This is a genomic window from Paenibacillus sp. PAMC21692 (assembly GCF_014303795.1).
In the GTDB taxonomy this organism is placed as follows: Bacteria; Bacillota; Bacilli; order Paenibacillales; family Paenibacillaceae; genus Pristimantibacillus; species Pristimantibacillus agaridevorans.
The window spans coordinates 917,399-1,085,000 of sequence record NZ_CP060293.1; the positions used below are offsets into that span (position 1 = coordinate 917,399).

134 protein-coding genes, 2 rRNA genes, 3 pseudogenes and 2 riboswitches (1 of these 141 only partly in view) are annotated in these 167,602 nt (G+C 52.4%); of the genes and pseudogenes, 128 read left to right on the top strand and 11 right to left on the bottom strand.

The features are described from left to right. Positions 1 to 2,418 (top strand): 23S ribosomal RNA (locus H7F31_RS03690) (it extends 520 nt beyond the left edge of the window). Between the two features lie 87 nt (positions 2,419 to 2,505). Then, positions 2,506 to 2,622 (top strand): 5S ribosomal RNA (gene rrf, locus H7F31_RS03695). 689 nt (positions 2,623 to 3,311) lie between these two features. Here rrf and H7F31_RS03700 read toward each other — a convergent pair. Beyond that, positions 3,312 to 3,842 (bottom strand): transposase, encoded by a 531-nt coding sequence (locus tag H7F31_RS03700; protein WP_187103082.1) that lies wholly within the window; start codon positions 3,840 to 3,842, stop codon positions 3,312 to 3,314. Between the two features lie 267 nt (positions 3,843 to 4,109). On the opposite strand from H7F31_RS03700, the gene H7F31_RS03705 reads away from it, so the two are divergent. The 10 genes from H7F31_RS03705 to rsmI all read left to right on the top strand — a co-directional run bounded on the left by H7F31_RS03705 (position 4,110) and on the right by rsmI (position 11,884). Next, complete coding sequence (locus H7F31_RS03705; protein ID WP_187103083.1) at positions 4,110 to 4,301, top strand: sigma factor G inhibitor Gin; 192 nt, start codon at positions 4,110 to 4,112, stop codon at positions 4,299 to 4,301. A 219-nt stretch (positions 4,302 to 4,520) separates the two neighbouring features. Continuing rightward, positions 4,521 to 6,119, top strand: coding sequence for an aminotransferase class I/II-fold pyridoxal phosphate-dependent enzyme (locus H7F31_RS03710; RefSeq protein WP_187103084.1), 1,599 nt, complete (start codon positions 4,521 to 4,523; stop codon positions 6,117 to 6,119). 103 nt (positions 6,120 to 6,222) lie between these two features. After that, positions 6,223 to 6,855 carry a dTMP kinase gene (tmk, locus tag H7F31_RS03715; protein WP_187103085.1) on the top strand — a complete coding sequence of 211 codons (633 nt, stop codon included), beginning with the start codon at positions 6,223 to 6,225 and terminating at the stop codon, positions 6,853 to 6,855. Between the two features lie 181 nt (positions 6,856 to 7,036). Then, positions 7,037 to 7,366, top strand: a complete 330-nt coding sequence (locus H7F31_RS03720; protein ID WP_087571169.1) for a cyclic-di-AMP receptor — start codon at positions 7,037 to 7,039, stop codon at positions 7,364 to 7,366. A 15-nt stretch (positions 7,367 to 7,381) separates the two neighbouring features. Beyond that, positions 7,382 to 7,825 (top strand): YaaR family protein, encoded by a 444-nt coding sequence (locus H7F31_RS03725; protein WP_087571170.1) that lies wholly within the window; start codon positions 7,382 to 7,384, stop codon positions 7,823 to 7,825. A 34-nt stretch (positions 7,826 to 7,859) separates the two neighbouring features. Beyond that, on the top strand, positions 7,860 to 8,846 hold the full coding sequence (gene holB / locus H7F31_RS03730; RefSeq protein WP_187103086.1) for a DNA polymerase III subunit delta': 987 nt from the start codon (positions 7,860 to 7,862) through the stop codon (positions 8,844 to 8,846). Positions 8,847 to 8,849: 3 nt separating this feature from the next. Beyond that, on the top strand, positions 8,850 to 9,653 hold the full coding sequence (locus H7F31_RS03735) for a PSP1 domain-containing protein (RefSeq protein ID WP_087571172.1): 804 nt from the start codon (positions 8,850 to 8,852) through the stop codon (positions 9,651 to 9,653). Positions 9,654 to 9,715: 62 nt separating this feature from the next. Then, entirely contained in the window at positions 9,716 to 10,123 is a 408-nt protein-coding gene (locus H7F31_RS03740; RefSeq protein WP_187103087.1) for an initiation-control protein YabA, read from the top strand. 94 nt (positions 10,124 to 10,217) lie between these two features. Next, a complete protein-coding gene (locus tag H7F31_RS03745; protein ID WP_187103088.1) occupies positions 10,218 to 10,988 on the top strand; it encodes a tRNA1(Val) (adenine(37)-N6)-methyltransferase in 771 nt (256 codons plus the stop codon). Beyond that, entirely contained in the window at positions 10,985 to 11,884 is a 900-nt protein-coding gene (rsmI, locus tag H7F31_RS03750; RefSeq protein WP_187103089.1) for a 16S rRNA (cytidine(1402)-2'-O)-methyltransferase, read from the top strand. The genes H7F31_RS03745 and rsmI overlap by 4 nt, the downstream gene beginning before the upstream one ends. Before the next feature lie 118 nt (positions 11,885 to 12,002). Here rsmI and H7F31_RS03755 read toward each other — a convergent pair whose 3' ends face one another. Further along, positions 12,003 to 12,257 (bottom strand): AbrB/MazE/SpoVT family DNA-binding domain-containing protein, encoded by a 255-nt coding sequence (locus H7F31_RS03755; RefSeq protein WP_012772023.1) that lies wholly within the window; start codon positions 12,255 to 12,257, stop codon positions 12,003 to 12,005. A 268-nt stretch (positions 12,258 to 12,525) separates the two neighbouring features. Here H7F31_RS03755 and H7F31_RS03760 point away from each other — a divergent pair, with 268 nt between their 5' ends. The 19 genes from H7F31_RS03760 to hmpA all read left to right on the top strand — a co-directional run bounded on the left by H7F31_RS03760 (position 12,526) and on the right by hmpA (position 33,648). Then, positions 12,526 to 13,824 carry an HD domain-containing protein gene (locus H7F31_RS03760; protein WP_187103090.1) on the top strand — a complete coding sequence of 433 codons (1,299 nt, stop codon included), beginning with the start codon at positions 12,526 to 12,528 and terminating at the stop codon, positions 13,822 to 13,824. A 14-nt stretch (positions 13,825 to 13,838) separates the two neighbouring features. Then, entirely contained in the window at positions 13,839 to 14,618 is a 780-nt protein-coding gene (locus H7F31_RS03765) for a TatD family hydrolase (RefSeq protein ID WP_187103091.1), read from the top strand. Positions 14,619 to 15,055: 437 nt separating this feature from the next. Next, positions 15,056 to 16,204 carry a resuscitation-promoting factor gene (locus tag H7F31_RS03770; protein ID WP_179215860.1) on the top strand — a complete coding sequence of 383 codons (1,149 nt, stop codon included), beginning with the start codon at positions 15,056 to 15,058 and terminating at the stop codon, positions 16,202 to 16,204. Between the two features lie 145 nt (positions 16,205 to 16,349). Continuing rightward, positions 16,350 to 16,904 carry a ribonuclease M5 gene (gene rnmV, locus H7F31_RS03775; RefSeq protein WP_087571191.1) on the top strand — a complete coding sequence of 185 codons (555 nt, stop codon included), beginning with the start codon at positions 16,350 to 16,352 and terminating at the stop codon, positions 16,902 to 16,904. 2 nt (positions 16,905 to 16,906) lie between these two features. Further along, entirely contained in the window at positions 16,907 to 17,827 is a 921-nt protein-coding gene (gene rsmA, locus H7F31_RS03780) for a 16S rRNA (adenine(1518)-N(6)/adenine(1519)-N(6))-dimethyltransferase RsmA (RefSeq protein WP_187103092.1), read from the top strand. A 70-nt stretch (positions 17,828 to 17,897) separates the two neighbouring features. Then, positions 17,898 to 18,794, top strand: coding sequence for a sporulation peptidase YabG (gene yabG / locus H7F31_RS03785; RefSeq protein ID WP_087571178.1), 897 nt, complete (start codon positions 17,898 to 17,900; stop codon positions 18,792 to 18,794). A gap of 229 nt (positions 18,795 to 19,023) precedes the next feature. Next, on the top strand, positions 19,024 to 19,299 hold the full coding sequence (gene veg / locus H7F31_RS03790) for a biofilm formation stimulator Veg (RefSeq protein ID WP_087571179.1): 276 nt from the start codon (positions 19,024 to 19,026) through the stop codon (positions 19,297 to 19,299). Positions 19,300 to 19,472: 173 nt separating this feature from the next. Further along, entirely contained in the window at positions 19,473 to 19,661 is a 189-nt protein-coding gene (locus H7F31_RS03795) for a small, acid-soluble spore protein, alpha/beta type (protein WP_087571180.1), read from the top strand. Between the two features lie 379 nt (positions 19,662 to 20,040). Continuing rightward, on the top strand, positions 20,041 to 20,895 hold the full coding sequence (gene ispE / locus H7F31_RS03800; RefSeq protein WP_187103093.1) for a 4-(cytidine 5'-diphospho)-2-C-methyl-D-erythritol kinase: 855 nt from the start codon (positions 20,041 to 20,043) through the stop codon (positions 20,893 to 20,895). Positions 20,896 to 20,977: 82 nt separating this feature from the next. Continuing rightward, on the top strand, positions 20,978 to 21,805 hold the full coding sequence (purR, locus tag H7F31_RS03805; protein ID WP_087571182.1) for a pur operon repressor: 828 nt from the start codon (positions 20,978 to 20,980) through the stop codon (positions 21,803 to 21,805). Between the two features lie 59 nt (positions 21,806 to 21,864). Next, positions 21,865 to 22,263, top strand: coding sequence for a RidA family protein (locus H7F31_RS03810; protein ID WP_397374646.1), 399 nt, complete (start codon positions 21,865 to 21,867; stop codon positions 22,261 to 22,263). Positions 22,264 to 22,392: 129 nt separating this feature from the next. Continuing rightward, positions 22,393 to 22,674 (top strand): septation regulator SpoVG, encoded by a 282-nt coding sequence (gene spoVG / locus H7F31_RS03815; RefSeq protein WP_087571183.1) that lies wholly within the window; start codon positions 22,393 to 22,395, stop codon positions 22,672 to 22,674. A 186-nt stretch (positions 22,675 to 22,860) separates the two neighbouring features. Next, entirely contained in the window at positions 22,861 to 24,258 is a 1,398-nt protein-coding gene (gene glmU, locus H7F31_RS03820) for a bifunctional UDP-N-acetylglucosamine diphosphorylase/glucosamine-1-phosphate N-acetyltransferase GlmU (RefSeq protein WP_187103094.1), read from the top strand. A gap of 111 nt (positions 24,259 to 24,369) precedes the next feature. Continuing rightward, entirely contained in the window at positions 24,370 to 25,023 is a 654-nt protein-coding gene (locus H7F31_RS03825; RefSeq protein WP_187103095.1) for a 50S ribosomal protein L25/general stress protein Ctc, read from the top strand. Between the two features lie 217 nt (positions 25,024 to 25,240). After that, positions 25,241 to 25,801 (top strand): aminoacyl-tRNA hydrolase, encoded by a 561-nt coding sequence (gene pth / locus H7F31_RS03830; protein WP_087571186.1) that lies wholly within the window; start codon positions 25,241 to 25,243, stop codon positions 25,799 to 25,801. 86 nt (positions 25,802 to 25,887) lie between these two features. Continuing rightward, positions 25,888 to 26,118, top strand: a complete 231-nt coding sequence (locus H7F31_RS03835) for an anti-sigma-F factor Fin (protein ID WP_087571187.1) — start codon at positions 25,888 to 25,890, stop codon at positions 26,116 to 26,118. A 179-nt stretch (positions 26,119 to 26,297) separates the two neighbouring features. Further along, positions 26,298 to 29,825, top strand: a complete 3,528-nt coding sequence (mfd, locus tag H7F31_RS03840) for a transcription-repair coupling factor (protein ID WP_261800289.1) — start codon at positions 26,298 to 26,300, stop codon at positions 29,823 to 29,825. An 85-nt stretch (positions 29,826 to 29,910) separates the two neighbouring features. Then, positions 29,911 to 31,041, top strand: coding sequence for a peptidylprolyl isomerase (locus tag H7F31_RS03845; RefSeq protein ID WP_187103096.1), 1,131 nt, complete (start codon positions 29,911 to 29,913; stop codon positions 31,039 to 31,041). Positions 31,042 to 32,397: 1,356 nt separating this feature from the next. Beyond that, positions 32,398 to 33,648 (top strand): NO-inducible flavohemoprotein, encoded by a 1,251-nt coding sequence (gene hmpA, locus H7F31_RS03850; RefSeq protein ID WP_187103097.1) that lies wholly within the window; start codon positions 32,398 to 32,400, stop codon positions 33,646 to 33,648. Here hmpA and H7F31_RS03855 read toward each other — a convergent pair. After that, positions 33,622 to 34,125 (bottom strand): Crp/Fnr family transcriptional regulator, encoded by a 504-nt coding sequence (locus H7F31_RS03855; protein ID WP_187103098.1) that lies wholly within the window; start codon positions 34,123 to 34,125, stop codon positions 33,622 to 33,624. The two genes, hmpA and H7F31_RS03855, sit on opposite strands and share 27 nt — an antisense overlap. 174 nt (positions 34,126 to 34,299) lie before the next feature. On the opposite strand from H7F31_RS03855, the gene H7F31_RS03860 reads away from it, so the two are divergent. The 12 genes from H7F31_RS03860 to spoIIE all read left to right on the top strand — a co-directional run bounded on the left by H7F31_RS03860 (position 34,300) and on the right by spoIIE (position 46,351). Next, the gene (locus tag H7F31_RS03860) at positions 34,300 to 35,172 is read left to right on the top strand and encodes an SPFH domain-containing protein (RefSeq protein WP_187103099.1); all 873 of its coding nucleotides are present in this window, start codon (positions 34,300 to 34,302) and stop codon (positions 35,170 to 35,172) included. A gap of 11 nt (positions 35,173 to 35,183) precedes the next feature. Next, entirely contained in the window at positions 35,184 to 35,357 is a 174-nt protein-coding gene (locus H7F31_RS03865) for a type II toxin-antitoxin system antitoxin (protein WP_187103100.1), read from the top strand. A 569-nt stretch (positions 35,358 to 35,926) separates the two neighbouring features. Then, the gene (gene spoVT / locus H7F31_RS03870; protein WP_187103101.1) at positions 35,927 to 36,469 is read left to right on the top strand and encodes a stage V sporulation protein T; all 543 of its coding nucleotides are present in this window, start codon (positions 35,927 to 35,929) and stop codon (positions 36,467 to 36,469) included. A 273-nt stretch (positions 36,470 to 36,742) separates the two neighbouring features. Then, on the top strand, positions 36,743 to 38,557 hold the full coding sequence (locus H7F31_RS03875; protein ID WP_187103102.1) for an oligosaccharide flippase family protein: 1,815 nt from the start codon (positions 36,743 to 36,745) through the stop codon (positions 38,555 to 38,557). A gap of 262 nt (positions 38,558 to 38,819) precedes the next feature. Continuing rightward, positions 38,820 to 40,301 (top strand): bifunctional methyltransferase/pyrophosphohydrolase YabN, encoded by a 1,482-nt coding sequence (mazG, locus tag H7F31_RS03880; RefSeq protein WP_187103103.1) that lies wholly within the window; start codon positions 38,820 to 38,822, stop codon positions 40,299 to 40,301. Positions 40,302 to 40,496: 195 nt separating this feature from the next. Further along, positions 40,497 to 40,769: an HU family DNA-binding protein gene (locus H7F31_RS03885; protein WP_087571204.1), complete on the top strand. Its 273-nt coding sequence runs from the start codon at positions 40,497 to 40,499 to the stop codon at positions 40,767 to 40,769. Positions 40,770 to 40,772: 3 nt separating this feature from the next. Further along, entirely contained in the window at positions 40,773 to 41,060 is a 288-nt protein-coding gene (locus H7F31_RS03890; protein ID WP_087571205.1) for an RNA-binding S4 domain-containing protein, read from the top strand. 243 nt (positions 41,061 to 41,303) lie between these two features. After that, complete coding sequence (yabP, locus tag H7F31_RS03895; protein WP_187103104.1) at positions 41,304 to 41,588, top strand: sporulation protein YabP; 285 nt, start codon at positions 41,304 to 41,306, stop codon at positions 41,586 to 41,588. Then, entirely contained in the window at positions 41,585 to 42,202 is a 618-nt protein-coding gene (yabQ, locus tag H7F31_RS03900) for a spore cortex biosynthesis protein YabQ (RefSeq protein WP_261800290.1), read from the top strand. The genes yabP and yabQ overlap by 4 nt, the downstream gene beginning before the upstream one ends. Beyond that, positions 42,202 to 42,516, top strand: a complete 315-nt coding sequence (locus H7F31_RS03905) for an FtsB family cell division protein (RefSeq protein ID WP_179215864.1) — start codon at positions 42,202 to 42,204, stop codon at positions 42,514 to 42,516. The genes yabQ and H7F31_RS03905 overlap by 1 nt, the downstream gene beginning before the upstream one ends. A 145-nt stretch (positions 42,517 to 42,661) precedes the next feature. Further along, positions 42,662 to 43,165 carry a S1 domain-containing RNA-binding protein gene (locus tag H7F31_RS03910; protein ID WP_087571208.1) on the top strand — a complete coding sequence of 168 codons (504 nt, stop codon included), beginning with the start codon at positions 42,662 to 42,664 and terminating at the stop codon, positions 43,163 to 43,165. Between the two features lie 693 nt (positions 43,166 to 43,858). Beyond that, entirely contained in the window at positions 43,859 to 46,351 is a 2,493-nt protein-coding gene (spoIIE, locus tag H7F31_RS03915) for a stage II sporulation protein E (protein ID WP_187103105.1), read from the top strand. A 628-nt stretch (positions 46,352 to 46,979) separates the two neighbouring features. On the opposite strand, the gene H7F31_RS03920 is transcribed toward spoIIE, so the two are convergent. Continuing rightward, positions 46,980 to 48,497 carry a malate:quinone oxidoreductase gene (locus tag H7F31_RS03920; RefSeq protein ID WP_187103106.1) on the bottom strand — a complete coding sequence of 506 codons (1,518 nt, stop codon included), beginning with the start codon at positions 48,495 to 48,497 and terminating at the stop codon, positions 46,980 to 46,982. A 359-nt stretch (positions 48,498 to 48,856) separates the two neighbouring features. Between H7F31_RS03920 and H7F31_RS03925 the strand changes: the two genes are divergently transcribed. The 4 genes from H7F31_RS03925 to H7F31_RS03940 all read left to right on the top strand — a co-directional run bounded on the left by H7F31_RS03925 (position 48,857) and on the right by H7F31_RS03940 (position 52,343). Next, positions 48,857 to 49,534, top strand: coding sequence for a GDSL-type esterase/lipase family protein (locus tag H7F31_RS03925; RefSeq protein ID WP_261800291.1), 678 nt, complete (start codon positions 48,857 to 48,859; stop codon positions 49,532 to 49,534). A 129-nt stretch (positions 49,535 to 49,663) separates the two neighbouring features. Beyond that, a complete protein-coding gene (locus H7F31_RS03930) occupies positions 49,664 to 50,194 on the top strand; it encodes an RNA polymerase sigma factor (RefSeq protein WP_261800292.1) in 531 nt (176 codons plus the stop codon). Continuing rightward, positions 50,178 to 51,026, top strand: coding sequence for a hypothetical protein (locus H7F31_RS03935; protein WP_187103109.1), 849 nt, complete (start codon positions 50,178 to 50,180; stop codon positions 51,024 to 51,026). The genes H7F31_RS03930 and H7F31_RS03935 overlap by 17 nt, the downstream gene beginning before the upstream one ends. A gap of 105 nt (positions 51,027 to 51,131) precedes the next feature. Next, positions 51,132 to 52,343, top strand: coding sequence for a glycoside hydrolase family 88 protein (locus H7F31_RS03940; protein ID WP_187103110.1), 1,212 nt, complete (start codon positions 51,132 to 51,134; stop codon positions 52,341 to 52,343). Positions 52,344 to 52,422: 79 nt separating this feature from the next. Here the strand turns inward: H7F31_RS03940 and H7F31_RS03945 are convergent, their stop codons facing one another. Both H7F31_RS03945 and H7F31_RS03950 read right to left on the bottom strand, forming a co-directional pair. Then, a complete protein-coding gene (locus H7F31_RS03945) occupies positions 52,423 to 53,103 on the bottom strand; it encodes a response regulator transcription factor (protein WP_187103111.1) in 681 nt (226 codons plus the stop codon). A 27-nt stretch (positions 53,104 to 53,130) separates the two neighbouring features. Further along, the gene (locus H7F31_RS03950) at positions 53,131 to 54,633 is read right to left on the bottom strand and encodes a sensor histidine kinase (protein ID WP_187103112.1); all 1,503 of its coding nucleotides are present in this window, start codon (positions 54,631 to 54,633) and stop codon (positions 53,131 to 53,133) included. A gap of 115 nt (positions 54,634 to 54,748) precedes the next feature. Here H7F31_RS03950 and H7F31_RS03955 point away from each other — a divergent pair, with 115 nt between their 5' ends. The 5 genes from H7F31_RS03955 (at position 54,749) to H7F31_RS03975 (ending at position 61,789) form a co-directional block, all read left to right on the top strand. After that, positions 54,749 to 56,107, top strand: a complete 1,359-nt coding sequence (locus tag H7F31_RS03955) for an ABC transporter substrate-binding protein (RefSeq protein WP_187103113.1) — start codon at positions 54,749 to 54,751, stop codon at positions 56,105 to 56,107. Between the two features lie 97 nt (positions 56,108 to 56,204). Beyond that, entirely contained in the window at positions 56,205 to 57,098 is an 894-nt protein-coding gene (locus tag H7F31_RS03960; protein ID WP_246608414.1) for a carbohydrate ABC transporter permease, read from the top strand. Next, complete coding sequence (locus H7F31_RS03965) at positions 57,098 to 57,991, top strand: carbohydrate ABC transporter permease (RefSeq protein ID WP_261800293.1); 894 nt, start codon at positions 57,098 to 57,100, stop codon at positions 57,989 to 57,991. Before H7F31_RS03960 ends, H7F31_RS03965 begins: the two co-directional genes overlap by 1 nt. Positions 57,992 to 58,008: 17 nt before the next feature. Beyond that, complete coding sequence (locus H7F31_RS03970; protein WP_187103115.1) at positions 58,009 to 59,454, top strand: sulfatase family protein; 1,446 nt, start codon at positions 58,009 to 58,011, stop codon at positions 59,452 to 59,454. 61 nt (positions 59,455 to 59,515) lie between these two features. Continuing rightward, the gene (locus tag H7F31_RS03975) at positions 59,516 to 61,789 is read left to right on the top strand and encodes an FAD-dependent oxidoreductase (RefSeq protein WP_187103116.1); all 2,274 of its coding nucleotides are present in this window, start codon (positions 59,516 to 59,518) and stop codon (positions 61,787 to 61,789) included. Between the two features lie 692 nt (positions 61,790 to 62,481). Here the strand turns inward: H7F31_RS03975 and H7F31_RS03980 are convergent. Together H7F31_RS03980 and H7F31_RS03985 are read right to left on the bottom strand one after the other, a co-directional pair. Further along, entirely contained in the window at positions 62,482 to 63,891 is a 1,410-nt protein-coding gene (locus H7F31_RS03980; RefSeq protein ID WP_261800465.1) for an IS1182 family transposase, read from the bottom strand. A gap of 248 nt (positions 63,892 to 64,139) precedes the next feature. After that, on the bottom strand, positions 64,140 to 66,422 hold the full coding sequence (locus H7F31_RS03985; protein ID WP_187103118.1) for a helix-turn-helix domain-containing protein: 2,283 nt from the start codon (positions 66,420 to 66,422) through the stop codon (positions 64,140 to 64,142). A 238-nt stretch (positions 66,423 to 66,660) separates the two neighbouring features. On the opposite strand from H7F31_RS03985, the gene H7F31_RS03990 reads away from it, so the two are divergent. After that, on the top strand, positions 66,661 to 68,316 hold the full coding sequence (locus H7F31_RS03990; protein WP_315970550.1) for a type 2 periplasmic-binding domain-containing protein: 1,656 nt from the start codon (positions 66,661 to 66,663) through the stop codon (positions 68,314 to 68,316). Between the two features lie 30 nt (positions 68,317 to 68,346). Continuing rightward, on the top strand, positions 68,347 to 74,928 hold the full coding sequence (locus H7F31_RS03995) for an S-layer homology domain-containing protein (protein WP_261800470.1): 6,582 nt from the start codon (positions 68,347 to 68,349) through the stop codon (positions 74,926 to 74,928). A gap of 128 nt (positions 74,929 to 75,056) precedes the next feature. On the opposite strand, the pseudogene H7F31_RS04000 reads toward H7F31_RS03995, so the two are convergent. Next, positions 75,057 to 75,470: pseudogene (locus H7F31_RS04000) on the bottom strand (Lrp/AsnC family transcriptional regulator). 146 nt (positions 75,471 to 75,616) lie between these two features. Here H7F31_RS04000 and H7F31_RS04005 point away from each other — a divergent pair. Both H7F31_RS04005 and H7F31_RS04010 read left to right on the top strand, forming a co-directional pair. Continuing rightward, positions 75,617 to 76,375, top strand: a complete 759-nt coding sequence (locus H7F31_RS04005) for an MBL fold metallo-hydrolase (RefSeq protein WP_187103123.1) — start codon at positions 75,617 to 75,619, stop codon at positions 76,373 to 76,375. A 54-nt stretch (positions 76,376 to 76,429) separates the two neighbouring features. Further along, positions 76,430 to 76,621 (top strand): ester cyclase, encoded by a 192-nt coding sequence (locus H7F31_RS04010; RefSeq protein WP_187105199.1) that lies wholly within the window; start codon positions 76,430 to 76,432, stop codon positions 76,619 to 76,621. Between the two features lie 913 nt (positions 76,622 to 77,534). Here H7F31_RS04010 and H7F31_RS04015 read toward each other — a convergent pair. Next, on the bottom strand, positions 77,535 to 78,407 hold the full coding sequence (locus H7F31_RS04015; RefSeq protein ID WP_261800472.1) for a tetratricopeptide repeat protein: 873 nt from the start codon (positions 78,405 to 78,407) through the stop codon (positions 77,535 to 77,537). Between the two features lie 85 nt (positions 78,408 to 78,492). After that, positions 78,493 to 79,401, bottom strand: a complete 909-nt coding sequence (locus H7F31_RS04020) for an ATP-binding protein (RefSeq protein ID WP_187105200.1) — start codon at positions 79,399 to 79,401, stop codon at positions 78,493 to 78,495. A gap of 260 nt (positions 79,402 to 79,661) precedes the next feature. Between H7F31_RS04020 and H7F31_RS04025 the strand changes: the two genes are divergently transcribed. The 72 genes and pseudogenes from H7F31_RS04025 (at position 79,662) to H7F31_RS04370 (ending at position 167,271) form a co-directional block, all read left to right on the top strand. Next, positions 79,662 to 81,110: an SWIM zinc finger family protein gene (locus H7F31_RS04025; protein WP_187103127.1), complete on the top strand. Its 1,449-nt coding sequence runs from the start codon at positions 79,662 to 79,664 to the stop codon at positions 81,108 to 81,110. Positions 81,111 to 81,124: 14 nt separating this feature from the next. Then, on the top strand, positions 81,125 to 82,921 hold the full coding sequence (locus tag H7F31_RS04030) for a HEAT repeat domain-containing protein (protein ID WP_187103129.1): 1,797 nt from the start codon (positions 81,125 to 81,127) through the stop codon (positions 82,919 to 82,921). After that, entirely contained in the window at positions 82,921 to 84,012 is a 1,092-nt protein-coding gene (locus tag H7F31_RS04035) for an AAA family ATPase (RefSeq protein ID WP_087571583.1), read from the top strand. Before H7F31_RS04030 ends, H7F31_RS04035 begins: the two co-directional genes overlap by 1 nt. Next, positions 84,009 to 86,519, top strand: coding sequence for a DUF5682 family protein (locus tag H7F31_RS04040; protein WP_187103131.1), 2,511 nt, complete (start codon positions 84,009 to 84,011; stop codon positions 86,517 to 86,519). The genes H7F31_RS04035 and H7F31_RS04040 overlap by 4 nt, the downstream gene beginning before the upstream one ends. A gap of 2 nt (positions 86,520 to 86,521) precedes the next feature. After that, positions 86,522 to 87,751, top strand: a complete 1,230-nt coding sequence (locus tag H7F31_RS04045) for a VWA domain-containing protein (protein WP_187103132.1) — start codon at positions 86,522 to 86,524, stop codon at positions 87,749 to 87,751. Between the two features lie 162 nt (positions 87,752 to 87,913). After that, positions 87,914 to 90,145, top strand: coding sequence for a helix-turn-helix domain-containing protein (locus H7F31_RS04050; protein ID WP_187103133.1), 2,232 nt, complete (start codon positions 87,914 to 87,916; stop codon positions 90,143 to 90,145). A 306-nt stretch (positions 90,146 to 90,451) separates the two neighbouring features. Continuing rightward, on the top strand, positions 90,452 to 91,309 hold the full coding sequence (locus tag H7F31_RS04055; RefSeq protein WP_261800294.1) for an ABC transporter permease: 858 nt from the start codon (positions 90,452 to 90,454) through the stop codon (positions 91,307 to 91,309). Positions 91,310 to 91,321: 12 nt separating this feature from the next. Next, positions 91,322 to 92,197 carry a carbohydrate ABC transporter permease gene (locus H7F31_RS04060; protein ID WP_087571587.1) on the top strand — a complete coding sequence of 292 codons (876 nt, stop codon included), beginning with the start codon at positions 91,322 to 91,324 and terminating at the stop codon, positions 92,195 to 92,197. A gap of 28 nt (positions 92,198 to 92,225) precedes the next feature. Next, entirely contained in the window at positions 92,226 to 93,857 is a 1,632-nt protein-coding gene (locus H7F31_RS04065) for an extracellular solute-binding protein (protein ID WP_187103134.1), read from the top strand. A gap of 24 nt (positions 93,858 to 93,881) precedes the next feature. Continuing rightward, on the top strand, positions 93,882 to 94,790 hold the full coding sequence (locus H7F31_RS04070) for a family 43 glycosylhydrolase (protein WP_261800295.1): 909 nt from the start codon (positions 93,882 to 93,884) through the stop codon (positions 94,788 to 94,790). Between the two features lie 837 nt (positions 94,791 to 95,627). Next, positions 95,628 to 96,362, top strand: a complete 735-nt coding sequence (locus H7F31_RS04075; RefSeq protein ID WP_187103135.1) for a vWA domain-containing protein — start codon at positions 95,628 to 95,630, stop codon at positions 96,360 to 96,362. After that, entirely contained in the window at positions 96,346 to 97,269 is a 924-nt protein-coding gene (locus H7F31_RS04080; protein WP_187103136.1) for a serine/threonine protein kinase, read from the top strand. Before H7F31_RS04075 ends, H7F31_RS04080 begins: the two co-directional genes overlap by 17 nt. Positions 97,270 to 97,353: 84 nt before the next feature. Further along, positions 97,354 to 98,784, top strand: a complete 1,431-nt coding sequence (gene tilS, locus H7F31_RS04085) for a tRNA lysidine(34) synthetase TilS (RefSeq protein ID WP_187103137.1) — start codon at positions 97,354 to 97,356, stop codon at positions 98,782 to 98,784. A 51-nt stretch (positions 98,785 to 98,835) separates the two neighbouring features. Further along, positions 98,836 to 99,375 carry a hypoxanthine phosphoribosyltransferase gene (hpt, locus tag H7F31_RS04090; protein ID WP_108994987.1) on the top strand — a complete coding sequence of 180 codons (540 nt, stop codon included), beginning with the start codon at positions 98,836 to 98,838 and terminating at the stop codon, positions 99,373 to 99,375. Between the two features lie 99 nt (positions 99,376 to 99,474). After that, a complete protein-coding gene (ftsH, locus tag H7F31_RS04095) occupies positions 99,475 to 101,478 on the top strand; it encodes an ATP-dependent zinc metalloprotease FtsH (protein WP_087571593.1) in 2,004 nt (667 codons plus the stop codon). Positions 101,479 to 102,883: 1,405 nt separating this feature from the next. Then, the gene (locus tag H7F31_RS04100; protein ID WP_187103138.1) at positions 102,884 to 103,933 is read left to right on the top strand and encodes a BMP family lipoprotein; all 1,050 of its coding nucleotides are present in this window, start codon (positions 102,884 to 102,886) and stop codon (positions 103,931 to 103,933) included. 126 nt (positions 103,934 to 104,059) lie between these two features. Next, positions 104,060 to 105,607 (top strand): ABC transporter ATP-binding protein, encoded by a 1,548-nt coding sequence (locus H7F31_RS04105; RefSeq protein WP_187103139.1) that lies wholly within the window; start codon positions 104,060 to 104,062, stop codon positions 105,605 to 105,607. A gap of 6 nt (positions 105,608 to 105,613) precedes the next feature. Beyond that, positions 105,614 to 106,699, top strand: coding sequence for an ABC transporter permease (locus H7F31_RS04110; RefSeq protein ID WP_187103140.1), 1,086 nt, complete (start codon positions 105,614 to 105,616; stop codon positions 106,697 to 106,699). Position 106,700: 1 nt separating this feature from the next. Next, complete coding sequence (locus H7F31_RS04115) at positions 106,701 to 107,654, top strand: ABC transporter permease (protein WP_187103141.1); 954 nt, start codon at positions 106,701 to 106,703, stop codon at positions 107,652 to 107,654. 206 nt (positions 107,655 to 107,860) lie between these two features. After that, the gene (locus H7F31_RS04120) at positions 107,861 to 109,345 is read left to right on the top strand and encodes an RNA-guided endonuclease InsQ/TnpB family protein (protein ID WP_187103142.1); all 1,485 of its coding nucleotides are present in this window, start codon (positions 107,861 to 107,863) and stop codon (positions 109,343 to 109,345) included. Between the two features lie 22 nt (positions 109,346 to 109,367). After that, positions 109,368 to 109,463 (top strand): annotated as a pseudogene (locus H7F31_RS34455) (VOC family protein); the annotation flags it as partial. 623 nt (positions 109,464 to 110,086) lie between these two features. Beyond that, on the top strand, positions 110,087 to 111,025 hold the full coding sequence (gene nadA / locus H7F31_RS04125; protein ID WP_187103143.1) for a quinolinate synthase NadA: 939 nt from the start codon (positions 110,087 to 110,089) through the stop codon (positions 111,023 to 111,025). A gap of 121 nt (positions 111,026 to 111,146) precedes the next feature. Continuing rightward, the gene (gene nadB / locus H7F31_RS04130; protein WP_187103144.1) at positions 111,147 to 112,760 is read left to right on the top strand and encodes an L-aspartate oxidase; all 1,614 of its coding nucleotides are present in this window, start codon (positions 111,147 to 111,149) and stop codon (positions 112,758 to 112,760) included. Continuing rightward, entirely contained in the window at positions 112,753 to 113,637 is an 885-nt protein-coding gene (nadC, locus tag H7F31_RS04135) for a carboxylating nicotinate-nucleotide diphosphorylase (protein WP_187103145.1), read from the top strand. The genes nadB and nadC overlap by 8 nt, the downstream gene beginning before the upstream one ends. Further along, entirely contained in the window at positions 113,634 to 114,407 is a 774-nt protein-coding gene (locus tag H7F31_RS04140) for a type III pantothenate kinase (protein ID WP_108993402.1), read from the top strand. The genes nadC and H7F31_RS04140 overlap by 4 nt, the downstream gene beginning before the upstream one ends. Positions 114,408 to 114,409: 2 nt before the next feature. Beyond that, the gene (hslO, locus tag H7F31_RS04145; RefSeq protein WP_187103146.1) at positions 114,410 to 115,315 is read left to right on the top strand and encodes an Hsp33 family molecular chaperone HslO; all 906 of its coding nucleotides are present in this window, start codon (positions 114,410 to 114,412) and stop codon (positions 115,313 to 115,315) included. Between the two features lie 17 nt (positions 115,316 to 115,332). After that, on the top strand, positions 115,333 to 116,289 hold the full coding sequence (locus H7F31_RS04150; protein ID WP_187103147.1) for a peptidylprolyl isomerase: 957 nt from the start codon (positions 115,333 to 115,335) through the stop codon (positions 116,287 to 116,289). Positions 116,290 to 116,931: 642 nt separating this feature from the next. Next, positions 116,932 to 117,870 carry a cysteine synthase A gene (gene cysK, locus H7F31_RS04155; RefSeq protein ID WP_187103148.1) on the top strand — a complete coding sequence of 313 codons (939 nt, stop codon included), beginning with the start codon at positions 116,932 to 116,934 and terminating at the stop codon, positions 117,868 to 117,870. A gap of 213 nt (positions 117,871 to 118,083) precedes the next feature. Further along, positions 118,084 to 119,655 carry an anthranilate synthase component I family protein gene (locus tag H7F31_RS04160; protein WP_187103149.1) on the top strand — a complete coding sequence of 524 codons (1,572 nt, stop codon included), beginning with the start codon at positions 118,084 to 118,086 and terminating at the stop codon, positions 119,653 to 119,655. Between the two features lie 60 nt (positions 119,656 to 119,715). Next, positions 119,716 to 120,300 carry an aminodeoxychorismate/anthranilate synthase component II gene (pabA, locus tag H7F31_RS04165; protein ID WP_087571610.1) on the top strand — a complete coding sequence of 195 codons (585 nt, stop codon included), beginning with the start codon at positions 119,716 to 119,718 and terminating at the stop codon, positions 120,298 to 120,300. Then, positions 120,297 to 121,211 (top strand): aminotransferase class IV, encoded by a 915-nt coding sequence (locus tag H7F31_RS04170; protein WP_187103150.1) that lies wholly within the window; start codon positions 120,297 to 120,299, stop codon positions 121,209 to 121,211. The genes pabA and H7F31_RS04170 overlap by 4 nt, the downstream gene beginning before the upstream one ends. A gap of 160 nt (positions 121,212 to 121,371) precedes the next feature. Beyond that, the gene (gene folP / locus H7F31_RS04175; RefSeq protein WP_187103151.1) at positions 121,372 to 122,316 is read left to right on the top strand and encodes a dihydropteroate synthase; all 945 of its coding nucleotides are present in this window, start codon (positions 121,372 to 121,374) and stop codon (positions 122,314 to 122,316) included. A gap of 648 nt (positions 122,317 to 122,964) precedes the next feature. Next, complete coding sequence (gene folB / locus H7F31_RS04180) at positions 122,965 to 123,342, top strand: dihydroneopterin aldolase (protein WP_397374649.1); 378 nt, start codon at positions 122,965 to 122,967, stop codon at positions 123,340 to 123,342. Positions 123,343 to 123,598: 256 nt separating this feature from the next. Then, positions 123,599 to 124,132 (top strand): 2-amino-4-hydroxy-6-hydroxymethyldihydropteridine diphosphokinase, encoded by a 534-nt coding sequence (gene folK, locus H7F31_RS04185; RefSeq protein ID WP_261800473.1) that lies wholly within the window; start codon positions 123,599 to 123,601, stop codon positions 124,130 to 124,132. Next, positions 124,084 to 124,296: a helix-turn-helix domain-containing protein gene (locus tag H7F31_RS04190; protein ID WP_087571615.1), complete on the top strand. Its 213-nt coding sequence runs from the start codon at positions 124,084 to 124,086 to the stop codon at positions 124,294 to 124,296. The genes folK and H7F31_RS04190 overlap by 49 nt, the downstream gene beginning before the upstream one ends. Before the next feature lie 8 nt (positions 124,297 to 124,304). After that, a complete protein-coding gene (gene dusB / locus H7F31_RS04195) occupies positions 124,305 to 125,345 on the top strand; it encodes a tRNA dihydrouridine synthase DusB (RefSeq protein WP_187103154.1) in 1,041 nt (346 codons plus the stop codon). Positions 125,346 to 125,639: 294 nt separating this feature from the next. Beyond that, the gene (gene greA / locus H7F31_RS04200) at positions 125,640 to 126,116 is read left to right on the top strand and encodes a transcription elongation factor GreA (protein ID WP_187103155.1); all 477 of its coding nucleotides are present in this window, start codon (positions 125,640 to 125,642) and stop codon (positions 126,114 to 126,116) included. A 75-nt stretch (positions 126,117 to 126,191) separates the two neighbouring features. Then, positions 126,192 to 127,715, top strand: coding sequence for a lysine--tRNA ligase (gene lysS, locus H7F31_RS04205; RefSeq protein WP_187103156.1), 1,524 nt, complete (start codon positions 126,192 to 126,194; stop codon positions 127,713 to 127,715). A gap of 438 nt (positions 127,716 to 128,153) precedes the next feature. Next, positions 128,154 to 128,942, top strand: a complete 789-nt coding sequence (locus H7F31_RS04210; protein WP_187103157.1) for a tyrosine-protein phosphatase — start codon at positions 128,154 to 128,156, stop codon at positions 128,940 to 128,942. A gap of 88 nt (positions 128,943 to 129,030) precedes the next feature. After that, entirely contained in the window at positions 129,031 to 131,142 is a 2,112-nt protein-coding gene (locus H7F31_RS04215; protein ID WP_187103158.1) for an S-layer homology domain-containing protein, read from the top strand. A 211-nt stretch (positions 131,143 to 131,353) separates the two neighbouring features. Continuing rightward, on the top strand, positions 131,354 to 132,124 hold the full coding sequence (locus tag H7F31_RS04220) for a YveK family protein (RefSeq protein WP_187103159.1): 771 nt from the start codon (positions 131,354 to 131,356) through the stop codon (positions 132,122 to 132,124). Next, positions 132,105 to 132,794 (top strand): CpsD/CapB family tyrosine-protein kinase, encoded by a 690-nt coding sequence (locus tag H7F31_RS04225; protein WP_187103160.1) that lies wholly within the window; start codon positions 132,105 to 132,107, stop codon positions 132,792 to 132,794. The genes H7F31_RS04220 and H7F31_RS04225 overlap by 20 nt, the downstream gene beginning before the upstream one ends. A 34-nt stretch (positions 132,795 to 132,828) precedes the next feature. Continuing rightward, positions 132,829 to 134,700 (top strand): polysaccharide biosynthesis protein, encoded by a 1,872-nt coding sequence (locus H7F31_RS04230; protein ID WP_187103161.1) that lies wholly within the window; start codon positions 132,829 to 132,831, stop codon positions 134,698 to 134,700. Beyond that, entirely contained in the window at positions 134,701 to 135,330 is a 630-nt protein-coding gene (locus H7F31_RS04235; RefSeq protein WP_187103162.1) for a hypothetical protein, read from the top strand. A gap of 20 nt (positions 135,331 to 135,350) precedes the next feature. Further along, complete coding sequence (gene galU, locus H7F31_RS04240) at positions 135,351 to 136,232, top strand: UTP--glucose-1-phosphate uridylyltransferase GalU (protein WP_187103163.1); 882 nt, start codon at positions 135,351 to 135,353, stop codon at positions 136,230 to 136,232. Between the two features lie 46 nt (positions 136,233 to 136,278). Next, positions 136,279 to 136,905, top strand: coding sequence for a sugar transferase (locus H7F31_RS04245; protein WP_187103164.1), 627 nt, complete (start codon positions 136,279 to 136,281; stop codon positions 136,903 to 136,905). Between the two features lie 9 nt (positions 136,906 to 136,914). After that, a complete protein-coding gene (locus tag H7F31_RS04250) occupies positions 136,915 to 137,682 on the top strand; it encodes a glycosyltransferase family 2 protein (RefSeq protein WP_187103165.1) in 768 nt (255 codons plus the stop codon). 46 nt (positions 137,683 to 137,728) lie between these two features. Further along, complete coding sequence (locus H7F31_RS04255; RefSeq protein ID WP_187103166.1) at positions 137,729 to 138,613, top strand: alpha-1,2-fucosyltransferase; 885 nt, start codon at positions 137,729 to 137,731, stop codon at positions 138,611 to 138,613. A 38-nt stretch (positions 138,614 to 138,651) separates the two neighbouring features. Continuing rightward, a complete protein-coding gene (locus tag H7F31_RS04260) occupies positions 138,652 to 139,809 on the top strand; it encodes a glycosyltransferase (RefSeq protein WP_187103167.1) in 1,158 nt (385 codons plus the stop codon). Positions 139,810 to 139,856: 47 nt separating this feature from the next. Further along, complete coding sequence (locus H7F31_RS04265; protein ID WP_187103168.1) at positions 139,857 to 140,756, top strand: glycosyltransferase family 2 protein; 900 nt, start codon at positions 139,857 to 139,859, stop codon at positions 140,754 to 140,756. Then, positions 140,753 to 141,907 carry a glycosyltransferase family 4 protein gene (locus tag H7F31_RS04270; protein WP_187103169.1) on the top strand — a complete coding sequence of 385 codons (1,155 nt, stop codon included), beginning with the start codon at positions 140,753 to 140,755 and terminating at the stop codon, positions 141,905 to 141,907. The genes H7F31_RS04265 and H7F31_RS04270 overlap by 4 nt, the downstream gene beginning before the upstream one ends. A 10-nt stretch (positions 141,908 to 141,917) precedes the next feature. Further along, a complete protein-coding gene (locus H7F31_RS04275; RefSeq protein ID WP_187103170.1) occupies positions 141,918 to 143,177 on the top strand; it encodes an O-antigen ligase family protein in 1,260 nt (419 codons plus the stop codon). 7 nt (positions 143,178 to 143,184) lie between these two features. Beyond that, complete coding sequence (locus tag H7F31_RS04280) at positions 143,185 to 144,645, top strand: flippase (RefSeq protein ID WP_187103171.1); 1,461 nt, start codon at positions 143,185 to 143,187, stop codon at positions 144,643 to 144,645. A gap of 184 nt (positions 144,646 to 144,829) precedes the next feature. Continuing rightward, the gene (gene gmd / locus H7F31_RS04285; RefSeq protein ID WP_187103172.1) at positions 144,830 to 145,909 is read left to right on the top strand and encodes a GDP-mannose 4,6-dehydratase; all 1,080 of its coding nucleotides are present in this window, start codon (positions 144,830 to 144,832) and stop codon (positions 145,907 to 145,909) included. A gap of 91 nt (positions 145,910 to 146,000) precedes the next feature. Then, complete coding sequence (locus H7F31_RS04290; RefSeq protein ID WP_187103173.1) at positions 146,001 to 146,948, top strand: GDP-L-fucose synthase family protein; 948 nt, start codon at positions 146,001 to 146,003, stop codon at positions 146,946 to 146,948. Between the two features lie 38 nt (positions 146,949 to 146,986). Then, positions 146,987 to 148,366, top strand: a complete 1,380-nt coding sequence (locus H7F31_RS04295) for a sugar phosphate nucleotidyltransferase (protein WP_187103174.1) — start codon at positions 146,987 to 146,989, stop codon at positions 148,364 to 148,366. A gap of 137 nt (positions 148,367 to 148,503) precedes the next feature. Then, the gene (locus H7F31_RS04300) at positions 148,504 to 149,853 is read left to right on the top strand and encodes a UDP-glucose dehydrogenase family protein (protein ID WP_187103175.1); all 1,350 of its coding nucleotides are present in this window, start codon (positions 148,504 to 148,506) and stop codon (positions 149,851 to 149,853) included. A gap of 1 nt (position 149,854) precedes the next feature. Beyond that, positions 149,855 to 150,886 carry an SDR family NAD(P)-dependent oxidoreductase gene (locus H7F31_RS04305; protein WP_261800296.1) on the top strand — a complete coding sequence of 344 codons (1,032 nt, stop codon included), beginning with the start codon at positions 149,855 to 149,857 and terminating at the stop codon, positions 150,884 to 150,886. A 313-nt stretch (positions 150,887 to 151,199) separates the two neighbouring features. After that, positions 151,200 to 152,855: a hypothetical protein gene (locus H7F31_RS04310; RefSeq protein WP_187103176.1), complete on the top strand. Its 1,656-nt coding sequence runs from the start codon at positions 151,200 to 151,202 to the stop codon at positions 152,853 to 152,855. Positions 152,856 to 152,876: 21 nt separating this feature from the next. Next, positions 152,877 to 153,911, top strand: coding sequence for a hypothetical protein (locus H7F31_RS04315; protein ID WP_187103177.1), 1,035 nt, complete (start codon positions 152,877 to 152,879; stop codon positions 153,909 to 153,911). 1 nt (position 153,912) lies between these two features. Then, positions 153,913 to 154,098 (top strand): annotated as a pseudogene (locus H7F31_RS34545) (YkgJ family cysteine cluster protein); the annotation flags it as partial. 75 nt (positions 154,099 to 154,173) lie between these two features. Continuing rightward, a complete protein-coding gene (locus tag H7F31_RS34125; protein ID WP_261800297.1) occupies positions 154,174 to 154,614 on the top strand; it encodes a hypothetical protein in 441 nt (146 codons plus the stop codon). A gap of 277 nt (positions 154,615 to 154,891) precedes the next feature. Continuing rightward, complete coding sequence (locus H7F31_RS04325; protein WP_087571640.1) at positions 154,892 to 155,236, top strand: PH domain-containing protein; 345 nt, start codon at positions 154,892 to 154,894, stop codon at positions 155,234 to 155,236. A 127-nt stretch (positions 155,237 to 155,363) separates the two neighbouring features. Next, complete coding sequence (locus H7F31_RS04330; RefSeq protein WP_187103179.1) at positions 155,364 to 155,822, top strand: VanZ family protein; 459 nt, start codon at positions 155,364 to 155,366, stop codon at positions 155,820 to 155,822. Between the two features lie 48 nt (positions 155,823 to 155,870). Beyond that, positions 155,871 to 156,689, top strand: a complete 819-nt coding sequence (locus H7F31_RS04335) for a hypothetical protein (RefSeq protein WP_187103180.1) — start codon at positions 155,871 to 155,873, stop codon at positions 156,687 to 156,689. 184 nt (positions 156,690 to 156,873) lie between these two features. Continuing rightward, positions 156,874 to 157,968 (top strand): stalk domain-containing protein, encoded by a 1,095-nt coding sequence (locus tag H7F31_RS04340; RefSeq protein ID WP_187103181.1) that lies wholly within the window; start codon positions 156,874 to 156,876, stop codon positions 157,966 to 157,968. A gap of 528 nt (positions 157,969 to 158,496) precedes the next feature. Then, a riboswitch (cyclic di-GMP riboswitch) is annotated at positions 158,497 to 158,583 on the top strand. A 282-nt stretch (positions 158,584 to 158,865) separates the two neighbouring features. After that, a riboswitch (cyclic di-GMP riboswitch) is annotated at positions 158,866 to 158,946 on the top strand. 14 nt (positions 158,947 to 158,960) lie between these two features. Next, positions 158,961 to 159,764, top strand: coding sequence for a transglutaminase-like domain-containing protein (locus tag H7F31_RS04345; protein WP_187103182.1), 804 nt, complete (start codon positions 158,961 to 158,963; stop codon positions 159,762 to 159,764). Between the two features lie 248 nt (positions 159,765 to 160,012). Beyond that, a complete protein-coding gene (locus tag H7F31_RS04350; RefSeq protein ID WP_261800298.1) occupies positions 160,013 to 160,975 on the top strand; it encodes an ABC transporter permease in 963 nt (320 codons plus the stop codon). Positions 160,976 to 161,000: 25 nt separating this feature from the next. Next, positions 161,001 to 161,873, top strand: coding sequence for a carbohydrate ABC transporter permease (locus H7F31_RS04355; protein ID WP_187103183.1), 873 nt, complete (start codon positions 161,001 to 161,003; stop codon positions 161,871 to 161,873). A gap of 91 nt (positions 161,874 to 161,964) precedes the next feature. Further along, entirely contained in the window at positions 161,965 to 163,587 is a 1,623-nt protein-coding gene (locus tag H7F31_RS04360; protein WP_187103184.1) for an extracellular solute-binding protein, read from the top strand. 44 nt (positions 163,588 to 163,631) lie between these two features. Next, complete coding sequence (locus H7F31_RS04365) at positions 163,632 to 165,953, top strand: helix-turn-helix domain-containing protein (RefSeq protein WP_187103185.1); 2,322 nt, start codon at positions 163,632 to 163,634, stop codon at positions 165,951 to 165,953. Between the two features lie 259 nt (positions 165,954 to 166,212). Further along, a complete protein-coding gene (locus H7F31_RS04370; RefSeq protein ID WP_187103186.1) occupies positions 166,213 to 167,271 on the top strand; it encodes a TolB family protein in 1,059 nt (352 codons plus the stop codon). Positions 167,272 to 167,602: the final 331 nt, after the last annotated feature.

Here is a 167,602-nt window from a genome sequence, read left to right on the forward strand (position 1 = left end):
GGTGAAAAGCACCGCGGGAGCGGAGTGAAAAAGAACCTGAAACCGTGCGCTTACAAGAAGTCAGAGCCCGATCAATGGGTGATGGCGTGCCTTTTGTAGAATGAACCGGCGAGTTACGATTACGTGCAAGGTTAAGGTGGAAAGCCGGAGCCGCAGCGAAAGCGAGTCTGAATAGGGCGCTTAAGTACGTGGTCGTAGACCCGAAACCGTGTGATCTACCCCTGTCCAGGGTGAAGGTGCGGTAACACGCACTGGAGGCCCGAACCCACGCACGTTGAAAAGTGCGGGGATGAGGTGGGGGTAGCGGAGAAATTCCAATCGAACTCGGAGATAGCTGGTTCTCCCCGAAATAGCTTTAGGGCTAGCCTCGGTTATGAGTGTCGTGGAGGTAGAGCACTGATTGGGTGCGGGGCCCGCCAAGGGTTACCAAGTCTAGTCAAACTCCGAATGCCATTGACATGCTTACCGGGAGTCAGACAGTGAGTGCTAAGATCCATTGTCAAGAGGGAAACAGCCCAGATCATCAGCTAAGGTCCCCAAGTGTGTGTTAAGTGGGAAAGGATGTGGAGTTGCACAGACAACCAGGATGTTGGCTTAGAAGCAGCCACCATTTAAAGAGTGCGTAATAGCTCACTGGTCGAGTGACTCTGCGCCGAAAATGTAACGGGGCTAAACACACCACCGAAGCTATGGCAACGTAAATCCTTTGGATTTACTTGGGTAGGGGAGCGTTGAATACGGATTGAAGTTGGACCGTGAGGACTGGTGGACTGTATTCAAGTGAGAATGCCGGTATGAGTAACGAAAAGACAAGTGAGAATCTTGTCCGCCGAAAGCCTAAGGGTTCCTGAGGAAGGCTCGTCCACTCAGGGTAAGTCGGGACCTAACGCGAGGCCGAAAGGCGTAGTGGAAGGACAACAGGTTGAAATTCCTGTACCACCGTAAGCCGTTATGAGCAATGGGGTGACACAGAAGGGCAGTGACGCGGGCTGATGGAATAGCCCGTCCAAGCAGTGAGGCTGACTTGTAGGCAAATCCGCAAGTCGTTAGGCTGGGCTGTGATGGGGAGCGAAAATTGCAGTAGCGAAGGTCATGTACTCCGGCTGTCAAGAAAAGCCTCTAGCCAGGTGATGGTGCCCGTACCGCAAACCGACACAGGTAGGCGAGCAGAGCATGCTAAGGCGCGCGGAAGAACTCTCGTTAAGGAACTCGGCAAAATGACCCCGTAACTTCGGGAGAAGGGGTGCCTCGGTAGGGTGAATAGCCCGAGGGGGCCGCAGTGAAAAGGCCCAATCGACTGTTTAGCAAAAACACAGGTCTGTGCGAAGCCGTAAGGCGAAGTATACGGGCTGACGCCTGCCCGGTGCTGGAAGGTTAAGGGGAGCGGTTAGGGGCAACCCGAAGCTGTGAACCGAAGCCCCAGTAAACGGCGGCCGTAACTATAACGGTCCTAAGGTAGCGAAATTCCTTGTCAGGTAAATTCTGACCCGCACGAATGGCGTAACGAATTGGGCGCTGTCTCAACGAGAGATCCGGTGAAATTTTAATACCTGTGAAGATGCAGGTTACCCGCGACAAGACGGAAAGACCCCATGGAGCTTTACTGCAGCTTGATATTGGACTTTGGTACGATCTGTACAGGATAGGTGGGAGCCTTTGAAGCCGGAGCGCCAGCTTCGGTGGAGGCGCCGTTGGGATACCACCCTGATCGTATCGGAGTTCTAACCTGGTACCGTGAATCCGGTACGGGGACCGTGTCAGGCGGGCAGTTTGACTGGGGCGGTCGCCTCCTAAAATGTAACGGAGGCGCCCAAAGGTTCCCTCAGAATGGTTGGAAATCATTCGAAGAGTGCAAAGGCATAAGGGAGCTTGACTGCGAGACCTACAAGTCGAGCAGGGACGAAAGTCGGGCTTAGTGATCCGGTGGTACCGAATGGAAGGGCCATCGCTCAACGGATAAAAGCTACCCTGGGGATAACAGGCTTATCTCCCCCAAGAGTCCACATCGACGGGGAGGTTTGGCACCTCGATGTCGGCTCATCGCATCCTGGGGCTGAAGTAGGTCCCAAGGGTTGGGCTGTTCGCCCATTAAAGCGGTACGCGAGCTGGGTTCAGAACGTCGTGAGACAGTTCGGTCCCTATCTGTCGCGGGCGTAGGAAATTTGAGAGGAGCTGTCCTTAGTACGAGAGGACCGGGATGGACGTACCGCTGGTGTACCAGTTGTTCCGCCAGGAGCACCGCTGGGTAGCCAAGTACGGACGGGATAAGCGCTGAAAGCATCTAAGCGTGAAGCCCCCCTCAAGATGAGATTTCCCAGTATGTAAGACCCCTTGAAGACGACGAGGTTGATAGGTTCGGGGTGGAAGCACAGCAATGTGTGGAGCTGACGAATACTAATCGGTCGAGGGCTTATCCTAATCGCTTACTTGGTCATACAACCGGTAAGCAAGCTAAAGATTCAGCACACTTTCGTATCCAGTTTTCAGCGTGCAATCCACGCTACGTTTGGTGGCGATGGCGGAGGGGAACCACGCGTTCCCATACCGAACACGACCGTTAAGCCCTCCAGCGCCGATGGTACTTGGACCGCAGGGTCCTGGGAGAGTAGGACGTCGCCAAGCACAAAACGACCTGCCGCAGATTAATGCGGCAGGTTTTTTGTGCGTTCAGGGACGGTTGGATGGAGGCTGTGCCTATCCAACCGTCCCTGGGCGACGTTCCTCTCCCTATAGCTGGGAGAGTGTCCGAACCCTCTGATCGATGCAACTCGACGATGCTGGCCCGGCTTTAGAGGTAGGTTCAGACGCCGACCGTGGATGCGATTGCTTCGAAGCTAATTCACTCCCGGTGCGGAATGGACATCGCCAAGCAACGGTTGTCGCTCACGCCGACAACCTGCCAACTGAACAAACCAATTACTGCGACTACGTCGGCGACACCGACATACTGCCTCCAAAATCCATGATTACTCGAAAATAAGTCGGTGAGACCGACCTACTGGGCTCCAAACGCATCATTTTCCGTAAATAAGTCGGCGACAGCGACTTACTGAGCACCAACCGCACCATTTCTCTTAAATAAGTCGGTGAGACCGACGTACTGCGCACCAAACGCATCATTTTCCGTAAATAAGCTGGCGTCGCCGACCTACTGAGCACCAACCGCACCATTTCTCTTAAATAAGTCGGTGAGAGCGACATACTGAGCTCCAACCGCACCATATCCCGCAAATACCAACATAATTGCTCTAAACAAAAAGCCCCACTACCCTTACGGGCCATGAGGGCAAAAGTTGGATTTGAAGACAAACTTAACGATGATAGTACGAAGCTTCTTTGGACTCTAGGCGCAGGACGCCGTCCTTGCGCTGCTTGCGGAAGGATAGAGACAGCAGCATCCGAGGTACGAGCAGCCATGTATGCCAGCTTATAAGGCTAATCATGAGCGCAGGCGTCGCCCAAGGGTACACAACGCCGATAACGCATAGTCCCAGCCAAAAGAGATGGCGATGAACCCGGCGGAACAGATGCAAAGTAATGTCGTTAGCCGGCTTGAATCCGATCCATGGAGGGATAATACGCCAAATCCATTTGCGATCGGCTGCTTCATCTACCTGAATGAAGGTTACTAATAAAATAAGGATATGAAGCAGCTGAATAGCTGCGAATCCGAACAGCCAGGCAAACAGTCCGTTCATGCCATAGGCAAGCATCTGGATGCCAAGGAAGATGCCTGCAATAATGAGATGGCTGGTAACCAGCTCGGGTCTCACCATGACTCTTTTAACAAGCTGATACTGATATATAGTGGCATTCTGTTGCTGGGATAATGATTGCTTCATAGGATGATTGTCCTCTTCTCCGGAATTTACAATCCTCTTCCTTACATTTATCGGCATGCAATAGACAGTTGTGCACTACAAATTTGGGCTCAGGAATCACCAATCGCCCAGATCTGGCATACGATAACGAGAAAAACTACCGTTGCGCGCAGGCGCACATCCTCGAAAGACTTCTTTAGAAGATTTTCACATGAAACAAGTATATTTCAATAGACTATGTGCCATAATAGTAGGTAAAGACGATGGCGATAGAAAGCGGGGATTGGAATGAACGAATTTCGCGATCACCATTGCATCATTTGTGGAAGGCCCAAGGCGGAGGGCGAAGGGATTGTTATCGTAACTGGTTTCATATGCGAGGATTGTGAGACGGAGATGGTACAGACCGACGTTCAAGACGCCAAATATCCTTTTTTTATTCATCAGATGAAACAATTGCTCGTTGAGAAAAATGCTTAAAGCGGCTTCTAATAAAGAGGCTGCTTTTTTTCTTGAATTATAGGAAAGTATAAGTTTTCTCCATACTTGACCTATAAATCTCGGAATGAAACGCGCTGCAATGCCAAAAGACGGCAACAGCCGTTTCACCTTGCTCCCGGTCAACGTTTACGAGTGTGCTTTCATTCGCTACAATGTAGGCAGACACCGCCCTATGGGCTAAGAAGGGATTGCAACTAAATGAACCCTATAAATGCACCTATATATGAAGCATTAAAAAAACATGCGATCAGCAGGCCGCGAAGCTTTCATGTACCGGGACATCAGAATGGACAGGTATGGCAGGAGCTTGGAGCCGCAGCAAACACTTCAACAGGTAATACAATAGAAGCCTTTAGGCAAACCTATGATGCCATTATGGGGATCGATTTGACGGAATTATCCTCTACGGATGATTTGCATCATCCCGAGGCGGCGATCCAAGAGGCGCAGATTTTGGCTGCGCAAAGCTTTCATGCAGAAGCAACTTTTTTTCTGGTTGGAGGAAGCACATCGGGCAATCTGGCTATGCTGCTAGCAGTATGTGATCCTGGTGATCTGGTGATCGTGCAGCGGAATGTACATAAGTCGGTCATTAATGGATTGAAACTCGCGGGAGCTTCGGCCGTTTTCGTTAGTCCACAGCGCGATGCAGGTTCTGGGCTTGCTGTAATCCCCTCTCTTAGCGGGATAGAAGCAGCGCTGAAACGTCACCCGCAAGCGAAAGCAGTCTTCTTATCGAATCCCAATTACTATGGCATGGGTGAGCAATTAAATCGATATGCGGAGACGGCGCATCAATACGGTGTTCCGCTGCTGGTGGACGAGGCCCATGGAGCCCATTACGGTCAACATCGTGAGTTCCCGCGGTCGGCGATGCAAGCGGGAGCGGATGCGGCTGTGCAATCGACTCATAAGACGCTGCCTGCTCTTACGATGGGAGCCATGCTCCATATTCAGGGTAATCGAATAAACCTGGATCGCTTGAAGCAAGCGCTGGCTATCGTTCAGAGCTCCAGTCCGTCGTTTCCGATTATGGCATCGCTCGATATTTCCCGAGCAATGATAGCTTCTTTTCAAGAGGAGCTGTTCCAGCCTGCCTTAGCTCATGCCCGAACATTCCGTGCTTGGCTGAAGGCTGGTAAGCTGTTCCTTCAAGAAGCCGCCTTAACGGATGCAACCGTCAGTAGCAAGCATGACAGGAGCGTGATGATAGAGCATACTTCGCTTCAGCGGGATCCGCTTAGAATCGTGCTTCATGATTCGACCGGAACTCTAACCGGCAAGCAACTGCAGCAGCTGCTCGAAGAGAAGGGCTGTTGGGCGGAGATGTCGGATAACTTATACGTGGTGCTGCTGATCGGGATTGGTACTGGCGATGAGCATATGGAGCGGTTGAGAGATTCCATAACATCCATACATCAAGCAATTGTAAGTGAAATGGATGACATTGCGCCCAACATGAAACGATCAGCAAAGGAAGAAGTTGAAATTAGGCATTTAGCGAGCTCGGCAGTATGGGCTGCGACTGAATTAGAAGAGCCTGTGTCGTTCGGCGGAGGATGGTACCGGAACCAGCCCAGCATCCGTTTGCCGCTTCGAGATGCAGTAGGCCGCCGTGTCGCCGAGATGGTTGTTCCGTATCCGCCGGGTATTCCGCTATTGTATGCAGGAGAGAGATTGACGATTGCGATGGCAGATGAAATTGAGAGATTAGCTTCCGGAAGAGCCAATTTTCAGGGAGCAGTCGACTCCGGAATGGACACAATTGCTGTCTATGAGGAAAAACCTGGGGGCTAAAGCTCGAAAAAGCGCATGATTCAACGAATTTCGTTGTGGTGTCACGTCCGCTTTGTTACAATAAATAAGAGTACAAGTCAAGTAGGTTAGGGGAAACGGCAAGTTGACTAAAGGAAACTTCATTACTATAGAAGGCGGCGAAGGATCAGGTAAAACAACGCTGATCCAGCGTCTCTCCCATGCGCTTCGGCAGAAGGGATGGGATGTGATGACGACGCGCGAGCCGGGCGGCATTCCGATCGCGGAGCAGATTCGGACCGTGATTCTGGATCCTGCGCATACGGCGATGGATGCAAGAACCGAAGCGTTGTTGTATGCGGCTTCACGAAGGCAGCATCTGGTGGAGAAGGTAATGCCGGCGCTCGAACAAGGCGCCATCGTAATCTGCGATCGGTTCGTCGACAGCAGTTTGGCTTATCAGGGCCATGCGAGAGGTCTTGGGATGGACGCAGTATGGGAGATCAACACATTCGCCATACAAGATATCATGCCGGAACTAACTTTGTTCCTGGACGTGTCGCCTGAGGTGGGACTCTCCCGAATCAATGCGGCAGCGGACAGAGAGATCAATCGTCTCGATCTGGAGCGTCATTCCTTCCATGAGCGTGTAAGAGAAGGCTATCGGATGCTGCTGGAGCGGTTTCCGGAACGGATCGTGTCAGTAAACGCGGACAGGCTTCCGGATGACGTATTCGACGAAGCGCTGCAGGTGCTGATGGACCGACTGAACAGATAGGCAGGACGTACGATTGTCGGCATCATGACGGTTGCGGGATACGGTTGCTCCAAGCAGTTCCAGTAACCGATAACAGCCCAATGCATAGGATAAGGTGAAACGGCTGTCGCCGTCCTTCGGCGGCGCAGCGCGTTACGCAAAGGCGATGACCTAATTTAATCTTAAACGAGGGGGAATGAGGATGAAATTAGTTATTGCGGTCATTCAGGATAAGGATAGCAACCGGTTGTCGAATGCGCTTGTAAGAGAGGGATTCCGTGCGACGAAGCTGGCAAGTACAGGCGGGTTCCTGCGTGCGGGAAATACGACGTTCATGATCGGGATTGAGGATGAGCGCGTGCATGAGGTGCTTCAAGTAATCAGCGCGAACTGCAAGGTACGCGATCAATTGGTTACGCCGGTGTCTCCAATGGGCGGCTCGACGGATTCCTACATTCCGTTCCCCGTTGAGGTGCAGATTGGCGGCGCGGCGGTATTCGTCATGCCGGTGGAGAGATTCGAACACTTCTGATTGGGTGTGACGTAGATGAGAGTCGATCAAAGCTGGCGACCTTTGGGCCAGAACCGAACAAGCGGGGATACGGGCGGAAGACCCGTTCAACCGGTTAGTTTCTCCGATGTCCTGGTGCAGCAGAACGCCCAACGAACGAACGAACAGTTGCAGCAGAAGCTGCAGGACATTCATAACCAAGGGGAACGTTTGGCCAAGCTGATGACGGTTCGCGAGCTAAAGCTCTATCGGGCCATGGTCAAGAAGTTTCTGGAGGATACGGTTAAACGCGGAGTAGGACTTAAAGAAGTGCGCGGCTTCGATCGCCGCGGACGCGTAAAGCGCTATAAGCTGCTTGACGAGCTCGATGAAACGCTGGTGTCGATGGCGGAGGAATTGCTCGACAGCGAGCAAGGACGATTGGAGCTGCTTAACAAGATTGGCGAGATCCGCGGGATTTTGATCAATCTTTTGTTTTAGGCGAACCTCCTTTTAGAAAGGTAAGGACAATGATATGAGTCTTGAACGACTGGAGCAAGCCGAAGGCCAGTGGAAGGCGCAGCGCATTTTGAGACATGCGCTGCAAAGCGGCCGCGTCTCCCATGCTTATTTGTTCAACGGCCCTTCGGGGACAGGGAGAATGGCAACCGCGCAAGCGTTCGCGAAGGCGCTGTTCTGTACGTCGAATGGCTGGGATGCGTGCGGGCAATGCCTGGCATGCAGAAAGTTCGAACATGGCAATCAAACAGCGCTTCTGACGATTGCTCCCGATGGACAGAGCATCAAGATCGACCAGATCAGAGAGCTGCAGCGAAATCTGTCGTATCGGGGAACGGAGACGGAACGCACCGTATATTTGGTCGAACGAGCCGAGACGATGACGCTGCAGGCGGCCAATAGTTTGTTGAAATTTCTCGAGGAACCTTTGTCGCCGATTGTCGCCATTCTCATTACGGATAATGGACAAGCCATATTGCCGACGATCCGTTCGAGAACGCAGTGGGTGCCCTTCCTGCCGATCCCGCCGGAAAGTATGCTGGAGAAGCTTGTCTTGGAGGGGGCTTCTCCGCTTCTTGCAAGAGCAGCCGTCCATCTGTCCTCGGGACTCGACGGAGCTAGACAAATTCTCCAGCAGAATGAGTTTGCAGAAATCAGAAACCTAGTGATACAATTAGGCAAGGAGAGCTTGTCCCGATTCACCGCGGCGATGATCACTGCCCAGCAGCAGCTATTCAAGACGGATTTGAGCGCCGGTATGGATATGCTGCTATCTTTGCTTACACTATGGTTTAAAGACTTTACACAGTTCCAGGCCGGAAGGCAGGACAAGATTGTTTTCATAGATCAGTTGGATTGGATAAGCAGTCACGCGTACGACCGTTCCTTTGCAGGATGGGTATCCTGCATGGAGCATATATTGGAGGCGGGCAAGCGCATTCGGGCGAACGTATCGCCTCAGCTCGCATTTGAGCAATTATTGGTACACTTACAGGAGGGCTAATCCTTGTATAATGTCGTCGGTGTCCGCTTTAAGAAAGCGGGCAAGATCTATTACTTTGATCCGGTCGAACATCCCGTAGACAAAGAACAACACGTTATTGTTGAGACCGCGCGGGGAATCGAATACGGTAAAGTGGTGGTGGGACAGAAGCAAGTCGGTGAATCGGATGTTGTTCTCCCTCTCAAGAAGGTTATTCGCATAGCAAGCGATTCTGACGCTCAGATCGTCGAAGAGAATCGCAACGCCGCTAAGGGTGCGTTCACGACCTGTCTTGACAAGATTAAGAGCCATCAGCTTCGCATGAAGCTGGTTGATGTCGAATTTACGTTCGACCGCAATAAAATCATTTTCTACTTTACCGCCGAAGGACGCGTCGACTTCCGCGAGCTGGTAAAGGATCTCGCCAGCGTATTCCGTACCCGGATCGAGCTGCGTCAGATCGGCGTAAGGGACGAGGCGAAGATGTTAGGCGGTATCGGACCATGCGGGCGGGTGCTCTGCTGCTCTTCGTGGCTTGGCGATTTCGAACCGGTCTCGATCAAGATGGCCAAGGATCAAAATCTGTCGCTTAATCCGACCAAGATATCCGGATTATGCGGGAGACTTATGTGTTGCTTGAAGTATGAGCATGACAATTACGAGAGCGTACGCGAGGAATTGCCGGCCATCGGCAAGATCGTCGTGACGTCTTACGGAGAAGGCAAGGTTACGGGCATCAACGCATCCACGAAGAGCGTATATGTATCACTGTTTGATGTACCGGGCAAGCCGAAGGAACTGCCGCTTGATGATGTTGTCGTGAAGTAGACGGCGGCGTTAACAATCTGACAGGCGAGAGATACTCGCGCTTGATGCTCTGGGGTGGGGACTTGGAGAAAAAAGATATATTTAAACAAATGGATCAATTGGATAGCCAGATAGGGGAGTTCCATGCCCAATTCAGTGCGCTCAAGCAGATTATCAAACAATTGCTTGAAGAGAACAATCGGCTGAGCATGGAAAATCATCAGTTAAGGCTTGTGCTGAAGCGGGAGACCGCCCCCGATCGGGAAACCGTTCCGGCAGCTTCGACTCAGGCGATGGAACAGCATAACGGAACTTCTGCCGAGATAACAATTGGCAATATGGAACACGACGACAACGGTGCCGCGATTGGAGAAGGATATGACAACCTGACAAGGCTTTATCACGAAGGGTTTCATATCTGCAACGTCTACTACGGTCATCTCCGTACCGAAGGCGATTGCCTGTTCTGCCTGTCGTTCCTAAATAAATAAGCAGTATGTATCGACGGGCCGTCCTTACCTGAGGGGACGGTCATTTTTTAAATTATAGGGAAACATAAGTTTTCTATATAAGGAGAACACGAAGATGACGCAATTAAAGCCAAATGATTCATCCATTAGTCAGTCTGCGCAGCGGGAAGATCAGAAGATCGGCTTATTGCCCGGGGAGCGAATGGATGACCTGCTAACGGATACAGGGCTTAGGATTATACAGAGCCGTGAAGTCTTTAGCTTCTCGCTGGATGCTGTCTTGTTATCCAGATTCGCCAGCCTTCCGAAGCGGGGCAGAGTTGCGGATCTATGCTCCGGCAACGGAGTTATTCCCATCCTGATGTCGGCCGGAACGGAGGCAAGGATGGATGCCATCGAGATTCAACCGCGACTTGCCGACATGGCCAGGAGGAGTGTGGAGTTAAATGGGCTGCAGGAGCAAATTACCGTTATACGAGAGGATCTCAGGGAATATGCGAAGACGGCTGGCAACGGCATTTACGACGCTATTACGGTCAATCCCCCTTACATGCCTGTCACGGCTGGAGATCAAAACGTGAACGAGCATTATGCGATCGCGAGACATGAGATCCATTGTACGATCGAGGATATAGCCAGCGCATGCTGCAGGCTGCTGCGCCCCGGGGGCAAGTTGTTTATGGTGCATCGTCCTTCGAGGATGCTGGATATCGTGGAGACGATGCGGCGTTATAGGCTGGAGCCCAAGCGGATCCAATTCGTACATCCCAATACAAGGTCCGAAGCCAATATGATATTAATAGAAGCAACGCGAGACGGGAAACCTGACATCAGACTGCTTCCGCCTATAATGGTGTATAACGACGAGGGGGTACAGATCGTATGAACAGGCAAAAAAGCTACGAAGCTCCGCAAACGGTTGCCTCAGGCAAGTCTGCACCGGGCAGTCTTTTCTTGGTGGGGACGCCGATCGGCAACCTGGAGGATATGACCATGCGGGCAATCCGCACCCTCAAGGAAGTAGACCTCATCGCAGCGGAAGATACCCGGCAGACGAGGAAGCTACTGTCTCATTTCGAAATTCATACGCGGCTGGTGAGCTATCATGAGCATAATAAGGAAGCAAGTGGTCCGGAGCTGATACGGTTGTTGCTGGAAGGTCAATCCATTGCGATTGTCAGCGATGCCGGTCTGCCTGCAATCTCTGATCCAGGAGCCGACCTTGTCCGCGATGCCGTAGAACAGGATATCGCCGTTATTCCTATTCCGGGGGCAAATGCCGCTTTGTCCGCGCTCATTATGTCCGGACTGCCGACTGATACATTTACATTTGCCGGATTTCCGCCAAGGGAGAGGAAGTCGCTTCAGAAACGTTTGACCGAGCTGTCTGCCCTCAGGTCCACGCTGCTCTTTTATGAATCGCCGCACCGTATCAAGAAGACGCTTGGCGAAATGCTGGAGAGTATCGGCGATCGCCGGATTGCCGTTATTCGCGAACTGACGAAGCGGCATGAAGAAGCCATCAGAGGTACGGTCTCGGAATGTATCGCATGGTTCGAGGAGCATCAGCCGCTCGGTGAATTCTGTATCGTGGTAGAAGGCGCAAGCGATGGGGAAGCGGGCAACGGTCTTGCGAATCCAGAAGCTTGGTGGTCGAAGCTTGGCCTGGAGGAGCATGTAGCCCACTATGAAGCTGAGATGAGCAGGAAGGATGCCATTAAGCAAGCAGCAACGGATCGCGGTCTGCCGAAGCGGGACGTATATAATGAAGTGAACCGCTGACCGAATTATCCGGACAAAAAAAAGGACCTTCCTGGCCGGGTTCTAGCGCAGGAAGGCATCAAGGAGTATAAAAAGGTTAGAATTAACATGTGGATATAATGATTATAACCGATTTTTTTTATTTTGTCACAGGAGAAGGCATTTCTGATAAACAAATATGGCAAACTATTTTTCCTTTGAAGTACGACACGTTTTCGGCGTTGCCGCAGAAGATACATGCAGGCTCGTATTTCTTAAGCATGATGCGTTCGCCATCTACATAAATCTCGAGAGCGTCCTTCTCGCCAATGCCAAGCGTGCGGCGTAATTCGATTGGAATAACAACGCGCCCAAGCTCATCGACCTTACGAACGATACCAGTAGATTTCATCATCATTCATCATTCCCCTCAGATAATATATTCGTCAATGTTCGACAATATTTTATAAATTCATGTTACTATAATACCAACTCTTCCCATAACAGTCAACCTGTAAAAATCAGCAGATAGCGTGCTGTTATAAGGATATTACCCACTATAGCAGGTAATATTCTATGTAATAGAATACAACAGCTTCGACAAATTGGAAACTTAATTACGACATTATTCGACAAAAGTCGATAAAACTGTGTCGAATTTATGAACAGAAGGAGATGAGGAAATGAACGGTCAACTTAAGGAGGAAAAGGTATTTAAGGATCCCGTCCATCATTATGTGTACGTCCAGGATGAGACGATATGGAGCCTGATTAATACAAAAGAGTTCCAGCGACTGCGTCGGATCCGGCAGCTTGGGACAACCTACTTAACCTTTCACGGCGCGGAGCATAGCCGGTTCTCCCATTCCCTTGGCGTCTACGAAATTACGCGCCGCATTATTTCGCAATTCGAGCGCTACGGCTACCCCGACTGGCCGAAGGAAGAAAGGCTTGTCTCCTTGTGCGCGGCGCTTCTCCATGACGTAGGGCACGGTCCGTTCTCCCATTCGCTGGAGGAGATCTTCGATACGGATCACGAGGAGTGGACATGCGCCATATTAATGGGAGAAACTGAAATTAATGGCGTGCTTCGCTCCGTTTCCGAGGAGTTTCCTTCGCAGGTAGCGGCCGTCATTAAGAAGAAGTATCCGAAGCCGATCGTCGTCAGTCTCATCTCCAGCCAGATGGATGCGGATCGAATGGATTATCTGCTGCGCGACGCCTACTTCACGGGCGTTAACTACGGCACGTTCGACCTGGAACGCATATTGCGGGTATTGCGTCCTTATAAAGGGAAAATTGTAGTGAAGGATAGCGGCATGCATGCCGTAGAGCATTATCTTATGTCGCGCTACCAGATGTATTGGCAAATATACTTCCATCCCGTTACGCGCAGCTCGGAGATTATATTGAGACAAATTTTTCGAAGAGCGCAGCAATTAAACGAGGAAGGCTACCGGTTTGGCTGGATGACACGTTCCATTAAGCAGCTTTTGGACAATACGCTCGAGCTGAAGGATTATTTGAGGCTTGACGAGGCGCTCGCTCAGACGGCCTTCTCCGAGTGGGAGCAGGAAGCCGATCCGCTGCTCAGCGACCTGTGCCATCGATTTTTAAACAGGCAGCTCTATAAATATGTAACCATCGATCAACCGGATGAATTATTGCTTGGCGAGGTTGCCGCTACCCTGGAATCCATCGGTCTGAATCCGGATTATCATATGGAGATCGACTTCCCCTTCGATCTTCCTTATGATGTATACCGACCGGATCGGCAGGAGGGGGAAAAACGGGAAAAAGCGCCAATTTTGTTGCTGGACGAGCATGATGAAATAAGCGAGATTTCCTTGAAATCCGACATTGTTCGTTCCATCACAGGCTTGCATCAAGGAAAGTATCATTTGTATTACCCGGAGGAGCCGTTGCGGGCCAATAAGGCGCAGCTATCCGACCGAATGAGGAAGTTATTCCAACTGGATTAAAGGAGATGGACATCATGTTATTCGACACGCATACGCATCTGGACGCTAGACAATTTGACGAAGATCGGGAGGGGGTAATCGACAGGGCTCGCGCTGCCGGAGTCAGTCTTATGGTAAACATAGGATGTGACAGGAGAAGTATACCATTAACAATCGAACTGGCGGAGCGATATCCGTTTATCTACGCGGCGGTAGGATGGCATCCTGTGGACAGCATCGATATGAAGCCGGAGGATCTGGAGTGGATCGAGCGTCTTTCCAGCCATAACAAGGTAGTCGCGATCGGCGAGATCGGTCTGGATTACCACTGGGACACATCACCGAAAGACGTACAGCATCGCGTATTTCGGGAACAGATCAGGCTGGCCAAAAAGGTAAAGAAACCGATCGTCATTCATAATCGGGATGCCCATGAGGATGTTATTCGTATTCTGAAGGAGGAAGACGCGAAGGAAATCGGGGGTGTCATGCATTGTTTTTCCGGGAGCTGGGATATTGCAAAACAATGTCTTGATATGAATTTCTATATTTCGTTCGGAGGACCGGTTACGTACAAAAATGCAAGGGTTCCAAAAGAGGTGCTCGAGAGGGTTCCGATGGATCGATTATTGATCGAAACGGACTCCCCATATCTTACTCCGCATCCAAATAGAGGGAAGAGAAATGAGTCTGCATATGTGGCTTTGGTGGCTGCCGCCGCAGCCGAAATTAAGGGCATCTCGGTGGAGGAATTGGCTCAAATCACGATGAAAAACGGTAAAAATTGTTTTGGCATCGAAGGAAAGTCAGTCTAAAAGCGAGAAAACGAGACCTTTCATGCAAAAAAACTGATTTTTGCAGCTGAATTCAACTATTTATTCGGAGTTTTCCTGCTTTTTTCGTGAAAATCGCATTTTATCGCTTCTTTACAACTGGGCTCCGATGAAGGTATGATTCGTATCAGAGCTTTACATTTTGTATTGGATTTCCAGCCAAGCAGACATTTTTGCACCCTCAAAATAGCCTCTCCACATTCCCGGACGTGAACGCTTAGGCGCCTACCACATGTGCTTCACTTTGACGACAACCTCTAGTATGTCCCGAATATTCGGTTAGTAGTCGTCATAGGGTTAATCAGGGAGGTGAGAGTCTGCAAGACTGGAGTGCGTGCTTGCACGCCAATATACTATAGTCGCGTCAGTTGTAACATGCGTAACACTTGGCGGCGGGGCTATGAAGGAGGACCGAGGAAGTGGGCCTGAGTAAGAAGAAGGACACCCATGGGAAGCGATCATCCAGCATGACTTTCGCAATGCGATGGAAGCATGGAAACTTGCGTTTGATTATGTTAAGTGCAGTAATCTCAATCGCTATGACTTTCATGTTTTTGGTGTTGTTGTACGGAACGGCTGTCAAAAGCGTCTCCGTAGTAGTGAATGGACAAGAAACCGTTGTCGAAACGAAACAATGGGTCCTGCAACGCCTACTGGATGAACAAGCTATTACAATAGGACCGCACGACAAAGTGTCAGTCCCGCTTAATTCACCGATTAAGGACGGCGACCGGTTCGAGGTCGATCATGCGATTCCCGTAATTGTAAAAGCAGATGGCAAGACATCTACGGTGTACACGACAGAGAAGACGGTTGGAGCGGCGATCGAGAAATTGGATATAACCGTCCGCAGTGATGATAAAATAAATCCGCCTCTGTCCGCGGAAGTGGCAGAGGATGAGCTTGTAACAATCGTTCGGGTAGACACGAAGGTGTCGGCACTCGAAAAGGATGTTCCGTTCTCTATCGTGAAGAAAGAAGATCCGACGCTGGAGAAGGGTAAGGAGAAGGTCATCCAAACCGGCAAGAGCGGCGTATTGATCGAGCAATCCAAGGAGCAATACGAAGATGGCGTGCTTGTCGCAAGCCAGGTCGTAAGCGAAGTTGTGCAGACGGCTGCCGTTGACCAAATCGTCGCCATAGGCACGAAGAAGCCGGAACCTAAAGTCACGGTTCTGTCGAACAAGAGCCCGAGCGTGACTACGGTAACGAAAGACGACCTTACCTTCAGCGCGAAGAAAGTGTTGAAGAACGTGACGCTTACCGCGTATACCGCAGGCGTCGAATCGACTGGCAAAGACGAGGACCATCCGCAATACGGCCTTACGGCATCCGGTACGAAGGTACAGGAAGGCCGGACGATCGCAGTCGATCCAACCGTCATCCCGATGGGATGGTGGGTATACATCGAAGGCATCGGCTTCCGCCGCGCCGAAGACAAGGGCAGCGCCGTAAAAGGCAACAAAATCGATGTGTACTTCGATAGCACCAGCTATGCGAACAAGTTCGGCAAGAAGACGGGCTACACAGTTTATGTGCTGGGTCCGAACAAACCATCGGCAAGCTAACCTGCCTAAGCTTCGTAGGAAGCTATCGTAATGTTGAACTAAATATGCCATCATAAGAAGAGGCGATGCCTCTTCTTTCTTCTTTTTTCTCGCGAAAATAAAGAAGAAGGCAAGGGAAAGACGGCAGAAAGCGGGGATGGTCAGATTGATTAAGGAAATCATTGTAGTGGAGGGCAAGGACGACACGGCTGCTATCAAACGGGCTGTTGAAGCCGACACGATCGAGACGAACGGTTCCGCCATCGGCGAAGACGTGCTTCGTCGGATTGCGCTTGCTAACGAACGCAGAGGCGTCATTATATTTACCGATCCTGACCATGCCGGCGAGCGAATCCGAAAGATTGTCGCCCGTCATGCGCCAGGCTGCAAGCACGCATTCTTGCCTCAAGAGAAGGCATCCTATAAAGGCGATATCGGCATCGAGAACGCGAGCCCGGACGCCATCCGGCAGGCACTATCGGAGCTGCGCACGGAGGCGCTTAGCGGCGAGGGGGGCGAGATCACTTGGGAGGACCTTATGGAAGCAGGGCTGATCGTCCATTCCGATGCGGCACGCAGAAGGCTGATTATGGGCAAGCTGCTCGGGATCGGATACGCGAACGGCAAACAATTCTTTAAGCGGTGTACAAGCTTCCAGATTACGAAGAGCGAATTCGTGGACGCGCTCCGGGAGATGGAACAGAAAGCGGAGGGGTCTTAAATATGGAGACGGAACAAGGGAACAGAAGCGGGCAAGGCGCAAGATCGGCAGCGGATGTGGGCACGCCTAAACGAACCAAAGAAATTATCGCGAAATACGGTTTCTCCTTCAAAAAGAGCCTCGGACAGAACTTCTTGATCGATCGCAACGTGCTGAACAACATCGTCGAGGCGGCCGGATTGGACGAGTCCAAAGGGGCGCTGGAGATCGGTCCGGGCATTGGCGCGTTGACAGGGCGCCTGGCGGAGACGGCTGGCCGCGTGACGGCTATCGAGATCGATCAGCGGCTTATTCCGATATTAGACGATCTGTTCGCCGAGCAGGGGCATGTGACTGTCATTCACGGCGACGTTCTCAAGATTGACTTGCAGGAGCTGTTTCGCAGTCAATTCGAAGGCCTCTCCGGCGTCAGCGTCGTGGCAAACCTGCCTTATTACGTGACGACGCCGATCCTCATGAAGCTGCTTGAGGAGCGTCTGCCGCTGGAGAACATCGTGGTCATGATTCAGAAGGAAGTCGCGCAGCGGATGGCCGCGAAGCCCGGAGGCAAGGAATACGGAAGTCTAAGCGTAGCCGTACAGTATTATTGCGTGCCGGAGCTGGTATGCACCGTTCCGCATACCGTCTTTATCCCGCAGCCTAACGTAGACTCCGCCGTCATCAAGCTGACAGTGAGAGAGAAGCCTGCGGTAGACGTGCCGGACGAAGCCTTTTTCTTCCGCGTCGTACAAGCAAGCTTTGCGCAGCGCCGCAAGACGCTGGCCAACAATCTCACGGCTTTCGTAGGCAAGGAGAACCGGGAGGCGCTTGGCGGCCTTCTGGGCGGCATTGGCATCGATCCTGGCCGCCGGGGAGAGACGCTCTCGCTGGAGGAATTTGCGCGGCTTAGCCGGGCTCTCCTGGAGGCGAAGCTGTCGTTGTAATCGGCAAGTTGCAGAATCGCTCACCATTCGCTCCATCTGCCCATAGGATAGACGAAGAGGTGATTGACCTATGAAGCAAGGGGACCTGGTCGTCCGCAAATCATATGGAAGCGACGTTTTGTTCCGTATCGAAGCGGTTCGTTCGGAGACAGCCCTGTTAAAGGGCACGGATTATCGTCTGCTCGCGGACGCTCCAATTCCTGATCTGTCGGTCGTACGCGATCCGGAATCAACGAGAGCGGCGCAACAGGCGCGTATTAAAGTAAATGAATCGTTACGCAAGATGCACACGGATCGGGAGAAGCAGACCGCAGAGACCGTGGATGCCATACGTCAGGGATTGCAGACGCCGGATGCGGCTTACTTCGAGATGCCCGGCAAGGTGCTGCATCTGGACGGAGACGGCAATTATTTAAAGAAGAGCATGCAGCTCTACAGCACGATGCAGGTGCCGGCTTATGGTCTGCATCTTCACGAGGCCCAGATGAGCGATATGCTCTACCGGCTGCTTCCGCAGGTAAGGCCCGACATTGTCGTTATAACGGGCCATGACGGCGTGCTCAAGCACCGCGCTCCGAATGAATTGTACAGTCTGACCAATTACAAAAATTCGCAGAACTTCGTTAACGCCGTCCGGGTTGCGCGCGAATACGAGAAGAACAGGGATAATCTCGTGGTGGTGGCAGGCGCCTGCCAATCCCACTTCGAGGCGCTACTGCACGCAGGAGCGAACTTCGCCAGCTCGCCGGGCCGTATTCTGATCCATGCGCTGGATCCCGTGTACATCGCGATCAAAGCCAGCTTTACATCGATCCGAGAGACGATTAATCTTCCGGATGTCATACACGGTACCATTAGCGGGATAGACGGCGTTGGCGGCATCGAGACGCTCGGGCGACACCGGGTCGGCTTGCCGAAGCCAAAGGCTGCCGCATCGACTATGGCCAATGTAACGATGAACGCTTAACAGACGAACGAATGAGTCTTGCGGTCGTTAATGAACAACGACTATTATGTCGCCTTTTGTATATTTTTTGTCATTGGAACACAAACTATCAAAAAATAAGGCCGATTTTTTATTTTTGGGTGAAATCACCGTTGACAAAATAAATATCTGGCTGATATAATATTTTGTTTCGTTTGACAATTGGTCTTTCCTTGGTTATAATGGACAAGGAAAGAGGTGGTAGTGGACAATGGCAAAAAACGCGCTATTGGATATCAAACGCAGCTTGGAAGCCCATGTGGGAGCCAAGATCCGTCTTAGAGCAAACGGCGGTCGCCGAAAGACAATCGAACGGACCGGTACGTTGGAAGAAATCTACCCTTCTGTCTTCATTGTAAAGCTGGATGAAGAGCAACACGCTTTCAAGCGCGTCTCCTACAGCTACGCGGATATACTTACCGAATCTGTTGAAGTGACCGTGTGCAATGATGAAGGCCAAGTCCGAATCGCTTATCTTCAACACTAGATGGACATAAGCTTCATATAGGCCCTTACGGGGCAACCTGACGCAGACCTCCTTAGGTCTGTGTCTTTTTTTGGGACCATAAGAAGACCCGCATGATCCCTAGCGTGCGGATGCATACTACGAATGGATGGCAACCAAGCCTGACAAGGCAGAAGATGACAAGGAGGGATGATATGGGACGCAGGCGCAGAGGCGGCGTGATGTCGGAACAGCTGAAAGTAGAACTCGCAAAGGATCTGGGCTTCTACGGCACCGTTCAGCAAGAAGGTTGGGGCGGAATCAAATCAAAGGATGCCGGCAATATGGTGAAACGGGCCATTCAGATCGCGGAGCAAACGGCGGCACGATCGGGACAGCCGTAACGATCGACGATATTGTGACGCGGCTATGCAGAAGTACGATCCGGCTTTCGGAAGCGGCAACAGAGCGGCAAGAGTTTGCAAAAAGGGAAGCTAAGCTGTGCAGGGCCTGCTCGAGCGGTCTGGCATGGTTTAGCTTTTATTGTGCCCGTTTGTTATAATGAAGCTTACAGTTTAAGAGGTTGTTCAAAAAGTCCGCTTCTCATTACGAAGTAATCCTGGACGTTTACTCGACGTCGAATATTGAATTCAGCCGAACCTTCCGGTGCTCACGTAGCTTCCACTACGCTCCGCTCCTCAGGTCCTAGCTTCATCCAATCTTCTCGGTACTGATAACCGAACTTTTTGAACACGTACTTTAAATGAACGGGTGAACGAACCGATGAAAATTTATGAGAAAGCTCCTGCCAAAATCAATTTGCTGCTCGATGTGCTGCGCAAACGCGGCGACGGATACCACGAAGTAGAAATGATCATGACGATGGTCGATTTGGCGGATCGTCTCGAGATGGAGGAGCTGCCGCGCGACACGATCATCATTTCCAGCCAGGTGGGCTATATTCCGCTCGACGAGAAGAATCTGGCGTTTCAGGCGGCTCGCCTCATTAAGGAGCGGTATGATGTCCGTAAGGGCGTATACATCCATCTCGACAAGAAGATTCCCGTTGCGGCCGGTCTCGCCGGAGGAAGCAGCGACGCTGCTGCAGCACTGCGTGGTCTTAACCGGCTATGGGGGCTTGGCATATCGGAGGATGAGCTCTGCGACCTTGGAGCCGAGCTGGGCTCGGACGTGCCTTTCTGCGTGACGGGAGGAACGGCGATTGCGAGAGGGCGCGGAGAGAAGCTGGAGCACATCTCGCCGCCGCCGCAATGCTGGGTCGTTCTCGCCAAGCCGCCGATCAATGTGTCGACGGCCGATGTGTACGGCAGATTGAGAGCGAACGAACTGACGGACCATCCTTCCATCGATTTCATGAGAAGGGCGCTTGCGCGAGGCTCCTTCCACGATATGTGCGAAGGGCTGGGCAACGTGCTGGAGAACGTGACGCTGGAGCTGTATCCCGAGGTGCGTCAGCTGAAGGAGAGCATGCTCAGACTTGGCGCGGACGGCGTATTGATGTCGGGCAGCGGACCTACCGTATTCGGCCTCGTATCGAAGCAAGCGAAGCTCCCGCGCATCTATAATGGACTGCGGGGATATTGCAAGGAAGTATACGTGGTAAGAATGCTTACATAAAGATGGCGTTATTGTTGATTAAATCCGTATAAAAATGTTATATTGGTAATATAATATTCGGATTTAGTGGGGGGAGATGGCATTGAAGAAGTTAAAGAGAAGCTCGCGGCTCGTTGAAATGACGCAGTATCTATTATCTCGTCCCCACACGTTAATATCGCTCACAGCATTCGCAGAACGTTATCAGTCCGCCAAGTCTTCCATCAGCGAAGATCTTGCTATCATCAAGGAAGTTTTCGAGGAAGAAGGCATCGGCGACCTGCAGACACTGGCGGGAGCGGCAGGCGGGGTTAAATACATGCCTAAGATGAGAGAATCTGTGGCGCTGGACATCATGAAGGAAACATGCAGAGAACTGGAGCAGCCCGATCGCGTGCTGCCAGGCGGTTATTTGTATATGACGGATATGTTAGGACAGCCGGAACTGCTGGCTGATGTCGGACGGATGTTTGCAACCGCATTCGCAGATCGCAAAATCGACGTTATTATGACGGTGGAGACAAAAGGGATTCCGCTCGCTTACGCGACGGCGGCATGTCTTAATATCCCCGTCGTTATTGTGCGCAGAGACAATAAGGTGACAGAAGGTTCCGCGGTAAGCATCAACTACGTGTCGGGTTCGACTAAGCGCATCCAGACGATGTCGCTGGCACGCAGAGCGCTTAAGGAACAGTCCCGCGTACTGATCATCGACGACTTTATGAAAGCCGGAGGCACGATCCAAGGGATGATGGATTTGCTCTTCGAATTCAAGGCAACCGTGGCCGGCGTAGGCGTATTCGTGGAATCGGGAGAAGTGGAGCTGGAGGAGCGCCTGCTGGAGGATTACGTGTCGCTGGCGAAGCTGACGGCCGTGGATATGAAGTCGAAGCAATCCACCGTCATTCCGGGCAATTACTTTAAGGCGTAAGCGCAAGCCTGCGTTCACCATCATCTATATCCATCATTCATTGAGAGGCAGGGAACATGATGACAACACGCAAGGAAATGGAAATCGTCTCAACGGAGGCGGCGCCGGCAGCGATCGGCCCCTATTCGCAAGCGATCAAGCTGGGAGGTCTGCTCTTCACTTCGGGCCAGATTCCGCTCGACGCGACGGGCGCTCTTGTCGCGGGCGGCATCGAAGAGCAAGCTCATCAAGTATTCCGGAATTTGCAAGCAGTCTTGGAGGCGGGCGGCGCGTCCTTAGCCAGCGTCGTCAAGGCAACTGTTTTCTTGAAGGACATGAATGATTTCGCAACGGTCAACGGCATCTATGCCTCCTACTTCGGAGACCACAAGCCGGCTCGCTCCGCCGTAGAAGTAGCAAGGCTTCCGAAGGACGTTCTTGTCGAAATTGAGGTCATTGCATCGACTCTTGTCGAATGAAAACGAAAAATTATCAAAACAAAAAAAATATTTTAAATAGAGCATCAATTTACCAATTTAATAGAAGGATTTTGCATTTTTTCGTGGAAGTATACACCAAGTCTTGAGAGGCAAAGGTGGTGAACACAAGTGCAAATTACTGATGTCAGACTCCGCCGCGTCAATTCGGAAGGACGTATGAAGGCAATCGCATCGATCACCATTGACAATGAATTCGTTGTTCACGATATCCGTGTCATCGACGGCAACAATGGTATGTTCGTAGCTATGCCAAGCAAACGTACTCCGGATGGCGAATTCCGCGATATCGCTCATCCAATCTCTTCTACGACTCGTGAGAAGATCCAAGCCGCTGTTCTGGCGGAATATGAGCGTGCTGCCGATGAGGTTGCGATCGAGGAAGGTGCTTAACACGCAAGCTTTTGCAAGTATGATAAAACCTCTACCCTCGGCCTCTCGAAGATGAGCGACCGCGTTTAGTGGTAATAAATCCGCTTAGTCAGAAGAGAGAGCCGCGGCTCTCTTTTCTTTTGCCAATATATAAGCTATATTCATCTGAAGGATTGCTAGTTGGAGGAACCAGGGAGGTTATTGCGAATGACAAGAATGGCGATTGTGCTCGCGGCCGGTCAAGGCAAGCGGATGAAATCGAAATTATATAAGGTGCTGCACCCGGTATGCGGCAAGCCTATGGTAGGGCATGTGTTGGATACGGTCAAAGCCGCGAACTGCGAGAAGGTTGTCGTTATCGTCGGCCACGGCGCGGAGAAGGTAAAGGCTTATCTTGGCGACGCGGCGGAATATGCGCTGCAAGGGGAGCAGCTCGGCACAGGACATGCAGTGCTGCAGGCGAAGGAGTTGATCGGAGATATCGACGGTACGACGATCGTCGTATGCGGCGATACGCCGCTCGTGCGCGCTTCGACGGTAGAAGCGATGCTGAAGCTGCATGAAGAGAGCGGCGCGGCCGCGACCGTGCTAACGGCATCGTTTGCGGATCCTGCCGGATATGGCCGAGTGATCAGGGGAGAGGACGGAACGGTTAGGCGCATCGTGGAGCAAAAGGACTGCTCGGCGGAGGAAGCGGCCGTGCTGGAAATTAACACGGGCACGTATTGCTTCGATAACCGGAAGCTGTTCGAAGCGCTTGCGAACGTCAATAACGAGAACGCGCAAGGCGAATATTATTTGACCGACGTCGTTGGCCTGCTAAAGTCGGCCGGCGAGGTCGTGCAGGGCTACTGCACCTCGGACTTGGCGGAGGCGATCGGCGTAAACGACCGCGTGGCGCTCGCCGAGGCGGAGCGGTTCATGCGCGAGCGGATCAACCGGGAGCATTTGCTAAACGGCGTGACGATTATCGATCCGCAGAACACTTACATTGAAGCGGGCGTAGTCATCGGCGCCGATACCGTGCTGTATCCGGGCAGCGTGCTTCGTGCGGGAACGGTCATCGGAGAGGACTGCGTCATCGGGCCGAACGCGGAGATTACGGCTAGCGAGGTTGGGGATGGCGCTGCTATCAAATTCTCGGTCATCGCGGAGTCCGTCGTAGGCCCGGAGAGCGCGGTGGGACCTTACGCGAACCTCCGTCCGGGCTCGAAGCTCGGCCGTGGCTGCAAGATCGGCGATTTCGTGGAGCTTAAAAACGCGGTGTTGGACGATGGCAGCAAAGTGTCCCACCTCAGTTATGTGGGCGACGCGGTGGTCGGCAAGGACGTTAATATCGGCTGCGGAGCGATCACGGTCAACTATGACGGGTTCAACAAGGCCGTGACGGAGATCGGCGATCATGCTTTTATCGGCAGCAACGTCAACCTGATCGCGCCGGTTAAGGTCGGCGATGGCGCGTACGTCGTGGCCGGTTCGACTGTCACGCAGGATGTGCCCGCGGGCGATCTGGCCATCGCTCGGGAGCGTCAGGTCAATAAGCCGGGATACGCGGACAAGATCCGTGCGAGAGCGAAGGCGAAGAAGGAACGCAATTCGAAGTAAAACGGTTCTGCGATTCGGTCTGGCGATGCCGCCGCGGGAGCTAATTTGTTTAATTTATCCCGCGAGTGGGTAAAGTGATATGGACATCCAATTATCTAAGGAGGATTCCATATGGCTATCGCAATGCAGGCGGATGCGAGATCCGTCAAAACAAAAGGCGATCTTCGAAAGTTGCGCTTAGGCGGCATGGTGCCAGGCGTCGTATACGGAAAGCAGCTGAGCGAGTCGGCATCGGTGAGCATTCGGGAGAAGGAGCTGAAGGCGCTGCTTCGCTCTCAACCGAACGCGGTGTTGGAGATGGAGGTTCCGGGTCAGGGCAAACATTCCGTGATGGTCGCCGACGTACAAAGGGATTCGTTAAACGGCGTAATCACGCACGTCGACTTCCATCAGATCAATATGAACGAAGAGGTACGCGCGAACGTGCGGATTGAAGCGACTGGCGACTCCACTGGCGTGCGAGAGGGCGGCATTTTGTCCATCGTGCTGCATGAGCTGGAGGTGCAATGTTTGCCGGGGGCGATTCCGGAGCATATCTCGGTCGACATCTCCTCGCTTGGCATTGGAGAAAGTCTGCAGGTGAAGGATCTGATGCTGCCGCAAGGCGTAGAGGTCAGCTCCGATCCGGAGCTTGTCGTACTGACGGTGCTGGCGCCGCAGAAGGAACTGGATGAGACGGAAGCGGAAGCGCAGGACGTGGAAGCGAAAGAAGCGGAGTCCCGCTCGGATCATGCGCAGCATGAGGAGATTTCGACAAGCACGTAACCGCAATAAATTTGGGAGGCCTGCCGGGCGATCGGCGGGCTTTTCTTTATCGATAGGAATGCGGGACCCGCACGATTTTTTGGCGCTGCCTAACGCCCGCTAGGGTGATTTATGATTTGAGGGTTCGTTTTTTGCGCCGAGTTATGCTACATTAAGTTCAATGAGATAGTGGCTTGCCCCAACCTGGGCAGGCATGGAGAGGGAGAGAGTAGAAGGCATGAAGTGGATCGTGGGACTTGGCAATCCGGGTACGCAATACAGGGATACTAGGCATAACGTTGGATTCATGGTCATCGACGAGTTGGCGAAGCGCTGGGGCATCTCGGTGACGGGAACCAAATGCAAGGCGCTGATCGGCGAAGGCAACGTCGGAGGCACGAAGGTGGTGCTGATCAAACCGATGACCTATATGAACCTGTCCGGCGAGTCCGTTCGGTCGTTCCTGGATTACTTCAAGGCGGATCTTGCGGACGGCATCGTCGTCTATGACGATCTGGATACCGAGATCGGCAAACTCAGGCTGCGTTATCAAGGCAGCGCGGGCGGGCATAACGGCATCAAGTCGCTGATCCAGCATCTCGGCACGCAGACATTCGACCGGATTCGCATGGGCATCTCCAGACCGCAGCCGGGCATGGTTATCTCCGACTATGTGCTGTCTCCCTTCCCGAAGGCGGAGCGCGACAAACTGGCGGATATGATCGGAAATGCGGCGGATGCGGCGGAATTTGCGCTAAAGGCAACGTTTGAGGAGACGATGGCGAAGTTTAATCGCTAGATCTTTGAATTCAATCAGGTAAGTACGTTAAGTTGGCGGTTATCTGGGTATACTGAGGGTATAACCTATCCTCAGGAGGCATACATATGGCTGTAAACTATATATGCAGACATTGCAAGACGTCCATAGGGTCCATCGAAGGAAACACGGTTACAGAGCGGGAGCTCGGCTTCCATTCCTTGACCCCCGAGGAGCGCAGCGATATAATAGCGTATGACTCAAGCGGCAACGTAACGGTGAAGGTTGTCTGCGATTATTGCAACGAAGCATTGAGCTCTAACCCCGATCTAATGCTGATCGGCAACCCTCTCCAATAAGAGGGGATATACGAATTGATAGGTTCCGCAGAACAAGCTATGACGGCATGCGTCCGGTCGTAGCTGTTTTGGCGTGGGCGAGGATGGACGATGTAGCGGGGAACTGCAGCCAGATGCTTGGCAGGAAGCAGCGATCGGATCTCCCCGGCCGGTCATATAGAAATGAGGTGCCACAGACGTTGAAAGCGCTAATACAAACTGTCGCAGCGGATCTGGACGTACAGTCTGTTCTGTCCGGAATTCGCAAAGGGATGCGCGAGCAGATGATATCCGGACTTGCCGGCTCTTCCCGCCAGGTGTTGATCGCGGCCCTGGAGGAAGAAATCGAGCGTCCGATGCTCGTTGTCACTCATAATATGTTCTCCGCGCAAAAAATAGCGGAGGATCTGCAGGAATGTCTGTCACCCGACAAAGTGCTGCTGTACCCCGCGAACGAACTGGTGGCCGCGGAGGCGGCGATATCGAGTCCAGAGACGCTGGCGCAACGAATGGACGTCCTGATGAAGCTGTCCCGCGGTTACCGCGGGATTGTTGTCGTGCCGTTCTCGGGCGTACGGCGGTATCTGCCCATCGGCAGCGTTATGGCGGATGCGCAGATCGAGCTCAAAGTCGGCGATACGATGACGCTGGAGGACTTCCTGCGCCGTATGACTTCGCTTGGCTACGTTCGCGCCGACCGCGTCGAGGCGAAGGGCGAGATGAGCGTCCGGGGCGGGATTGTCGACTTTTTCCCGCTCACTGCGCCGCAAGCTTGCCGGATCGAGTGGTTCGGCGACGAGATCGACTCCATCCGGACGTTCGAACCTTCCGAGCAGCGTTCGCTGGATCGGCTGGATAGCTGCGTCGTGCCGCCTTGCCAGGAGATTATCGCGGACCCGGAGCGCATGGCCAGAGCCGCGGACCACGCAGCGGGGCTGCTGGAGCGCCAACTCGACAAGATGACGGATCGGACCGCCAAGGAACGGCTGCGCGCCGAGATCGGCGGCGAGATGGAGAAGCTGCGGGAGCAGGTTTATTTTCCGGAGATGTATAAGTATATATCGCTGTTATATCCGGAACGGCAGACGATCATGGACTACATGCCGGAAGATACGCTGCTGGTACTAGACGAGCCTACGAGATTGATAGAAACGTCCAAGCAGCTCGAGCGCGATGAGAGCGAATGGTCCGTCCATCTGCTGCAGAATGGCAAGTCGCTGCCAGGGCTTGTCCTGGCCAAGGATACGGAAGAGATTTTGCATCATCGTCCCTTCCCGACGCTGTTTCTGTCATTGTTCTTGCGCCAGGTGCCGCATTCGCAGCCTCAGAACATCCTGAATATGACGAGCCGCTCGATGCAGAATTTCCATGGGCAGATGAATGTGCTGAAGTCCGAGATGGAGCGGTGGAAGAAGATCGGCGCCAAGGTCATGATGCTGGCCGGCGGTGCGGAGCGGATGGAGAGAATGCGTCGCGTGCTGGATGATTACGGCATCGAACCGCCGATTATGTTGGAGGGCAACCTGCAGCAGGGCTTCGAGCTGCCTTCGTCGCATCTGGTCGTCATTACGGAAGGCGAGATGTTCTCGCAGAAGCAGCGCAAGCAGCGCAGGATGGACAAGAAGCTCGACAATGCCGAGCGGATCAAGAGCTACACGGAGCTGAAAGTCGGCGATTACGTCGTTCACCATAACCACGGCATAGGCAAATACGTCGGTATCGGCACGCTCGAGATCGGCGGCATTCATAGGGATTATCTGCACATTATATACTCGGGCGGCGACAAGCTTTCCGTGCCGATCGAACAGGTCGACATGATCCAGAAGTACGTCGGTTCCGAAGAGAAAGAGCCGAAGGTCAACAAGTTGGGCGGCACGGAATGGACCAAGGCAAAAAGCAAAGCCCGGGCATCGGTGCAGGATATCGCCGACGACCTTATCAAGCTGTACGCTCAGCGGCAGTCTACGCCGGGATATGCATTCGGCACGGATACGACGTACCAGCAGGAATTCGAAGCGATGTTCCCGTACGACGAGACGAGAGATCAGCTTCGCGCGATCGATGAGATCAAGAAGGACATGGAGCGGGAGCAGCCTATGGACCGCCTCTTGTGCGGCGATGTCGGCTACGGCAAGACGGAAGTGGCCGTGCGAGCCGCGTTTAAGGCGGCGATGGACAGCAAACAGGTCGCCGTGCTTGTGCCGACGACAATACTTGCCCAGCAGCACTACGAGACGTTTCGCGAGCGCTTTGCGGGATATCCGATCAACGTGCAGGTGCTGAGCCGTTTTCGCTCGCGCAAGGAACAGAACGAGACGATCAAAGGGTTGAAGAACGGTACGGTCGACGTCGTCATCGGGACACATCGGCTCTTGTCGCAAGATATTATATTCAAGTCGCTTGGCATGCTGATCGTGGACGAAGAGCAGCGGTTCGGCGTGTCGCATAAGGAGAAGCTCAAGAAGCTGAAGACGAATGTCGACGTACTGACGCTGACGGCGACGCCGATCCCGCGGACGCTGCATATGTCAATGCTTGGCGTGCGGGATTTGTCCGTCATCGAGACGCCGCCCGAGAACCGTTTCCCGGTTCAAACGTATGTGGTCGAGTACAGTCCGGCCCTTGTGCGGGAATCCATCGAGCGGGAGCTGGCGCGCGGCGGACAGGTGTATTATCTGTACAATCGCGTGCAGGGCATCTACCAGATGGCGGAGCAAATTAACGCGCTTGTTCCCGATGCCAAGGTATCGGTGGGCCATGGGCAGATGTCGGAGCAGGAGCTGGAGAAGACGATTCTCGACTTCCTTGACGGCGAGTCCGACGTGCTTGTCAGCACAAGCATTATCGAGACTGGCGTCGACATTCCAAACGTCAACACCCTCATCGTGCACGACGCGGACAAAATGGGGCTTTCCCAGCTGTACCAGCTGCGCGGACGTGTGGGCCGGTCCAATCGGATCGCCTATGCTTACTTCACGTATCAGCGGGACAAGGTGCTCACCGAGGTGGCGGAGAAACGGCTGCAGTCCATCAAGGAGTTCACGGAGCTGGGCTCCGGCTTCAAGATTGCAATGCGCGACTTGGCCATTCGGGGCGCGGGCAACCTGCTTGGCGCGGAGCAGCACGGCTTTATCGCGTCGGTCGGCTTCGACATGTATTCGCAGATGCTGGCCGAGGAGATCGCGAAGCGTAAAGCGGAGATGACGGGCGAGGAAGTCAAGGTGCAGAAAGAAGTGGCGACCGCGATCGATATCAGCGTAGACGCTTATCTGCCGTCGGATTACATCTACGACAGCATCCAGAAGATCGAGATTTACAAGAAGGTCGCCTCGGTTAGTTCATTCGAGGAGTGCGACGATCTGATCGACGAGTTGGTCGACCGCTTCGGCGATCTGCCTCAGGCCGTCAGCAATCTGATGTCCGTAGCGCGCCTGAAAATATATGGCTCGATCTGCGGCATCGAGCTGATCAATCAGAAGGGCGACGACTTGATCTTTAGGCTGGCATCGCCGATCGGCGGCAAGATGGCGCGGAAGGCTGCAGACCAGCTTTGTCTCAAGCTGGAGAACCGGTTCCGGCAGAGCGCGGAGCAGGAGACGCCGCCGAGCATTACGCTGCGGGGCAAGGGGCTGAACATGGAGCAGAAGCTCCATTGGTCCGAGAAGTTCTTTGAGGGGTACAAGGATATCATTGCGCCGAAGGAAGTACTGCAGAATGCGACGTCATAGGTGTAAATTCGCTTTTGTTGTCCCTTTTCTGCTACAATACTCGTATTGCAAGGTTCATAACGCGAAAGGCGAAAGGGGATTCAACATGTTGCAAAGTTCACGCAAGTCGGCATGGCGCAGAAGCGCGCTGCTTACGGTTGCGGCGGTGCTTGTCATGACGATGCTAGCGGCATGCGGCGGCGGCAATAAGGGCGAGCATACCTTGGAGTTTAAGGGCGTAAGCGAGGGAGAAGTTGTCGCTACGTATAAGGATGGCAAGGTCACGCAAGCGGAGCTCGACAAGTATTTGGCGATCTTTGGCGTAACGCAGCCATCGTACGAGCAAATTATCACCATCCCGCAATTTCAGGAAATGATTCTCGAGCAATACGTTTCTTATAAGGTGCTTGCTGGCCAAGCCTCGGAAGAGTCCTTGAAGAAGGCTCGCGAGGATGTGGACGCGCAGCTGAAAGAATATAAGGAATTTCTGAAGACGGACACGGCGCTCGAGGCGAAGGTTAAGGAGAAGAAAATCTCCGACGACGACATGTCTACGTTCCTTATGCTGACTTCGGCAGTCGTAGCGCACGTCAATTCCCTCGTGACAGAAGATGATATCAAGAAGGCGTTCGAGACTGCGCAAGCGGACTATGCGGTATCGACCGTGCGCCACATTCTCGTGCAGACGACGGAGCAGAATCAGGAGACGGGTGAGACCAAAGAGGTTCGCAAAGACGAGGAAGCGCTGGCCCGCGCCAATGAAGCGAAGGCGAAGCTGGATGCCGGCGGCTCGTGGGACGAGCTGGCGAAGACATACTCCGACGATCCGGGTTCCAAGGATACTGGCGGCCTGATGGAAGCGACGGAAGGCGGCAAGTGGGTACCGCCGTTTAAGAAAGCCGTATTCGAGCAGGAGATCGGCAAGATCGGCGACCCTGTAAAATCCGACTTCGGCTATCATGTCATTGTCGTCGAAAAACGCGACGTTAAGACCTATGATCAGCTGACAGAAGAGCAGAAGGAACAAGTGAAGAGCACGGCGGCTTACACGTACATGGAGAAATTCATGACCGACGAGATGCCGAAGCAAGAGCTCAAGATCACTTTGCCTGAACCTGAGCCGACGGAAGGCGCAGAAGAGGGCGCTGAGGGAGCGGAAGGCGCTGAAGGAGCAGAAGGTGCTGAAGGTGGCGAAGCGTCCGCGTCTCCATCGCCTTCGGCGACGGACAGCAAGTAACGCCCGCGGGTTAGAGTTTCCGTATCACTCTTCTATTCCTTCCGGCTATTTAGTGGTCGTAGAAGTTATAGTGCAAAGAAGCAGCAACGGAGTTTCAAACCGGCCTGCATGTATGACAAGAATCCCAGTCGACCAATGTGTCGGCTGGGATTTTTGTTGATCATTTTTTGCCATACTTACTCTTGCTCGGAATGACGAAACGATAGTGTCTATAGAAGGACGCTGCAGTCATGGCAAGTTATTGCAGGTCATTGCAAGTCATGAAGAGAATAAAGGGAAAAACGCCCTCTAATCCCGCTTCTATACAGGATTTTGTGGCTTTTAAAGGGAAATCCTCCCTCTAATTTCCATACAATTGACGTCTGCCCTCTAATCCACTTGATTTAGAGGAAGAATTTCCCTCTAACACTTCGAAGAAACGAAAGGACAGTCAACTAAAGGGAGCTTTTCCCTTTATATACAACACAAGCATTTAAAAGTAATCCGAGCTTGCCTTGGATGGGAAATTCTTATTGGCGCTAAAACCTACCTCATGCTTCCGAAACGGCTTTGCTTTGCAAAGCTGGAGGTCGCTCATCTTCGAGACCATTGATATCTAGCTGGCTGACAGATCTAACGGACCGTAAGAGGCCGTCAATTCATTGTGTGCAAAACTGGAAAAAAGCTGCAATCCATCATCGCTAACCTGTTAACGGAAATGAGGGCCCTTATATGGATCGTTTAGCATGATATTAAAATCTAACGGAACTCTGCGACGTTATTCGTGAGAAATCCAGGCAAACCGCGGACTTTTGCCCACCATAAGGGCTGTCAGTTCCATTAGATTTGCGAAGTGCTGTTTTTTGCCGAAATAACGCCTTTCATTTCCGTTACAGTTGCTCCCGTTCATTTCTTACCGGACTCTTGCCCGCAATATTACCTTTGCACAATTAATAGACAGCCGCCGTCAGCAATCTGATGTCCGTAGCGCGCCTGAAAATATATGGCTCGATCTGCGGCATCGAGCTGATCAATCAGAAGGGCGACGACTTGATCTTTAGGCTGGCATCGTAATTTAATCGGGAGGTTTGAGCGACTTTGTTATCGTGTGCGGTTAGCGGCAGGTCGAGGCAGGCGTTGTCACAGATCGTTTCGATTCGCTGTGATTGTGATCACAGGTTGGGGGAGGCATGGCATCTATACTTGAAATACAGGAAAACATCATTGCGCTACGCATTCTCTGTATTTCCCGAAATGAAACGCGCCGCGCCGCCGCCGGTGTAGGCGACAACCGTTTCACCTTGGGAAAGGCAATACGAAGCGACCAGACCATACAGAATGAGAGTCAATCCTATATCCATAATGGAGGAGATTATTATGCTGAATCAACAAACCATTGCGGTCATTCAATCGACGGTGCCCGTCCTGAAGGAATACGGAACGGCGATTACGGGGCGATTCTACGAGCGAATGTTCGAAGCGCATCCCGAGCTGTTGAACCTGTTCAATCACGCTAATCAGAAGCAGGGACGACAGCGGGAGGCGCTGGCCAATGCCGTATACGCGGCGGCGCTGCATATCGATAAGTTGGAACAGATCCTGCCTGCCGTTCGGCATATTGCGCAGAAACATCGCAGTCTAGGTGTCAAGCCGGAGCAATACCCCATTGTAGGCCGGCACCTGCTGGCAGCCATCAAGGAGGTATTGGGAGATGCGGCGACGGATGAAATTCTCGAGGCCTGGGCTGATGCTTATGGCGTCATAGCCGATGTCTTCATCAGCGTGGAGCAGTCGATGTACGAACAGGCTGAGAGCCAGCCGGGCGGCTGGGAAGGGTTCCGGCCCTTCGTTGTCGACAAGAAGGTCGTCGAAAGCGATGTGATCACTTCGTTCTACCTGCTGCCTCAGGATGGAGGCGACATCGCTTTATTCGAGCCGGGACAATACGTCAGCGTAAAGATCGACCTGGAGGGCGACGAACATACTCATCTGCGTCAGTACAGCTTGTCTGATGCTCCCGGCAAGCCGTATTACAGAATTTCCGTTAAGCGGGAAGGAAGCCTTGCGGGCAAGCCATCCGGCAAGGTGTCGGGTAATCTGCATGATCGTGTTGCGGAGGGAGACGTATTGTGGTTGTCGGCGCCGGCGGGCGAGTTCAAGCTGGAGACCAAAGGAGAAACGCCAGTTATGCTGCTGAGCGGCGGCGTGGGGCTGACTCCGATGGTTAGCATGGCGAATACGCTGGCTGAGCGCCAGCCGAATCGCAGGGCGGCATTCGTGCATGCCGCGCTGAACGGCAACACGCATGCCATGCGGGATGCCATGCTTCAACTGCAGGAGAAAAGCCCGGGGCTGTCCGTGCATTACTGCTACGCGGAGCCGACGCCTGAGGACCGGGAGCTGGAGCGCTACGACAAAGAAGGAGTCATTGACGCAAGCTGGCTGAAGATGCTGTTGCCTGATCCCGATGCCGTCGTCTATCTGTGCGGTCCCGTGCCGTTTATGAAGGCTATGTTCGCGGCGTTGCAGTCGATCGGCGTAGCAGAGTCGCAGATCCACTACGAATTTTTTGGACCGGCAGGAAGTTTGGCGCAAGAAGAATTACTTGCTCCCGCCGGATCGAAGTAGCCGATTGACGGTCTCTCGGCGAAGTCCGATAAATTGTCCTATCTCGTCTTGCGTCAATAGCTCGGAGATCGGAATGGGGCCTGCGAAGCTCGCGAGCCACTCCTGCAGCTTGCGCAGCTTCTCGGCCGGCGAAGTTCTCGTCAGCTGGTCGATGCGCTGCTGCATGAGGCGGAGCCGGCTCTGAAGCAGCAATGCAATCTCAAGAGCCTTCTCTGGATGCGCGGCCAGATCGTCGTACCACTCCCTGGATGGAATTATCTCGAGCTCGCTCGTCATCAGCGCGATAGCCGTACCATGGTAGGGCTGCTCGGAAACGAGCGAGTGATGAGGAATCACTTCGCCTGCCACGATTAAATTAACGACAATCATATGGCCGTCCTCGTGAACGCGGACGATCTTAAGCAGCCCGCTCTTGAGTCTAAAGAGCGGGCCGTTGTCGCCTTGTCGGAACACGGTCTCTCCCTTATGAACAATCATGCCCTCTCCCCCTTCTTCTGAATGTTTGCCTTCCCTGAGTTACCACATTCCAGTCTTAGCTTATTGTAGTTGTCGACTCGGGACTAATCAACCACTATTTCCAATTAGTATTGTTGACTGTATTTGTAAAAAGTGATATCATAAACATATCAAAAAGATATAGAGGTGAAGGCGATGAGGGAGAAAAAGGGATTTTGCGTAAGCGGGTATTTGGCACTCTTGTTGGCTTTGGTCGCGGCAGTGGGCGGTGGGTGGCTATTTGTAACGGAGTTGATGAAGGACACATCATCGTACGGGCTTGTCGCAGTCGGAGCAATTCTGATTGTGCTTGCACTCGTGGGACTATCCTCACTGGTCATCGTTCAGCCGAATGAGGCCAAAGTCATTACCTTCTTCGGCACCTATGTCGGAACTGTCGTGGAGAGCGGGCTGTGGATGGTGCTGCCGCTGTCGACGAAATCGACCATATCGTTGAAAGTACGGAATTTCAACAGCCAGAAGCTCAAGGTTAACGATGCGGAAGGCAATCCGGTCGAGATCGGCGCCGTCATTGTTTTCAGAGTGGTGGATACGGCCAAAGCGTCGTTCGATGTCGACCAATACGAAAGATTCGTGGAAATTCAGAGCGAGACGGCCATTAGACATATTGCGGCACAATATCCTTACGATACGTTCGAGGATGCAAGCACGGTGTCGCTTCGCGGCAATGCGGACGAAGTGGCAGCCGAGCTTTTACGGGAGCTGCAAGAAAGACTGGATGTCGCAGGGGTACAGCTTCGCGAGACGCGCATCACGCATCTGGCCTACGCGCCGGAGATCGCCAGCGCGATGCTGCAGAGACAGCAAGCCATCGCCATCGTGGCAGCGCGCCAAAAGATCGTCGAAGGCGCGGTCGGCATGGTTGATGCAGCTCTTCGGCAACTTGAGGATAACGGCATCGTGCTGGATGACGAGCGGCGCGCGGCGATGATCAATAATTTGATGGTGTCCATCGTATCCGACCGGGCGGCCCAGCCGGTTATTAATACGGGAACGCTGTATAGCTGAGGATCGCCGGGATGGCTAAGGAGAAGAAGGCGTTTCCCCTGCGATTGGATCCAGAGATTCATCGCGCGCTGGAGCAATGGGCCGCGGACGAGTTTCGCAGCGTAAACGGGCATATTGAATTTCTGCTCAGGGAAGCGTTGGCTAAGGCGGGTAGGTTAAAGTTGCCGGGCCGTGATAACGAATAAGTAGGAAGTTCGACACAGGCGGATAGGACGACTCACAGCTTAAGCGGCTGCGAATCGATCTATCTGCTTTTTTTCGGCATGGAGGCGATCCGGTGGGACTAAACGACGATGTAATTCGCCAATATTTGACGGAATGAATGAAATTATCGCAAGAGCCTAATCCTGTAAGGGATCGGGCTCTTCGAGTATCAGTGGGCATTATATCGAATCGAGCCGGCACTGGAGCTGTTTTCCATCGTTGATTGGATTGGCAGGAGGAGGCTGGAGACGTGCATAAGAATTTGGGAGCAGTTGAATACTATGGTCAGATTCAAAATATTACGATGGAGGGTACTCCCTTCTAAGGTAGCCAGATCGGTGGAGGCGAACCCGTCGCGGCGCAATAATGATTCGGATCTATTCGCCCGGAACAAGGTGGAACGGACGTCGCCGTCCTTTGGCGGCGCAGTAAGTTTCATTCCGAGAAATATAGGCCAAGTATGGCGAATACTTATACTTTCCTATATTTTCAAGCAAGGACTGGCATCCAGTGTATTCAAAATCTTCTAGTGAAAGCGGGGCAACAAGAAATGAAAGCAACTGGAATTGTACGACGCATCGATGATCTTGGTCGTGTGGTGATTCCGAAGGAAATCCGCCGTACGCTGCGGATCCGCGAAGGCGATCCGCTCGAAATCTTCGTGGATCGCGACGGAGAGGTCATCCTGAAAAAATATTCTCCGATCGGGGAGCTTGGCGACTTCGCCAAGGAGTATGCGGAATCGCTGTACGAAAGCACGGGCCATGTCACGCTGATCTCCGACCGGGATACGATCATTACTGTAGCCGGCGCATCCAAGAAGGAGCTTCTGGACAAGCCGATCGGCTCGGCGCTCGAATCGTGCATGGACAATCGCAAGACGATGACGGAGGCGAACGGCGGCAATTACGAGATCGTAAAGGACTTGCAGGATACGTACACCTCCTTCGTTATTGCTCCGATTATCGCCGGGGGGGACCCGATCGGTTCGGTTGTACTGTTCAGCAAGGACGAGTCCGTAAAGATGGCGCAGATGGAGACGAAGATGGCGGAGACGGCCGCGGGCTTCCTTGCGAAGCAGATGGAGCAGTAGACGAAGTCTGCTTATGATGCGCGGATGGCTTACAAATAACGCATTGCGGCAAGGCGATGCCAAATAATGAGAAGAAAGGCCGCTTCATCTGCGTATCTGCAGTGGAGCGGCCTTTGCTTAGTTTAGTTCAAATGAACGATCTCGCGGCGGGTCGACCTACCTTTGAACGCGGTCGCTCATCGTCCCTTTCCCTAATCGTTAAAGTCGGAGGGCTTCTTTTTCATACCGTTGCAGAGGTGTTTGTCTGTCCCTTTTGCGTTATAATCAATCATTATGGATAATCGACGTGGTTACAAGGAGAAATCGGGCAAAGGAAACGCCGCAAGCGGGTCTCCGAAGGGGGATTCGGCAGGTCTATGGAGAAACGGCGTTGTGTTGATGGCGGGAGCGGCGCTGCTCTCCAAGCTGATCGGCGCGCTGCAGAAGATACCGCTTCAGAACATGGCCGGCGATCGCGTATTTGGCATCTATAACGCTGTATACCCCTTCTACCAATTAATTATGGTATTGGCAGCAGCAGGGCTGCCGACAGCCGTTTCCATCGTCATTGCAACCCGGATAAAGGAGGGACGGGAGAGCGCGGCACTGCGCTCGTCCCTGATTGCCTCGCTTCTGCTGCTTGGGTTGACCGGAGTGATCGCTTTCGCGCTTATGTGGAATAGCGCGGGTCAGATCGCCGCGTGGATCGGCGATCGTTCCACGATACCGGCGATCAAGGCGCTTTCCTTTGCGCTGTTGCTCGCTCCGCTTGCGGCCGCGCTGCGCGGCTATATGCAGGGAGTCGGGCGAATGGGGCAGTCGGCGCTTTCGGCGGTTGCGGAGCAGGTCATTCGCGTATCGGTGATGATGGCGGTGCTAGGCGCAGGACTCGCCGCAGGCTGGAGCGAATCGTCGCTTGCCGCCGGTGTCATGAGCGGCGCTGTGGCGGGCGCTGCCGCCGCTTTGCTGCTGCTTGCCGGGTCTATGGCGGGGAAGCGCTTCAAGGCGGCAAGCGGAAGTCGTGTTGCAGATGATAAAGGAGACGGCAATGCGGCAATTGGGGGAGAAAACGTAAGGGGGAACGGAACGGAAAAGGGGAGCGAAAGTACTGAAAGCGGAAAAACGTTGCGGAAATTGGGTATACTTGCAAGTGAGATTAGAGAGCTGGCCAAGCTTGCGCTGCCGGCTGCTCTAGCCGCGATTGTCGTGCCTGCCATCGGCGTTGTTGACACTTTTACGGTGCCCCGCATGCTGCGGGGGGAAGAGGCGTCCGAGGCGATGAGTCTCTTTGGCGTCTACAACCGCGCGCAGCCGCTCGTACAGTTGGTCGTTATGGCGACAGCCGCGGCTGCCGCCGCTCTCGTGCCGGGAATGGTAGCGGCCAAGGCCGACAATCGGATGGATCAGCTTCAATTGCGGCTTGCTTTGCTGCTGCGGATTGCTTGGCTGATCGGCGGCGCGGCCGCGCTGGGGTTGTTTTTGCTCGCGGAGCCTATCAACGCGATGCTGTACCGGAACGCGGAAGGGACGACCGCGTTCGCGCTCATTGGCTGCACCGCGCTCGCCGGCTGCGTGAGCGCGGCCATCGCGCCCGCGCTGCAAGCGCTCGGCTCGGCGCGGGCGCCTGTCGCGCTGCTGCTCCTGGCAGCGCTGCTAAAAGGCGCGCTCAACGCCGTTCTCGTGCCCTCCCTCGGAATCGAGGGAGCGGCCTTCTCCGGCGTTGTCGCGCTAAGCGCTGCCGCCATGCTGGGAGCGGCAGCGCTCCGTCATGCGGCTGCGGGGCTCCGCCCGCCGCATGAGCGTCCCCGCCTGGCGGGTGCGGGCTGGCGCCCCGCCGCCGGCGGCATTGCCGCGCTCGCGGTCATGGCCGCGGCGCTATGGCTGTGCGAGCGCGCGCTAGGCACCGCGTTCGCAGGGCTGCCGCCGCGGGCGGCAGCGACTGCGCAGGCGCTGACGGGCGTAGCCGTCGGCGCTTGCGCCTTCGCCTTCGCCGCGTTGCGCTGCGGCGTGATCCGCCCGCCCGAGTGGCGGGCGCTGCCCGGCGGCGAGGCTCTGGCCGCCAGGCTTCGGAGGTGGCGGCTGATTCCGCCCCTGTCAAGGGAAGGCTAGCGTTCTGCACCGCGCGCACTCCCAGCGAGCGGTGGGGCGGTAGTTGTGTCACCACATGCGCCCTTAGAGACGATCGCCGGCGATTGATTCGTATGAAGGGACAAGCATCCCTTCGTTGAACTTGTTCGAGTACACCAGGCAAGCTCTATGGAGCGATCCCAAGCCGCGGAGATGAAACTGCCTTTGAGCAGGATCTGCCTTGAGATCTGCCCTGAGCGATTAATTATTGCTAGACTTACAATCACATTGAGGAGGAACGAATGTGGCATACTCGCCTATTGAAATTATCGGGCTGGGCTCCGGCGACCCCGACCAGCTGACACTTGGCGTATGGCGGAAGCTGCAGTCCGCGAAGCGGCTCTTTGTGCGGACGGAGCGCCATCCCGTGATGACGTTGCTTCAACAGGAAGGCATTGCATATACGACGTTCGATGCCCTGTACGAACAGCACGAATCGTTTCCCGACGTCTACGAAGCGATCGCTTCGGCTCTGATAGAGGAGGCGCGCAATGACAATCCCGCCACCGTCCTCTATGCCGTGCCTGGTCACCCCATGGTTGCCGAACGAACGGTCCAGCTGCTTAAGGAGCGCTGCGCCGAAGCCGGCATCGAGCTTCGGATTTCCGGCGGCGAGAGCTTCCTGGATGCCGCGTTCATCAGCCTTGGCATCGACCCTATCGAGGGCTTTGCCCTGCTCGATGCGGCGGAGCTTCAGCCTTCTTTGCTTCAGCCGCAGCTTCATACGCTTATCGGGCAGGTCTATGACGAATTTACGGCATCTGACGTCAAGCTGGCGCTTATGGAGCGTTATCCCGACGATCATGAAGTCATCATCGGCCATGCGCTTGGCGTGCAAGGCGAAGAGCGAATGATTCGCGTCCCTCTCTACGAGCTGGATCGCGATCAGGAATACGGCAATTTATCGCTTGTTTATGTACCGCGCTCCGACGACCCATCGCTTCGAAACCGTACGTTCGAGCGGCTGCACGAGATTGTTGCCATTCTTCGCAGCCCCGAAGGCTGTCCGTGGGATCGCGAGCAGACGCATCAGTCCATCCGCAAGAACTTCATCGAGGAGCTGTACGAAGCGCTGGAGGCGATCGACAATGACGATCCCGACGGCATGCAGGAGGAATTCGGCGATATTATCCTGCAAGTGATGCTTCACAGCCAGATGGAGGAAGAGACAGGGATGTTCTCCGTCTATGACGTTATTCAGACGCTGAACGAGAAGCTGATCTTCCGCCATCCGCATGTCTTCGGCGATCAAAGTGCAGGAGATGCAGGCGAAGCGCTCGTCAATTGGGAGGCTATGAAGGCCGAGGAGAAGAAGCGCAAGGGCACGGAGCGCAAGTCGCAGCTGGACGGCATTCCGCCGGATTTGCCGGCTCTGATGAAGGCTTACAAGATTCAGAAGAAGGCTGCGAAGGTCGGCTTCGACTGGGACGAGCTGGAGCCGATGCTAGCGAAGATTGAAGAGGAGCTTAAGGAGCTTCGCGAGGCGATCGCGACGGGCGATCGGGAGGAGCAGGCTGCCGAGCTTGGAGATCTGTTGTTCGCCGTCGTGAACGCTTCCAGGTTCATCGAGGCAGACCCGGAAGAAGCGCTCTCTCGCACGAATCGAAAGTTTCGTAGTAGATTTCAATATATTGAAGAGCAGCTTCGTATAAACGGCAAAACTTTTGACCAGACTGATTTACTAGAGATGGATCGTTGGTGGGAGGAAGCAAAGCGGCAAAAATAACCCGCGTCTGGCAGACTTTCGCCACAATTCGCCCCTTTTCTGCACTATTCCCAAAAAAATTTGCTGTAAGCAGCAGGATTTCTGCTACTTGAGAAGAATATGTATTCTTCGTGAGAGCAGATTTTGCCAAAGGGCATCGCCGCCTATGTGCGGCATCGCCACAAAAATATGGATAACCTTTAGGAGGAAACTATGATGAACAAAACAGACCTGATCAACAACATTGCTGAGAAAAGCGGCCTGACTAAACGTGATGTAGAAGCGGTATTGAACGGCTTCCTGGGCGAAGTAACTGACGCTCTGGCTGGCGGCGACAAAGTGCAACTGATCGGCTTCGGTACTTTCGAAACTCGCAAACGTTCCGGCCGCGTTGGCCGCAACCCGCAAACGGGCAAAGAAATTACAATCCCGGAATCCAAAGTTCCTGCATTTAAAGCAGGCAACAAGCTGAAAGAAGCGATCAAGTAATTCATGCGTCTCGATAAATTTCTCAAGGTGTCCAGATTAATCAAGCGCCGCACCGTCGCGAAGGATGTATCCGAGCAAGGGCGCGTTTGGATTAACGGCCGCGAGGCGAAGGCTAGCAGCGCCGTAAAGGTTGGCGACGAACTTCAGATCCAGTATGGACAAAAGATCGTCACGGTGCGCGTCGAGCGCCTCATGGAGACAACTCGCAAGGAAGAAGCCGGCGAGATGTACACCCTGGTGAAAGAAGAGCAGCGTCCCCGCGAGAGCGAGCTCGAGTGGGAGAAGCCTTAAGTACGAAGCAGTCCCGCCTCTCCGAGAGGCGGTCGCTTCATGCTCAGGCAACAAGAACCGCCTACGACCGGATGACCGGAGCTGGGCGGTTCTTGCTGTATAACCTCCCTTTATTCTCGATCATGGAAGTCCGCGGGGCCAACGTCATGCGGAGATCACGACTCTCTCAGACCTTTTGTTCTAAACCTTGTCCGTCTCTCATAAAGTAATAGGGAATATGATTGCGAAGCGGGGGAGAGCGGTATGGTGGAGCAGGGGAAGGGACACAAGACGCAGGATGTAAAGCTGATCGGCCGGAAGGTGCTGGAGCTGACGGGCGTAAAGAACGTGGAGAGTTTCGACAGCGAAGAATTTCTGCTTGATACGGAGCTGGGATTTCTAACGGTGGCTGGTCAGAACTTGCATATGAAGCATCTCAGCCTGGAGCAAGGCCTGGTCGCCATTGAAGGGCATGTAAATTCGCTCGCCTATCTTGACGGTGCAACAGCCGCGAAGTCCAAAGGGTTGTTCGGGAAGCTGTTCAAGTGACCCTTAGCGTACAATGGATGACGATGGCGGTCATGCTGCTGTCGGGACTCGGCATGGGTGCGGTGTTCGATGGCTACCGCGTTGTGTCGAACGAGCTGAAATTCCCCAAGTGGTGGCTGCCGGCGCTCGACGTCCTGTATTGGATCGCATCCGCGGTCGTCGTGTTCCGAATGCTGTACGCCAGCAACAACGGCGAGGTGCGGGCGTACGTATTTCTTGGACTGGCTGTCGGCGTCATCCTCCATTATTGGCTGTTCAGCAGGGCGGTTATCGTCTCGGTGAAGTGGCTTATTGCGGCCATTCGAGCTTGTATTCGCTTTATTCTGAAAATTTTTGAGATTTTTATCGTAAAACCGATTCAAATGCTCTACAAGGTGGTTATAGTTTTAATAGGATTTGGGTCTGCGCTCACTATTTTCACTCTAAAGATTGTGATACAATTGGTTCGTCCAATCGGGCTGCTGCTTGTTTGGATGACGAAACCGATCTGGCGTCCGCTGGGAAGATGGCTGAAGCCCTACTGGGACAAGCTAAAGCCCGGAGAGCGGATCGGGAAGCTGGCGGTACTCCTTCGGAGCCGCTGGACATCATGGTTCAAGAAGGGAGATCGCTAATGGCAACTGCAACTGCAACGGCGAAGAAGCCGGCCGGAACAGCCGCGGCTAAACGCAGATACAAGCTTTGGATGACGTTTATCCTTTTGTTTATGGGCTGGGCAGGTTATACTTTGTTCGGACAGCTGCAGCAGCAGAAGGCGACTCATGACAAGCTGACGTCGATCCAGACTCAGATCGAGGCGGCGAAGGCGAACAACGATGAACTGAAGCGTCAGGTGGAGCGCCTGAACGATCCTGAATATATATCTCAGCTTGCCACCAAGGAGCAAGGAATGGTGAAGCAGGGCGAGAAGCAAATTTTCCGTGATTAATCCGCCACATATTAGGCACCGTATGGGGTGAACGTCTGTTGACCTTACTTCTTCCATTCGGGTATAATCACGATAGAAGCCAATTCCTATCGGAAGCGATAGGACAGGGACTCACTAAACTTTTGAGAGAGGAACATTTTATTTTATGGCAATTGAAGTGGGCGCCAAGTTAGAAGGGAAAGTGACGGGCATCACGCATTTCGGGGCATTTGTCGACTTATCGGGAGGTGTCACGGGCCTTGTTCACATCTCGGAGATTGCCGATAACTACGTCAAGGACGTGAAGGATCATCTTAAGATCGACGATGTCGTCAAGGTCAAAGTGATCAACGTGGACAAAGACGGAAAGATCGGACTATCCATTAAGCAAGCCATTGATCGGCCGGAAGGTCAACCTGCTCCGCAGCGCGAGCGTTCGGGCGGCGGCCCTGGAGGAGACCGTTTTGGCGGCGGCGGTGGCGGTGGAGGTCGTGGCCCAGGCGGCGGCGGACGTCCCTTCAACAAACAATCTTCTGGCAGACCGTCCTACGGTAAACCGTCATTCGAAGATAAAATGTCCCGATTCTTAAAGGATAGCGAAGAACGTATCTCTTCCCTTAAGAAGAATACGGAAGGCAAACGCGGCGGACGCGGAGCCAAGCGCATCTAATTCCTATACACTCACATGCCTGTCGGCATGCGCCAATAAAGCTGTGGGCAACTTTTGTAATGCAGACTACTGATAAATCATAGAACCTTGATGGCCACACTCGTTGGTCTATCAAGGTTTTTTTCTGTAAATAAGGGATTTCGGCCGGAGAAGAGATGATATCGGTTCAAGTAACGGATCGCGCCGGGGAGGAAATGTCCGTCTCCGGTTCCCCCAGCCTATCCCTGTCCCAGAAAGCGCCGTTCGCCTCCCTTTTCCGACTTGATAATCGATTTGCCTGGCCTGACTACCGTCGAATGCTTTCGTTCCGGGTGGCTAACACCGCTAATTTGCCATTATAGGGTCTGCGTATGTCGAAGCAGGCGCCTGTTGACCGGCATTTCTGAAATATTCCTCGCCGAGCTCAATAGTTTTCCCCCATACTCTTCCATTACCGACAGGTTCCTGCCATCGTCGCCATTGAATTGAAAGCGTTCTCTATAAAATTTGTTGAGGGAGATTTGTCGGATGACGAGTCGGCCATCAGCGCAAAGCCGCGCTGGGCCTGCATTTGTATGCCACATGACAAGGCGCGCGGCGCTCTGCGGCTTTGTCGGAAAAAACTTTGGCGCGACTTACGATAACTGACAAACTTTATAAGGATGAGCCCCTATAATGGGGAACACATTACATTCGGATAAGGTGGTGTCTTTCATGAAGAAGGAGAATGCGCTTGGCAGATCCGGGATGAGGCAGGGGAGCTTCATCCGCAACCTGAAGGAAAAGGCTGTAGAGTGGAAGGCTGCAAAAGGATTTATGAATATGCTGATGGCCAAAAAATGGACGTTCCTGCTTGTTGCCGTTGCTTTTTTGCTGGGACGAGCCGTCATTCTGGAGTCGCTGATGCCGTTTGCCGTCGCTTATTTCGCAGTCATCTACTTTATGCGAAGAGACATCTACCCGTGGATTGCGGCGTCGCTCGTAGCCGGCAGCTGGCTGGCCGCCGAACCTGCGCCGTTATGGATCGCGATGGAGATCGCCGTCATGTTCTTATTGTTAAAGGCGCTTGAGACATACGAAAAAGCGGAGCTGTCCACCGCTCCGATTCTGGTCTTTATATCAACGCTGCTTGTCCAGCTGTTTAGCGTGTTTATCGGCGACAGCTTAAGCTGGTACAGCTTTATGCTCGTCGTTGTCGAAGCATCGCTGGCCTTCGTGCTGACGTTAGTCTTTATCCATGCGATACCCGTATTGACGATGACGAAGAAGTCGGCAACGCTCAAGCATGAGGAGATCATCTGCGTCATGATTCTGTTAGCCTCGGTCATGACGGGGGCCGTCGGCTGGATCCTCTATGGCATGTCGGCAGAGCATGTCATGTCCCGTTACGTGCTGCTTCTGTTCGCGATGGCAGGCGGCGCGCCGCTTGGAGCATCCGTTGGCGTCGTGGCAGGCCTTATCCTGAGCCTGGCGGACTTCAGCGCCATTGTGCAGATGAGCATGCTCGCATTCGCCGGTCTGCTCGCCGGTCTGCTGCGGGATGGCGGGAAGATGGCTGCCGCGTTCGGCCTGCTGCTCGGCACGTCGATCTTGACGATCTACATTGGCACCCAGTCCGATGTCATGAACTCCACATGGGAGTCGGTCGCCGCAGCCACCTTATTGCTTCTTACCCCGCGCGGCGTCATTCGAACCATTGCCCGTTATGTGCCGGGCACCAATGAACATGCGAAGTCGCAGCATGAATATGCAAAGCGCGTACGGGAGGTGACGGCTGAGCGCGTCATAAAGTTTTCCGATGTATTCCGCCAGCTGTCGCGTACCTTCGGGCAATTGAATCAGAAGGCGACCGAGGTTAAGCGCGACGATGAGATCGCCAGCTTTATGAACGCCGTCGCGGAACGAAGCTGCTTCTCCTGTCATCGGCGCAATGCTTGCTGGGAGGACAAGTACTTCCACACGTACAATATGATGACGGATATGATGGCTGCCGTAGAGGAGAAGCGCGTGCCCGCGGCCAAGGATCATCCTCGTTCATGGACGTCCCATTGCGGGAAGACGTCCCAGGTGCTCGGCGTTATGCAACATCAATATGAGCTATACCAGAACAATATGCATTGGAAAAAACAAATTCTCGAGTCCCGTCAGCTTGTAGCGGACCAACTGTACGGCGTGTCCCAGGTTATGGAGGACCTGTCTAAAGAGATCCGGCGAGAAGGTCAGACGCTTCATCTGCAGGAGGAGCAGATCCGGGAAGCAGTGGAGGGACTCGGTTTATCGATACAAGGCGTAGATATCGTCAATCTGGAGGAGGGAAATGTAGAGATCGAAGTTTACCACTCATTCGAGAGGGGCTTCGACGAATGCCGAAAAATCATCGCGCCGCTGCTTAGCGATATTTTGGGGGAGCATATCGCGGTCAAGTCGGAGCGCGAGCCGGCGAAACAAGGAGAGCCGTCGCTGGCGATTTTCGCCTCGGCGAAGCAATTCGAGGTGGAGACGGGCGTAGCGGGCGCCGCCAAGGGCGGGGATCTGCTGTCGGGAGACAGCTTTACCTTGATGGAGCTTGGCGGAGGCAAGTTCGCGGTCGCGATCAGCGACGGCATGGGCAACGGGGAGCGCGCGCGCCAGGAAAGCAGCGCGGCGTTATCCATCCTGCAGCAGCTGCTGCAGTCGGGCATGGACGAGAAGCTGGCGGTGAAATCGGTTAACTCCGTATTGCTGCTTCGTTCCGCCGAAGAAATGTACGCGACGGTAGACCTGGCTATCGTCGATCTCTATACAGCTCACACGACATTTATGAAGATCGGCTCGACGCCCAGCTTCATCAAACGCGGGAAGGAGGTTATTCCGATCACGGCCAACAACCTGCCAATCGGAATCATACAGGATATCGACGTCGACTTTGTGTCGATGCAGCTTCAGCCCGGCGATACGCTCATTATGATGAGCGACGGCATCTACGATGCTCCGGGATATGCGGTGAACAAGGAGATGTGGATGAAACGGATTATAGGGGAGATGAGCACGGAGAACCCGCAGGAGATGGCGGACGCGTTGCTCGAGACGGTGGTTCGTTATCACGAGGGCGACATCGTGGACGATATGACGGTACTGGTCGCGCGTATCGACAAACATTTGCCGGAGTGGGCAACCTTCCGTTGGCCGGGCGTAAGCCGCATGGAACGGCCAAGGACGGTGAGCTAAGGGGAAAGTGGATAGAAGGGAGGGCGGCTTGGTGTGATGAAGAGGAAGATGAGGATGGGATTGGAGATAAATGAGGGTGAGGAAGGGGACTGGAGGTAGATGGGGGTGAGATGGGGATTGGAGGTAGATGGGGGTGAGAATGGGGATTGGAGGTAGATGAGGTGAGGATGGGATGAAGAGGCTGAAGTGACTGAAGTGGTCGATGTGGCTGAAGTGACTGATGCGGCTAATGGGAAAAACACCCTCTAATTTCCCCTCTATAGCGGATTTTGCGACTTTAATGGGAAATGTGCCCTCTAATTACGAATAAATTGGCGGTAGCCCGCCATTTCACTCGAAATAAAGGGAACATTTCCCTCTACTACACCGATAAAATAAAAGGGCAGCAAAGTAGAGGGAGGTTTTCCCTTTAAATAGAAGAAAGTCGCCTTCAGACATGAATTCGACAGGCGGTCTTGCGTTTAACGGAGCAGATTCATCTATCTGTACTGTGCTGCTCCGCTCTGTATTGTGCTATGTCGGGCTTCTCACCTCTCAAGGTGATTGGATTTCCCGAACATTGCACAATATAAGGTAAGCTTGGGCATCAAAAAACCGCCTCGCAAAGAGGCGGTTCATTCACGATTCTCTAGGATACGGTGCGTTGAGCCGTCTTGGATGCCGATGCATCGTTTAAGCCCAGCGCTTGCGCGGTTGTTGCATGTATCTCCTGGATCAGATCCGGATGGTCCAGCAGCGTCTTGCCATAGGAAGGAATCATTTCCTTAAGTTTCGGCTCCCACGACTTGACATGCTGAGGGAAACACTTGGCGATTACTTCGAGCATAACGGATACGGCGGTCGAAGCGCCTGGCGAAGCACCAAGCAGAGCGGCGATGGAGCCGTCAGCGGCGCTGATGACCTCCGTGCCGAATTGCAGCGTGCCCTTGCCGGCAGCCGTGTCCTTGATAATTTGTACACGTTGCCCTGCTACGACAAGCTCCCAGTCCTCGCTCTTCGCATTTGGAACGAACTGACGAAGTTCTTCCATCCGTTGTTCCTTGGACAACATAAGCTGCTTAATCAGATAGTTGGTCAGCGGCATGTTCTTAACGCCCGCGGCCATCATCGTCACGAGATTATGCGGCTTGATGGACGTAAACAAGTCCAGGTTGGAGCCGTACTTCAAGAACTTCGGCGTAAAGCCGGCAAACGGTCCGAAGAACAGCGACTCCTTGCCCTCGATGACGCGCGTATCCAGATGCGGCACGGACATTGGCGGAGCGCCGACCGACGCTTTGCCGTATACCTTTGCGCGGTGCTGCGACACGAGCTCCGGCTTGCGGCACACCATGAACAGACCGCTGACCGGAAAGCCGCCGATGCTCTTGCCTTCGGGAATGCCCGACTTCTGCAAGAGGTGCAGGCTGCCGCCGCCGCTGCCGATGAATACGAACTTGGCTTGATGACGCTCCACCGCATTGGTGGCTTCGTTGCGCACCTTGAGCTGCCAGGAGCCGTCGGCTGCGCGTTTTATATCGTCTACTCGATGATTATAGTTAATGTTGACATTCTGCGTAGCCAGCTGCTTGAACAAAATGCGGGTCAGGGCGCCAAAGTTGACGTCCGTGCCGGACTCGATCCGCGTAGCGGCAATCGGACCGCTCTCCGACCGATATTTCATCATGAGCGGGATCCACTTCGCCAGTTGTTCGGGATCTTCGGAGTATTCCATACCCTCGAACAGCGGATTCGCGGACATCGCCTGGAATCTCTTCTTCAGGAAGTTAACGTCCTTCTCCCCTTGCACGAAGCTCATGTGGGGAACGGGACTGATAAAGTCCTTCGGATTGCGAATGAGCTTGCGATCTACCAGATAGGACCAGAATTGTCTGGATACCTGAAACTCTTCGTTTACCTTGACAGCCTTGCTAATATCCATGGAGCCGTCAGCTTTCTCGGTTGTATAGTTCAACTCGCACAAGGAAGCGTGACCCGTCCCCGCGTTGTTCCACTCATTGGAGCTTTCCTCTCCCGCAGCGCTGCGGCGCTCGAATACTGTAATGTTCCAGTCCGGAGCGAGTTCCTTTAGCAGCGAGCCCAGAGTCGCGCTCATTATGCCGGCGCCAATCAGGATGACGTCTGTTTTCTTAGGTTGGTTGCTCATATATACCGTCCTTAATCCTTCATTTTTGCAGAAAGGATGTAGGCTTGTCTTCGTAGGCGCCTCGGGCGATGCGACGGGGCGCAGGCTAGTCGTACATCTTTTCCGGATCATTCATGACCTTATCTCTTAGTGTAACACTATTAGAAGTAGATTAAAATCATTGCGTCTACTTTTTTGTGAACTTGACTTGACAGATTGGTTAGGCTTCCACTTCTAGGATAGAATCGATCTTTTTTATAAGTGTGAGTGCCATCATTGTGGAATGCGGTGATTCGTTGAAGTTATTGTCGAAGATGATAAAATAGAACTAATGATTTTATAAGAGGTTGTTCAAAAAGAGGGCGAGGAGCAATATGGATATGAATACAGCGATAATTCCCGTCTCGAAACTGGAGGATGATTGCTACGATTGGTGGGCGCGCCATTCGCAAGTACTGGAAGAGCAAGGAGCCATCGATCCTGAGATTGTGCTGATCGGCGACTCGATCACGCATTTCTGGGGCGGTCAGCCGGAATCGGAGACGGTGCACGGCGAGCAGAAAGCATGGCAATCCGTATTCGCCGGAAAACGAGTCCTGAATCTCGGATTCGGATGGGATCGAACCCAGAACGTGTTGTGGCGGCTGGAGCATGGCCAGTTGGTCGGGTTGTCACCGTCGTGGGTCGTGATTAACATCGGGACGAACAATACCAGCGAAACAGCGAATGCCCGGGCAAACACGGCCGCGGAAATCCGCGACGCCGTACGTGCCATCTGCGATCGGGTTCAGGCGGAAGCGCCTGCAGCGCGCATTGTGCTGATGGGCGTATTCCCGCGCGAGGAACATCCGGAGCATCCGACAAGAAAGTTAATTTCGGATATTAATGTCCTCTACAAGCAATTTGCAGAAGAACGCAATTATGTATTCCTGGATATAGGCTCGCTTATGTTGGATAAGGACGGGATTCTGTCGCGAGAAATCGCGTTCGATACCTGCCATCTGACGGAAAAAGGGTATAACATTTGGGCCGACGCGCTTCGTCGTGTACTAAGCTAGGTTCCAAGAACCTCATCCCCGCTTAATGGTGATGAGGTTTTTTTGTTGAACTTATTTATCATTGCAGCAAACTTTCCTCCAACATGCCGGGTAATACTTATAAGAACAGCACGAAAGAGGTGAATGAGGGTGAAGCAGGAGATCATTAGCCGGGTCATCCAAGGCGACCGGGATGCGTTCCGATCGTTATACGACGAATACTTCGACTATGCGATGCGGACGGCGATGCTCGTGACGAAACATGGCGAACGTGCCAAGGACGCGGTGCAGGAAACATTCCTTCGGGTGTATCGCAATATCTGGCAATACGATTCTTCGAAGCCGTTCAAGCCGTGGCTGTACTGTATTCTGCTAAGAGAGTGTTACCGGGTGATGGAACGGGAGAAGAAGGTGGTGCCGCTGGCCGGCGAGCTGGAGCTGGAGCGGATCGGAGTAGAGCCGGAATTGCCGGATACGAGCCTCGACGTATACGATGCCTTGCAATCGCTGCCCGATATGTATCGAATCCCGCTTATCTTAAAATATTTGCACGATTATTCGGAGAAAGAGATAGCCGACACCTTGGAGCTTAACGTCAACACGTTAAAGTCGCGCCTGCTCAAGGGCCGCGAGAAGATGAGAGACAGACTGGGAGGGGAGCCGCATGGATCAAAAGCATAAAGAGCAATTGCTCAAGAAGTCGGAGTATCCGGACACATGGAAGGACGATATTTGGGGCCAGCTTGAAGCCCGCCTCGATACCGAGGGGGGAACGCGGAAGAGCTCTTCCGCAGGAGATAACGGGGAACAGGCTGACGGCGGCACGGTACATCGTGATTCTATCACCGGACGGAGTCCGAGCCTGGGACGCGCAAATAACAGGAGCAACAAGACCAAACATAAGGGGATGAGAGTCATGAAAATCGGAGTGGGAGTTGCGGCTGCGGTCGTTGCGTTGACAGTATTCCTGTCGCTGCCTGCGGGTACGGCCATGATGGAGAGCGTAAAAAACTGGTTCGAGCCGGAGAAAAAAATCGAAATCGACGTCGAAGGCCAGAAGGAAGAGACGAACGGCCAGGTTCACGTCGACAAGACAAGCGACTACGCCATCTACTACGACAAGGATCGGTATAAGCTGGTGGAAGGCGAGGACAAGGATGTCATTACGACGATCGATCCGTTGCCTGAGAAATATCCGGAGGTATCGCTTACGATCGAGCAAAAGGCCGAAGTGCTGCCGGAGCAGCTGGCGAAGGAGCTTGCGGAGCAATTGCAGGGCGAATACGATCGGGTCGATGCCATCGAACGCGTGACGGCGCCGGTGGACGGTTACCTCGTTCATGCGATCGACGGTTCCGACTGGGACAGCATGGTGACGAACGTCTATATCGTAAGCAACGGGAAACAAGGCAGCTTTATCCTATCCTCGAAGTACTTCCTTGAGGCGGCCGAAGGACATGGCGCGCGCTTTACCCAGACGCTGGAGCAGTTCCAGGTGCTGGACGGAGAATAACAGGGCATCGACAGAGGGGTATAAGATTTGGGCCTTATGAAGGGCGCGACAAGTCATTATAGTTAATGGCAAAGATAGTGACTTTAGCGAGGAGGATAAGCAATAATGGCTGTCAATCCAACTGCATGCGAAGCGGTCCGTGCCACGCACAGGTTTAACCATGGTTTGTCGGAAGACACATTTCGGACGGCGCTGGATTTCGTCATGAACCGAATTGACCATCATCTGGTAGCGTTCACGGATCGTTTCCCTTCTGCCCACAGCGTCAATCAGGTTTACCAGCCTGTCGACAACGCAAGCCTGGACTATTACTCCGACTGGACTTCGTCGTTCTGGACGGGGATGGTGTGGCTCGCCTATGAGCTGACAGAGGAACCGAAATACCGGGAAGTCGCAGAAAGACATGTAGCCAGCTTTAAGATTCGTCTGGAAGAGCGGGATATACTGAATCATCATGATATCGGTTTCTTGTACTCCCTGTCCTGCGTAGCCGGTTATCGGTTGACCGGAAGCGAGGAGGCCAAACGCATTGCGCTGGATGCAGCCAAGCTGCTTTCCATGCGATTTCAGGAAAAGTCGGGCATCATTCAGGTAAGAGGTTATCTGGAGGATCGCGGGCACAAGGAGCGGGGCGTATTTATCATTGATTGTTCGATGAATGTCCCTCTTCTTTATTGGGCGTCCACAATGACGGGCGATCGCACCTATTATGATAAAGCATATCGTCATATGAGCCAAGTCATGGATCATATGGTGCGCGACGACGGATCCTCTTACCAGGTTTATCATATCGATGCCGATACCGGCGAGCCGACGCGAGGCTGGACGAGCCAAGGGCATGCCGACGAGGACTGCTGGTCGAGAGGGCAAGCCTGGGTCATGTACGGATTGCCGCTCAGTTACCGCTATACGGGAGACAAGAAGTTTATCGACGCTGCCAAACATGCCTGCAATTACTTTCTAAATCATTTGCCCGAGGATCTGGTATGCAATTGGGATCTGGTCTTTACCGATCAGGATGGACAGCGCGATACGTCGGCAGCTGCCATAGCTGCGTGCGGATTGCTGGAATTGGCTCGGCACTTGCCTGTGTTGGATGAGGATCGGACTTTATACGAAAACGCGGCTTTATCGATCCTCGGTTCGCTTGCGGCGAATTACACGACGGTGGACGATCCGGGCTCCAACGGCGTGTTGGGCCATGGCGTATACTCCCTCCCGAAAAATCTAGGCGTCGACGAGTGCAATATTTGGGGCGACTATTTTTATATGGAAGCGTTGGTTCGAGTACTGCGCGATTGGAAGCCATATTGGTAAGACGCATACGATCTCCGCTCTCTTTTTAAAAGGGAGCGGAGATTTTTTCGCAGCGATTATGCAGGGGATAACTCTGAGTCTATAAGCTTTTAATAACCTCGAATATGTTTAATTCATTCATTAATTTGACAACTTCCTTTGTTCTTTGTACGTTGAATTTCCTTAGTATTCCATTAATTTGTTTTTTTATCGTTTCGACTTCTACGGATCTCATGTCAGCAATCTGTTGGCGGTTGTTCGATTGGCAGAGAAGCTTGAGAATTTCCAGCTCGCTGGGCGTCAAGGTCGAGATGGTATTTAGCGCGGACATTAGCCGGGCTTCGGACTTCTTGATGCGAACCAGTTCATTCCGCAATTTTTTGGCAATGATGGGTCGGATCGGCGAGTCGTCATGGTACGCGGAACGGATGGCCTCAATAATCTCCTCGGGCGTTGCCGACTTGATTACATAGTCTACAATGCCTGTTTGAAACGCCGCAAATACAATATTATCGTCTTCGTGTACCGTAAGCACAATGATTTTCGTATCGGGCAACGTCTCATGAATCACTTTCGCCGCTTCGATGCCAGCCAGAGGAGTCTCCATTTCGATATCCATCAGAATAATGTCGGGCTTGTAGCTCCGTGCGAATTCAACCGTGCTTTCGCCGGTGCTGAAGGAACCTCCAATGTCAAAGTCATCCTGGGTCTGAAGAATTCTCATCAGCCGTCTGCGATGAGCCTCCATATCGTCCGCGATCAACATTTTTATATGGTCCATTGTCCAAAACCTCCATAAATATTATGTCTAGACCAAGGGGAGAAAAAAGGTAAATGTCGTTCCCTTCTTGTCATTGCTCTCCACTTCGATCTTGCCGTTATGGGCGGTCACGATTTTGTGGCAATAGGACAAGCCGACTCCCCAGTTGCTGGAGGAGGCTTTCGTCGAGAAGAAGGGAGAGAACACGTCGTTGATATGCTCGGTCGGGATGCCGGGGCCGTTGTCCTGAATGGAGATAGCCCCCCATTGGTCCCGATCCTCTATCGTAATTACGATTTCTCCGTCCGACTGGCCCTTCAAGGATTCCAGCGCATTGGTAATAATATTGCAGCACACCTCGCTCATATGGGCAATATCCATGTAAGCCTTGCTTCCCAGCGACTCGCGTATCACCTGGATCGAAACCCGGCTGTCGGAACTGGCTAACGTGGCCAGCGCTTTCTCCACGGGAACGTGCAGCTTTGCAAGCTCCATAGTTAACGAGATGCTGTTAAGTTTGCTTGATGCGCTATTGAGCGTTTCATAGGACATGAGACAGGAGTTCATGATCAAATCCAGGCTGTACAAGGCCTCGCGGTCATCGGCCAGCTTCTCCTTTAAATATTCGGCTTCGGATTTGATGGCGAGCAGATGATTTTTGATGGAATGGGTAAACGCTTTTACGCCGAGCGAAGCGGTTTTGATCCGCTTGTTAATATCCGCATTGACATTCCGATAATGAACCTCCATCGAGTGGTAGCGCGAAAACGTGAAGATCATCGTCCCCAGAGCGACAATGGATACGATCGGAAAAATATTGATATCGTAAATAATATTGCTGGTTTGAGGCTTCAAATAGTTGTGAAATTCGCGAATGAATGTCGCCTTCACCAGCACCTTCGGGGCCCAATAAAACATGATCGTATGGATCACCGCCACCGGAATGAGACAAAGCAGATGGTAGAGCATATACCTTCTTAAAAATTTGACATGCACGTTCCTGAAAAAATGGATAAAGAGCAGCACGAACGCAACGATAACGACGCCGTGCTTCAGGACCATGGAGGCGGCGTTAATAATGTCGCGAATCTCGTTAAAAGCAAGAGTCTGGGGATATCCGGCGTCGTAGTAACGGTTTTGCAGCGACAGGTTGATGGCCGGATCAAAGTAAAGCAACTGAAACAACGCCAGGATGCCGATCGGGATATAAATCGCCAGATTTTTTAATTTCCTTCTGCTCATCGTATAGGAGACCGAGAAGAGCAAAAAGGAATAGCTGAACAGAATGACGCCCGCATTCATCAGCCGAATTTGCACGCTGGGGTTGAAGTTTTCCAACACAAGCCTGTTCCATGATCCCGGGCTGAAATCATAAAATTTGCTCACGACTTCGAAATATACATTAAAACTACTGATATAGAAAATATATGAAAAAAAGGATAATAACCAGCCGATAATAATGCCGTACAAAAAATAAGTCGATAGACTGTTGAGCCTTTTGTAAGTAAAAGCAATGGTTAGAAGCAGCAAAACGATGGATAAATAAATCAAAGGATTCGTCGCCTCCTGAAAAGGGGGTATAAAAGATTCAACTTATTTTCCTCTATGGTATGCGCTTACAATGTGAGTGAGACGAAGTATAACACGCCTGAGAGGGGATTGTAAAATGAAAAAGAGATGGTCAAATGTTCTAATTCTTTCAATTATTGCTGGATTATTGGCAGCCTGTTCGTCTAATGGGGGATCAAACAGCTCAACCGCCGGCTCCACCCAATCGCCGCCATCGAACACTGGCAAAGAACAATCGGCGGGCGAAGGGAAGTCGGAAGTTGTAAACTTCACAATTCCAGTCCTGCCGGATGATCTGGAGGCCTTCCAAACCGTATATAAAGAGTTCGAGAAGGAATACCCGAACATCAAGATCGAATTCATCACATTCCCTGCAGGACAGTTCTATTACGAGAAGCTCAGAATTCAATTGTCGGGCGGCGTCGAATACGATCTGTTCGGCGGCGTATTGGATTCCCTGGTCGATACCGGGATCATCGAACCGCTGGATGAGTTGATTAAAACCAACAACATGGATGTGTCGGGATTCGGAGAGATGTTCGAAGGGATGAAAATCAACGGCAAATCTTACGGGCTTCCTTACCGGAAATCCAACTGGATGTTGTATTACAACAAGGATCTGTTCGATCAGGCCAATGTCCCGTATCCGGACGAAGACATGACCTGGGATGAATTCCGCGCCACGGCCAAGCAATTGACGAGCGGATCGGGTCAAGACAAGATCTACGGCGCTTACCTGCATCAATGGGCTCAAACCTGGTACATGCCGGCGGTCCAAGGCGGAACAACCATCATCGACAAGGATATGGAGCCGTTCCGGGATGCTCTGCAGTTCCGGTTGGATCTGGAGAAAGACGGGTCGATCATGAAGTGGTCGGAGCAAATTACGACCGGAGCGCATTATAACGCCGCCTTCCAGAAGGGAAATGTGGCCATGAATCTGATGGGCGATTGGCATGTTGCGCAATTGAGGCAAGCGGAGGCGGAAGGAAAGATCAGCTTCGATTGGGATATCGCGCCGCTGCCTCATCCGGAAGGGGTGGAAAGCAACACGACGCTGGAGCTCCCGGTTGCGCTCATGATCAATAAAAATTCCAAGCACAAAGAAGAGGCATTCAAGGTTGTCGAATTTATGACCGGCAGCAAAGGCGCGGAAATTTTCGCCAAGCAAGGTTATTTGACGGGCTTTACGAACGATGCGGTAAGAGAGGCGTACTCCGGAGACGGGACGCTTAAGCCGGAGCATATCAACTACTTCAATGATGCCAAGGCGGTTCCGGAATACCCTATGCTGCCGGGCGTGAAGAACATTATCGTAAACGGAATCTTCAAGCAAGAAGGAGAGCTTGTCTTCGTCGGCGAGCAAACGCCGGAAGAAGCGGTAGCCAAAATCGCGGAACGCGTAGCGAAGGAATGGGGCGGCATCTATGCCGACCAGTTCTCGATCGACAAATAAAGCGGCATATTCAGGACGGAAAATGTAAAAACGGATATCAATGGGCAAGCACGGTTATTGGATCAGGCTTGCCCCTTGATCAAGGAGTGGGTTCAACTTGAAAATCAAAAAACAAAGAACGATGACGCAGCGCAACAGGCTGACGGGTTATATGTTTTTGCTTCCGAACATTATCGGGTTTGCGCTTTTCGTATTCGTACCCGTTATAGCTTCCTTCTTGATGAGCTTTACCGAGTGGAACGGCTTTGGACCGTTTAAATTCGTGGGCCTCGACAATTACCTGAAACTGTTCGATGATGACAACTTCAAAATTTCGCTCATGAACAGCTTGATCTTTACGATTCTATCCGTACCGCTCACGCTGTTCCTGGCATTGATCATATCGGTATGGATGAACGCCGGCATCAAATTCGTCAAGCTGTTTCGTACGGCGGTGTTCTTGCCCTACGTCACGGCAACAATCGCCGTAGCGGTCGTGTGGCAGCTCATTCTCAATCCGTCTATGGGGCCGGTCAACCAGATGCTGCAGGCGCTTGGCGTCACGGAGCCTCCGGGATGGTTCTCTTCGTCCGCATGGGCGTTAATATCGGTGGCCATCGTCTATATCTGGCATTCCATCGGGTACTACATGGTGTTGTATTTAGCAGGACTTCAAGGCATTCCTGATCATTTATATGAAGCGGCGGAGCTGGACGGCGCGGGGCCGATTGCGAAGTTTTTCCGCGTAACGCTGCCTATGCTTTCTCCCATTATCTTTTTTACCGTGATTATCGGCGTCATTAATTCGTTCAAGGTATTCGACTTTATCTATGTGCTTACCCAGGGTGGGCCGGGTCGATCAACGCAGGTGCTTGTGTACACGATCTATAATGTGGCGTTCAAGCAATTCAGCTTCGGTTATGCGTCCGCGATGGCGTATGTATTGTTCCTGGTCATTCTTGTGTTCACCTATGTACAGTTCAGAGGCCAGAAGAAGTGGGTGAACTATTAATGAGAGAAATGGAGAGAGACAGAATGCCGCTTCCGCTCGCTGCTAACAAAATAAGTCGTTCATCGATGAAGCGTGCCCGGAAAATCAAGCAATTATCGCTTTATTTGGTTTTGACGCTCACGTCCGCGTTTATGATCTTGCCCTTTATTTGGATGATCTCGGCGTCGCTCAAGGCAGAACATGAAATATTCGGTTTTCCGATCAAGTGGATCCCGGAAAAATTTTATTGGAGCAATTACGTGGATGTGTGGACCAAGATCCCATTTCATCTTTATTACTTAAATACACTCAAAATCGTAGTGATTACCATTGTTATCTTGCTTTTCACTTGTTCCATGGCGGGGTATGCCTTCTCCAAAATCAAATTTCCGGAAAGAGACGGCTTGTTTTTTGTTTATTTGGCCACGCTCATGATTCCTTACCAGGTCATGATGATTCCGCAGTTCGTCTTAATGAAGCAATTCGGCTTGATCGATTCGCATTGGGCGTTGATCGTGCTGGGTGCCGTGAGCCCGTTCGGCGTATTTTTGTTTCGTCAATTTTTCTCCTCCATTCCGGATGAGCTGCTGGAAGCGGCCAGAATTGACGGGCTTAGCGAATTCGGCGTTTACTTGCGCATTATATTGCCGCTTACGAAGCCGGCTATTGCGACGCTCGTTATTTTCTCGTTTATGCATACCTGGAACGACTTTCTCGGGCCGCTCATTTATTTGACCTCCGATCATCTGTATACGCTTCAACTGGGCATGCAGCATTTCATAGGCGAATATACGACGCAGTACGCTTTGTTAATGGCGGCGGCGGTGTCTTCCATTATACCGACCATTATTGTGTTCATGGCGGCGCAGGATTATTTCGTAAAAGGCATCGTAGGGTCAAGCGTGAAAGGATAACGGAAGGAGGCGCGCGAATGACAAGGCAACGGCCGAATATCATCTATATTTTTGCCGATCAGTGGCGCAGGCAAGCCGTCGGATTCATGAATGAAGACCCGGTATACACGCCGCATATTGACCGATTTTCGAAGGAAGGGCTCGTATTCACGCAGGCTGTAAGCTGCACGCCCTTATGCTCGCCGCACAGGGCTTCGCTCATGACAGGCAAATATGCGCTATCCACCGGCGTGTTTACCAATTGCAAAACGGGTCTGAATATGATGCTTTCCCCGGATGAAATCGGGATCGGCGACGTATTGAAGCGGGAAGGGTACCGGAACGGCTATATTGGAAAATGGCATCTGGATGAGCCAGAACGGAACAAGGCGGAGCAGCCCTTGTCCGGAGCGGACGATTGGGACGCTTACACGCCGCCGGGGCCGAAGCGGCACGGCTTCGATTATTGGTATTCTTACGGGGCTTCCGACGAGCATCTGACTCCGCATTATTGGATGGATTCTCCCGAGAAGATTAAGATCAGCGAGTGGTCTGTCGAACATGAGACGGACAAGGCGCTGTCTTTTATAGAAGAGAATTGCGGAGGGGAGTCGCCCTTCTCGTTATTCCTGTCCTGGAATCCGCCTCATAGCCCGTTTCATCTTGTGCCCGAACGCTACAAGAAGTTGTATGAGGGTACCGTGCCGGAGCGGCGGGACAATGTCGTCATCCGGGAACCGTTCCTCGTTCATACGGGCGAGACCATTGCTGGCGGAGAACAAAGATGGGAGGAGTACGCGAGCGATTATTTCGCGGCCGTCTCCGGCATCGACGATCAATTCGGCAGGCTCATGGAACGGCTGGCGCAACTGGACATCGCGGAGAACACGATCGTGGTGCTGACCTCCGATCACGGCGAGCTTCTCGGCTCGCACGGCACGATGGCCAAGCATTCGTGGCATGAAGAGTCGATAGGCGTCCCGTTCATCATCAGATGGCCGGGTCGGATTGCAGCCGGCGCGACAGCCGAAATTTTGAACACGGTGGACATCATGCCTACGTTGCTCGAACTGATGGACATTCCGGTACCCCGTACCGTAGAAGGGCATTCATTGGCCGCGCATATAAAGGAGCATGAAGAGTTTGGCGGCGGGGTTACTGACGAAGCCGCAGGGAAAGAGCGCAGGGCGCTGATCAGCGCATATCCCGGACGGCTCGCCGCGATTACGGCATTCCGGGAAGCCGGGCTCAATCATCTGGCGTATGGCTGGCGGGGCATTAGAACCAAACGATATACCTACGTGGTGGATAAGGGTTATGCCCCGGGCGAAGGCGGAGCGCGCTGGCTGTACGACTTGCAGGTGGATCCCGCGCAGCAGCATCCGCTTGCGCTGAAGCACGCGGCGGAGCATCCCGTTGCCTCGGAGCTGGAGAAAGAACTGAAGGAACGGCTAACCGGGATTGGGGATCCATTCGAGATATGATGCCGATCTGGATCAAACGATAGGAACAACAGAATGATGCGATGCGGAGTGTGACATAGCCATGAAGGCGGAAACCATTTATACGGATATAACGGTAATTGGCGGCGGCCTTGCCGGCGTATGCGCGGCGGTAGCCGCGGCCAGGCTGGGCCGTACGGTGGCGCTGGTGCAGAACCGGCCGGTCTTGGGGGGCAATTCCAGCAGCGAGGTGCGGGTATGGGTATGCGGCGCGACCAGCCATGACGTGAATCGCTACGCGCGGGAGACGGGCATTATGGGCGAGATGTTCGTGGAGAACCAATATCGGAATCCGGAAGGCAATCCGTATCTGTGGGATTTAATTGTGCTCGAGACGGTGCTGGCGGAGAAGAACATTCGGCTATTCCTGAATACGGATGTTCACGAGGTGGAAGTAGCGGAATTGGAAGCGAGTCGCGAGACCGAAGGAGATGATTGCGACAACGGCCGGATCGCATCGGTAACAGGCTGGATGATGGGATCGGAGCGGCGAATCCGCTATATCAGCGAGATGTTTCTGGATTGCACGGGCGATGGGTTGATCGGTTTCCTGGCCGGGGCCAACTATCGGATCGGGCGCGAGGCGCGCCATGAGTTCAATGAAGATTGGGCGCCGGAAGTCGCCGACGATATTACGCTGGGCAGTACGATTCTGTTTTATACCAAGGATGCCGGGAAACCGGTCAAGTATATTCCGCCAAGCTTCGCCAAGGATATTACGCAGACCTCCATCCCGGTGCGGCGCGTCATACGCAGCGGCGATTCCGGCTGCCACTATTGGTGGATCGAATGGGGCGGAGAGCTGGATACGGTGCATGAGAACGAGCGGATCCGCGACGAATTGTGGTCGGTTATTTATGGAATCTGGGATTATATCAAAAATTCCGGGAAGTTCGAGGCCGACAACATGACGCTGGAATGGGTGGGCTCGATTCCGGGCAAACGGGAATACCGCCGATTCGTCGGCGATTATATGCTCAATCAGAATGATGTGATTGGACAGACGCCTTTCGAGGACCGCGTTGCCTTCGGCGGCTGGTCGATCGACCTGCATCCGCCGCAAGGCATGTATGCGCAAGCGAGCGGCTCCAAGCATTATCACGCCGACGGCATCTATCATATTCCGTTCCGCTCGCTTTACTCCAATAATGTGGAGAATCTTATGTTTGCAGGCCGGAATATTAGCGCCTCGCATGTGGCGTTCGGCACGACGCGCGTAATGGCGACATGCGCCGTCATGGGCGAAGCGGCGGGCACAGGCGCGGCGCTTGGCGTAAAGCACGGCGTAACGCCAAGCGAGCTTGGCCGCAGCCATCTGACGGAGCTGCAGGAGACGCTGCTGCGGCAGGATGCGTCGGTTATTGGCCTGCGAAGCCGCGATTCGCTAAACAAGGCGCAGTCGGCAACGGTGACCGCGTCGAGCGTGCAGCGGAGCATAAGCGTGGAGAAGCCGGCAGAAGCGTATCCGCTGATCAACGCCGTAGGCATCCTGTTCCCGGTGACGAACCGCTTGGACCGGCTGTCGCTGCTGCTGGATTCGGCCGAAGCGACGGAGCTGACCGTCACGTTGTACGGAACGGGCCGTAGCGAGAACTATATTCCGGCGGAGAAGCTGGAGTCGAGCACGGTCAAGATGGCGCCGGGCGAGCGGCAGTGGGTCGCATTTCCAATCCAATATGAGACGCAGGAGCCGCTTAATCTGTTTGCCGTAGTCGAAGCGAACGAAGCGGTAACGCTGTACACGAGCGGAGAGCCTTTTTTCGGGATGCTGAGTTTCGAGAAGAAGGTAAACGACTCGTCGGATTTCTCCGAATTTATGGATACGCAACTTACCATGATTTGGACAATGAAGCGGCTGATTCGCAAGCCGTTCTGCGCGATTGTGGAGCCGGCTACGGAGGCTTACGCCGCAGAGTCGGTCGTTAACGGCTATATCAGGCCGTACGGCGGACCGCAGCTGTGGATGTCGGAGCGTCTGCGGGAGGGCGCTCAGGAATGGGTGTCGCTGGCGTGGGAAGAACCGATCGCGCTATCGGAGATTCAACTGATTTTTAACGATGACGTGAACCAGGACCTGATCAATCTGCATCACTTCCGTACGCCGTTCGACGTAATGCCGGAGTTGGTGCGGGACTACCGTGTGGAAGTGTGCGTGGGCGGTGAGTGGACCGTACTGCTCCGCGAAACGGACAACCGGAAGCGCAATCGCGTTCATCAGCTGGAGCAGCCTGTTGCCGCCGAGCAATTGCGCGTCGTCGTGGAAGCGACGGCCGGCTCGAAGCATGCGCAAATTGTGGAGATTCGGGCATACGAATAAGAAGAGCGGAGCCGTGCCTGAGGCACGGCTCTTTCTTACCACATAAGAAAGTATAAGTTTTCGGTCTTCGAAAACGGCTTTCTTATTAGCGATAAAACCTACCTTTAAACGCGGTCGCTCATCGTTGAGAGGCCTCGATAGAGGTTTTCTCATAATTATAGAATTTATAAATTTTCGGGGTGGAGCGCGAATTCAGTCGCTGTCGCTACGGCGTGCGTACGTGCGCGATAGCGACAAACGAGGGACGGAACTCAGAGCCCTTATTTCGGCGAATGGAGGGGTAACGGCAGGGCTAGCGGAACTCAGAGACTTTATTGGTTGATAATAAGGGGGATGGGGCGCGATTGATATGGAATAAGAGCGCTCAGTTCCGTAAGGGTACTCGAAACCGTTGATTTGGCGAAAATAACGTCGCTCAGTTCCGCACACCTGTTTAGTTTGGTCAACAATCCCGTTTTGTTCACTCTTTGTTGCCATAGGGCTTTGCATTGCAAAGCTCAAGGCCGCTCATCTCCAAAAGGCCCACCGTATATCGCACCGGAAAATAGAGGGAAAATCTCCCTCTAATCTGGGAAAATCGGAATATCGGCTCCGCATAGAAGGAAAACTCCCTTTAATCGGGGCGGTTCGACCAGAAAACAGTGATTCGGCCAGAATTAGAGGTAGGATTTCAGACTGTTGAATAACCTCATTTATGCGGCCTGGGTTTGAGTCATAGAGCGGTATTTGGTGTTAATTGGTAGAAACAGTATCTGTACATGCTGTAGACCGCCAACGAACATCTCCTTCCAAGCCAGATGCCGCGCAATTTTCTTCAGATTTTGGGAAATTGCCGTCATCAAAGACTGCTCCCGCATTTTGTTTATTCCGCGGAGCTTGCTTCGACGATAACCATGAAGATTTTTGGCATCTGCAAAGCTTCGTTCAATCGTTTGGGCGCGAAGTTTATACAGAGCTTCACCTTCTGGGCTTATACGGTTAAGCATCACTTGTTCTTTATGCGCTTCCCAAATATGACGCTGAATCTTACGTTGCTTATTTTCGGCCTGCGTGCACTGTGACAGCATTGGACATGAAGCGCAGCTACTAGGGGCAGAAACGTATTCCCGGTAACCTGCACGATTGGTGGTGTAGTAGCTCAATTGTTGGCCAGCGGGACAAATGTAAACATCTTTTTCCGTATCATAGATAAAGTCACTCTTTGCCAATAGGCCCGGTGTTCTGCTTGCCTGTCGATAGTTGATGACGGGGAAAATATTCATCTCTAATGTTTTTTTGCAAATGTAGGGCGTCATATAGCCGGAGTCCAGTAGCACGGCCTCTAATGTGGCATCAAAACCAAAGGTTTGGATTTGGCGTTGCAAGCGCTCGAGATAGACGGTGGCGTCGTTTACATTGCCAGGTGTCACATGAACGTCTGTGATGATATTGAATTTGTGATCCACGGTGCGATGATCGAGATAATGGAATCCTTCTGGCTTATTGCGGCGATTCATATAACCACAATCCGGGTCTGTGGCACTGACTTTATGTTTGGTGACTTCCACCTCCTCTTTCGGAGCTAAAGGCTTTTTTTCGTGAAGATCTCGATCCTCGTTCACGGCTTGGTGAAGTTCTTCCAGATATTCGTGAGGCGTCTTCCCGATGACTTGAACGGTATAGGCATTATTGTTGGCATCGGCTCGAACATGCGTCGAATCGGTAATGAGTACGCGGCCTGCCACCATGTGGTGTTCCATCGCCAAACGCACAACTTTCTCAAAAATCTCCTGAAACAGGTTCGTTCCCGCAAAGCGGTTGTTTCGGTTAAAACTAATCGTCGAATGGTCGGGCACCTTGTCTACGAAACGCAGTCCCAAAAACCAACGGTACGCCGCATTAGGAAAGATCTCTTTTTCTAACTGGCGCTCCGAACGAATGTTGAAGAGGTAACCAATGAGCATCATTTTGAATAATACGATGGGGTCGATAGGTGGTCTACCCGTCGTTGCTGTGTAATAGGGACGCGTTAACTCGGTAATAAAGGAGAAATCGACATGGTCGTGAATGACTCGAAGAAGATGATCTTGAGGCACCAATTGTTCCACACAAACCAGTTCCATTTGATAATCGGTCGAAGCGTCTGACTTATTGGTGTTCCACACGATAACCACGCCTTTCGAGTACAATTTATTACCTTTATTATACCTAAATTAACGCGTTAATTTGGTGAATTATTTAAAGATTGGTGAGTTTTTCAACAGTCTGAGGATTTCCCTCTAAAGAGCAGGCAAAGGCGGAGACGAGGGTATTAGAGGGAGTTTTTCCTCTTACTCGAGAGAACGAACAGACAGGAGTGACACCGTTCCCACTAGCCCGTTTTGCCTTCCGCGTCGACCTGACGCAGTCGGCGATACTCGGTCGGCGAGATGCCGGTCGTTTTTTTGAACAGACGGTTAAACGAGGTAACGTTAAGGTAGCCAACCTCCCGGGCGATGTCGCTCACTTGCCGGGCTGTCTCCGACAGCAATTCCTTCGCCTTCGCCATCCGCAGGCCGTTCAAGTGGTCGATGAAGTTGGTGCCTGTTTTCTCCTTGATGTAGGTGGACAGATAGGCTGCCGACATGTTCAGATCGTTCGCCACTTGCTCCAGGGAAATATCCGCTCCGAATCCCGTCTCCAGGGAGTGCATGACCCGCGAGACGACGGGGTCTTCGCCCGAGACTGTTCGCATGGCCAGCGCGACGGCCACCGTCTCGGCCAGACGGGCCAGCTGCGAGCGATACTCCTCGACGGTATGGCAAGCAACCATTTCCCGCCGGATGGAGCGGATCGTCCAGCCCACCTGGGGCTCCGCCTCGTCGCCCAGATGGCGAAGCTCGCCGGTCAGTATAGCCGCCAGTCCCTCCGCCACTTCATGGTATTGACGCACCGCAGCCCCGGATTGCCGCATGCGCTCCAGCAATTCATCGATCACGCCGACGGCCGCTTCGGCTTGCCCCGCTTGCAGGGACGAAGCCAGCTTGTCCGCTTCTTTCTCCGATAAACGAGGCGTCTCCGGCAATTCCCGCGGCGCCGTAATCAATTGCGTCTCTTCCTTCGGCAGCGCTTGTCCGGCCCAGCTTCTTACCTGCTCGTAAGCATGGCCGAATTGCGAAGCATGCTCGAAGCGGGAGCTGACGGCGATCGTCACCGCGCAATAGGCGGAGCTTTGGTCCAGCAGCTCTTTGATCTCGCCCAGCATAGCCGAGATGGGCTCCGAACGGCCGTCCCGGACGACCGTGAGAATCTGATGATGCTCTAGCTGGAAGGTATGCGAGCCCGGGCAATAACGCTCAACGGCCGCCCGGATGTGCTCGCGAACGGCCAGCGAGGCGTGCTCGGGCCGGATGTTAAGCCGGGCCATCGCGTCTCCGCGGAATTTCAGCTCGTATAGAATCAGATCGTAGCTGCCGTCGGTCTCCGTCGTCATGAACTCCTTCCACTCCCCCAAATCCTCGTTGATGTTCTTGATCCGGCTCATGTAGCCATAGCTGGTCAATATGGAACGGTGCCGTGTCATCCTCCCTTGTACTTCTTCTCGCTCCTCCATTAAATGAAGAATGCGGCTTTCGATCGCCTCGTATTCGCGAATGCCGCTGCCTGCCGCCGGCTGCAGGCGCGAGGATTGACCTGCAGCGGCGGCAAGCAGCCGGTCAACCGGTTTCTTGATCCGCCTGCTGAAGTAATGGGAAACGGCGGTCGCGAGGAGAAGCGTGCAGACGAACACGGCCGCCGACCACCAGAACCATTGGCGCAGCTCGGCGGATGCCGTCGCGTAAGGGATCGTCGAATAATACGACAGGCCGTCGGCCGTCGTTGTTCGGAACCAATAGAATTGGTCGTGGAGCAGATGATCGGACCCGTTCTTAAAAACAGGGATGTCTCCCTCCGGCAATCCGTTCTGATACAGCATTCGACCGTCGTTATCCGCAATAGCGATCGACCGGTCTGCCGCCCTGCCTGCGAAAGCGGACATGGCCTTGTCCACATTGAGCAAAGCGATAACCTGAAATTCCTCGCCCGGCAGTTTGAGGCTGATGGGCAAAATAGCGGGTCCGTCCGCCACATCGGACGAGGGGAGGAAGCGCCGGGCCGAGAATAGGGTCAAAAATGACGGACTGCTCAGCTGATCGCGCCAGAAGGAATGAGAGTATGCCGGACTCGCATAGGCTCTCCCGAACATATCCGAGGCGGAGCTGCTGCCGTCCTGATCCACGGCGAAGTCGCCGATGCCGTAATGGACGATGATGCCTTCCAGATAAAACAACGGATTATAGGCGTCCGCGCGCAGCATATTGGAGATGCGATAGGCGGATAAGTAATTGGCTTCGTCCGCGCCGTAAGAGCGCAATTGCCGATTGAACTCGCGCACCGTGGCATCGTTATAGATCGTATTCAGCAGTGCTTTCAACTGGGCGATATGCGTTTCATATCGTTCCGCGACATCGATTAACGCGCGATGATTGTTGGCGACGACGTCCTTCTGCAGCCGGGATTGAAAGAACGAGAACAACAAACCGTTAAACAGCGAAAACAAAATAATGATACATATAAAAGATACAAGCAGCTGTCCGTACAGCGTGCGAGGTTTCGAAAAACGAATCTTCATCATAAAGGCACTTCCTTTCCTTGCGGAGCCAGAGGGAGTATCATGCAAGTTCTTCTATCGTATACGAAAGCGGCCCGAAAGGCTGTGACAGGCATGTTGAGTGTTTGTAAAAAAGGAATCGAAAAAAAGGATAAGCATCAAAAAAAACGTCGATTTCGCGACAATAAGCCGCGTTATATCATAAATCTGCGCCTCAAACGGACAAGCAACGGCGCCAATACGAGAAGGGATGATTGAAGCGGTGAACGACAAGCGACACGGAAGGCGGAATCCGGCCATCCATGCCATTCTTCTTATTATGGCTGCCGTCCTGGTCTTGCTGTCAGGCTGCAGCGTTAGGGAGCAACAAGCCGGAGGACAGCGGGGCGAGGAGCAGCAAGCCGATGAGGCAAGGGAGGCGGTGGAAGGAATGCCGATTGCCCGCGATCGAATCGCGCTGACGTTTTTCACCGGCCAGTCGCCGAATAATATCGGTCCGTACGAGGATAAGCTGGTATGGAAAAAGATGGCGGAGCGTTCGAATATGGACATCGACTTCCGGCTGATTCCCTTCGAGGTATTGGCCAACCAGCGGGCACTGGCGCTGGCGGGGGAAGAATTGCCGGATGCGTTCTATTCGGCGAGATTGTCTTCCGCCGAGCTCTATATGTACGGCAGGAAGGGCGTGCTTATCCCGCTTGACGATTATTTGGCCGATCATGCCCCGAACTTTTATGCCCTGCTGGAGCGTTATCCGGAGCTCAGGCAAGGATTGACCATGCCGGACGGGCACATCTATTCCTTCCCGTCCTTTTACGACCCCGAATTTCTGACCATGCTGGTCGGCATGCCGTTTTGGGTAAACGGGAAATGGCTGGAGCGGCTTGGCATGCAAGAGCCCGTCACGACGGACGAGCTGCTGGCCTATTTGCGGGCAGTGAGGGACACCGACCTGAACGGCAATGGCGTGCAGGACGAGATCCCTGTAGCCAGCGTTGGCATTACGCCCCTGCTGGATCAGCTTAAGGGAGCATTCGGCCTTGGCAATCGCGGCATCGCGCATCGGTTCGTCGACGTGGACAAGGAGACGGGAGAGCTTCGTTTCCTAAAGGCGGATCCCGCCTACCGGGAGCTGCTGGCCTTCGCGAACGGCCTGAAGGAGGAAGGACTGCTCGCACGCGACATCTTCTCCTTGAAGGAGACGGCGCTGAACGCGCTGGGACAAGCCGGCCTGCTGGGAGCGGCCGTCGTGCCGAATCCGGCGACGGTGATGGGCCGGGATGAATTTATCGGGCTGGGAGCGCTGCAAGGCCCCCGCGGCGATCGGCTGTATTCGCATATCAAGCCGCCGCTTATTCATACGGGAGCCTTTGCCGTCACGAAGTCCAACCCCTACCCCGAGGAGACGATCCGATGGATGGATTATTTCTTCGGAGAAGAGGGAGCGACCTTGTTTTTTATGGGCGAAGAAGGACGCACCTACGACAAAAAGCCGGATGGCTCGCTTGTATTCAAGGAGAGCATTGCGCAGGCGGAAGGCGGCTTGACGCTGGATCAGGCGCTGATTCCTTACGTCACCTGGATGGGAGGCAGCTATCCCGGCTTTGTACGGGAAGCGTACTTTCAAGGATCGGAGACGAGACCGGAAGCGATGGCGTCGGCGGAAAAGGCGAGACCGTACATTCCAAGCGAGGTATGGGGCCGATTCAACTTTACCGAAGAGGAGTCGCTCTGGATGTCTACGGCGGGACGGGACATCGAGCGATATGCGAACGAGGCGGAGCGCGAATTCGTAAACGGCACCCTGCCATTGAGCGAGTGGGACACCTACGTGTCGAGGCTGGAAGCGATGGGGCTGGATCAATACATGAATATTTACGAACAAGCCTACGAGAGATATGAAGCTACATTACGATAACGATTGGGAGCGTGTAAGATCGTGAAAGCAATGAACGCGAGACATTGGAAAAAATGGCTGTCGGGAGCGACGGCGGCGACGCTGCTGCTCGGTGCCGTTCCGGCTCCTGCGCCGGCAAGCGCGGCGCCGGATGCGCCCAAGCTGATGATTACGGAGCTCGTGCCGGATACGACGAATCTGCCCGGAGTCTCTACGGACGGCTACGAATTTATCGAGGTCTACAATAACAGCGGCACCCCGGTCGACTTCCGGGATTACTCGCTAATCTATCATTACATCGACGACAAAGGGGAAAAAACGACGCCATGGCCGCTTACCTTGCCGGACACGGCGACGAGCATCCCGGCGTACGGCACGATCGTGCTCTGGGTCATGAACGCGGAAAACACGGAGGAGCCCGTGGTCAACTTCAACGGCGCGTACGGCGTACAATTGACGGAAGGCGTATCGTTGTTCCGCGTCAATGGCGGAGGCGGCATGAGCAACAAAGATCCGCGCGACTTGATCATCAAAGACGGAGAAGGCAATGTCGTATCGTCGGCATCCTATCAGGACGATGATCAGACAAAGCCGAACAAGGGCATTTTTTATACGTATCCCAAAGATGGAAGCACGGCTATGGTCATGATGGATGGCCCGGGAACGTTGGCTGCTACGCCGGGCTCCGTAACGACGGATCAGGTACCGGACAACGGTCAGACCCCCAATCTGCCGCCGGTTATCCGCCATGCGCCGGTTACGGAAGCGACGCACGAATCCGATCTGCTCATTACGGCGACCGTCGAGGATCCCGAATCGGCGGCGATCGCGGCAAGCGTCTACTATCGGAACGGCTCGGAGGGCGTCTTTACGAAGCTCGACATGGTCGCGGATAACGGCGTTTTCGCCGCGTCGATTCCGAAGTCCGCGCTGACTTCGCCATTGCTTCAATACTACATCGAGGTAACCGACGGCACAGCGAGCTCGACGACCCGCACTTACGACGTGGCCGTGGAGACGGACGATTTTGACTATGGCAAAGTGCCGCCCGTCTTGATTACGGAGCTGGTGCCGGACAGCGAGAACGTAAGCTCGACGGTGAGCAGCGACGCTTATGAATTCGTAGAAGTATACAACAATACGGATAGAGAGCTCGACTTCGCCAACTACGGCCTCTTCTACCGTTATCCCGACAAGGGGCCGGCCGGGGATGTGGCATGGCCGCTGGCGGAGAAGGGCAAAGTCGTGATCCCGCAAGGGGAATCCATCGTGCTCTGGATTACGAATCCCGCCAACGAGACCGCCAAGACGGCGGCGGATTTCAACGCCAATTATGGCACGGTGCTGGAAGAAGGCGTGAATCTGTTCCGGACGGAAGCCGTGGACGGCATGGCCAACGGCTCGGCCCGCGACCTGATCGTCAAGAACCTGCTGGGACAAGATATCGTGATCGCTTCTTATCAGAATGACGATCAAACCAAGAAAAACATGGGCATCTTCTACTCGTACCCGCTTGACGGGTCGGCAAACATGCGCATGCTGACGAATCCCGGCACGATTGCCGCAACGCCGGGAACGGTAGCGGCCGAGCAAACGCCGGCGGTGCCGGTTCACCTGCCGGACGGCTCGGAGAACGAGACGCCGGTTATCGCGAATATTTCGCATGCATTCGTAGCCGGCGGCCTGGAAATCACGGCCGACGTTACGGATCCCGATGGTTCCGAGGCGCCTCAGGCCAAAGTATTCTACCGGACGAAGTCGCAATCCGCCTACGCCAGCGTGCCCATGAATCCTTCGGGCGGCGAGTACAAGGGACTTATTCCTTCTTCGGTACTCGTCGAGGACGCGGTCTATTATTACATCGAAGCGGCGGACGGCCTTGGCCGGACGACGTCCGAAGAGGCCGAGGTTAAGGTGGAGCTCGGCGACTTCGATCCGCAATCGGCGCCCGAGCTGCTGATTACGGAGATTGTGCCGGATTCGACGAACGTGGGGAGCGGCGACGGTTACGAGTTTGTCGAAGTGTACAACAACACGGACGATCCCGTGAACCTTAAGGATTACCGCATGAATTACCGGTATACGGACTCCGGTCCTTCCGCCGACGTCATCTGGCCGACGGATAAGGAGGATGTCGTGATTCCGGCAGGCGAGACGGTTGTTTTCTGGGTCATCAACGCCTACAACGGCGCTTCGACGGCAGCCGCTTTCAACGCCAACTACGGCAACGCCGGATTGACGGAAGGCGTCAATCTCTTCCGGATGTACAGCGACGGCATGGCCAACGGCGGCAAGCGCGGCATCGTGATCGCGACGAACAGCGGCATCGAAGTTTCGTCCGCGTATTACGACAACGACGAAGAGACGAAGGCGAACATGGGTATTTTCTACAAATACCCGCAGGACGGCACGAGCACGATGATCAAATACAGCGCGGGTCTCGAATCCGCTACGCCGGGCAAGGTTGCGCCGGAGCAGATTCCGGCGATTCCTGTGCGGGTGCCTGCGGACAACGTTAATCCAACGGTTGCCGATTTGACGGCAGTCGAGACGATCGACCAGTCGAGCAACATCGACCTCGTCGCGGACGCGAAGGACGATCGCATCGTCAAGACGGTGGCGCTGTTTTACAAGGACAATCGCAAGGAAGATTATACAAAACGTTATCTAAAGCGGAGCTACAACGATTCGTTGTATCGCCAGACTTTGTTCAGCCCCGAGCTGATCGGCCGCGATTACATTGACTATTACTTCGAGGTATCCGACGGCACGAATACCGTCAAGACGGCCACGAAGCGGGTCGACGTAACGGGAGGTCCCGAGCTGTCCGATCTGCGTCTTAACCTGAAGGAGAACGAGGTCGTCTCCGGGGATCTCATCCTGCGGGGAACGGGCAAGGACGTGCCGTGGAACGAACTGACAATGTCCGTCGACGGCAACGAGTTGTCCGGCGGCACGTATGCCGCTCTGGAGAGCGGAGCATACTTCGCTTTCGAGACGCAGGGCGTCAATTATTATTTCAAAAACGCGGTCGTGGCGGACGGGGAAATTATTCATACGTTCCTGGATCCCATCGACAGCTGGTCGACGCTGACCGTGCCGATCTCGGCGGACTCCCTGAAGGAAGGGGGCAACGTGCTCTCGATCTACGCCGGCTCCAAGTCGGGACCGTTCGACGATCGTCCGGAAGAGAACAAGGACGACTTCGAGATCCGGAATATTCGTCTCGTGCTGGCGGACGGAACGGAGCTGTACGATCCGAAGTTCAGCAATCCGCAACAATCGCTTAAGATGGGGGACAGCGCGGGCAAGCACGAATTCCTTGACTTCACGTTCGCGCTTGAGGCCGAGAAGCTGGCTTCCAAGGCATACGTGTGGCAGACGGCGGGCATCGAGGACGGCGATCACGTACTGACGCTGAGCCATCCCGATTATGCTACTTTGACGCGCAACGTGAAGGTGGATAATACAGCTCCGTCCATTGTGCCATCCGTAGAGGAAGGCAAGACGTATCGCGGCGCATTCGATCTGGATGCCTTGGTGACGGATGCTATCGCGGGTCTGGAAGCAACGACGGCTACATTGGACGGAACGTCCGTCGCGCTTCCTTACGCCACCTCCTCGGCGGCGTTGACTCCAGGCGCTCATGCTTTTGTCGTGAAGGCTGTCGACAAAGCAGGCAACGAGGCTTCGTCTACCGTAACCTTCGAAGTGCCGGACGAGAATCCGAACGCGCCGGAGGTTGTCGCGCCGCTCCACAATGCGGGCGATATCGGAAATGCGGCGACGCTGACCGTCAAGGCGAAGGATCCGCTGGACGATCTCATGCGCGTCATGTTCTTCCGCGGCTTCAACTATGACGCCAATGCGTCGGCCGGCTTCCAAGGGTACCGCGGCGCGTCCGATACGGAGCCGCCGAAGCGGGAAGTGCCGGGCGGCGAGAAGGCGTTCACGGCGGATGATTACGAGGCGATCGAAAGCGAGGACGGCAAGTACCTCGTCGACGACGCGACGGAGCAATTCCCGTACCAGCGCTTCGAGATAACGCTGGACGCCTCGGTGAAGGACGGCGATCTTGTGGACATTCGCTGGAAGGGCAAGTCGCTCGAAGGACGCAAGGTTAGCTTATACGCATGGAGTTCGGCGGATGCGAAGTGGATGATGCTGGATTCCGTCATCGCGGGCAATGAAGACTTCGAGCTTGGCGCGGAGGTAGCGGCCGGCGTTTATCGTCAACGGGCTGCCGAGGGTTCCGGCGATCCGGACCGTATCGCGCTTATGGTACAGGACGAGCTGCCTGTATCGAACGACCCGTACGACTTCTCGTTCGTCTGGATGTCCGATACGCAGTATTATTCGGAAGTAAAGGAATACCACAAGTACTATCGCGACAACGTAAAGTGGATCGTCGACAACCTGGACGAACAGAAGATTCGCTATGTTATTCACACCGGCGATATCGTCGACGAAGCCGATCAGGAATATCAATGGATTGAAGCCGACACGAATATGAAGGTGCTTGACGATGCGGGAGTGCCTTATGGTGTACTGGCGGGCAATCATGACGTCGACCACCAGAAGGGCACGTACGACGAGTACTGGAAGTGGTTCGGCGAAGACCGTTTCGTGAACCAGCCGACCTTCGGCGGTTCTTACAAAAATAATATGGGCCACTACGATCTCATCTCCGCCGGGGGCAACGATTTTATTATCGTCTACATGGGCTGGGGCCTCGCCGACGAAGAGATCGAATGGATGAACCAGGTCGTGAAGGCTCATCCCAATCACAAAGCGATTCTGGCGATGCACGAATACCTGCTCGTATCAGGCAACCGCGCTCCGATCGCGGACAAAGTGTACGAGGAGGTCGCGCTGCCGAACCCGAACGTGTTCGCCACGTTGTCCGGCCACTATCACGATGCCGAGCTTAAGACGGACGAAGTGGATGATGACGGCGACGGCAAGGCAGATCGCAAAGTGTATCAAATGCTCGCCGATTATCAAGGCGGTCCGGACGGCGGCCAGGGCTACATGAGGCTGATGCAGTTCGACATGGCGAACGACAAGCTGCATATCAAGACGTATTCGCCGACGTTGAACGATTACAACTTCTACGATCCCGCAGAGTACCCGAGAAAAGACGAGTTCTCGCTTGATCTCAATCTGGACGCGGAGACAAAGCGCGTCGCGACGGATTACTTCGGCGTTCGCGTGTACACGGATCAGAAGATTGGCGATACTCAAGCAACGGAGAGCGGCAAAAATGCGTCGGTGACATGGGGCAGCTTGGCTCATGACGCAAGCTACGAATGGTATGCCATAGCGGAAGACGATTACGAGGGCCGTACTCGCTCCGACATCTGGCGCTTCTACACGGGCAAAGCTCCGGAGCAGCCGGGAACGGATCCGGGCACTGGCACGCCTCCTCCAAGCGGCGGCAATGAAGGAAGCGCGGACGTGAAGGACGGCGTCATTACCGTCAAGCCGGGCAAGGCTTCGGACGGAAGCCCCGTCTTTAAGGTGAACGAAACGCAAGTGAACGAAGCGATTAAGAGCGCGGCAGAGAAATATGTCGATATCCAGCTGCGGGCGGAGAATTCGTCGGAGGAACAGCTTGTATTGGAGTTGTCTGCCGCGGCGATCGAAGCCTTGCTAGAAAGCGGCAAGACGATTCGCGTCGTTACGCCTCGCGTAACGGTCGAATATCCGGCAGGGGCGATTCCTCGGCAGGCGGGAGAAGGCAATGGTTTTGTACGCCTGCGCGTCGATATTGGCGAGACTAAGCTGACGGAAGATGCCGTCGCCGATGCCATTAAGGATGACAAGGCGCTGCGCGGAACGGGCTTCGTTTACGATCTGACCATGGTTTACGTGGGATCGGACGGCAAGGAAACGCCGATCTCGTCGTTCGGCAAGGAGGTCATCGTAACGCGTACGCTGACGTCCGAAGAGACGAAGGCTATGGATGCTGACTACGCTGGCGTCTATTATCTGGATGGCTCGGGCGGAGCCGACTATATAGGCGGTTCGTTCAAGGGGAACACCGTAACCTTCCGGACGAAACACTTCTCGAGTTACGCGGTGATGGAATATCGCAAGACGTTCGCCGACATGAACGGCCATTGGGCGAAGGACTACGTCGGCAAGCTGGCCGCGAAGCATGCCATTACGGGCATTGACGGCACGAGATACGCTCCCGACCGCGACGTGACGCGCGCGGACTTCGCGGTTATCGCGGTAAAGGCGCTCGGATTCCTGGGCCTTGAGGCCGGACAATCCGAATTCCAGGATGTCGCATCAGGCAAGTATTATGCGGCATACGTGGACAAAGCGCAGGAGCTGGGACTGGTAACGGGCTACAACGGCCGATTCCGCCCGGAGGAGACGATTACCCGGGAGGAAGCCGCGGTTGTGCTCATGAGACTGTTCGCTTATCTGAACAAGGATGAAGCGACAACTGGCGACGAAGTGGCATTCGCGGACATCGCGGCGGCGTCCCCGTGGGCGCGCGAAGCGATCGAAGCCGTGCAAGCGCTGGGTATCGTAGGCGGCAAAGGCGATGGACGTTTCGATCCGCATGCGGACGTGACGCGCGCCGAGATCGCCAAGATGATTACGCTGGCGATTCAATAACACAGAGGGATGGTTCCCATGACCGAGCGGTTGGCGGCGGCGGGGACCATCCCTTTTTTTGAACAATAAAGTCCTAGACTGTCGCTGTATCATTGAACTAACGTTCTCCGATAGCGTAATCAAAATCCTCATTCTTTCTTTATAACAATTGATAATTTGTAGTTTGCATGTTCGCTTAAGCCAACAAGAAATTGATCTATATGCTCGTTCGAAGGGAATCTGCACTCAAGAAGATAACATCCATCCCCACTGATTTTGTAATTATTTATTATGTAGTGCTCCTGCGTTTTAATATAGGCGAGCAAAGGCTGATGATTATGAGTGTTAGTAGAAATCGTAATAAAGGCGTGCATAAAGCATCCTAATTTTGATTGATTAATTTTAATCGAGTATCCCTCAATAACACCAGTATCCTCTAGTTTCGCAACACGACTTGCCGCTGCTTGTCCTGTCAAATGTACTTTTCCACCTAATTGCTTCATTGTGATTCGACTATTTTTTGATAATTAGGCTAAGATATGCGAGTCCGTTTGATCCATTATAATCCTCCTTTGGGAATACCACACTACAGAATAAAAAACGTTTTTCAATATTCAAGTCAAAAAGCCAAATGACTTGATTTAAGCTATGTCGTTCAACACGAGCATCATCTAAAATAATCACATAACAAAGCAAAGGAGATATAAAAATGAAAGTGACATTGATTAGAAATGCAACTTTGGTTGTTGAATTTGCGGGCAAGAAATTCTTAGTTGATCCATTCTTGGGCGATAAGGGTGTTTATCCGGCATTCCCTAACTCATTAAGGCAAGACCAAAATAATCCATTGGTTAGCTTACCCATTCCCCTTGAAAACATTATAAATGTAGATGCTGTTGTTGTAACCCATCTCCACTTAGATCATTTTGATGAAAAGGCCAAAGAAGTATTACCAAAAGGCATTCCAATGTTCGTACAAAATGAAGAAGACGCTGAGGAAATTCGCAATGCTGGTTTTCAGAATATAGAAATCCTTAGCGAAAATTCACGTTTTGAAGAGATTCAGCTCATCAAAACAAAAGGTGAGCACGGCCGGGGGGGAATTTTAAAACTAGCGGGCAATGTTTGCGGCGTTATCTTTAAACACGCCGATGAGAAAACTTTCTATGTCTCTGGAGATACGGTATGGTATGAAGCCGTTCAAGAAACGATTGACTCTCACAAGCCAGAGATCATTGTCGTAAACGGCGGGGATAATCAATTCCTGCAGGGCGGTTCTTTAGTAATGGGTAAAGATGATATCTATGAGGTTTACCAAGCAGCTCCAAATTCCAAAATCATCTCAGTCCATATGGAAGCCGTGAACCACTGGACCTTATCGAGAGAGGAACTTAAAAGCTTCCTTACTGAAAAGGGAATCTCCACCAATGTACTGGTGCCGAATGACGGAGAGTCCTATACATTCTAGAAATTAAAGCAAAATTCTTTAAGTTCGTAAGGATAGGAGACATTACGATGCAAGCTGAGGTTCGTAGCCGTATATTTCATTTTTGAAGGTGAACATACAGGCATTCCGTTCTTCTCCGTACCCGCAACAGGCAAAAAAGTTAGATTCTCTTTAATGATGATGCTGCGTATTGAAAAGGGCAAAATCATCGAGAAAAGATCGCATGTTGATGTTCATGATATTCTGTGGCAACTTGGTGCGCAGTAGTAAAATTGAAAAAAACAAAAGCTGCCGGGCTGCTCTGGCAGTTTTTTGTTGTGAAATGTTATTAACGTAAACTGCCCGTTAGTTAATGGGGCGTTGCCAGTCTAATATTTAATTTTCTCAGTCTACAACTTTATTTTTCAAGTCTAATACTTTATTTTTCAGTCCAACATTTTACTTATCGGCGATAAAACCTGCAAGTATGCTTCCGAAGCGGCTTGCTTTGCTTTGCAAAGCTGGAGGTCGATCAACTTTGAAAGGCTTCGATAGAGGTTTTCTCATTATTATAGAGTTTATAAGTATCCATCCCTCTTGAAAGCGGCGATTGAATGTCAAAAACGCCCGGTGAGCTGCAAAACGGAGAGGTGTGCTGGCGAGGGCGGAAATGTAACGGACACTCTAGAACCTTAGCTGCCTGTTTTTCGTTAGCCGCGATTGTAACGGACATACGCGACTCTTAGAAGCTCAAATGGGGTAGGATGCCTCTGATTTGAAGCTGTAAGAGTCGCTGATGTTCGTTAGAATTTCAATTTGTTCGATTTCTCGCTTTAGGGTCGCTGGTGTCCATTGCAATTTCGGCAGTCGGGCGTGGACTTCGTACGAGGCAAACAAGATCGCCGACAGGCGTTTTTCTCATGCTTGGGCAAGGATGCGCCTGACCTATCCCTCTAACAGACATCAGTGACACTAATTGCGCCATTTTTGGAGAACACGGATTGTAACGGACAAGTATGACGTTATTGGGCTGAATGAAGCAAAATAGGGCCCGAATGTTGCGAATAAGGTCGCCTGTGTCCGTTACAATTTAGAAACCTTGCAAAACGGATGAATAACGTCATTCATGTCCGTTACGAACTCTCGCAAAAATGGTGATGGAGGAGCATCAGTAAGGGCAATTCGAATCCGTTGAACGGAGCTACTTCTTAAACGACCAGCCGAACAGCTTGACGTGGACGAGCAGCTTGGTGAGCCAGTGGGTCAGCACGTAGACGATAATGAAGATGAGGAGCAACGGACGGAAGATAATGGCGGCCCCAAGCCAAATGACCAGCACCTGCCAAGGCTTCATCCGCTTGAACAGCGTGAACGGGGCGAGCAGAATGCGGTACATTTTGTAGCTCTTCTGCAGACCTTCCATGTAAGCTTCCCGGATCTGCTTGTCATTGGGATCCAGCCGGATGGCTTCCTTCAGCATGTTCAGGTTCTCCTCGTAGTCGCCGCGCTGCTCTGCGGACCAGGCAAGAATGAGGAAGGTCGTATCCGATTCAACGCTCAGATTGAGCGCTTCTCTAGCATGCTGGCGGGAAGCCGCGTGGTTGCCGAGGAGCGCCTCGGCATAGGAGAGGCTGGCCATGTAAGCCGCATTGTTCGGCCGGATGTCCAGCGCGGTCTCGATGTACGACTTGGCCTCCGCGTACCTGCCTCGCTTCAAGTAAATATTTGCCCGGATAAAATAATAATGAGGCTCGTAAGGGTCCACGCGCATGCCTTCGGTGGCGGCGTCCAGCGCTTTGTCGAGCTTCTCGCTGTCATGATAAGCGTTTGTGCGGACCAGCCAGGCGAGCCTGTTCTCGGGATCGCGCTTTAGCGATTCGCTGGACCAATGCAGGGCGGCATCGTATTGCTCCGTATGAACATGAATAAGCGCGAGCAAGGCATACGCTTGGTCGTCCTCGGGTTCGTCCCTCAGCAGAGCCTCCGCTTCCTCCGTTGCTTCCTTGTATCTCTTCAAGCCAATTAGATGGCTGATTCTGCTATACCTGACGTCAATGGCTTCGGCGTTGGTCATGGAGGACACATCTATCCCTTCCTTGCGGCGCGCGGGCGTAAAGCCAGAGCTGTCTAGAGCTGTCTAAAGCTGCAGCTAGAGCTGTCTAGAGTTTAAGCCCGGTCGCCTTCATATAGTCGAGCACGATTCGGTAGTCTTGGTTGGCGTCGCTGAACGTCGCGTAATTTTTTGCGGTGGAGAACCACTCCAGCGTGGTCGCCTTGCGGCTCTTGGCGGCTCGCTTGAGATCATCCTGCGTAATGGGCTCCAGGTTGCCGGAGTTCAACATGCGCTCCATCGCGGCTTCCACGGCATCCTTTACGATCTGCTCCAGATCGGCGCCGGAGAAGTGTTTCGTCTCGCGCGCAATGCGGGCGAGCTCCAGCGAATGGACCGGCTTGCCCTCCAGCTTGAGCTTTAAAATCGTCTCCCGCTCAGTCTCCTCCGGCGGCGGAACGAAAACAAGATGGTTGAAGCGCCCAGGGCGCCGCAGCGCGGAATCCAGATACCACGGGGTATTTGTCGCGCCAATGACAAAAACTTGCTCGTTTTGCTCGCGAATGCCGTCGAGCTCCAGCAGCAGTTGGTTAACGAGCATCCGGTCGTGATGCTGACGCATTTGGTTGCGGCTGCCGCCCATCGCGTCCAACTCGTCGATAAAGATGATGCACGGCTTGTTCTCGCGCGCCTTCTCGAATATATCATGCAGATTGTTTTCGCTCTGGCCGGACCACATGGACAAAATAGCTTGCAGCTCGATATGAACGAAGCTGGCATCGATCTCCCCGGCGACGGCCCGGGCGAGGAAGGTCTTGCCGCAGCCCGGAGGACCGAACAGCAGCAGACTGCCGCCCGCCTCGCGGCCGTATGCCTTGAATAGCTCCGGCTGCTGGAGCGGGAGAATGAAGTTTAGCCTGATCTTCTTCTTTACCTCTTCGAGCCCGGCGACGTCTTCGAACGTCTCCTTGGGTTTCTCGGACTCCACAAAGCTCTTGCCGTCGCTATCGAAAGACATCAATTTCAATTTATTGCGCCTGCGCGCGGCCAGCTCGTCTTGATCATTGTAATCGGACAAGTCGAATGCACCCTCTCTGCGTAAGCTTCTGGCTCTATCATACCAAATTTCGCAGAGAATGGCTTCGCGCGAACCGTCATAATCAAAAAATTATGAATATAGCATCATTGGTTCAGCCAAAAATTTGGTATAAGATGAGGTCTAGGCGTATATAGTAGATTTCGATTTTGATTCATACTTGACCAGGGAGGACGCATGAGATGATTGCATTGACGGAAGCATTCGTAGATTCGCTGGCGCCCAATCTGGCTGCGGCCAAGAACGGACGCGATTTGGTGAAAAAAAACAAGCTGTCGAACCTGCGCCGTTCCGCCGACGGCGTACTGTTGTTCGGCGATTGCGCGGGGAGCGGCAGCTCGGGTTATCAATGCTCGGCCGACTTCGTCGTCGCCGATAAGCCGGTATTCCGCTGCAATTGCCCTAGCAGGCAATTTCCGTGCAAGCATGGATTAGGGCTGTTGTACGCCTATACCGGCGGCCGGGAGTTCGCCGAAGCGGAAGTGCCGGCGGAGCTGGAGGCCAAGCGAGAGAAGGCCGAGCAGCGCCAAGTCCAGAAGGCCAAGGCCGAAGCGGAGGGAGCAAGCGGCGAAGCGGCCAAGCCGAGGAAGGTGAACAAGTCGGCGCTGGCAAAGAAGATCGCGGCTCAGCTCGAAGGGCTGGACCTGCTCGAGAAACTGGTGAACGCTTTGATTCGAAGCGGACTTGCCACCGTAGATAAGAAGGGAATCAAACATATTCGCGAGCAGGTCACCGCGCTCGGCAACCACTATTTGCCGGGGGCGCAGACGGAGCTGCGAAAGCTCGCCCTGTTGCTGGAGGAAGCTGAAGGCCGGGAGGCTTCGTTCGGCGAAGCCGTGGAGCAGCTTGCGCTGATCCATGCGCTCATTCGCAAGGGACGGCCTTATCTCGCGGCAAAGCAAGCCGACCCCGACTTGAAGCCGGACGCGGAGTCCGCCATCGAGGAGTGGCTGGGGCATGCCTGGCAGCTCGCGGAGCTTCAGGAGCATGGTCTTGTCCAGACGGGGACCGAGCTCATCCAGCTCTCGTTCATCAGCTACGACGATGCGGCGCGGCAAGAGTTCGTGGACGCTGGATACTGGCTGGAACTAGAGAGCGGAGCGATCCACCGGACGATGAACTACAGGCCGTACAAAGCGGCTAAACATATGAAGGAAGAGGACAGCTTCTTCGAAGTCGCGACGGTCGGGCAACTTTACGTTTATCCCGGCACTGTCAATCGGCGTGTCCGCTTCGACGGCGTTACGTCGGCTCCGGCCTTGGAGAGTCATCTCGCGAAGGCTCGCGAAACGGCGGAGCCCCTGCTGTCCGATGCGGTAAAGCGCGTCAAGAACGAGCTGAAGAACCCGCTTGGCAACAAGCAGCCGGTCCTTCTGGCAGCTGTGGAGAGCTTGCGGGAGACGGAAAATGGCGAGATCGTCATCGCCGATCGTTCGGGCGGCATGCTGCAGTTGGGCGATGTGCCCAAATATGGCCGGAGGACAACGGAACTGCTGCGTTTATTGTCGAAGGAAAAGATGGAGGGGGCGGCCATGTTGCTGCTGTTCGCCCATCTGCCGGAATCCGGGCGGCTTATCGCCCAGCCTTTATCCATTATTCATGACGCCGGAATCATTCGACTCTGGTATTAGGAGGCACGCCTACAATGAGCACAACCTTATTGCGCGAGCTCTACGGAGAACTCACGCGACTCTATATAGCGGGCAGCGATCTCGCTGTCGGCGATTTCCGGCTAAAACGGCTCGTGCCGCAATTGCTTCAGCTTGGCGAGCGGGCGCCGGTGTTCAAGCGGCTGGGCGAAGGCGTGGGGACGCTTATCGAGACCGCGCCGGACATTGAAAGGCCAACGGCCGTCCAATTGCAGGAGCTTACGCTGCTGCTGAGCTCCGTGCTGCATACGCAAGGGGAGACGGCTCCCTCCTCCGAGACGCGGGAGCTGGACGCGCTGCCGATGGATCTGCCCACGGCCTACTCCTCCCGCAGGCTCACCGAGGTGCAGGACGCGCTTGAAAGCACGGGCGGCGGACGTTATGAGATCATTACGCAGGCGTACAAGGACGGATTATTCCAAGACTTGCGCTTATTGATTCCGGCCATGGGGGCTCTTAACGATCCTTACGCCGAGCTTGCCGATTACATAAAGGACCATGTGCTGCCCGACTACGGCCCGCAGATTATCCCTTTGCTGAAAGGTTGGTTGAATATCGCGGGAGGACGTTCCGACGCGCGGGCGGTGGAGGTCATCGGGAAAGTCGGCGGCGAGGCGGAGCACGATTTCATCCGCCAAGCGGCCGCCGAAGGCTCGGAGCCGGTGCGTATCTCGGCGATAGGCTATTTGGCGGGCTGCGACGCTTACGTAGGCGATCTGTTGGAATGGTCGGCCGATGGCAAGAAGACGATTCGGGCCGCGGCTTACGCCGCGCTTGCGGAGAGCGGGACCGAACGCGCCCAAGAGCGGCTGTACCAAGCGTTCTCGGGCAAGGATCGCGATCTGGCGGCCGATGTGCTGTCGCGGCGGGAGCACAGCCCGCTGACGGCGCAGCTCGTAAGCGACGCGCGCAAGGAGCTGGAAGAGGCCCGGAAGCATGCCGAAGCGAAGGTGAAGCTGCCGAGCATATGGACCCGATTGGAGGCGTATTTGGACTCGTTCAGGGGCAAGTCCGTTCCGGAGCTGAACGCGTTTTACGAAGAGGTGCTGGAGGAAGGAGCGTTCTACCATGGTCTGGGCTGGACGCGAATGCTGCATGATGCCGCCCGGTATGTGGGCAATCAGGGCGGCGATCGAGCGCTTGCGCTGCTTCTGAAGCTGGAGCGCAGCCATGCCAGCTACTTGTCGTACGCCTTCCGGCTGTCGCTTCGCATGCGCAAGCCCGCTGAGGTGTATGAGCACTATTCGGCGTATATCAAAGGCGCGTTCAAGGATACGCTGGTCCAAGAACTGGAGCGCGTGTTGTACAGCTCGACCTCCCGCATGTATCCAAGATTATGGGGCTCTGGCGAGGAGTACGGCAGGGAAGTGCGCATTTCTTCTCCAAAAGAGCTGGCGGACCGCTTCGACCGGCGTTGGCTGGAGTGGGCCATTTCGCGCGATGCCGCGCTGGTGGCCGCGGTGCTGTCCGAGCCGGGAAATCAAGCGACCACGATCTATCTGAAGGACAAATTCGCCGGAATGATGGCGGAGAGCGAAGAGAGCTTCCTTGTGTTATGGGAGGGGCTGAATCGGGCGGGCGTAGGCGAAGAAGAACGGCGCGAAGCCATCGTCGCGGCCTTGGAGGGCAAGCAACGCGGACTTTACAGGTTCGATTACGAGATGTTCCGTCAGTTGACCCTGCTCCCGGCCTCTTACCGGGATCGGCTTGCCGCGTTGAAGAATCGCTATCGTTATGACGCGGCCAAACAGCTTGACTATATTATCGATTCGATGAGCGAGGTGCAATTATAATGGAAGCATTGCAGGATGTGCTCCGCCTTCCGGCGGAACGATTGTTTAAGGAGGAGCTGGACGCCTTGAAGGCGGCGGATACCGGCAAGGTGCCGGCTGGCTGGCAGCTGTCTCCCCGGTCCGTGCTTACGTTCATTACGGGCGGCGAGGCCGGCGGACGAATCATTACGCCGAAGTACATCGGCAACAAGCGGCTGGTGGAGATGGCGATCGCGACGCTCGTCACCGATCGCGCGCTGCTATTGATCGGCGAGCCCGGAACGGCCAAGTCCTGGCTGTCGGAAAATCTGACGGCCGCCATCTACGGCAACTCCGGCCTCGTCGTCCAGGGAACGGCCGGCACGACGGAGGAGCAGGTGCGCTATTCCTGGAACTACGCGATGCTGCTCGCGAACGGGCCGACGCCGGAGGCGCTGGTGCAGAGCCCCATCATGAGAGCGATGGAGGCGGGCGGCATCGCGCGCTTCGAGGAGATCTCGCGCTGCGCGTCGGAGGTGCAGGATGCGCTCATCTCCATCCTGTCGGAGAAGACGATCTCCGTCGCGGAGCTGGGCAAGGAAATGAACGCGCGCAAAGGTTTCTCGATTATCGCGACCGCGAATACGAGGGACCGCGGCGTTAACGAAATGTCCGCCGCCTTGAAGCGCCGCTTCAATATTATCGTGCTGCCTGCTCCGCCGGATCTGGAGACGGAGGTGGAGATCGTGCGCAAGCGGGTCGGCGAGATCGCCGCGCAATACGAGCTCGGGGCGGCCGCGCCGGCGGACGAGGCGCTTATCAAGGTCGTCACGATCTTTCGGGAGCTGCGCAGCGGCATGTCGCTGGACCGGAAGGAGAAAATCAAGTCGCCCGGCGGCGCGATCTCGACCGCGGAAGCGATCTCGCTGCTTACGGGCAGCATGGCGCTGGCGGCCAGCTTCGGCGACGGGGAGCTGCGCGACGCGGATCTGGCGGCCGGCCTCCAGGGCGCGGTCGTGAAGGACGACGACAAGGACAGACTTGTATGGAAGGAATACCTCGACAACGTCATGAAGAAGCGCGGCGAAGAGTGGCGGGGACTGTATACGGCGTGCAAGGAGCTTAATTCATGAGCGGAGCTTCGGCGGCCGGCGTGCGGCTATTCGGCGTGCGGCATCTCTCTCCGGCAGGGGCTTGGCACTTGCGGCGGTTTCTGGACGAGATACGGCCGACGGCCGTCCTGATCGAAGGGCCGTCCGACGCCGCCGACGAGCTGCGTCACATCGTGCACAAGGCGACCAAACCGCCGATCGCGATCCTCGCTTACACGGAGGAGCTGCCCGTTCGGACGGTCATGTGGCCGCTGGCTTCCTACTCGCCGGAATACGAGGCGCTGCGCTGGGCGGCGGAGCACGGGGCGCACGCCTCCTTCATCGATCTGCCGTCGCGTGTCGTCTTGGCGTTGCAGGAGCGGAGGGGGAAGACGTCGACATCCGGTCCGGAATTTCCGGCGGCGGGGGATGGCACGCCGGATTCCGGCAAGGTGGAGCAAGCTCCGGTGAGCGCCGGAGGGCGCGACGGGGAGGGAGATGCCGGCGGATTGCCGGACGGAAGTGAAGCTCCGGATTCGTCTCCTCTGGCGGAGATGGATCCCGGGTCGTCGGATGAGGCAGGGAGCGGACGTTCGGGCGAACTTGCTTCGAATGTTTCCCCGCCGGAAGAGCGCGAGTCGCTCTATGATCGCATCGCCGCCATAGCGGGCGAACCCGATTACGATACGTATTGGGAGCGCCATTACGAACATAATTTATCGCCGCAGGCTTATCGCGAGGCGATACTGGCGTTCTCCGCATCCATGCGGGAGATGTCCATCGGCGAGGAGCGGGTACGGGCCGCGAGCGAGTTCGCGTACAATGCCGTGCGGGAGAGCTACATGAAACGCCGCATCGCGGACGCCATTGCGGACGGACACGAGCCGGAACGCATCGTCGTGGTATGCGGCGCGTACCATGCTTCCGCGCTGGAGAACCTGGACGGGGCGATGACCGACGAGGAGATCGCCGGATTGCCTTCCGTAGGCGCCCGGCGTACGATGATGCCTTATTCCTATTACCGGCTGTCTTCCCTGTCCGGCTACGGGGCGGGAAACAAGGCGCCCGGGTACTATGAGCTGATGTGGGAATGCATGGGGGATAACCGGCTGTCCGAGCTGCCTCACTACTATATGTCCTCCATCGCTCGGAAATTGCGTGATTCGGGCACGCACCGCTCTACCGCCGAAGTCATCGAGGCGGTCCGGATGGCGGAGTCGCTGGCCGCCCTGCACGACGGAGGGCAGCCGACGCTGCTCGACCTGCACGACGCGGCGCGGACGCTGCTCGGCAGAGGCGATCTCGGCGTCGTGGCCGAAGCGCTGGCCGGACTCGACGTCGGCACCGGCATCGGGTCGCTCGCCGAAGGCGTCAGCCAGACGCCGGTGCAAGACGACCTGAACCGCCTGCTGAAGCAGCTGAAGCTGGAGAAATACCGGACGGCGGTGGCGCAGGATCTGTCGCTTGACCTGCGCGAGAATCGCCGCGTCAAATCCGAGGAAGCCGCGTTTCTGGATTTGCGCCGTTCCTATCTGCTGCACCGGCTGGAACTGCTGGGCATCTCGCTGGCGAAGAAGATGCCCAGCAGCCAGCAGGGGGCCAACTGGGCGGAGCATTGGGTGCTGCAATGGACGCCGGAAGCGGAGATCCAGACCGTGGAGGCGACGCTGCTCGGCGAGACGATCGAGGTTGCGGCCGGTTATACGCTGGCGCAGAAGCTGGCCGCTTGCGCCAGCATTGCCGAAGCCTCCTCCTTGATCAGAACGGCCTGCCTGTGCGGCATGGCTTCGCAGCTGGAGGCGGGCACGGCGGCGCTGGAAGGGCTGGCGGCGGACAGCCGCGACGTTGTGCAGCTGGCCGAGGCCGTCCGGCAATTGTCAGTCATCATCTCGTACGGCGATGTGAGACGGATGGATACGGCGCCGCTGATCCCCATGCTGGAGAAGCTGTTTCTGCGGTCCAGCCTGTTCCTGCTGGAGGCGAGCGCCTGCAACGACGAGGCCGCCATGGAGATGGTCGCGGCGATCAACGGCTTGAACGGCGTTGCCCAAGAGCATGCCGAAGCCGTAGACGAGGCCCTGTGGGTGCGCCAGCTGGAGGAGCTGTCGGCGCGGGACGACCTTAATCCGCGCCTGTCGGGCTTCGCTTGCGCCATCCTCATGGAGCGGGGCGTGCTGTCCGCGGCGGATTGCGAGCAAGAGGTGTCCCGCCGTTTGTCGCCCGGCGTGCCGGCGGAGCTCGGGTCCGGCTGGTTCGAGGGGCTGGCCCAGCGCAACCGCTATGCGCTCGTATCCCGGATGAGCTTATGGGAGCAATTGAACGGCTATATGGCCGGTCTCGACAAGGAGCAGTTCGCGAGAGCGCTCGTGTTTCTGCGACGCGCCTTCAGCGTGTTCTCCGCGAGGGAGAAGGTCATGGTGGCCGAGGTGCTCGGCGAGCTGTGGGGCGTCCAGCCGGAGCAGGCCGCCGAGCTGCTAGGAGCCGAGCTGAGCGAGAAGGAAAGTAAGCAAATCGAGGAGCTGAATGATTTTGACTTTGAGGACTTCTGATTATGAGCGCTGAACTCCAGCAAGAACTGTGGTCGCGTTGGCGCCTTGTGCTCGGCAAGGAAGCCGAGAAGCAGCTCGTCGAGAGCGGCGGAAACGCTGGCGGGCTAGAGCTTTCGGAGGACGAGAGAATCATGGACGAAGCGCTGGCGGCGATCTATGACGATACGAGCGGTAGCGGCGAGAGCGGTGGGGGCAACGGCGGGAGCAACCCTGGGCGCGGCGTCGGCGCGGGCTCCGGCAAGTCCGCTCCGCGTCTCGCGAAGTGGCTGGGCGACGTCCGCAGCCTGTTCCCCGAGGATGTCGTGTCGATCATTCAGAACGACGCCATGGAGCGCAAAGGCTGGAAGCAGCTGCTGTTCGAGCCGGAGCTGCTGGCGACGGTCAAGCCTGACATCGGGTTGGTCGGCACGTTGATGTCGCTGCGGGGGAAGATTCCCGAGAAGACGAAGGATACCGCGCGCCAGCTCGTGCAAGCCGTGGTCGACGACCTGAAGAAACGCATGGAGACCGAGATCAGGCAGGCGGTGACGGGCGCGCTCAACCGCCGGCAGCATTCCCCGCTGCCCTCGTTGTCCGGCATCGACTGGAAGCGGACCATCCAGCGCAACCTGAAGCATTACAGCGCGGAGCGGAAGCAGATCATTCCGGAGAAGTTCTATTACTTCGACCGCGCCCGCCGCAGCAAGGAATGGACGATTATCGTCGATATCGACCAGAGCGGGTCCATGGCGGATTCCGTCATCTGGGCATCCGTCGTCGGGTCGATCTTTGCCAGCATGCCGGCGCTCGACACCCGGGTGGTTGCCTTCGATACGGAGGTCGTCGACCTGACGGAGCAATGCGGCAACGATCCCGTCGACATGCTGTTCGGCATCCAACTGGGCGGAGGCACGGACATTCACAAATCGGTGCAGTATTGCGAGCAATTCGTCACGGAGCCTAAGAAGACGCTATTCATCCTCATCTCCGACTTGTGCGAGGGCGGCAATCAGGCCGGACTCATCCGCCGCATGCGCGAGATGCGCGAGGCGGGAGTGCGCACGATCTGCCTGCTGGCCTTGTCGGATCAAGGCAAGCCGTATTACGACGAGAACGTGGCGAAGAAGCTTGCCCAGGACGGCACTCCTTCCTTCGCCTGCACGCCTTCCATGCTGCCCGCCCTTGTGGAGGGAGCGCTTAAGGGCCATGATCTCCCTGCCCTGGCCGAGAAGCTGACGGGCGGGAATAAATAACGAGCAGCAAGGATGCGAAACCAAACCTTCGCTTGCCCACCGATGCGGACATCGGCTGGGCAAGGAAGGTTTTTTTGTGAGCCGGCGATCCCCGTCACAGTGAAGGGAATCGACAACAGATGTCGAATCTACTTGTAACTCAGAACTCGAAAGAGGGGCCGTATGAAAAAGAAGTGGTTCTACCGCATGCTGCTGTCCTATTCGCCGATTCTGCTGTTCCTTGTGCTCGTCCTCATTCTCTTCTTTTATGTGAAATGGACGTCGGAGACGAAGGTGCGCATCCAGAACACGAACGACCTCTTTGCGTCGCATGTGGTCAGCGTGCTGGATTCGTCCATGAAGTCGATTGAGGAATTCGTGCTGCAGCAGATGCTGACGGATGAGAAGATAACCGAATATTTGAACGGCACCGCCCCGATTCCTCCTTACGCTATGTTTGAGCTGACGGAGCGTCTGGCGGACATTCGAACGATGTTCCCGCTGGCGGGCGATGTATATATTCACAAGCTGTCGAGCAGCGAAGTGATCTCCAATAACGGTTTGCTCAAGCTGGGGGATACGTTTGCCGATAACGCGTTCCTGACAGCGGCGATCGAAAGCGGAGGAGCGGCGCGCTGGTCATCGCCGAGAGCGTACCAGCTCTATCAGGCCGATCCGTCTGCCGACGTGCTCTCGCTTGTAAAGCCGCTGCCGATTACGTCTGCCGTGCCTAAGGGCTACGTTGTCGTTAACGTGCAGCTGCCCTCGATTCAGCGCGCCTTGCTGACGGTCAACACGGATGCGTCCGGCTATCTGCTCCTGGCCGATGCGGACGGCTCTGCCATGTTCCAAGAGCATACGCCGCCGCAATCGGAGTGGGGAATCAGTACGGTCCGCTCCTCTTATACCGGATGGAGCCTCTCCGTCGGCATCCCGGAATCCGAGCAGAAGCTGATGTCGGTCTTCCTGGACGGCTGGACGCTGCCGGCGCTGATTACGATTCTGCTAAGCATCCTCGTGCTGACCTATGTCACGCATCGCAACTATAAGCCGATCGAAGAAATCATGATCCGCATCGATCGATATGCGCTGAGGCGAAGTCTGCAACTGGGAAAGGGCAACAAGCATAACGAATTTCAATTCATCTCCACCGCGCTCGACAATCTGATGGAGAAGTCCAACGAATACGAAGCGAAGCATAAGGACGATCTGATCATTCGCCGCAGATACTGGTTCAACGAGCTGATCGGGGGCGGTTTCCCGCTGACGAACGAGGAGTGGGAGAGCGAGGCGGCCGAGCTTGGCATTCCGCATTCCTTCGCATCAACCGTCGTTCTCGTGACCGTACTGGACAATCGCGAGCAATTTAGCGGCGACTACAACCAGCGCGATCAGACCCTGTTCAAATTCGTCGTGCAGGGCGTGCTGGAGGAAATCTGCCGCAATCACGGGGTCGAAGTATGGTCGGAGTGGAAGGAGGCGGATCAGCTGTGCGCCATCGTCTACTTCGGGGAGCCGAACAACGAAGCGAGGATGCTGGACATTGCCGACCAGCTCAAGGAGTGGGTGGCCGCCAATCTCCAGTTCACGGTGTCGCTGTACATAGGCACCACCGCGAACGAGGTAGACGATATACGCGGCTCGTACCGGGAAGCGATGCAAGCCGGACAATATCGTGCGCTGCATGGCTACAACCGCATCTATGCCGCTTCCGACTGGAAGCTGAACGTGCAAGGCGACTTGTACGCGCATCTGCATACGGCAAAGGGGATTATTAAGCTGGTCCGCGGCGCGGATCCGACGTGGATCGACCAGTTGGACCGGCTGTTCGGCGACATCAGGAGGGACAGGCTCTCGCGGGAGCAGACGGCCGAGGTCGTCAATTATATGTTCTTTTCGCTGGAGAAAGAGATGAACGACATGCCCGAGGAACTGGTGGCGGTCTGGGTGGAGCCGCTCAGGCAGTACACGCCGTCCTCCATATTGGCCAAGGAACTGATCGCCGATATTCAGAGCGGGATGAGCGAGCTGCTGCATCGCCTTGTGGAGTCGCTTCAATCCTGGCGGGACCGTCAGCCGCAGTTCACGCCCGTGGAGCAGATCGTTGCGTATTTGCAGGATCATTATTCGAGCCCCGACATCTCCCTGGATCATCTGAGCGACATGTTCGGACTTGCCCCGCGAGTGGTCAGCAAGCTGTTTAAGGCAAGCACCGGAGAGCGGTTCGTGGACTATGTGATGAATCTGCGGATGACGGAGGCAAAACGTCTGCTGACTTCGACCAATCTTCCCGTGCAGAGCATCGGCGAACAGGTGGGCTACACCCAGGTCATCTCGTTTATCCGCACCTTCAAAAAGAGCGAGGGGACGACGCCGGGCGAATACCGAAAGCTGCATGCCGGAGAATCCCCTTAACAACAGTCTTTACCGAAATGTTTATCGAGGAAAAATGTTAATCCACGGACGTCCTAGGCGGCGTGGAAGCCAAGCGGCCGGCCGTCCTTTCGCAAGGAAGGGACGGCTTTTTTGCATAGAACGGCAAGCCTCCGCTCTACCTAATTGTTAATCGCGGGAGAATTGGAAATTGAACGAAGTCCGTCCCTTGCCCTATAGTCGAGTTGTGTTCGGACAATTCCTGCAGGATACCGAAGACCGAAACTTCGCCAAAGACAGGGGGGTGATCCTATTCACCGGATTTGGAGACGCAACATCCCGCTCTATATGATGTTCGTGCCTATCATCTTGTTCTTCATCATCTTCAAATACGTGCCCATGTTCGGAGCGATCATTGCCTTCAAGAAGTACAACTTCGCGGACGGCATTTTGCACAGCCCATGGGTTGGACTGGATAACTTCAAGCTGCTGTTCAGTACGCCGACGACGCTGCAGATTATCCGCAATACGCTCGTGATCAGCCTTTTGTCCATCTTCGTCTCGTTCCCGTTCCCCATCATGCTGGCTATCATGCTGAACGAGGTTCGCAGGATGTGGTTCAAGCGGATCGTGCAGACGCTCGTCTACTTGCCGCACTTCTTCTCCTGGATTATTGTCAGCGGCATCGTGGTGACGGTGTTCTCCCAGCAAAACGGCCTCGTCAGCGGCATATGGGAGAGCGTAACCGGCCATACGTATCCGTTTCTGTACCGGGAAGGCTCGTGGCTGGCCATCTTCGTCGGCTCCGGCATTTGGAAAGAAGCGGGCTTTAGCGCTATCATTTATCTTGCGGCTCTCTCGAGCATCGACCCGACCCTATATGAGGCGGCGAGCATGGATGGAGCCTCCAGATGGAAGCAGATCTGGCATGTGACGCTCCCGGGGCTGCGGATCACGATCGTGTTGATGCTGATCCTGGCGATGGGACGGGTTATGGAGGTTGGGTTCGATCAGGTTTATATGCTTCAGAATTCGACCGTATCCAATATATCGGAGGTCATAAGCACTTATATTTACAAAATCGGACTAATGGGCTCCCAATTCAGCTTGACCGCTGCCATGGGGTTATTCGAATCGATGGTCAGCCTTATTCTTGTCCTGATCGCCAACGCCATCGCCAGAAGGTATGGCAATGGACTATGGTAACGGGAGGAACACATGAAACCGTCAAGAGGTGAACGCATTTATTCCATCGCGGTGTATATCGTGCTGTCGATTGCAGGCCTGCTATGCTTGCTTCCGCTCGTGCATATCGCATCTTTGTCCATCAGCTCCATGCAGGCGGTAGCTTCCGGCCATGTGACGATCTATCCGGTCGGCCTATCGTTCGATGCCTATAAGCAGCTATTTGAAGGCACTCCCATTATGAAGTCCTTTATGAACAGCATATGGATTACGGTATTCGGCGTCCTGTTCAGCATGGTCTTTACCATACTGGCTGCATACCCGCTGACGCGGTCGTACTTCTTCGGCCGAAGAACGTATACGTTTGGCATCGTGTTCACGATGCTGTTCGGAGGCGGACTTATTCCCACCTACCTGACTATCCGAAGCCTGGAGCTGATCAATACGTATTGGGCGCTCTGGCTGCCCGGTCTCGTAAGCGTCTTTAACCTGCTCGTGCTGCGGACCTTTATCGAGAATATACCGAACGAGGTCGACGAGGCATCCCGCATCGACGGCTGCGGCGAATGGCGTTATCTGCTGCAGATCGTACTGCCGCTGTCCACGCCGGTGCTGGCGACGCTGGGACTGTTCTACGGAGTCGGCTATTGGAATTCCTTCTTTAACGTATTGATGTTCATTAACGATTCGGGGAAATTCAATCTGGCGGTTCTCGTTCAACAATTGATTCAGAGTCAGATGCTGCTCTCGCAGATGAACGCTTCCGGCTCCTCGGAGCAGATCGTATTGTCTCCGGAGATGGTCAACGCGGCGGCCATTATTGTTATGGTATTGCCAATGATGGCGGTATACCCGTTCTTGCAGAAGCACTTCGTCAAAGGCGTCATGATCGGCGCCGTCAAAGGATAACGACAATCGAGAAAAGGGGATAGTATATATGCGAAATGCGACCAAAAAGAAATGGGCGGCAATCGCCTGCTTGCTTGCCGGGACGGCGATTTTTGCGGCATGCTCGAACGATGGCGGGGAACAGGGCGACAAGTCGCAAGGCGCCGGCTCGCAAGGCAAGTCGAAGATTACGGTGTCCATCTATGAGCGCGGCAACGTACCTCAGGAGATGGGGACGATCGACAATAACCAGTGGACGAAGTGGCTTAACGAGAACGGACCGGTAGAAGCGCAATACGTACCGATACCTCGCGGCGAATCGGTTCAAAAGCTGAACCTTCTGTTCGCGTCTGGCGACGCGCCGGATGTGGTATCCGACTTCGCCACGAGCTTCCGCGACCAGTTATATCAACAGAAGCAAATTATGGCGGTCGACGATTTGATCGCCGAGCATAGCGTCAGTTATAAGGCCTTGATGGAGAAATATCCGGAGCTTAAGAAAGCGGCCGCGAAGCCGGACGGCAAAATGTACGAGTTCGGCCGGGTTCAGCAGCTGGTAGGCTTCCAGGCGCTGTTTATCCGGAACGATTGGCTGAAGAAGCTGGATCTAAAGGTGCCGGAGACGCCGGAGGAGCTGTTTGAGGTGGCCAAGGCGTTCACGGAAAACGATCCCGACGGCAACGGCCAGAAGGATACGTTCGGCATCGCGCTGAGCGGCGAGACGGGCTCCGCCATCAACACCATGTTCCGCGACGTGGACTGGGTGCTGGAGGATGGCAAGCTGGTACGCGGCTGGGAGCAGAAGAATAAGGCGAACGAATTCAAGAAGCGGCTGTATGACGCCGGTCTTGTCGATAAGGACTTCCTCGCGGACAAGAACGGCCAGAAGGCGCAGCAGGACTGGAACAGCGGAAAGATCGGCATCTTCGTCGGACGCACCGTCGATCCCGTCAACGTGACGCAGTATTACGAGCCGCTGAAGAACAACGTGCCGGATGCCGAAGTCATCGCTATCAAGCTCCCGGCGTCCGAATATGGCCGCTTCGCCATCGGCGTAAACAATCCGGTGCAGATGACGACGGTGATTAACGCCAATGCAAAAAATCCGGAAGCCGCTATGAAATATATTGACTTCATGGCATCCAAGGAAGCGGGCGAGATGCTGCGTTACGGGGTGGAAGGCACCCATTCGGTAAAAGGCGCGAACGGCTGTCTAAAGCCGCAGGATGCCGCCTTGTTCAGTAAGGAAGTATCTTGGAACATCGACTTCCAGCTTTTGATGTCCCAGATCGAGCTGGAGCCATGCGCCGGCATCCTGAGCCAGCTGGATCCCGAGAAGCCGCTGGAGAAGGAATTCCTGGAGCTGGTGAAGCAGAATAACGAGGCGAATCTGGGAGAGGGCGTCGAGTATGCTTCTATCACGCATGGCGAGCATATGCCGACGCTGTCCGACAATCTAAGCGTGATCCAGACGAATGTGTCGAAGATCAGCGATTTCTACAACAAGGCGATTGTGGCTGGAGCCTCCTACACTATTGAGCAGGCCCATGCCGAAGCTCTCGATCTGTGGAACAAGTCCGGCGGCGGGGAGCTTGCGGCTTTCTACGCGGATTGGTATGAGAAGAGCAAGGATACGGCTTTCTTTGCAAAAGATATGTGGCAGTTTGCCAAGAAAGAATAGCATGCAATGATGGAGGCAGAGACCATGATGATGTTCACGGATATCGATAGAGGCAGACCAATGGCCAAAGACCCTGCCGTCGTCCGTAATGGCGATTCGTATTACATGTATTATTCGATGGCCCCCCATGTGAACAAGGAGTTGGATTCCGGCTGGGGAATCGGCATCGCTCGCAGTTACGACCTGGTGGAGTGGCGGAAAATCGGGGAAGTGCCGCAGGAACAGGAGTGCGAGCGTAACGGCATTTGCGCGCCGGGAGCCGTCGTGCTGGACGGCCGCATCCATCTGTTCTACCAGACGTACGGCAACGGTCCGAAGGATGCGATCTGCCATGCCGTCTCGGAGGACGGCGTCGGCTTTCGCAAAAACGACTCCAACCCGGTATTCCGTCCGACGGGCGAATGGAATAACGGCAGGGCGATCGATGCGGATGCCATCCCGTTTGGCGGCAAGCTGCTGCTGTACTTCGCCACTCGCGATCCGCTCGGCGAAATCCAGATGCAAGGCGTGGCGACGGCGGAGCTGGACTCCGGCTTCGGCCGCGATGCATGGACGCAAGCATGCGACGAGTCGATACTGAAGCCCGAGCTGCCTTGGGAAGAAGCATGCATAGAGGCTGCGGCTCTTTGCGAGCGCGAGGGCCGATTGTATATGTTCTATGCGGGCGCGTACAACAACCGGCCGCAGCAGATCGGCTGCGCGGTCAGTGACGACGGCATACGCTGGAAGCGGCTGTTCGACGAGCCGCTGCTGCCAAACGGAGAGCCGGGCAGCTGGAACGAAAGCGAGTCCGGCCATCCCTTCCTGTTCAAGGACGCGGACGGACGAACGTATTTGTTCTATCAAGGCAACAACGATATGGGCCGCTCCTGGTATCTGTCCATGACGGAGATCGGATGGCGGGACGGATTGCCTTTTATCATGAATAAGTAAAAGCGGGGAGCCGGTCGCGATGACCGGCTCTTGTTGTTGCTTGTGGCATCATGCCGCGCTTACGTTTAACGGACAGAGGCGACACGATTCGCGCGATTTTTGTCGCCATACAATTCTAACAAACGGGAAGAGGCCGTCGATTCACTGTGTGAAGAACTGGAAATGAAGCTGCCATCAATCATCGCCAACCTGTTTACGGAAATGAGGGCCCTTATATGGATCTTTTGGCGTGATTTTAAAATCTACCGGAACTCTGCGACGTTATTCGTGAGAAATCCAGGCAAACCGCGGACTTTTGCCCATCATAAGGGCTGTCAGTTCCATTAGAATTGCGAAGCGCGGCTTTTTAATGAAATAACGCCTCTCAGTTCCGTTACAGTTGCTCCCGTTCATTTCTTACCGGACACTTGCCCGCAATTTCACCTTTGGACAAATAATAGACAACCTCGGGAACGACGTTATTTGGCTCGAACGGCATGTTCATGTCTACACAATCGGGCAGCGGCAGTCGATGAATCAGAGAGGGGGGGCTTAGGTGCTGCAGCCTATGCAGTCCAAGCAATACACATGGTATAATAGAGACAAATAAGAATGATTATAATCCCCATAAATAGGGTAGGTACATAAAGCGCAGCATCGGAAGCATACGCAACTGTCTGGAAACCGAACTTTTTGAAACACCCGCTATCAGGTGCAAAGCCAAGCTTTAGGGTAGCGTTCGGCAGGCAATTATCCCACTTTTTGCGATTCTAGCGAGTTTATCTCTTCCAAAATAGGCAAAGCTGATAGAACAGGCTTTTACTGGAAAACCGCTCCGGCGGTATGGAGGGATTAGGGATGAAGCAAATATTGTTGGTAACGGATGGCTGCTCCAATGTAGGAATGAGTCCGGTCGTCGCCGCGGCGCATGCGAAGTCGGAGGGCATCGCGGTAAACGTCGTCGGCGTGCTGGATCATGGCGATGTAGGCGAGCTGGGCGCTTCGGAAATCGACGAGATTGCGAGAGCGGGCGGCGGTCTCAGCCGGCTGGTCAACACGCGTCAGCTCTCCCAGACGGTGCAGATGATGACGCGCAAGACAGTCGTGCAGACGATTCAGCTTGCCGTGCAGAAGGAGCTTAAGCAGGTGCTGGGCAATGGCTCCATCGAGGCCTTGCCGCCCGAGAAACGCGGCGAGGTCGTGCGGGTCATCGACGAGCTCGGCGAGACGTCGGGGTTGCAGGTTGCGCTGCTGATCGACGCCAGCGCCAGCATGAAGCCCAAGCTGGCAGCGGTAGAAGAGGCGATTCACGACCTGATGTTAAGCCTGCAGGCCAGGCAGGGCAAGAGCCAGATCGCGGTATTTCACTTCCCGGGCTCGCGTCATGGCGACGACTGCGTGTTGGACATGGGCTGGACGGAGCACCTTAACGGCATGCACTCCATCTTCCCCAAGCTGCAGATGGGAGGCACGACGCCGACGGGGCCGGCAATAATGCATGTCGTCGACTACTACTTGCGGGGCCAGGACGGGGATACGGGCCGGAAAAGCAGATATGGAACGGATGGGATGATGGGTGACTACGTCGTTTAAGTTGGAGCTTAGACGGGGGACGATCGTCGTCGGCAAGTGGAAGGGAGGGCGCTACCGGGTGGAGCGTCTCCTGGGAGAAGGGGCGAACGGCAAGGTCTACCTCGTGCAGAAGGATCGCGACTGGTACGCGCTTAAGGTAGGCGCGGATGCCGTGGATCTGCAATCCGAGATTAACGTGCTGGGAACGCTTGCGAAGCAGAAGGGCCCGGGAATAGAGCCCTTCTTGTTCGACGTTGACGATCTTTACGCGCCGAACGGGAAGGAGTATCCCTTCTATATAATGCGCTACGTGAGGGGCACGACGCTGGATGCCTACTTGAAGCAGCAGGGCGCGCAGTGGTTTCCTCTCGTGGGACTGAATCTGCTCGGGAAGCTGGCCCGACTGCATAAGTCCGGCTGGGCGTTTGGCGACCTGAAGGTGGAAAACGTCATGGTCGCGGACTACGGACATGTCGACCTCGTTGACTTCGGCGGCGTCACGGCGATCGGCAAGAGCATCCGCCAGTTCACGGAGATCTACGACCGCGGCTACTGGAACAGCGGTTCTCGCACGGCGGATCCTAAATATGATCTGTTCTCATTCGCGGTGCTCTGCATCCAGCTCCATGAGCCGAAGCGTCTGCATGCGCTAACGAAGGAATTGCTGCCGCAGAACCGCTCCACGCTGGAGCTGTCGGGCCTGCTGACGAGCAGCCCCGACCTGAAGCCCGTCGCGGGCTGGTTGAAGCAGGCGCTGGAGGGCGGCTTCGCGGACGCGGCGGAGGGCGCCGAAGCATGGCGGCTGCTCATGCACCGGCGGGATACGCGGAAGTCCTCCGCTACGCCGGGCTGGCTCAAGGGGTTGGCTGCGACGACGAGCGTGCTGCTCGCCATCTCGATCTACTGGCTTCTTCGCAACATGATGTAGTTTGGACACAAGCGGGGATACGGACACGAGGACACCGAGGATACGAGGATACGGGGACGCGACGAACGGAGGCATACATACACGATGAATGCGAATGTGCTTAACGCTGTGGAGAAGGAAGCGGCGGAACGCGGTTTATGGCAGGACGGCGATACGATCATCGCAGCCGTCTCGGGAGGTCCCGACTCCATGGCGCTGCTTCATATGCTTCATATGCTCGCGGTTCCGAGACGGCTGCGAACGATTGCCGCCCATGTCAATCACGGCTTTCGCGGCGACGAATCGGCAGCCGAGCTGGAATTGGTGAAGCGGTATGCGGAGAAGCTTGGCGTGCCATGCGAGACGACGACGCTGGCGTTAACTACTTATATAGAAGAAAATGCATTGAATCTCCAGGCCGCGGCGCGCGAGAAGCGGTATGCGTTCCTGCACGAGGTCGCGAAGCGATATGGAGCGTCCCGGGTTGCCTTGGCTCACCACGGCGACGATCAGGCCGAGACCGTGCTGATGCGCGTCATACGCGGCGCGGGACTGCCCGGCTTGTCCGGCATTCCTGCCAAACGGACCGAAAATAATGTGGAACTCATCCGCCCGCTATTGCGTATGAACAAGTCAGACCTTCTGGCATACTGCGAGGAGGGAGATATCCCCTACAGCACGGACAGCAGCAATCTGGAGCGGCATTACTTCCGCAACACGGTGCGGCTCGACATTCTTCCTTACTTGTCACAGTTCAATCCCCAGCTGCCGCTGTCGCTGCAGAGGCTCGCCGAAGTGGCGGGCGAGGAGGATGACTTCATGGCAAGCCAAGCGGCCTCGGCGTTCGAGACGGTCGTTCGGGTAGAAGACGGGGAATACGCCGTTTCCTGCCGCGATTTGCAGGGTCTGCACATCGCTTTACAAAGGAGATTGATTAAACTAATATTAAGTTATCTTTCGCAAGATACGGAAAACATATCCTGGAGCGGCATTGAGCGAATGCGCTTCGCCGCCGCTACGGAAGCGCCGTCGACTTGGCGTCATGACGCGGGCAGCGGAGTTCGCTGTTTAAGGGAATACGACACCATGCGATGGATAAAGATCCCTCCGGAAGGAGGAGGCCTGGAACCCGGCCGTTATGTTTATGAGATACGGGAGGGGATGGCGTACATACACGCAGTATCCGCCGGCTGGACGTTCCGGCTGCAATGGCTGGACGCGGCATCTTCCGGGAGGCCGAGACCGGCCTCGCGAAGCGAAGCGATATTCGACGCGTCGGAGCTCCGTTTCCCGCTGATGATTCGCAATCGCCTTCCAGGCGACAGAATTCATGTTTTAGGATTAAATGGGTCGAAAAAAGTGCAAGATATGTTCGTTGACGAGAAGATCCCTCCATCCGGCAGGGCAACCTATCCGCTGTTATGCGATTCGGAGGGGAGGCTGCTGTGGATTCCGGGCATTCGGAGATCGTCCCATGCCCTCGCGGGGGAAGGCAGTCGCAAGCTGCTTCATATTACAGCATCGACTGGCGAATAAGAAGCAAGGGTCTATTCATAAACATAGGTATAGCGTAGGGGGATTATCACTTTGCAGAATGACATTAAGGAAGTACTATACAGCGAAGAGCAGATTCAAGCAAAGGTATCAGAACTCGGCGCACGGCTGAGCGCGGACTTCGAGGGGCGCAATCCGCTCGTTATTTGCGTTCTAAAGGGTGCGTTTATTTTCATGTCCGACCTCGTCAAGGTTATCTCGGTGCCGCTCGAGATCGATTTTATGGCCGTATCCAGCTATGGCGCGTCGACCAAATCGTCGGGCGTCGTAAAGATTATCAAGGATCTGGATGTAACCGTAGAAGGGCGCGACGTCCTGATTGTCGAGGATATCATCGACAGCGGTCTGACGCTTAGCTACCTGATTGACGTACTGGAGCACCGCGGTTCGAAATCGGTGACGGTCGTCACTTTGTTCGACAAGCCGGCCCGCCGCGCGGTGGACTTGCAGCCGCATTACAAGGGCTTCACCCTCCCGGACGAGTTCGTCGTAGGCTACGGCCTCGATTTCGCGGAGAAGTACCGCAATCTTCCTTACATCGGCATTCTGAAGCCGGAAGTGTACGAGAAATAAATCGCGCTTTATACCTGGCAGGAGAGCTGATTCCGGCTCTATTGTGATGGAAAGTCATGCTATGGTAAAATATCTAAAGCGTCTGAGAGGAGGTAGGGGATGAATCGGATCATCCGAAATACTGGTTTTTATTTGATCATCTTTTTGGTTACCGTTGGCATTTTCCAATATATTAGCGGCCAGGGGGACAACACCAAGCCGTTAAGATATGACGAGCTGCGGTCTCAGATCGAGGCTGGCAACGTGTCGGAGCTGACCGTGAAGTTCGACAATCAGTCCTACTTCATAACGGGCAAATATAAAAACACCCCTGAGGGTGTGGAGAGCGAGAACTTCACCTCCCGCGTCGGCAACAGCGCGGAGGCCAAGATCGCGGAGTGGTCGGAGCAATTCGGCTTCGAGCTGACGAACAAGGAGATGGATACGCCGAGCTTCTGGGTCACGTTCCTGACATCCATCATCCCGTTCATCCTGCTCTTTGTCCTGTTCTTCTTCTTGATGAATCAGGCACAGGGCGGCGGCGGCAAGGTCATGAACTTCGGCAAGAGCCGCGCGAAGCTCTACAACGAAGAGAAGAAGCGCGTCACGTTCGAGGACGTGGCCGGAGCGGACGAGGAGAAGCAGGAGCTGGTGGAGGTCGTCGACTTCCTGAAGGATCCGCGCAAGTTCAACCTCGTCGGCGCGCGCATACCGAAGGGCGTACTGCTCGTAGGTCCTCCGGGTACCGGTAAAACCTTGCTTGCGCGCGCGGTAGCGGGCGAAGCGGGCGTACCGTTCTTCAGCATCTCGGGCTCCGACTTCGTGGAGATGTTCGTCGGCGTCGGCGCATCCCGCGTACGGGACCTGTTCGAGAACGCCAAGAAGAACGCGCCTTGTATTATCTTCATCGACGAGATCGACGCGGTCGGCCGCCAGCGCGGCGCCGGACTTGGCGGCGGTCACGACGAGCGCGAGCAGACGCTCAACCAGATGCTGGTCGAGATGGACGGCTTCGGCTCCAACGAAGGCATTATTATTATCGCCGCGACGAACCGCGCGGATATTCTTGACCCGGCGCTGTTGCGTCCAGGCCGTTTCGACCGTCAGATTACGGTTGACCGTCCAGACGTTAAGGGCCGTGAAGCGGTGCTTAAGGTTCATGCCCGCAACAAGCCGCTTACGGGCGAAGTAAAGCTGGACGTGATCGCGAGGCGCACGACGGGCTTCAGCGGCGCGGATCTGGAGAACTTGCTTAACGAAGCTGCGCTTTTGGCAGCCCGACGCAACAAGAAAGAGATCAACATGGTCGACATCGACGACGCGATCGATCGCGTCATTGTCGGCACAGAGAAGAAGAGCCGCGTCATCAGCGACCGCGAGAAGCGGATCGTGGCTTATCACGAGGCTGGTCACACCATTGCCGGCTTCTTCTTGGAACATGCGGATCAGGTTCATAAGGTTACCATTATTCCGCGCGGACGCGCGGGAGGCTACGTCATCATGCTGCCTAAGGAAGACCGCATGCTGGTGACGAAGCAGGAGCTCCTGGACAAAGTGACAGGTCTCCTTGCGGGCCGCGTCGCCGAGGAGATCTTTATCGGCGAGATCGGTACAGGCGCCTACAGCGACTTCAAGTCCGCAACAGGCATCGTACGCAGCATGATCATGGAATACGGCATGAGCGACAGGCTCGGCCCTATGCAATTCGGCAGCACTCAAGGGCAAGTATTCCTGGGGCGCGACATCGGCCACGAACAGAATTACTCGGATGCGATCGCATACGAGATCGACCAAGAGATGCAGACCATCATCAACGATTGTTACGACCGTGCCAGAAAGTTGTTGAACGAGAAGAGCGAAGAGATGCATCTGATCGCCAACACGCTTCTGACGGAAGAGACGCTGGAGATGGATCAGATCAAGTCCCTTATCGAGAAAGGCACGATGCCGACAGGCGGAGAAGGCGGCGGTACGCCGTCCGAAGCGTCCACGGCGGAGCCGATTATCGACGAGATCGGCGACGTGAAGGTACGCATCCAGCCTCGCGAGGATGTCGATCCGAAGCCGGAGACGCCGGAAGGCGGAGGTTCTTCCTCCGAAGGCGATCCGAACAACAAAGCTTAAAGCATAATGGTAGCTGTACCCATAGCAAGTACCGGACGTCCCGTCCCTCTCTTTTGAGAGGGCGGGACGTTTTTTTTTTGCAAAAATACAGGTAGGCATATGATTTTGCCTTACTGTTTCTATATTCGCGGAATGAAGCGCGCTGCACGTGGTATGCTGCAACCCGGGAGAATCGTGTTACAGCATGCCGCGTGTCGGCTTTGTGAGCTGCAACCCGAGAAAATCGGGTTACAGGTGTCGTCGGAGTAACTTTGGATGGTGTAACCCGAAAAAATCGGGTTACAGGTGTCGTCGGAGTAACTTTGGATGCTGTAACCCGAAAAAATCGGGTTACAGAGCTCGCCGGAGTAACTTTGGATGTTGTAACCCGAGAAAATCGGGTTACAGAGCCCGCCTGAGCAACTTTGGGAGCTGCAACCCGAAAAAATCGGGTTACAGGTGTCGCCGGAGTAACTTTGGATGTTGTAACCCGAAAAAATCGGGTTACAGAGCTCGCCGGAGTAACTTTGGATGTTGTAACCCGAGAAAATCGGGTTAGAGCGTGCTGCGTGTCGGCTTTGGGGTGCAACAGCCCAACTTTTGAAATATTGGAAAGCAATTCGACATATTTTTTTTATATTGCTCGGAATGAAACACTCTGCTCCACCAGAAGACTGCACACTCGTTCACCTTGGCAGACGAACTTTCCTTAGATAGCGCTCTCAATAGAGACCTCATCATTCCAAGTCACCCGTTAGGGTGGCTTGTTCTTGTATGTGATGCTGCAAACGGTTGGTGATCGAAAATGGTGGACAAATCCACTATATTGCGTCGATGTAGGCAGAGGAGAGGGAATGTAGCGGACAAGTCCACTATATATTGCGTCGATGTAGGCAGAGGTGAGCAAACGTAGCTGTAAAATCCACTATATTGCCTCGATACAGACAGTGGCGGCCAAATGTAGCGGAGAAATCCACTATAGCGGTGCCTTGATGCAGGCAGAGGCGAGCGAATGTAGCGGAGAAATCCACTATATTGCGTTGATGTAGGCAGAGGGGAGCAAATGTAGCGGGAAAATCCACAATATCGCATCAACACGGTCTGTGCACGATCAGTATCGCCGTATCGCCGTATCGCCCGGACCGTACGCACTAAATTCCTGCAGCCATCGCTGCGCGGTTAAGAAAGCAGTCGGATATAGGTGGAGCGGGTCCAAGCCATTGGGGCGGAAAGGCTGATGCTGTTTCCGAGATCGAGCATCTAATCGAAGACTCGTTGCACAGGTACGGAGCCTATGGAGGGTAAGTGGAGTAAATGTTTTGCAACCACATTGAAATAATAGCGGCAGGAATTAGCAATACTACATACGAGCTGCCACACCATATCACATCACTTGTACATTGTACAAAAAGGGGAGATTGCGGCAATGAAAAAAACGTACAGCATGATGTTTTCGCTGCTACTCGCAATTACGCTGGTACTGCCCGGCTGCGGAGCGGAAAAGAATAATACCGCCAACCCGGGAGCAGGCGGCGGAGATAAAGTACAGTCGGACGAAACAGGCAAGGACTTCCGGATCGGCATGGTAACGGACGTAGGCGGCGTTAACGATAAGTCCTTTAACCAGAGCGCCTGGGAAGCTCTGAAACGCGTAACTGCGGAGACTAGCGCTCAGACGAAGTTCCTGGAGTCCAAGGGCGAGGCCGACATGGAGCCGAACCTTAACAACTTCGTACGGGAAGGCTTTGATCTAACTTGGGGAATCGGTTTCTTGTTTACCGACGCGGTCGCGAAAGTAGCCAAGGAGAACCCGGATGCGAAGCTGGCCGTTATCGATACGGTCGTTGATGCGCCGAACGTGACGTCCATCACTTTTGCCGAGCATGAAGGTTCGTTCCTGGTGGGCGTTGTGGCGGGCCTGATGACGAAGACGGACAAGATCGGATTCGTGGGCGGATTAGAAATTCCCGTTATCAAACGTTTCGAAGCCGGCTTTCTGGCCGGCGTAAAGGCCGTGAAGCCTGACATTAAAGTCAACGTGGTATACACGGGCGCGTTCGACAAGCCGGATCTTGGCAAGAGCGCCGCGGCTACGATGTACAACAGCGGCATCGACATCATTTTCCACGCGTCTGGCGGTACGGGCAATGGCGTATTTAACGAAGCCAAGGATCGCAAGAAAAACGGCAAGGATGTATGGGTAATCGGGGTAGACAAGGACCAGTCGCTGGAATTCGGCGACGACGTTACGCTGACATCAATGATGAAAGGCGTAGAGACGGCTGTGCACAAGGTGTCGAGAGATCTGATCGCTGGCAATTGGCAAGGCGGCTCGGTGCAGGAGCTTGGTCTGAAGGACGACGCGGTTGGGTTGCCGGAGACCTCGAAGGCTAACGTCCCTGAGGAAGTATTGAAGCAAGTCGAAGAGTTCAAGGGCAAGATCGTTAGCGGCGAAATTACCGTTCCGACGAAATAGGCGGAAATCCACAGCGATAGCCATAACCACATCGTTCGTTCGTTTGTTGAAGCAGCGAGACCGGCAGGAGCCGGTCTTGTGCTATTTGTTTAAGGCATTATATGCGGATCCCGGGAGTGATTAGGAATGGGTCAGAGCGGGGCAGTCGTACAGTTAAAGGGAATTACTAAACGATTTCCCGGACTGGTGGCGAACGATTCCATCGACTTGGAGCTGAAGAAAGGCGAGATCCACGCCTTACTTGGGGAGAACGGAGCCGGCAAGTCGACGCTGATGAATATTCTGTTCGGCTTATATCAGCCGGACGAAGGGGAAATCTGGATTAACGGCGAGCGCACCGTCATTGACGGAGCCTCTAGGGCGATCGAGCTGGGCATTGGCATGGTGCATCAGCATTTCAAGCTGGTACAGCCGTTTACGGTAGCGGAGAACATCGTTCTCGGCGATGAACCGAAGAAAGGCTTGAAGATCGACTACAAGCTCGCGAATCAGAGAGTAAGAGAGATCTCCGGGCGTTACGGATTGAAGGTAGATCCGCAAGTGCGGATTCAAAATATTACGGTAGGCATGCAGCAACGGGTCGAGATTCTGAAAACATTGTATCGCGGCGCGGAAATCGTCATCTTTGACGAGCCGACGGCGGTGCTTACCGTCCAGGAGATCGAGGAGCTAATCCAAATTATTCGGAATTTGGCCGCGGAAGGCAAGTCCATCATCATCATCACGCACAAGCTCAAGGAAGTGATGGCGCTCGCGAACACCGTGACGGTCATCCGCCGCGGCAAAGTCGTCCGCACGCTGCCGACAAGCGGCACAAACGAACGGCACCTGGCGGAGTTGATGGTCGGCCGCGACGTGTCGTTCGAGGTCGAGAAGTCGCAGGCGAAGCCCGGCGAGGTGGTGCTGGACATTCGGAATCTTCGGATGAAGGGCGATCAAGGCAAGCCGGCGCTGGACGGTACAACGTTGCAGGTGCGCGCGGGCGAAATTTTTGGCATCGCAGGGGTAGACGGCAACGGTCAGAGCGAACTGATCTATGCCATTACCGGCATGCGCAAGGTACAAGAAGGAAATGTGTTTCTTAACGGCTCCGATCTGACGAACAAGTCGCCGCGCGACATCTCCACGGCGGGCGTCGGCCATATTCCGGAGGATCGCCATAAGCATGGGCTGGTACTGGACTTCTCCGTTAGCGAAAATATGATTCTGAACACGTACTTTCAGCCGGAATACGGCCGTTATGGCTTCGTGGACTTTAAGGCGATGGACAAGCTTGCGGCGGATCTCGTGGGCGAATACGACGTCCGGCTGTCAGGCATCCATACGGATGCAAGAGCGTTGTCCGGCGGCAATCAGCAGAAGGCTATTATCGGGCGGGAGCTGCACAAGGACCCCGACCTGATCATCGCGGTACAGCCGACGCGCGGTCTCGACATCGGCGCGATCGAATTCGTACATAATCGGCTCGTGGAGGCCCGAAATGACGGCAAGGCCATACTGCTCGTCTCCTTCGAGCTGGATGAGCTGTACGCGTTGTCTGACCGAATCGCGGTCATGTACGAAGGGAAGCTGGTCGGAGAGGTGGATGCAGGCAACCGCAACGACGAAGAGCTCGGTCTGCTTATGTCGGGCAACACGGATACAGCCGGGATTCCGGAACAAAGGGGGATCTAGCGGGATATGGATACGACCAAAAAAATAATCAACAAATCCTCGCTTCTCGTCCCGCTGGTCTCCATTGTACTGGGTTTGATTATTGGAGCGATCGCGATGCTGGCCGGCGGGTACAATCCCATTTTGGCTTACACCTCCCTCTTCGAAAGATTGTTCGGCAGCCCCTACCATATGGGCGAGGCGATTCGGGCCATCACGCCGCTTATCTTTACTGGCATCGCGGTAGCCTTTGCCTTTCGGACAGGACTGTTCAATATCGGGGTAGAGGGTCAATTCGTTATGGGAATGACAGGGGCGACGTTGATCGGCGTGCTCCTGGATTTGCCGTGGTACATTCATGGACCGCTCGCCATTATGACGGGTGCCTTGTTCGGGGGATTATGGGCCGGTATTGTCGGCTTCCTTAAGGCGACGAGGGGCGTTAACGAGGTCATCTCGTCCATCATGTTGAACTGGACGGCGCTGTATCTTGCCAATTACATCGTTGCTGTATTTTTGCTGGAGCCGGGCCAACAGAAATCGAAGCCGATCCACGCCTCCGCGCTTATGCATATCGACTGGCTGATCGAGCTGATGGACAGGGCCAGAATGCACTGGGGCACCTTGATCGCCTTGCTCGGCGTCGCGGTGTTCTACCTGCTGCTCTGGCGTACGAAACAAGGTTACGAGCTGCGCGCGGTAGGCCATAATCCCGACGCGGCGCTGTATGCGGGGATGAACGTCAACCGCACGATCGTCAAATCAATGATGATCAGCGGCGTTTTCGCAGGTCTGGGCGGGGTTTTCGAGGTGCTCGGCGTATTCGGAAATCAAACCATTATGGCAGCATCCCCGGGATACGGCTTCGACGGCATCGCGGTTGCGTTGCTCGGCGGCAATACGCCAGTCGGCGTGCTGCTCGCATCCATTCTGTTCGGCGGACTCAGCTACGGTTCTTCCGGCATGAGCTTTGGCGCCGGCGTTCCTTCGGAGATCGTCCGTATCGTAATCGGTTCCGTTATTTTCTTTGTAGCCGCTCATGGCATCGTAAAATATATGCTGAGGCCGTTTATGCGGAAGCGCTCGGCGGACAAGCGGAAGGAGGCGGCTTGACATGGAGGTATGGGGTCAACTTATCAATACGACGCTGGTGTTCTCTACCGCGCTTATCTTCGCTGCCCTGGGAGGCATGTTCTCGGAGCGTTCCGGCGTTGTCAACATCGGCCTGGAGGGCTTGATGGTATCCGGCGCGTTCGCCGCCGCGGTTGCGACGCATTCGGCATCGGAGGCGGGCTTCGGAAGCGGTTCGCCCTGGATCGGATTGATCGCCGCCGTTGTCTACGGCGTATTGTTCTCGCTTCTGCATGCGGTGGCAACGATCACGTTTAAGTCGGATCAGACGGTCGTCGGCGTCGTCATTAACATCCTGGCGCTTGGCGTCGCGATCTACTTTACGCGCAGTCTGTATGATGGATCGGTGCAGACGCCCCAGCTATACGACGTATTCTCCAAGGTGTCGATTCCCTTATTGTCAGACATCCCGATCATCGGGGAAGGGTTCTTCCATGCGTACCCGACGACCTATATCGTGGTCATACTGGTCGCCATCAGCTTCTTCTTACTCTTTAAGACGCCGTTTGGACTGCGCCTGCGCGCTGTAGGGGAGCATCCCAGCTCGGCTGACACGGTCGGCATCAACGTATCCAGGTATCGCTACATTGGCGTTATGCTGAGCGGCGCGCTGGCCGGACTCGGCGGCGCAACGATTACGCTGACGACGACGAGCAGCTTCGCGTACAACACGATCTCCGGCCAGGGCTTCATCGCGCTGGCGGCGCTCATCTTTGGCAAGTGGAATCCGCTCGGACTTGCCGGAGCGGCCGTCTTCTTCGGCTTCGCGCAAGCGATCCGCAACTTCGCCCAGCTGTTCGACTGGTCGAAGAATATCCCTACGGAAGTGTTCTACATGCTGCCGTACGTCCTCACCTTGATCGTGCTCGCTGCCGCGGTCGGCCGCTCCAGCGCCCCGTCGGCGCTTGGACGGCCTTATGATCCTGCGAGGCGATGACTTCTTGAAACATGCCGGACCTGAGCTAACCTTCGGTCTGGTTTTTTTATTAAAGTTCGCCGAGAGGACTCCCACTTCTTCAAGTGGCGATGTGAATCGGCGACATCTTGAAGAAGCGCTCAAAATGTTCTTCCTTTCTTCCCCTTGTAGCGATATAATATATAAGAACACATGTTCTCAATTTGGGCGAGGGAGAAGGTGAAGTGATGGCAGATGCAAAAGCCACATACAGAACTTATCAAGTCTGGGTTAAGCCGGGCCATCGGCTGTTTGGCTATCTGGATGAAGCATGCCAGAACGCCAAAAATTTGTACAATACCACGAATTTTTATATCCGTCAGGTGTTTACGGCATGGGGACGTCAGGAAGACCTGCAGCCACTGCAACAACAAGTCATGGACATGTTGGCCGCACAAATTGGCGCAATGAATGAACGACGGAGCGAGAAAAATCGTTTACACCCATTTGAGCTGCCGTCACCGGATAAGCCTTTTGTATCGTATGCCTTCCTGGACGCCTTATTCAAAGTGATGGAGCAAACGGATTATCGCGCACTCCCTGCACAGAGCAGTCAAGGGATCATGAAAGTGGTGTTCCAGAATTGGAAAGCTTTCTTTGCCAGCATGAAGGATTACCGAAAGCATCCAGAGAAGTACACGGGCAAGCCTAACATCCCGGGTTATGCTCGAGGTACAGCAAAGGAAATTGTGTTTTCTAATCAGGATTGTGTCATAAAAGGCGGGAGATTTCTTAAGTTACCCAAAACCAAGCTGCAGCTTAACATCGGTAAGTTGGGCCGTACCGAGGGACAACTGATGCAGGTGCGCGTAGTTCCAAGTCATGGACGTTACGTCGTCGAACTGGTCTTCGCTTGTCCGGTGAAAAAGGAAGAGGACGTAAATCATTCTGATTTATTAATGGACGAAAATGCTCCACATCTACTAATGGCCGTAAATCATTCTGATTTACTAATGGCAATTGATTTGGGCGTGGACAATCTTGCAACCATTGTCACGACATCCGGCTCGAAGCCGATGATCATGAAGGGCAGGATCATCAAAGCGATCAATCAATATTACAACAAAATGAAAGCGTACTATACGGGCATTCTTCGTCAGGGCAAGGAGCCGCGAAAAGGCGCGTATACGTCTAAACGATTGGAACGCTTGCATCTGAAGCGACACCGCCGGATCAAAGACCTGTTCCACAAAGCAAGTCATCACATCATCAAGCTGGCTGTGGAGCAACAGATTGGCACCATCGTCATTGGTTATAACGATGGATGGAAACAAGAATCTGCCATGGGACGTCGAAACAATCAATCGTTTTGTCATATTCCGCATCAGATACTGGTGGATATGATCCAATATAAAGCGGAAGAACAAGGGATAACGGTCATCCTGACCGAGGAAGCCTACACATCAAAAGCGAGCTTCTTGGATCAGGATTCGCTGCCTTGTTATGACGAAGGGAGAACAGTTACATTCACCGGTAAACGAATCTGTCGCGGACTGTACCGGAGCCCGAGAGGTTGGATACATGCCGATGTCAACGGCGCGGCGAACATTATGCGCAAAGTATTCCCAAACGTTTCTCTGTATGGCGCGAATGGGATAGAGGGGTTGGATGGTAACCAGACCATCAACGTGTCAACTCCGCTGGTGTTAAGCATCCTGAAAAAGTCAGGTTGAGACATCAGAAACCCCCATTTCAATCGAAGCGACAGCAACAGTAAATGGTGGGAGTATTCATATGTGCATCGACAGCAACATAAAGCACGACTTCACGTTCACGCATGCTTTGGCGTTACCTGGCAGTTGAACCTGGCTTAATGTCATTGGAATGCCCGAATGAAGCAAACACACTAGCTCGCAATGAAGCTCGCCTCTCTGGCTGGCTTCTTTTTGCTTTTTTCCGTATGATCATTTGCAGGAGCTTGATTTGGACTTGCATAAGGAGCAATGCAACCTGAATGCCAGTAATCGGAAGCAATCAAAGCTTAATATCCATTAAATACTGCGCGAAGGCGATAATTGGGCTCCCAAGCGGCTCAGAACGCGTATTCCTCCATTGACATACCCCTCTGTCAAGTGTAAATTAAATCTTAATTACACAACCGTAACTGCTACTGTCTGGAACGATGGGGGTCGGCGCGGAATCTTGACCATTTGGATACAGAGAAACAAGGGGTCGGGAATGAAGAGCAAGCATGGGCTACAATGATAAACCGCTTTTTGGGTCACACTAAAGGTAATGGAATCCCATAGTTTGTGCATCAATTCACAAAGTTGGCGACAGCCGCATCAAGATATAAACTGGACGGAATGGGACGAGCGACGAGGAGTTTCGCCGCAGATGCCGAGAACATGGCGGCAGGGCGGATGCAAGAGCGCTGATGAGCCCATATCCCTCATAAGAGGAGAGGATCTAACGTGGAAGCACTGGCACTGGAACGCAAGGCGGAACAAAACCGCGAGCTGCGCGAGAAGCTGATGCAATTGAAGAAGGAACGCAACGCTATCATTCTTGCTCATTATTATCAACGCGACGAAATTCAGGAGGTGGCGGACTTCCGCGGCGACTCGTTCCTGCTGGCGCAGAAAGCTGCCCAGACGGACGCGGACGTCATTGTATTCTGCGGCGTGCACTTTATGGGCGAGAGCGCAAAGATTTTGGCGCCGAACAAGACGGTCATCATTCCCGACGAACGTGCGGGCTGCCCTATGGCGGATATGGTTAACGTCGACGGACTGCGCAAGCTAAAGGCTCAGCATCCCAATGCGAAGGTCGTCACGTACATCAACTCGTCGGCCGAGATCAAGGCGGAGACGGATATTTGCTGTACGTCGGCTAATGCCGTCAAGGTCGTCAATTCGGTGGAAGGCGACGAGGTGATCTGGGTACCGGACAAGAACCTTGGCCACTACGTGCAGCAAAACACCGACAAAAAGATGATCATCTGGGAAGGTTATTGCAACACGCACGATATGCTCACCGTCAAGGATGTCGAAGAAATGAAGGCGAAGTATCCAAACGCGCAATTCGTCGTGCATCCGGAGTGCCGTCCGGAGGTTGTCGAACTGGGCGACTTCGTCGGCAGCACGACGGCGATCATCAAGTATTGCCGCGAGTCCGACTGCCAGGAGTTTATCGTCGGCACGGAAGACGGCACCGGCTACCAGCTTCGTCTGGACAGCCCGAACAAGACATTCCATTTTGCATCCAAATATTTGGTCTGCCCGAACATGAAGGTTAACAATTTGAAGAAGCTCGTAAAGTGTCTGGAGACGATGCATCCTCAAATCTACGTGCCCCCTCATGTAGCGGAACAAGCCCGTCTGTCGCTCGAGCGCATGCTGCAGGTGAAGTAGCATGCGCTGCTTCCCTTATTGGGGCAGTCACGACAGTCCGGTCAGGTTAGGCAGCAGCACTCCGTAAGAGCAACATAGCAAGCCTGAAGCTTAGATGCACGCCAAATCAGGAGGAGCACACATGATTCCTAGATACCTCATCGACGTGGAGCTGGATACGCTGCCGGTCGTAGAGAAAGATGTCATTGTCATCGGGGCCGGCATTGCCGGTCTTTTTACCGCTATACGCTCGAGCGAACAGCATTCGGTGCTGATGATCACGAAGAAATCATTGCTTGACAGCAATACGCGCTACGCGCAGGGCGGCATCGCGGCCGTTATATCCGAGGACGATTCGCCGGCCTACCATCGGCAGGACACGCTGATCGCCGGAGCCGGCCTATGCGACGACGAAGCCGTCGACGTGCTGGTGCACGAAGGGCCTAAGGGCGTACGAAGCCTCATCAAAATGGGCACCCAGTTCGACCTCGAAAACGGCGAGTTCGCCCTGACGAAGGAAGGCGCTCACAGCCAGCGCCGCATCCTCCATGCCAACGGCGACGCAACAGGCTATGAGATTGTCCGCGCGCTTTCGGAAACGGCCATGTCGACGCCGGGCATCGAGGTATGGGACGATCATTTCGTTATCGACCTCGTGACGGAGGATGGCGTCTGCTGCGGCGCGATCGTGCAGAAGCCGAGCGGAGAGCGGTTGTTCGTGCGCGGCAAGGCGACTATTTTATGCTCCGGCGGCGCGGGTCAGCTCTACCGCTACACGACGAATCCCGAAGTCGCGACCGGCGATGGCGTAGCTATGGCTTACCGCGCAGGCGCTTACATACGAGACCCCGAATTTATCCAGTTCCATCCCACATCGCTCTGCTATCCCGGTGCGCCAAGGTTTCTGATCTCGGAAGCCGTGCGCGGCGAGGGAGCCGTCCTGCGGAATATCAGGGGCGAGCGTTTTATGCACAAATATCACGAGCAGCTGGAGCTTGCGCCGCGCGACGTCGTCGCCCGGGCGATCGTCAGCGAGATGGAGGAGACGCGTTCCACCTTCGTCTATATCGATATAACGCATGAATCGGCGGAGATGGTGAAACATCGCTTCCCTACGATCTACCAAACATGTTTGACATACGGCCTCGATCTGACGTCCGACTGGATTCCCGTCGCTCCCGCGATGCACTATATGATGGGCGGAGTAAAGACGGATCTAAACGGCGAGACGAATATCAAGCGGCTCTTCGCCTGCGGCGAAGTGTCGTCGACGGGCGTGCACGGCGCGAACCGGCTGGCGAGCAACTCGCTCTCCGAGGCGATCGTCTACGGACGCCGCATCATTAAGCGTATCGAGGAGCTGGGACCGAACGACGTCCAGCCGAATGTCGTCAATAAGGTTGTCCGCAGCTCCGTCTCCATGCAAGCCGTGGTGGAGCGCCGACTGAAGCTGCAGAAGGTCATGGTCCGGTATGCGGGTTTGCGGCGCAATGAGTACGGTCTGCGCAAAGGTCTGGAGGAGCTGAAGCGGCAATTGCCGATCTTCCAGGCTACGTTGACGGAACGCGAGCAATACGAGTTCGCCAACTTGCTGACCTGCGCGCTTCTCACGACGGAAGCGGCGCTGCAGCGCGAGGAGAGCCGCGGCGCGCACTACAGGGAGGACTTCCCGGCGAAGGACGATCTTGTATGGCGCAAGCATACGATCCTACATCATACTCAAGGCATAACCGAGGAGCGAATAGAACATGTTTGAATGGACGACGGGCGGGTACGACGAAGCGCTGCGGACCCAGATTAGAAGCTGGCTGGCCGAAGACATCGGCAACGGCGATATTACGACCGAGACGACGATACCGGCCGATTCGCAGTCCAAGGCCGTGATCCACGTAAAGGAGAGCGGCATCATCGCGGGCATTCCGGTGGCGAAGCTTGTATTTGAGGTCGTCGATCCTTCCCTTGTCTTTACCGCGCTTATCCAGGATGGGGACCCGGTGACAAAGGGAACGGTTATTATAGAGGTGGAAGGCAGCACGCACAGCCTGCTGACGGGGGAACGTCTGGCGCTTAACCTGATGCAGCGGCTGTCCGGCATCGCCACCAAGACGAATGCTTTCGTGCAGAAGCTGCAAGGACTTCCCGCACGTCTCGTGGACACTCGCAAAACAACTCCCGGCCACCGTCTGCTGGAGAAATACGCGGTTCGGGTAGGAGGCGGAGCCAACCATCGGTTCGGCCTATACGACGCCGTCATGATTAAGGACAACCATATCAAGGGCGCGGGCGGCATCACGGCAGCAGTTCAGGCTTCGCGTAGCCGCATTCCGCATACGATGAAGATTGAAGTGGAGACGGAGTCGATCGCACAGGTCGAGGAGGCTCTGGCTTGCGGCGCGGACATCATCATGTTGGACAACATGGACAACGAACGAATGACAGAGGCGGTCAAGCTGATCAAAAGCCGCTCCCCGCATGTTATCGTCGAGGCGTCCGGCGGCGTGAATTTGGATACGATTCATGGCATCGCCGCATGCGGCGTTGACGTCATTTCCGTCGGCGGACTCACCTACTCGTTCAATGCGCTGGACATCAGTCTGGACCTGGGCGAGAAGAAGGGCGGTTCTTCGCAATGATTTTAGTCATCGACGTTGGCAACACTAACATCGTTATTGGCGTCTATAATGGTATGGAGCTGCTTCATCATTGGCGTCTCAGCACCAACCGCTCTGCCACCGTGGACGAGTATGGCATCAATATACACAATTTGTTCGGCTACGCGGGCATCAAGACGGATCAGATCGAGGGCGTCATTATCTCCTCCGTCGTTCCGCCGCTTATGCGCATGCTGGAGCAGCTGTGTCTCAAATACATGCGCAAGGCGCCGCTTATCGTGGGTCCTGGCGTAAAGACGGGGCTTAATATTAGGTACGAAAACCCGCGCGAGGTGGGGGCGGACCGAATCGTCAACTCCGTGGCCGGCATCGAGAAGTACGGCACGCCGCTTATCGTGGTGGACTTCGGCACGGCTACGACGTTCGACTACATCGACGAGGGAGGCAATTACCTCGGCGGCGCGATCGTGCCGGGCATCGGCATCTCGACGGAGGCGCTGTATCAGCGCGCCGCGAAGCTGCCGCGCATCGAGCTGGCGAAGCCGAAGAGCGTCATTGGACGCAATCCGGTGACGTCGATGCAGGCGGGCATTATTTTTGGCTATGCGGGGCAGGTTGACGGGATTGTAGGCAGAATCAAGGCCGAATTCGGCGTAAAGCCTAGAGTCATCGCAACGGGCGGGTTGGCTGAGCTGATCGCCGCAGAATCGGATACAATAGAAGAAGTGGATCCTCTACTGACGTTGGAAGGTCTTCGCATTATCTACGAACGGAATCAGGAGGGGCAATAACAATGGAGCAAGGGCAATTGAACGACATTCTGGTGCGCGGAACGGCCTGGGGCGGCAAAATTCGCGTGTTCGCCTGCCGGACGACCAATCTGGTGGAAGAGCTTCGCCGCAGACATGATACGTTCCCGACGGCTACGGCCGCGCTGGGCCGGACCTTGTCCGTCGGCGCGATGATGGGCGCGATGCTCAAGGGCAAGGAGAAGCTGACGATTCAAGTAAAGGGCGACGGACCGATCGGACAAGTCGTCGTTGACGCGAATGCGGATGGCGAATTGCGCGGCTACGTGGAGAATCCTCAGGCGCATCATGGCAGCAACGAACATGGCAAGCTCGACGTGGCAGGCGCGGTCGGCACGAGCGGTTATGTGCACATTACGAAGGATCTGGGGCTAAAGGAGCCGTATCGCGGCAGCGTTCCGATTATTTCGGGCGAGCTCGCGGAGGACTTCACCTATTATTTTGCGGTATCGGAGCAGACGCCTTCGGCGGTTGGCGTGGGCGTGCTGGTGGATACCGACAATTCCGTGCTTCATGCGGGCGGCTACATCGTACAATTGCTGCCGGGTCTAAGCGATGCGGAGATTACGCGTCTGGAACAAGCGATCGGGGTTATGCCGCCGGTCACGACGCTGCTGTCGCAAGGCGAGACGCCCGAAGGGTTGCTTAAGCGGGTTGTGGGCGAGGATGTCGTTATTCATAGCACGATGGATCTTGCCTTTAAGTGCCAATGCACCGCAGAGCGCGTGGAGCAGACGTTGATCAGTTTGGGACAGCAGGAAATTCAGAGCATTATCGACGAAGACGGCCAAGCGGAAGTCGTCTGCCACTTCTGCAACGAGGCATTTACTTTTGGACAAGCGCAGCTGGAGCAGTTGTTGGAGCAGGCCAAACCTAAGCCAGTTCAATAACCGGAGGCCAGGAAACTATGAAAAGAGGAGAAGTGCTGAAGGCAGTCGTCATTCTGCAAGCGATCTGCTTGATTGCGCTGACGGGGGCCGTGCTGGTAAAGATGTTGCCGAATGCTTTCGGCCGAGGGACGGACGTTTCTCCCCCCGTGGAGGACGGCGAGGGCCCGGAGGTCCTGCCGGGAGACGAGGCGATCGCCTCGGTAGGCGGCAAGCCGATTACAAGGCGCCAATTGACCGAGGAGCTGTACAAGCAATACGGCGATGCCGTGCTTCGGACGCTGATGCTTCGCGAGGCGATGGGGTTGGAAGCGGCCATGAAGGGCATCAAGGTAACGCAAGAGGAGATAGACCGCGAACTGGCATTGTCGGCCGAAGGGTACGAGAGCGAGGAGCGGTTTTTTACCGTTATGGAGGAGCAGCTGGGACTTCGCAGGGAGCAGGTCATGGAGGATATCCGTTACAGGCTGCTGCTCGAAGCCATTACTGCGGCTACGGTGACGGTGACGAACGAGGAGGCGCGGCAATATATTGACGCGCATCCGGAGCGATTTGCGCCCAGGACGGAGTACCATCTGCGCTGGATTCTTACGGAGACGCGGCGGCAGAGCAATGATATTGTAGACAAGCTGACGGACGGCGATTCGTTCGAAGAGCTGGCGAAGGCGTACTCCATGGACGAGTTTACGCGCGATACGGGCGGCGATCTCGGCTTTATCGAGGCGGAGGACCCGTTCTACGACGGCGCGATGCTCGCCGAAGCCGGTCTGCTCTCTATCGGGGAGACGGCCGGCCCCATCGCGCTGGAGTCTGGCTTCGCCGTCATTCAGCTCATGGGAGCGAAGTCGACGAAGGTGCTCACGGGCGGGCTCTTGCTCGCCACGGTGCGCAAACAGCTTGCGCTGGAGCGGGCGAAGCCGATGGCCGAGATGGAGCAGGAGCTGCTCGCCCGGCATGAGGCGGTTGTGATGAAGTAGCGAAGGGCGCGGCCGCTGGACGGTTGCGCCTTTTTGTCGTTTCGGGCGCCGCTACGTTGGACGGTAGGGCGTTTGGGCGGCGTTACGAGGCAGGAGTATTATAGCTCGACTGTGCCTGCATAGTTGCTGCGGCATGCCTTCCGGTGCGATGAGTATGAAAAATCATACACAAGTGGTGCAGAAGCGGCGGATAGGGTGCGATGAGTATGAAATATCATACACAAGTGGTGTAGTAGCGGTGGATATGGTGAAATGAGTATGAAAAATCATATAGAAGTGGTGCAGAAGCGGCGAATAGGGTGCGACGAGTATGAAAAATCGTACACAAGTGGTGACTGCTCGGGTGAGTTGGCGGCGGTGCGGGAACAGTAATGTTGGTGTTGGAACGTAGCTTCCGGCAAATCTGATGTTATAGCATGCATGTACTCCATCGTCGAATGCGGGTTAGAGGAAGTTGGGGTAACCATGAAGCAACCATGAAGGTTCCGTCCATTCGAGGGATGAAGGGGTTGTCTGTACCTGTGCGGTTCCTGGGCTGAAAAACGCCTGCAAAGTAGCTATTGACAACGGAAGCATGAGATTGTTAAGATGGAATAAGTATAATACCAACTATTTTAGTCGGATTAAGGAGGCTTTTCACTTATGGCAAGAATTGTGCAAAGCATTACAGAACTTATCGGCGATACACCACTGGTTCGTCTGAACCGCCTCGTACCTGAAGATAGCGCAGAAATATACGTGAAGCTGGAGTACCAGAACCCGGGAGCAAGCGTAAAGGACCGCATCGCGATCAGCATGATCGAAGTAGCGGAGCAAGAAGGCGTATTGAAGCCGGGCGACACGATCGTCGAGCCGACATCCGGCAACACGGGTATCGGTCTTGCTATGGTAGCGGCAGCTAAGGGCTACAAGGCTATTTTGGTTATGCCTGAGACGATGAGCCTTGAGCGTCGCAACCTGCTTCGCGCATACGGCGCGGAACTCGTGCTGACGCCAGGATCGGAAGGCATGAACGGCGCAGTTCGCAAGGCAGAAGAGCTGGTGAAGGAGAATGCGACATACTTCTTGCCGCAACAATTCAAGAACCAGGCGAACGTGAAGATTCACCGCGAGACGACGGGACCCGAGATTGTAGAAGCGATCAACTCCCTCGACGGCAAGCTTGACGCGTTTATCGCGGGTATTGGCACGGGCGGCACGATCACTGGCGCAGGCGAAGTGCTTAAGCAGAACTTTGAAGGCATCAAGATCTATGCGGTAGAGCCTGCGGCTTCCCCGATCTTATCCGGCGGCACCCCCGGTCCGCATAAGATTCAAGGCATCGGCGCCAACTTCGTGCCGGACATTCTGAACCGCGAGATCTATGACGGCGTTCTTACTGTTGAGAACGAAGAAGCGTTCGAATACGCTCGTCGCGCGGCGAAAGAAGAAGGCATCCTTTGCGGCATCTCCTCCGGAGCGGCTATCAGCGCGGCGCTGAAAGTGGCAAAAGAGCTGGGTAAAGGCAAGCGCGTTGTCGCTATCGTTCCAAGCAACGGCGAACGTTACCTCAGCACGCCGCTGTTCAACTTCGAGAACTAAGACTACGCGATTCATGCAGCACGCATCCCATCATGAGGCATCCTGGCGGTATAGGGAGAAGGACCGATGACGGCGTGTGGCGAATTTGCATGACACAGCGCAACGAAATATACCTAAGCGCCTTTCATTCTGCGGAGTGGAAGGCGCTTTTCTTTTGCGGGCCGATTCGGTATACTAGGCGCTAACAAGAAAGAAGGACGGGGGGCGAGGGTGATGGTCACCGCTTGGGAAGAATGGCTTCGGTGGCGTGCCGAAGGGAAGTATACGACGTTGCCCTGCGTACTGGAGCTGCCTTATCAACCGCATGGCGGAGATATAATCGCTTCCTGGGAGGAAGTGTGGCAGGACGCATCGCCGTATGCGTTCGTATTGGAGAGCGGCAAGGTCGGCAGCTTCACTTATTTGGGAGCGCATCCCGATGGCGTTATTAGGGGCAAAGGGCTGGAAGCCGAGTCGATGACCTTTCTGTCGCTCGAAGAGCAGGCCGCCCAGCGCAAGCACTGGAAGGGCAAGCCGCTGGACATCGTTCGTCAGTGGATGGGCGATAGCCGGGGGCCGCGTCTGGATCGGGGGCCGAAGTGGTTGGGCGGCTGCGCGGGCTTCTGGAGTTACGACATCGTTCGCACCATTGAGAAGCTGCCCGAGGTCGCTGCAGACGACACGAATATTCCGGACTACTTGTTCATGCGGATGAACGAGCTCTGGGTTGTCGACCATGAGCGTTCCGTCGTGTATTGCGTCGTCCATAGTCCGGTGGAGATCGATACTTCGGAGGAGGCGCTTCGCGAGGCGTATGATCGGTCCGTGTCCCGGACGGAAGGGATGGCCGATTATTGGCTGACTTGGTTCGAGGAAGAGAAGGCGACAGGTCGCGCGCAGGCTCTGCGTGAACGCCGGAAGGCGCTGCTGGAAAATGATTCGCTCCACATTAATATCGAAGAGCTGCAAGGGCTGAACTCGCCTTTTACGAAGGATGCGTTCCAGGATGCCGTTCGCCGGATTCAGGATTACATCGGGCAAGGGGATGTGTTCCAGGTGAATCTGTCCCAGCGTCAGAGCCGCAAGGTGGAGGCTGCGCCCGAGGAGCTGTACGAATGGCTGCGATTGTTTAATCCATCGCCGTATATGGGCTTTCTGCGATGTCCTGATTTTCAGCTGGTATCCGCGTCGCCGGAGCTGCTGGTCGAGCTCGTGGACGGCCGGCTCGGTACGCGTCCCATCGCGGGCACCAGACGCCGAGGGCGTACGGAGGAAGAGGATTTGCGTTTCGAGGAGGAGCTGCGCACGAACGAGAAGGAGATTGCCGAGCACATTATGCTCGTCGATTTGGAGCGCAACGATCTTGGACGTATCTCCAGGTACGGGACGGTTAAGGTGAAGGAGCTTATGGTCGTCGAACGTTATTCTCACGTGATGCATCTCGTCTCGCAGGTCGACGGGGAGCTTGCCGAGGGTAAGGATGCTTATGATGTCATTGCCGCGACATTTCCTGGCGGCACGATCACGGGAGCGCCGAAAATTCGAACGATGGAGATCATCGAGGAGCTGGAGCCCGTTCGCCGCGGTCCATATACGGGATCGATGGGATGGATTGACTATAACGGAGATATGGAATTTAATATTATTATTAGAACGATGGCGGTACAGGACGGGATTGTGCACATTCAAGCCGGAGCGGGCATCGTAATCGATTCCGATCCGGAACGCGAATATTACGAGTCTCTGAGCAAGGCCAAGGCGCTGTGGAAGGCAATCGAATACAGCGGCCGTTTCGCGGCGGAGTAGAGCAGAGCAAAGCAGTCGCATTCACGATGAGAAGAGAAGAGGACGAGGGGGAGACGAAACATGATTTTGGTCATCGACAACTATGATTCGTTTACGTACAATCTGGTGCAGTATCTGGGAGAGCTGGGCGAGGAGATTGTGGTCAAACGGAATGACGAGATTGATCTGGCGGGCATCGAGGCGCTTCGTCCGGATCATATCCTGATCTCGCCGGGGCCGTGCTCTCCGAACGAGGCGGGCATTAGTCTGGCGCTGATCGAACGCTTTAAGGGGGTTATCCCGATTTTCGGCGTCTGTCTCGGGCATCAATCCATCGGACAAGCGTTCGGCGGCGAAGTGGTGCGGGCGGAGAAGCTGATGCACGGCAAGACGTCCTTGATCCATCATGATGGCCGAACGCTCTTTGAGGGGATGGAGTCTCCATTTACCGCGACGCGGTACCACTCGCTCATCGTGAAGCGGGAGACTTTGCCGGATTGCCTCGAGATTAGCGCAGAGACGGCCGAAGGCGAGATTATGGCGCTTCGTCACAAGGAGTATGCGATTGAAGGCGTGCAGTTCCATCCGGAATCCATCATTACGGATCACGGTCACGCGATGCTTCGCAACTTCCTGCGTCATACGGCCGGAACACTGCAACGATGAAGATATGGCTGAACGGTAGCATCGTAGATGGGGGAGAAGCCGTGATCTCGGTATATGATCACGGCTTTTTGTACGGGCTTGGGTTGTTCGAGACGTTCCGCACCTATGGCGGGGAGCCGTACTTGCTGGAACGGCACTTGGACAGGCTGCGCGGCGGATGCATGGAGCTGGGTATTCCGTTCGCCATGAAGGCGGATGAGCTGCGCAGGGAGATAACGGCGCTGCTCGCCGCGAACGGACTGGCTGACGGCTACATTCGGCTGACCGTCAGTGCCGGAGTTGGCGAGCTGGGGTTGCCTGTTGGCGACTACAGCGACCCAACCGTGCTGATCTTGGCCAAGTCGCTTCCGGTGGTCGGGGTGGACGCGCTGCGCCGAGGCCGGGAGCTGCGACTGCTTCGCACGCGGAGGAACAGCCCAGAAGGTACGGTGCGGTTCAAGTCGCTACATTATATGAACAACATCATCGCCAAGCGGGAGATGTTGGGGTTGAATGGTCGAGACCGGACCGAGCAGATAGCGTCGTTGCCTTCCCCTGGCGCGGAGGGGCTGATGCTGAGCCGGGACGGCTGGTTGACGGAAGGTATCGTGAGCAATTTGTTCTTCCTTCGTCAGGGCGTAATCTATACGCCTTGCATTGAGACGGGTATTTTGCCTGGCGTGACGCGAGCGCGCGTGATAGAGCTGGCGCGTGATACGGGCTATGAGGTCGAGGAAGGCTTGTACACATGGGAACAACTGCTTGAGGCGGAGGAAGTGTGGCTGACGAACTCTATTCAGGAGCTGGTGCCGGTAACCAGGCTCATCGACTGGGACGGTCTGGAGCGCAAGGTTGGCATTGGCGAAGCGGGAGCTCTGACGCTGGAACTGCTGGACATGTATCGATCCGACACGGAAGCGGCAACACTGTAAGAATATGTAGCGGCCGATGCGGCAAGCCGATCGTGCGAGTGCCTTCCCCCAGCGCTAACACATCGGATCCTGGCGCTCGCCCAATGGGTATGGATGACTGGTGTATTCGGCCGATAGAAAGTACGGAGAGTAACTGTAGCAGCAGGGAGGACGATAAGTGATGGACAGCAGGAATCAGTCTGGTGGAGCGCGAGAGGTGCGGGGAGAAGATACAGAGGATCGACGCGATGTCCAATTGACGGGCGCGAGCGAAGTTGCTTTTGCTCCGATCTTTCGTAAGCGGAGCTACGACCTGGGCGGCGGCATACAGTTGTCGCTGGGAGATCGGACGTTGATCATGGGCATCTTGAACGCGACGCCGGATTCCTTTTCGGACGGCGGACGATATATGGATGTGGAAGCAGCCGTGGCCCACGCCCGCAGCATGGTAGAGCAAGGCGCCGACATTCTCGACATCGGCGGCGAATCGACCAGGCCGGGCTTCGACACCGTCAGCGCCGAAGAAGAAATTCGTCGCGTCGTGCCGGTTATTGCCGCAGTGCGCGCTGCGCTGCCGCATATTCCGTTGTCGATCGACACGTATAAGGCATCGACCGCTCGCGCCGCTCTGGAAGCCGGCGCGCATATCATCAACGACATCTGGGGTCTCAAGAGCGACCCCGACATGGCCGCCGTAGCGGCGGAATACGGCTGCCCCGTCATCGTCAGCCATAACAGACACGCCCGGGACTACACCGACTTCGTCCCGGACGTGCTCGCCGATCTGCGCGGCAGCATCGGCCTCGCCCTGGCGGCTGGCGTCGCCGAGGATGCCATCTGGGTAGACCCAGGCATCGGCTTCGCCAAAACCTACGAGGACAACCTCGCCCTGCTCGGTCGCCTGCGGGAACTGACGGCGCTCGGCTGCCCCATATTGCTGGGCACCTCGCGCAAGCGGTTTATCCGGCAGGCGCTGGATCTGCCGGTCGATCAGGTCGCCTGGGGCACGGCGGCGACCGTCGCGCTGGGCATCGCGCATGGCGCTCAGATCATGCGCGTGCACGATGTGCGCGAGATGAAGCTCACGGCGCTGATGGCGGACGCCATCCATTATTTGAGCGACTAAATACTAGGCGGTACTTCTCCCCCGGCTCGTCCGTCAGGCGACTCAGTTAGCTGGGAGAACCTCGCTCGACGGTCGGCTGACTTATTTAGCCGTGAGATTCCCTTTCCCCCTGCTCCGCCTCGTTTGTCGGCTCCTTTAGCGGGAAAACCTCCCACTAATCGCGAACGTAGGCGCATATCAGCACTAACAGAAGGAAAACCTCCCACTAATTGAGGCAATTTGCCAAGCACAAGGCTGTAGGTGGCATATTAAAGGGCGCTTTTCCTGTTAGTGTCGATAGATAGGTGGGTATGGAGAATTTAGAGGGACAATTTCCCTTAATTCGTCAAGCGTGCGGTTGAGCGGGGTCGCGAAGCCGACATTCTTCGCCAAGCGAACGATTGAGCGAGACGGCGGAACGCAGCGAAGCGGCAACTGTCCGTAGCGAAGCCACAACTGCACGCAGCGAAGCCGCAACTGCACGCAGCGGAGCCTGCAGCTGCCCGCCCGGCAGGCGCACTAACGTACACGTGTGACGCCCTCGGCTTGTCTATGCCGCCAACCGAGGACCTTTAACCCAGGTTACTTTGTCGGAAGCGGCACGCATGGGGAGCGGCTCGCATAAGGGAAAAGCACATGCAGGAGGAAGGAGCAACTATAGTGGATTTGATGAAGGTAACAGGTATGCGTTTCTATGGCTATCATGGCGTATTCCCCGAGGAGAACAAGCTGGGGCAGCAATACTATGTGGATCTCGAGCTGAGCCTGGATCTGGATCAAGCGGCGCGGGAGGATGATTTGGAGGCAACAGTCAATTATGCCGAACTGCACGCATTGACGAAAAGTATCGTAGAGGGGCCACCCTTCAAGCTGATCGAGGCGTTGGCGGGCTGCATTGCATCGCGTCTGCTGGAGACTTATACTAGGATCAACGAAGTCACGGTGCGCGTGACGAAGCCGCATCCGCCGTTCGACATTCACTTCGACGGCGTGACGATCGAGCTGCGGAGAAAGCGGGACGGCCATGGCGGCATCATCCGAGCATAAGGCGGCATCACAGGCCCCCGCCAAGGAAATCGGCAACGCGGGGCATGCCGACGCAGCGCCAGCCGCTGAGGCGGTCGCCCAGACCACGGCGCCGCAGCCATCCGCACCGCAATCGCCTGCGGAATCGGCCGCTAGGCCGGCAATTGTCTCGCCGTTGTCGGCGCCTATTGAAGCAGTCGCCCAGACCACGGCCCCGCAGCCATCCGCATCGCAATCGCCTGCGGAATCTGCCGCTGAGCCAGCACTTGTCTCGCCGTTGTCGGCACCTGTCGCCGCCTACATCGCCCTCGGCTCCAACATGGGCGACCGAGAGGCGCATCTCATGCGAGCGATCGGGGAGCTTAACAACCAGCCCGGCATCGAAGTGACGGCCGTGTCGGGCATCTACGAGACGGATCCCGTCGGCTACACCGACCAGCCGGCCTTCCTGAACATGGCGGTTGCCGTCAAGACCGAGCTGGCGCCGCTTGAGCTGCTGCGGACGCAGCTGCGGCTGGAGAGCGCCCTCGGGCGAATTCGACAAGAACGTTGGGGACCGAGAACCATTGACCTTGATCTTCTCCTGTACGATAATGTCAGAATGGATCAAGAGGAGCTGACGCTGCCGCATCCGCGCATGATGGAACGCGCATTCGTCCTTGTTCCGCTGCATGATGTGATCTCGAGTTCGCATCCGCTGCATGAGCAGGTGTCCACGACGTCCGTTGCGGCGCTTCAGGCAGGAAAGGATGGCATTACGTTATGGAAAACAATCAATTGGCGCAGCGCGTCAGAGCCTTCAGGAAGCTGAAAGGCTACACACAGCAGGAGCTGGCCAAGGAGCTGGGCGTATCGGTTGCGGTACTTGGATCGTTGGAACGCGGGACGCGCAGAAACGACCCCAAGCTGCTGCATCATATTGCGAAGACGCTTGGCATCAGCTACGAAGAACTAATGACAATTAGGGGGGAGTAAGGAGCGGCATGCTGAGAATCGGGGACATCCAGATGAAGAACAGAGTGGTACTGGCGCCGATGGCAGGCGTGTGCAACCCTGCTTTTCGCTTAATTGCCAAGGAGTTTGGAACCGGGCTCGTCTGCGCCGAGATGGTGAGCGACAAGGCCATTCTGCACGGCAACAAGCGTACAATGGAAATGTTGTTCGTCGACGAGCGCGAGAAGCCGCTTAGCTTGCAGATCTTCGGAGGGGACCGCGAATCGCTCGTGGAAGCCGCCAAGGTCGTCGACAAGCAGACGAACGCGGATATTATAGATATTAACATGGGCTGTCCGGTGCCGAAGGTAACGAAGTGCGACGCAGGCGCCCGCTGGCTGCTGGATCCGAACAAGATCTACGAGATGGTATCCTCCGTCGTAGATGCCGTCGACAAGCCGGTTACCGTAAAGATGCGCATCGGCTGGGATGACGAGCATGTATATGCGGTCGAGAACGCCCAGGCGGTCGAACGCTCGGGAGGCAAGGCGGTTAGCGTGCACGGACGGACTCGGGAGCAGCAGTATACGGGCAAGGCCAACTGGGACATCATAAGAGATGTCAAAAATAACGTAAACATTCCAGTCATCGGCAACGGCGACGTCTTCTCGCCCGAGGATGCGCAGCGGATGCTGGACACGACGGGCGTCGACGGCGTCATGATCGGGCGCGGCGCGCTGGGCAATCCGTGGATGCTGTATCGCACGATCCAGTATTTGCAAAATGGCGAGCTGCTCGGCGATCCAGCGCCACGCGAGAAGATGGAGGTCGCGATACTCCACCTGGACCGCCTGATCGCGCTCAGGAACGAAGCGGTCGCCGTACGCGAGATGCGCAAGCATCTGGCTTGGTACCTCAAGGGACTGCCGGGCGGCGCTCGCGTCAAGGACGCCATCATGGAAGAGACGGGCCGTGACCGCATGGTCTCCATCCTGGAGACGTATATTTCTTCACTGGAGAATGAAGCCGAAGGAGCTCCGGCGCCTTCCGCAAGCGCGAACCGCGCTATCGCAGAGGAGATTGTTCACTAAGGGAAGCGACCTCTCATTAATATGTACTACAAGCGGTTATTCGACATCAGTCGACAGTAACCGCTTTGTGTCGTCATGGGCTGCGAGACCGACGGGAGCAGCTTACACCGAATAGTCTGACTTCGATTGACATTCGTGGTACGTTGCAATATAATCGTCCAATATAATCAAAGTTTTCATATAGAATGCGCTTTATTAGAGCGTTGGTCTGTACTACCCAATACGTAATATATTAAGTAACAGTGAATTCATACACGGTATGAAAATTAGTCACGCGACAGGAGAATCGGGAAGATGAACGATAAGCAAATCATTCTGACTCAAGATGGGCTCAAGAAGCTTGAAGAAGAGCTTGAGAATCTGAAGTCGGTTAAGCGTCGTGAAGTTGCCGAACGGATCAAGATTGCCATCGGTTACGGTGACATTAGCGAGAACTCCGAATACGAGGACGCGAAGAATGAGCAAGCCTTTATCGAAGGCCGCATCATTACCCTTGAGAAGATGCTTCGCAACGCGCGGATCATTAATAATGACGACATCGACATCGATACCGTAAGCATCGGTTCGATCGTGACCGTAGAAGACCTGGAGTTCCATGATACGATGGAATACGCGATCGTCGGCACGGCGGAGTCCGATCCGCTCCAGAACAAGATCTCGAATGAAAGCCCTGTCGGCAAGGCCATCCTTGGGAAGAAGAAGGGGACGGTCGTAGAAGTGAACGTGCCGGCGGGAGTTATTCAATATAAAATCATCGATATCAAGAAATAAGGCGTGAACGCCGATTTCGAAAGCTTCCTCACGGGAAGCTTTTTGAACGTTTATGCATCTTGTGGTCAAAAGGAGATGGAAGCATTGTCGGAACAAGAGTTGAACAACGAGCAGGAGCTGAGCGAGCTTTTGCAGATTCGCAGAGACAAGCTGGATGAATTGAGAGGACTCGGCGTAGATCCGTTCGGACGGAAGTTCGAGCGCACGCATCATGCCAAGGACATTCTGACCGAGTACGAAGGCCTCAGCAAGGAAGAGCTGGAGGAGAAGGCGGTTAAGGTCAGCATCGCCGGCCGCATCATGCAGAAGCGGGGCATGGGCAAGGCGGGCTTCGCCCACATCCAGGACCTCTCCGGACGGATCCAGATCTATGTGCGCAAAGATTCGGTGGCCGAGCACAAGTTCGCGGCGTTCGATCTGCTCGACATCGGCGATATTGTAGGCGTACAGGGCACCGTGTTCAAAACAAACACAGGCGAAGTATCCGTCAAAGCGCTGGACGTCGACGTACTGACCAAGTCGCTTCTGCCGCTGCCGGACAAGCATCACGGTCTTAAGGACGTCGAGCTGCGCTATCGCCAACGTTACGTCGATCTGATCGTCAACCCCGACGTGCAGCAATCGTTTATCACGCGTTCCCGCATCATCCAGTCGATGCGCAGATACCTCGACTCGCTGGGCTACCTCGAGGTCGAGACGCCGACGCTGCACAGCATCGCGGGAGGCGCCGCTGCGCGTCCTTTTATCACGCATCATAATGCGCTGGACATGCAGTTGTATATGCGGATTGCCATCGAGCTGCATCTAAAGCGCCTGATCGTCGGCGGCCTCGAGAAGGTCTACGAGATTGGCCGCGTCTATCGCAACGAAGGCATCTCCACGCGTCATAATCCGGAGTTTACGATGATCGAATTGTACGAGGCGTATGCCGACTACAAGGACATCATGGCGCTGACAGAGAACCTGATCGCCCATATCGCGCAAGAGGTGCTGGGCACGACCAAGATCAACTATCAGGGCCAGGAAGTGGACCTGACGCCGCCTTGGCGCCGCGTAACCATGGTCGATCTCGTCAAAGAAGTGACAGGCGTCGACTTCGGAGTCGAAATGACCGACGAACAAGCGCATGCGCTGGCCAAGGAGCATAAGATTCCGGTAGAGCCGCATATGACGTTCGGCCACATTCTTAACGCGTTCTTTGAAGAACGCTGCGAGTCCACGCTGATCCAGCCGACGTTCGTCATGGGCCATCCTGTCGCGATCTCGCCGCTGGCGAAGAAGAGCGAGGCCGACCCGCGCTTCACGGATCGCTTCGAGCTGTTTATCGTGGCTCGCGAGCATGCCAACGCGTTCACCGAGCTTAACGATCCGATCGACCAGCGCGAACGCTTCGAGTCGCAGCTCATCGAGAAGGATCAAGGCAACGACGAGGCGCATGAGATGGATGACGACTTCATCCGCGCGCTGGAGTACGGCATGCCGCCTACGGGCGGACTCGGCATCGGCATCGACCGTTTGGTCATGTTGCTAACCGATGCGCCATCCATCCGCGACGTGCTGCTCTTCCCTCATATGCGGGAGCTGCGTTCGGGCGAATAATTTCGGCACCGACGACTAACATATTTAATCGACCGCTCAGTATAGCTGGGCGGTTTTGTTTTGGGCATTTCAAGTGTATGTACGCATATTGGGGCTGAACCCTTCTTTATTATGGAAAAGTTTATCAAAATAACTACCTGAAAATGCATCTTTCGCACTGAAAATATACCTGTCGACTCATGTCGAAAGTAGGAGTAAAGAGTCATTTTAATCATCAAAGTTGTCATAAACGCTTGTTAAGCGTTTTCATAGACAGATTCTTCCTTTACCCGCACGGAAGAGGTGCTATATACTAGTAATTAATGATAGAACCTCCAGTCGTAGTCTGTCTACTTATGCCGAATTGACTAATTTGATGATTCAAAAGTGTCGATTTCCGCATATCCTTTCAAAATAGCAGCCAGCGACCGATAAAGAAGTAGTAAGGAGGTTGCCATCATGATCGACATACATACGCATATTCTGCCCGGAATCGACGATGGAGCCGCGAACGCGGAAGATGTCGCGGACCTGGCTCTTGCCGCATGCGAGGACGGGATTACATTATTGATTGCAACGCCTCATCATGCCAACGGCACTTATCTCAACCCAGCTGCAGAAATACTTACATTAGTAGAAGAATGCAATGAGCGATGGCAAGAATCGGGTATACCTCTAAGGGTGTATCCCGGCCAGGAGATTCGCGTGCACGATGATTTGCTGGATGCGTGGCATCGCGGTGAGCTGCTTACGCTGGCGAGCTCCAGATTTATTCTGCTGGAGATGCCTTCGTCCCGTATTCCCAAGGGAATGTCGGAGCTTGTGCACGAGCTGGTTCTATTGGGGCTGACACCGGTGATCGCCCATCCGGAACGCAATGCCGAGGTGGTCAAACATCCGGAGCGGCTGGAGGAGTTGATCGAGATCGGCGCTTGCGCGCAGGTCACGACTCATTCGCTGCTTGGGGGCTTCGGGAGACGAATCGAACAAACTTCCATGGAATTAATGAGAAGGGGCTGCATTCATCTGTTATCCTCGGATGCGCATCATGTGCAGCGAAGAGGATTTCGTATGGGCGAAGCCTATTCGTTCATTGAGAGAACAATGGGAGAACAGTGGGTCGTCTACCTCAAGACCAACGCAGCCGGTATCCTGCATGACAGACCTTTTGGCGAGCAACCGTATATCGATCCAACCAGGTCCGGCGGCAAGGTCAAGAAGCTGTTGTCGACCATCTTTGCGCGCTAGAGAAGAACGCAAGACCGTGTTAATGAGGTTCCATTTGCGTCTGTCCTAACAGGCGGGTGCATTAATTCTAATATAGAGGTGATTGAAAGTGACTTTTAAAAGAAAACTAGCGGTAACGACAATCGCGGCAAGCGTAGCGATGTCCGCATTCGCGGGAATTCCTCTCAGCAGCAAGGGGCTGTCTGAGAAGCTTGGTTTTGGCGGGGTGGTATCCGCGGCTACTTTAACGAGCCAAGATTTGATTAACCGTATCAACACAGTTTATAACGCTCTTAACGTTACGGGTGGCATGAACGCGGTGACGACTCTTCGTTCGTCGTTCGAAGCTCTTACCCCATCGCAGAAGAGCGCGATTGCTGTACCAATCGTATCCAAGCTGATTCCAGGAAGCGATGCAGCCTCGGAATTAAAGAAAGACAGACTAAGAGATTTGCTTATTGAAGCTATTGAACTATCGTATAGCCCATCTGTTGACGAACTGGAAGCGATTCGCGAAGAGTACGCGGACGATCTGAAAGAGTATGCAACAGCTGCCGGCATTACTGATCTGACAGTTGACGATGTAGTTGAGTATTTTCTCGCTGTACAAGATGCAGTAATGAATAAGCTTCGCACATTAAACTTAAATGCTATTAATGCTCTGATAACTGACTCGGCTGCTTTAAACGATCTGTTCGAAGAGATTCTTGCGGCTCTGCCGGGGACATATGCAGCCGAGCAAGTGTTCTTGCACTACGGAATAAAGACGGAAGACGTAGTCAGTGTACTTGGTAATGTGAAGGATGAAATTAACCAAACGCAGTTTACTAATGCAGCAATTGCCTTGTATGAGGCATACAAATACCTGGCTAACCCGGGTACTGGAAACCCAGGCAGCGGCATCTACGTACCTCCTGCAACTATCGATATTCCAGCCGAAGTTAAAGCGCTGGAAGAGAAGTTTGAGGAGCTTGCCGAGAAGCTGGAAAACGCTAGCGACGAGGAGAAGGCTGAGCTTATCGCAGAAGCGATTGCAGAGGCGCAAGCTTTGATCGACAAACTGTCCGATCTGGCCAACTCGGTAACCGTTAGTGGTGATGTTGCGACGCTGAAGCTGGACGAGAACAAGGCTTTGGCTGCCATCGCCGGTATTGGCGCAGTTGTTGACGCTCTTGAAGAAGCGACTGGCGAAACAATCGAAAACCTGGATGTAACGGTCGATTTCGGCAACGTTGTCCAAGATAATCTTGTTATTGCTCTATCCGACGCTGTCATGAAGAAAGCTGTTGAGGTTGGACTCACAGGCATTATTCTGAAAGTTAGCGGCCTGGTGGTTGATCTGCCGGTTGGCGGTACGTTCTCCAATGCTGTAGACTTCAAGATCAACAAATCCGAAGCTACGGATGAAGTAACAGGCGGCTTGTCCGCAGTTTCCGATGTATACGAGTTCAACCTCAACGTTGGCGGCAAGGCAGTAACAACCTTTAGCAAGCCGATTCAGATTACGTTCCCGCTAGGCGATACGAAGGGTCTTGATATCGAGCTTCTGACCGTTGCCAAGATTTTAGAGGAAGGTCTTGAATTCCACGGCGGCCGCGTCAAAGGCAAAACAATCATCGAGAGCCGCGATTCCTTCTCGTCCTATGTAGTCGTAGAGAACTCTGTTTCCTTCGACGACACGGCGAGCGTAGATGCATGGGCTGGCCGCGCAATCGAAGTCATTGCGGCTAAAGGAGTTATTCATGGCAAGCTGGAAGGCGAATTCGACCCATCGGCCAAAGTAACCCGCGCACAATTCGCGAAAATGCTCGTTCGCGCGCTTGACCTGAACAACCAGGCTGCAAAGGAAAAATTCGCAGACGTGGAAGATGACGCATGGTACGCTCCTTACATTGCTGCAGCTTCCGAGAACGGCATTATCTATGGCCGCTCCGCAACGAGATTCGATCCGCATGCTGAAGTTACACGCGCAGAGATGGCTACGATGGTTGCACGCGGTCTAAAAGCAACGAGCGGTGCAGCAGACATTGAAGATGTCGAAAAAGCGCTGCAAGCTTTCGCCGACGCGGAGCAAATTAACGAAACGCTGAAGCAAGGCGTGGCGTTTGCTGCCGAACATAGCATTGTAGTAGGCAACGGAGGCAAGTTCGCTCCTAACGCAAGCGCAACACGCGCTCAAGCTGCTGTTATCATCTACCGTGCATTCAACTTTGAGGTTTAATTAAAAGTTGATCGTACATTGCGCTGAGTCATAAACTCGGCATGGTGTTACTAATGGAATAATCTTCCTCCCATGTGGATGGGAGGAAGATTTTTTCGCGATTACCGCCAATGTTGTAGTAATATATCGGATCATAGGTTAATATTAGGATATTCATAGTTCAAAAGGCATGAAAAAGAGATTTGTGCTGTGCCTAATGGAGGAGTATTAAGTGTCAAACGAACTAGATTTGCGACAGTACATGACTATTATTCGCAAGAGACTCCCATTCATACTCATACTCGTTCTTCTCAGCTCTGCGGCTGCGGCCGTATTCAGCCTGTTCTTTAAGGACCCTCTATACGAAGCCTCGACGAAGATCATCGTTAATCAGACCCAATCGCAGCTAACGACAGGACAGCTGGACTTGAACCAAATAAATACGAATATTCGCATGATTGATACATACAAGGAAATCATCAAGACGCCGGCTATCCTGGATAAGGTAGAAGAAGGTTACCCTGAGCTTGGGTTAACGGCAGAGCAGTTGGCGCAAAAGATCAAGGTCAGCTCCGTTAATAACACGCAAGTGATGACGCTGGTCGTGGAGGATACGGAATATCGTAAAGCGGCGGAGACCGTAAATGCCGTGTCGAAAGTGTTCCGCGAGGAGATTCAGCATATTTTTAAGGTGGAGAATGTGTCCATTCTAAATGAGGCGGATCCGACGCGCGAGCCTGGACCCGTATCGCCAAACGTGCCGCTTAATATCGCCATTGCATTCGTCGTCTCATTAATGGTTGGCGTCGGTATCGTCTTCCTGCTGGAATACCTCGATGACACGATTAAGACGGAAGCGGATGTGTTGGAATATCTGGATCAACCAACACTAGCCATGATATCCAAGATGAATGCGGAGGATTCCGGACAGGATCAATCGCGCAAAAAAGCCAATAAACCTTACGTCAGGGGGGAATTAGAGCGTGTCACGGTCGAAAAATAAACGTCAGTTGATTACCCTTACGAATTCCCGTTCTCCGATATCGGAGTCCTACCGGGCCCTGCGTACGAACATAGACTTCTCCTCTATCGACGAGAAGCTGCAGGTCATTATGGTTTCTTCCGCGGGACCGGGCGAAGGCAAGTCGACGACGATTGCGAATCTCGCAGTCGCTTACGCACAGTCAGAGCGCAATACGCTGCTGATTGACGCCGATCTGCGGAAACCTACTGCCCATCATACCTTCTCCGTCTCCAACAGATGGGGACTATCGTCCGTTATCTCGAAGCAATGCACCATCGAAGAGGTTGTCCAGATGACGGATATTCCGAATCTGAATGTCATGACGTCGGGGACAATCCCACCAAATCCGGCGGAGATGTTAGGCTCTAACCGGATGTCTGCGATTATTGAACATCTCAAGTCGCAATACGACGTCATCCTGATCGATACCCCGCCATTGCTAGCCGTTACGGATGCTCAGATCGTAGCAAGCAAGTGTGATGGAGCTATCTTGGTCGTCGACCAGGGCAGGGTAAAGCGCGACATCGCCAAGAAGGCGATTCAAAACCTGCAGGCTGTAAATGCGCGAATACTGGGTGTCGTACTGAACAACGTGAAGCGCAAGGCCAATGAAGAAGCTTACTACTACTATTACGGAACACAGGAATAAGCGGGGCTTATACGAAAGCCGGAGGTGAAATGGGATGAGTGTACGGAGAAGGAATTTTATTATACTGGTAGTTGACTTTCTAATCATATGGGCGTCAATAGTCATTGCTTATCTGTTCCGATTCAATGCAGACATCCCTCCCGGCTATGTCTCGCAATTATTTGTATTTGCAGCAGCCTCGACCTTGGCCGTCAGCTTAACGTTCGCTTACTTCGATATGTATAGGCGGATGTGGCAGTATGCCAGTATTGGCGAAATAATTGGGTTAGTGAAAGCAGTAATAACGGGCATTGTACTAGCCTATCTATGGACTTACTTGATTACAGGCAATCGAGTGCCGTTGTCGATCACGACTAGAACGTTAGAGACCATGCTGTTGTTTATGGGAGGCTCGCGCTTTATATGGCGGCTTATCCGGGTTAACCGATCAGCCAAGAATGAGATGAAAACGAATATATTGGTCGTGGGAGCAGGCGATTGCGGGGCGCTTATTGCCAAGGAAATAATGACGAATCGCAGCTTTACCCAAAGCAAGCTTGTTGGCTTTATCGATGACGATCCTTACAAGCGCTATATGCAGGTCATGGGTTATCCCGTGTTCGGCAGTCGTGGCGACATCGTAGATGTTGTGAAGATGCATCATGTTCATGACATCGTCATTGCCATGCCGTCTTCCAAGCGAGCGGAGATTAGCGACCTTATTAATATATGTATGACGACGGGCGCCAAGGTGAAGATCATACCGGCAATCGACGATATTATTACCGGCAAGCTGGCGATCCAGACGTTGCGTAATGTCGAGGTCGAAGACTTGTTGGGCAGAGAACCCGTCAATATTGATTTAAATGGCGTCATGGATTATGTAACGGGCAAGATTGTCCTGGTTACGGGCGCGGGCGGTTCCATCGGTTCGGAGCTTTCCCGTCAGATCGCCTCTTTCTCTCCAAGCAAGCTATTGCTTCTGGGGCATGGCGAGAACAGTATCTACACCATCGAGATGGAGCTTAGAACGAGGTTCGCCCAGGTTGCCATAGAGACCGTTATTGCAGACATACAGGATCGAGAGCGTATGGATCAAGTATTCGGGCAATTCAAGCCGCAAGTGGTCTTCCACGCGGCTGCGCATAAACATGTTCCTCTCATGGAGCGCAACCCGTCCGAAGCGATCAAAAATAATGTGTTCGGCACTCGCAACGTCGCCGATGCGGCGGACAAGCACGGCGCGTCACGTTTCGTTATGATCTCATCCGACAAGGCAGTCAACCCCACTAGCATTATGGGCGCGACGAAACGAATTGCCGAGATGTACATACAGAGTATCAATAATACTAGCCGCACCCAATTCGTAGCTGTTCGATTCGGCAACGTGCTAGGCAGCAGGGGCAGCGTCATCCCTCGCTTTAAGGAGCAGATCGAAGCCGGCGGACCCGTAACGGTAACCCATCCGGAGATGGTTCGTTACTTCATGACGATTCCGGAGGCCGTTCAGCTTGTCATTCAGGCTGGCGCATTCGCACGCGGTGGCGAAATCTTTATCCTGGACATGGGTAAGCCGGTCCGTATTTTGGATCTTGCCAAGGATCTGATTCGTTTGTCCGGTCTGGAGCCGGATGTCGACATACCGATCCGCTTTAGCGGCTTGCGCGAAGGCGAGAAGCTGTACGAGGAGCTGCTGACCGAAGCCGAAGCGACTACGGCAACCCAGCATGAGCGCATCTTCGTAGGCAAGGCTCAATCTCTCGATCGCCAGGAGCTGGAGCTCAAGCTTTTGCATCTTAAGAACATTATCGGCTCCGAGCCGCAAGTTGTGAAGGCAGCCATTGAACAATTAGTACCATTCTTTATACAGGAACATGTCGCATTTACCCTTGAGCCTGAGTTACAACATGATCGGAGGGCGATCTAGATGAGACAACGCAAACCAAAGATGAAGACTTGGAAAAAGGTTCTGATATGGGCAGCTTCCATCATTGTCGTGCTTGGCGTAGGCGGTCTCTTTGCAGCGAACTATGCGATGGACAAAATGATTGCACAGCTTTCAGCTAGTTTAGAGGACGAGCTGCTGGAGGAAGTCATTACTACACCTACGGACGCTCCAAGCGGTGGCGGGGATGGGACTGTGGATCAGCCAGCTACTACTAGTGAGCCGGGTGGTGAGGGTTCAGAGGAGCAAGCAGAAACTGATGGTAGCGCAGGTGGCCAAAACAACCAGTCTGAAGTTGAAAGCAAGCCTAGCCCAACTAATGGCTACTCCGCAGAGATATCGACGGATAAAGCTAAGGATGTACAAGATAAGATTACAGTCGCGGAAAAAGCGCAACTGGCTTCCGTATTCTTAAAGCAGCTTAGCATGGATGATATTAAAGCGTTACAAGAGCTTGCAAGTGGCGGACTTGGCATAGAGGAAAAGAAGGAAGCTCGCACACTTATTCTAGACCGACTTACCCCGGAGCAGTACGACGAGCTTATAGAAATCGCCAAAAAGTATGGTATGAGCCAAGGCAGAAGCTATGAAGAGGTATCCAAGGACAAGTAGAGCTGACAGGAGGAGACGACATGCGAGTAAGGAAAGCCATTATTCCTGCTGCGGGGCTAGGCACACGCTTCCTCCCAGCTACTAAGGCAATGCCTAAAGAAATGCTTCCTATAGTAGACAAGCCGACCATCCAATATATCGTCGAGGAAGCGGTCGAATCAGGCATTGAGGATATTATTATTGTAACGGGTAAGGGCAAGCGAGCCATTGAAGACCACTTCGACAACTCCTTTGAGTTGGAGCAGAACCTGTTGGAGAAGGGCAAAATGGAACTTCTAAGCGAGGTACAGAAGTCCTCAAAAATGGTCGACATTCATTATATCCGCCAGAAGGAAGCCAAGGGATTGGGACATGCGATATGGTGTGCCCGAAAGTTTATCGGCAATGAACCATTCGCCGTGCTGCTTGGCGACGATATAGTACAAGCCGAGAAACCATGCCTCAAACAAATGATTGAACAATACGATCGGTACAGCTCCTCCATTATTGGAGTCCAAAGCGTTCATGAACATGAAGTGTCCCGATATGGTATCGTGGATGGCAAAATGATTCATGACCGCTTATTTAGTGTTAGCGGACTTGTTGAGAAACCGAAGGTAGAAGACGCTCCATCTAATATTGCTATAATGGGTCGTTATATATTAAGCCCCAAAATATTCGGAATACTAGAGAATCAACAGCCGGGCGCGGGGGGCGAGATTCAACTTACCGATGCGATTGCTTCTCTGAATCAGCAAGAAGCGGTATATGCCTACGATTTTGAAGGCATTAGGTACGATGTGGGAGAGAAGCTGGGTTTCATTAAAACGACCATAGAGATGGCGCTTAAGAACGACGGACTGAAAGATGAATTGATGGAGTACTTAGAGACGTTGTTGAGAGAACGTATGGCCAACGTGTAGAAAAAAGAACATAGTATGTCACAACATCGGGGAGTGTTATTAATTCATGTATATAAGAATAAAACGATTAGGCGATATCGTACTATCGTTAATAGGTCTTATACTATTATCACCATTACTTCTCATACTAGTAATTGCAATAAAGCTGGAATCCAAAGGGCCTGTTTTATTCAAACAGAAACGAGTTGGAAAAGGTAAGTCTCATTTCTACATTTTGAAGTTCCGCACAATGAGAATCGACACGCCGAGGGATACGCCTACACATTTGTTGCAGAACCCGGATCAATACATTACCAAGGTAGGCGGATTTCTGCGGAAAACTAGTTTGGACGAGCTACCACAAATCATAAACATACTTGTCGGCCACATGAGCATTATCGGCCCAAGGCCGGCATTGTGGAATCAATATGATCTTATCGAACAAAGAGAAAAGTATGGTGCCAATGATGTTTTGCCTGGATTAACTGGGTTGGCTCAAATAAATGGTAGGGATGAGTTGCCAGTCGATGTAAAGGCCAAACTTGATGGACAGTACATTCAAGGCATTGGCTTTTCCCTAGATGTCAAATGTTTTTTTGGAACATTGATTAGCGTTGTTAAAAGAGATGGTGTTATAGAGGGTGGAACAGGTAACCTATCAAGTAAAAGGGCTGACAAATATTTGCAGAACTGAGGATTATATATGCTAATAGAAAACATGTTAGTATCAATCATAACACCAGCCTATAACTGCGAAAAATATATTTCTATGACTATAGAGAGTGTTCTCGAACAAACATATACAAATTGGGAAATGATAATTGTCAATGATAGATCAACGGATAGCACAGAAAATATAATATTAGATTATGTCAAGAAAGATAATAGGATAAAATTAATTAACCTTGAAGAAAACTCTGGAGCGGCTGTTGCAAGAAATACAGCTCTATCAAATGCAAAGGGAAGATTTATTGCATTTTTAGACTCAGATGATATGTGGAAAAAGGAAAAACTCAAGATACAACTCGATTATATGATGAAAAATAACTTTGGTTTTACATTCACATCATATGAATACTTATTAGACGAGAATAATTCTAACACTAAGGTGTTTTATGTCCCTAATACCCTCGATTATAGTCAAGCACTTAAGAATACAGTGATCGGTTGCTTGACTGTTGTAATAGATAAAAATATTATTGGAGAATTTAGAATGCCTCTTGTTAGAAGGGGGCAGGATAATTTGACATGGCTGATGATATTGAAGACAGGCCATTTAGCATATGGATTAAATAAAAATCTGGCAGATTACAGGTTAGTAAATGGGTCTTTATCAAACAGCAAATTCAAAGCATTAAAGAGACAATGGAATAACTATAGAAATGTAGTTAAGTTACCTATACATCATTGTCTTTATTACTATTTGTGTTATGTAATTAATAATGTAAAAAAGTATTACTTTAGCAAATGACAGATAAGTTTTAATGATCTATTTTTTTGATAAAAGGATGATTGAGATGAAGATAGTAAAATTTAAGGGCGGATTAGGAAATCAATTATTTCAATATGCATATATGAGAGCGTTAGAACTGAAGTATGATTGCAAAGACGTTATTGCAGATCTTTCCATTTATGAACATACTAAGGGTGATCGTATCCGTGTTCCACGAATTGAAAAACTAAATGTCAAAATAAGTAAGGCTCAAAAAAGTGATATAAATAAAGTCTGCTATTTCACACATGCGGGAAATACTTTGGGATTGCAATACAAAAGTAAAATTTTGTTAGAAACGATTTTTAATTCTAAGTACTACTTTGAATTTGATAGAAGTTATAGAGAGATAACGAAAATTATTAATCATAGTTATTTTGATGGGTACTGGCAATCATGGAGATACTTAATTGACATCGAAGAAAAATTAAGAGAGGAAATCACTCCGAAATTCAACTTAAGCAATAAGACTGTGGAATTTATAAAGAAAATCAAAAATGAAAATGCAGTTTTCTTAGGTGTGAGAAGAGGAGATTATATCGAAATACCTAAGAATAGAAAACATTATGGTGAGTTTACAGAAGATTATTATATAGAGGCGATTAATTATATAAGAGAACGAGTTGATAACCCGGTTTTTTATATTTTTTCTAATGATATAAACTGGGTTAAGAAAAATATGAATTTTGATTGTGACGTAGTATACCGTGAGGACGATGAACAAATAAGTGATGTTGAAGAACTTTTTATCATGGGCGCGTGTAAGCATGCCATAATCGTAAATAGTACATTTTATTGGTGGGGAGCTTGGTTGATAAATAACCGAGATAAAATTGTAGTATCACCTAAACAATGGTTTGCGGACGATAAGCCTATAGATATTGTTCCGGATAATTGGGTTAAAATATAATTTGGAATAAAAAGATATTTATAGGTGGTGTTGGTGCAATGAAGAAGAGATTACATTTATTTATGATAGATCCACAATCTTCGGGAACCATGGGGTCGTATGATTATAATTTACTGAATAACATTGGATTAAGTAATATAACGCTTTATGGAAACGCGGAATTCGAGTTTAAGTACGAGAAGACGGAGTTTAAATATAAGTCTGTATTTAATTACAAAAAAAAAATCCTTCCATTAAAAATAGTTAGTTATATCTTTTCACTCATAAAAATTTTTATAGAAATCATCATTAAAAAGCCCAATATAGTGCATTATCAATGGTTTAGAGTTCCTGGAATTGATTTTCTATTTATATGGCTAATAAAAAAAATGAAAAAAAACATCAGATTAGTATTTACTGCACATAATGTATTACCTCATGATAGTGGTATGAAGTTCTACAAAAACTATAAAAGAATTTATCATGAAGTCGATGCTATCATTGTTCATACAAAAGATACATTCAATGATATAAAAGAGATGTTTAATATTGACTCAAATAAAATAAACATAATACCACATGGTATTTCACAGCTTAAGATTAATCAAAGTTTGTATTATGAGAAGGTTAAAGTATTAAGGAAAGAACATAGTTTAGATAATAAGCTGGTATTCGGTTTTTTGGGTAACGTTTCCAAATATAAGGGGATTGATCTTTTATTAGAGATCTGGAAAGAAAGCAACTTACTTAATAAAAATGAAAAGATAAAGTTGCTTATTGCAGGAAAACCAGCTATTTTTAACAAAAGTTTATTGGATAACACTTCCAATACAAGCTTAAATGTTTGTACAGATTTAAGAGAGTTATCTAATGAAGAGTTTCAGGCTTATCTTTCATTGACTGATGTGCTTATCTTACCATATATATCTATATCTCAGAGTGGTGTACTACTTTCTGCAATTTATGAAGGAAAACCAGTAATAGCAACAAAGGTGGGCGGACTAAAAGATCCATTTCGATATCATAATATGGGTTGGCAGTTTGAGATAAATAATAATGAACAATTAAAAGGTATTATTGAAGCTATTGCACAGCAGCCTAGTTTAGTATTGGAAAAGAAGGATGATGAATCAATGTGGAATGATTTAAGAAGGATTTATTCTTGGGAGGATATAGGAATGGAGACGAGCAAAGTATATAACAAATTACTTGAGTAATTTAATAATTATATAGACATTTATATTAGCAGAGGGAGGGTAGTGGGATGGTAGTATCTGTAATTATACCAACGTTTGATCGACCTAACACTTTGCTGTGTGTGATTGATTCTTATATAGATCAAGAATATGTTGGTGAGTTAATTATTATTGATGATGGCAGTAGTAAAAGTTATACCGAGACGATCGAATATATTGAAGAGCGACTAGCTGGAACACAGATAATATTTAACTATTATAAAAATCAAAAAAATCATGGGGCCGCATACTGTAGGAATTTAGGTGTTGAACTAGCAAAGTATGATTATATATTGTGGGGAGAGGATGACGCTTTTCTATCAAGTAATTACTTAAGTGTATTACTTCCAAAGGCTAACGATGATGTTATTGTATTTGGAAGCATATATTATGGAATTACTCCTTGGATGGAAGAAGATCAACTTATACAAAAAAAGAAAGAACAACAATTATCACCTAAATCGATTTTTGACTATGATCGATTCGAAGGGTACTATAGAAAACTCTCTAACAATGATATCGAGGTCCCGTTTGGACATGCTCTAATTCTAGTTCCTAAAAAAGCTTATAGTTCTATCAAATACTATGAAAACTATAAAGTTAATGGCTACAGGGAAGAGTCAGATGCACAAGTTCAGATGGTCAAAAATGGAAATAAAATATTTTATACTTCTGACACCGAGTGTTATCACCTTCCGGGCTTGGCTATTGAGAAAGGTGGGCAACATAAGAAAAATAGACTCATACAGGAAGTGTTTACAATAATTAATACCGGGTTATTTTATAAAAGGCACTTAATCTTTTTTAACAAACGTTACAATGTTAGCAAATCTGTGAGTATCATGACTTTTTTATATGTAAAGCGAAAATTAAATGAATATAATTTGAAGTTAATAAATAAAATAAAAAGGAAGTTTCGTATATTATGAAGATTTTATTTATAACTTTTGAGAGTCCTGGGAACTTTTCTGGTGGTGGAATAGTAGTAAGGCAATCCTTATTATCACTTGCAAAAAAGTTTGAAATAGATTATATAGGCCCGGAAATACAAGACAAAGAAATCCGAATGAGTGTTAATCCGATTGTGATATTAACTAATGAGAGCAACAAAATTTTAAAAGGGTTGAGTCTGATTAAAGGCATCACTACAGGAATGTACAATAGTTGGTCCAGGCAGGTAAATAAGATTAACTGGGATAATTACAGGTTTGTTTATCTAGAATTCACCAGATATGACTTTGTTGCAAATCTAGCAAAAGAAAATAAAAAAAAACTTATTGTAAGAGTTCATAATGTCGAAACGGATTATTTTTTTAACATCATGAAAAGAAAACGTACATTAGTCTCTTGGTTTAAATATAGACTCATTCAAAAGCAAGAACCCAAATGCATTTCACAGGCAGATACTATAATATGCCTTACAGAACAAGATAAAAATAGACTACTTGAGTTATATCCAAATTGTCTAAAAAAAGGTAATGTAGAAATTGTACCAGTTTGTATAGATGATCCTATACATAGTTTTAGCACTACACGATTAGATAGCTTGTCTGACAATAAAGAAAAGATTATTTTGATTACTGGATCGATGTGGTATGGACCAAATGTAGATGGCGTAATCTGGTTTATTCATCACGTTTGGCCACATATTCATTTAAATTTTAAGCTAATATTAGCAGGTTCAAGGCCGAATGAACAATTAAAAAAAATGGTTCAATCACATAACAATATCGAACTAATAACTAATCCAGTTGATATGAAACCACTATTTAATAAAGCAGATTTATATGTTGCCCCTATATTTACAGGTGCAGGTATGAAAGTAAAGATAGCCGAAGCCTTGGCATTTGGGTTATCCATAATTGGGACTTCTCACGCATTCATTGGTTATAATTTGGAACATGGCATAAATGGATTTAGAGCCGATAGCCCAGAGGAATTTAGGCAATATATTTTGAAATACTTGGAGATGGATGCAAGAGAAAAAAAGAAATTATCTTTAAAATCTCGCCGCCTTTTCGAAAGAAGTCATGCTTTGAACAAAAGCGAAGAACAGATTATAGAATTATTAAAAGAATAGAGGGCTATACTTGTTATCGTATGAGAATATTAAATTATGGATACTGTATCTGGTAATAGTAGTTGTCACATTATTGCCAGCTTCAATAAATACAAACATTTCGTATATTATTGGAAATAACCACTATAGATTAAACGTTATTATTGTTTCAGTAATATTTATGATGATACTAGTTAAAAAAACAGCAAAATATATCTCACATTACAGAGAAATATCGCTTAATAAATACGAAATTTTGTATGTGTTTTTTTTGTTTTATGCGCTTATATTTGGATTAATCAATAGTTTTGATAGTGTTAATCGACTAAGTAGTGTAATAAGTACATTTCTTATTATTTCCATTCCCTTTTTGTTATATAAATTGATTCTAAGCATACGATCGAAAAGTAAATCAGTTGTTAATTTTTTTATTCTTATTGGTAATTTGGTATCATCTCAAGTTGTATTTTTTTCTTTGTTTTTTTATCAACTAGCACCGCGAATGGGGTGGGACATTAGTTCTTATACTAATGCAGAGTTTGTTCGGGTAAGTACGACAGTGGGAAGCGCTACAGTAACTGGTTTGTTTCTATTTTTTATATTTGTAATTAGTTTATTACAAAGTAGAGAAAGCAATGGTTATTACTATAAGTTTTCAATGTACTATACTTGCATCGCAATATTATTGACATCAACAAGATCTGCAATACTGCTCCTGTTAATGTTTCTTGTCCTAGTTAATGTTAGAAATTTTAAAGAGAATATAGGAAAATGGATTAAGGGTCTACTAATATCCATTGCCTTTATTACTATTGTGAATGTTGTCCTGCCAGAAACAACAGATAGAATTTTATCAAGATTCTTAACAGATAGTAGTATTAATAGTAACAATAAGCGAGATGAGCTATTAAGAATAAGTATAGAGAATTTTAAACATAATCCGATTTTAGGTAGTGGCATTGGATTGGGGTACAAGAGACTGGATAATATGTCTCCTACTAACGCGGCTATGGAAAATCCTCATAATCAACACACAGCTTTACTTCTGGAAATGGGATTATTAGGATATATAATTTTTTCTATTTTTATATTTCAACTAATTCAAAGCTTTCGTACTTACTACAATATTGAATATGTTAGATATCTTGTTGTAGCAGTTCTTAGTTTAATATATTTTGGAGGCCTATTCGAAACTTTCTACACTTCAGATATTCGAACATCAATTATAATTTGGGTGGGAATTGCATTGGCTAAAATTAAAATTGATCTAAGAACAGATAAAGAGGTTTAAAACGAAGATGAATTCAAAAGTCGCTAAGAATTATATGTATACCTCCTTATTTCAAATCAGCTTGCTTGTATTGCCGTTCATAACATTGCCGTATATTACAAGAGTTCTGGGCAGCAGTGGAATTGGTATTCATGCATTCACCAACTCTATTGTACAATACTTTATTCTATTTGGATCTATTGGAATATCATTGTATGGAAGTAGGGAGATTGCATATGTTAGAGATGATTTCATAAAGAGAAATAAAGTGTTTTGGAGTATTTTTTACATTAAAACAGTCACTGCGATAACTTCTCTATTAATTTTTATTTTAATAATAATTATAACTTCACCGGAATATAAGAATATTTACTTGATTCAATCGATGTTGATTGTAGGGGTCGCATTCGATGTTTCGTGGTTATATGCAGGCATGGAGGACTTCAAAAAAATTGCTATCAGAAATCTAATAATTAGATTTGTTGCAGTATCCTCTATATTTGTTTTTGTTAAAACACAAAATCAATTAGTGTTATATATATCTATCCTTGTTTGTTCGGAGCTTTTGGGACATGTCATAATGTGGACATCTATACCACAATACATTTCAAAATCAAAAATTGAAATAAAAGATGTTAAATATCATATAAAGCCTATCTTAACTCTTTTTATTTCCCAAATTGCTATCCAAGCATATGTAGTAATGGATAAAACTATATTAGGTTTGCTCTCCACCAAGTCACAAGTTGGAGTATATGATACAGCTATCAAACTAATAAAAATGTCAGTAGGTGTAATAACTTCGCTTGGAACAGTTATGCTACCGAGAATGTCAAATGATTTTAAAAAGGGAAATATGAGTGGAATACTCAGTAATGCTGATAAAAGCTTTCGCTTTCTCACAATGGTTTCGGTTCCAATGTTCTTTGGTATGATTGGCATTGCAAAAGAACTTATTCCCTGGTTATTAAATTCCGAGTTTTCTGAGACGATTGTTTTGTTATACATATTAGGACCTATATATGTATCAATAACTTGGTCAAATGTCATCGGAGTGCAACTAATGATTCCATTAGGTAAGAATGCGAAATACATTTCAAGTGTTGTAATAGGTGCTATAATTAGTGTTTCCTTCAATTTTTTGTTAATTCCACACTATCACGCAGTAGGGGCTGCGGTGGCCACTCTGTTAGCGGAGTTTTCTATTTTTATAGCGCAGCTAATTTTAATGAGATCATTACTTCATTTTAAGATTTTATTTAAGGATATTGGGAAAGTAATAGTATCATCGATAATAATGTTTGTGTGTATAAGAGGAATTGGGAATCTCCTAGGAGTTTCTTATATTACAACTCTGGTTCAAATAATTCTAGGTATATTAATTTACACCTCGTCCAGCCTATTGTTAAAGGTAGAAATCTCAATCATTTTATGGAACAAGATTGGTTTTAATTTAAAGTCCCCCAATAATAAAAGAAGTGACTTATAGATTGTTGAAAGGGGGATGTGGCTTAGAAATGGTATCTATGTACCCTGCTATGGTTTTCATAGATAAATCGTAAAGTTCAAGTGAGAGTAGCTTTTATAAAATTTAACTTAGAATATTATAATCTAATGTGGGCGAGATACTTACCCATATAATTAATAAAATAAATTTATGCGGAGGGTTTATTATGAATAAAGTGGCTTTAATAACTGGTATTACAGGACAAGATGGGTCTTACTTAGCAGAGTTTCTATTAGAGAAAGGTTATACTGTGCATGGATTAAAGAGAAGAAGCTCGTTATTTAATACAGGGAGAATAGACCACATATATAGAGACCCACACGAGAGTGATCTTAAGTTTCATTTACACTATGGCGATTTGACTGATTCAACAAACTTAATAAGAATAATTCAAGAAATTCAGCCTGATGAAATATATAATTTAGCCGCAATGAGTCATGTTCAAGTTAGTTTTGATACTCCAGAATACACCGCTAATGCAGATGGGTTAGGAACTTTGAGAGTACTAGAGGCTGTAAGGTTATTAGGACTAGCTAATAAAACTAAGATTTATCAAGCATCTACATCGGAACTCTACGGATTGGTTCAAGAAGTTCCCCAACGGGAAAACACTCCTTTTTACCCAAGAAGCCCTTATGCTGTAGCAAAGCTATATGCTTATTGGATTACTGTGAACTACAGGGAAGCATATAACATGTTTGCATGTAATGGAATCTTATTTAACCATGAAAGTCCACGAAGAGGGGAAACGTTCGTAACAAGAAAAATAACTAGAGGAGTAGCTGATATTGTTCTTGGCAGGCAAAAAAAATTATTTTTGGGCAATCTAAACGCAAAGCGGGATTGGGGACACGCTAAGGACTATGTAGAGGCTATGTGGTTAATGTTACAACACAACATACCGGAGGATTTTGTCATTGCAACAGGAATTACGACTACTGTTCGGGATTTTGTTAAAATGGCTTTCCTAAAATTGGGGATTGAAATCGAGTTTTTTGGCGAGGGAGTCAATGAAAAAGGGATTATTAAAGCCTGTCATAATAATGAGTATCAACTTAGTAAGAGTGAAGTAGTAGTTGAAGTAGATTCTAGATATTATCGGCCAACAGAAGTAGAACTATTAATTGGCGATTCCACAAAAGCTAGACAGAAACTAAACTGGGAACCTAAGTACACTCTCGATAAATTGGTCGAAGAAATGATACAAAGTGATTTAAACATAGCTAAAGCTGAACATATATTATAATTAAAAATTCACTTTCGTAGTACAACGCTTCGATGAATATACAATTTAAAAAGTCAGCTTATTATCAAAGATTATGCTGAGGAGGGTATATATGAGTTTCTCACTAACAAATAAAAGAATCCTAGTAACTGGTGCCAATGGGTTTTTGGGAAGTCATTTTATTGAAGAGATTAAGAAAGAGCCTATAAAGGAACTGTTAAGTTTTAGCAGTAAGGAATATGATCTCAGGAATGAGGAGAACGTAAAACAGTTATTTTCAAATATAAAAGTAGATGTTGTTATACACATAGCAGCAGATGTGGGTGGAATAGGCTATAGTAGTTCACACCCAGGCATCCAATTCTATAACAACGTAATGATAAATACATTAATTCAGCATTATTCTTTAAAGGCAAAAGTTGAAAAGTTTGTTGGTCTAGGAAGCGTTTGTGAATACCCAGCAGAAACCTTAGTTCCGTTCAAGGAAGAGGATCTATGGAATGGATATCCGGTTGAAACCAATGATGCATACGGTCTAAGCAAAAGAATGTTATTGGCACAGAGCATTGCCTACAAAAAGGAGTTTGGGTTTAATGCAATCCACTTGCTCCCAGTTAATTTATACGGTCCCAAAGATAACTTTGATATAAATAACTCTCATGTAATTCCTGCTTTAATTCGAAAGATCCATCATGCAAAAATAAATAATCTTGATACCGTGGAAGTCTGGGGAACTGGAGAAGAGAGTAGAGAGTTTTTGTATGTAGAAGATGCTGCTAAGGCTTTATTAAAAGCAACTAAATTCTATAACGAAATTGATCCGGTCAATATTGGAACTGGATATGAGACTAAGATAAGAGAAATTGCATCAATTATAGCTAGAATAATAGGCTATAAAGGCAAATTTGCATATAATAATTTAAAGCCAGGTGGACAGAAACGGAGACAACTGGATGTCACCAAAGCTGAAAAATTGTTTAATTTTAAAGCTTCTACGTCCCTAGAAAATGGATTAGAAAATACCGTTGAATATTATACTAACAATATTTATGGTCGTTAGTTCGGGAGCGTACTACGTTCTCACAAGGGGAGAGAAATATGAAACTAATTTTATTATCTGGGGGATCCGGTAAACGCCTGTGGCCATTGTCTAATGATTCTAGGTCTAAGCAGTTTTTAAAGGTTCTTAGAGATGAATCGAATCAATTACAATCAATGGTGCAACGTGTGTATGGACAATTGGAGAGTATAAATTTACATCATTCGACGGTTATTTCTACAAGTAAGTCGCAGGTTGACATGATACAAACACAGCTAAGTCACGATGTGCCCCTAATTATTGAGCCAGAACGGCGCGACACTTTTCCTGCAATTGCTCTAGCAGCGTCCTACTTATATTCTGTTCAGAGAATAGGATTAAGTGAAACCATATGTATTCTACCTGTTGACTCTTATGTAGAAGATGAATTTTTTAATAGGGTTATAGATTTAGAAATTGCACTAAATAATTCCCAAGCGGAGTTGGCGTTATTAGGTGTTAAGCCTACGTTCCCATCTTCAAAGTATGGCTATATAGTTCCTAAGGATTTAACCGAAAAAAATAACTATCTAGAGGTCAGCTACTTTAAAGAGAAACCAGATGAAGCTCTAGCGAAAAAGCTTATTGAGGAAGACGCACTTTGGAATTGTGGCGTATTTGGTGTTAAACTCGGATTCTTGATAAATATATTAAAAGAAAAAAAACTGCCCATTAAGTATGATGAGTTACTGGCTTCATACAAAGACATACCTAAAAACTCATTTGATTATGAGGTTGTCGAGAAGGTTGAGAGGGTAGTGGTTGTAACATATGACGGATACTGGAAGGACCTCGGAACATGGAATACCTTAACGGAGGAAATGGGTATAAATCAGATTGGAAAAGGTATTATTAGTAATGACTCGAACAATACTCATTTAGTAAATGAACTTGATATTCCAATAGTTGTTATGGGGATTAATGATGCGGTAGTTGCTGCAAGTCCTGATGGAATTTTAATTACTGATAAAGCCTCTAGTCCTAAAATAAAGGATTTGATGGATGGATTTGAACAGAGGCTGATGTATGAAGAACGTCGTTGGGGATGGTATAGGGTACTTGACTATACAAGATATGAAAATCAGAACGAGGTCCTGACTCGAAGAGTATGTGTGAAAAAAGGAAAAAACTTAAGTTATCAATTGCATAATAGTAGAAATGAAATATGGACAATTATAAGTGGAAAGGGAGAGTTTGCCTTACAAGATTCAATTCGACCAATAATTGAAGGGGAAACTCTAGTAATTGCCCCAGGCATGAAGCATGCAATCAAGGCTACAACCGATTTAGAATTTATTGAGATTCAATCGGGACCAGAGTTGGTAGAAGAGGATATCATACGTATATGTTTAACATGGGAAGAAGTGAGAGAACGTTGTGAGGTAGAACTCGCAAAGTAGGCATTTCTATGAGAATTTAAACACTGAAGAACGAGACTATTTTAATCCTTTGTGTGTTTTAGAGAATGTTTGAAAGTCACTACTAACTAATCCCTGTAATATTCTTTAGCTTTGGCACGAGAAATGGAGCAAATCACATGCTTAGACTAGCAGTAGCCGGAACAGGTTATGTCGGCCTTGTAGCCGGCGTTTGTTTTGCCGAGATGGGTCACCAGGTGACCTGTGTGGATATTGACGAGAACAAGGTGGCGCTGATGAAGTCGGGCGTATCGCCGATCTATGAGGTCGATCTGGAGCAGCTCATGAGGAAAAATTATGAGGCCGGTAGAATTGACTATACCACCGACTATGTAGCTGCATATAAAGAGGCAGATGCTATATTTATCGGTGTCGGAACACCTGAGCAGCCCGATGGCTCGGCCAACCTGTCCTATATCGCAACGGTGGCGAGACAGATCGCCGAGACGATCGAGAAGGACTGTCTGGTTGTGGTGAAGTCAACGGTGCCCGTCGGGACGAATGACAAGGTTGAGCAGTTCATTCATGACTTCCTCGCCCACGATGTGCGGGTAGAGGTCGCTTCGAACCCGGAGTTCCTGGCGCAAGGCTCGGCTGTTCACGATACGCTCCACGCGGAGCGTATCATTATCGGCACGGAGAGCGAGTGGGCGCAGGAGCTGCTGACGCGTATCTATGAGCCGTTTGGTCTGCCGATCGTCTCCGTCAACCGGAGATCCGCCGAGATGATCAAATATGCAGCCAACGATTTCCTGGCGCTTAAGATCTCATACATGAACGATATCGCCAATCTCTGCGAGCTGGTCGGTGCGGATATCCAGGATGTTGCCAAGGGAATGGGCTTTGATCCGCGGATCGGCAGCAAGTTCTTAAATGCCGGTATCGGCTTCGGCGGCTCTTGTTTCCCCAAGGATACAAAGGCGCTGGATTACTTGGCCCGTCAAAATGGCTACGAGCTCCGGACGGTAAAGTCGGCGATCGACGTCAACAAGGATCAGAAGACAATGCTGTACAAGAAGGCGAGCAAGCGCCTCATTACCTTAAACGGTCTTAAGGTGGCGGTGCTGGGCCTGACGTTTAAGCCGGGTACGGATGATCTCCGTGAAGCGGCATCACTCGAGAATGTTCCCCTCCTGTTGGAGCAAGGAGCGGATATATTTGCCTATGACCCGGTCGGCGCGGCAAGCTTTGCGAGGCTGTACCCGGAAGGACCATGCGCCAGAGGCCATATGTCGTATGCGAGTAGTATCGAAGAGGCGCTGGACGGCGCGAATGTTTGCTTTATTTTAACGGAATGGGGAGAGTTCCGGGCCGTTGCCCCCGAGACTTACCGCAAGCTGATGCGGACGCCGCTCGTTTATGACGGTCGCAACCTGTATGCGGTCGATGACATGAAGGATGCAGGCGTGGAGTATCATTCGATCGGGCGCAAGCCCGCGATCAGAGAAGGAGTGAAGGAGTCGAGGTAGATTGGAAGATCATGCGATAGTTGCAGGGAAGGTCTATCTGGTGACAGGCGCGGCGGGGTTTATCGGTTATTACGTGACCAAGCGGTTGCTTGAGCAAGGGTGTACGGTCGTCGGTCTGGATAATGTGAACGATTATTATGATGTACATCTCAAGCGTGCTCGACTGGCGGAGCTGACGCCGCACAAAGGCTTCGTTTTCGTCGAAGCCAGCATTGCGGATCACACGGCGGTTATGTCGCTGTTCGAGCAGTATAAGCCGGCTGCTGTTGTTCATTTGGCGGCGCAAGCGGGAGTGCGTTACTCCATCGAGAATCCGGATGCTTATATCGAGAGCAATATTACCGGCTTTTTTCACATCTTAGAGGCTTGCAGGCATTTTCCCGTGGAGCATCTGGTGTACGCTTCGTCGAGCTCGGTGTATGGAGCTAATAAGAAGGTACCTTTTGAGGAGACGGACTTCGTCGATCATCCGGTGTCGCTTTATGCGGCGACGAAGAAGTCGAATGAGCTGATGGCGCATACGTACAGCCACCTGTACCGCATACCGGCGACGGGACTGCGATTTTTTACGGTGTACGGACCGATGGGCCGGCCGGATATGGCGTACTTTGGTTTCGCGGATCGTTATTTTGCGGGCAAGCCGATTCATATCTTCAATAACGGGGACTTCGACAACGATCTGTACCGCGACTTCACGTACATCGACGATATCGTGACGGGGATTGAGCGACTCATTGCGCAGCCGCCAATGGATGGCGTTCCTCATCGTGTGTACAACATCGGAAACAACAGTCCGGAGAAGCTGATGACGTTTATCGAGACGCTGGAGAGAGCCTTGAGCAAGGCGACGGGCAGGGAGATCCTCTTCGACAAAATATTCGAACCCCTCAAGCCCGGCGACGTCCCCGCAACTTACGCTTCGACGGATCGGCTGCAGCAGGCGGTGGACTTTAAGCCGGAGACGCCAATCGAGGTAGGGCTGCAGCGCTTCGCGGATTGGTATGTGGGGTATTATGAGGTGAACAAGGCTTAATGTGTAAGACTGATACTAATGAATATGATTAATGGATATCCATCCAGGCCCGCCCACCAGCACCAAAAGAATAAAATCGTCTATTATCAATGACTCCGTTGCTCCTGAGCAACGGAGTTTTATTTGTGCGCCACGCATGGCGACTAATTAGGCGGTGAAAGTCCGCTGTGGGGGTTTGTCGTTACCAACCACCAACCAAGAGCAAGGGTATCCACCGTGAGGTGGAATCTGAAGGAAGCTGCAGGCAAACTTCCGCCCCGAGGAACACAAACATCATCAGGCATAAGAGTCTGAAGACGAGGGGGGCAATAGAATGAGTCTTGTTCGTCAAAATTACAGAAATCATGAATCAAGAAGGGATTTTTTGTTACTTTGTCGAATGGTTCATTATACCTATATTGAATTAGATGAAGGGGAAGTAACTATGGGTAATAAGGATAAGAAAAAAGCTCACAGCGGTCTAATAGACTCAACGATAGGAGCTGCAACATCTGAAAATGTTGAGAGATATGGTAGAGCCGCATCAGAGTATATTAAAGGTTATAAAGGGACGGTTGATGCTAACGGCGATGTGATAAGAAAAGGACTCAAGCAGGTATCTGAATCCAAGGTGCATTCTGATTTTGAGTATCAAAATATAAAGCAACAAGCCGGGTTTTCAGCCGAGATCAATTATGTAGATAAAACAAATGCCGAAAATATTATTAACAAAAGTGAAACTCGTATTCATCGTTCAAATGATATAGGAAGAGGCAATGATCCCCAATTCGACATATTGTCGATTGATGACACTGGCAACCCGTCGTGGGGTGCTCAGATGAAGTTCTGTGGTAAGTTTGGAACCCCTGAGGAAATTAGGATAAGTTCAGAAAACTTAGTGGATAAAATGACGGGTGACAAGTGGGAAAAATACAGGGGGAATGATGTCCTGGTCCCAAAAGAGCAGTTTGAAATTGCCAAAAAGTATGCCGAAGATTCTGCAAAAAGCTTGTCTGAACAAGCTGAGAAGTTTAGAAGTCAAGGTCAATTTGACAAAGCGGCTCTCTTGGAACAGAAGGCGGAAAATTATCGCCAAGTATCTAATGATTTAAAGGACAGTGGTATCACTTCCAAAGAAGCTATATTTCTTCGTGAACATCCGCAACTGGCAACTGCAAAGTATGTTTTAGAGACAGCCCATCGCTCAGGGCTTGAGAATGCCAAGAGTGCGGCAGTAATATCTGCAGCAATATCAACAGCACAAAATATCACCAGTCTCATTAAGGGTGAAAAACGGGCTAGTGAAGCACTTAAGGACGTCGCTCAAGATACCACAGCGGGAGCAGCCACGGCGTATATTATCGGAGCTGGTGATACCGCAATAAGGGGGTTCATGGCAGCAAGTCAGAACAGTGTTTTCGTAAATTTGTCCAAAACCAACATGCCTGCGATGATCGCAACTGCTACAGTCCAAGTTGGAAAATCTCTGATTCGATATGCAAAGGGTGAAATTGATACCCTTGAGCTTGTTGAAGAGTTAGGTGAAAAAGGGACAGGTATGATGGCAGCAAGCTTTGGGGCAGCCGTAGGTACAGCAATATTCCCAGGTGTAGGAACAGTTATTGGGGGTATGGCTGGCTATCTAGCAAGTTCATCGATATATAAAGCATGTATGCAGACTCTACGTGAAGAACGGTTTTCTCTTGAGCGAAGAAATAAAATACACGCAATTGCGAATGCTGCGATTGAGGCAATGGATAAGCAGGGCAAAGAGTTGTTAGAAATGGTAGAGAAATTCTACGCCGAAAGGCAGAAGGTCTTTTCCGAATCCCTTTCTATGATAGAAATTGCAAGTCGAGTTGAAAATATGGAGTTATTCACGCAGGGTCTGAACAAAATAGCGGTAGAAATGGGTGGAACACTGGAATTTAGGAACTTTTCAGAGTTCGACAGTTTTATGTCTGACAAGGCTGCGATATTAGATTTTTAACTATATTGAGGAGGAATAAAAATGCCGCTACCATTAATACCAGCAATCGCCGTAGGTATAGCAGCTGTAACAGCTGCAGTTGGAGCTAAAAAGGGATTCGATGCTAAACGAGATATGGATCAAGCAAAGGCTTTGAATCAAACATCACAGGACATTGCAAAAGAAGCGGAAGAATTTGTTGAAATGGCAAGAGAAAACACCAATGAGGCTATTACTGAGCTTGGGCAGGAAAAAATTCGAATCCTTTCGACATCAATAAATGAGTTTGTTGTTAACTTTGAGAAAATAAAAAATATTAATCTTAAGGATAGCGATGGTATTGATGAGCTGAGAAATTTCAATCCATCGAGCGAGAGCTTCAAGCAATTGAAAAATGCATCATTTGAGGCAAAGACAATCGCTATAAATGGACTTGCTGCAATTGGTTCTGGAGCTTTACTTGCGTACGGTACATACAGTGTTGTTATGAGTGGGCTTGGCGGGCTATTGGTTACTGCAACGACAGGTACTGCATTGGGAACACTGTCAGGTGTAGCCGCTACGAATGCGACATTGGCGTGGCTTGGTGGTGGAGCATTGGCTGCAGGTGGTCTAGGAGTAGCTGGCGGAATGATGGTCCTAGGGGGTATTGTGGCGGGACCTGCACTTGCAATCGGTGGAGCTATTTTTGCAAGCCAGGCTAAAAGCGCTCTTAATGATGCTTATGGAAACTATGATAAAGCAAAAGCTTTCAAAGCACAGGCAAAGAACATTGGTATTGCTTTAAAAGCAATATACACTCGAGCAAATCAACTTACTGAACTTTTGAAGAAGTTAGATGTATTCTTTGTTCATCAAGTAAGTGTATTGCGATTCATTATCAAGTCTAGAGGTATGAACTGGGATGATTACTCAGAAGTTGAGAAGCAAGAGATCTACAAGTGTGTCCAACTAGCCAAAACAATTAAGGTGATTCTCGATTCTTCCCTTCTTAAACAAGAGGGTCAATTGGAGGAAGCTAGTGCTTACGTAGTTGAGAACGGAAATAAGTATCTCGAAACACTAATGCAGGGTTGAAATGTTCAATTGCGATCAATGTGGATTGTGTTGTAAGAAAGTAGGTATTACTGAGCAGTATAAACATTTGGATCGCGGTGACGGGGTATGCTTGCATTTTGATATAAGCACGAATCTTTGTGGTATATATGAAGATCGCCCCGTTATATGCAGAGTAGATGAATCATACGATCTATTCTATAAAGATAAAATGTCTCAACAGGAATTTTATTATCTAAACTACAAAGCATGCGACGCATTAAAAGGAATGGAGTTGCAGAAGATGAGTGACTTGAAATCAACACTTGAGGATAAATTTGAAGAACTTTTTGGCTATAGACCTTGGAATGGAGATGAAAAACAGGTACGTAACGCTCTCGAAATCATTTGCCAAGGTAAACCTGAGAAAGACGAAATAATTGCGATAATTGATACGAGTATTTCGACAAACGGAAAGTCAGGTATGGTTCTGACTCTTGATTCTGTCTACATAAAAGATGCTGGTAATAGCACATCCAAGTTTATCGCGAAATATGAAGATATTGAATCCACGTATATTAAAGAAGATAAATTCCTCGGTGTTGATATAACAGCGTTAGAACTTAATATGCAATACGGAACTCAGTATCGAATCAGCATTGATAAAATAAGTAGGCGTAAACTGATGGAGTACTTGGATTATGCAAGCTCACTTTATCAAGAAGATGACAAACTTGAGTGGTAATTGTGTAGGTTGAAATCAATTAGAAGAGGATATTTCCAAACATCACATTCCATTCAAATCCCTGTTATTACACAGGGATTTCTATTTTTTCATTTGGCGAAATGAGGAGTTGTTGAGAATGAGAGCATCCCAAGACTATTGGTCGATAGTATTGTTCCTCTAAACCTCCTCCATCCCGTCGACATCAGGCGGGCATCGGGGTACAATTAACGGAGGCTTTCAACTGGAGAAAGCATGTAGAATTGGAACGAATCTGATGTGTTAAGGAGCTGTTGGAATGCTGAACGAGACTGTGCTGTGGGAAGGCAAACCTTTTAATTTCGGATTTCCGACGTTTACGCATTACAAATTGACGGATCGCAGACTGATTGTCGAGAAAGGCGTCTTTACGAAGCGGCGCGAGGAGATTCAATTGTACCGCATCCGCGATGTTTCCCTGAAACGGAATCTGTTTGAGAGAATACTAAAGTTCGGGGATATTACCATTATATCCACGGATACGAGTACTCCTTCCTATACGCTTCGAAATGTTCGTAATAGCGTCCACGTATCGGATCTGCTAGGCCACGCGACAGAGAATGCCCGGATCAAGAACAGGGCGTTCGAGCTGACGGAAGTGTAAGGCCGAATAACGGCAGACATATGGAGCAACATTTCCGTCTTTTTCCACGTCTTAGATGCGAGGCAGGATTGCTGCGCTTCACGACGGGTACGTGGGGGATTATGGTGTAAAGTAAAGGAAATTGCCTATGCGAAAGTTTATGTACGGTGCCGCCGTGCTTGTATGGATGGCGGTTATTATCGGCTTCTCTAATCAACAGGCGTCGGATTCCAATGCGCTTAGCAGCGGACTCTCGGATGCCATCGCGACGACGATTCGCGTCATGCTGCCGGGATTGGAGCTGGATGCGGGAGAGTTGAACCATGTCGTTCGCAAGCTGGCCCATGGTCTGATCTATCTGGTGCTCGGCATGCTTGTCTTGGGCACTTTGACCAAACTTGGCGTAAGAGGCGTGCGCGGCGTGGCGATCACCTTGCTGGTGTGCGTGCTGTTCGCCGTGTCTGACGAGCTGCATCAGCTCTTCGTATCGGGCAGATCGGGTCAAGCCAGCGATGTCATCATTGATAGTATTGGAGCCTCAATCGGCATTCTCTTGTACAAGGGGGCGGCACGGATCGGCGCTAGCCTCGGACGGGAGCGAACATAGGGCCGAAGCGGTTGGCAGCTAGAATAAGCGACAAGGAGGACTATACATATGGGAGCCAAACAACGAATATCGCTTATCGTCATCGGGCTGCTGCTCGTATTGGGCGCGGCGACTTATGGCGTGGTGACACTGACAGCCAAGATGAACGATGCCAAGGAGCTCAAGCAGCAGTTGGCTGAGTCAGATCAGCCGGATGAGAGCGATCCGGTGCAAGGCGAGGGCAATAAGGATAGCGATGGCGGAGGGGACGAAGACGGGGATCAGGATGGAATAGCAGGCGGGGATGGTCAAGGCGTCTCGCCGAGTCCTGGCAGTAACCCTGGAGACACCGTGACGCCGGGCAAGCCTGCGGGCGGGCAAGGCCAGACGGGCAAGTCGGGAGCTGACACGCCAGGGTCAACCGGCGGCAGCGGCGGTGGTGGCGCGTCGGGAACGCCTGCTAATTCCGGGGGCAGCGGCTCAGATACGCCTGCCGCGAAACCGGAGCCAAGCGCGACGGCGCCAACGACTGGCGGCGGCAAGGCGAGCAAGAGCGAGATTGATGCAGCGGTAACGGCATCGATGGAGTCGCTCCGCAGCACTTGCAAGTCGACAAGCTCGAAGCTGGTGTCCTCGATCAAGGCGGAGCTTGCCGAGAATAAGGAGGCAGCTCTTGAGACGCTCCAGTCGGAGTATCTGGGTCAAGTCGTTGCCGCTGAGGCTTCGTGCGACGCACAATTTAATCAACTGGTAGGCGATGCGCAGGCGAAGTACAAGGATGCGGGCCTGTCGGCAAGCGAGATGCCGGATTGGAACACGGAGTACGAGCGGGCCAAGCAAGACGCGCGATCGGCGGCGCTGGTAGAGATTGCGGCGGCACTGGACTAGGGCGTGACTGAAAACCCGCTCTGGGGCATCTTTCACCGCCTTTCCGCCCCCTGCTTCGTCACTTTTGCTTGATGTACCCCCGGTACGACTTCACAAAAGTTCCTTGCATGGAACGAAAATTCGGCAAAATCTGCTCCCCTCGGAGTATTCAGACACGCCCTAAGACGGAGAGGAAGATTAAAGAATGGCAAGGAAGACGAAATTATGGGGGATGACGTTAATGGCGTCCCTGTTGTTAATGGCGACACCTCTGCAAGCGGCAATGGGAGCGGCAGAAGGCGCCGGACGAGCGGCGGCTGTGCCTGTGTCCGCTGTTACCGGAGCGGGAGTGTCTTATGCAGCGGCAGCCGCGACAGTAAAGGCGCAGGCCGCGCAGCCTAAAAAGGAAACGACGGTACAGGTTAAGACGCAGCCGGTCAGGCTCATCTTCGACGATAAGGAACTGGCGCTGCCTAAGGGACAGCACGCTTTTATCCATCAGGGGCGGACCTACGTGCCTATCCGTTATCTCTCCTATGCTTTGCTGAAGCAGGTGGGCTGGGATCCCGCAAAAAATCAAGTGACAATCTCGGAGCCGACGGCAGCGGAGCTTGCCGATCTCAAGAAGCAGCTGCTTGCGGCGAGCGGCGGCAAGCCAAGCTTGACGACGCAGACGCTGACCATGAAGGTAAAGGAAGCGTCGCTGATCTTTAATGGCAAGGTAAAGACACTGCCGGAGGGCCAATCCCTATTTATTCTCAATGGATCGATCTACGTGCCGTTGCGCTTTCTGGCAGAGTCGCTCGGGACCAAGATTGACTGGGATCCTGCGACAAGAACGGTCAGCGGACAGTCGAAGGCGTACCAGGCGGAGCATGGGGAATCAAACAATGGCGGGAAACCCGGAGAAGGCAATTCCGGCACGGGCGGCGGCGCTCCCGGAGCGGGCAACGGCGGCGGAGGGGGCGCGCCTGGCGGAGGAACGCCGGCGAACCAGACGTATGCGCAGATTACCTCGGGTGCGGAAACCAAGCTGTACGCTTTGCGTTCGAGCTGCGAATCTACGCTGACGGGAATCGTGCTGAGCTACACCGATACGAGCGAAGCGGGCAAACAGAAGCTAAAGGCGGATATTCAAGCGGCGGTAGCAACTTGTACGGCCAACTTCGAGACCATCATTGCCGACACCTCGGCGGCGTTGACGGCGGGCGGCCACAGCACGGCTATCCTTGCCGAATATCGGACCAAGTTTGAAGAAGAGCTAGAGGCAGGCCGCAAGCTTGCGGAATCCATGCTATAGGATACAAATGAGAAGAGGCTCCCGGGCTTGCAGCCTGGGAGCCTCTCTTGCTGTGCCTGGACTATGTAACCGTTCGGTAACTGCTGCGGAGCCGATCGATTCTGCGTCTGACAGGGCATGTATGGGAACTGGGATTGATCAGAATTTAGAAAAGATCCGCTTGCGGCTGTTCTTCCTGACTTTGTACCAGTAATGGCCGTTCTCGTCGCGAAAAATTCTAATACCGATTAGCTTGAGCGGTGTCGTTAATTCGGTGAACATTATATATCCGGACATATCCATCACCTCGCTTACATACTCTCCTAATAATATCAAACTTTTTACCTATTTACTAGGAAAATATGCTTATTCATATGGGCTAAAACTACTAATTTCTAGTTTTGCGAGAAGCTTGCGTTCTCTCAGGCGACAATGTTGTTCAAGCGGTTTGACGAGCGTTGAAGGCCAGCATCGAACCAAGCGTTCATTTGTCAGAAAAAAGGGTTGCAACTCTAGCAAATTGTGGTAACATGGAACTATAAAAGCGAGACACGATAACGGCAAACTTGGCGAAAGCCAGGGACGCAAAGCTACAGGGTCTTCCAATCCATGGATTGATGACAGCCAGCTACCGAATGATTGGGCTTTTTTTGTTTTTTATAGGACTTTATCGCACGACAATAGGTCTTTATTGAACATCATCAGCCAATCATTCGCCGCGGACGTTTCGCGGAGTGTTCAAAAAGTTCGGTTTTCAGCACCGAGAAGATTGAATGAAAGTAGAAACTGAGGAGCGGAGCGTAGTGGAAGCTACGTGAGCACCGGAAGTTTCGCTTGCGTTCAATATTCGATGTCGAGTAGGCTTCCTGGAATACTTCGTGATCAAAAGCGGACTTTTTGAACTACCTTTAAAGCTTCACACGATAATGGCAAACCTGTCGAAAGGCAGGGACGCAAAGCTATAGGGCCTTCTAAACAGATGGCAGCCTGGCCACCGAAGGGAGTTTTTTGTTATGCGTAAATTCATTATGATGGTTGTATCGGTATTCCTGCTGTTTACATCGGTACAAGCTGTATCGGCTGCCGATGCAGGTGCCGCTTGGCTGGACACTTCGGCATTGGCGCAAGGCGTTGTCAAGGTAACCTATGATGTGAAGCCGAAGGTCAAGATGAAAGTCATGATCGCGAAGGGCAAAGATAACTATACGTATAATCTGGCTACAGGCCGCGTAACGGAGACTCTTCCGCTGCAGCTCGGCAATGGCGAGTACAAGATCATGCTTCTGGAGAACATTTCGGGCACCTCGTATAAAGCAGTTAAGCAGCAAGCGGTTAAGCTTAACCTCAAGGATGAGAAGGTCGTGTACCTTAATTCCGTTCAAAATGTAAGCTGGACAAGCACCAGCCAAGCCATTGCGAAAGCGAAGGAACTGGCCAAGGGCAAAAAGACGGACGAAGAAAAAGCGAAAGCCGTATACAACTACATCATTGCCAATATCGCGTATGACAAGGTTCTGGCGGACACCGTCACTTCCGACTACCTGCCGAGCATCGACAAGACGCTTGCTTCGAAGAAGGCGATCTGCTACGGATACGCTTCGACATACGCGGCAATGCTGAGAAGCCTTGATATTCCGACCAAGCTGATCATGGGCGATTCCGATTATGTAGATGTCTACCACGCATGGAACGAGGTTTATCTTAACGGCAAGTGGGTCATCGTGGATACGACAGTGGACGCAGGCATTAAGCAAAGCAACAAAGCGACCGTATTTGCAAAGGACGCATCCAAGTATACGAAGACCAAACAGTACTAATATATAGGTTCATAAGAAGAAGGAGACTCGCGAAGCGGGTCTCTTTTTTTGCGTTTAAGCCGGATTCGGAGCGTAATAAGGGGCAAATCGCGAAAAGAGAGTAGCATCTCAAAAAAAGCGTGTGCCCCAAAAAAGGATATGGCGTAGCGCCGTAAAAAGTGGCGATTTCAATAGCGGTCGATGCCGTGCTAGTTTAAGGGTGCAGGTTAGCCGCTTACCAATCAAACCGAAAGGAGACTCGCATGAAAATGAATGTATCGCAACCGACGGGACTGCCTGCCGAAGCAGGAATGCCCGCAAGGAAAAAATCGTCGTTTTGGAAGCAAGTTTCACGAAATCGCTTTCTTTATATGTTGCTTGTTCCTGTAGCCATTTATCTGCTCGTGTTTAAATACGCTCCCATGTTCGGCGAGATTATCGCGTTCAAAAATTATCGTCTGGCCGACGGCATTTGGAACAGCCCTTGGGTCGGCTTCGAACAGTTCGAGAAGCTGTTTGCGAGCAGGGAGTTCTACGTCGTGCTTAAAAACACGCTTTTGCTGAACTTGTATCACCTTCTATTCGCGTTTCCCGTGCCGATTCTGCTGGCCATCCTGTTAAACGAGGTCCGCGTGGAATGGTACAAGAGGACGCTGCAAAATTTGCTGTACATTCCCCATTTCATTTCTTGGGTCGTGCTGGGCAGCATCGTGATCGCGTTACTGTCGCCGTCCACGGGGTTCGTCAACTATTTGCTAAAGGGGTTCGGGCTGGAGCCGATCTACTTTATGGCCGACAAGCTTTGGTGGCCCGTCAGCTTTATCGTCTCCGGCATATGGAAGGAAGCCGGCTTCGGCACGATCCTGTATTTGGCCGCCATGGCTTCCATCGATCCGACGTTATATGAAGCTGCAAAAATAGACGGGGCAAGCAAGCTTCGGCAAACCTGGCATGTGACGCTGCCCGGCATTCGCAGCACGATCGCGATTCTGCTCATTTTGCAAGTAGGCAAAATGATGGATGTCGGCTTCGAGCAGGTGTACGCGCTTCGCAATGACGCCGTGACAAGCGTGGCGGAGGTTATCAGCACCTTCGTGTATACGAGAGGTCTGGTGAATTTGCAGTACAGCTATACGACGGCACTCGGACTATTCCAATCGCTGATTGCCTTGATTCTGGTCGTATCGGTCAACCGGATCATCAAGGCGATGGGAGAGAGGGGCTTATGGTGAGAAGGACGACAGGAGGTAACCGGACATGAAAGAAGCAAGTTCCTCGCCAGCCTGGTTTCGATGGCTGAACTACATTTTCCTGGCGTTATGCGCTTATGCGACTTTGTTCCCCTTTATCAATATTATCGCGACGTCCTTTAGCAGCAGCAGGGCGATCAACGCGGGCGAAGTGTTTATGTGGCCGATCGAATTTAATCTCGACGCCTACAACAATTTGATTCGGGACGGTCAACTGATCGTCGCCATGAAGAATACGGTCATCATTACGGTCGTGGGCACCGCGCTTAATATGCTGTTTACGATTATGGCGGCTTATCCGCTGTCCAAGGCTAGGCTGAAAGGCAAGAATGTCATGCTGATGGCGATTCTGTTTACGATGCTGTTCAGCGGCGGGCTTATCCCGAACTTCCTGCTCGTCAATACGCTTGGCCTTGTCAACTCTTACTGGGCACTGTGGCTCCCCGCGCTTATTAGCGCCTACAACATGTTTGTTATGAAATCGTTCCTGGAAGGGTTGCCGGAGGAGCTGGAGGAATCCGCGGCTATCGACGGAGCGAGCGAGTTTACGATTCTGTGGCGAATTATTCTGCCGTTGTCGAAGCCGGTTATCGCAGCCTTGACGCTGTTCTATGCGGTCGGCTGGTGGAACTCTTATATGAACGTGCTGATCTATATCCGGAGCACGGATAAGTTGTCGCTTATGGTAAAGCTGTACCAAATGATCGATCTGGTCAGCACGGAGCTGCTGCGCGGGGAAGGCGTCCTTCAAGCGGTCATAACGCCGGAGAGCATCCGGGCGGCTGCGGTCGTGTTCGCCATCGTGCCGATCCTGTGCGTCTATCCGTTCCTGCAGAAACATTTTATCAAGGGCGTTCTGCTGGGGTCGATCAAAGGTTAACGGCTCCGGCGTTCCCGTCTCCGCATGATATCAAGTGCGCCTTCAAAGCGCGTTCTGATATAATTTAAAAACAGTTAACAGGAGGTCAAGTATGGAACTAAAAGGGAAGCAATACTTGAAGGGCAGATTGCTGCTGATTCTCGTCGTTATGGTGATGGTTGTCGTCTCCGCTTGTTCGAACGGCGCAAACGGGTCGGACAACAAAGGAAAAGGCAATACGGCCGGTCAGGAAAGCCAGGCGCCTTCGGACAATGGAGGGGCGGAGAAGGACCCGTATGAAGGTCTGCCTAAAAAAATCAGCATTTCCACCTTTGACCGGGGTCAGGTATCCAGCGACGAAGGCACGTATGAGGATAACCGCTGGGTCAAGTGGATTCGCGAGCAATCCGGCATCGACGTATCGATCGTGCCCGTGCCGCGCAATCAGGCGCAGGACGCGCTTAACGTGTTGTTCGCGTCCGGCGGCGCTCCCGATATGGTGTGGGAGTATGACCGCGCGTATATCGGCAAGCTGGTGACACAAGGCGTCATTCAACCTATTGGAGAATATATCGAGAAGTACAGCACGTCATACAAAAAATATTTGGAAGAACACCCGGGGCTGAAGCCTTACTTGACGTTCGATGGCGAGATCTATGCTATCTCCGCCGAACGCCCGTTGTTCGCGGTCGCCAATCACGGCGTCTGGATTCGGCAGGATTGGCTGGATGAGCTGAAGCTCGATCAGCCGACAACCGTCGAGGAGTTGATCGCGGTTGCCAAGGCGTTCAAGGAACGGTATCCGGACAGCACGCCGATCGTAGGCCATACCACGAGCGATATTTACTCGGCCATCTATGGCGCCATGAACTTCCAATGGTACCTGGAGGACGGCAAGATGCAATACGGGGCTACGCTGGATCGGTTCGCCGATGTGATCGGGCTGGAGAAGCAGCTTTATGAGTTGGGGCTTGTAGACAAGGAGTATCTGACCGATAGCAACAATCAGCGCGCCAGCCAGCTCTGGACGACAGGCAAAGCGGGCATTTACCTCGGGCAATGGGGAAGAGGCTCGAACGATATTATGATCAAGGATATGCTGTCCAACGTGCCGACGGCGAATCCGGTACCGCTGGAGATGGTCGCTTCCCAATATGGCAAGTACGGCGCATATCAGGAAGCTCCGCCTAATATTTTCGTAGCTTTCAATAAAGATATGAAAAATCCGAAAGCGGCGATCGAATATTTGGACTGGCTGATCGACGGAGGTTGGTATCCGCTTGTCAATGGCGAGGAAGGCGTTCATTATGAAAAGATCAACGACGTTCCGAAGCAGCTTGACAGCGATAAGTTTAACAAAGAAGTGCTGTACGCCGGCGAATACGCGGTCGTAAGAGATCAAGTGACCAAAGCCGAGGACCTGCTTGCGCTTGCTCCCGACGACGAGCAGTCCCAGCGTATCGCCAAGCTGAACATGACATCGCTCGAGATTGCCATGAAAAACGAGTTCCGCAGGGACATCCCGTATCAGCCAAGCTTCGACAAGATTAACGAGATCCGTTCGACGCTGGATACGTTTATCCGGGAGACGCGCGCAACCGCCGTAACCCAAGGGTCGAAATATACGGGGCAGTGGGCGCTCGAGGAGATCCGCAAGGAATGGGAGCGACTGGGCGGCAAGGAAGCGGATGAGCTTGCGCAGAAGTGGTACGAGGAGAACAAGGCAAGCTTCTAAACTGACAGAAGTCTGATGAGGTTGACTTATAAGGGGGAACAGGCATGAACGTGACCAAAAATCGGAGGCTTGTGAAAGCGATCGGCGTTTTGTCCATCGTCCTGTTCCTCCTTGTATCGACTTCATTTTTTTTCACCTATTCGGTATTCAATAAACAATTGAAACGGCAATTGGTCGATACGAATATGGAGCTGCTCGGCCAAGTCGACCATAAGCTCGAGCTGACGCTTAAGCATATTGACAAGTCGACGATTCAGCTGCTCAAGAACGATGAAGTCATCCGTTTCTTTGACAAGGATCTGGATGAGCAGGCAAGCCAAAATAATGCGTTCCGCATTTCCAACCTGATTGCGAACGCGATCAACAGCATGGATAATATTTTCACAATCGACTTGTATTCCTATGGAAAACAACGGCTTGTCACGGGGAATGTGCTGACGGAGGAGGAGCTGTCGAACGACTTTCGCTGGATTACCGGGTTCGAGCAATTTGACGGTTTCTATGAATGGATGTCGACGCGCAAGGTGCTCATCAACCGTTCCAGCTATCCCGTTTATCGCGACGTCGTGACGCTGGTGCGCACCTATCCGCTTATCCATTCGCCGGGGACGAGAAGAGGGGCCGTTGCGGTTAACGTCAAGGAGGACGCGTTGTACGGCTTGATTCGGAATACGGCCGATGCCGATGGCGGGCAGACCTTCGTGGTCGATCGGGAAGGCGTCGTGGTGCTTCATTCGGACCATAATAAGGTAGGCAAGGACATTAGCGAGTTTTCTTATATAAGCCGTATGCTGAAATCCGAGGGGGACACGGGTCATTTCACAGCCGATGTGGAACAGACGCTGTCCTCCGTCTTCTATGTCAAAGACGATTATACGGGCTGGTATATCGTCCGCTCCGTGCCGGAGTCGCAGTTTACCCGTCCGCTCATCCTGTTCCGCAACGTATTGTTCCTGCTCGCGGTTGTCTTGTTCGTTGTCGCTACGGTATCGGCCGCAGTGATCGGCCGCTGGACGTTCAAGCCGATGAATCGGTTCGTCCAGGCGATGCGGCAGCAATTGTCGGCTCCCGCCAAGTCGGGAGGACGCAAGTACAACGACGAATTCCATTATTTCGAATCGACGGTGCAGCATATTCTGGAGGACAGGGAGCAGTTGCACAAGCAGGTTGTGGAAAGCAAGCCGCTGGTCAAGTGGCAGTTAATGACGGAGCTGCTGTCGGGCGGACCGAAAAACTTGTCGGCGATTCAGCCTTATATGGATACGCTGAATATCCGCCTCCATGCGCAGCGCTTCGTCGTGATGAGCATCGAGTTCGACAACAAGGGGCAGATTGCTTCCGCGCGCGACTTGAAGCTGTATGCCTATGCGCTTTGCAACGTGGCCGAGGAGCTGATGAACGCGGAAGGCCAAGGCATAGCGTGCGAGCTCGACAAGGGCAAATGCGTGGTCATTATGAGCTTCGGCGACGACGAGGATCGGGAACGGCATGCCATCCGGGCCGTGGCCGTGGCGGATATGTTAAAGGAATTCGTCCAGGAATATCTTGGACGGACGATCAGCATCGGTATCGGGGATGTTGTGGAGATGCTCGACGAGATACCGACATCCTACAAGCAATCGTTGGAAGCGCTCCGGTATAAGCTGGTCATGGGCGGCAACTCCATTATAACGAGAGAAGATATATCGGCGGACCCGTCGCCTCAATTCTACAAGCTGTTCGCCATGACCGACGGCATCGTCGCTTCGGTGAAGCTGCCTGACGCCGACAAGATGCGCGGGCAGGTTCGTAAGTGGTTCGAATCGTTTGCGGAGCAAGGCGTCCCGCCGGAATTGATCATGCAGCTTGTCGTGCAGTGCCTGATGAAGACCGCGACCGCCGCGGCCGAAATCGGCGTCGATACGGACGGCATTTTCCCGGAGCAATATTTGGTCGAAATGCTGAATCAGTACGAGCGGCTGGAGCAACTGGAGAAATTTACGGTTGGCGCGCTGGACAGCTTTATCGAACGAATTCGCGAGAAACGAGGCAGCAGGGAACGCAACGAAACGATCGATAAAGCCAAACAGTACATTCAGGAGCATTATATGCGCAGCGACATGTCGCTCAATTTGCTTGCCGGCGAATTTCATCTTAGTATCTCGCATTTGAGCAAGCTGTTTAAGGAACAGATGGAGTGCAATTTTATCGATTATTTAATGGAGGTCCGCATGAATCAGGCCAAAGAGCTGCTGGCCGGAACGGAAGACAAGATCCGCGACATCGCGGAGCAAGTCGGCTACTCCAACGTCAACAGCTTTGTACGGATCTTCAAGAAAATGACGGGGCTGACGCCGACGGAATTCAGGGAGCGGTCCAAAGGTTGACGCGGGGGATGGAGTAGCGGGACGGAATGCGGGCGGATGCCGAAGAAAAGGCGAGAGCAGTCGGCTGGCTGACGCGGAAGAAACGTAGGGATGGCTTGCGGGTGGATGACGAAGAAGTAACGTGAACAGTCGGGAGGCTGGACGCGGAGGGAACAGAGGGGTACCTGCGGGCTGGCGTAGACGGGGGACCGGAAGGGACTCCAGGTTGGCGCGGCAGCATGCGGGTGGCTAGTTGGACGGAAAGGTTGGTGATAGCGACATGTTAACATTGCGCGAAACGATAGATGCCGCAACGGGCGTCAGCATAAGATCCATAGGGGCAAGCGGTGTCGACACGGGCCACCATTATTTCACTGCCATGTCCTGGATGTCGGACAGCCGGCATATCTTGGTTTGCACGGATATCGACGGGGACAAAATGGGCGTTTACGTCAAAGCGGATACCACGGATGGCTCGGGAGAAATCATCGTCGATCGGCTGGAGTGGGGCCGGGGCCTCGTATCCGACGGCGATCGGTTCTATTATTACGCGGGTTCGGACATTTACGAGCTTGATCTGGTTTCCGGCCGGAGCCGCACCGTCTGCAGCCTGAATCGGGAGGCGGTCGTATACGGCCCGCTGTCGATTACGAAAGATGGCAGTACGATGGGCATTTATTGGCGGACGAGCGGCGGGATTTGGGCTATCGGTACGGTCGACGTGGAGACGGGACGCGTGAGGGAGGTGGCGACTCCGGGCTTCGCGGAGCCCTACCCGATAGCCAATCATGCGATGATTAATCCGGAGGACCGAAATTTGCTTTTCTTCGCGCATGAGGGCCAGACCGAATCTATTCCGGACCGGATTTATATGGCGGACGTCTGGAGCGGCGAGTTCCGCTGCGGCTTCGGTCAGAAGCGGATGGAAACCGGCGAGCTCGGAGAATACGTCGGTCATGAGATGTGGGCGCCGGACGGCAGGCATCTGTACTTTGTGAAATATCCGCACAGCCCGCTAAAGCCAACCGGCATTTACCGTGTGGATGCGCGGAATGGCGAGGCGGAATTCGTGAACGGCGACTATCGTTATTGGCATGTAGCGGTAAGTCCCGATGGCCGATGGGCGGTCGCGGATACGACGGAGGAAGAGGAGATCAGCAAGATTGTGCTGATCGATTTGGCAAGCCGTTCCTCCAGGCTGCTGTGCGAAATTCCGATGTGGAAGCAACATCCGGGGCATCCGCATCCTTCCTTTAGTCCGGACAGCCGCAAAATCAGCTTTACGCTGGCGGACGAGGAGCGGAAGCTGCGGGTAGGCATCATCGATATAGCGGAATAGAGAACCAGTAACCATTAAACCAGACTGACATTTGGATGCCGCCAAGTAATATGAAGTTATACTATTAAGAGGCAGGCTCGGAAGGGGACTCGCTGGCGAAGCGGGTCTCTTTCTTTGAAATGATAGGAAAGTATATGATTTTGAGTCGTTTGCAGGGTTTGAAATAGGATACCTTGGAAGCGAGTTAATCCCGGGATCCAAGCGCCCTGATCGAGACGGCTTGTTTATGGAGCTCTCAGATGCAGATTTGTTTGCGCAGTTTATGTCAATAGAACGTCTGCGTGCTGGGCGCGAATTAGAGGCGGATGGCAGTGCTGGAGTTCTGAAGTGT

Excerpts from the sequence above, each read along its gene's own strand:
- H7F31_RS03700 (WP_187103082.1), bottom strand. The coding sequence starts at position 3,842 with ATGAAGCAATCATTATCCCAGCAACAGAATGCCACTATATATCAGTAT.
- H7F31_RS03705 (WP_187103083.1), top strand. The coding sequence starts at position 4,110 with ATGAACGAATTTCGCGATCACCATTGCATCATTTGTGGAAGGCCCAAG.
- H7F31_RS03710 (WP_187103084.1), top strand. The coding sequence starts at position 4,521 with ATGAACCCTATAAATGCACCTATATATGAAGCATTAAAAAAACATGCG.
- H7F31_RS03720 (WP_087571169.1), top strand. The coding sequence starts at position 7,037 with ATGAAATTAGTTATTGCGGTCATTCAGGATAAGGATAGCAACCGGTTG.
- H7F31_RS03725 (WP_087571170.1), top strand. The coding sequence starts at position 7,382 with ATGAGAGTCGATCAAAGCTGGCGACCTTTGGGCCAGAACCGAACAAGC.
- holB (WP_187103086.1), top strand. The coding sequence starts at position 7,860 with ATGAGTCTTGAACGACTGGAGCAAGCCGAAGGCCAGTGGAAGGCGCAG.
- H7F31_RS03745 (WP_187103088.1), top strand. The coding sequence starts at position 10,218 with ATGACGCAATTAAAGCCAAATGATTCATCCATTAGTCAGTCTGCGCAG.
- rsmI (WP_187103089.1), top strand. The coding sequence starts at position 10,985 with ATGAACAGGCAAAAAAGCTACGAAGCTCCGCAAACGGTTGCCTCAGGC.
- H7F31_RS03755 (WP_012772023.1), bottom strand. The coding sequence starts at position 12,257 with ATGATGAAATCTACTGGTATCGTTCGTAAGGTCGATGAGCTTGGGCGC.
- H7F31_RS03760 (WP_187103090.1), top strand. The coding sequence starts at position 12,526 with ATGAACGGTCAACTTAAGGAGGAAAAGGTATTTAAGGATCCCGTCCAT.
- H7F31_RS03765 (WP_187103091.1), top strand. The coding sequence starts at position 13,839 with ATGTTATTCGACACGCATACGCATCTGGACGCTAGACAATTTGACGAA.
- rsmA (WP_187103092.1), top strand. The coding sequence starts at position 16,907 with ATGGAGACGGAACAAGGGAACAGAAGCGGGCAAGGCGCAAGATCGGCA.
- yabG (WP_087571178.1), top strand. The coding sequence starts at position 17,898 with ATGAAGCAAGGGGACCTGGTCGTCCGCAAATCATATGGAAGCGACGTT.
- veg (WP_087571179.1), top strand. The coding sequence starts at position 19,024 with ATGGCAAAAAACGCGCTATTGGATATCAAACGCAGCTTGGAAGCCCAT.
- H7F31_RS03795 (WP_087571180.1), top strand. The coding sequence starts at position 19,473 with ATGGGACGCAGGCGCAGAGGCGGCGTGATGTCGGAACAGCTGAAAGTA.
- ispE (WP_187103093.1), top strand. The coding sequence starts at position 20,041 with ATGAAAATTTATGAGAAAGCTCCTGCCAAAATCAATTTGCTGCTCGAT.
- H7F31_RS03810 (WP_397374646.1), top strand. The coding sequence starts at position 21,865 with ATGACAACACGCAAGGAAATGGAAATCGTCTCAACGGAGGCGGCGCCG.
- glmU (WP_187103094.1), top strand. The coding sequence starts at position 22,861 with ATGACAAGAATGGCGATTGTGCTCGCGGCCGGTCAAGGCAAGCGGATG.
- H7F31_RS03825 (WP_187103095.1), top strand. The coding sequence starts at position 24,370 with ATGGCTATCGCAATGCAGGCGGATGCGAGATCCGTCAAAACAAAAGGC.
- pth (WP_087571186.1), top strand. The coding sequence starts at position 25,241 with ATGAAGTGGATCGTGGGACTTGGCAATCCGGGTACGCAATACAGGGAT.
- H7F31_RS03835 (WP_087571187.1), top strand. The coding sequence starts at position 25,888 with ATGGCTGTAAACTATATATGCAGACATTGCAAGACGTCCATAGGGTCC.
- H7F31_RS03845 (WP_187103096.1), top strand. The coding sequence starts at position 29,911 with ATGTTGCAAAGTTCACGCAAGTCGGCATGGCGCAGAAGCGCGCTGCTT.
- hmpA (WP_187103097.1), top strand. The coding sequence starts at position 32,398 with ATGCTGAATCAACAAACCATTGCGGTCATTCAATCGACGGTGCCCGTC.
- H7F31_RS03855 (WP_187103098.1), bottom strand. The coding sequence starts at position 34,125 with ATGATTGTTCATAAGGGAGAGACCGTGTTCCGACAAGGCGACAACGGC.
- H7F31_RS03860 (WP_187103099.1), top strand. The coding sequence starts at position 34,300 with ATGAGGGAGAAAAAGGGATTTTGCGTAAGCGGGTATTTGGCACTCTTG.
- H7F31_RS03865 (WP_187103100.1), top strand. The coding sequence starts at position 35,184 with ATGGCTAAGGAGAAGAAGGCGTTTCCCCTGCGATTGGATCCAGAGATT.
- spoVT (WP_187103101.1), top strand. The coding sequence starts at position 35,927 with ATGAAAGCAACTGGAATTGTACGACGCATCGATGATCTTGGTCGTGTG.
- H7F31_RS03875 (WP_187103102.1), top strand. The coding sequence starts at position 36,743 with ATGGATAATCGACGTGGTTACAAGGAGAAATCGGGCAAAGGAAACGCC.
- H7F31_RS03885 (WP_087571204.1), top strand. The coding sequence starts at position 40,497 with ATGAACAAAACAGACCTGATCAACAACATTGCTGAGAAAAGCGGCCTG.
- H7F31_RS03890 (WP_087571205.1), top strand. The coding sequence starts at position 40,773 with ATGCGTCTCGATAAATTTCTCAAGGTGTCCAGATTAATCAAGCGCCGC.
- yabP (WP_187103104.1), top strand. The coding sequence starts at position 41,304 with ATGGTGGAGCAGGGGAAGGGACACAAGACGCAGGATGTAAAGCTGATC.
- H7F31_RS03905 (WP_179215864.1), top strand. The coding sequence starts at position 42,202 with ATGGCAACTGCAACTGCAACGGCGAAGAAGCCGGCCGGAACAGCCGCG.
- H7F31_RS03910 (WP_087571208.1), top strand. The coding sequence starts at position 42,662 with ATGGCAATTGAAGTGGGCGCCAAGTTAGAAGGGAAAGTGACGGGCATC.
- spoIIE (WP_187103105.1), top strand. The coding sequence starts at position 43,859 with ATGAAGAAGGAGAATGCGCTTGGCAGATCCGGGATGAGGCAGGGGAGC.
- H7F31_RS03920 (WP_187103106.1), bottom strand. The coding sequence starts at position 48,497 with ATGAGCAACCAACCTAAGAAAACAGACGTCATCCTGATTGGCGCCGGC.
- H7F31_RS03925 (WP_261800291.1), top strand. The coding sequence starts at position 48,857 with ATGAATACAGCGATAATTCCCGTCTCGAAACTGGAGGATGATTGCTAC.
- H7F31_RS03935 (WP_187103109.1), top strand. The coding sequence starts at position 50,178 with ATGGATCAAAAGCATAAAGAGCAATTGCTCAAGAAGTCGGAGTATCCG.
- H7F31_RS03940 (WP_187103110.1), top strand. The coding sequence starts at position 51,132 with ATGGCTGTCAATCCAACTGCATGCGAAGCGGTCCGTGCCACGCACAGG.
- H7F31_RS03945 (WP_187103111.1), bottom strand. The coding sequence starts at position 53,103 with ATGGACCATATAAAAATGTTGATCGCGGACGATATGGAGGCTCATCGC.
- H7F31_RS03955 (WP_187103113.1), top strand. The coding sequence starts at position 54,749 with ATGAAAAAGAGATGGTCAAATGTTCTAATTCTTTCAATTATTGCTGGA.
- H7F31_RS03965 (WP_261800293.1), top strand. The coding sequence starts at position 57,098 with ATGAGAGAAATGGAGAGAGACAGAATGCCGCTTCCGCTCGCTGCTAAC.
- H7F31_RS03970 (WP_187103115.1), top strand. The coding sequence starts at position 58,009 with ATGACAAGGCAACGGCCGAATATCATCTATATTTTTGCCGATCAGTGG.
- H7F31_RS03975 (WP_187103116.1), top strand. The coding sequence starts at position 59,516 with ATGAAGGCGGAAACCATTTATACGGATATAACGGTAATTGGCGGCGGC.
- H7F31_RS03980 (WP_261800465.1), bottom strand. The coding sequence starts at position 63,891 with ATGGAACTGGTTTGTGTGGAACAATTGGTGCCTCAAGATCATCTTCTT.
- H7F31_RS03985 (WP_187103118.1), bottom strand. The coding sequence starts at position 66,422 with ATGATGAAGATTCGTTTTTCGAAACCTCGCACGCTGTACGGACAGCTG.
- H7F31_RS03995 (WP_261800470.1), top strand. The coding sequence starts at position 68,347 with ATGAACGCGAGACATTGGAAAAAATGGCTGTCGGGAGCGACGGCGGCG.
- H7F31_RS04005 (WP_187103123.1), top strand. The coding sequence starts at position 75,617 with ATGAAAGTGACATTGATTAGAAATGCAACTTTGGTTGTTGAATTTGCG.
- H7F31_RS04015 (WP_261800472.1), bottom strand. The coding sequence starts at position 78,407 with ATGACCAACGCCGAAGCCATTGACGTCAGGTATAGCAGAATCAGCCAT.
- H7F31_RS04020 (WP_187105200.1), bottom strand. The coding sequence starts at position 79,401 with ATGTCTTTCGATAGCGACGGCAAGAGCTTTGTGGAGTCCGAGAAACCC.
- H7F31_RS04025 (WP_187103127.1), top strand. The coding sequence starts at position 79,662 with ATGATTGCATTGACGGAAGCATTCGTAGATTCGCTGGCGCCCAATCTG.
- H7F31_RS04030 (WP_187103129.1), top strand. The coding sequence starts at position 81,125 with ATGAGCACAACCTTATTGCGCGAGCTCTACGGAGAACTCACGCGACTC.
- H7F31_RS04035 (WP_087571583.1), top strand. The coding sequence starts at position 82,921 with ATGGAAGCATTGCAGGATGTGCTCCGCCTTCCGGCGGAACGATTGTTT.
- H7F31_RS04040 (WP_187103131.1), top strand. The coding sequence starts at position 84,009 with ATGAGCGGAGCTTCGGCGGCCGGCGTGCGGCTATTCGGCGTGCGGCAT.
- H7F31_RS04045 (WP_187103132.1), top strand. The coding sequence starts at position 86,522 with ATGAGCGCTGAACTCCAGCAAGAACTGTGGTCGCGTTGGCGCCTTGTG.
- H7F31_RS04050 (WP_187103133.1), top strand. The coding sequence starts at position 87,914 with ATGAAAAAGAAGTGGTTCTACCGCATGCTGCTGTCCTATTCGCCGATT.
- H7F31_RS04055 (WP_261800294.1), top strand. The coding sequence starts at position 90,452 with ATGATGTTCGTGCCTATCATCTTGTTCTTCATCATCTTCAAATACGTG.
- H7F31_RS04060 (WP_087571587.1), top strand. The coding sequence starts at position 91,322 with ATGAAACCGTCAAGAGGTGAACGCATTTATTCCATCGCGGTGTATATC.
- H7F31_RS04065 (WP_187103134.1), top strand. The coding sequence starts at position 92,226 with ATGCGAAATGCGACCAAAAAGAAATGGGCGGCAATCGCCTGCTTGCTT.
- H7F31_RS04070 (WP_261800295.1), top strand. The coding sequence starts at position 93,882 with ATGATGATGTTCACGGATATCGATAGAGGCAGACCAATGGCCAAAGAC.
- H7F31_RS04075 (WP_187103135.1), top strand. The coding sequence starts at position 95,628 with ATGAAGCAAATATTGTTGGTAACGGATGGCTGCTCCAATGTAGGAATG.
- tilS (WP_187103137.1), top strand. The coding sequence starts at position 97,354 with ATGAATGCGAATGTGCTTAACGCTGTGGAGAAGGAAGCGGCGGAACGC.
- ftsH (WP_087571593.1), top strand. The coding sequence starts at position 99,475 with ATGAATCGGATCATCCGAAATACTGGTTTTTATTTGATCATCTTTTTG.
- H7F31_RS04100 (WP_187103138.1), top strand. The coding sequence starts at position 102,884 with ATGAAAAAAACGTACAGCATGATGTTTTCGCTGCTACTCGCAATTACG.
- H7F31_RS04105 (WP_187103139.1), top strand. The coding sequence starts at position 104,060 with ATGGGTCAGAGCGGGGCAGTCGTACAGTTAAAGGGAATTACTAAACGA.
- H7F31_RS04110 (WP_187103140.1), top strand. The coding sequence starts at position 105,614 with ATGGATACGACCAAAAAAATAATCAACAAATCCTCGCTTCTCGTCCCG.
- H7F31_RS04115 (WP_187103141.1), top strand. The coding sequence starts at position 106,701 with ATGGAGGTATGGGGTCAACTTATCAATACGACGCTGGTGTTCTCTACC.
- H7F31_RS04120 (WP_187103142.1), top strand. The coding sequence starts at position 107,861 with ATGGCAGATGCAAAAGCCACATACAGAACTTATCAAGTCTGGGTTAAG.
- nadB (WP_187103144.1), top strand. The coding sequence starts at position 111,147 with ATGATTCCTAGATACCTCATCGACGTGGAGCTGGATACGCTGCCGGTC.
- nadC (WP_187103145.1), top strand. The coding sequence starts at position 112,753 with ATGTTTGAATGGACGACGGGCGGGTACGACGAAGCGCTGCGGACCCAG.
- H7F31_RS04140 (WP_108993402.1), top strand. The coding sequence starts at position 113,634 with ATGATTTTAGTCATCGACGTTGGCAACACTAACATCGTTATTGGCGTC.
- hslO (WP_187103146.1), top strand. The coding sequence starts at position 114,410 with ATGGAGCAAGGGCAATTGAACGACATTCTGGTGCGCGGAACGGCCTGG.
- H7F31_RS04150 (WP_187103147.1), top strand. The coding sequence starts at position 115,333 with ATGAAAAGAGGAGAAGTGCTGAAGGCAGTCGTCATTCTGCAAGCGATC.
- cysK (WP_187103148.1), top strand. The coding sequence starts at position 116,932 with ATGGCAAGAATTGTGCAAAGCATTACAGAACTTATCGGCGATACACCA.
- H7F31_RS04160 (WP_187103149.1), top strand. The coding sequence starts at position 118,084 with ATGGTCACCGCTTGGGAAGAATGGCTTCGGTGGCGTGCCGAAGGGAAG.
- pabA (WP_087571610.1), top strand. The coding sequence starts at position 119,716 with ATGATTTTGGTCATCGACAACTATGATTCGTTTACGTACAATCTGGTG.
- H7F31_RS04170 (WP_187103150.1), top strand. The coding sequence starts at position 120,297 with ATGAAGATATGGCTGAACGGTAGCATCGTAGATGGGGGAGAAGCCGTG.
- folP (WP_187103151.1), top strand. The coding sequence starts at position 121,372 with ATGGACAGCAGGAATCAGTCTGGTGGAGCGCGAGAGGTGCGGGGAGAA.
- folB (WP_397374649.1), top strand. The coding sequence starts at position 122,965 with ATGAAGGTAACAGGTATGCGTTTCTATGGCTATCATGGCGTATTCCCC.
- H7F31_RS04190 (WP_087571615.1), top strand. The coding sequence starts at position 124,084 with ATGGAAAACAATCAATTGGCGCAGCGCGTCAGAGCCTTCAGGAAGCTG.
- dusB (WP_187103154.1), top strand. The coding sequence starts at position 124,305 with ATGCTGAGAATCGGGGACATCCAGATGAAGAACAGAGTGGTACTGGCG.
- greA (WP_187103155.1), top strand. The coding sequence starts at position 125,640 with ATGAACGATAAGCAAATCATTCTGACTCAAGATGGGCTCAAGAAGCTT.
- lysS (WP_187103156.1), top strand. The coding sequence starts at position 126,192 with ATGGAAGCATTGTCGGAACAAGAGTTGAACAACGAGCAGGAGCTGAGC.
- H7F31_RS04210 (WP_187103157.1), top strand. The coding sequence starts at position 128,154 with ATGATCGACATACATACGCATATTCTGCCCGGAATCGACGATGGAGCC.
- H7F31_RS04230 (WP_187103161.1), top strand. The coding sequence starts at position 132,829 with ATGAGTGTACGGAGAAGGAATTTTATTATACTGGTAGTTGACTTTCTA.
- H7F31_RS04235 (WP_187103162.1), top strand. The coding sequence starts at position 134,701 with ATGAGACAACGCAAACCAAAGATGAAGACTTGGAAAAAGGTTCTGATA.
- galU (WP_187103163.1), top strand. The coding sequence starts at position 135,351 with ATGCGAGTAAGGAAAGCCATTATTCCTGCTGCGGGGCTAGGCACACGC.
- H7F31_RS04245 (WP_187103164.1), top strand. The coding sequence starts at position 136,279 with ATGTATATAAGAATAAAACGATTAGGCGATATCGTACTATCGTTAATA.
- H7F31_RS04250 (WP_187103165.1), top strand. The coding sequence starts at position 136,915 with ATGCTAATAGAAAACATGTTAGTATCAATCATAACACCAGCCTATAAC.
- H7F31_RS04255 (WP_187103166.1), top strand. The coding sequence starts at position 137,729 with ATGAAGATAGTAAAATTTAAGGGCGGATTAGGAAATCAATTATTTCAA.
- H7F31_RS04260 (WP_187103167.1), top strand. The coding sequence starts at position 138,652 with ATGAAGAAGAGATTACATTTATTTATGATAGATCCACAATCTTCGGGA.
- H7F31_RS04265 (WP_187103168.1), top strand. The coding sequence starts at position 139,857 with ATGGTAGTATCTGTAATTATACCAACGTTTGATCGACCTAACACTTTG.
- H7F31_RS04270 (WP_187103169.1), top strand. The coding sequence starts at position 140,753 with ATGAAGATTTTATTTATAACTTTTGAGAGTCCTGGGAACTTTTCTGGT.
- H7F31_RS04280 (WP_187103171.1), top strand. The coding sequence starts at position 143,185 with ATGAATTCAAAAGTCGCTAAGAATTATATGTATACCTCCTTATTTCAA.
- gmd (WP_187103172.1), top strand. The coding sequence starts at position 144,830 with ATGAATAAAGTGGCTTTAATAACTGGTATTACAGGACAAGATGGGTCT.
- H7F31_RS04290 (WP_187103173.1), top strand. The coding sequence starts at position 146,001 with ATGAGTTTCTCACTAACAAATAAAAGAATCCTAGTAACTGGTGCCAAT.
- H7F31_RS04295 (WP_187103174.1), top strand. The coding sequence starts at position 146,987 with ATGAAACTAATTTTATTATCTGGGGGATCCGGTAAACGCCTGTGGCCA.
- H7F31_RS04300 (WP_187103175.1), top strand. The coding sequence starts at position 148,504 with ATGCTTAGACTAGCAGTAGCCGGAACAGGTTATGTCGGCCTTGTAGCC.
- H7F31_RS04310 (WP_187103176.1), top strand. The coding sequence starts at position 151,200 with ATGAGTCTTGTTCGTCAAAATTACAGAAATCATGAATCAAGAAGGGAT.
- H7F31_RS04315 (WP_187103177.1), top strand. The coding sequence starts at position 152,877 with ATGCCGCTACCATTAATACCAGCAATCGCCGTAGGTATAGCAGCTGTA.
- H7F31_RS34125 (WP_261800297.1), top strand. The coding sequence starts at position 154,174 with ATGAGTGACTTGAAATCAACACTTGAGGATAAATTTGAAGAACTTTTT.
- H7F31_RS04325 (WP_087571640.1), top strand. The coding sequence starts at position 154,892 with ATGCTGAACGAGACTGTGCTGTGGGAAGGCAAACCTTTTAATTTCGGA.
- H7F31_RS04330 (WP_187103179.1), top strand. The coding sequence starts at position 155,364 with ATGCGAAAGTTTATGTACGGTGCCGCCGTGCTTGTATGGATGGCGGTT.
- H7F31_RS04335 (WP_187103180.1), top strand. The coding sequence starts at position 155,871 with ATGGGAGCCAAACAACGAATATCGCTTATCGTCATCGGGCTGCTGCTC.
- H7F31_RS04340 (WP_187103181.1), top strand. The coding sequence starts at position 156,874 with ATGGCAAGGAAGACGAAATTATGGGGGATGACGTTAATGGCGTCCCTG.
- H7F31_RS04345 (WP_187103182.1), top strand. The coding sequence starts at position 158,961 with ATGCGTAAATTCATTATGATGGTTGTATCGGTATTCCTGCTGTTTACA.
- H7F31_RS04350 (WP_261800298.1), top strand. The coding sequence starts at position 160,013 with ATGAATGTATCGCAACCGACGGGACTGCCTGCCGAAGCAGGAATGCCC.
- H7F31_RS04355 (WP_187103183.1), top strand. The coding sequence starts at position 161,001 with ATGAAAGAAGCAAGTTCCTCGCCAGCCTGGTTTCGATGGCTGAACTAC.
- H7F31_RS04360 (WP_187103184.1), top strand. The coding sequence starts at position 161,965 with ATGGAACTAAAAGGGAAGCAATACTTGAAGGGCAGATTGCTGCTGATT.
- H7F31_RS04365 (WP_187103185.1), top strand. The coding sequence starts at position 163,632 with ATGAACGTGACCAAAAATCGGAGGCTTGTGAAAGCGATCGGCGTTTTG.
- H7F31_RS04370 (WP_187103186.1), top strand. The coding sequence starts at position 166,213 with ATGTTAACATTGCGCGAAACGATAGATGCCGCAACGGGCGTCAGCATA.